176 protein-coding genes, 5 tRNA genes, 2 rRNA genes and 3 pseudogenes (2 of these 186 running past the window's edge) are annotated in these 230686 nt (G+C 45.1%); 98 read left to right on the forward strand and 88 right to left on the reverse strand.

Annotated elements, in window-relative coordinates:
• The 6 genes from DN752_RS14945 to DN752_RS14970 all read left to right on the forward strand — a co-directional run.
• Window positions 1–2184, forward strand: a 23S ribosomal RNA gene (locus tag DN752_RS14945) (it extends 704 nt beyond the left edge of the window).
• Window positions 2185–2282: 98 nt separating this feature from the next.
• Window positions 2283–2394: ribosomal RNA gene (gene rrf, locus DN752_RS14950) — 5S ribosomal RNA — on the forward strand.
• 220 nt (window positions 2395–2614) lie between these two features.
• Entirely contained in the window at window positions 2615–2935 is a 321-nt protein-coding gene (locus DN752_RS14955; protein WP_162633225.1) for a hypothetical protein, read from the forward strand.
• A 139-nt stretch (window positions 2936–3074) separates the two neighbouring features.
• Window positions 3075–3830, forward strand: a complete 756-nt coding sequence (locus tag DN752_RS14960; protein WP_112784694.1) for an SDR family NAD(P)-dependent oxidoreductase — start codon at window positions 3075–3077, stop codon at window positions 3828–3830.
• On the forward strand, window positions 3830–4606 hold the full coding sequence (locus tag DN752_RS14965; RefSeq protein ID WP_394337158.1) for a M15 family metallopeptidase: 777 nt from the start codon (window positions 3830–3832) through the stop codon (window positions 4604–4606). Before DN752_RS14960 ends, DN752_RS14965 begins: the two co-directional genes overlap by 1 nt.
• 32 nt (window positions 4607–4638) lie before the next feature.
• Window positions 4639–5415 carry a ThuA domain-containing protein gene (locus DN752_RS14970; RefSeq protein WP_112784696.1) on the forward strand — a complete coding sequence of 259 codons (777 nt, stop codon included), beginning with the start codon at window positions 4639–4641 and terminating at the stop codon, window positions 5413–5415.
• Window positions 5416–5419: 4 nt separating this feature from the next.
• Here the strand turns inward: DN752_RS14970 and DN752_RS14975 are convergent, their stop codons facing one another.
• Window positions 5420–6073: an alpha/beta hydrolase gene (locus tag DN752_RS14975; protein WP_112784697.1), complete on the reverse strand. Its 654-nt coding sequence runs from the start codon at window positions 6071–6073 to the stop codon at window positions 5420–5422.
• A 6-nt stretch (window positions 6074–6079) separates the two neighbouring features.
• Window positions 6080–6562, reverse strand: a complete 483-nt coding sequence (gene cdd, locus DN752_RS14980) for a cytidine deaminase (protein WP_112784698.1) — start codon at window positions 6560–6562, stop codon at window positions 6080–6082.
• Window positions 6563–6954: 392 nt separating this feature from the next.
• Here cdd and DN752_RS14985 point away from each other — a divergent pair, with 392 nt between their 5' ends.
• Window positions 6955–8298, forward strand: a complete 1344-nt coding sequence (locus DN752_RS14985; protein WP_112784699.1) for a saccharopine dehydrogenase C-terminal domain-containing protein — start codon at window positions 6955–6957, stop codon at window positions 8296–8298.
• Here DN752_RS14985 and DN752_RS14990 read toward each other — a convergent pair.
• The 5 genes from DN752_RS14990 to aroQ all read right to left on the reverse strand — a co-directional run bounded on the left by DN752_RS14990 (window position 8287) and on the right by aroQ (window position 11741).
• Window positions 8287–9006: a tRNA1(Val) (adenine(37)-N6)-methyltransferase gene (locus DN752_RS14990; protein WP_112784700.1), complete on the reverse strand. Its 720-nt coding sequence runs from the start codon at window positions 9004–9006 to the stop codon at window positions 8287–8289. The genes DN752_RS14985 and DN752_RS14990 overlap by 12 nt on opposite strands.
• Before the next feature lie 76 nt (window positions 9007–9082).
• Window positions 9083–9541, reverse strand: a complete 459-nt coding sequence (gene rnhA, locus DN752_RS14995) for a ribonuclease HI (RefSeq protein ID WP_112784701.1) — start codon at window positions 9539–9541, stop codon at window positions 9083–9085.
• 76 nt (window positions 9542–9617) lie between these two features.
• Window positions 9618–10196: a MarC family protein gene (locus DN752_RS15000; protein ID WP_112784702.1), complete on the reverse strand. Its 579-nt coding sequence runs from the start codon at window positions 10194–10196 to the stop codon at window positions 9618–9620.
• Window positions 10197–10253: 57 nt separating this feature from the next.
• Window positions 10254–11309 (reverse strand): aminotransferase class V-fold PLP-dependent enzyme, encoded by a 1056-nt coding sequence (locus DN752_RS15005; protein ID WP_112784703.1) that lies wholly within the window; start codon window positions 11307–11309, stop codon window positions 10254–10256.
• Window positions 11310–11321: 12 nt separating this feature from the next.
• A complete protein-coding gene (gene aroQ / locus DN752_RS15010; RefSeq protein WP_112784704.1) occupies window positions 11322–11741 on the reverse strand; it encodes a type II 3-dehydroquinate dehydratase in 420 nt (139 codons plus the stop codon).
• A gap of 118 nt (window positions 11742–11859) precedes the next feature.
• Between aroQ and xerD the strand changes: the two genes are divergently transcribed.
• Entirely contained in the window at window positions 11860–12765 is a 906-nt protein-coding gene (gene xerD / locus DN752_RS15015; protein ID WP_112786569.1) for a site-specific tyrosine recombinase XerD, read from the forward strand.
• 90 nt (window positions 12766–12855) lie between these two features.
• On the opposite strand, the gene DN752_RS15020 is transcribed toward xerD, so the two are convergent.
• The 5 genes from DN752_RS15020 to DN752_RS15040 form a co-directional block, all read right to left on the reverse strand.
• On the reverse strand, window positions 12856–13962 hold the full coding sequence (locus DN752_RS15020; RefSeq protein ID WP_112784705.1) for a DUF5007 domain-containing protein: 1107 nt from the start codon (window positions 13960–13962) through the stop codon (window positions 12856–12858).
• A 13-nt stretch (window positions 13963–13975) separates the two neighbouring features.
• Complete coding sequence (locus DN752_RS15025; RefSeq protein WP_112784706.1) at window positions 13976–14620, reverse strand: fasciclin domain-containing protein; 645 nt, start codon at window positions 14618–14620, stop codon at window positions 13976–13978.
• Between the two features lie 24 nt (window positions 14621–14644).
• A complete protein-coding gene (locus DN752_RS15030) occupies window positions 14645–16183 on the reverse strand; it encodes a RagB/SusD family nutrient uptake outer membrane protein (RefSeq protein WP_112784707.1) in 1539 nt (512 codons plus the stop codon).
• A gap of 12 nt (window positions 16184–16195) precedes the next feature.
• Window positions 16196–19390: a SusC/RagA family TonB-linked outer membrane protein gene (locus DN752_RS15035; RefSeq protein ID WP_112784708.1), complete on the reverse strand. Its 3195-nt coding sequence runs from the start codon at window positions 19388–19390 to the stop codon at window positions 16196–16198.
• A 729-nt stretch (window positions 19391–20119) separates the two neighbouring features.
• Window positions 20120–22501: a glycoside hydrolase family 95 protein gene (locus DN752_RS15040; protein ID WP_245949237.1), complete on the reverse strand. Its 2382-nt coding sequence runs from the start codon at window positions 22499–22501 to the stop codon at window positions 20120–20122.
• Between the two features lie 430 nt (window positions 22502–22931).
• On the opposite strand from DN752_RS15040, the gene DN752_RS15045 reads away from it, so the two are divergent.
• The 8 genes from DN752_RS15045 (at window position 22932) to DN752_RS15080 (ending at window position 32389) form a co-directional block, all read left to right on the forward strand.
• On the forward strand, window positions 22932–23972 hold the full coding sequence (locus DN752_RS15045; protein WP_112786571.1) for a quinone-dependent dihydroorotate dehydrogenase: 1041 nt from the start codon (window positions 22932–22934) through the stop codon (window positions 23970–23972).
• A 65-nt stretch (window positions 23973–24037) separates the two neighbouring features.
• Window positions 24038–26518 (forward strand): FtsK/SpoIIIE family DNA translocase, encoded by a 2481-nt coding sequence (locus DN752_RS15050; protein ID WP_112784709.1) that lies wholly within the window; start codon window positions 24038–24040, stop codon window positions 26516–26518.
• Window positions 26519–26548: 30 nt separating this feature from the next.
• Entirely contained in the window at window positions 26549–27202 is a 654-nt protein-coding gene (locus tag DN752_RS15055; RefSeq protein ID WP_112784710.1) for a LolA family protein, read from the forward strand.
• Window positions 27203–27461: 259 nt separating this feature from the next.
• Window positions 27462–28277 carry an orotidine-5'-phosphate decarboxylase gene (gene pyrF / locus DN752_RS15060; protein WP_112786572.1) on the forward strand — a complete coding sequence of 272 codons (816 nt, stop codon included), beginning with the start codon at window positions 27462–27464 and terminating at the stop codon, window positions 28275–28277.
• Window positions 28278–28440: 163 nt separating this feature from the next.
• Entirely contained in the window at window positions 28441–29733 is a 1293-nt protein-coding gene (locus DN752_RS15065; protein ID WP_112784711.1) for a DUF2851 family protein, read from the forward strand.
• 55 nt (window positions 29734–29788) lie between these two features.
• The gene (locus DN752_RS15070; RefSeq protein WP_112784712.1) at window positions 29789–30427 is read left to right on the forward strand and encodes an acetyltransferase; all 639 of its coding nucleotides are present in this window, start codon (window positions 29789–29791) and stop codon (window positions 30425–30427) included.
• A 122-nt stretch (window positions 30428–30549) separates the two neighbouring features.
• Window positions 30550–31515: an oxygen-dependent tRNA uridine(34) hydroxylase TrhO gene (gene trhO, locus DN752_RS15075; RefSeq protein WP_112784713.1), complete on the forward strand. Its 966-nt coding sequence runs from the start codon at window positions 30550–30552 to the stop codon at window positions 31513–31515.
• 10 nt (window positions 31516–31525) lie between these two features.
• Window positions 31526–32389, forward strand: coding sequence for a nucleoside phosphorylase (locus DN752_RS15080; RefSeq protein ID WP_112784714.1), 864 nt, complete (start codon window positions 31526–31528; stop codon window positions 32387–32389).
• A 43-nt stretch (window positions 32390–32432) separates the two neighbouring features.
• Here DN752_RS15080 and DN752_RS15085 read toward each other — a convergent pair whose 3' ends face one another.
• The 5 genes from DN752_RS15085 to ubiE all read right to left on the reverse strand — a co-directional run bounded on the left by DN752_RS15085 (window position 32433) and on the right by ubiE (window position 37939).
• Window positions 32433–33458, reverse strand: a complete 1026-nt coding sequence (locus DN752_RS15085) for a flavin-containing monooxygenase (RefSeq protein ID WP_245949239.1) — start codon at window positions 33456–33458, stop codon at window positions 32433–32435.
• A gap of 1 nt (window position 33459) precedes the next feature.
• The gene (locus tag DN752_RS15090; protein WP_112784716.1) at window positions 33460–35364 is read right to left on the reverse strand and encodes an ABC-F family ATP-binding cassette domain-containing protein; all 1905 of its coding nucleotides are present in this window, start codon (window positions 35362–35364) and stop codon (window positions 33460–33462) included.
• Between the two features lie 160 nt (window positions 35365–35524).
• Window positions 35525–35842, reverse strand: a complete 318-nt coding sequence (locus tag DN752_RS15095; protein WP_112784717.1) for a hypothetical protein — start codon at window positions 35840–35842, stop codon at window positions 35525–35527.
• A gap of 631 nt (window positions 35843–36473) precedes the next feature.
• A complete protein-coding gene (gene porT / locus DN752_RS15100) occupies window positions 36474–37268 on the reverse strand; it encodes a type IX secretion/gliding motility protein PorT/SprT (protein WP_112784718.1) in 795 nt (264 codons plus the stop codon).
• Complete coding sequence (ubiE, locus tag DN752_RS15105; protein WP_112784719.1) at window positions 37217–37939, reverse strand: bifunctional demethylmenaquinone methyltransferase/2-methoxy-6-polyprenyl-1,4-benzoquinol methylase UbiE; 723 nt, start codon at window positions 37937–37939, stop codon at window positions 37217–37219. The genes porT and ubiE overlap by 52 nt, the downstream gene beginning before the upstream one ends.
• 126 nt (window positions 37940–38065) lie before the next feature.
• On the opposite strand from ubiE, the gene yihA reads away from it, so the two are divergent.
• The 3 genes from yihA to DN752_RS15120 all read left to right on the forward strand — a co-directional run bounded on the left by yihA (window position 38066) and on the right by DN752_RS15120 (window position 39543).
• On the forward strand, window positions 38066–38671 hold the full coding sequence (gene yihA, locus DN752_RS15110) for a ribosome biogenesis GTP-binding protein YihA/YsxC (RefSeq protein ID WP_112784720.1): 606 nt from the start codon (window positions 38066–38068) through the stop codon (window positions 38669–38671).
• A 60-nt stretch (window positions 38672–38731) separates the two neighbouring features.
• Entirely contained in the window at window positions 38732–39169 is a 438-nt protein-coding gene (locus DN752_RS15115; RefSeq protein ID WP_112784721.1) for a DUF5606 family protein, read from the forward strand.
• A gap of 71 nt (window positions 39170–39240) precedes the next feature.
• Entirely contained in the window at window positions 39241–39543 is a 303-nt protein-coding gene (locus DN752_RS15120) for a hypothetical protein (RefSeq protein ID WP_112786573.1), read from the forward strand.
• 1 nt (window position 39544) lies between these two features.
• On the opposite strand, the gene fbp is transcribed toward DN752_RS15120, so the two are convergent.
• On the reverse strand, window positions 39545–40576 hold the full coding sequence (gene fbp, locus DN752_RS15125; protein ID WP_112784722.1) for a class 1 fructose-bisphosphatase: 1032 nt from the start codon (window positions 40574–40576) through the stop codon (window positions 39545–39547).
• Window positions 40577–40633: 57 nt separating this feature from the next.
• On the opposite strand from fbp, the gene DN752_RS15130 reads away from it, so the two are divergent.
• The gene (locus tag DN752_RS15130) at window positions 40634–41932 is read left to right on the forward strand and encodes an aspartate kinase (protein ID WP_112784723.1); all 1299 of its coding nucleotides are present in this window, start codon (window positions 40634–40636) and stop codon (window positions 41930–41932) included.
• Window positions 41933–41971: 39 nt separating this feature from the next.
• Here DN752_RS15130 and DN752_RS15135 read toward each other — a convergent pair whose 3' ends face one another.
• Genes DN752_RS15135 through DN752_RS15145 form a run of 3 tightly spaced genes read right to left on the reverse strand, consistent with a single transcriptional unit; the run spans window position 41972 to window position 44314 of the window.
• On the reverse strand, window positions 41972–42844 hold the full coding sequence (locus DN752_RS15135) for a fructosamine kinase family protein (RefSeq protein ID WP_112784724.1): 873 nt from the start codon (window positions 42842–42844) through the stop codon (window positions 41972–41974).
• Entirely contained in the window at window positions 42837–43322 is a 486-nt protein-coding gene (locus tag DN752_RS15140; protein WP_112784725.1) for a low molecular weight protein-tyrosine-phosphatase, read from the reverse strand. Before DN752_RS15140 ends, DN752_RS15135 begins: the two co-directional genes overlap by 8 nt.
• A gap of 2 nt (window positions 43323–43324) precedes the next feature.
• Entirely contained in the window at window positions 43325–44314 is a 990-nt protein-coding gene (locus DN752_RS15145; RefSeq protein WP_112784726.1) for a DUF6588 family protein, read from the reverse strand.
• Window positions 44315–44464: 150 nt separating this feature from the next.
• Between DN752_RS15145 and DN752_RS15150 the strand changes: the two genes are divergently transcribed.
• From DN752_RS15150 to DN752_RS15185, 8 genes are all read left to right on the forward strand, one after another.
• Window positions 44465–44878 (forward strand): Fur family transcriptional regulator, encoded by a 414-nt coding sequence (locus DN752_RS15150; protein WP_112784727.1) that lies wholly within the window; start codon window positions 44465–44467, stop codon window positions 44876–44878.
• A gap of 54 nt (window positions 44879–44932) precedes the next feature.
• On the forward strand, window positions 44933–45562 hold the full coding sequence (locus DN752_RS15155) for a peroxiredoxin (RefSeq protein WP_112784728.1): 630 nt from the start codon (window positions 44933–44935) through the stop codon (window positions 45560–45562).
• Between the two features lie 372 nt (window positions 45563–45934).
• Window positions 45935–47200: a 3-deoxy-D-manno-octulosonic acid transferase gene (locus DN752_RS15160; protein WP_112784729.1), complete on the forward strand. Its 1266-nt coding sequence runs from the start codon at window positions 45935–45937 to the stop codon at window positions 47198–47200.
• Window positions 47179–48108, forward strand: coding sequence for a ribosome small subunit-dependent GTPase A (rsgA, locus tag DN752_RS15165; RefSeq protein ID WP_112784730.1), 930 nt, complete (start codon window positions 47179–47181; stop codon window positions 48106–48108). The genes DN752_RS15160 and rsgA overlap by 22 nt, the downstream gene beginning before the upstream one ends.
• Before the next feature lie 31 nt (window positions 48109–48139).
• Window positions 48140–48442: a hypothetical protein gene (locus DN752_RS15170; RefSeq protein ID WP_112784731.1), complete on the forward strand. Its 303-nt coding sequence runs from the start codon at window positions 48140–48142 to the stop codon at window positions 48440–48442.
• 38 nt (window positions 48443–48480) lie between these two features.
• Window positions 48481–48984 (forward strand): phosphoribosyltransferase family protein, encoded by a 504-nt coding sequence (locus DN752_RS15175; RefSeq protein ID WP_112784732.1) that lies wholly within the window; start codon window positions 48481–48483, stop codon window positions 48982–48984.
• 88 nt (window positions 48985–49072) lie between these two features.
• Window positions 49073–49894, forward strand: coding sequence for a 3-methyl-2-oxobutanoate hydroxymethyltransferase (gene panB, locus DN752_RS15180; RefSeq protein ID WP_112784733.1), 822 nt, complete (start codon window positions 49073–49075; stop codon window positions 49892–49894).
• A gap of 351 nt (window positions 49895–50245) precedes the next feature.
• On the forward strand, window positions 50246–52489 hold the full coding sequence (locus DN752_RS15185; RefSeq protein WP_112784734.1) for an NADP-dependent isocitrate dehydrogenase: 2244 nt from the start codon (window positions 50246–50248) through the stop codon (window positions 52487–52489).
• Between the two features lie 138 nt (window positions 52490–52627).
• Here the strand turns inward: DN752_RS15185 and DN752_RS15190 are convergent, their stop codons facing one another.
• The 4 genes from DN752_RS15190 to DN752_RS15205 form a co-directional block, all read right to left on the reverse strand.
• Window positions 52628–53386: a 3-keto-disaccharide hydrolase gene (locus DN752_RS15190; protein ID WP_112784735.1), complete on the reverse strand. Its 759-nt coding sequence runs from the start codon at window positions 53384–53386 to the stop codon at window positions 52628–52630.
• A 54-nt stretch (window positions 53387–53440) separates the two neighbouring features.
• Window positions 53441–53866: a c-type cytochrome gene (locus DN752_RS15195; protein ID WP_112784736.1), complete on the reverse strand. Its 426-nt coding sequence runs from the start codon at window positions 53864–53866 to the stop codon at window positions 53441–53443.
• Between the two features lie 128 nt (window positions 53867–53994).
• Complete coding sequence (locus DN752_RS15200; protein WP_112784737.1) at window positions 53995–55050, reverse strand: sugar phosphate isomerase/epimerase family protein; 1056 nt, start codon at window positions 55048–55050, stop codon at window positions 53995–53997.
• Between the two features lie 183 nt (window positions 55051–55233).
• Window positions 55234–56400, reverse strand: a complete 1167-nt coding sequence (locus tag DN752_RS15205) for a Gfo/Idh/MocA family protein (RefSeq protein ID WP_211324060.1) — start codon at window positions 56398–56400, stop codon at window positions 55234–55236.
• 309 nt (window positions 56401–56709) lie between these two features.
• Between DN752_RS15205 and DN752_RS15210 the strand changes: the two genes are divergently transcribed.
• From DN752_RS15210 to DN752_RS15230, 5 genes and pseudogenes are all read left to right on the forward strand, one after another.
• Window positions 56710–57942: a nucleoside permease gene (locus tag DN752_RS15210; protein WP_112784739.1), complete on the forward strand. Its 1233-nt coding sequence runs from the start codon at window positions 56710–56712 to the stop codon at window positions 57940–57942.
• A 12-nt stretch (window positions 57943–57954) separates the two neighbouring features.
• Window positions 57955–58821, forward strand: coding sequence for a hydroxypyruvate isomerase family protein (locus DN752_RS15215; RefSeq protein WP_112784740.1), 867 nt, complete (start codon window positions 57955–57957; stop codon window positions 58819–58821).
• Window positions 58822–58860: 39 nt separating this feature from the next.
• Window positions 58861–60539, forward strand: a pseudogene (locus DN752_RS15220) (GMC oxidoreductase).
• A gap of 18 nt (window positions 60540–60557) precedes the next feature.
• Window positions 60558–61109: a gluconate 2-dehydrogenase subunit 3 family protein gene (locus tag DN752_RS15225; protein ID WP_112784741.1), complete on the forward strand. Its 552-nt coding sequence runs from the start codon at window positions 60558–60560 to the stop codon at window positions 61107–61109.
• A gap of 65 nt (window positions 61110–61174) precedes the next feature.
• The gene (locus DN752_RS15230; protein WP_112784742.1) at window positions 61175–62083 is read left to right on the forward strand and encodes a sugar phosphate isomerase/epimerase family protein; all 909 of its coding nucleotides are present in this window, start codon (window positions 61175–61177) and stop codon (window positions 62081–62083) included.
• Window positions 62084–62138: 55 nt separating this feature from the next.
• On the opposite strand, the gene DN752_RS15235 is transcribed toward DN752_RS15230, so the two are convergent.
• On the reverse strand, window positions 62139–62753 hold the full coding sequence (locus DN752_RS15235) for an SH3 domain-containing protein (RefSeq protein ID WP_317048498.1): 615 nt from the start codon (window positions 62751–62753) through the stop codon (window positions 62139–62141).
• A 319-nt stretch (window positions 62754–63072) separates the two neighbouring features.
• Between DN752_RS15235 and DN752_RS24510 the strand changes: the two genes are divergently transcribed.
• The 8 genes from DN752_RS24510 to DN752_RS15270 all read left to right on the forward strand — a co-directional run bounded on the left by DN752_RS24510 (window position 63073) and on the right by DN752_RS15270 (window position 66839).
• On the forward strand, window positions 63073–63246 hold the full coding sequence (locus DN752_RS24510) for a hypothetical protein (protein ID WP_162633226.1): 174 nt from the start codon (window positions 63073–63075) through the stop codon (window positions 63244–63246).
• Window positions 63237–63309 (forward strand) — tRNA-Lys (locus DN752_RS15240). The genes DN752_RS24510 and DN752_RS15240 overlap by 10 nt, the downstream gene beginning before the upstream one ends.
• A gap of 36 nt (window positions 63310–63345) precedes the next feature.
• Window positions 63346–63420 (forward strand) — tRNA-Pro (locus DN752_RS15245).
• Between the two features lie 27 nt (window positions 63421–63447).
• Window positions 63448–63521: transfer RNA gene (locus DN752_RS15250), tRNA-Arg, on the forward strand.
• 466 nt (window positions 63522–63987) lie between these two features.
• Window positions 63988–64060: transfer RNA gene (locus tag DN752_RS15255), tRNA-Lys, on the forward strand.
• Between the two features lie 611 nt (window positions 64061–64671).
• Window positions 64672–65652 (forward strand): M20/M25/M40 family metallo-hydrolase, encoded by a 981-nt coding sequence (locus DN752_RS15260; protein WP_112784744.1) that lies wholly within the window; start codon window positions 64672–64674, stop codon window positions 65650–65652.
• Between the two features lie 564 nt (window positions 65653–66216).
• Complete coding sequence (locus DN752_RS15265) at window positions 66217–66537, forward strand: hypothetical protein (protein ID WP_112784745.1); 321 nt, start codon at window positions 66217–66219, stop codon at window positions 66535–66537.
• Between the two features lie 11 nt (window positions 66538–66548).
• The gene (locus DN752_RS15270; RefSeq protein WP_162633227.1) at window positions 66549–66839 is read left to right on the forward strand and encodes a hypothetical protein; all 291 of its coding nucleotides are present in this window, start codon (window positions 66549–66551) and stop codon (window positions 66837–66839) included.
• Between the two features lie 42 nt (window positions 66840–66881).
• Here the strand turns inward: DN752_RS15270 and DN752_RS15275 are convergent, their stop codons facing one another.
• The 3 genes from DN752_RS15275 to DN752_RS15285 are packed head-to-tail and all read right to left on the reverse strand — an operon-like array spanning window position 66882 to window position 70883.
• A complete protein-coding gene (locus DN752_RS15275; protein ID WP_112784747.1) occupies window positions 66882–67637 on the reverse strand; it encodes an SDR family NAD(P)-dependent oxidoreductase in 756 nt (251 codons plus the stop codon).
• A gap of 10 nt (window positions 67638–67647) precedes the next feature.
• On the reverse strand, window positions 67648–69810 hold the full coding sequence (locus tag DN752_RS15280; protein WP_112784748.1) for an alpha-glucuronidase family glycosyl hydrolase: 2163 nt from the start codon (window positions 69808–69810) through the stop codon (window positions 67648–67650).
• A gap of 35 nt (window positions 69811–69845) precedes the next feature.
• The gene (locus tag DN752_RS15285) at window positions 69846–70883 is read right to left on the reverse strand and encodes a LacI family DNA-binding transcriptional regulator (protein WP_112784749.1); all 1038 of its coding nucleotides are present in this window, start codon (window positions 70881–70883) and stop codon (window positions 69846–69848) included.
• A gap of 624 nt (window positions 70884–71507) precedes the next feature.
• On the opposite strand from DN752_RS15285, the gene DN752_RS15290 reads away from it, so the two are divergent.
• The 13 genes and pseudogenes from DN752_RS15290 to DN752_RS15345 all read left to right on the forward strand — a co-directional run bounded on the left by DN752_RS15290 (window position 71508) and on the right by DN752_RS15345 (window position 94801).
• Entirely contained in the window at window positions 71508–74612 is a 3105-nt protein-coding gene (locus DN752_RS15290; protein ID WP_112784750.1) for a SusC/RagA family TonB-linked outer membrane protein, read from the forward strand.
• Between the two features lie 7 nt (window positions 74613–74619).
• A complete protein-coding gene (locus DN752_RS15295; RefSeq protein ID WP_112784751.1) occupies window positions 74620–76563 on the forward strand; it encodes a RagB/SusD family nutrient uptake outer membrane protein in 1944 nt (647 codons plus the stop codon).
• Window positions 76564–76602: 39 nt separating this feature from the next.
• Window positions 76603–79485: a glycosyl hydrolase 115 family protein gene (locus tag DN752_RS15300; RefSeq protein ID WP_112784752.1), complete on the forward strand. Its 2883-nt coding sequence runs from the start codon at window positions 76603–76605 to the stop codon at window positions 79483–79485.
• 197 nt (window positions 79486–79682) lie between these two features.
• The gene (locus tag DN752_RS25355) at window positions 79683–79826 is read left to right on the forward strand and encodes a DUF5597 domain-containing protein (RefSeq protein ID WP_170134493.1); all 144 of its coding nucleotides are present in this window, start codon (window positions 79683–79685) and stop codon (window positions 79824–79826) included.
• A gap of 12 nt (window positions 79827–79838) precedes the next feature.
• Window positions 79839–81005, forward strand: a complete 1167-nt coding sequence (uxuA, locus tag DN752_RS15305) for a mannonate dehydratase (RefSeq protein ID WP_112784753.1) — start codon at window positions 79839–79841, stop codon at window positions 81003–81005.
• 194 nt (window positions 81006–81199) lie between these two features.
• Complete coding sequence (locus DN752_RS15310; protein ID WP_112784754.1) at window positions 81200–84118, forward strand: glycosyl hydrolase 115 family protein; 2919 nt, start codon at window positions 81200–81202, stop codon at window positions 84116–84118.
• Between the two features lie 70 nt (window positions 84119–84188).
• The gene (locus tag DN752_RS15315) at window positions 84189–86141 is read left to right on the forward strand and encodes a sialate O-acetylesterase (protein ID WP_112784755.1); all 1953 of its coding nucleotides are present in this window, start codon (window positions 84189–84191) and stop codon (window positions 86139–86141) included.
• Between the two features lie 562 nt (window positions 86142–86703).
• Window positions 86704–88347, forward strand: a complete 1644-nt coding sequence (locus tag DN752_RS15320; protein ID WP_112784756.1) for a sodium/sugar symporter — start codon at window positions 86704–86706, stop codon at window positions 88345–88347.
• 324 nt (window positions 88348–88671) lie between these two features.
• Window positions 88672–88926, forward strand: coding sequence for a type II toxin-antitoxin system Phd/YefM family antitoxin (locus tag DN752_RS15325; RefSeq protein ID WP_112784757.1), 255 nt, complete (start codon window positions 88672–88674; stop codon window positions 88924–88926).
• A 2-nt stretch (window positions 88927–88928) separates the two neighbouring features.
• Window positions 88929–89204: pseudogene (locus tag DN752_RS15330) on the forward strand (Txe/YoeB family addiction module toxin).
• 105 nt (window positions 89205–89309) lie between these two features.
• Window positions 89310–94133: a RecQ family ATP-dependent DNA helicase gene (locus DN752_RS15335; protein WP_112784758.1), complete on the forward strand. Its 4824-nt coding sequence runs from the start codon at window positions 89310–89312 to the stop codon at window positions 94131–94133.
• A gap of 132 nt (window positions 94134–94265) precedes the next feature.
• Window positions 94266–94505: a hypothetical protein gene (locus DN752_RS15340; RefSeq protein WP_112784759.1), complete on the forward strand. Its 240-nt coding sequence runs from the start codon at window positions 94266–94268 to the stop codon at window positions 94503–94505.
• Entirely contained in the window at window positions 94487–94801 is a 315-nt protein-coding gene (locus tag DN752_RS15345; protein WP_112784760.1) for a type II toxin-antitoxin system RelE/ParE family toxin, read from the forward strand. The genes DN752_RS15340 and DN752_RS15345 overlap by 19 nt, the downstream gene beginning before the upstream one ends.
• Before the next feature lie 109 nt (window positions 94802–94910).
• Here the strand turns inward: DN752_RS15345 and DN752_RS15350 are convergent, their stop codons facing one another.
• On the reverse strand, window positions 94911–95750 hold the full coding sequence (locus DN752_RS15350) for a helix-turn-helix transcriptional regulator (RefSeq protein ID WP_112784761.1): 840 nt from the start codon (window positions 95748–95750) through the stop codon (window positions 94911–94913).
• A gap of 324 nt (window positions 95751–96074) precedes the next feature.
• Between DN752_RS15350 and DN752_RS15355 the strand changes: the two genes are divergently transcribed.
• Together DN752_RS15355 and xylA are read left to right on the forward strand one after the other, a co-directional pair.
• A complete protein-coding gene (locus DN752_RS15355; protein ID WP_112784762.1) occupies window positions 96075–97568 on the forward strand; it encodes a xylulokinase in 1494 nt (497 codons plus the stop codon).
• Window positions 97569–97716: 148 nt separating this feature from the next.
• Window positions 97717–99030 carry a xylose isomerase gene (xylA, locus tag DN752_RS15360; RefSeq protein WP_112784763.1) on the forward strand — a complete coding sequence of 438 codons (1314 nt, stop codon included), beginning with the start codon at window positions 97717–97719 and terminating at the stop codon, window positions 99028–99030.
• A gap of 332 nt (window positions 99031–99362) precedes the next feature.
• Here xylA and DN752_RS15365 read toward each other — a convergent pair whose 3' ends face one another.
• The 7 genes from DN752_RS15365 to DN752_RS15395 all read right to left on the reverse strand — a co-directional run bounded on the left by DN752_RS15365 (window position 99363) and on the right by DN752_RS15395 (window position 107880).
• Complete coding sequence (locus DN752_RS15365) at window positions 99363–99602, reverse strand: hypothetical protein (protein ID WP_211324061.1); 240 nt, start codon at window positions 99600–99602, stop codon at window positions 99363–99365.
• A 224-nt stretch (window positions 99603–99826) separates the two neighbouring features.
• Window positions 99827–100960 carry a glycoside hydrolase family 43 protein gene (locus tag DN752_RS15370; protein WP_112784765.1) on the reverse strand — a complete coding sequence of 378 codons (1134 nt, stop codon included), beginning with the start codon at window positions 100958–100960 and terminating at the stop codon, window positions 99827–99829.
• Between the two features lie 212 nt (window positions 100961–101172).
• Window positions 101173–102675, reverse strand: coding sequence for an L-arabinose isomerase (gene araA / locus DN752_RS15375; RefSeq protein ID WP_112784766.1), 1503 nt, complete (start codon window positions 102673–102675; stop codon window positions 101173–101175).
• A gap of 35 nt (window positions 102676–102710) precedes the next feature.
• Window positions 102711–104585 (reverse strand): sodium/sugar symporter, encoded by a 1875-nt coding sequence (locus DN752_RS15380; RefSeq protein WP_112784767.1) that lies wholly within the window; start codon window positions 104583–104585, stop codon window positions 102711–102713.
• A 114-nt stretch (window positions 104586–104699) separates the two neighbouring features.
• Complete coding sequence (locus tag DN752_RS15385) at window positions 104700–105413, reverse strand: NUDIX hydrolase (protein ID WP_112784768.1); 714 nt, start codon at window positions 105411–105413, stop codon at window positions 104700–104702.
• A 283-nt stretch (window positions 105414–105696) separates the two neighbouring features.
• Window positions 105697–106092: a VOC family protein gene (locus tag DN752_RS15390; protein ID WP_245949242.1), complete on the reverse strand. Its 396-nt coding sequence runs from the start codon at window positions 106090–106092 to the stop codon at window positions 105697–105699.
• A gap of 111 nt (window positions 106093–106203) precedes the next feature.
• Window positions 106204–107880 carry a S41 family peptidase gene (locus tag DN752_RS15395; RefSeq protein WP_394337159.1) on the reverse strand — a complete coding sequence of 559 codons (1677 nt, stop codon included), beginning with the start codon at window positions 107878–107880 and terminating at the stop codon, window positions 106204–106206.
• 165 nt (window positions 107881–108045) lie between these two features.
• On the opposite strand from DN752_RS15395, the gene DN752_RS15400 reads away from it, so the two are divergent.
• The 4 genes from DN752_RS15400 (at window position 108046) to DN752_RS15415 (ending at window position 110676) form a co-directional block, all read left to right on the forward strand.
• On the forward strand, window positions 108046–108804 hold the full coding sequence (locus tag DN752_RS15400) for a hemerythrin domain-containing protein (protein WP_112784770.1): 759 nt from the start codon (window positions 108046–108048) through the stop codon (window positions 108802–108804).
• Window positions 108805–109218 carry a Holliday junction resolvase RuvX gene (gene ruvX / locus DN752_RS15405; protein ID WP_112784771.1) on the forward strand — a complete coding sequence of 138 codons (414 nt, stop codon included), beginning with the start codon at window positions 108805–108807 and terminating at the stop codon, window positions 109216–109218.
• Window positions 109215–109769 carry a peptide deformylase gene (def, locus tag DN752_RS15410; protein ID WP_112784772.1) on the forward strand — a complete coding sequence of 185 codons (555 nt, stop codon included), beginning with the start codon at window positions 109215–109217 and terminating at the stop codon, window positions 109767–109769. Before ruvX ends, def begins: the two co-directional genes overlap by 4 nt.
• Before the next feature lie 115 nt (window positions 109770–109884).
• The gene (locus DN752_RS15415) at window positions 109885–110676 is read left to right on the forward strand and encodes an amidohydrolase (RefSeq protein WP_112784773.1); all 792 of its coding nucleotides are present in this window, start codon (window positions 109885–109887) and stop codon (window positions 110674–110676) included.
• A gap of 75 nt (window positions 110677–110751) precedes the next feature.
• On the opposite strand, the gene DN752_RS15420 is transcribed toward DN752_RS15415, so the two are convergent.
• On the reverse strand, window positions 110752–112872 hold the full coding sequence (locus DN752_RS15420) for a T9SS type A sorting domain-containing protein (protein ID WP_112784774.1): 2121 nt from the start codon (window positions 112870–112872) through the stop codon (window positions 110752–110754).
• A gap of 376 nt (window positions 112873–113248) precedes the next feature.
• Between DN752_RS15420 and DN752_RS15425 the strand changes: the two genes are divergently transcribed.
• On the forward strand, window positions 113249–114544 hold the full coding sequence (locus tag DN752_RS15425) for a UDP-N-acetylmuramoyl-tripeptide--D-alanyl-D-alanine ligase (protein WP_112784775.1): 1296 nt from the start codon (window positions 113249–113251) through the stop codon (window positions 114542–114544).
• Window positions 114545–114619: 75 nt separating this feature from the next.
• Here DN752_RS15425 and DN752_RS15430 read toward each other — a convergent pair whose 3' ends face one another.
• The 12 genes from DN752_RS15430 to nirB all read right to left on the reverse strand — a co-directional run bounded on the left by DN752_RS15430 (window position 114620) and on the right by nirB (window position 127704).
• Window positions 114620–115807: a molybdopterin molybdotransferase MoeA gene (locus DN752_RS15430; RefSeq protein WP_112784776.1), complete on the reverse strand. Its 1188-nt coding sequence runs from the start codon at window positions 115805–115807 to the stop codon at window positions 114620–114622.
• Window positions 115808–115921: 114 nt separating this feature from the next.
• The gene (locus tag DN752_RS15435) at window positions 115922–117004 is read right to left on the reverse strand and encodes a HesA/MoeB/ThiF family protein (RefSeq protein ID WP_112784777.1); all 1083 of its coding nucleotides are present in this window, start codon (window positions 117002–117004) and stop codon (window positions 115922–115924) included.
• Window positions 117004–117600: an NTP transferase domain-containing protein gene (locus DN752_RS15440; protein WP_112784778.1), complete on the reverse strand. Its 597-nt coding sequence runs from the start codon at window positions 117598–117600 to the stop codon at window positions 117004–117006. The genes DN752_RS15435 and DN752_RS15440 overlap by 1 nt, the downstream gene beginning before the upstream one ends.
• On the reverse strand, window positions 117584–118060 hold the full coding sequence (gene moaC, locus DN752_RS15445) for a cyclic pyranopterin monophosphate synthase MoaC (protein ID WP_112784779.1): 477 nt from the start codon (window positions 118058–118060) through the stop codon (window positions 117584–117586). The genes DN752_RS15440 and moaC overlap by 17 nt, the downstream gene beginning before the upstream one ends.
• On the reverse strand, window positions 118057–119034 hold the full coding sequence (gene moaA / locus DN752_RS15450) for a GTP 3',8-cyclase MoaA (protein ID WP_112784780.1): 978 nt from the start codon (window positions 119032–119034) through the stop codon (window positions 118057–118059). The genes moaC and moaA overlap by 4 nt, the downstream gene beginning before the upstream one ends.
• Window positions 119035–119044: 10 nt before the next feature.
• Window positions 119045–119461 carry a molybdenum cofactor biosynthesis protein MoaE gene (locus DN752_RS15455; protein WP_112784781.1) on the reverse strand — a complete coding sequence of 139 codons (417 nt, stop codon included), beginning with the start codon at window positions 119459–119461 and terminating at the stop codon, window positions 119045–119047.
• Between the two features lie 9 nt (window positions 119462–119470).
• Window positions 119471–119710: a MoaD/ThiS family protein gene (locus tag DN752_RS15460; protein ID WP_112784782.1), complete on the reverse strand. Its 240-nt coding sequence runs from the start codon at window positions 119708–119710 to the stop codon at window positions 119471–119473.
• 311 nt (window positions 119711–120021) lie between these two features.
• A complete protein-coding gene (locus tag DN752_RS15465) occupies window positions 120022–120702 on the reverse strand; it encodes a response regulator transcription factor (protein WP_112784783.1) in 681 nt (226 codons plus the stop codon).
• Between the two features lie 20 nt (window positions 120703–120722).
• Entirely contained in the window at window positions 120723–122537 is a 1815-nt protein-coding gene (locus DN752_RS15470; RefSeq protein ID WP_112784784.1) for a sensor histidine kinase, read from the reverse strand.
• A gap of 55 nt (window positions 122538–122592) precedes the next feature.
• Window positions 122593–124494 (reverse strand): DUF4153 domain-containing protein, encoded by a 1902-nt coding sequence (locus DN752_RS15475; RefSeq protein ID WP_112784785.1) that lies wholly within the window; start codon window positions 124492–124494, stop codon window positions 122593–122595.
• 248 nt (window positions 124495–124742) lie between these two features.
• On the reverse strand, window positions 124743–125120 hold the full coding sequence (nirD, locus tag DN752_RS15480; protein ID WP_112784786.1) for a nitrite reductase small subunit NirD: 378 nt from the start codon (window positions 125118–125120) through the stop codon (window positions 124743–124745).
• An 88-nt stretch (window positions 125121–125208) separates the two neighbouring features.
• The gene (gene nirB, locus DN752_RS15485) at window positions 125209–127704 is read right to left on the reverse strand and encodes a nitrite reductase large subunit NirB (protein WP_112784787.1); all 2496 of its coding nucleotides are present in this window, start codon (window positions 127702–127704) and stop codon (window positions 125209–125211) included.
• A gap of 152 nt (window positions 127705–127856) precedes the next feature.
• On the opposite strand from nirB, the gene cobA reads away from it, so the two are divergent.
• Window positions 127857–128624: a uroporphyrinogen-III C-methyltransferase gene (cobA, locus tag DN752_RS15490; RefSeq protein ID WP_112784788.1), complete on the forward strand. Its 768-nt coding sequence runs from the start codon at window positions 127857–127859 to the stop codon at window positions 128622–128624.
• 290 nt (window positions 128625–128914) lie between these two features.
• Here the strand turns inward: cobA and DN752_RS15495 are convergent, their stop codons facing one another.
• Window positions 128915–130054, reverse strand: a complete 1140-nt coding sequence (locus tag DN752_RS15495; protein ID WP_112784789.1) for a DUF4221 family protein — start codon at window positions 130052–130054, stop codon at window positions 128915–128917.
• A 553-nt stretch (window positions 130055–130607) separates the two neighbouring features.
• Here DN752_RS15495 and DN752_RS15500 point away from each other — a divergent pair.
• The 7 genes and pseudogenes from DN752_RS15500 (at window position 130608) to DN752_RS15525 (ending at window position 142838) form a co-directional block, all read left to right on the forward strand.
• Window positions 130608–131198, forward strand: a complete 591-nt coding sequence (locus DN752_RS15500) for a DUF4202 domain-containing protein (protein WP_112784790.1) — start codon at window positions 130608–130610, stop codon at window positions 131196–131198.
• Between the two features lie 737 nt (window positions 131199–131935).
• Window positions 131936–132508: pseudogene (locus DN752_RS25360) on the forward strand (DUF1592 domain-containing protein); the annotation flags it as partial.
• Between the two features lie 17 nt (window positions 132509–132525).
• Complete coding sequence (locus DN752_RS15505) at window positions 132526–135372, forward strand: DUF1592 domain-containing protein (RefSeq protein WP_394337160.1); 2847 nt, start codon at window positions 132526–132528, stop codon at window positions 135370–135372.
• A gap of 79 nt (window positions 135373–135451) precedes the next feature.
• Entirely contained in the window at window positions 135452–136804 is a 1353-nt protein-coding gene (locus DN752_RS15510) for a DUF1552 domain-containing protein (protein WP_112784791.1), read from the forward strand.
• A gap of 864 nt (window positions 136805–137668) precedes the next feature.
• On the forward strand, window positions 137669–138334 hold the full coding sequence (locus DN752_RS15515) for a GIN domain-containing protein (protein WP_112784792.1): 666 nt from the start codon (window positions 137669–137671) through the stop codon (window positions 138332–138334).
• Between the two features lie 248 nt (window positions 138335–138582).
• The gene (locus DN752_RS15520; RefSeq protein WP_112786575.1) at window positions 138583–139242 is read left to right on the forward strand and encodes an ROK family protein; all 660 of its coding nucleotides are present in this window, start codon (window positions 138583–138585) and stop codon (window positions 139240–139242) included.
• A 371-nt stretch (window positions 139243–139613) separates the two neighbouring features.
• On the forward strand, window positions 139614–142838 hold the full coding sequence (locus DN752_RS15525; protein WP_112784793.1) for a PKD domain-containing protein: 3225 nt from the start codon (window positions 139614–139616) through the stop codon (window positions 142836–142838).
• A 41-nt stretch (window positions 142839–142879) separates the two neighbouring features.
• Here DN752_RS15525 and DN752_RS15530 read toward each other — a convergent pair whose 3' ends face one another.
• The 4 genes from DN752_RS15530 to DN752_RS15545 all read right to left on the reverse strand — a co-directional run bounded on the left by DN752_RS15530 (window position 142880) and on the right by DN752_RS15545 (window position 149808).
• The gene (locus DN752_RS15530) at window positions 142880–143269 is read right to left on the reverse strand and encodes a DUF7009 family protein (protein ID WP_112784794.1); all 390 of its coding nucleotides are present in this window, start codon (window positions 143267–143269) and stop codon (window positions 142880–142882) included.
• Between the two features lie 9 nt (window positions 143270–143278).
• Complete coding sequence (locus DN752_RS15535; RefSeq protein WP_112784795.1) at window positions 143279–144712, reverse strand: rubredoxin; 1434 nt, start codon at window positions 144710–144712, stop codon at window positions 143279–143281.
• 200 nt (window positions 144713–144912) lie between these two features.
• Window positions 144913–148434, reverse strand: coding sequence for a nitrate reductase (locus tag DN752_RS15540; RefSeq protein ID WP_112784796.1), 3522 nt, complete (start codon window positions 148432–148434; stop codon window positions 144913–144915).
• A gap of 18 nt (window positions 148435–148452) precedes the next feature.
• Window positions 148453–149808 (reverse strand): NarK family nitrate/nitrite MFS transporter, encoded by a 1356-nt coding sequence (locus DN752_RS15545; RefSeq protein WP_112784797.1) that lies wholly within the window; start codon window positions 149806–149808, stop codon window positions 148453–148455.
• 850 nt (window positions 149809–150658) lie between these two features.
• On the opposite strand from DN752_RS15545, the gene DN752_RS15550 reads away from it, so the two are divergent.
• Window positions 150659–151339, forward strand: coding sequence for a DUF2461 domain-containing protein (locus tag DN752_RS15550; protein ID WP_112784798.1), 681 nt, complete (start codon window positions 150659–150661; stop codon window positions 151337–151339).
• Window positions 151340–151469: 130 nt separating this feature from the next.
• Here DN752_RS15550 and DN752_RS15555 read toward each other — a convergent pair whose 3' ends face one another.
• From DN752_RS15555 to DN752_RS15575, 5 genes are all read right to left on the reverse strand, one after another.
• Window positions 151470–152294, reverse strand: coding sequence for a Cof-type HAD-IIB family hydrolase (locus DN752_RS15555; RefSeq protein WP_112784799.1), 825 nt, complete (start codon window positions 152292–152294; stop codon window positions 151470–151472).
• Between the two features lie 3 nt (window positions 152295–152297).
• Window positions 152298–152567 carry a hypothetical protein gene (locus DN752_RS15560; protein WP_112784800.1) on the reverse strand — a complete coding sequence of 90 codons (270 nt, stop codon included), beginning with the start codon at window positions 152565–152567 and terminating at the stop codon, window positions 152298–152300.
• A 39-nt stretch (window positions 152568–152606) separates the two neighbouring features.
• Entirely contained in the window at window positions 152607–153038 is a 432-nt protein-coding gene (locus DN752_RS15565) for a hypothetical protein (protein ID WP_112784801.1), read from the reverse strand.
• Window positions 153039–153107: 69 nt separating this feature from the next.
• Window positions 153108–154133: a PorP/SprF family type IX secretion system membrane protein gene (locus DN752_RS15570; RefSeq protein WP_112784802.1), complete on the reverse strand. Its 1026-nt coding sequence runs from the start codon at window positions 154131–154133 to the stop codon at window positions 153108–153110.
• Window positions 154130–159070, reverse strand: a complete 4941-nt coding sequence (locus DN752_RS15575) for a PKD domain-containing protein (RefSeq protein ID WP_112784803.1) — start codon at window positions 159068–159070, stop codon at window positions 154130–154132. The genes DN752_RS15570 and DN752_RS15575 overlap by 4 nt, the downstream gene beginning before the upstream one ends.
• Before the next feature lie 437 nt (window positions 159071–159507).
• Here DN752_RS15575 and DN752_RS15580 point away from each other — a divergent pair, with 437 nt between their 5' ends.
• Both DN752_RS15580 and DN752_RS15585 read left to right on the forward strand, forming a co-directional pair.
• Window positions 159508–161655, forward strand: a complete 2148-nt coding sequence (locus DN752_RS15580; protein ID WP_112784804.1) for an FUSC family membrane protein — start codon at window positions 159508–159510, stop codon at window positions 161653–161655.
• A 124-nt stretch (window positions 161656–161779) separates the two neighbouring features.
• Window positions 161780–162886: a Gfo/Idh/MocA family protein gene (locus tag DN752_RS15585; protein WP_112784805.1), complete on the forward strand. Its 1107-nt coding sequence runs from the start codon at window positions 161780–161782 to the stop codon at window positions 162884–162886.
• Between the two features lie 141 nt (window positions 162887–163027).
• On the opposite strand, the gene DN752_RS15590 is transcribed toward DN752_RS15585, so the two are convergent.
• From DN752_RS15590 to DN752_RS15610, 5 genes are all read right to left on the reverse strand, one after another.
• Window positions 163028–164284 carry a hypothetical protein gene (locus DN752_RS15590; protein ID WP_112784806.1) on the reverse strand — a complete coding sequence of 419 codons (1257 nt, stop codon included), beginning with the start codon at window positions 164282–164284 and terminating at the stop codon, window positions 163028–163030.
• Between the two features lie 95 nt (window positions 164285–164379).
• A complete protein-coding gene (locus DN752_RS15595; protein WP_112784807.1) occupies window positions 164380–165819 on the reverse strand; it encodes a SusD/RagB family nutrient-binding outer membrane lipoprotein in 1440 nt (479 codons plus the stop codon).
• 20 nt (window positions 165820–165839) lie between these two features.
• Window positions 165840–169271, reverse strand: coding sequence for a SusC/RagA family TonB-linked outer membrane protein (locus tag DN752_RS15600; protein WP_245949245.1), 3432 nt, complete (start codon window positions 169269–169271; stop codon window positions 165840–165842).
• 143 nt (window positions 169272–169414) lie between these two features.
• Window positions 169415–170341, reverse strand: coding sequence for a FecR family protein (locus DN752_RS15605; protein ID WP_162633229.1), 927 nt, complete (start codon window positions 170339–170341; stop codon window positions 169415–169417).
• Between the two features lie 97 nt (window positions 170342–170438).
• On the reverse strand, window positions 170439–171020 hold the full coding sequence (locus DN752_RS15610) for an RNA polymerase sigma factor (protein WP_112784810.1): 582 nt from the start codon (window positions 171018–171020) through the stop codon (window positions 170439–170441).
• A gap of 226 nt (window positions 171021–171246) precedes the next feature.
• Between DN752_RS15610 and DN752_RS15615 the strand changes: the two genes are divergently transcribed.
• Together DN752_RS15615 and DN752_RS25365 are read left to right on the forward strand one after the other, a co-directional pair.
• A tRNA-Ala gene (locus DN752_RS15615) sits at window positions 171247–171320 on the forward strand.
• A gap of 46 nt (window positions 171321–171366) precedes the next feature.
• A complete protein-coding gene (locus tag DN752_RS25365; protein WP_394337174.1) occupies window positions 171367–171759 on the forward strand; it encodes a GIY-YIG nuclease family protein in 393 nt (130 codons plus the stop codon).
• Here the strand turns inward: DN752_RS25365 and recR are convergent.
• Together recR and DN752_RS15630 are read right to left on the reverse strand one after the other, a co-directional pair.
• Window positions 171744–172364 carry a recombination mediator RecR gene (gene recR / locus DN752_RS15625; protein ID WP_112784812.1) on the reverse strand — a complete coding sequence of 207 codons (621 nt, stop codon included), beginning with the start codon at window positions 172362–172364 and terminating at the stop codon, window positions 171744–171746. The genes DN752_RS25365 and recR overlap by 16 nt on opposite strands.
• A gap of 12 nt (window positions 172365–172376) precedes the next feature.
• Window positions 172377–172670: an ATP-dependent Clp protease adaptor ClpS gene (locus DN752_RS15630; RefSeq protein ID WP_112784813.1), complete on the reverse strand. Its 294-nt coding sequence runs from the start codon at window positions 172668–172670 to the stop codon at window positions 172377–172379.
• Window positions 172671–172724: 54 nt separating this feature from the next.
• Between DN752_RS15630 and DN752_RS15635 the strand changes: the two genes are divergently transcribed.
• Window positions 172725–174182, forward strand: coding sequence for a sodium:solute symporter (locus DN752_RS15635; protein ID WP_112784814.1), 1458 nt, complete (start codon window positions 172725–172727; stop codon window positions 174180–174182).
• A gap of 55 nt (window positions 174183–174237) precedes the next feature.
• Here the strand turns inward: DN752_RS15635 and DN752_RS15640 are convergent, their stop codons facing one another.
• The 3 genes from DN752_RS15640 to DN752_RS15650 all read right to left on the reverse strand — a co-directional run bounded on the left by DN752_RS15640 (window position 174238) and on the right by DN752_RS15650 (window position 176343).
• Window positions 174238–174669, reverse strand: a complete 432-nt coding sequence (locus DN752_RS15640; protein ID WP_317048499.1) for a helix-turn-helix domain-containing protein — start codon at window positions 174667–174669, stop codon at window positions 174238–174240.
• A 467-nt stretch (window positions 174670–175136) separates the two neighbouring features.
• Window positions 175137–175475 carry an MGMT family protein gene (locus DN752_RS15645; RefSeq protein ID WP_112784815.1) on the reverse strand — a complete coding sequence of 113 codons (339 nt, stop codon included), beginning with the start codon at window positions 175473–175475 and terminating at the stop codon, window positions 175137–175139.
• Entirely contained in the window at window positions 175465–176343 is an 879-nt protein-coding gene (locus tag DN752_RS15650; protein WP_112784816.1) for a mechanosensitive ion channel family protein, read from the reverse strand. The genes DN752_RS15645 and DN752_RS15650 overlap by 11 nt, the downstream gene beginning before the upstream one ends.
• Before the next feature lie 88 nt (window positions 176344–176431).
• Here DN752_RS15650 and DN752_RS15655 point away from each other — a divergent pair, with 88 nt between their 5' ends.
• On the forward strand, window positions 176432–177112 hold the full coding sequence (locus DN752_RS15655) for an SDR family NAD(P)-dependent oxidoreductase (RefSeq protein WP_112784817.1): 681 nt from the start codon (window positions 176432–176434) through the stop codon (window positions 177110–177112).
• 12 nt (window positions 177113–177124) lie between these two features.
• A complete protein-coding gene (locus DN752_RS15660) occupies window positions 177125–177820 on the forward strand; it encodes a head GIN domain-containing protein (protein WP_112784818.1) in 696 nt (231 codons plus the stop codon).
• Window positions 177821–177939: 119 nt separating this feature from the next.
• Here DN752_RS15660 and DN752_RS24520 read toward each other — a convergent pair whose 3' ends face one another.
• Window positions 177940–178137: a hypothetical protein gene (locus DN752_RS24520; protein ID WP_162633230.1), complete on the reverse strand. Its 198-nt coding sequence runs from the start codon at window positions 178135–178137 to the stop codon at window positions 177940–177942.
• A gap of 76 nt (window positions 178138–178213) precedes the next feature.
• Between DN752_RS24520 and DN752_RS15665 the strand changes: the two genes are divergently transcribed.
• Window positions 178214–178666: a hypothetical protein gene (locus DN752_RS15665; RefSeq protein ID WP_112784819.1), complete on the forward strand. Its 453-nt coding sequence runs from the start codon at window positions 178214–178216 to the stop codon at window positions 178664–178666.
• Window positions 178667–178674: 8 nt separating this feature from the next.
• On the opposite strand, the gene DN752_RS15670 is transcribed toward DN752_RS15665, so the two are convergent.
• A complete protein-coding gene (locus tag DN752_RS15670; RefSeq protein ID WP_245949247.1) occupies window positions 178675–179004 on the reverse strand; it encodes an META domain-containing protein in 330 nt (109 codons plus the stop codon).
• 400 nt (window positions 179005–179404) lie between these two features.
• Between DN752_RS15670 and DN752_RS25200 the strand changes: the two genes are divergently transcribed.
• The 4 genes from DN752_RS25200 to thrC all read left to right on the forward strand — a co-directional run bounded on the left by DN752_RS25200 (window position 179405) and on the right by thrC (window position 184297).
• The gene (locus DN752_RS25200; protein ID WP_262511680.1) at window positions 179405–179530 is read left to right on the forward strand and encodes a hypothetical protein; all 126 of its coding nucleotides are present in this window, start codon (window positions 179405–179407) and stop codon (window positions 179528–179530) included.
• A gap of 93 nt (window positions 179531–179623) precedes the next feature.
• Entirely contained in the window at window positions 179624–182071 is a 2448-nt protein-coding gene (gene thrA / locus DN752_RS15675) for a bifunctional aspartate kinase/homoserine dehydrogenase I (protein WP_112784821.1), read from the forward strand.
• The gene (locus DN752_RS15680) at window positions 182068–183003 is read left to right on the forward strand and encodes a homoserine kinase (protein ID WP_112784822.1); all 936 of its coding nucleotides are present in this window, start codon (window positions 182068–182070) and stop codon (window positions 183001–183003) included. Before thrA ends, DN752_RS15680 begins: the two co-directional genes overlap by 4 nt.
• Window position 183004: 1 nt before the next feature.
• Window positions 183005–184297, forward strand: a complete 1293-nt coding sequence (gene thrC, locus DN752_RS15685) for a threonine synthase (RefSeq protein ID WP_112784823.1) — start codon at window positions 183005–183007, stop codon at window positions 184295–184297.
• Between the two features lie 755 nt (window positions 184298–185052).
• Here thrC and DN752_RS15690 read toward each other — a convergent pair.
• The 3 genes from DN752_RS15690 to DN752_RS15700 form a co-directional block, all read right to left on the reverse strand.
• Window positions 185053–186234: a DUF4221 family protein gene (locus tag DN752_RS15690; RefSeq protein ID WP_112784824.1), complete on the reverse strand. Its 1182-nt coding sequence runs from the start codon at window positions 186232–186234 to the stop codon at window positions 185053–185055.
• A 355-nt stretch (window positions 186235–186589) separates the two neighbouring features.
• Window positions 186590–188437: a M56 family metallopeptidase gene (locus DN752_RS15695; RefSeq protein WP_112784825.1), complete on the reverse strand. Its 1848-nt coding sequence runs from the start codon at window positions 188435–188437 to the stop codon at window positions 186590–186592.
• A complete protein-coding gene (locus tag DN752_RS15700) occupies window positions 188437–188811 on the reverse strand; it encodes a BlaI/MecI/CopY family transcriptional regulator (RefSeq protein ID WP_112784826.1) in 375 nt (124 codons plus the stop codon). Before DN752_RS15700 ends, DN752_RS15695 begins: the two co-directional genes overlap by 1 nt.
• A gap of 304 nt (window positions 188812–189115) precedes the next feature.
• Here DN752_RS15700 and DN752_RS15705 point away from each other — a divergent pair, with 304 nt between their 5' ends.
• Window positions 189116–189877, forward strand: a complete 762-nt coding sequence (locus DN752_RS15705; RefSeq protein WP_112784827.1) for an NRDE family protein — start codon at window positions 189116–189118, stop codon at window positions 189875–189877.
• An 89-nt stretch (window positions 189878–189966) separates the two neighbouring features.
• Window positions 189967–190947: a YpdA family putative bacillithiol disulfide reductase gene (locus DN752_RS15710; protein WP_112784828.1), complete on the forward strand. Its 981-nt coding sequence runs from the start codon at window positions 189967–189969 to the stop codon at window positions 190945–190947.
• A 24-nt stretch (window positions 190948–190971) separates the two neighbouring features.
• Here DN752_RS15710 and DN752_RS15715 read toward each other — a convergent pair whose 3' ends face one another.
• Together DN752_RS15715 and ade are read right to left on the reverse strand one after the other, a co-directional pair.
• Window positions 190972–192297, reverse strand: coding sequence for a sensor histidine kinase (locus DN752_RS15715; RefSeq protein ID WP_245949250.1), 1326 nt, complete (start codon window positions 192295–192297; stop codon window positions 190972–190974).
• A gap of 98 nt (window positions 192298–192395) precedes the next feature.
• Window positions 192396–194033, reverse strand: coding sequence for an adenine deaminase (gene ade, locus DN752_RS15720; protein ID WP_112784829.1), 1638 nt, complete (start codon window positions 194031–194033; stop codon window positions 192396–192398).
• Between the two features lie 187 nt (window positions 194034–194220).
• Here ade and cmk point away from each other — a divergent pair, with 187 nt between their 5' ends.
• From cmk to DN752_RS15760, 8 genes are all read left to right on the forward strand, one after another.
• Window positions 194221–194904, forward strand: a complete 684-nt coding sequence (gene cmk / locus DN752_RS15725; RefSeq protein WP_112784830.1) for a (d)CMP kinase — start codon at window positions 194221–194223, stop codon at window positions 194902–194904.
• 6 nt (window positions 194905–194910) lie between these two features.
• The gene (locus tag DN752_RS15730) at window positions 194911–195807 is read left to right on the forward strand and encodes a 4-hydroxy-3-methylbut-2-enyl diphosphate reductase (RefSeq protein WP_112784831.1); all 897 of its coding nucleotides are present in this window, start codon (window positions 194911–194913) and stop codon (window positions 195805–195807) included.
• 127 nt (window positions 195808–195934) lie between these two features.
• Complete coding sequence (locus DN752_RS15735; protein ID WP_112784832.1) at window positions 195935–197299, forward strand: Na(+)-translocating NADH-quinone reductase subunit A; 1365 nt, start codon at window positions 195935–195937, stop codon at window positions 197297–197299.
• A 5-nt stretch (window positions 197300–197304) separates the two neighbouring features.
• On the forward strand, window positions 197305–198507 hold the full coding sequence (locus DN752_RS15740; protein WP_112784833.1) for an NADH:ubiquinone reductase (Na(+)-transporting) subunit B: 1203 nt from the start codon (window positions 197305–197307) through the stop codon (window positions 198505–198507).
• Window positions 198494–199243 carry an NADH:ubiquinone reductase (Na(+)-transporting) subunit C gene (nqrC, locus tag DN752_RS15745; RefSeq protein WP_112784834.1) on the forward strand — a complete coding sequence of 250 codons (750 nt, stop codon included), beginning with the start codon at window positions 198494–198496 and terminating at the stop codon, window positions 199241–199243. Before DN752_RS15740 ends, nqrC begins: the two co-directional genes overlap by 14 nt.
• Before the next feature lie 46 nt (window positions 199244–199289).
• Window positions 199290–199973 carry an NADH:ubiquinone reductase (Na(+)-transporting) subunit D gene (locus DN752_RS15750; protein ID WP_112784835.1) on the forward strand — a complete coding sequence of 228 codons (684 nt, stop codon included), beginning with the start codon at window positions 199290–199292 and terminating at the stop codon, window positions 199971–199973.
• A gap of 14 nt (window positions 199974–199987) precedes the next feature.
• Window positions 199988–200599 (forward strand): NADH:ubiquinone reductase (Na(+)-transporting) subunit E, encoded by a 612-nt coding sequence (gene nqrE / locus DN752_RS15755; RefSeq protein WP_015265830.1) that lies wholly within the window; start codon window positions 199988–199990, stop codon window positions 200597–200599.
• Between the two features lie 119 nt (window positions 200600–200718).
• Window positions 200719–201285, forward strand: a complete 567-nt coding sequence (locus DN752_RS15760; protein WP_112784836.1) for a DUF502 domain-containing protein — start codon at window positions 200719–200721, stop codon at window positions 201283–201285.
• 55 nt (window positions 201286–201340) lie between these two features.
• On the opposite strand, the gene trxA is transcribed toward DN752_RS15760, so the two are convergent.
• A complete protein-coding gene (gene trxA / locus DN752_RS15765; protein ID WP_112784837.1) occupies window positions 201341–201661 on the reverse strand; it encodes a thioredoxin in 321 nt (106 codons plus the stop codon).
• Between the two features lie 117 nt (window positions 201662–201778).
• Window positions 201779–206065 (reverse strand): DNA polymerase III subunit alpha, encoded by a 4287-nt coding sequence (dnaE, locus tag DN752_RS15770; RefSeq protein ID WP_112784838.1) that lies wholly within the window; start codon window positions 206063–206065, stop codon window positions 201779–201781.
• A 413-nt stretch (window positions 206066–206478) separates the two neighbouring features.
• On the opposite strand from dnaE, the gene DN752_RS15780 reads away from it, so the two are divergent.
• Window positions 206479–208647: a bifunctional alpha,alpha-trehalose-phosphate synthase (UDP-forming)/trehalose-phosphatase gene (locus DN752_RS15780; RefSeq protein WP_112784840.1), complete on the forward strand. Its 2169-nt coding sequence runs from the start codon at window positions 206479–206481 to the stop codon at window positions 208645–208647.
• 695 nt (window positions 208648–209342) lie between these two features.
• On the opposite strand, the gene DN752_RS15785 is transcribed toward DN752_RS15780, so the two are convergent.
• The 7 genes from DN752_RS15785 to DN752_RS15815 form a co-directional block, all read right to left on the reverse strand.
• Window positions 209343–213479: an AAA family ATPase gene (locus DN752_RS15785; protein ID WP_112784841.1), complete on the reverse strand. Its 4137-nt coding sequence runs from the start codon at window positions 213477–213479 to the stop codon at window positions 209343–209345.
• A gap of 109 nt (window positions 213480–213588) precedes the next feature.
• Window positions 213589–215025: a sodium:solute symporter gene (locus DN752_RS15790; RefSeq protein WP_112784842.1), complete on the reverse strand. Its 1437-nt coding sequence runs from the start codon at window positions 215023–215025 to the stop codon at window positions 213589–213591.
• Window positions 215026–215084: 59 nt separating this feature from the next.
• On the reverse strand, window positions 215085–216632 hold the full coding sequence (locus tag DN752_RS15795) for a glycoside hydrolase family 10 protein (RefSeq protein WP_112786578.1): 1548 nt from the start codon (window positions 216630–216632) through the stop codon (window positions 215085–215087).
• Between the two features lie 7 nt (window positions 216633–216639).
• Entirely contained in the window at window positions 216640–217464 is an 825-nt protein-coding gene (gene murQ, locus DN752_RS15800) for an N-acetylmuramic acid 6-phosphate etherase (protein WP_112784843.1), read from the reverse strand.
• Between the two features lie 4 nt (window positions 217465–217468).
• Window positions 217469–218329 carry a BadF/BadG/BcrA/BcrD ATPase family protein gene (locus DN752_RS15805; RefSeq protein WP_112784844.1) on the reverse strand — a complete coding sequence of 287 codons (861 nt, stop codon included), beginning with the start codon at window positions 218327–218329 and terminating at the stop codon, window positions 217469–217471.
• A 133-nt stretch (window positions 218330–218462) separates the two neighbouring features.
• Complete coding sequence (locus DN752_RS15810; RefSeq protein ID WP_112784845.1) at window positions 218463–219356, reverse strand: N-acetylmuramoyl-L-alanine amidase; 894 nt, start codon at window positions 219354–219356, stop codon at window positions 218463–218465.
• 666 nt (window positions 219357–220022) lie between these two features.
• Window positions 220023–220658 carry a response regulator gene (locus DN752_RS15815; RefSeq protein WP_112784846.1) on the reverse strand — a complete coding sequence of 212 codons (636 nt, stop codon included), beginning with the start codon at window positions 220656–220658 and terminating at the stop codon, window positions 220023–220025.
• Between the two features lie 272 nt (window positions 220659–220930).
• Between DN752_RS15815 and DN752_RS15820 the strand changes: the two genes are divergently transcribed.
• Window positions 220931–221614, forward strand: coding sequence for an N-acetylmuramoyl-L-alanine amidase (locus DN752_RS15820; protein WP_245949252.1), 684 nt, complete (start codon window positions 220931–220933; stop codon window positions 221612–221614).
• 366 nt (window positions 221615–221980) lie between these two features.
• On the opposite strand, the gene hflC is transcribed toward DN752_RS15820, so the two are convergent.
• A complete protein-coding gene (gene hflC, locus DN752_RS15825; RefSeq protein ID WP_112784847.1) occupies window positions 221981–222919 on the reverse strand; it encodes a protease modulator HflC in 939 nt (312 codons plus the stop codon).
• A complete protein-coding gene (hflK, locus tag DN752_RS15830) occupies window positions 222916–223893 on the reverse strand; it encodes an FtsH protease activity modulator HflK (protein WP_112784848.1) in 978 nt (325 codons plus the stop codon). Before hflK ends, hflC begins: the two co-directional genes overlap by 4 nt.
• Window positions 223894–224376: 483 nt before the next feature.
• Between hflK and DN752_RS15835 the strand changes: the two genes are divergently transcribed.
• From DN752_RS15835 to DN752_RS15850, 4 genes are all read left to right on the forward strand, one after another.
• Complete coding sequence (locus DN752_RS15835; protein ID WP_245949254.1) at window positions 224377–227628, forward strand: SusC/RagA family TonB-linked outer membrane protein; 3252 nt, start codon at window positions 224377–224379, stop codon at window positions 227626–227628.
• Between the two features lie 13 nt (window positions 227629–227641).
• The gene (locus DN752_RS15840) at window positions 227642–229354 is read left to right on the forward strand and encodes a RagB/SusD family nutrient uptake outer membrane protein (protein WP_112784850.1); all 1713 of its coding nucleotides are present in this window, start codon (window positions 227642–227644) and stop codon (window positions 229352–229354) included.
• 107 nt (window positions 229355–229461) lie between these two features.
• Window positions 229462–230262, forward strand: coding sequence for a polysaccharide deacetylase family protein (locus DN752_RS15845; RefSeq protein WP_112786580.1), 801 nt, complete (start codon window positions 229462–229464; stop codon window positions 230260–230262).
• Between the two features lie 9 nt (window positions 230263–230271).
• Window positions 230272–230686: the start of a glycoside hydrolase family 9 protein gene (locus tag DN752_RS15850; RefSeq protein ID WP_112784851.1), read on the forward strand. 1370 nt of this gene lie beyond the right edge of the window; only the first 415 of its 1785 coding nucleotides appear in the window; it begins with the start codon at window positions 230272–230274; its stop codon lies beyond the right edge, outside the window.

The raw sequence follows: 230686 nt of genomic DNA on the forward strand, positions 1-230686 counted from the left end.
TGGTGATCTACCCATGGGCAGGTTGAAGCTCCGGTAAAACGGAGTGGAGGACCGAACCGATAAGCGTTGAAAAGCTTCCGGATGACCTGTGGGTAGGGGTGAAAGGCCAATCAAACCGGGAAATAGCTCGTACTCCCCGAAATGTTTTTAGGAACAGCGTCAGGGAACGTATTACGGAGGTAGAGCTACCGATAGGACTAGGGGAGTCACATCCTACCAAATCCTGACGAACTCCGAATGCCGTGATACGGTACTGGCAGTGAGGGCTGGGGTGCTAAGGTCCCAGTCCGAGAGGGAAAGAACCCAGACCTTCCGCTAAGGTCCCCAAATATGTGCTAAGTTGAACAAAGGTGGTCCAGTTGCCGAGACAGCCAGGAGGTTAGCTTGGAAGCAGCTATTCCTTTAAAGAGTGCGTAACAGCTCACTGGTCGAGCGGCAGGGCGTCGATGATAATCGGGCATCAAGCACATTACCGAAGCGAAGGACTGTATCAATACAGTGGTAGGGGAGCATTCCAACAGCGGCAAAGGTATACCGTAAGGTGTGCTGGAGCGGTTGGAAAAGCAAATGTAGGCATAAGTAACGATAAGGCGGGCGAGAAACCCGCCCACCGATAGACCAAGGTTTCCTGATCAACGCTAATCGGATCAGGGTCAGTCGGGACCTAAGGCGAACCCGAAGGGGGCAGTCGATGGACAACGGGTTAATATTCCCGTACCGTACATACAGGTGAAGGAGGGACGGAGCGATGAAATTCCCGCCCGGTGACGGAATACCGGGTTGAAGGGTGTAGGTATTGGCCACACAGTGAAATGCGTGTGGCTAGCCGAACCTGATAGTACCGCAATCCTTCGGGAGCGCGGATAGTGGAGCTAAGGACTTCCAAGAAAATCTTCTAGCGTCAAGCGTATGTATGCCCGTACCGCAAACCGACACAGGTGGTCAAGGAGAGAATCCTGAGGTGCTCGAGTGAATCATGGCCAAGGAACTCGGCAAAATGGCCCTGTAACTTCGGGAGAAGGGGCGCCTACTCGCATCAGTGCGAGAGGCCGCAGTGAAAAGGCCCAGGCGACTGTTTATCAAAAACACATGGCTTTGCGAAGTGGCGACACTAAGTATAAGGCCTGACACCTGCCCGGTGCCGGAAGGTTAAGGGGGGCGTTATCGCGATTTATATTGTGAGAAGCGCTGAACTGAAGCCCCGGTAAACGGCGGCCGTAACTATAACGGTCCTAAGGTAGCGAAATTCCTTGTCGGGTAAGTTCCGACCTGCACGAATGGTGTAACGATCTGGGCACTGTCTCGGCCATGAGCTCGGTGAAATTGTAGTCGCGGTGAAGATGCCGCGTACCCGCAACGGGACGGAAAGACCCCATGAACCTTTACTGCAGCTTAGCATTGGCATTGGGCAAACAATGTGTAGGATAGGCCGGAGGCTGTGAATCGGCGTCGCCAGGCGTTGAGGAGCCACTGTTGAAATACGGCCCTTTGTTTGTCGGATGTCTAACCCGCTAGAGTCGGGGACATTGCTTGGTGGGTAGTTTGACTGGGGTGGTCGCCTCCAAAAGGATAACGGAGGCTTCCAAAGGTTCCCTCAGCACGCTTGGTAACCGTGCGTGGAGTGCAATAGCATAAGGGAGCTTGACTGCGAGGCCGACAAGCCGAGCAGGGTGGAAACACGGGTATAGTGATCCGGCGGTACCGTATGGAAGGGCCGTCGCTCAAAGGATAAAAGGTACTCTGGGGATAACAGGCTGATCTCCCCCAAGAGCTCATATCGACGGGGAGGTTTGGCACCTCGATGTCGGCTCGTCACATCCTGGGGCTGGAGAAGGTCCCAAGGGTTGGGCTGTTCGCCCATTAAAGTGGCACGCGAGCTGGGTTCAGAACGTCGTGAGACAGTTCGGTCCCTATCTGTTGCGGGCGTGGGAAACTTGAGAGGATCTGACCTTAGTACGAGAGGACCGGGTTGGACGGACCGCTGGTGTACCGGTTGTGGTGCCAACTGCACTGCCGGGTAGCTACGTCCGGAAGGGATAAGCGCTGAAAGCATCTAAGTGCGAAACCCACCTCGAGATGAGGTTTCCGTATAGGGTTGTCAGAGACGATGACGTTGATAGGCTGCAGGTGTAAAGTCGGAGACGGCATAGCTGAGCAGTACTAATAGCCCGAAAACTTGCCTGTATGGTTGTATTATCTTTGGTAATGTCGAAAGACCAAAAAAGAACAAGAGCGAATAATCAGATGATATTGTGTGTTCCCTTAGGGAAGCACGAAGATCTTAGGGTGGTACGGCACGGGGGATCCACCTCTTCCCATCCCGAACAGAGAAGTTAAGCCCTGTCGCGCCGATGGTACTGGGGTTACACCCGGGAGAGTAGGTCGCCGCCCGCTTTTATTGACAAGGCCCTCCGCACATGCGGAGGGCCTTTTCTTTTTTATGCCACCACACGGCTCCCCGAAGTAACAGGCCAAACGGAAAGGGGATCAAACCATGTTTCTGTGGTGGACAATTTTCGATGCGCTTTCTTGAAATTTATTCCCTAATAATTATTGGGACAAGGCGCTGTTGGTATGTATTGGGTTTTAGCGTGAATTTATAAGCAGTAGGAAGGTGATTGCTGCTAAAACAATAGGATTGTTTTTGATGTTTACCATGGGCGTTGCCCATGGCTATGGTTGTCATGCCCTTTCAGGGCTTTTGTTATACAAATTGGCTTTTCCATTTAAAGAAAATCTGATTATAGGCTTTATTACCGGTAGGTTTTATTTCTCACGGAACGCCCAGAATGAAGCAAGGCTTTTCTGGGATTTCCAAGTTTTCTGTGGGCACCTATTTAATTTTCCTGTGATTACTGGTATCATTGCGGGTAATCATAAAAGAAAAGAATCAGCGCAAACCATAATCATCTGCGTCATCAGCGTTCTATTATAACCAAATACCATCCCCCGACTTTTCTGCTTTATCCCAAATAGGGCTTAATTCCCCATTTAATAATGGGGTAATTGACTAGATTCAAACCATTCTTATAACTTTCTTTTTATTAAAAAGGTATTTGAATTAAATTAACTGCATGAATCAAATAGCTTTAATTACAGGAGCGACCTCAGGTATCGGTAAGGAGTGTGCCATTGCTTTGGCCAAGTCGGGCTATGATATTATCGCCACTGGTAGAAGAGAAGAAAGACTTAAGGAACTGAAAAGTGAGCTGTCACCACAAATCGACTATACCTATCTGGTTTTTGATGTGCGGGATAAAGCTGCCGTAGATGCTGCCATCGATAGCCTCCCCAAACGTTGGTCGGATATAGATGTATTGATCAATAATGCAGGAAATGCGCATGGGCTGGATCCGATCCACGAGGGGGATACTGCTGATTGGGATGCGATGATGGACATTAACGTCAAAGGGTTGCTGTATGTCTCTAAGAAGATCATGCCGACCATGATTGCCAAAGAGTCAGGTCATATCGTTAATATCGGTTCTATCGCCGCCAAAGAGGTCTATCCTAATGGCAACGTTTATTGCGCCTCCAAGCATGCCGTGGATGCCATCACAAAGGGAATGCGGCTGGACTTGACCAAGTATAATATACGTGTAACTGGCGTTCATCCAGGTTTGGTAGAGACTGAATTTTCCCTGGTCAGATTCAAGGGTGATGAAGAAAGGGCCAAGCATGTTTATGAGGGATTTGAGCCTCTGAAACCACAAGATATTGCCGATATCGTCCACTTTGCAGTCACTAGACCCGCACATGTGGTCATGACAGACATTACTGTTTTGGCAGGTAAGCAGGCCAATAGCAACACCGTTTATAAAGACCAATAATGATGCGGAATCACCTAATTGTCTTACTGGTATCTGTATGTCTTGGATGTAATGGGGGAAAGAATAGTCAATCCCAGCTTGCCTTTGATACGTCTGTAGAAAAATCACTTAACATAGATTCTGCGGAGCAAAGCCAAGTAGCTTCGCCCCTCCGTGATTCCATTGGCCCACTAGAAAAGGGGCTTATAGCTGCTGGGCTTGAAAATGTTAAATCCCACCTTCCTGAAATATACGTAGAGCTGAAATACAGCACAACAGAAAATTTTTTCGGAAAGGATGTGTATGGCCAATTGGTCAATTGTTACTTGCAGCCAGAAGTGATCCAAATGCTCAAAGAGGCATTAAAGAATTTGCAGGAAGTAAACCCGGATTTGACATTTCTTATATATGATGGAGTCCGTCCAAGATCTGTACAACAAATCCTATGGGACGACCTTGATAAACCTGATAGCATTAAACCCTTATACGTGGCCAATCCGCAACGAGGCAGCCTTCATAATTATGGGGTAGCGGTGGACCTGACATTGGCCAACCGCTCTACTGGTAAGCCTTTGGATATGGGGACGCACTATGATTATTTTGGTTACCCTGCTTATCCCGATCGTGAAGATGAGATGCTGGCAGCAGGTAAGATCACTGCCCTGCAAGTCAAAAACAGAAAGATCCTTAGAGCGGCCATGAAGAAAGCAGGATTTACTGAAATCGGATCCGAATGGTGGCATTTTAATGCCTTTAGCCTCCGACAAGCTAAAGAACGCTATGAAATTGTAGAATAGTCAACAATAACTTTAAACCTAAATAAATTTCTATGAATCAATTTAAATGGAAGTCGATGCTATTCGGCTCCTTTTTGCTAATCACCTCCCTGCTGTTTGCAGGTCAGTCATTTGCTCAGCGCGGTCAATTCAAAGCTCTCATCTTCAGCAAGACCCAAGGGTTTAGGCATCAATCCATACCCAATGCCGTAAAAGGCTTGAAGGATATGGCCAAGACCCGTTTGTTTAGCGTCTATGCCACAGAAGATGCTAGTGTGTTTAATGACAAAGCATTGAAGAATTATGATGTTATTATTTTGGCAAGCACGACAGGAGATATTCTATCCGATGATCAAAAAGAGGCATTTAAGCGCTTTGTGCAAAGTGGAAAAGGAGTGGTAGGTATCCATAGTGCCACAGATACAGAATATAATTGGGAGTGGTACACCAAATTGATCGGTGGACAATTTATGCACCACCCTTCGCAACAAAGCGCCAGACTAAATGTAGTGGACAGAGACCATCCTGCCACCTACCACCTAAATGAAAAGTGGCTTTGGACAGATGAGTGGTATGCTTTTAAAAACTTCAATGAAAATGTCCACATACTTATTCAGTTGGATGAGACATCTTATGATCCTGGCTCCAAGGATGGGGAATCAATGGGGATGGGAGAAGTACATCCGATGTCTTGGTACCATGAATATGATGGTGGGAGGGTGTTTTATACAGCCTTAGGCCATGTGGATTCGGCTTATGAAAATGATGATTTTATGGATCATCTTTATGGAGGAATCTGGTGGGCAGCCACAGGTTACCCTATTCAGTGATTAGTTAATAGCTCTCTGCGCGATGAACGATCTTTTGCAGTGGTACCTCATATATGTCATGACCTCCGCTGTAATGGATCGTTTCTTTTTTTATGTTCATCTGCGAAAGGATCTTTGCTTGCTCGAGCTTTCGGTCATCAGTCAGAAACTCATCGCTATCACCCTCCACAGACCAAACTTTAGTTTCTGACAATTTTGATGAAACCATACCAAAATCCATATCGTGAGCAAACCCACCTCCCCAAAGAATCAAGCTTTTTATGGGATAGGAAAGTTGTGCGGCCCACCGAGTGGCAGTAGCGCAGCCCTGCGAAAAACCCAAAATGTGAACCGACGGAAGATCGGTGAATCGTTCTAAATTCCTGGCCAGTACCTGGTTTAAAAAACGATGATTGTTGGCAATGGCATTTTTCCTTTCATGTTTGGTCATCCAGTTAGCACCTACTCGACCAGAATAGCCTTTTAAATAACCGTGGTTTTGCGCTTCTGGGGCAATAAAAAGGCGCTTTTCGTTGAATTGATTTTTGAATTTCCTAAGGAAATAAGGTGCCAATTGACCGTATCCATGTAAGAGTATCCAAAGGTTCTTTTCCTCTCCCAAGGGCAATTGGGAGGTTGCGTATGCGCCGATGGATTCATAAGATACATGTTGGTACATGGTGATTTAGCTGGTTAGATCATCAAACTTGAACGGAAGCAATTGGCTTATATTTTCTGCCTTGAGGATATTTCCTTCCGGTGTGAGCATTAGAATTTCTATGGCTTGGTCAAATTTAAGCTCATACTCATTAATGGTTTGGCGACACAGCCCACATGGGGAGACCGTAGCATAATTTGACTCTTGGCTTCGCTTGGCCACAATCATGATTTTCAAAGGTTTTACCTTCGGGAAATTGGCGTTGGCATATCCCAAAAGTGTCCTCTCTGCACAAACGCCGACAGGAAATGAGGCATTTTCTTGGTTATTTGCGGTCAGGATCTGTCCGTCTTCCAATAACAATGCCGCGCCTACATTGAAATTGGAGTACGGGGCATAGGCATTTTCCAAGGCTTTTTTTGCCTTATCCAACAGCTCCACTTCCTGTTCGGTGAGCTCACTCATTTCCAGTAAATCCAATACTACTTTCTGTTCAATTCTTTTTCCCATTAAATGGATGTTTAGTGTGAGAGCTGAAAAGCAATTTAACAGCTTTTTATGAAAGCTAAATACACAAAGACTTCCAAAGGTATTTATTTCTCGCCAAATCCGCTGTGACCACAGAATTGAATCAGGGCAAATGCATTAGGAATCGTTATGAGGTTAATATGTAAAGCAGATAAAAGTGCCAGCGGTACGGGTGGTACCTGACCTACACGGAAATTGTTTGCCATCAATATACTAAATGCGTTTGGGCTAGAGCGGAATAAGCCATAGCTGCGGATTTACACTTTTATTTAAAACGTCGTATACTTTGCCATTCAAGACTAATTTCCACTAAAATATTTTAAGGTCAAAGATTAAATGTCCATCTTCATATAACCCAAAGTGATAAAATCGAGATGAAGACTATATTGATCATCGGAGCTGGCAAATCCTCCAAGGTGCTGGTGGATTTCTTGCTGAAGGATTCCCAAGCCAAGGACCGGAAACTGATTCTTGCCGATGTGGACGTGCAAGAGGCTGAAGAGAAGCTTGGTGGTCACCCTGCCGGAACAGCTACGGGCATAGATATTCATGACAGCAAAAGGCTCGGAGCGCTTGTCAAGGAAGCAGACCTTGTGGTTTCCATGGTGCCTGCGTTTTTGCATCCTTTGGTGGCCAAGGTAAGTCTAAAGGAAGGAAAACATTTTTTCTCGGCCTCTTATGAATCCCCCGAAATGAGCGCCTTGGCTGGAGAAATCAAACAGAAAGGACTGTTTTTCTTAAATGAATGTGGCTTGGATCCGGGGATTGACCACATGTCGGCCATGAAGTTGATCGATGCCGAAAAGGAAGAGGGACATGATATCGTCCTTTTCAAGTCCTACTGTGGCGGATTGCTCTCGCCAGAAAGTGAATCGGATAATCCCTGGAAGTATAAGTTCACCTGGAATCCTAGAAATGTAGTCCTGGCAGGACAAAGCACCTCCCGATTTATCAGAAATGGCCGCTACAAATTCATCCCGTACCATATGCTGTTCAGGCGGACTGACCTGGTTACCTTTAAGGAGGTAGGTGATTTTGATGGATATGCCAATAGGGATTCCCTTGGTTATAGAAAAGTATATGGATTGGAAGGAATACCGACGATCATCCGTGGTACTTTACGGCGCGCTGGCTTCTGTAAAAGTTGGGATGTTTTGGTGCAACTGGGGATGACAGATGACTCGTTTGAAATGGACTTGCCACAGGATTTTACTTTGCGCATGTTTACCAATTCCTTTTTGCCTTATGACCCAGTCCACCGGGTAGAAGAAAAGATCATACGATTGTTGCCTTGGGTGGACTCGATGATCGTGGAAAAGTTAGCTTGGCTGGGGCTGTTTGAAGATGCTCCATTGCCTGCATTTAAAGGAAGTCCAGCTAAAATCCTACAATTGATTTTGGAGGAAAGGTGGAAGCTGTCCCCAGCGGATAAAGACATGGTCGTGATGCAACATCAGTTAGAATCCGTAGCTGTAGGAGGAGTAAGGAAAAAGATTGTTTCCAGTATGATCGTCCATGGAGAAAGCCACGAATACACCGCCATGGCCAAGACGGTTGGTCTTTCATTGGCGGCAGCTGTTGATTTGTTTTTAGAAGGAAGAATAAAGGCGACAGGTTTGTATTTGCCCACTAACAAAGAAATTTACCTTCCTATTCTGGACGTGTTGGCAAAGAATGGGATTCATTTTGAGGAGGAGCTTATCCCTTTAGAAGATTAGCAAGAAGTCTTTGAGTAAATATTGGTATTGTTCCGAATAGGTGAAATCCTCGTTTTTGATGCAAATGGTTTTGGAAATTGGCTGATCAGTGGTGGTAAAGGAATAAGCGCAGAGGTGGCGGAGGACTTTGGTGGATGGGCGGTCCCTTAGCTCATGCCAAGCATGACAATGTAGCCCAAAAAAACGTGCGATTTTGTCCAATTCTTTCATTTGTTGGGGAGGTAAGATCACCCAGAAGCTGCCCGATTCGGTATCCAGTAATTTTACCACACCTTTTATCAAATCCCCAAAAGGGAGTTCGTCATTATGCAGTGCCAAATTCCGTTGTGCATTGTGGGATTTGTTATGCTTGGGAAAATAGGGCGGATTGCTGACGATCAGAGAGAATTTTTCTGACGTATCTTTTACAAAATCCTGAAAACGCATTTGAGAGATGGCGATGCGGTCGCACCAAGGGCTTTTGAGTACGTTGTCCTGAGCTTGCTGGGCGGCAGGAGGATCTACTTCAATACCTTGGATCATGGCTTTTTCATACCGTTGTGCGAGCATTAGCGAAATCACGCCAGTACCTGCTCCAATGTCCAATATATTGGTCGGTTGGGCCTGGTCCGTCAAGGCGCCAAGTAGGACAGCGTCTGTACTTACCTTCATGGCGCAATTTTCCTGGTGAACGGTAAACTGCTTAAATCTGAAGTAGGTGTTGGGCATGTGGATAAATGATTGATCGCCATTTTACGATTCAGTCAATGTGTTGCCACGTGAAATGGCTTAGGCTGATTGTGTGCTAGTGGCTCGTTCCTTTTTCATAAGCTTCATCTATGAGAAGTTTGGAAGACTCGGCTGCATTTACAGCCAGTTTGTCACAGCGTTCGTTTTCAGGGTGGCCAGCGTGTCCTTTGACCCATTGGAACTGGGGCTTATATTTGTTGTGCAGCGGGATGTAGCGCTTCCAGAGATCGACGTTTTTTTTGTCTTTGAATGCTTTTTTCTGCCAGCTCCAAATCCAACCTTTGGTGATGGCATCTACCACATATTTGCTGTCAGAGTATACCTTGACAGGTATGCCGTCGACTTTTATTGCTTCCAGTCCTTTGATCACAGCCAAAAGCTCCATTCTGTTATTGGTGGTCATTCTGAAGCCCTCGGAAAGCTCTTTTTCATGCTGCCGATACTTCAAAATAGTTCCGTAACCCCCGTTGCCAGGGTTCCCTTTGGCTGCGCCATCTGTATAAATCAAAATCATGCTTCAAAAGTAAAAAAAATGTCAGCCATTTCTAGCTGACATTTAAAATGTAACACCATGTATTTATTCTCAACAATTAGAAATGGTCAAATATATTGGTCTTGAAAATTTTGATTGCAATTGACAGCAAGATGATTCCAAAAATCCTTCGGAGGACATCCAGTCCCGTTTTGCCAAGTTTTTTTTCTAACCAAGTAGTGCTTTTCAGGACGATATAAACCACCACCAAATTGATCAATATTCCAATTGCAATATTGATCTGGGAAAACTCCGCTTTAAGCGTTAAGATCGTGGTCATCGTCCCTGCACCAGCTATCAGCGGGAAGGCGATCGGAACGATCGATGTGCTGGAGGCATCTGCTTCTGGGTCAGGCTTGAAAATTTCTACCCCAAGGATCATTTCTGCCCCAAGAGCAAATATGATCAAGGCACCCGCAATGGCAAAGTCAGCCACTCCTATCCCAAATAGGTTAAGGATATTTTTTCCTAGCAGAAGGAATAGCACCATAAGGATGCCGGCCACAATCGTGGCTTTCTCTGACTGAATATGCCCCGCCTTACGACGCAAATTGATAATGATGGGAATCGATCCCAAGATGTCGATTACTGAAAACAAGATCAGTGAGACGGAAATAATTTCTTTGAAATCAAACATTACCTAAATTTTTGCGCGAATGTAGAAATTAAGTTTTGAATAATTTCAATTTTAGGGTTAATATTCTTTTAAGAACGTTAATAATTTATCAAACTCTGCATCGGTAATGGCAGGGAAATTGGCTATCCTGAAACTAGTGGGCTTTAAAGGGCCATAGCCACTGCCCATTTGCATCCCGTGCTGTTCTGCGGCTTTTTTGATTTCCTGGATAAATTCTTCTTTGCCAGAAATCCCCATCACGGTTTTGCTCCGGGTGTTGGCATTTTGTACTAGCATCATCAGCTTGTCGGACTGGGCAATGGTATTTTCCAGCTGACGCATACGATCACGAAGCATTTGATCCGTTTCCTGTATCTCGGGACGATCTTCCAAGCTACGCTTCAATAGGTAAATGCCCAGTACATTTGGGGTATAATGTGTTTGGTAATTGGAGGCATTTTGGAGTATAAAGCTCAGGCTGTTGTACCTGCCTGATTCTCCTTTGCGATTACACTTTTCGATGGCCTTGGGTGAAAGGATAAGTAATCCCAGCCCAGCAGGAAGCCCAAAGCACTTCTGCACAGAAGCATACCAAATGTCCGCTACCTTAAAGTCAAGCTCGATACCAGCCATTGAGGAAGTGGTATCCACGGCAATCATCTTGTTCGGAAACTTATTGGCTACTTGCCGGATCAGCTCATTGCGTACCTCGGTCGCATTGGAAGTTTCGTTTTGGGTGATGGCGATCAAGTCAAATTTCTCGTCTATCTCAAGTGAAGCAACATCCAGTTCGGTTTCTGTATCCAGTTTTAAAGATGCTGTTTCATTATTCAAGTGCTGGGCAAAGTTCAACCACTTTTTGCCGAATGATCCGGAATAGATATGAAAGCTGGCTCGTTCTACGATGGATTGGGCAATGATTTCCCAGTTTTCCGTAGCACTGGACGTGAAAAGCAGTTTGTAATCTTCAGGAACATGGAGTTTTTCCTTGATCAGCGTTTCTGTTTCCTGATACATGTTCATGAATGTGGCGCTTCGGTGGTTGGCACTCATGATGCCTTTTTCGAAAGCTTCCTGAAGGTATTGGGGTAATTGGTCATAGACCTTTGATGGTCCTGGAGCGAATGTAATCATTTTTGGTAGGAGTTAATTTTCTAGAAAATACCGAATGCCCAACTCGTAGCCTTTGAGTCCAAGGCCTGAGATCATGCCGATGCATTCTTTGGAAATGATGCTTTTGTGCCTGAATTCTTCTCTTTTGTAGATATTGGAAATATGGATCTCCATTACAGGGGTGGTCACACCGGCGATGGCATCAGAGATCGCCACTGAAGTGTGCGTATAAGCCCCGGCGTTAAGAAGGATCGCATCATATTCGAATCCTACTTCATGGATTTTATCGACAAGTTCTCCCTCGATATTGCTCTGGTAATAAGACAATGTAACCTCGGGGAATGCTGATTTCAGCTGTCCAAAGTAGTCTTCGAACGATTGGCTGCCATAAATTTCCGGCTCTCTTTTTCCCAAAAGATTGAGGTTAGGTCCATTAATGATCAGTATTTCCAAAATATTTAATGGTTTATAGTGTGCTGTCCAAAATTTTGACCAAAGTTAAGCATTGAAAGGAGGATTTGAACAAAAATACGGGGCTTTAATTTTATCTTTGGATGGAAAAATTGGGCTTATGTCGGATACCTGGGAAAATCATATCAAACAATTTGAGCATTATTTAAAAATCGAACGCTCGCTTAGCAAAAACTCCATTGCAGCTTATCGCAGGGACATGGAAAAGCTATCAGTCTATATGAAAACCAATTTTGCAGGGATAACTCCATTGACAACGAAACTGCTACACCTTAGGGCTTTTGTGAATGAGCTGGCATCTATAGGGATTTCCGAATATACCCAAGCAAGAGTGATCTCAGGTGTCAAGGCTTTTTTTAGGTTTATGGTTTATGAAGATAGATTAGAGGAGGACCCGTCCATTTTGTTGGAGTCGCCCAAGCTGGGTAGGAAGCTCCCGGATACACTTAGCTATGATGAAATTGTCCAATTGCTCGAGGGAATAAAGCTTGGAGAACCAGAAGGCCACCGAAACCGCGCCATGTTAGAAGTGCTGTACAGCAGCGGGCTGAGGGTCTCGGAACTCGTTGGCCTAAAACTGGGGATGGTTTACGCCGACATTGGTTTTCTGAGGGTAATAGGCAAGGGAAACAAAGAGAGGCTAGTGCCTGTGGGGAAAGATGCGTTGCGTTATCTAAATCTGTACCTTGAGCAGGTGCGAAATCATCAGAAAATAGCCTCTGGCCACGAAGAGTATGTTTTTCTGAACAGGAGAGGGAAGAAAATGACCCGTGTTATGGTCTTTATATTTATCAAAAAACTGGTAGAAGAAGTCGGTATCAAAAAGAAGGTAAGCCCCCACACTTTCAGGCACAGTTTTGCGACGCACCTGATCGAGGGAGGAGCCGATCTCAGGGCAGTACAGGAAATGCTCGGCCATGAAAGCATTACCACCACGGAGATCTACACCCACTTGGACCGGGAGTACCTCCGGCAAGTGCTGACGGATTTTCATCCCCGGAAGTGAAGATGCTATCCCGATAATTGGAGAAAAAAAAGCCAATCCATTATTATTGGATTGGCCTTGGTAAGTAACGGGACGATTCCCGAACTATGTTTACTCTTCGAGCTTGGTATAAGGAATTTTCATCCTCAAATCCCAGGTACCTGAGTCATTGATTTTGATCCCCCAGCGGATGTAAGCATGGTTCCTGATTTTTCCGGTTTTTGGATCCTTATAGGGCGCCCAGAACTCCTCCCATTCTGCATCAGTCTTAGGACCTTTATCTGCTTGATAAGCCTCCTTGTCCACGATAAAAGTACTTCCTTTGGATAGGTAGTACATTAAATATGTACTACTTCCACTATAGTCCCTGCCATATTGAGGAAAAGGAGGTGCCGGGAGGAAGAAAGATGTCATTTGGTCTCCTTCAACAGTTTCCACGGAGTTGTCATGGTAATTTTGAAGATATCCTGACCCACTTGGGTAAAAGGTGATTTCATCCGCATCTACTGCATTCCCATAACTGTCCTGAATGATCATATTTACTTGAACAGAATTGGCAGGTTCATCACTGACTTTCTGAATAGAGAAATAGGGATTCGTTCCATCCAAAACGCTAGGGATATTGTTATCTTCAGGCCCTGTAATAACCCCAGTATGAGCGATTGTATTGCCATTATCCGAATCCAATAACAAACGAGACCTCATTTCAGTAGGGAACTCTACAGCTTGAAAAGGCTCCAGTTTGATAATAGTAAAGTCCTGAAGAAGTTTTTCTCCTTTTACATTGGATACCGCCACATCCACTTTAAACATATCACCCTCTACAAACTTGGTGGACTGGGTAAATGCAAATTCGCCGCTCACCTCATTCAGCAAAACAGAGGGCTCTTCTGAAAGCTCCAGTTTCTGCTCGGCAAGTGCCAAGGTGGTGTCCGTGTCGCCGTTATATGCCTCTTTCCAAACCCTAATCTCGTGCTTTTCCAGTAGCGCATTGTTTGGGTTGCCATCCATGTCACTAAATCCGACGATCTCCCAACGCAGTGGAGCAGTAGAGTTTTCGGTCATTGGCCGAGCCCCCACGGTAAATGAGCCCCTTGGAACTGAAATGGTGTCCTGAGCGGAGTGAATGCTATCACTTAGGTACCCGATTTCTGGTGGGGTACAGGACACGACCCCTAAAAATGATAACGCTATGATTTGATATATTGTCTTTTTCATGGTTTAGGTCTTTTTAATTTCCTTCGTAGTCGAATAAGATATGATTACCCTGAAGGGCGTGGATAACCCCATTGGTGGATAATAGGTTTGAACTCCTGACACGGATCAGTTCATCATCTACAATCCTGTTCCACTCGTCCCATTCGTCTCCTTTTTTATAGGTATAGAAGACATACTCTGGAAAACTGCTAAGCTTGTCCTCATAGGGCTCCTCATCCCTTGGTTCCAATGAGATCCTTCTTTGCTCCCCATTGATGGCCGTTAGAATATCCCCCTCTAAAGTCATGTCATCTCTGGTGATCTTTCCCGGAAAGATGTATCCCCCCATGTACTTTTCCAATGTATCTGTAGGAATGTCATTTACGGTGTATTCCGCTTCTGGATCCACCTCTCTCATTTCGGCTAGTACCTCATCGACATACCTTTGAATAGAAAGATTGTTGGGAGCAAAGAGAGTGGTTTCACCGTTGACATCATCGATAAGCCCAGCGCGCTCGATCAGTAATGCCAACGTATCCAATTGCGGATGAGATTGTAAGAAGGTATAGGTATCAGTCCCTATTTCTTGGCTGCTCACTCCTCCATCCACTAAGTAGTCATCTTGAATGCATGACATCATGCCAAATGCCATTGCTAGAATATATATGTATCGTTTCATGATATGTCTGATTTTAAGATTCGATTATAAACGTCCTTGCCAGTACTCGGTCTGTACGATGGAAGGGTTTTTGATAATGATACTTGGAGATACTGGCCAGAAATACCCTTTTTTCGCTTTCCTGTCACTGCCCATCCACGACACCCCTTCGAAGTAGTCCATCCGTATCCGGTCAAAAGCAACATGTCCTTCAGCAACCAACTCAATGGCTCTTTCATCAAAAACGGCCTTAATGAGACTTGGGCGATCCGAAGGCCCTTCATACGCAGGAACGCCGGCCTTGCTTCGTACCAGGTCCAGGTCAGATATGGCACTGGCATAATTTCCTTGTCGAGTGTACGCCTCTGCTCTCAGCAAGTAGATGTCTGCCAATCTAAAAATCAAGATGTTTGCTTCTGAAAACACCGCATAGGTATCTTCAGAATCTGGGTCATCAGAGCTCAATGCATATTTCATCGGAAAGGTACTTGGCCCCATATCCTCAAAATCAAAGAAGAAAAGGTCCTTTCGCACGTCCGCATCCCGTTCTGGCTGTGCCATAAACTCAAATCCGTAGAGGTCAGGGTTGCCCACTGGCGCAGTCCCATTGTTCCCTCCAAGGATGGGCTGATTAATTGTGAGTCCAGGAGGTGTGCTGTTGCTATTGGTGACTCGGTACGATTCGTCAACATCTGTGCTGACATTGAGCTCAAAAAGACCGGTTTTAGATTGGCCCCTAACCATGCTTTCAAAACCTTCATTGCCTTCAGCGACATAATCGACCAAGCTCGCATTACTATTATTGATGACAGAAGTGGCTGCATCAATACTTTGCTGAATCAGCTCAGGGTCATCACTATTTCTACCAGCATACCAAAGGGATGCATGGGCTTTCAATGCCTCAGCACTAGCTTTATTGGCAAAAATCGCCCAACGCTGGTTGCTCGGGTTGGAATATTGTAATAAGCTAATGGCCTTGTCCGTGGCTTCAAGGATGTATTGCAACACTTCTTTCTCGTCTGATCGGCCTATTTCCACAATATAACCATCCTCTGTAATCAACTGATCGGAAGTTTCAATGGATTCATGGACAATCGGCACATCGCCCCATATTCTTGCCATATAGAAGTAAGACAATGCCCTTACAAAAGCCGCTTCACCCAATATCCTGTCCTTTTCCTGACTGGTAGCAAACAGCTCTTCAGGCATCCCGTTTACGTATTTTTCTATCGTAAAAGCCCAGTTGGCAGCCCTGTAAAATAACTTCCACTCTGCCGTTTCACCTCGATAAGGAAGACTATAATTCCCGCTGTTTTCGATATAGTCCATTATCCAGAATTGACTGTCCATAAGGGTCATGGCAGGGAATTCACCCCATATCAAGAAACTTGACTGTGTCAAGAGGGCGTTTTTAAGCAGGGCATAAGAACCTGCCAAAGCTTGTTCCGCTTCACTCTGTGAGCTCCAGTACACATCTGGATGAGTGATGGTAATGGGCTCCTGATCTAAAATGCCCGAACAACTGGAAAAACCAATAGTGAAGGCTGTCAGAACTGATAAATATATTTTTTGGAATTTTTTCATGGTGTTCAGTTTTTAGAATCTAGCATCTAGACCAAAGAAATAAGTTTGCGCTTGAGGGTAACCATTACCCAATACATATCCTCGGGCATCCACCATTGAGGCATCTACGACACTCTTGGATTTCTGCCATTGGTAGGGGTTCAACACTGAGATATAAACCCTTAGTCGGCTCAAACCTAAGTTTTTAATAAACGAATCTTTATTGAACATGTGGCCAACAGAAGCATTGGTGATCTTCCAGTAATCTCCACTTTCTATCCATAAAGACTGATTTCCCCTGAAAGCATAAAAGGGTGGCTCGCCTCCACCTGCAGGGAACAAAGCAGGAAAGCGTACCCCTGCAGCACCATCACCCGGCTTTTCCCAGAATGTTTGCTCGCTAAGGTCTGCAAGCCCAAATGTGGCCCAGTCTGTACCGCCTCTGTCGTATCTATCCATGTAGCTGTTCAATACCGTGTTCATAATGTCCGCGCCAAAAGAGAATTGACTGTAGGCTTGCAGGTACCAGCCTTTATAGCGGAGGTCAATATTGAAATTGCCCTGTATATCTGGAACAGGTGAGTATTCCAAGGCCATGATCTGATCACCCGCTTCGTCCAACAAGTAATCTCCATTGATATCTTTCCAAATCGGAAGCCCAGGACGGATAGCAGCCCATGCTGATTTTCCAGTGAGGGGTTCTCCCGTGTAAGGATTGACTGGCAACTGCTCCAGGTTGTCAATGATATAGTCATTGAGGAAGATGTTGTATAAGTTTAGCGGGCGCCCCACGATATAGCCATAGGATCCGATTAGGTAATCCCTGTTGCCATTTGGCAATTTGCTGACATAATTCTCGTTTTTGGCAAAACCAGCAGTAAGCTGAAGTTTCCAGTGGCTGGCTCTGGGGAAAATATCATAACGAATCTGACCTTCCCAACCGTAGTTCAGCACTCCGGCCACGTTAGCCTTGGCCGTGTTATACCCAGAATAGGATGGGAAATCAATATCAAAGAACAGCTGGTCCGTATCCTTATGATACGCATCAAAAGTTAGGTTTAGCCGCTGATCCAGCATCGCTATATCAAAGCCAATGTTCCACTGTTCTGATTCTTCCCAGGACAGCTTGTCATTGCCAATTGAACCATAGTTTGGTATAATCCCTGTTACTCCACCATAAGAGGAGACGTTCATTTGGTTGGTGTTGTATCCTGCGGATGGTGTACCACCATATCCTAGGCTATAGGCGCCAAATCGAAGGTAGTTTTGGCTAAACTGCTTTCCGTTTCTTCCCCAGCTGGCCCGAAGTTTTGCAAAATCCAACCAATGCCCGGCTAGCTCCTTGAGAAATGGCTCGTCCGAAATCACCCAGCCCGCGGATAAGGAGCCGAATTTGGCCCATCGAACATCCTTACCAAATCGAGAAGAACCATCTGTACTGAAGTTTGCACTCAATAAGTACTTGTCCTTGTATTTATAACTTAATCGGGCATAATAAGAAAGAAGGGCATTCTCACTGATGTCCGTATAGCCATCGATATTGTCTTTCTCATACCTGTTGTTGATTACCTGAATGGCATCACTGCCGAAACCTACTGCTGACATCCTCATGTCTTCATACTTGTTATAATCCACCCGATTACCCGCTATAGCAATGATCTCATGATCTCCGAAGGTTTTAAAGTAATCTAAATAGAGGTCGGACGCATGATTCTTCCTAGTGTACAGGGAATAGGCGGCAAACCCATCGCCATTTGGTCTGATGGAGGAAGGCTCATAAAAGTTTTTCTTGTTCAGGTCGTACTGAAAGGTAAGCTGGGAATTAAGCTTCAGACCTTCGATGATCTTCAATTGCGCAAAGTTGGAGAAGGTTACTTTCAGCTGTTCGTCGGTATTGAGCTTTTCGTCCAGCTCGCCCTCCAAGGACTTTCGCTTCGCCTCTGTCAAATAAAACAACGAAGAGTTCAGGCTATTGGGGCTTGTAGGGAGGCTGTTGTCCAAGTTAAAGGATCCTCCTCCTGGGTTTCCCTGGCCGGTTTTGTTTTCGGTAAAAGACGTGTTTACCAGAAATTGGTTCGTAAATTTCTTCCCTACCTTAGTATTTACATGGGCGTTAAGCGTGTATCGCGTAAAGCCTGTGGCCTTCACTACACCTTTGTCATCATTGTATCCAAATGACAAACGGTAATTGGTCTCCTCACTGCCTCCTCTCATGCTCAGGTTGTACCGCTGTGAAACGCCTTTTTGATAAAAAAGGTCTTGATAGTCTACGTTGTTATTGAATGCAGGATTAAGACTGTCCGTCAGCATAATGGGTACCTGATTTGAAAGCAAGAACTCATGATCCCACCATTTTTCAAGCATACCCATTTTTTCTCTTCTTTCTGCTGCCCCGACCAGCATGGGCACCAAATTAGGAATTGGCTGAAATCCTATACTTGTGGAGAAATCAAACTGAGGCTTATCCAAAGCTTGTCCACGCTTGGTTTTGATGATGATCACACCATTCGCCCCTCTTGATCCATAAATAGCAGATGCTGAAGCATCTTTCAATATATCAATGCTTTCAATGTCATTTGGATTCAGTGAAGCCAAATAATCCGTATTGGAAACACCATAACCTGCCAAGTCCTCTAGGGAGGTTTGGACTCCATCGACTACATAAAGCGGGCTACTAAACGCCGTAAAACGCTCCCCACCATCAAGTCCGCTGGATACCGCTGTATTCCCCCTAATGACCAAAGCACCTCTGGCACCTGCTGCTCCACTAATGTTGACGCTTTGGATACCTGTACCCTGCGTACCGATCAGCGTGGCAACATTGGTGACAGGGATGGCTTCCAGCTGTTCACTTTGTATGCTGTTTACAGCACCTGTTACATCCCTCTTGACCACAGATTGGTAACCTACCACGACAAACTCATCCAGATCTGAGGCACTCGATTTTAAAGAAACATTTATTTCCTCTTGGCCAGTCACCGGGACTTCCTGTCTATCATAGCCAATAAAGGAAAAGACCAGGGTTTGCCCCTCCTCCACGGAGATTCGGTAAGATCCGTCTACATCCGAGACCATTCCTTTGGCAGTTCCTTTTATAAGAATATTAGCGGCGGGGATAGGCTCCCCAGAATCGGCGTCAGTGACCTTACCGGTCACCGAAATTGTTTGTGCGGTCGCGAGACCGTACAAACAAAAAGTGCATAGAAAAACGAGTACATTTTTCACCATAATGTTGTGTGTTTAGTTGTTATGATTAGAAGTATTTCTTTTAAAAGAACCCTAGAGGCAAAACTGGATTCTCTGCAAAACCTTAACCCTCGTTATCAAATAAAGCTTTTGGGGAAACGGCTATCTTCCTTTTTGAAATTATAGTAGGGTGAGTGAGTTATAGAAGATTAGCGAGGTTCTTTACAGTTGGGGCAAGGTACCGGCTACTAAAACGTATTAATGGTTGTTTATTTGGTATCGAGATGACCCTGTTTTACATCATTTCATTGCTTGATTTCTAACATTTCTTTTGAATAATTTCGTTTTGTGTTTTATAACGAAAATAAATATAGTAATATCTACCAAAATTGTGCGTTTTTTGAATGAAAAAATTTCAAAACATTATTTATAAATTCTATAATTAAGTATTTGAAAACGATTGAAAAACACAAAAATCACCAAATGAAACCTAAAACATAAGTTATCATGAATAAAAGGTATATCATTGGTATATACTGGTAATAAAAGTATTTTTTAAACCTGACTGATCATCAATTATCTAAAAAAAAGGTATCGAAGCATTTAGCGACAAAAAATAAGGCCGTCCCATAAACTGGAAGCGCACATCCTACAGTGAGAGAATGAATTGCTTACAGTTGTTTTCAAATAATAACAGTAAGTATTCTCAGATTGTAAAAACGATACGATCGTTATGGGACAGCCTATTGGCTACTTGATGGACGCCACTATCTAATCAACCAGGTTAAAATCCTTGTCCAACCAAATTTTCTCATTGGCCGAAAGGGTCACGGATAATTTTTTGTCCTTGTATTGTATGACCTTGGTTTGGTTAGAGGCGCTCGTCAGGCCAAGTTTCAGCAGCTGTCCGCCCTCCCAAATGATATCCACTTCAATGTTGCCTCTGGCTACTAGGCCTTTTATGGAGCCATTTTGCCAGCTTTCCGGCAGGGTAGGTAGTATGCGGAGAAAGCCTTCATGCGACTGGAGTAACAATTCGGCTACACCGGCAGTATAGCCAAAGTTACCGTCGATTTGAAACGGAGGATGTTCATTGAAGAGGTTGTTGGCGGTGGATATTTGTAGGAGTTTGTACAAGTTGTCTTCGGCTGATTTTTTGTCCAATAGTCTCGCATTAAAGTTGATCATCCAAGCGCGGCTCCATCCTGTGCCTGCCCCACCATGTTGGAGGCGGTAGTCGATGGTTTTTTGTGCTCCGGCAAATGCTTCGGGAATAGTTTCAGTGATGTCATCCCCAGGGTGGAGGGCATAAAGGTGTGACATGTGTCGGTGGCCTTTCTCTGGTTCCTCATAGGGTTCGTTCCATTCCAATATTCTACCGTCCGGACCAATGGCCACTCCGGGATACAGCATGCCTATTTTTTCTTCGAGCTCCTCGGTAAAGTCATTTTCGATGGAGAGCACCTTTGCAGCAGCGAGAGTGTTCTGAAACACATCACTAATGATCTGGTGTCCCATAGCTGATCCGTATGAAACCGCTGCAGGATTGCCGTCAGGAGCCAAATAGGAATTTTCGGGGGATGTTTCTGGATAAGAAATGTATAGTCCTGTCTGTTCGTCCTTCTGAAGCCAATCCATATAGAAAGCCGCAAATTCTTTCAGTGCGGGATAGCCTCTATCTTTCAAAAATGTGGTGTCACCCGCAAATTGGAAATGTTCCCAGTAGTGTCTGGAAATCCATCCACCGCCATGGATCCATGCTCCCCAGTAAGCCCTGTTGGCGCGCATCCAAGGAGCTGCCCAAAGGTCAGAGGCATGGTGTACCACCGTGCCACGCTCGATGCCGTATTGATCCTTAGCAGTGACCTTACCCCGCTCTATCAACTGATCCACATAATCAAATAGCGGGAGGTGCATTTCGGAGAGGTTGGCAGGGCCTGCCGGCCAATAGTTCATCTGTAGGTTAATATTAAGGTGGTAATCTGCGTTCCAAGGGGCTTCGATATCCTTGTTCCAAATTCCCTGCAAATTCGCTGGATTGGTGCCGGGCCTGGAAGAAGAAATAAGTAAGTATCTGCCATACTGGAATAAAGCTGCCGCCAATCCAGCATCCTTGGCGCCATCTTGCACCCTTTTGAGGCGCTTATCCGTAGCTAGGCTATCGAGCTCATGGTTCCCTAGATCCAGCTTTACCCTTGAATAGAACTGGTTGAAGTCCGCTACATGGGCAGTGCGTAACTCTTGGTAGCTTTTTGATTCCAACATCTGAAGGGACTGATCATTCTTCGTCTCATAGTTTTCATGATAATATGAAGTGTTACAGACCAAATAAATAATAGCTTCTTTGACCCCTTTTAAGTTTAGGCTGCCATTTCCGGCAGTGGAGGTTCCTCCATTCGGAATCACCTTAAGCTTGGTCTGGAACTTAACGCCATAGTCCAGTGGTGTTGGCTGATCTTCTTTGACCGCTTCATATTGCGTCACTTCTCCGTCCATGACCAACTCATTATCTGATGGGGCATTTACCTGTACAGTGGGGTGGCCAGTATCTTCAGGACGATCTAAGCGAAGGCTAAAATCCATCCCTGCTTCATCCGTGGTGGTGAGCCGAATGGCCAATACGTCATCTACCGCAGAAGCAAAAACCTCTTCGGTGAAGTGTTCTCCTCCAGACTGATAGCTCACCGTGGTCAAGGCATCATCCAAGCTCAGCTTTCGTGAATAGTTCTTGATCTCCCTTTCCCCGCCAAAGTCAATGTACAGGTCTCCCATGGTCTGATGGGAACGTACGATCCCCTTGTAAGAAAACATATCGATGATGCTTTTGTCCGCTTGGTGAACCTTTCCGTCCTTCACCAGTTTCCGAAGCTCAGCCAAATCTGCCGGTGTACCTTTGCTATCTCCCCAATCGGCAGCTCCAGGCCACATGGAGTCCTCGTTAAGTTGGATCCTTTCTGTGTTTGTCTGCCCAAAGACCATGGCTCCTAGTCGTCCATTGCCCACTGGTAAGGCTTCTTCCCAAGCAGTGGCGGGCTGTTCATACCAAAGTGTGGTCGTGGAAGAGTCTTCTTGCGGGGTGGAAGTAATGGGTGAGCAGGAAAATACTGCGCTACACGCCAAGAAACCAAGGGCCAAAGTAATTCTATGCATCATGAAGGATTTTTTGTACATCTATATGTCAAATAAAAACTGAAAGCGGTTAAGCAGGTAAATATAAATAAAATAGCATTCAAGCCTCAAAGGATTTTCTCTAGTGCATTGCCAGATTTCAATATTATTTTTGCCTTCCGGCTTTAACTTACTCCATGTAGGTGTGACGGCGCAAGAGCTGGCTGACTTTGAAGCAAATTCAGTTGGCAATACCAGAGGCAGTGGCGTAGATAGGTTAATGCATATTCCGGGTTTAAGTGAAGTGACGGTTTATATTTACCTAAATGAGTGCCTTGAATAGCGGCTTGTAATTCAGGCTTTAGTAGCTTTAGGGAAAGGAGGATTCATAATTGATTTGTATATAATGATTCCTCGATCATGAAGGTTTCGTCTAATTCAATTAATTTAGCGGATAAATTAATCGACAATGTCCGTGTACAAATCCCTTTTAAAGCCATTTTTATTTAAGAAAAGTGCCGAGGAAGCGCATCATTTCACCTTTTCATTGACCAAGAACACCTTTAATTGGCCTTTGGTGAAGGGTATGATCAAAAGCCTATATGGGTATGAGCATCCCTCACTGGAGCGAGAGGTGTTTGGACTACGGTTCAAGAACCCTGTAGGGCTTGCGGCGGGATTCGATAAGGACGCGAAGTTGATTGATGAAATGGCCATGCTTGGTTTTGGCTTTATAGAAATTGGGACGTTGACACCAAAACCCCAAGAGGGAAATCCCCCGCCTCGTTTGTTCCGTCTTCCTGAGGATGAAGCATTGGTCAATCGAATGGGCTTTAACAACGGTGGGGTGGATGAAGCTGTGAAACGGTTGAAAAAAAGGAAATCCAAGCTGCTGATCGGGGGCAATATTGGCAAAAATAAAGTGACGCCAAATGAGCTGGCCGAGTCGGATTACCTGTACTGCTTGGATGCCTTACATGCTTATGTTGATTATTTTGTGGTGAATGTAAGCTCACCAAATACCCCAAATTTAAGAGACCTCCAAGAAAAAGAGCCACTGCAAAAGCTGTTGGCCAAGGTAAAGGAACGAAATGATCAGAAAGAGCATCCTAAACCGATCTTACTGAAGATAGCCCCAGACCTTACCGATGGACAGCTGGACGATATTATTGATATAGTAAAAGAAACCAAAATCGACGGTGTCATCGCGACCAATACGACCATTGATCGATCTGGCTTAAGAACGGATGCAGGAAAGGTGGAAGCACTGGGAGCAGGAGGAGTAAGTGGCAAGGTTCTTGGCAAAAGAAGCACGGAAGTGATCCGCTACTTGGCTGAGAAATCAGGAAAGGCTTTTCCTATTGTCGGTGTGGGAGGGATTTTTAGCGCTAAAGATGCCATAGAAAAGCTGGAAGCGGGGGCTTCACTGGTACAGGTTTACTCAGGGATGATTTATGAGGGGCCTGGTTTGATGAAAGCCATCAAGAAGGGCTTGAAGGAGCATTATGACAATTGATGCTTGGATAATTTAGTCGATTACAATTAATTTACCGTATTTCACCAGGGACATATTGAAGAATTATGGCTTCAAATACATATAAATCAAATACTTTCAGGAAAAAGGAAAAAGCCAAAAAGAAGAAAAGCTCCTTTAACTTTTCATTGGGAGCATTAAAAGACAAGAAAATAGGGCTGTCATTCGGGATACTGTTTATGATGATAGGACTGTTTCTGTTTTTTGCTTTTTTGGGTTACCTGTTTACTGGCCCAGCTGACCAAAGTGTGGTGACAGGTGGTGATCCTGAAATCTCCTTACGGAAAAACGCTGCCGAAGCACGAAATTGGTTGGGATATGCTGGTGCTTACGTTTCGCATTGGCTGATATTTCGGTGGTTTGGCTTGGCTGCCTTTTTATTGCCGCCATTCTTGTTTTTACTTGGCTTCAAATGGGCCTTTAAGAAATCCCTTATCCCCATGACACAGTACAGTGCGTTTGGACTGTTCTTTGTATTTTGGCTGGGGCTGTTGCTGGGCTATGTGGTACATATTCTGAAAGGCTTCAGCTACCTACAGTTTTTGAGTGGAGGATTTGGCTATGAAATGGCCGTGCTAGCGGATGAATTCCTAGGCTGGGGAACGTTTATCTTGATTTTTGGATCACTGCTGATCTTTGTGGTGTTTTTCTTTAATATCACGCATATTGACTGGCTGCAGAGTGATTTAAAAGCTGATGACCCAATTCCTGATCATGAGCCTTCAGCTCCCGTCGCAAAAGAGGCAAGGGGCAGCAAGGAGCCTATCGAGGAAGAAATGGTCCAAGAGGATGAGCTTATGGTAGAGGAAGAAGTGCAAGAGGAAGAGGATGAACAAAGCTGGACCATCAAGTCCAAGCAACCTGAGAAGAAGAAAGCACCAGCTTCTGAGCCTACATTCAATATTGAAGAGCTCGAAACTGCCGATGATATCCAAGAAGAAGAAAAAGCAGCTGACGACAAGAAGTTTACCGTAGAGACTGGTACACATGAAGAAAAGAAAGTCAGTGAAGTAGAAAACCTGGATCCTTATGACCCTACGCTTGACCTGCCAAGTTACCAATACCCGAGTATTGACCTGCTGAATGAGTATGATCAGCAGAAAGTGACGGTAACACGCCAAGAGCTGGAAGAAAACAAAAACAAGATCGTCGAAACCCTGGTCAATTTTAAGATCGGTATTCAAGAGATCAAAGCGACCATTGGTCCCACGGTGACACTCTATGAGATTGTCCCTGATCCAGGGGTGAAGATTTCCAAGATCAAAAACCTGGAAGATGACATCGCCCTGAGTTTGGCGGCACTGGGGATTAGGATCATCGCGCCCATTCCTGGAAAAGGCACCATTGGTATAGAAGTCCCCAACAAAAACAGGGAACTGGTAGCTGCTGGATCCGTGCTGGGAACGGAAAAATTCATGAAAAGCGATAAAGACCTCCCTGTAGCACTGGGCAAAACCATTAGCAACGAAGTCTTTGTCTTTGACCTTGCCAAAATGCCCCACCTGCTGATGGCCGGTGCCACGGGGCAGGGTAAGTCCGTTGGTCTGAATGTGATCTTGGCATCACTGGTGTACAAGAAGCACCCCTCGCAATTGAAATTTGTATTGGTCGATCCGAAGAAAGTGGAATTGACCCTGTTCAATAAGATAGAACGGCATTTCCTTGCCAAGCTGCCCAATGCCGAAGATGCGATCATCACCGATACCAAGAAAGTCATCTACACGCTAAATTCCCTGTGTATCGAGATGGACAACAGGTATGATCTTCTGAAAGATGCGGGCTGCCGAAACCTGAAAGAATACAATGCCAAATTTGTAGCGCGTAAACTCAATCCTGAAAAAGGACATAAATTCATGCCTTATATTGTGCTGGTCATTGATGAATTGGCGGACTTGATGATGACGGCAGGTAAGGAAATCGAAGCGCCCATTGCTCGTTTGGCGCAGCTGGCGAGGGCAATCGGGATTCACTTGGTGGTGGCCACCCAACGACCTTCCGTCAATGTGATTACCGGTATCATCAAAGCGAACTTCCCTGCAAGGCTTTCTTTCCGTGTGACTTCCAAAGTGGACAGTAGGACCATTCTGGACGCAGGAGGAGCCGAACAGCTCATTGGTATGGGGGATATGCTCTTGTCCCAAGGATCTGATGTGATCCGGATACAGTGCGCTTTCTTGGATACTCCAGAGGTAGAACGGGTCTGTGAGTGGATAGGTGAGCAGCGAGGATACAGTGACGCCTACCTTTTGCCTGAATTTGAAGGCGAGGATGGGGACAGTAATGTCGGAGAAGTGGATTTGTCTGATCGTGACCCTCTTTTTGAAGATGCCGCTAGGTTGATCGTCATGCATCAGCAAGGAAGCACATCGCTGATTCAGAGGAAGTTAAAACTTGGATACAATCGTGCTGGCAGAATTATCGACCAATTGGAAGCCGCCGGTGTGGTGGGGGCTTTTGAAGGGAGCAAAGCAAGGGAAGTATTAATTCAAGACGAAGTTAGTTTGGAACAGTTATTGAGTAGCCTCTAAGAGCGAGAGCTTATTAACTGGATTACAATTATGTTAAAGAAAATCATACTACTCAGTCTGCTTATAGGCTGTATACAGACCAATTTATGGGCACAAAAAGATCCTGACGCCAAGGCGCTTCTGGATCAAATGAGTGAGCGCTACCAGTCCCTGGATGGGCTTAAAGCCACCTTTGAATATTACTATTACAATGAGCTGGACGGAGCCAGTCAGCGAAGCACTGGTGAAGTGGCCGTCAATGGCGACCGATACAAATTGGTTTTGCCGGATCAGGAGGTTTATAATAACGGCGAGACGGTCTGGACTTTTATCAAATCCAATAATTATCAGGAAGTCACCGTCAATACCGTCAGTGAAAACACTGACGAACTCACGCCATCCAGCATCTATAACCTGTACAAAAAAGGATATGATTACGAGCTTAAAGGTGAGGAAAACCAAAATGGAAAAAACATCCAAGAAATCTTACTCACAGCTGAAAGTGCCAAAGCACAATTCCAAAAAATCATTTTGTTTGTAGATAAGGACCATAAGGATTTATTGGCTTGGGAAGTATCGGATAGTGACGGGGGCACCTTCAAGTATGAGTTTAATGAAGTGGACACTGATGTCAATCTAGGGAAATCCTTTTTCACTTTTGACCCCAAAAAACACCCCGGCGTGGAAGTCATTGACTTGCGCTAGTCCAATGCCATAAAACAAAACAGCTTTTCTGCCAGCATATTCCTGCTGGCTTTTTTTATGCTTATTTTTTAGTGATAAGTTCATCCCTGAATGTGCATTGCCTATCTACGCCACGGTACACAGGTATTACGGTCCGATCCGCCGCGGCAGACAAAATCAGCCGCTTGCTTTTCCGCTTCATCCAAAAATCGTCCAATTAGCTACGGGGAGTTTCAGATTGGTAGGTTATTTCATACTTTTGCGGAAACCTTCAGAAAAAATGGATAAGAAAACCCTCTTCGGCAATATTCAGAGAAAAGCATCATTTCTATGCGTAGGCTTGGATACGGATCTCGCAAAAATCCCCTCACATCTACTAAAGGAAGCGGATCCTATCTTTGCATTCAACAGGGAAATTATAGACAAAACTGCTGACTTTGCCGTAGCGTATAAGCCCAACATTGCTTTTTATGAAGCCCTTGGCCCAAAAGGCTGGGAAAGTCTACAGAAAACGCTGGAGTATATCCCGAAAGATATCTTTACTATCGCTGATGCCAAAAGGGGGGACATTGGCAATACGTCCAAATTATATGCTAAGGCCTTTTTTGAGCAAATGGACTTTGACTCCATTACAGTGGCTCCTTACATGGGTAAAGATAGTGTCAGTCCGTTTTTGGAGTTTAAGGACAAGTGGGTGATCCTATTGGCTTTGACCTCTAATGAAGGCAGTAAAGACTTCCAAGTGCTGGGAACAGAAGGAGGCAAACCACTTTTTCAGCAGGTGCTCGAAAAAAGTCAACAATGGGGCACAGATGATAACCTAATGTATGTGGTGGGAGCTACCCGAGGAGAAAAAATCGCAGAGGTTAGAAAATATGCTCCTGATCATTTCTTCTTGGTGCCCGGAGTGGGGGCTCAGGGAGGGAGCCTAGAGGAAGTCGCCAAATACGGCATGAACAAGAGCTGTGGCCTTTTGGTCAATTCCTCCCGTGGAATTATCTATGCTTCTGAGGACAAAGATTTTGGTGATCGGGCAAGGGTAGAGGCGGAAAAACTTCAGCAGGAAATGGCCAAGCTCTTGGAGCAGTATTGCTGAAGGCCAAAGTAGCTTATATCACCTCCTTATAGGCTATTGGCAACTACCAATAATGTCTGTAAATCACCTACTTTACTGCTCTTCAGGAGGATATTTTTTTGGTTCATCGATTTTATCCTAAATTCTCCCATTGATCAACAGGGAATTTTAGATTTTTTGCGATATGCACTTTAGAGAGGATTTTATACATGCGGTCTGGAAGTACCAATATTTTGACAAGCGGGGACTGACCACGGTCGCAGATGCTGCTTTGGAAATCAAGAAGATTGGATTTCAGAACTTTCATCAAGGGCCTGACTTTTCGGAAGCACATGTGGCCATCGATGGGATAGATTTTTTTGGTAACATTGAAGTACATATAAGGTCCTCTGACTGGGATGCACATGGCCATGAAGATGACGAAAACTACGATTCGGTCATTCTGCACGTGGTGTGGGAACATGATATGGAAGTGAGCCGGAATGATAGCACTTACATTCCGACGCTGGAGCTGAAGGGGAAGGTGTATTTGGATGTGCTGAGAAATTACCAGCGCCTTATCAGTACTCGCCGACAACTGCTTTGCAGTGATTTTCTAGCGGATGTAAAGCCCATCATAAAATTCTCGATGCTGGAACGGGCTTTGGTGGAACGGTTACAGGAGAAATCCAAACTTATTCATGAAGAAGTCCGATTGACCTCAGGGGATTGGGAGGAAGTGGCTTATAGGTGGTTGTTCCATTGTTTTGGCTTTAAGGTGAATAGTGAACCGATGCTTAAGCTTGCCAAGGCGATGCCTTATCGCTTGGTAAAAAAACATGCTGATCAGCCCTTGGTACAGGAGGCACTTTTGATGGGGCAGGCTGGATTTTGCTATCAGGATAAACCTGACGATTACACGCTGTTCATGAAAAGGGAATACGAATTTTATCGGAAGAAATATCAATTAGGGGAGTCGATTTACCCCTCCGAATGGAAGTTTATGCGGGTGAGACCGGGTAATTACCCTTCTGTGAGGATCAGTCAATTGGTTGCTGTACTTTCGAAAAGCCCCAGTCTGTTTTCGTTATTGATCCATAAAGTCAGGACCGTTTCTGACCTTGCGCAGTTGTTTCGTGTAAAACCCAATGCCTATTGGGAGCATCACTATCAGCTGAGCAAAAAAAGTGGCAAATCTCAAAACAGGTTATTGAGCAACCGAACCTTACAGCTGCTGGGGATCAATTTCATTGCACCGCTTTGGTATGCTTATGGTAAATACACTGATGAGGAAGTGTGGAGGGAGCGGTGCTTTGACTTTTTACAAGAAATCCCCGCAGAAGAAAACCGGATTATCACCTCCTTCCAGACGGAAGGCTGGATACCAGAGAGTGCTTATGATACCCAAGGAATGATCGGTGTTCACCACGCTTATTGCAGTCTTAAAAAATGCTTGGGTTGCAAAATCGGGCAAAACGTCTTGAGACCAGCGAAATGATGTTTTGGTTACAACAGGAATTTGCCGTAATTTTGCGGACTAAACGATTGAAACCATGGAGAAACCAGTAATTATATTAGGCGCAAAAGGTATCGCCCAACCTGCCTTGGAGATATTCAACAGCAATGAGGTGACCGTGTATGGCTTTTTGGATGAAGATGAGAGCCTTCACGGCACGGAGATCAATGTGGTGCCAGTGTTGGGAAATCCAGAAGATGACGGTTACCTGAAGCTTATCGGTAAAAAATCAGAGGCCTTCGTGGCGGTGGATGACAATGAGTATAGACAGTTTCTGGTCAAATTACTCAACGATAGAAGGAAAACCCAGCCTATCAATGCCATCCATAAAACTGCCTATATCTCCACCGACGCAGTCATTGGCCATGGCAATTTTATCAATGCCAAGGTAAATATCGGTACAGGTGCGGAAGTAGGAAGTCATGGCATATTTCATTCTGGTGCCATCATCGACCATGGAGCAAAACTAGATGATTTTGTCCAAGTAGGAGCAGGTGCTGTGATCAACTCAGGCGCAACCATCGAGAAGGGAGCATTTATAGGTTCTGGTGTGACGGTAGTTTCCGGAGTGAAAATTGGGAAAAATGCACGTGTAGGAGCAGGGTCAGTGGTGATTGCTGACGTAGAAGAAGAGTCCACCGTTTTCGGAAATCCTGCCGTAGCCATGAATAATTAAGAATAGATGATGATTTCATCTATGGACTGTCAATGGCTTCCATGGACAAATAACCAAATAATTTAGTAACTTAATAACATAAACTTATCCCAAAACACCCTGTCGGAAACAGGGCTTTAGTTATGGAAAATTCAGATTACAGCATTTTACTTTATTACTGCTATGCAGAGATCGAGGATCCAGAAGCATACAGGGAAGAACATCACTTGTTCTGTGTAGAGAACAATATCCGTGGACGGATCATCATCTCATCTGAAGGCCTGAACGGTACAGTGTCCGGCTTGAAGGATGATTGTGACAAGTACATGGAATATGTAACATCAGATCCACGGTTTGCAAAAACGGAATTTAAAGTCGATCAGTTTGACAAACATGCATTTGCAAAAATACATGTGAGAGTAAAGCCAGAAATAGTACATTCCAGCCTTCGCCACCTCGATCCAAACCTACGAACAGGTAAACACCTAGATCCTGCTGAGTTTAGGGAATTAAAAGACCAAGACGATGTGGTCATCCTAGATGTAAGATCAAATTACGAGCATGAACTTGGCCACTTTAAGAATGCTTTAAGACTCGACATTGACAATTTCAGGGATTTTCCCGAAAAAGTTAAAGCGCTGGAGCACCTCAAAAACAAAAAGGTGCTTACCTATTGCACAGGGGGAATCAAATGCGAAAAGGCATCGGCTTATCTACTGGAGCAGGGATTTGAAGATGTATATCAACTTCATGGAGGGATCATTAAATATGGCATGGAAGCAGATGGAGCTGATTTTGAAGGGAAATGCTACGTCTTTGACAATAGAGTGGCCGTAGATGTCAACAAAGTCAATCCCAAAGTGATTTCCAAGTGCCACTGTTGCGGAACACCATCTGATCGCATGGTCAACTGCGCCAATCCTGAATGCAATATCCACGTACCGATCTGTGAAGAATGTGCGTGGAAGTATGAAGGAGCCTGCTCTGACGAATGCAAAGAGCACCCCGAAAAGCGTTCGTATGACGGTACTGGCTATTATCAAAAAAACACAAACGGCTACAATCCATACAAAGGACTGCATAGAAAGCCAGAAAAGGAAAAAATATAACTTACCATCGATGACAAAGGTAATTCCAGCATCTGAACTTATTATTAATCCTGATGGAAGCATCTATCATTTAAACTTGAAGCCAGAATATCTGGCTTCAACTGTTATTACGGTAGGTGATCCAGAGCGAGTACCGAAAATCTCCCAATATTTTGATGAAGTGGAGGTGAAAATAACCAAACGGGAGTTTGTGACGCATACAGGTACTTATAAGGGAAAGCGGCTCTCTGTGATGAGTACAGGGATGGGCACGGATAATATTGAGATTTTTATGACAGAACTGGATGCCTTGGTGAATATCGATCTACAAACGCGAAAGGTCAAGCCCGACCATACCGCTCTTAAGATTGTGCGTGTTGGTACATCAGGAAGCATGCGGAAAGAGATTCCTGCAGGAGCCTTGGTTGCTTCTAATTTTGCTGTGGGTTTGGACACCTTGATGCAGTATTATGCAGCAGACTACAGCCAAAAAGAACTGGCCGTAGGACTTGCCGTTCAGCAGTCACTTGGATTAGGGTTTCTTCCCTACTGTTTTGAAGGTTCCAAGGCGCTGATTGAAAGGCTATGTACACAGGAAATAGTGTTGGGAAACACCGCTACTTGCCCGGGATTTTTTGGCCCACAAGGGAGAGAAGTCCGGCTCAAGCCTGCTATTCCAGATATCATCGAGAGACTTGCAGCTATTGATTTGGACGGGTTTCAATTGACCAATTTTGAGATGGAAACAGCCGGGTATTATGCCATGGGGAAAATGCTTGGCCATGAAGTGCTCAGCCTCAATGCCATCGTCGCCAATCGCATTACGCAGGAGTTTGTAGATGATCCAAGCGCAGTAGTGGATCGCCTGATCCATCATACCTTGGAGAATATTTAGCGTTGGTGCTTTTGATCCGAAAAGCCTTATAAAAGAACTGTCGTCAATCAGAACTCCTGGCATGCCTTACGATAAATTCGGCATCCCGTTGGCTTCCATAGATCAGGTGCGAGCTCCGACTGCGCTGAAAGGGGATACCTAAAAAGTATAGGCCGGGAATCTTGGAAATACCCTGCTGCTCCCTTAACGTATCCATATCACTTTCAAAACCCTCGATATTTACAAAACTGTAATCAGGCCGGAATCCGGTAGCAAAAAGCACAAATTCAAATTGCTCGGTTTTTTGGTTTGAGAAAGTAACCTGATTACTTCCCGCTCCGATCACCTCTGGCTGCCTTTTAGCTTTTTTAATTTTCTGCTTCAGATCATCAAAAAGGTACACTGGCTCCGGCTTCTTGATTTTCGTTGCCTTGGGAGGCTTTTCTAACTGGTTAAATTTATCACCCCACCAAAGAATGTTTTTACCAAAAACAATCAAAGATCGCAATTTTGGTTTTCGTAGTGTAGACCAGTGAATGTCAAAATAATTGGTGAGATCAGCAATTATCTGAACGGCAGAATTGCCTCCACCTACGACCAGTACTTTCTTACCCTTTATGGAAATAGGTGTACGGTATTGGCTGCTGTGGATATAAGGGATACTTAGCTTATCAGCCCACTCAGGGATAAAGGAGTTTTGGCACAGACCATTGGCGATGATGACTTTTTTTGCCCTGATTTGTTCAAAGGTCGTCTTAACAAGAAACGCCTCTCCTTGCCTGACGATTTCCGTTACCCTGTTATTGGTATGAATAGGAAGGTCAAAATGGCTAGCGTAACGAGAAAAGTAATCGGCGAGTTGATTTTTTGTAGGCCGCACATTTGGTGGCAAAGCCATCTTTAAATCCGGCAACTGACAGTAAGCAGCAGGAGTGAACAGCTTTAGGGATTCGTAACGATTTCGCCAAGAATCCCCCACTTCGAGGTGCTGGTCCAAAATAATGAAGTCCTTTTTGGCTTTTTGTAAATACCTTCCTGCTGCCAAGCCACATTGACCGGCTCCAATGATTACATACTCCGTTTCTTTCATGTTAATCCATAATATCATCCAGCTCGCTCAGTTCAAGCCACCTGAATTCAAGTTCTTCCAGTTGCTCATCAATGCCTTGGATGGCAGTGGACCACTCTAGCAAAACTTCGTGGTCTTCAGTGCCTTGATCGATTTTGTTTATGAAGGATTTTTTCTCATCCTCCAGGCGATTGATCTTTTGCTGTATTTCTTTGAATTCCTGTTTTTGTTTAAAAGAGGCTTTACTACTTCTTTTTTGGGGGGCAGGGGTTTTCTTCGTTATTGTTTCTTGTTCTTTGGTGGCTAGTTTTGCGGCAGCTTCTTTGCCTTCTTCCTCCTTTTCCCATTCCCTGAGGTCAGTATAGTTGCCTGGAAAATCCTTGATGGTACCTTCGCCTCTGAAGACAAAGATGTGCTCCACTAAGCGATCCATAAAGTACCGGTCATGGGATACAATAATCATGCAACCTGGGAAGTTTTCCAAAAATTCTTCCAAAGTATTCAATGTTACAATATCCAGGTCATTGGTAGGTTCGTCGAGAATCAAGAAGTTTGGGGTCTTGATAAGTACCATCAAAAGCTGCAACCTTCTTTTTTCTCCACCCGAAAGTTTGGAGATCGGAGTGTGTTGTTGCTTGGGAGGAAAGCCGAATTGATTAAGGAATTGGGATGCGGTGATGGTACTTCCATTGGACAGCGTGACCACTTCTGCCACTTCTTTGACCAAGTCGATGAGCCGTTTGGTCTCGTCAAATGAGCTTTCTTCTTGCCGATAATAGCCAAAAGCGGTAGTTTGGCCAATGCTGATCTCGCCTTGATCTGGAGAAAGTGCTCCTGTCAATAGGTTAAGGAAGGTGGTTTTTCCGGCGCCATTTGGGCCTACGATACCGATTTTATCTCCTTTTTTGAAGGTGTACGAAAAGTCGGTGACTATTTTCTTGTCCCCGTAGCTTTTGAATAGCTTGTCGATCTCTACGATCTTGCTGCCCAGCCTTTTGGCAGAAACTTGTAAGGCTACTTCCCGTTCTTCTTTTCGTTGGAACGCTTTTTCCTTGGTGGATTCAAAAGCGTCTACCCTGTATTTTGCCTTGGTGCCCCTCGCTTTAGGCTGCCTGCGAATCCATTCCAGTTCTTTTTTATAAAGGCTTTTGGCTTTTTCCTGTTCGGTGGCTTCGATTTCTCTTCTTTCTGCTTTCTTGTTGAGGAAATAGCTGTAATTTCCTGTGTACCGGAAGATTTTACCTGCATCTAGTTCCAAGATTTCATTGGTGACTTTTTCGAGGAAATACCTGTCGTGTGTGACCATAAACAAGGAAAGGTTGGCTTTGGAAAGGTAGTCTTCCAGCCATTCGATGGTCTCTAGGTCCAGGTGGTTGGTGGGCTCGTCCAGTAGGAGCAAATCAGGCTTTTCCAAAATGGCTTTAGCCAAAGCTACCCGCTTCCGCTGGCCTCCGGAGAGGTTGCCCACCGGCAAGCTGGTGTCGTGGAGGCCGAGTTTTCCCAGCACCTCATTGATCTGATATTCAAAGTCCCAGGCCTGCAAGCGATCCATCTTTTCCATGATACTGGTAAGCTCCTGGGTGTTGTCTTTTCCGGACTGAGCAGTCAGCATCGCCTTTTGGTACTGCTCGATCGTTTGCAGTGTTTCGTTTGAGGATGCTGAAAAAATGGTTTGATAAATGGATAAGTTGTCCTCAAAGACGGGGTTTTGATGAACGTAGGTTGTTTTGACTGCTTGGTTGATGGCGACTTCGCCTTCGTCGGGGATTTCCAACTCCATGATGATTTTCATCAAGGTGGATTTTCCGGCACCATTAATGCCTACCAAGGCTACTTTTTGTCCCTGATCTATTCCAAAAGATATCTGGTGGAAGAGCGGTTTGTCTCCAAAGGTTTTGGAGAGATTTTCTACAGAAAGGTAATTCATGTCCAAAAATAAGGAAAAAATGCCCGTTTGAACCAAATGCCTTTTGAGAAATTATATCTGCAATTGGTTATTGGCAGTAAGCATTGGTATAGATTTAAAGCTTACCCATGGTTTTGAGGATATTATAGCGTAATCCGATGGCCGATTAAATAAGGGAGACTTAATTGTTTCGGATAAGGGTCTTTATGACATCGGTGAGTTCTTTGATGCCGGCCAAGAAATGTTCTTTGGATTTTTCGAGCATTGGGCTGATGGATTCTTTTCTGGATCGGTAATTTTCTTCAAACTCCTTTTTCCGTTTCGCAAATTCCCTTTCTATGGACGCTTTGTCCTTTTTAAGGTCTTTTACCTTTTTTTCAACTTCTACCTTGGCTTCACCGCTCATTTCGGCGCCCTTTTCGACGAGTTCCTCTATTTTGTGTCCGATTTCCTGAAGGAGTTTCTCTACCTCTGCAAAAGATGTGTTATTTGTGGCCATGTTTTTATCCGTTTGGTGAAAAATAATTGATTATCAATATACAAAGCCCAATTGACTTTTAGTAGGTTAAACCCGATTTTGAAGCAATTTCAGGTCGCAATTGATAGGATAAGGCATATTCCGGGCAATGTCGTTTAGTTAGTGTGTATCTGGAAATATTGGTTTAATTTCTTAACGCCCAATACCTGCAAGGCGGATCCATTTTATACATGTTTAAAAAGACGATGGATTAAAACCATAATTCTCTCAATGGACGATCCGTATTGGAAAATCTTCTTAACTAAACGATATTGATATTCCGGGTTAAACTCATCTAAATCATTCTCCCCACTTGGGCAGACAGCTGCGATGTTTTATTCGTCCTTTAAACCAACTGATGTCCTTGCTCTTTTCAGCATTTTCTGCGAAAGGCTGCTGCTATTTTATTGTACAAACTTGGAGAAAGTGCCAGCGGCACGATGGATTTAGTAACCTGCGGATTCATCCGCTGGATGTTAAGGCCTCCTCCACCTCCAGAAGGAGTGCCAGCGGCACGGATGATAGCTGCCCTACACGAAATTAATGTTAAATGCGTTTGCCCTGCTCATGGTCATAGATTTGTCTCTGCTCGTTTTGGGCCTTCTTATTTCTCTTACTGGAAATTGAGGTAGAGGGTGATGGATTTTCGACGTAGTTCACTGATGGCACCGGCGAAGGTTTGATCGGAGGTTTCAGATTTATAAATATTGTTCAAGCCATGTGAAAATCGGATTTCTGGAGAAAATTTGAAAAACTTAAAGTAGAAATCAAAGCCCACTCCAAGTTCCAGTGCCACGTCCTTGCTTTTGAGGACTAATTGGTCTGCATCTGCCTCGTCTTGGCTCTTGGTACGGAACATGGGATTGGCCCCTGCGACAAAAAACATGCGTGAATTGTCAAATCGCATAGATTTATACTTGAAGAGCAAAGGCATCTCGACCATGGTCATTTCGGTAATCACGGTTTCTGTGTAAGGTTCACCATCTCCGGGTATTATGATATCTCCCGCAAGACCTGCTTCCTCAGCAAAGTAAGAGACATCTGTACGGAACTCATAAAAGCCCACTTTAGGAGTGGCCATGAAAGTCAGCTGGTCATGAAGTCGCATTTTTAACAGGAACCCCAACGAAAAGCCTGGGGAAAATACTGGTTGGATGCTTCGGATATTGGCATAGGCTGGATTTTCGGGATCCATAAAGGCATCACTGTATTTTAGGCGGAGACTGGTGGTATGGGCGGCCAAGAAGAACCCATAGCTCAGAAACTGGTCATCCTGTCCCGATGGGTTGATCGGGTTATACCTGTCTTGGGCAAGCCCAGACAGCATACAGAGACACAGAAGAGAAAAAGTGAGGGTTATTTTTCTCCAATGTAGATTGAACTTATGCCAAATGTTAACGGTTTGCATTTTGTGTTGTTGAAGCCGACCTTTTTCAAAACTGTCAGGAAACTCTCTCCATCCGGAAATGCCTGTACTGATTCTGGTAAATAAGTATAGGCTGACTGGTCTTTGGAAACAAGCTTTCCTATCTGAGGTAAAATATACTTGAAATAAAAGTTGTATCCTTGTTTAAACGGAAACTTTTTGGGTTTAGAAAACTCGACTATGACGGTTTTGCCACCTGGCTTCAGTACCCGGTACATGTCTGCCAATCCTTTTTCGAGGTTCTCGAAGTTCCTCACCCCAAAAGAAACGATGACGGCATCAAATTTATTTTCTTCAAAAAGCAACTTTTCTGAATCTCCCATCTGCATTTCGATCAGGTGATCCAGTTTTTTATTTTTTATTTTCTTTTTGCCTTCAGCCAGCATTCCTTCAGAAATGTCCACTCCGATGACTTTGTCTGGGTTGAGCGCTAACGCTTCGATGGCAAAATCGCCAGTGCCTGTGGCAATATCCAAGATCAGCTTGGGCTGGTCTTTTTGGAGTATTTTAATGGCTTTTTTGCGCCATGTGATGTCTATGCCCATGCTCAGCAAGTGATTCAGTAAGTCGTAGCGCTTGCTGATGTTGTTAAACATATTGGCCACTTGGGCTTTTTTACCTTCTTGCTGATCTTTGTAAGGGACTACTGACATGGGAATAAAATACTGTTTGAGAGCGCAATATTACTAAGTAAACACGAGCAATGGAAAAATGTTAACCATTAATTGGTTGTCACGTTTTGGAAGGAAAGACTTACCTTTGTGCAAAATAACGATGAGATGATTAAAAAGGCGACGTTTTTAACCAGTAATTCTGATTTCAGAAAATGTCCGGAACCCACCATGCCGGAGTTTGCTTTTATAGGCCGGTCCAATGTGGGGAAAAGTTCACTGATCAATATGCTGGCCAATAACAAAAATTTGGCAAAGACTTCAGGGAAGCCGGGCAAAACGCAGTTGATAAACCATTTTGATGCCGAGGGGAAGTGGTGGATTGTGGATTTGCCAGGATATGGATTTGCACAAGTAAGTAAAAGTATAAAGTCGGATTGGGAAAAGATGATCAAGGGTTATCTGACCAACCGTCCCAATCTGATCGCCACCTTTGTGCTGATCGATAGTAGACTGGAGCCCCAACAGCGTGATCTGGATTTTATTCTTTGGTGTGCTCAAAACGAAGTGCCCATAGTTTTGGCGTTTACCAAAGCGGATAAACTGTCCGTGAGCAAGGTAAAGGGAAATGTGAGCAAGTTTCTGATGGCCTCAAATGCCATTTTTGAGGAGGCTCCATTGTATTTTGTGACGTCCTCTACCAATGCCGTTGGGAGAGAGGAAATGGTTGAATTCATGGCTGAGCAGGCAGAAGAATTTAACGCAGAGAAATGATTTGACTTGGGCTTTTGAGCCGAAAGTCTATATTTGCAAGCTGATTTTAAAAGATGAACTATGGAATTTAAAGAAATAGCTACCGTGGCAGGCAAGCCCGGATTGTATAAAGTGCTTAAACCAAGTAGGAGTGGGGTGATTTTGGAATCCATGGATGCCAAAAAGGCAAAGCTGGTAGTCGGAGCAAACCATCGCGTTTCTATCCTAAGTGAGATTTCGATTTATACCATGACCGAGGAAGGGGCCAGCCCGCTCCAAGAGGTGATGATCACCATTGAGAAGGAGTTTGAAGGGGACACTGGCTTGGCAAAGGATGCCGATAATGACGAGTATATGGCATTTATGAAGCATATCCTCCCCGAGTTTGATGAGCAACGCGTATATCCTTCCGATATCAAAAAATTGATTTCTTGGTATAAGATAATCCGCGAGCATGCACCAGAAGTGCTGGAAGAGCAAGCTGCAACTGATGAGAGTGCAGAAGAAAAAGAAGATTAACCGTTTATTGTCAAAACTAAAACAGCTACTTTTCGGAAAGACTTATGGTGTACCGAAAAGTAGCTTTTTTTATGACTGATCCAGTATATATATCAGAAAGTGTACAGCTTTTACAGAAGGACTTTGACCTTGCCGTTCCCCAAGGAGAGCTTACCCGTGAGCGACTGGTCGAGTTGCTTACGCCAATCGTAGGGCAGCTCCTTAATCGTGACTTGGAGCGACTACTTCAAATCTGCTATCGGATAGATCTGGGAGAGGAACGCCTGAAGAAATTGCTTCATGAAGCTAATCCGGAAACTTTGGCCATTGAACTCAGTGAAGCGTTGGTGGATAGACAACTTCAGAAAGTCCAAATTCGCAGAAAGTACCAGTGAGCTATGGTGTTACTTCAGCTTCTTTCAGGTAGTTCTCCGCTTCTTCGACCATCACTTTGGAACCGATGTAAAGTGGTGTCCTTTGGTGCAATGATGAAGGGATGATGTCCAATATCCTGTTTTTTCCATCTGAGGCTACTGCACCTGCTTGCTCGGCTATAAATGCAAGGGAATTGGCTTCATAGAGTAAGCGCAGTTTACCTTTGGGAGCTTTTTCAGTACTTGGATAGATATATATCCCTCCCTTTAATAAATTACGATGAAAGTCCGCCACCAAACTGCCAATGTACCTGGCGCTAAAGTTGCGGTCTTTGCAGTTTTCAATATAATTGTTTACTCCATCGCTTACCTGTGATTTCAGTCCTTCATTGATGCTGAAAGTTTTCCCGTTTTCAGGAGCCGTGATGTTGGGGTGGCTGAGAAAGAACTCTCCGAGAGACTGTTCGTACGTGAATCCATTGACGCCTTTGCCAGTAGTGTACACCAACATGGTAGATGAGCCGTATAGCACGTATCCAGCGGCTACTTGCTTGGAGCCTGGCTGCATGACGTCTTCCGGCTGAATAGGGCTCCCTACTGGTGTCACACGCCTGTAAATGGAGAAGATGGTTCCGATGGAGATATTGACGTCGATATTGGAGGAGCCATCAAGTGGATCCATGGCCACGACATATTTACCGCTGGAGTTTTGCAAGTCGATCACTTCGTCATCTTCTTCCGAAACGATAGCACAGACCTCACCGCCCTTGGTCAAGGCTCGGCAGAAGCGGATGTTGGCGACTACATCCAGTTTTTGTTGTTCCTCTCCCTGGATGTTGGTGCTTCCAAAAGCTCCGCTAATATTGGAAAGCCCTGCGCGGTTGATTTCCCGATTGACGATCTTGGATGCCAACGCAATATCCCTGAGGATCTGTGATAGCTCTCCGGATGCAAACGGAAAATCGTCCTGCTTACTCTTGATAAATCGGTCAAGGGTGACGCCTACTGAATAGCCTAAAACAGAGTTATTAGGCTGGTATGGTTTTGTTTTCATATCTTTGAAAAAGTATATTTTAAATATAACCCATTGTAAATTACCACATAAATTTTTATGACAAAAGCAATTGTTTACAAATTTGGTGGAGCTTCAATAAAAGATGCCCAAGCGATCAAAAACCTCTCATACATTTTATTCAATCGTTTGCGGAGCCCAATGGTCATAGTCGTTTCGGCAATTGGAAAAACAACGAATGCATTGGAAGAGATCTTAAGCTTGAAGATGGAGCAAAAAGATTATTATTCGAATTATACAATTTTAAGGAAAAACCATTTAGCAATATGTGAGGAGTTGTTTGAACAAGAAGACTTGGTGTTTGGGATGGTCAATAATATTTTTTTGCGGTTGGCTACTGCCTTGGAAGCCCCACTGACCAAGGAGAATTATGATGAATATTATGATCGTGTCATCGGTTATGGAGAGCTATTGTCCAGCAAAATCATCCAAGCATATCTTTGTCACCGGAAGCAGTTTTGCATATGGCAAGATGCTAGGGAGTTTATCAAGACCGATGGCACCTTTAGGCTGGCAAAGGTAGATTGGGAAAGTACTTTGGCGATGTGCAGGCAGCAGTTGATCCCCGTTCTCAAACAACTTCCGGTAGTGACACAGGGGTTTGTGGGGAGTACAAGGGACGGGAAGCCCACTACTTTGGGCAGAGAGGGGTCCGATTTTTCGGCGGCTATCTTTGCCAAAAGCTTGGGAGCAGCATCGGTTACTATCTGGAAGGACGTCCCGGGGGTGCTGAATGCCGACCCGAAACGTTTTAAGGATACGATTAAATTAGACCGAGTGGATTATAAAGAGGCAGCTGAGATGACTTTTTACGGGGCTTCCGTCATTCATCCACGCACGATCAAGCCCTTGGCCAATAATCATATTCCACTTTATGTAAAGTCTTTTCTTCATCCCGAAGATGAGGGGACGGTGATTGGGGATTTTGAAGAGCACAGGATCTCCATTCCTAGTATTGTGGTCAAGGACGAACAGATTTTGGTGACCTTTGAAGTGACTGATTTTACTTTTATCAATGAGTCCCACATGCATCAGGTTTATGCAGCACTGGACAGGTTAAAGCTTCGTGCCAACCTTATCCAAGCTTCTGCGATAACCATTTCGATCTGTATGGACCGGGAGCTTTTTAAGCTCGAACAGCTTTTGGGGGAAATGAAAGGGGTGTTTAAAGTGAGGTATAATGAAGGGGTACAGTTGATCACCGTAAAGAACTATGATGAGGAAACCAAGGCAATGTTTATAGGGAACAGCGAGGTGTTATTAGAGCAAACTACTAGGAGCACTTTTCAGTTGGTTTGTAGACTTTTCGACGGGGAAGTGGAGGGAAAGTTGCGCTAGGGAAATAAAGGGCTAAGCTTTGGGGAAGCTTACTCTGGGTCAAACGAATTTTTTGATAACCTTTTTTATTCCCGGGAGGTAGCTTAAGCCAAATAAGTTCAGGTGTACGAGGAGCGGGTAAAGGTTGTGGATGTCCACTCTGGTCTTGAAATCAGGCTCCAAGGGGAAAATTTCATTATAGGCTTCGTAAAATTCACTTCTGAAACCACCAAATAGCTTTGAAAAGGCAAGGTCCATTTCCCTGTGTCCATAATATACTGCCGGGTCGATCAGGCAGGGGTCACCTTTGGGGTTGACGATGACATTTCCTGACCATAGGTCCCCATGAAGCAGGGCTGGTTTTTCGTTAGGGATAAGCCCATCTAGTTTGTCGTAGATCATTTGGAATTTTTTGTAAAAATCCTTGCTTATCAGTCCATCGTAGTAGGCTTTTCCTATCATTGGTTCCAGTCTTTCACTGGCAAAAAAATCCGCCCAATTTTCGTTCATCGCATTTCTTTGTGGTAGTATGGCGATATAGTTGTCTTCACTAAGGCCATATTTGGGAGAAGTGGCCATGTGCAGTTCAGCTAGGCCATGACCAAGATTGTTCCAATAGTCCGAATTGGGATATCCTCCATGGATCCATTCGATGAGAAGGTAGTTTTGGGAGGCTATACGGCCAGCGCCGATGGTCTTTGGGATTTGTAGCGGTGCATGCTTGTGGAGCAGGGTGAGCCCTTTGAGCTCCTGCTGAAACATGTCTGGGGAATTCAAGTGATTGGATTTTAAAAAAAGCGCACCTTTATCAGTGTCCAAAAGTACGCTTTGGTTCATTGTCCCTGCTGAAATCAGCCGGACAGATTTTAATTGTGTAGGTTCATGTATGGCATCGATTAAAGCTTCTTCATAAAATGAATGAGACTTATGCATACACTTGGTGTTCTTTTTTGAGTTGGATGATAAATGACTTGATGGCTGCGTCAAGAATTTGATAAACGTTTTCGAAGCCGTCTTCTCCGCCATAGTAGGGGTCTGGCACCTCGTCGGATGATGCTTGGGGCTGAAACTCCCTCATCAGGTGGATACGGTCATGGCTCATGTTGTAGGTTTCCATTAGCCGGATGATGTTCTTTTTGTTTGACCTGTCCATGGCAATAATGTAATCAAAATCCCTGATATCTGCATGGTTAAGTTGCCTTCCACGGTGGGAGATGGTTATGCCATGCTTTTTGGCACTGGCTGTGCTGCGCTCATCGGGTAGCTCGCCGATATGGTAATCTGATGTCCCACAGCTGTCGCTTTGAAACTTATGGGCCAGATCAAGCTTATCGATTTGGTGGTTAAAAATGGCCTCTGCCAAAGGCGATCTGCAAATATTGCCTAAGCAAACAAATAGAACTTTAATCATGTTTATTTTATTGAAACTCCTAATCCAACATTCACGGTATTAAATTCCTGAAAGGTATAATCTCCATTAAGGAAGATGGGACCAAACTTAAGTCTGGCACCCAGCGTCCCCATGGCGCCTTTTGCTTCATAATCGAGTTGTACCGGATCTACAAACTGTTCCGATGTGCCATTGATCTGATAGGTGCCGCGCATACTGTAATCAGATGATCCCGAATTATATCCGATTGATCCATAGACCGTTAGGATGGAAATCTTCTTGCTGACCAAACCTTGGACAGTCCATGTGTCCACGTTCATAGAGGCTACTTGGCCTTGGACTTCATTAATATAATACCGGGCATCCAATGAATTATAGGCAACTAATAGCGAGAAATCAACTGGGATGATATTGATTCCTTCAAAATATTGCTTGATATCATGTTTGATGCCAAGCCCCCATTGGGAAATTTCTGTGTCTTCAATAGTAGTCTTTGGAATAAACCTTCCGATAATTTCAAAGCCCGCAGGTAGTCCCACAGCACCTTGGATCAGCGGGGCAGGAACGTATTTGACAGGGATATCGATTCCCGGAGGAATGTCTGCTTCCGCTATCAATAGGTCTCCCTCGTAAATCTGAAGCGTTCCATTAGCGTTTGGATTGCCATATAGTGTAGGAAGCTGTACCGGTCCACTGGCGTCTTTTACCCGGATTTTTTCAAACTCAGCAGGGTTAAAGGAGAAGGTCTCGTATTGGCCAGGAACAGCGGCGCCACTCACGGCAAATTTAAGGTCAAATCCAAGTGTCCCATGGGTTTTGGCAGTTTGTGCCCATCCGGATCCCATGCTGTACATGAAGCCTTTTGCCGCAGGCTCTACATAGTATCCCATATAGGTGTTTAGGTCATTTAAACCAGCTTGTAGGATTTCTTCTACATCCACATTGCCTTGTCCGAATGCTTGTGAACCATTGAAAATCAGTCCTGCAAAACAAAAACATAATAATTTTTTCATCAAGTCAGTTGGTTTAATAGGTTAAAGGTAATGAAATTTAGAGTAAACTCTCCAAGGTAGAAACAACGGAAAGAAATAATTTTTGCATTATTCGATAACTTTCTTACTTTTGCGGAACTATTACTAAATAATAATCATTCTCAACAAAGAATGGATACCGAGGCAATAAAAGAGAAAATAGCGCAAGGAGGACTGAAGTTTACCCATCAGCGGATGGTGATCTATGAGGCTGTGTCGAGGACTCATAATCACCCCACAGCTGAATGGGTGTATGAGCAAGTTCATACCCATAATCCTTCCATTTCTCTAGGGACGGTGTACAAGACATTGGACACCTTCGTGAATGCTAAAATCATCCAGAAATTTATCGATAACAATGGAGTGATGCGCTTTGATGCGATATTGGAAGCACACAGCCATTTGTATGATAAGGAAACCAATGAAATCAGGGATTACCGTAACGAAGAACTGGAGGAATTGATCAAGGAATTCTTTGACAAAAACAAAATCCGGGACTTTGAAGTGGAGGATATCTCAGTGGTCATCAAGGGCCACAACAAATAAGAGTCGAAATTATATTTTCTAAACATAACTAATCAATTTAAAAACGTAAAGAGTATGTCATTAGTAGGAAAAAAAGCCCCATTATTTAGCGCACCAGCAGTGATCAATGGTGAAGAAATCGTCGAAAACTTCTCTTTGGAGCAGTATGTCGGTAAGCAAGAAGTGATCTTCTATTTCTACCCAAAAGATTTTACTTTCGTATGCCCTACTGAAATCTTGGCTTTCCAAGAGAAATTGGCCGAATTCGAGAAAAGAGGCGTAGCCGTAGTAGGTGCTTCTTGCGATACAGAGGAGACCCACCTTGCATGGTTGGCCACTCCTAAGGATAACGGTGGTATCGAAGGAGTTACCTATCCTTTGGTAGCTGATCCAGCTAAAACCATCGCCCATAACTTCGGTGTTTTGGCCGGTGAGTGGAACTATAACGAAGAAGGTGAATTGGTCTATGAAGGTGCTCCAGTAGCATTCAGAGGTTCTTTCCTTATCGATAAAGAAGGTGTGGTAAGACACGAAACCATCAATGACCTTCCGCTTGGAAGAAACATCGATGAGATGATCAGATTGGTAGATGCCCTTCACCACGTAGAAAAATACGGTGAGGTTTGCCCTGCCAACTGGGAAGAAGGTAAGGAAGCGATGAAAGCGACCAAAGAAGGTGTATCTGAATACCTTGCCAAAAACTAATTATTGCTGCTGAAATAGCAAATAGGAAAAAGCTCTGGAGTAATCTAGGGCTTTTTTTATTTTTTACCACAAAGACACTACGGAATCAGGAGTACCTTATCTTACTTTTTTCTATGCCTTAGCGGTCGGATTAGGCTTCCAAAGCAATATGCAAGATGTATTATTGAGTTAAAAACTCAAATTACGTGGTTCCGCAGCACAGCTGTCGGAACAACAGTTTCACAAACACCTTAGTGTCTTGGTGCCTTCGTGGCTTCCTGTTGATGTGTGTATCTGTAAATTTCCCTACTGAAAGACGCTGCCGAGAACAGGTATGATCAGAAAACTTCCGTCCATATAAGGACGTTTACCTGCTTCTTGCTATTTTTGGGTATGAAGGTGATATATGATTTTTCGGTTTGGGCTTTTTCGGGAATGTTAAGATTGGCCAGTGGCGGCGATTCGAAATTGGCCAGGCTGGTGAAGGGAAGAAAGCCTGTTTTCGATGAGGTCGCTGCTTTTAAGGCCAAGTTCCCTGGGAAAGTAGCTTGGTTTCATGTGGCTTCTTTGGGCGAATACGAGCAGGCGAAGCCAGTAATAGCCAAATTGAAGAAAGAGCGGCCATCGCTTGCGGTGTTGGTGACATTTTTCAGCCCCAGTGGTTATGAAAATGTCGTCAAGAAGCCCCAGCCAAACGTCGATGGCGTTACCTATTTGCCTTTTGACACACAGGGAAATGCCCGGCAGTTTTTGGAATTGGTCAAGCCTTCGGTGGTGTTTTTTGTGAAATATGACCTGTGGGCCAATTTTATCTTTGAAGCCAAGAAGAGGGATGTACCCTTATTTCTGTTTTCAGCATCATTGCGTAGGGAGCAAGTTTATTTTCAGTTTTATGGAGGTTTTTTCAGAAAAGTACTCAAGTGCTTTGATCACATATATACCCAAAATGTCCAGACGCAGCAATTGTTACAGGAAATAGGTATTTCCCAGACTACGGTGACAGGAGATACCCGCTATGACAATGTCCAGGCCATCAGCCAATCCCCAAAAGTATTTCCAGAAATCGAAGCACTTTTTGGTGACAAAAAGGTGATGGTGGTGGGAAGTGCTTGGCAAGAAGACATGGATGTGCTCTTGCCTTTTGTAAATAGCCATGCTGATTACCATTTCATTATTGCCCCACATGATATTGATGAGGGGCAAATAGCCGGCTGGCAAAAACAAATCAAGCACCAATCAATCAACTATTCTGAATTGACCGAAAACTCATCAGTAGAGGTCAAGGTGCTCTTTATAGATAATATTGGCATGTTGTCTTCGCTTTACCAGTACGCTAGGGTCGCTTATGTAGGCGGGGCATTTGGCAAAGGATTGCATAATATATTGGAACCCTTGGCTTTTTATATCCCGGTGCTTTTTGGTAAACTTAAGAAGGTCAATAAATTTCCAGAGGCGGGGATTAGCCAGCAATATGGCTGTGGCTTTGAGGTGGAAAATGCCGAAGCATTTGAAAAAATAGTCTTAGCTTTGGAAGAAAAAGAAGCCTACGCAAAGGCGGTGGATGCTGCGGAGAGACTCGTCACGGATAACCTTGGCAGTGCGGATAAAATCATCAAAGGAGTATTAAATAACGTTCAATGGAACAAGAAGGAAGGGTAATAAAGTCCACTGGCAGTTGGTATGAAGTGGAGACGGATGCTGGCTTGGTAAAAGCCCGCCTGAGGGGCAAGTTTAAGCAAGAGGACCTGAAGCTTACCAATCCCATCGCGGTGGGCGACTTTGTGTTGCTGGCCAAAGAGGAAAACCAAGAGAGTGCGGTGATTTCAAGCATCCTTCCCCGGGAAAACTATATCATACGAAAGTCCACTAGGAAGAATAACTTTTCGCATATTCTGGCTTCCAATATTGATCAGGCTTTTTTGGTGGTGACGCTGAAGCAGCCGCGGACTTCATTGGGTTTTATCGATCGGTTTATTGTGAGTACGGAGAGTTTCAGGATTCCTACTACGATTGTGGTAAACAAGATGGACCTTGTAAAAAAAGAAAAGGACAAAGAGTTTCTTCAGGACATCCATGAGATTTATGAGCCGTTGGGCTACCCTGTACTGGAGATATCGACCCTCAGTGACCAAGGGCTCCAAGAGAAGTTTTTGCCCAGACTGGAAGGTAAGACGACCTTGCTCAGTGGGCATTCTGGCGTGGGAAAGTCCTCCTTGCTGAACAAGGTCGTCCCCGAAGCGTCACAGTCCACCAAGGAGATTTCTACCTTCACCTCAAAAGGGGTCCATACCACTACCTTTGCAGAGATGTTCCCATTGGCAGGTGGAGGGTACTTGATCGATACTCCTGGGATCAAGGAGTTTGGGATCTTGGATATTGACGACCAAGAGCTTTCACATTATTTTGTGGAGATGAGAAAGTACCTAGGGCAATGCAAGTACAACAATTGCCAGCACATCAATGAACCCGGATGCAAGGTCTTGGAAGTGTTGGAAGAAGGGTATATCCATCCATATCGGTATGATAGTTACGTGAAGATTTTGAATGAAGAAGATACGTTTCGGTAGGCGGAAGATGGAACCCGATTAACTACTCGGAGTGAAAATATTAGGCTTTGGAATAGAAACGGAAACAAGATATCCAATAGATCATTCCCTGTACTTTGGGGGATTTGGGAATCTATATTCTCCAGATATAGCCATATTCAGCGATTATAATCCCCAGATGATGGCTTGTCGCTGGTCAAATCTCCAACCTATCGATGCTTTGCTTCTCATAGGGATGACTTTGGCGCGACACAATCTTCTGAATTTTCAGCCTTCTGCCATAGACATGCCCATGGCACAATCTCCCAATCTTAAACTTTTCAATCCCTTAATCTTTGAATCCATTTTCAATTGAAGTAATTTTCGAAGGCAAAAACGATTGTTAAGATCATCATGAGTGAGATAAAGACATTAGTACTTAATCATAAGCAAATCCATCAAAAGATCGTCCGCATCGCCTACGAAATTTATGAAAGGAATGCGGGAGAGCAGGAGCTGGTTTTTGCTGGAGTGACGGGGATGGGCAGTGTCCTAGCGGGTATTTTAGCGGAGAAGGTCAGGGAGATCTCCCGTCTGGAAATTCAGCAAGTGGAAGTTTCCCTGGACAAGTTTACCAAGGAGCAGCCAGCAGTACTCGTCCATCCTGAAGTGGACCTGACAGATAAGTGCCTGCTGATCGTGGATGATGTGCTGAATTCTGGGCGCACACTTACCTATGTGATGGAGCCTTTTGTGAAATATGCCGTGAAGAAGATCGAAATAGCCGTTTTAGTGAACAGAAGCCATAAGAAATTCCCTGTTTCTGCAGATTATACAGGCTACGAACTGGCCACGACTTTAAGTGAGAATATTGAGGTGCACTTGGATGACCATGATTCCACAGTTTACCTACAATAGCAATAGTCAGCATGACGATAGCATAAGGCAATAAGCCCAACAAGACTAAAATACCCAAGACCAAATACTATACTAATACCCAACGACCATGTCCGTACATCAATCCTCCAATATCAAGAGAATCACGACCCACGTCTTGCAGGAAATGAAGACCCGCGGTGAAAAAATATCCATGCTGACCGCTTATGATTTTTCAATGGCGGGGATTTTGGATGGAGCAGGGCTGGACATCATCTTGGTGGGAGATTCAGCTTCCAATGTAATGGCTGGTCACGAAACTACCTTGCCGATTACGCTGGATCAGATGATCTACCATGCCTCATCTGTAGTGCGCGCAGTAAAACGCGCATTGGTGGTGGTGGACATTCCCTTTGGTTCTTATCAAGGGAACTCCTCAGAGGCCCTTCGCTCTGCGATCAGGATCATGAAGGAATCTGGAGCGCATGCGGTGAAAGTAGAAGGTGGGGCCGAGATCAAGGAGTCTGTCGTGCGTATATTGAGTGCGGGCGTACCGGTGATGGGGCATTTGGGGCTTACGCCACAGTCCATTTATAAGTTCGGCACCTATACGGTAAGGGCAAAAGAAGAAGATGAAGCCGCTAAATTGATCGCTGACGCCAAGGTGCTGGAAGAGTGTGGTTGCTTTGCGATCACACTGGAGAAGATCCCTGCGAAGCTCGCCAAAAAAGTGGCCGAAACCGTGTCCATTCCGGTGATCGGTATTGGAGCGGGACCTTATGTGGATGGCCAAGTGCTGGTCGTACACGATTTGTTGGGGATTACGCAGGAGTTCAAGCCACGGTTTTTGCGACAATATGCTGATTTGAGAGGGGTGATGACCGAAGCAGTGGAAGGCTACATAAAGGATGTCAAATCCAGTGACTTCCCCAATGATAAGGAGAGTTATTAAAAATACACGTTACTAAATACAACGTAGATGGTTCAAGTCGAAAGATCTTGACCATTTTATTTTAGTTTAAAATATCATTTATAGCTTGTCATGGAAGGATTTATAGGGAATGATATAGGATTGCTTTATAAATCGAAATGAAGTTTTGTTTTGCCTGTTTGAGCAGCAGGTGTTTTGAATACCAGAGCCCCCCATAATCACTTGCAAACCTTTGAATACGCGATATTTTGCGTAATTTAGCGGCAAAATCAAGTGCTTAGGCATTTTAGAGAGAATTTATTGTTTAGCTAAATACAGCAAGGTTGACGAGCAATTGCCCGCGCCTGGTTGTGTCAAAATTTTAAAATAAAAATGACCACTACAAAAACACCGAAGATCCTTTATACGCTGACCGACGAGGCACCAGCTTTGGCAACCTATTCTTTGTTGCCGATCATCAAATCATTTACTGATTCAGCTGGTGTGGTAGTAGAGACCAGGGACATCTCCCTGTCCGGAAGGATCATCGCCAATTTTCCAGAGTACCTAAAAGAGGATCAGCGCATCAGCGATGCCTTGGCAGAGTTGGGTGAAATCGCCAAAACACCAGAGGCGAATATTGTGAAGCTGCCCAACATCAGTGCGTCTATTCCGCAGCTGAAAGCAGCGATCAAGGAATTGCAGGGGAAAGGATATGCGCTGCCAAACTATCCCGATGAGCCCAAAGACCAAGAAGAAAAAGGTGTAAAAGCCAAGTATGATAAAATAAAAGGCAGTGCGGTAAACCCCGTCTTGAGAGAAGGGAATTCAGATCGCAGGGCTCCGCAGGCCGTGAAGCAGTTTGCACGGAACAATCCCCACAGCATGGGAGAGTGGAGTGCCGATTCGAAATCCCACGTGGCCAGCATGTCAGAAGGGGACTTCTATGGCAGTGAGCAATCCTTGACCATGCCGGAAGCAGGTACCGTAAAAATCCAACTTGAAGCAAATGATGGTTCTGTAACCGTGCTTAAGGAAGGATTGGCGCTACAAGAAGGAGAGGTAATCGACTCTTCTGCCATGAGTGTCAAAAAACTACAAGCATTCTTGGCGGAGCAAAAAGAAGATGCCAAAGCCAAGGGTATTTTGTTTTCACTGCACATGAAAGCGACCATGATGAAGGTGTCTGACCCGATCATCTTTGGTCATGCTGTGAAAGTGTTTTTTGCTCCAGTTTTTGAAAAACACGCAGCCACGATCAAGGAGCTTGGCGTAGACGTAAACAACGGTTTTGGTGATTTGGTAGTAGCATTGGAGAAGCTTCCTGCTGATAAACGCCAGGCAATCGAAGCAGATATAGAAGCCTGTTTGGCAGATAGCCCAGACTTGGCAATGGTCAATTCCCACAAAGGTATCACGAACCTTCATGTGCCAAGTGATGTGATCATCGATGCATCCATGCCGGCCATGATCCGTACTTCGGGCCAGATGTGGAACAAGAATGACGCACTTCAAGATACTAAAGCCATTATTCCAGACCGTTCTTATGCGGGTGTCTATCAAGAGACGATAGATTTCTGTAAGAAACACGGCGCATTTGACCCTACTACCATGGGAAGCGTGCCGAATGTGGGCTTGATGGCGCAGAAAGCCGAGGAGTATGGCTCTCATGACAAAACCTTCGAAGCTGCAGCCGATGGAGCAATCAAAGTGCTGAATGCCGCAGGGGAGACCTTGATGGAGCATAAGGTAGAGAAAGGCGACGTCTTCAGGATGTGCCAGACCAAAGATGCTCCCATCCAAGATTGGGTGAAATTGGCCGTAAACCGTGCACGCTCCAGTAATACTCCGGCCATCTTCTGGCTGGATGAAAACAGGGCGCATGATGCACAGCTGATCCAGAAAGTAAATAATTATTTGCCCCAGCATGATACAGCGGGATTGGATATCCGCATTCTTTCACCTGTAGAGGCTACCCGATTTACCCTAGATCGGATCAAAGAAGGGAAAGACACCATCTCTGTAACGGGTAATGTCCTCAGGGATTATTTGACCGACCTTTTCCCGATCTTGGAATTGGGTACTTCTGCAAAAATGCTTTCTATTGTACCATTGATGAATGGTGGAGGTTTGTTCGAAACAGGTGCTGGAGGATCCGCGCCTAAGCACGTACAGCAGTTTGTGGAAGAAGGTCACTTGCGATGGGATTCTTTGGGCGAATTCTTGGCACTTGCCGTGTCATTGGAGCACCTTGGTGAGACCTTTGATAACAAAAGGGCCATTGTACTGGGCAAGACCTTGGACACAGCGACTGGCAAATTCTTGGAAAATGGAAAATCGCCCTCCCGTAAAGTCAACGAGCTTGACAACCGTGGAAGTCATTTCTACTTGGCCATGTACTGGGCAGAAGCACTTGCCAATCAGGATGAAGATGCCGCGCTGAAAGAGCTCTTCACCAAAGTGGCCAAAGCCATGGAAGAAAAAGAAGATCAGGTCATCGCCGAATTGAACGGTGCACAGGGAAGTGCTGTGGATATTGGTGGTTACTTCAAGCCGGAGGAAGATAAAACGTCCAAGGCCATGCGACCAAGCGAGACCTTGAATGAAATTTTGAAAATGGTCGTGGCGAGTGTTTGATGCTTGGCATGATTTCTCTAGCTTGGTCTATGCATTTTGAATCACAATAGATCAACTAGCACATATTCTAGGATTATCAAAAAAAAGGGCTGACAAAATATTTTGTCAGCCCTTTTTCTGAATCAAATGGCTTAATGTTTATAGCTCTTTGATCATGATGTTCTTAAACCAGATGTTGTTCCCATGGTCTTGGAGGGATATTTTGCCTTTTTGGTACTGGCCAAATCCTTCCATGTTTTTGAATTTACTGTTGGCGATAAGCTCCTTCCAGTTGTCGTCCCAAAGTGTGGTCTCTACCGTTGTGACTCCATTAAGTTTGAAGGTAAGCTTGCCTTGATTGACGATGATTTCGGAAGTGTTCCATTCACCAACGGGGTTTTCAGCTTCTTCTTTGGCTTTGATCAGGTCATAAAGGTCCCCGGTGCGATGTTTTTCGATTTTGCCATCTGGGTGACCATCATTGTCCAGCAACTGATATTCAGGGCCTGTGTTATAAGGGTGCTTGTATTCATCCAATTCCTGCACCAAGAACATAATTCCGCTGTTGCCGTTTTTGGAAATCTTCCAGTCCAATTTTAGGTGGAAGTTATCATAAACTTTTTCCGTAACGATATCTCCGCCGCCGTTTACTTGCCAGTTTTCTTTATTGGAAGCATCCAGAAAGAGGACACCATCTTCTACCTTCCAGGCAGGACCTACCGTCTCCTTGTTGTAATTGGTCCATCCGTCCAGGTTTTGGCCGTTGAAGAGTTTGGTCCACTCGTCATCTGTAGAAGTGGTGGTTTTTACAGAAACTTCCTCATTGACCGTTTCATTTTCGGTATTTCCCTTTTCTGAAGGACTGCAGGCTGTCGCCATGAGGCCAAGTATGGATAGGGATAAAATAGTTGTTTTCATAGTAATGAAATGATGAAAAGAGGACTTTTAAATAGCCCTCTTTAAGATTTAGGGTTATTTCTTAAGCATTAAGACGTATTTGACCATTTTTTTGGCATCGTCTTCAGATAGCCCAGGGTGAGCGGGCATGGGTACTTGCCCCCAAACTCCGTTGTTGCCTTCGACTACTCTTTTGGCGAGTGTTTCGATGTTTTCATCCGTGCTTTCATATTTTTCGGCCACATCCTTATATGCAGGGCCTACGATTTTACGTTCTACCATATGGCAGCTAGGGCAATCGGATTCTTTGACGAGGGCCAGGCCATCCACATAATCTGGATTGTCCTTGTACATTTCGTCAAAACTCATTTCCTTTTTTGGGGCTTCGGTTTCGGTAGTGCTTACTGCCTCTTCCGTTTTGGTGTCTGACCCTCCGCCACAGGCGTAGGCCATTCCTGCAAGTGCCATGACACCTGCGCTAGCTAATTTACTTAAGTTCATTGGTTTTATAGGTTTGTTTTTATTTGATTATACGCTTTCTTGCCAGTAGGTTTTATTTCTCACAGAATACACAGAACACCCAGAATGAAATAAGGTTTTTAGGAGGTTTCCGTGGTTTCCATGAGCACCTATTTAATTCCTAGTATCTTTTTATTGAGCGCATCATCAGTGCCTGCTGAGGCAAAATCGTCAAAGGACTTTTCTGTTACCCTGATGATTTTTTCACTGATGAACTTGGCACCTTCGGTGGCGCCTGCCTCAGGATGTTTGATGGCGCATTCCCATTCCAAAACTGCCCAGCCATCAAAACCATATTGGGACAATTTGCTGAAAATGGCGTTGAAGTCCACCTGTCCGTCTCCAAGTGAGCGGAATCTCCCAGCCCTGTTTATCCAGCTTTGGTAACCACCGTAGACACCTTGTTTTCCTGTAGGGTTAAACTCAGCGTCTTTGACATGGAACATTTTGATCCTGTCATGGTAGAAGTCTATAAACTGCACATAATCCAAGCACTGCAATACAAAGTGACTTGGATCGTAAAGGATGTTTGCCCTGGGGTGATGGTTTACTTTTTCGAGAAACATCTCAAAGGTGACGCCATCATGCAGGTCTTCTCCCGGATGCAATTCATAGCATAAATCTACACCATTTTTGTCAAATTCATCGAGTATTGGGAGCCACCTTTTTGCCAATTCGTCAAAACCTGCATCCACCAGCCCCGCAGGTCGTTGCGGCCAAGGGTAAACGGTGTGCCACATCAGTGCACCGCTGAAGGTGCCGTGTTTGGTCAGGCCTAGGTTTTTGGACGCTTTTGCGGCATACATGAGTTGTTGCGTGGCCCAGGCTGATTTGCCTTCGAGGTTTCCTTTGAGCTCATCAGGAGCAAAAGCATCAAACAATTCATTATAGGCAGGATTGACCGCTACTAGCTGGCCTTGTAAGTGGGTGCTTAGTTCGGATATTTCCAAACCGGCATCGTTTACGGTTTTTTTGATTTCATCCGCGTAGTTTTGGCTTTCGGCTGCTTTTTTCAAATCCATTAGCCTCCCGTCCCAAGAAGGTATCTGGACGGCCTTGTAGCCTATGCTCGCTGCCCATTCACAGATGCTTTTTAGGCTGTTGAATGGGGCTTGATCATCTACAAATTGCGCCAAAAATAATGCAGGGCCTTGGATGGTCTTCATACGTTGGTTTTTTTAAAGTTTATTAAATTAATCGTTTTAGCAATAAGGTTTCAAACGCAAAATACGTTCTTTCATCCTATTCTTTAAATTTTTTAAAGGCTTTTTATTGCCTATTCTCGACATGAGAGTCGGTGAAGGAGTCAAAAAGCGTTTAACTTCCCCAATTGGTAGGCTATATATCACCTAAATTTCAAATTTTGTCCACTTTTGCTCGGACTTGCCACTTTTTACGACTTGCTCGATAAAAGCCATGCCTCGCACACCATCTTCTGTCCCTGGAAAATCCAGCCATTCCTTTTCTGGTGTTTGTCCAGTAAGCTTGGCCAAGAGGGTTTTGGCAAAATTATTATAATGGTTGGCAAAGGCTTCCAAGTATCCCTCTGGGTGTCCAGCAGGGGTTCTGGCGTTGGCCAAGGCATAACTGGAAAGGTACGGGATATTTGCTCCTGCACGGTAGATTTGGTCAGGTTGCTCTGGGTGACGGACGATCAGGGAATTGGCATCATCTTGCTGCCATTCCAGTCCGGCTTTGTCGCCATACACTCTGATTTTAAGGTTGTTTTCCGCTCCAGTAGCCACTTGGCTGGCCATTAATACTCCAGAAGCACCATTGTCAAATTTTAGTAGGACGGTGCCATCATCATCTAGGGAGCGACCGTCGATGGTGGTGTTCAGGTCGGCGCAGAGCTTGTCAAGCTTAAGCCCACTGACATATTCTGCCAAGTTCATCGCATGGGTGCCAATGTCTCCCATGCAGCCGGCTACTCCACTTTTCTTAGGGTCTGTTCTCCATGCAGCTTGCTTGTTTTCGTCGTCAGCAAAACTTTTCCACAGCCATCCCTGTGGATATTCCACATATACTTTTCTGATATTGCCCAAGGTCCCATTGGCAACGAGCTGCTTGGCTTCTTTCACCATGGGATAGCCGGTATAGGTATGGGTGAGGCAAAAGAGCATGCCCGTTTCTTGTATGACTTTTTCGAGCTCTTTGGCTTCGTCTAAGGTCAGGGTCATAGGCTTGTCCAAAACGACATGGAAGCCATTTTTCAACGCTTTGATAGCGGGGTCAAAATGTACGTGGTTTGGGGTCACGATGCTTACAAAGTCGATGCGCTCTCCCTCGGGAAGTTGCTTCTCCTTTTCATACATTTCATCGTAGGATTGGTAGACACGGTTGCTGTGCAGATAAAGTTCTTTGCCTGCTTGTTCGGATTTTTCCGGTTGGCTACTGAATGCTCCTGCGACCAATTCTATTTGTCCGTCCATATTGGCGGCGATACGGTGGACGGCTCCTATGAATGAGCCAGGGCCTCCACCGATCATGCCCATTCGGAGTTTACGATGATTCATAATATTTACTGCTTTTAGATTTTATCTGTTATATAAATTTATTTTTGATGCGTAGGTAATCCCATCCTTATTACTATCGTTCGTTTTCCAATGACCAAAGATTTTTTTAGTGATCAACAGCGATATAGTGATGCGAATGGTATTGATTCGTGACATAGAACTACTATACTTACATCTTTGTCTCAACGAAACTAAAATTAAGTGAAAAACACTAAAATTTAAATTATTATTTAAGTAGTTTGGTTTTTTCTTTTTAAGTTGAAAATTGAAAATCACACAAAAAACCTATTAAAAACCTATTAAAGACTTATGAATTTCAATACAAAATTTAAACTGTCCTTTATGATGTTCCTCGAATTTTTCATTTGGGGAGGATGGTTTGTCACTTTGGGATTGTTCCTTGAAAAAAACTTGAGTACCACAGGAGCACAAAGCGCAGCGGCGTTTTCGACGCAATCTTTCGGAGCTATAATCGCTCCATTTATTATCGGGCTTATTGCTGATAAGTATTTTAATGCAGAAAGGATTTTGGGAGTACTCCACCTGATCGGTGCGGTACTAATGTTCCAGATGTACAATGCAGAGGATTTTACGGCCTTTTATCCCTATGTATTTGCCTATATGGTGGCTTATATGCCCACCTTGGCTTTGGTGAATTCAGTGTCCTTCAATCAGATGACCAATCCAGAAAAAGAGTTTGGAGTGATCCGAGTGTGGGGAACCATTGGCTGGATTATAGCAGGTTTGACGATTAGTTTGGTCTTTGCATGGGACTCATCGGAAAATGCAGCAGCAGGCATGTTGAGAAATACATTTTTGATGACTTGTATTGCTTCCCTAGTGTTGGGGATTTACAGTTTTATGTTGCCTAAGACCCCTCCAAAAATTGCCAAAGGCGAGAAAAAAACCATCACAGAAATTCTCGGATTGGATGCTTTCGCTTTGTTGAAAGATAAAAACTATTTGATTTTCTTTCTTGCCTCGATCATGATCTGTATCCCTTTGGCTTTCTATTATCAAAATGCCAGTTTGTTTTTGGGAGAGATAGAAATGACCAACCTTACCAGTAAAATGGCCTTAGGACAGGTAAGTGAAGTGTTGTTCATGTTGTTGCTACCGGTATTCTTTGGAAAATTTGGTATTAAGAAAACGCTACTTGTGGGTATGATAGCTTGGGTAGTGCGATATGCCTTATTCGCCTATGGTAATGTGAACGAGTTGTCATTTATGCTGTTGATAGGAATTGCCTTACATGGTATTTGTTATGACTTCTTCTTTGTTTCAGGCCAGATCTACACCGATTCTAAAGCAGGGGAGAAATTCAAAAGTGCGGCTCAAGGAATGATTACCTTGGCTACTTACGGAGTGGGGATGTTGATTGGTTTCTGGGTAGCCGGAGTAATCACGGACACTTACGTTACTCCTGATGGAGTGCATGATTGGCAGACCATCTGGTTGATTCCATCAGGAATTGCAGTGTTAGTTGCCTTAACGTTTGCCTTGGCATTTAAAGAGAAGAAGCCAACACCAGTGACTGCCTAAAGAAATTTTATCATGTCAGAAAGAAGATCCGCATTAAAGAAAATGGTATTGGGCACTGCTGCTTTAAGCGGCATGCCTTACCTGAATTTAAAAGCAAATAATAAACAAAACATGTTGAAAGGAAATATTAACCATTCCGTGTGCCGGTGGACCTATGGTCATTTGTCACTGGATGAATTATGTGTACTGATCAAAGATATTGGATTTAGCGCCATTGATTTGTTGGGGCCAAATGACTGGCCTACAGCCCAGAAGCATGGCGTGTACAGCTCCATGTGCAATGGTGCTGAAATCAGCCTTGAAGAAGGCTTTAACCATACGGAATACCATGATACGTTGATCAAGAATTATTCCGAAATGATTCCCCTAGTGGCCAAGAATGGCTATAAGAACCTGATCTGTTTCAGTGGTAACAGAAATGGCATGGATGAGGAAACCGGTCTTCAAAACAGCGTGAAAGGATTGCAGAAATTGCTGCCTTTGGCAGAAAAGCACGGCGTCACCCTGACCATGGAATTGCTAAACAGCAAGGTCAATCACCCAGATTATATGTGTGACAAGAGTGTTTGGGGCGTAGAATTGTGCAAACGACTGGACAATGAGAACTTCAATCTCCTTTATGATATTTATCATATGCAAATCGATGAAGGTGATGTGATACGTACGATTGGTGAGAATCACCAATATTATGGACATTACCACACTGCAGGTAATCCAGGCAGAAACGAAATCGATGACACGCAGGAGCTAAATTATCCGGCAATCATTAAAGCCATTGCGAAAACAGGCTTTAAAGGTTATATTGCTCAGGAGTTTATCCCAAAGGCTGACGACAAGGCCGCGTCACTTAGAGAGGCTATCGCCTTATGTGACATATAAATAAACCCGGATAACCTAACAAAAACCTATAGATGAATTATGGCAAATCAAGAGTATGATGCAATTGTCGTCGGCTCAGGAATTAGCGGCGGTTGGGCTGCTAAGGAGTTGACAGAAAAAGGGCTCAAGGTTTTGCTGCTCGAAAGGGGGCAAAATGTGGAGCACGTTAAAGATTATAAGAATGCGACGTTGCCTCCTTGGGAAATTCCCCATAGAGGAAGGCGGACAACAGAAATGGCAGAAAATCACCCTAACCTTAAGAGAGATTACGTGCTGAATGAATTGGTGCTGGACTGGTGGGCGCATGAAGATACTTCTCCCTATGTGGAGGAGAAGCCTTTTACTTGGTTCAGGGGCTATCAAGTGGGGGGAGATCCTTGCTTTGGGGGAGACAAAGTTACCGTTGGTCAGATATGGACTTTGAAGCCAACCTGAAGGAGGGTATTGCCGTGGATTGGCCGATCAGGTATAAGGACATTGCACCTTGGTATGATTATGTAGAGAAATTTGCCGGAATTGCAGGCAATAGAGATGGTCTTGATGTGTTGCCAGATGGGGAGTTTATGCCGCCATTTGCAATGAACTGCGTCGAAAAGGACGTGAAGGAGCGTATAGCGAAAAAATTTGATGGAAAGCGTCACCTCATCAACTCCCGTGTAGCCAATATTACTGAGCCGCTTCCAGGTAGGCCAGGTTGTCAATCGAGAAATAAATGTTGGTTAGGATGTCCTTTTGGGGGGTATTTCAGTACCCAGGCGTCTACTTTGCCTGCCGCTATGGCCACAGGAAACCTTACATTGAGACCATATTCCATCGTTCATCGGTTACTGTATGATAAGGATACCAAAAAAGCAACTGGTGTAGAAGTGGTAGATGCAGAAACTATGGAGACGATCGAATATAAATCTAAGATCGTGTTCCTTTGTGCTTCGGCGCTTAATTCTGCCCATGTGCTGATGCGTTCCGCTACAGATATTTGGCCAGAGGGATTGGGCAGTAGCTCTGGTGAGCTAGGCCATAATGTCATGGATCATCATTTTAGATTGGGAGCAAGAGGGACTGTAGAAGGCTATGATGATAAATATTATTTTGGCAGAAGGCCTGGAGGTGTTTACATTCCACGATATCGAAATGTAGGTAATGATAAGCGAGACTATGTGCGTGGTTTTGGTTACCAAGGCGGTGCCAGTAGAAGTGGGTGGGGCAGAAATGTCGCCGAAATGAATATCGGAGGCCCGCTTAAAGAAGCCCTTACGGAGCCAGGTCCTTGGAGTATGGGAATGATGGCTTTTGGTGAGATTCTTCCCTACCACGAAAATACCATCAAAATCAGTAAAGATGTAAAGGACAAGTGGGGCATGTATGCATTGGTAATGAATGCTGAAATCAAGGATAATGAGGAGAAAATGCGTAAGGATATGATGAACGATGCAGCTGAAATGCTCGAAGCTGCTGGTGTCAAAGATATCCATACGTATGATTCCGGATATACCTTCGGACAAGGAATCCATGAAATGGGAACTGCCCGGATGGGGAGAGATCCTAAATCTTCCGTCCTGAATGAAAATAACCAAGTATGGGATGCCAAGAATGTGTTTGTGACTGATGGGGCAGCGATGACTTCTGCCGCAGCGGTAAATCCATCACTGACCTATATGGCATTGACGGCTCGAGCGGCGGAGTTTGCAGTGAAGGAACTTAAAAAAGGAAATCTTTAACCCAAAACGACACAAATTATGGCAATGAACAGAAGAGATGCGTTGAAGAGCTTTGTGCTTATGATGGGCGGTACCATGGTCGGTGCCAATGCACTACTTACCGGATGTACACCTGATAAGCAAATAGAAGGGCTGGATTTTACCCCAGAAGAAATCGCCTTTCTGGATGAGATCGGTGATACTATCATCCCAACTACTGACACTCCAGGTGCCAAAGCTGTGGGGATAGGTTCCTTTATGGTGATGATGGTAAAGGATACTTACTGGGAAGATGACCAAAAGCAATTTATTGACGGTTTGAATAGCCTAAGGAAGGGCTTTGAAGAAGAAGTAGGGAAAGACTTTATGGATGCCTCACAAGAAGAGCGAACTGCCTATCTCAACAAACTAAATGCTGCGGCAAAAAATGATGATGGACCGAAGTATTTCAATATGCTAAAAGACCTTACTGTACTGGGTTATTTTACTTCCGAAATAGGCGCCACCAAAGCGCTGAATTACGTGGAAGTTCCGGGCAAGTGGGAGCCATGCATCGACTACAAAAAAGGGGATAAAGCGTACGCTATTTAAGTCCCATAAACAGGACAGCGCCCCCGCGCTGTCCTGTTTTTACAATCATTAATCAAAACCCTATTATGAACAAAAGAAGGAAGTTTTTAAAGCTGGGAGCAGCTTTTACTGCTGGTTCGTTTTTGCCATTGCAGTTTTGTGCTTCTCCCAAAAGTGGAAGTGAGACAGCCGTTGTAGAGGAGGCGGTAAAAGAATCCGTTAAGGAAAAGTTGGAGAGTTTTGGTATCCAACTGTACTCTGTAAAAGGAGATATGGCAGAGAATGCCCAAGAGGCCATAAAGAAAATAGCAGGTTATGGCTATAATCAGATCGAAGGCTTTGACGGCGGCAAAGGGATCTTCTGGGGGATGAAGAATACGGAGTTTAAGTCCTTTACGGAGGATTTGGGATTGGATTTTGTAGCTTCTCATGCCAATGTGTTTGAAAACACGGAAAAGCTGGCTGCTGAAGCCGGCGAGATTGGTATGCAATACCTCATTGCTCCTTATGTAGGGGCGCAAAAGTCCATGGAAGAATGGAAAAAAATGGCCGACAAGTTTAACAAAGTCGGGGAGATTTGTAAGTCAAATGGCGTGCGTTTTGCCTACCATAACCATGGCTATACCTTTGAAGAGTTGGAAGGACAAATGCCTCAGGATTTTTTGCTGGAAAACACTGATCCTGAATTGGTGGATTTTGAGCTTGATATCTATTGGGCCGTTACGGCAGGAGCGGATCCACAGGCGTATTTTGAGAAATACAAGAACCGTTTTAGGCTCTGCCATGTGAAAGACCGAGAAAAAGGAGCACCTTCCGGGGAACATAATGCATCCACTGTGCTAGGATATGGATCCATTGAATATGGCGAAATACTTAGGACAGCCAAAGATAACGGTATGAATTATTTTATCGTTGAGCAAGAGAAATTCTCTGGTGTCACACCGATGGAGGCTGCAGAAAAAAATGCTTCTTATTTAAAGGGACTGGAAATTTAATCACTCAAGTCAATTGAAGAATACAGAAAGGCAGCTCAGGTGGGCTGCCTTTTTTTTAGAGCTTAGATATGGCTTCCTTTTTTACGTAGGCATCCTGTCCATTCCAGTCGATTCGGTACCAGATGTCTTCTGATGACTTGATAATTACCCTGTGTCCAGGGTTGACCTTGTCGATGAATTTGCCCGCTGCAGTAGGTCCTCCCATGATGATGGTCGGACTTTCTTTGATGATGCCTGTTTGGGGCGCATTCAAAAGGTTATTGCTTAAAAACACCAGTGCTACCAAGATCATACTAGGAATAAGGTATTTAGGCTTGTTCGCTTTTTTCTTTACCAAAACTAATATCAGAGAAATAATCAATAGTAAAGCTAACGTTCCAGTGATGGGTTGTTGGTGGTCGGTGAGCAACTTGAAGAATTGTGCTTTGTCAGAAAAAGTATATCCTTTTAATTCGGGTTGGTCTGTAAGCGACTTGATCTTACTGATGACTTTAGGGGAAGGATTGTGATCATAGTATTTTGAGAGATACAGTGAGGCGTCTTCGTAATTCCCCATGCCTTCCGTAATGTAAGCCATCTTTAGGAGCATGGCAGGAGAGTAAGCATCTTCATTTTGGAGGATGTCTGTATAGAGATTGTAGGCCTCTTGATAGCTTTTAGCATTGAACAAAGAATCTGCTAAAATCAGCTTTTCGTTATTTGCCTGGCAATTAATGCTTTGCAGGATAACGATTAAAAAGATTGAAAATTTTATAATAAAGTTTCGTTTGATGTTTGGCATTTTTAAAATAGTCTCTTAAATTTGCAGTCCAATTACGACAAAGATATAACAAAAAGCAAGTCGAAATTGACAAAAATAAGCGAAAATCAAAAGAGGTTTTTGGAATTTGAAAAGTAGAAATCCTTCTTTCGATTGCCATCAGCATGATGGTGTGTTTTACTGACAAAGAAAGAAAAGATTATCATTCTGTATCCCGATAACGATCGGGATGGTAGAGAAAAACACTACCGAAGGAGATGAAATAATGATTCCGTATCCCGATAGCGATCGGGATGGTAGAGTAACCACTACCGAAGGAGATAGAATAATGATTCCGTATCCCGATAGCGATCGGGATGGTAGAGTAACCACTACCGAAGGAGATGAAATAATGATTCCGTAGCTCAGCTGGTAGAGCAATACACTTTTAATGTATGGGTCCTGGGTTCGAGCCCCAGCGGGATCACTTTAAGTTGTTCCAAACGAGGGACAGGGGGAAATTCGGGGTGTAGCGTAGCCCGGTCATCGCGCCTGCTTTGGGAGCAGGAGGTCGCAGGTTCGAATCCTGCCACCCCGACTATCATACTTTGAAATAAAAGTATCAGGTCCTGTAGCTCAACTGGATAGAGCAACTGCCTTCTAAGCAGTAGGTTAAAGGTTCGAGTCCTTTCAGGATCACAATAAGCGGAAAGCAATTTCCGCTTATTTATTGAATTGATATGCTGTTCTTGGAAGAAGGGTTAGTGATTGAAAAAAAGTAAAAACCTTGTATCCCGATAACGATCGGGATGGTGGCGTAAACACTACCATAGGATATAAAATAATGATTCCGTATCCTGATAACGATCAGGATGGTAGCGTAAAACACTACCGAAGGAGATGAAATAATGATTCCGTATCCCGATAACGATCGGGATGGTAGAGAAAAACACTACCAAAGGATATAAAATAATGATTCCGTATCCCGATAACGATCGGGATGGTAGCGTAAAACACTACCGAAGGAGATGAAATAATGATTCCGTATCCCGATAGCGATCGGGATGGTAGCGTAAAACACTACCGAAGGAGATGAAATAATGATTCTGTATCCCGATAGCGATCGGGATGGTAGAGTAAACGCTACCGAAGGAGATGAAATAATGATTCCGTAGCTCAGCTGGTAGAGCAATACACTTTTAATGTATGGGTCCTGGGTTCGAGCCCCAGCGGGATCACTTAAAGCCTGACTTACGAGTCAGGTTTTTTGCTTTTAGGGCTGTATGGTTAGTCCTAGGGCTGCTAGTCGCTCAATTTTCTGTAGAATTCTTAGACAATACCAAATGTCATTTTGCTGAATGTGCATTGTAGGAATTGTTGTCTGAGTGGATTTGTTTAAGTTTTATTTAACTACGCAGTGTTCTGTTTTACTAATATCCATATCTGCAATGAATCCAGTAATCGCATAAATACTGAATAAGTTCTCACAGAAACGACGGAAATTTCAAAGGAGCCCTATTTCATTCTGGGTGTCCTGTGCGTTCCGTGAGAAATATAACCTACTGGCAAGAAAGGTTTCAATCAAATTTATCAAAGCCAAATAGGTGAAATAGTGATATTTTTAGTATTTTGTAGTGGTAAATATGTTTAAAATCAATATAGAATTGTATTTGAGTAAAATTTTCTTAAATTAGTTTGGAATTATCGAGGATATATAATTAATCTTGTAAAAATTTTAGCAGGATCTAAGTAGATAAAATTACGAGCCATCTAATTAAATTAAACTTTCATTCATTTGGTCTCGTTTTTACTTTTAATCTAACGGAATGCACCAAAACCTATAATTAACGTGAGGAGACTATTGATCAACGCTGTATTGTGGGCAGTTTTTAGCAGTTGTATTGGCTGTACGGTTGCTGCTCAAGTAAATGATGCAATGATAACCGAGGATGAATTAGAAGCGCATGTGGCTTTTTTAACTTCCTCCAAAACAAAAGGAAGGTATCCAGGCACTGCTGGTAACAGAAGAGTCGTGAAATATATTCGGGCTGAGTACGAAAACTATGGTTTGAAGTCTTTTGATGGAGATTTTCTTCAGAAGTTCCAAGCTAAGCTGAGAACATCAGGCGATGAAGCTTCAGGAAAAGAGGTGAAAACTTGGAATGTGGTGGGGTATGTAGAAGGAAACAATAATTATCTCAAGGGGGAGTACGTGGTAATCGGGGCGCATTATGACCATTTGGGGCATGGTGGGCCATCATCCAAAAAGCCCGGAAGTAAAGAAGTTCACCCTGGTGCAGATGATAATGCAAGTGGTGTAGCGGCTTTGATGGAGATAGCTGAGAAAGTAGCGCGTAACCGTTATATGCTGGATAGGAGTGTGATCTTTGTGGCTTTCGGAGCCGAAGAGCAAGGCCTTTTGGGATCCAAGTATTTTGTGGATCATTTACCGGTCGATAAGGATAAGGTAAAATTAATGATTAACATGGATATGGTCGGGAGGCTCAATGCTGAAAAACAAATTTATATGGGTGGAGCAGGTACTTTTCCAAGAGGAGTAGAGTTGATGAGGGATTTGGGAGTTGAGATGGGGCTAAATCCTGTTGTCCATGCGGGAGAAGTAGGAGGGTCCGATCATGTGTCCTTTTACAGGGCTGGTATTTCTGCGGTCGGTTTGCATACGGGAGGGCATGATGAGTATCATCGACCTGAAGACACGTTGGATCTGCTGAATATTAGCGGAGAGCGAACAATTGCGGAATATATATATAAGGTGCTTTTAAGGGTCGTCAATAAGAATTATGAGTTGACATTTATCAATCAAGATTAGGCCCTTTCAATATCATTTTAAAAAGCCCAAGGTCCGGTTGGTGACCTTGGGTTTTATTTTTTTAAGGACTGATCTTTTAATCCGAGTTTAGGGTCAAGCCGTATTTCTGGGGGACGATAAATTTCTTTATTTATCAGAACACTGATACGCCACCAAGGCACAAAGCAACTATAAATCCCTTTCAGTACAGGTTTCAGCTTGCACTTGGTATCTTTGGGACGATGTGGCCTTTTTTATTTATTCGTGGTTTTACCATTAACAAACTGGCAGTCCCCAACTTTTACGCTTGGCCCCGAATTTAACACGGTTTAACCCGGATTATGCATTAGGAATCGTAGTGAGAGCTGAAATTGCAAGAAAATCAGTTAGTTTGGAGGTATTAGCGTAGCACCGCTACGGTTATGCCGAAAACTAAAGTGAAACGGCTGATTTTGAAGCAGTTTCAGGTCGCAACAGATAGGCTAATGCATATTCCGGATTTAAGCATAGTTGTGCGCCGTGGCGTAGGTAGGCTAATGCATATTCCAGGTTCAATGCCGTTTAGTTAGTGTGTATCTGGAAAATATGGGCTCTATATTTTTTCCTTGGGTAGTTATTTTTCTAGCTAAATTCCTAGGTGGTTTTCACCCCTTTACCTTTGTTACTTTTTTGCTTCAGGTCAAAAAAGTAACCAAAAAACCCCGCCGCTGTGCATCTATTGGCCTAAAATTAAAACCTTCCCTCATGCAGGCAAACTCCTCCTTTTTAGCTGCCAACATTCTTTTTGGCCAGCATTTCGTCAAACAAGCCTGCCTTTTTGCCTGCCCACTTTTTAATTTCTTAACGCCCAATACCTGCAAGGCGGATCCGATTAATAAGTCCCAAAAAGGTGTTGTTTCCATATGACGGCCCTTGGTATGCCTGTTTTCCAGCCGATGGTGGAGGCCGTTAAGAAAGGGAGTTGGCTCGCGTCGTGGAACAGCGAGACCCACTCACTTTTAGGTCGTAGCCATCGGGTGGAAATTAAAATGGGTGACGGATCTCGGTCGCAGGGTAAATCCATGTTCCATTTTAAAGGGCATACCACCGGCCTAGATTTTTTTCTTTCTTTTTTCATCAATGGAAAAAAGGAAAAGGATAAAATCCACCAAGATGATCAGGTTTCCCCAGTCAAAGTCAATCAAAAAAAAGGACTTTTAGGTATATGAAAAGAAGGGAATCCCCTTAACTAAACGGCATTAATTCCAGGTTCAAAAGCCAATGGAGTTGCCGCCGTCCACTGGTAGTACTGTTCCGGTGACATAGCCAGCGCTTTCTGAGGTGAGGTAATAAACGGCATCAGCAATATGTTCGGGGTTGCCGAGCGTTCCCATGGGAGTCCTGGAGAGTACTTTCTGTTTTCTTTCTGGGTCTCCGTCGAGGGCCTTGGCGGACATTTCTGTAGCGATAAACCCAGGTGCCACACAATTCACCCTGATGCCCAACGGTGAGAGCTCTACCGCCATAGCTTTGGTCATGCCTTCTATGGCGGATTTGGATGCGGTATAGGCAATGACTTTTGGGATGCCGTATTGGGATGCCATCGAGCTGATATTGACGATTGCCCCGCTTTTTTGGTCTGCCATGATCTTGGCTACCTCCCTACTTAATGAAAATACTGCCGATACATTTGTGGTGATGATCTGTTGAAACTCCTCGTCGGTAACTTCAATGAATGGCTTTTTCATATTGATGCCGGCATTGTTGACCAGAATGTCAATTTTCCCATGCTCAGCAATGATGGAATTGATCAATGCTGGGATATTGTTCAGGTCATTTAAGTCAAAAACGTAGTAATGACAATTGGAGCCAAGTTCCTTTTGGGCTTCTATCAGTTTGGTTTTATTTCTACCGATGATGACGGTTGTGATGTCGTTGCCGCAGAGTTTTTTACTAGTGGCCAGTCCTAGCCCTGATGCGCCGCCAGTGACGATGGCAACTGGTCTGTTTGTTTTGGTAAGGTTCATTTGATTGTTCTTATATGCCCGGAACGAATACGGGCGTGTAATTTTGATAATGGTCTAATGAATACTCAGGTTGTGGTACTCCTTCAGGTAGGTCTTTTTTGGAAAACTGCTGGAAATAGAGTAGGCAGGCATCTCTCCACCATTTCGCTTCGTTGTGCTGTATTTGGAGAAAAGCAAGTACTTGGTCATATCGCTGGTCGTCCACATGGTTTTGGATGGATTTCCAGTCGTCGAGCATATCTTGGGTCTGGTCGACCCCTTTTTGGTAATGAAGGGCGATCTCATTCCATAGTGTATTGCCTGATTTCATCGTATAATCCCATGGAAGGTGGTGAAACCATAAAAGGTATTTTTCGGGGCAAGTGCTCAGGTCACTGTACTGCTGCTGGATTTCAGGGGCGTATTGTGACAGGGCATTGCTGCCAGATGCTGTACGGTCAAAGCCAATGCCGTCAGGCCCGGCCTGGTGGTAATAGGTAGAAGTCCAGTCATCTCGGTGTTTGTCAGTGACCCAAGGGCCGGGGCCGTAATGGTGGCTCCATCCCATGATGTGGTGGAGCCCAAGTGGGGTCATGTAATTGACCACGGCTTCGTGGGATTGAAGCATAATGCGTTTCACTTTGGTGGCCAATTCTTCATCATTGCCAAAGGTCATCCTTGACCATTCTTGTGCAATGTCGGCGGCGCTTTCAGCTGGGTTCCACGCTAATTTCCCAAAGGCGTACCAGTTGGCCTGCCCAAACTGGTGCCCCGTCCAGTTACGGTCTGTGCCGATATTGGATACACCGGCCATTCCGGTGAGCGCGTGGTCGTCAAGGCTGCCGTCAACTACCTTTGCTACGGTGGATCCTGGTCCTTCCGCATACGTGTCGGTGTCCAGGACCTCTTCGAATAGCGAGCCAAGGAATACCAAATGCGTGCCTTGTCCGAGGTATTCTTGGGTGATCTGGAATTCCATCATCAGAGGCGTCTTGGGCATGGCGCCAAAGAGTGGGTGAAAGGGTTCGCGAGGCTGGAAATCGATGGCACCATTTTTTACCTGTACCAGGACGTTGTCCTCGAATTTGCCGTCAAGGGGTTTGAATTCATTGTAAGCTTGCTTGGCGCGGTCGTCTGGGGTTTCGTTGCTGTACACAAAGGCCCTCCACATCACTATTCCTTGGTGGGCTTGAAGTGCTTTGGCCAGCATGTTGGCTCCCTCGGCCTGGGTTCGGTTGTAGTTTTGCGGGCCGGGTTGTCCTTCTGAATCTGCTTTGACGAGGAACCCGCCAAAATCAGGAATGTATTGGTAGATTTCATTGACCTTTTCGTCCCACCATTGCTGGACGTCGGGATTAACGGGATCAGCTGTGTCCAATCCTCCGATTTCTATGGGTGCGCTAAACCGAGCGGTGAGGTACACCTTGATGCCATATGGTCGGAAAGTGTCTGCCAGGGCAGCGACTTTTTTAAGGAAATATGGCGTGAGTACCTGGGCATTGGCGTTTACGTTGGTCAGGACCGTGCCGTTGATGCCGATGGATGCATTGGCGCGGGCATAGTCAATGTACTGTGGCTTGATGTAATCGGGAAGCCTATGCCAGTCCCAAATCGAGGAGCCAGCATATCCACGCTCCACGGTTCTGTCGGGATTGTCCCAGTGGTTAAGCACCCTGATCTTCGTTTTCGGTATGGAAGTGATGTCCAGTGAGCTGATGTCTTGATGTGTTTGTAGGAGCTTTAGAAAGTCAAATGTTCCGTAGAGCAAGGCCTGATCGGTATTTCCGGCGATCCATAGGGTGTTTTTACCATTGTGCTGTATGCGTCGGATGATAAATCCTTCGGTGCCAAGGTTGTTCCATGTTTCATCGTCCACTGTTGCGCTGAGTTCTGGGAGCTGTTTGCGTGTGCCGATAATGAGGGTGGTTGCTGGGTTTGGAGCGTTGGAGAATTCCGGGGTGGTGTCTAGCATTTTTCCAAGCGCACGTTGGAGCTCTTCTTGGATGATGTTGGAGGTGGCACTTCGTCCGGGAAGGGTGATGTGTTGTGCCTGTTCTCGGTAACTGGACAGGTATGGGGAGTTTTGCACAGGGCGATACTGCAGCCATAGGTTGTAGCCGTCATTAGCGAGACAAGTGTGGTGAGCAATGCACAGCAGTGCCAAAACAAAAAGTAGGGAAAGCGACCTTTTCATATTTTCTGGGTTTTATTGTTTTCGGGTTTTATTGATCAAGCTTCGCTTTTCTTTTTTAGCGAAGAATCCCTAATGATCAATTCAGATCTTAGGGTTATCGTATTCGTGTTTTGCAAAACACCTTCAGTGCTGTCACTGAGGTGATTGATCAGGTTTTTCATGGCCACTTCGCCCATTTCATATCCGGGGTAGTGGGTGGTGGTGAGGTTGGGTTCTATGAGTCTGGAAATAACGTCGTTATTGAATCCTACCACGGCAATGTCTCCGGGGATAGCGATGCCCGCTTGTTTGAGTGATCGAATGCAGCTGGCAGCGCAGGCGTCGTTGGACACAAAGAGTCCGTCGGGCATCGGTTTCATGGCCATTATTTTCTTGGCAATGTCTTCTCCTGCTTCCTCGTTCAGGTCGGAATGGATGACATTATCTTGTGAAAAGGCGATGTCATGATCCATTAGGGCGTACTTGTATCCTTTGAGTCTTTCTGCATAGACGTTGATGTTGAGATTGCCCAAGACATGTACGATGTGCTTGCAGCCTTGCTGGATAAGGTGTTTGGTGGCGTTATAGCCCGCTTGTCTGTTGTCTATGATTACGCCCGTACAGCCAGTTTGTGATGCTACCCTGTCAAAGAACAGGACAGGTATTCCTTTGTCCATAAAGGCCTGAAAGTGTTCGGTTTTTTCCGTGTTGCCTGCCAAGGAAACCAGTAAGCCATCCACGCGGCTGTTGAACATGGACCTGGCGTTAGCTTTTTCCTTTTCGTAGGATTCGAGGGATTGGCTGATGATCAGATTGAAGCCGGCTTCATTGGCTACCTTCTCCATGCCTGCCAGTACGGACGACTGGAAGGAGCTATTGAGCCGTGGGACGATGATGCCAATGTTATTGGTGCTTTTCCTCCTCAGGTTGGAAGCGAAGACATTGGAGCGATAGCCCATTTGGTCTGCGGCCTCGAAGATGCGTTGTTTGGTTTTGGTATTGACGGCCGGGTGATCGTTCAGCGCCCTGCTGACCGTGGTGGGGGATACCCCAAGGTCTTTGGCGATGTCGTATATGGTGATTTCCTTGTTCATGATGGTTAAAGTACTTTGCTAAATTGAGTAGGTAATAGCTTGGGATCGGTTGCCGGTATGGGCTGTATGAAATGGCCAAAGTAATCATTGTTTTTCATTCCGATCGGTTTCATATTGGAATTTTCTGGTTAAATATGGCGTGATTTTTAAGGTCTGAAATATCCTTAAATGTCAAATCTAACACTTTTTATTATGGCGAATATACAGGATCTCGGCAATATATGAAACCGATTTCATATTTTAAGTAGTTATAAAATGTCTTTTTTATGATTGGAAATACTGGGGAGAGGTGGTTGTAACGTGTTTGTATTGTTGTTTTTAGGCTAAGTAGCGCATAGGAAGAATGTTTTTAATGATGCTGCAAATTAGTTAGGAGTTCTTAGCATCGTTAATATCATCGTTGTTGGTTAATTAATCGATTTAGTTGGTTTTATATCCGTTTTATGAATGGTGTTTTATGAATTTCTTCTAAATTTAGGTATGAAAAAATTTCTGCAATCGGTTGTAATTTATGTTTTTTTTTGTGAGGTTTATCCTGCCAATGCTTCCAGAATACCGCTTGTGTGGGTGGCTGATAGGCTTGGTGATTTTGTACAGTTAGTTTAACCCAAAAAACCAAACAATATGGATTCTACCTTTACCAAGAGTGTCCGGTCAAAGAGTGACCGACGATCTTGCAGGGACCTCGTGAAATGGTTGTTGATGCTGGTATTTATGCTAGTGGCCCATCTTTCAACGGCTCAAAATGTAACAGTATCAGGAGTGGTGCTGGATGAAAACGGAATGGGACTGCCGGGTGCAGCAGTGCAGGAGAAAGGAACAGCCAATGGCGTAGTGACTAATTTGGATGGAGATTATAGTATATCTGTTCAGGAGGGAGCGACATTGGTTTTTTCATTTTTGGGCTATACACCTCAGGAGATAAAAGTAGGCAACCAGACATCCATTGATGTGGATATGCAGCCAGACATGAGTTCCTTGGAGGAGGTCGTCGTAGTCGGCTATGGTACTTTACGCCAAGAAGCTGTTACGGGATCCGTAGCATCGATAGGGGGTGATGAGATGAGAGAAGTGGCCTCAGCAAATGTCACCCAGGCCTTGCAGGGGCGTCTTCCTGGAGTTGATATTTCACAGACTTCTACCCAGCCCGGTGCTACTATGCAGATCCGTATTCGGGGTGACCGGTCACTATCTGCGAGCAATGACCCACTGATTGTGCTTAACGGGATTCCTTTTGCGGGATCTATAGGTGATATCAGCCCCGAAGATATTGAAAGCATAGATGTGCTGAAGGACGCCTCGGCCACGGCGATATATGGTTCCCGTGGTGCCAATGGCGTGATTTTGATCACCACCAAAAAAGGTGCCAAGGGGCAAGAGGCCAAAGTGAGCTATAATGGTTTTTATGGCCCTAAGACTGTTTTTGCCAACTACCCAATGATGAATGGTCCGGAATTTATTGCCATGCGGGAGGCTGCAGGCTTATATACCAATGGCGCTGACGAATCCAATGATGTCAATACCGATTGGCAAGACCTGTTTTATCGGACCGGCGTGATGACCAGTCATGACATCAATGTGACTGGTGGTGGAGAGAAAAGTACCTATAGCTTTGGAGTGGGGTACTACCATGACGAAGGAGTGGTGCCGACCCAAGGGTACGATCGATTCTCCTTAAGGGCATCTGTGGACCAAGAGATCGGTCAGCATTTCAGGATTGGTTTTAATTCCAACAGTAACTATAACGAACGACAAGGGTCCCAAGTGGGATTATACAATACCCTGAGCATGTCACCGATTGCGTCACCTTATGAGGATGATGGCACGCCCAGAAGAACCATCAACATGCCTTTGGATGAGACTTGGGTGACGACTAGGGAGGTGATTAATAATGTACAGGATCAATGGCTGAATGAGACCAGGTCTTATGCCACTTATAATGCCTTGTACGGAGAACTTAAAATCCCAGGAGTGGAAGGATTGAAGTACAGGGTAAACTTGGGGCTGGACTATCGCCAGAGCAACCAAGGGGAATACACCGGTAAAGGGATCAACAGCGCAAACCCTGAGACACCATCTACAGCAGCTGTTGGCAATTCCCATACGTATCACTGGATTGTCGAAAACCTTTTGACCTATGACAAGACGATTGCAGATAAGCACATCATCAATGTGACGGCTCTATATTCCTCCGAGCAGAATAAATTCAATCGTTCAAGGATGTGGGCAAGGGATATACCTGCAGATCAGTTTCAGTTCTATAACCTTGGCTACGCCAATGGGGAGATACAGATCAATCCTGATGATCAACAATACGAGGTTTGGGGGTTGAAATCTGTTATGGGAAGGGTCATGTACTCTTACGATGACCGGTATATGATTTCGGCCACCCTAAGGTCAGATGGCTCCTCTAGGCTGGCTCCAGGGCATAAGTGGCATACTTATCCAGCCGTTTCTGCAGGGTGGAATATAGGAGATGAGGCTTTTATGGACAATGTTTCTTTTGTCAATATGCTGAAGCTAAGAGCTGGCTATGGGCAGACTTCCAATCAGGCCATTGCTCCTTATGCGACGCTGGGGGGATTGGGAACCCGTCCTTACAATTTTGGGGATGATACCTATGCTACAGGCTACTATGTAAACGCCCTTCCCAACCCAAACCTGGGCTGGGAGTATTCTGAAACATTAAACTTCGGCCTTGACTTCCGTTTGTTTGACCACCGACTGTCCGGTGCCGTCGAATATTATGTGACCAACACAAAAGACATTCTTTTGGGGGTCAATCTGCCAGGGACCTCGGGCGTGAGCAGTTATACGGCGAATATTGGAGAAACCCAGAACAAGGGGATTGAAATATCATTAAATGGTACCATTATCCAAAACAATGATTGGACCTGGGAGGCCGGGGTTAACCTATATGCTAACCGTAATAAGCTCGTGTCACTGGCTTCCGAACAACAAAGAGATGAAGGAAACTGGTGGTTTGTAGGCCATCCGATCAATGTAATATACGACTACGAATACCAAGGACTATGGCAAGAAGGCGACCCTTATCTGGACGTGCTGGAGCCAGGGGGCAATGTCGGGATGATTAAGGTGAAATATACCGGTGAATACGAAGAAGACGGTACACCTTCGCGGGCAATAGGTCCCGATGATCGCCAGATACTGGATCTTCAACCCAATTTTATGGGAGGCTTTAATACCCGTGTGGCGTACAAGAATTTTGACCTTAGCATTGTGGGGGCTTTTAAAAGCGGTGGCATATTGATCAGTACACTCCATTCTTCAACGGGCTACCTTAATATGCTCAGCGGACGAAGGAATAATGTTAAAGTGGACTATTGGACACCTGAAAATACAGGAGCAAGATACCCCGCTCCAGGGGGATTGGCCAGTGGAGATAATCCAAAATATGGGAATACATTGGGGTACTTCGACGCTTCTTTCCTGAAAATCCGAACCATGACGCTTGGGTATAATTTTGACCAAGGCAGTAACTGGATGAACAAGGCGGGTATCAGCAGGTTGAGAGTTTATGGTGCCGTGCAGAACCCATTTGTCTTGTTCTCACCTTTCCATAAGGAGTCAGGAATGGACCCTGAAACCAATTCCTACGGTGACGAAAATGCCGCAATAACCGACAATTACCCCAATCGGTTGTTGACCATTGGTACTAACTCACCGGCAACGCGCAATTTTATAGTAGGTATTAACTTGACATTCTAAAATAACCATGAAAACAATACATAAATATATAAAAACATGGATGAGAGTGGCCTCGATAACGGTCCTGCTTTCCTCCTGTACAGATCTGCTGGACGAACAGCCTCGCAGTAGTTTCGAACCAGGTTTCTTTGAGACAGAAGAAGGTGTATTGGGAGGGTTGACCTCGATGTACGCCCACTTACGCTATATATATGGACAAGCTTATTACTATAACACCTGCCAGACCGGGACGGACGAAGTGACCTATGCCCAGAGTGCTGACCAAAACTTTCTGGTCATGGACCTTAGTGGACAAGGTGTTATCGATGCCTCCAGCAGCCGCACAGATGCATTATGGGGGGCAGCTTTTTCCAATATCAACACGGCCAATGGCGTGATCCAATTTGCCGAAGAGGCAGGTATTTCGGACGAACTTATTGCGGAAGCTCGTTTTTTTAGGGCCTTTGATTATTTCTTGTTGGTACAGACTTTTGGTGGAGTGCCGCTGGATTTGGGCGCAGGGGAATTGGTCTTTAATACCAATCCTATCAGGACTTCCGTAAGGAATACCGTACCTGAAGTATATACGAAAAGTATCTTTCCGGACCTGCTTACGGCCGTAAATGACCTTCCAGCGTCAAGTCGTCTGACAGGGACAGCTACCAAAACACTGGCGCGTCTTTACTTGGCAAAAGCTTACCTCACCTATGGATGGTGGTTGGAGAATCCCAATAATATACCGACTTATCCAGAAGCTCAGCGAGTGGACCCGGATGGACATGATGCACAATGGTATTTCCAGCAGGCCTATGATATGGCATTGGAAGGCATAGAGGATCCGGGGCCTTTTGGGCTGCAGGAGACCTTTTATGATGTCAACTTGGCTCAAAATGACCGCAATAATGAAATACTGCTGTATGCTGATCATACCGAAACTAGTGAGTTTTACAATGGAGGAAGCTTGACTTATGGAGGCGGTAGTGCTCCCGATAACTTTGCCGGATGGATGATGACTTGGAATTACACCGTTATTAGGAGTAGCTCCTCTAATTCGCAGTGGGCAAATGATATCGAGTCGGTTAGAAGGGCTGCTATCCAAGCCACGGGGCGTCCTTGGACACGGATGTGTCCTACTGTCGGTGCCATTACCAACACCTTTGCGGACAAGTCCAATGACTCCCGCTATGACGGTACTTTCACTTCGGTGTACAGGGCCAATATTGACCGGGAGCCTGTCATCAGTGGCCCTGTGTACAATGCCAATTTGATGGAGGTGCAGCCGGGCGATGCGATATTGACTTTTCTTGATGAAGAGCCTGCTACTCCAGTGCAGTATCCTACTCCCACAAGCCAAGGAGGCAATATCGGTGCAGGAGTATTGCCGGGAAGGGCTGACTTTGTCATTCCTCCAAGTGGAGTCAGTAGGATTGTCTATCCGGGCCTTTGGAAGCTGGGGCCGTACCGTACGGATAATGGAAATGGCCTTGGACAGCCCAACGCAGGAAGTACCCGTCCGTTTAACATAGCGAAGTTTTCTGAGCTGTACTTTGTGGCGGCTGAGGCAGCGGTAAAAGGAGCCACTGGTTCTCAGACCGCCCGAGAGCTGATCAATGTCATTAGAGCCAGGGCCGGAAAATGGCGATGGGACAATAATGACAACGAAGAAAAAGTCGAAGACCATAGTGCCGAGATGGTGGCGGCGACTCCTTCCCAGATTGATGTCAATTATGTGTTGCACGAACGATCCCGTGAATACTTCGGTGAAGGTTATCGCTGGTTTGATCTGGTGAGGACCCAGAAGTGGGATGAGCTGGCGGGAACATACCGCATAGGGGGAGCCAATTATGGCGACCATACTCCGCAGACGGTGACCCGAACCATAGAACCATATCACTACTTACGCCCAATTCCCCAAGGCCAAATGGACGCAATGGAAGGGGATAACAGCAGCTATCAAAACCCAGGGTATTGAGTGTTAAGTACAAGCAGGAAAAACTGAAAGTCAAATAACATGAATCTAGTAATAAGATTATTTTTCTTCCTGATACTACCGCAATTTGCATTGGGGCAGATCAATTTGGATTATGAAAACAATCTGAATGAAAATGTTTTTGAGGTAGTAAATGGAAATAAAATTTCGACTATTTACTATGACAGGACCGATGCTAAACTAGTGGAAAGAACAGCAAGTTTATTTGCAGAAGATGTCGAAAGAATTACTGACATAAAGCCAAATGTTACGGATTCACTCAATAATTTAAAAGGAAATGTTGTAATTATTGGGACCATTGGTCAAAGCGAAATGATTGACAGTTTAGCGAAAAAACACGCTGAGTTTTCGGTGATTAAAGGTGATTGGGAGCGATTTGTAATTAAGACAATTTCTCAACCATTTGATGGTGTAGATGAGGCGTTGGTTATAGCAGGAAGTGATAAACGTGGAACTGCTTTTGGTGTTTTTACACTTTCAGAACAGATTGGGGTTTCACCTTGGTATTGGTGGGCAGACGTTCCTCCAAAGAAAAGTGATGCCTTAAATATTGAAAATTTGTCTTTCGTTTCAGATTCTCCTTCCGTGAAGTATAGGGGGATATTTTTAAATGACGAGTCTCCTGCATTACGGTACTGGGCAACGGAGAAATTTGGTGGGTTGAACCACCGGTTTTATGAAAAAGTATATGAGTTGTTGTTAAGAAACAAAGCAAATTACCTATGGCCGGCAATGTGGTTACCAACTGCGTTTTCTGATGATGATCCATTGAATCCCCAATTGGCAGATGAATACGGGATTGTAATCTCTACAAGCCATCATGAACCCATGATGCGTGCCCATGATGAGTGGAGAAGGTATAAAGGAGGTGCTTGGAATTATGAGACAAACAAGGAGCAATTACAAGCATTTTGGAAAGGAGGAATTGAACGCATGGGAGATTATGAAAGTGTGGTTACCGTTGGTATGCGAGGTGATGGTGATGAAGCTATGAGTGAAGATGCTGCCGTTGATTTGATGCAAACAATTATTGCCGACCAAAGAAAAATCATTTCTGAAGTAACTAAAAGACCCGCAGAAGAGGTCCCGCAGGTTTGGGCTATTTATAAGGAGGTTCAAGAGTATTATGACAAGGGAATGAGAGTAGATGATGATATCATGATACTCTTATGCGATGATAATTGGGGAAATGTGAGGATGCTTCCTAAAAAAGAGGATGCGGACTATAAAGGGGGATTCGGTATGTATTATCATTTTGATTATGTGGGTGCTCCCGTTTCCTATCGTTGGCAAAACGTGACTCAAATAGAAAGAACATGGGAACAAATGAAACTGTCCTATGATTGGGGAGTGGAAGATTTGTGGTTGGTGAATGTCGGGGATATCAAACCTATGGAATTTCCTATCAGCTTTTTTCTTGATATGGCTTGGGATGTGGAAGCATTCAGCCCCAATAGCCTTCCAGAGTATTATGTCAATTGGGCAAGGCAGCAATTTGGCAATCAAGATGCTGAGGAAATTGCCAATATTATTGCTCTTTATACAAAGTATAATGCAAGGCGAGTACCTGAAATGTTGACACCTGAAACCTATAGTTTAAAAAACTACCGGGAAGCAGATAGGGTATTATCAGAGTTTAAACACCTTTTACAATTAAGTGATAGGATTTATAATAACCTTTCTGAAAATTATAAATCTGCCTATTATCAATTAGTTCATTCTCCATTGGCAATGTGTAGTAATTTAAATGAAATGTATATAACTGCCGCAAAAAACAAGCTATATGCAGAACAAGGAAGGGCTTCTGCTAATGTCTATGCGGATAAGGTTAAAAAGTTGTTTTACAGGGATAAAGAGCTTACTCGTCAGTATCATGAAGATTTAGAGAATGGAAAGTGGAATCATATGATGTCCCAGACTCATATTGGTTATACTAGTTGGAATCATCCTCCAGCTAATAAAATGCCCCCTGTATCCTATGTCCAAACGCATAAAAGTGGAACATTGGGGTATATGTTAGAAAATGGCTCTGAACCTGATTGGGGAGGATTTAGTGTTGAGGGAGATGGGCTGTATAGTGAATCATTTTCCCAATTTGATCCTATAAACGACCAGCATTATTATATTGATGTCTTTAACAGAGGTGATGCAATATTGGATTTTACGATTACAGCCAAAAATGATTGGATAATTTTATCGTCAAAGGGCGGTTCCGTACAGTACGACCAACGTATTGATGTAAGTATTGATTGGGACAAAGCACCAAAAGAAAATAGTATTGGAGAGATTGAAATTTCGGGTGCTGGCCATAACTATTTAATAGAAGTTCCTATAAGAAACATTTCACCCAAAGTAGCTGGTTTTATTGAAAATAATGGGGTGGTGTCTATTGAAGCTGCTAATTATACAAAAAAGCAGGACGCCAAAGATGCTCATTGGGAGGTCATTCCTAACTTAGGCAGAACGCATTCATCAATCGTCGGGTTGCCAATGAACCATGAAAGTCAAGAATTGGATGAAAACACTTCTTACGTAGAATATGAGTTCACCTTATTAGGAGACAAAGATTTAAAAATCGAAACCTATCTTTCTCCCACCCAGGATTTTCTTAAAAATGGAGGACTTAAATTTGCTGTTGCTGTTGATAATGAAAAGCCTACGATTATTAACATTAACAAAGATGAAGTAAAACCTGACTGGGAATATGCAGAATGGTGGACAAAATCTGTTGGTAACCACATCAAAAAGAGAGTGTCTACGCATGAAAACATTAAAGCAGGAATTCACACATTAAAAGTCTGGCTTATTGACCCTGGTGTAGTAATCCAAAAATTTGTGATTGATGCAGGTGGGTTAAAGCCAAGTTATCTAGGACCTCCAGAAAGCCTAAATAAAGAAATATGAGAATGCCAATGCCTAATGCTGGCAAAAGTAATTGCGTTTTGCAAACTTTTCTGTGAACTGACAGTGAACTGCTTTTAACCCGGATTATGCATTAGGAATCGTAGTGGCTTGTCCAGGCTGATGTCGGGAAGAGCTGTGAACGCAATAGGTAGGCTAATGCACGTTCCGAGTTTACGTTTTCTGTTTATTTTGAGAGGCTGAAACAGGCCTTGAAGGATAAGAGTGGAAACTGGCAGGCAGGTCGCAAAATGAACGGGGACCAAAGTCACCAAGGCAGGCATTTGAGAATTGAAACGGGAAATTATGGCATTCAGAAACTGAAATTGTATCAATATAAATAAACTAAAGCAACAATGGGATTGATCCAAACATGGCGGTGGTACGGGCCCAATGACCCGGTGAGTTTACAGGATATCAAGCAAGCGGGAGCCACGGGGGTGGTGTCGGCTTTGCACCAGATTCCGCATGGGGATGAATGGCCCATTCAGCTTATCCAAGAGCGTAAAGCCATCATCGAAAAGGAGGGGTTGCAATGGTCCGTAGTAGAAAGTGTCCCAGTACATGAGGCCATAAAAACCAAGAATGAGCATGCTGAATTTTACCTGGAAAACTACCGGAAAACCCTTCGGAACTTGGCCAAGTGTGGTATAAAAACCGTCTGCTATAACTTTATGCCTGTTTTGGACTGGACACGGACAGACTTGGCGTGGCCACTCGGAAATGGCGCAAAGGCCCTGTACTTGGATTGGACAGATCTTGCGGTGTTTGATTTGAAAATTTTGCAAAGAGAAGGTGGAGAGGCGTTTTATAAGCCGGAAATCCTGTCGCAAGTAGAAGCTAGATTTGCTAAGATGCCCAAAGAAAAAAAGGAAGCTTTAACGGAAGTTATCCTGATGGGAGTACCCACAGAAGGCGGGGTGACCTTGAAGGCCCTTCACGAAAGCATCGAGATATATAGCAGCATAGGCAAGCATGGATTACAAAAAAATCTGACCTATTTTTTGGAAAGCATAGCAGACGTTTGTGAGGAGGAGGGCATCCTGATGACCATACACCCGGATGATCCGCCATTTCCGATTTTGGGATTGCCTCGTATTGCTTCTAGCGGAGAGGATTTGGAGCACATCATTCGGGCAGTGGATAGGCCTTTTAATGGGATCTGTTTCTGTACGGGATCACTGGGAGCCGGTGAGCATAATGACTTACCTGCTATCCTGGATGCCGTAGGCGATCGTGTTTACTTTGCCCATTTGAGAAATGTGAAAAAAGATGCCTTGGGCAATTTCCATGAATCGGATCACTTGGACGGTGATGTAGATATGTGTGCCGTTATGGAGCGACTGGTCCAGCTAAATGCGCAGCGAAAGAGCCCAATTCCTTTTCGTCCTGACCATGGCCATCAGATGCTGGACGATTTGCAGAAAGTGACCAATCCGGGTTATTCGGCGATCGGCCGCCTGAAAGGACTGGCAGAACTTCGTGGTCTCGAAAGAGGGATCGAAGCGGGCTTGTTAGACTAAGAGGGAGCCAATACAAATAGTTGCATGTGGAGTGGAAGATGGACGTAGGATGAAAGAGCCAAATCAAGATGCTTTGTAGGCTTCGTTCCAGTGCTCTTGGCTCACCGATTCAATAAATTGAGCGATGCCCTCTTTCTTCTATGTTTATTTAACCCGGAATTAGTAGTGAGAATCCGTTAAAAAAACAACCATTAATGAACATTAGTATACACACCTTCCTTTTTGCACTATTAGCTAATCTTTTTTTTGTCCAAAGTGAGGTTTTTGCCAGGCAGTCAAATGACGTAGTCTCCAGACATGCTGGAGCAGGACGTTTTCCGTTGGCGGCAGATGTTGCCACTGCCTTGGTGGTGGACGACGAAGTCGAAAAGAGCGTTTTGATAGCCACAGAAAATTTTCAAAAAGATGTCCATGCCGTTACAGGCCAGTCGCCAGACCTTCTGGAAAAAGAGGACTTGGCCGGGCATTCGCATGTGGTGGTGATTGGAGTAGTGGGAAAAAGCCAGATAATCAATGCGCTGGAGAAGTCAGGTAAATTGGATGTTAGCATGATCAAGGGGCAATGGGAAGTGTTTCACCGACAGGTGGTCCAGCAGCCTTTTCCAGGTATTGATGAAGCGTTGGTTATTGCGGGAAGTGATCCGCGAGGTGCTGTTTTTGGGGTCTATGAGCTTTCTGAGCAGATTGGTGTCAGTCCGTGGAATTGGTGGGCAGATGTGCCTGTCAAGCCTCTTGAGGAATTGTATATCAGCACAGAACCTTTTACCAGTGCAGAGCCATCTGTCAAATATAGAGGGGTTTTTCTCAATGACGAGGACTGGGGCCTCCAGCCTTGGGCTGCGAAGACCTTTGAGCCGGAGATAGGTGATATTGGCCCTAAAACCTACGCCAAGATTTTTGAGCTTTTGCTACGGCTGAAAGCCAATTTTATTTGGCCGGCCATGCACCCAAGTACCAAAGCATTTTTCCATTATCCAGGCAATGCCGAGATGGCAAAGAATTATGGTGTTGTCATCGGTACATCCCATGCAGAGCCTATGCTCCGCAATAATGTTGATGAGTGGGATCATGATGTACTTGGGGACTTTAACTATACTACCAACCGGGACCAAGTTTACAACTATTGGGACCAAAGGGTGGAGGAAAGCCAAGGCATTGATGCTGTGTACACCGTCGGTATGAGAGGGGTGCATGACAGCGGGATGGAAGGTGCCGGCAGCACAGAAGAGGCTGCGCAGCTATTGGAAAAGGTCATCCAAGACCAGCGGGGCATGCTCGAAAAGCACATTGCCTCCGATGCAGCGGTGGTTCCGCAGGCCTTTACTGCGTATAAGGAAGTGCTGGGGATTTATGACGCAGGGTTGGATTTGCCGGATGACATTACCTTGGTCTGGCCAGATGATAATTACGGTTATATCCGGCGACTCAGTGATGCCGATGAACGCCAGCGAGCAGGTGGATCGGGTGTTTATTACCACGCATCTTATTGGGGAAGGCCACACGATTACCTATGGCTAAGCTCCACCCATCCTGCTCTGATCAGGGAGGAGATGATGAAAGCTTATCGGCTTGATGCGCGGGATATTTGGGTGCTCAATGTGGGGGATATCAAACCATTGGAATATAATATCCAACTGTTTATGGATATGGCCTATGCTGTGCGGCCTTTCGAACAACCCGCCTACGTCAAAGACCATTTGACGGCTTGGTATAAAGGGATTTTTGGCGAGCAGGGAAAGACCATTGCAGAAGTGAAATGGAAGTATTACCAATTGGCCTTTGAGCGCAGGCCTGAATTTATGGGCTGGAGCCAGACCGAACCTACTACGCCAGTATTCGAAAGTGCCTATAGTCCCTTTGTGGCTGGTGATGAAGTAGAAAAAAGAATCGGTGCTTATCAGGCGATGGAGGAGGAGCTGCAAGAAATCAAATCCACTATGGACGAAGAGCATTTTCCCGCTTTTTACCAGTTGGCTTTTTATCCAGTGAGGGGAGCTTCCCTGATGAATCAGAAATTCCTCTATCGACAGAAAGCACTGAGCTACCAAAAGGAAGGAAGGTTATCGGCGGCTGATTACGCAGCTTTGAGCCATGCCGCTTATGATGAAATAGTGGAGGAAACGGCCTTTTATAACCAGCAACTCCTAGATGGTAAATGGAATCATATGATGGATCATGCCCCCAGAAGGTTGCCAGTATATCAGGATCCGGAAATTGCCCTTGCAAAACGGAAGCCCACCAAACATTCTGTAGGGATAAGCCTGGAGCGGGGAGCAATGGCCCGAGATAAACTTCCAGTCTTTAATAATGCCACCAAGCGGAAATATTTCTTTGACCTGTTCTTGAAAAACGAATCAGAAGCCTCTTGGGAGGTGGTTTCCAAACCGGATTATATCCTCTTGAATCAATCTTCAGGTGTGTTGGCTCCCACTGGCCAAAAAGAGACTAGGATTTGGGTGGAGGTAGATTGGTCAAAAGTTGCCCCGTCAGGATCGAAGGTGAATGGAGAAATTCACCTTGAGGTGGATGGCCAGGCTGAATCCGTTCTGGTAGAGTTGAATAATATGAAAGAGGCTAAGGGTGTTAAATTTGTCAACGATAACGGGCAAGTGATTATATATGCCGAAAACTACAGCCATAAAAACACCCATGATCAACTAAGCTGGCAGCTCATCGAGGGATTGGGCCATAGCGGGGCAGTGATGGGGACTTCACCCCTGAAGCAAGCTAGCGCAAAAGGGGACTTTGAAGCCCAAGCTTCTTTGATTTATGAGTTTTACATGGATGAGCGGACGGATAAAGTGTCCATTGATTTTCAATGCTTGCCTTCCCATCCATTGACCAAGGAAAATGGTCTTAGGTTAGGCTATTCGGTAAATGGTGGTGCAGTTCAGGTGCTGGACTTTGAGACGCATGGAAGGAGCGAAGAGTGGAAGCAAAACGTGCTCCGCAACGCCGCCATCAAAACAGCCGAAGGAATTTCCCTTAAGAAAGGACTCAATACCCTGAAGGTGTTTTGGGTAGATCCCGGGCTGCTGCTGGACGTGATCAGCGTAAAAACCGGGTCTTCCCTGAAAGAAGGATATGGGCTTTTACCTGAAACGAAGAAATAGCATTTCCACATTGGTAGAGGTATCCAGCCTTCCGGATTTCTAATGACAATCGACAATAACCCAGTAAATCATGATAGTAACCTACAACCGATCGTTTCTATTTATTGCCTTGATGGTGATGCTGACAGGTGCTTTACAGGCCAAAGTAAGACTTCCTCATTTGATCAGTGATGGGATGGTGCTTCAGCGTGACCAGCCTATCCGGATGTGGGGGTGGGCTGATGCTGGCGAAAAAGTTACTGTTCATTTTGATGGAAATACACAGGAAACCAAAGCCAATAAAGAGGGAGAATGGGAGGTGTTTTTCCCTTCCATGAAGGCAGGAGGCCCGTACACCGTGGAGGTCAATGGGGAGAATTTGATTGTTTTAAAGGAAGTGTATGTTGGAGATGTGTGGGCATGTTCTGGCCAATCCAATATGGAGTTGACGATGGCACGTGTGCAGCCGATGTTTCCCGAGGAATTTGACCAAGAAGCCCGGCCCGCCATTAGGTATTTTGATGTGCCGGATGCCTATGATTTTTCCCATGTGCAAACGGACACCCGTGGAGGGGAATGGATCCAAGTAGACAAGGAACACATCAGCCAATTTTCGGCGGTAGCTTATTTTTTTGCAAAACGGCTGAATGAAAAATACGATGTGCCCATTGGGCTGATCAATGCCAGCGTGGGAGGATCACCCATTCAGTCTTGGATCAGCAAGGAGGAGCTGAAACGGTTTCCGGAGGACTTTGCAGAAGCAGAAAAATTCAGGAATCCCGACTTGATCAAGCAAATCGAAAAGCAAGACCGAGAACGTATTAGCACTTGGCAAAGAACGGTATGGCAGAAGGATAAAGGCTATGCCCAATCAGCAGCGCCTTGGCATTCGCTGAATGTCCAAAAAGAAGGTTGGGAAAAAATGGAGCGTTTGACGCTATTGCCCTTGACGGATGATCGGGCCGTTAATGGCGTTTATTGGTTCCGAAAGGAAATTGAACTCTACGATCCCGATGTCAGTAAGTTGCCAGCAAAACTGCTGATGGGAACGATGATCGACAGTGATTCGACGTATGTCAATGGCCAATTGGTCGGCACGACAGGCTATCGCTATCCCCCAAGACGCTACAAAGTGCCCTTGGGAGTGTTGCGACAGGGGAAAAACGTGTTGACGATGAGGCTGATCAATGAACGTGGCCAAGGAGGCTTTGTGGAGGAGAAACCCTATCAACTGGAAGTGGGTGATGAGGTCATCGATTTGAAGCGTGATTGGCATTATCAGCTTGGTGCTGCCATGCCAGCGTTGCCGGGGCAGACTTTTGTGCGATGGAAGCCGCTGGGCTTGTATCAGGCGATGATGGCCCCCGTGCAGGAGTTTCCTGTCAAGGGTGTGATCTGGTACCAAGGGGAGTCCAATACCGGTAATCCCTCGATCTACGCTGAGCAGATGAAAGCATTGATTATTGGCTTGCGCAATGCTTGGGAGCGTGAAGACCTGCCTTTCCTTTATGTGCAGTTGCCTAATTTTATGGAGGCTTCCGAATCTCCTCAGGAAAGCAATTGGGCCGTTCTTCGGGAAAAACAACGAATGGTGGCGATGGAAGTGCCCCACACGGGGATGGCTGTGGCCATCGATGCCGGCGAAGCCAACGATATCCATCCGTTGGACAAGAAGACTATTGGCGATCGACTGGCTCTTCAGGCCTTTGCCGTGGCCTATGGAGAAGAAGGAGGCCCTTTTTCTGGCCCTTCCCTGAAAAGTGCCCAGATCAAAGAAGGGGTGATTGAGCTTGCTTTTGAGACAGAAGGCAGTGGATTGGCCGTCGCTGATGGGCGTATCCCGCAAGGGTTTGCGCTGGCAGGAGAGGGCGGAGGTTTCCATTGGGCGGAAGCCCGGATAGAAGGAGAAAAAGTGATCCTGTCCAGTCCAATGGTGAAGCGTCCCAAGACCGTCCGATATGCGTGGGCTGATAATCCAGCAAAGGCCAATTTGGTCAATGCAGAGGGATTGCCGGCCTCACCGTTTGAAATTTCGGTAGAATAGCAACAGGAAGAAGTGTCAAGTAGTGAAAAGTGAGACGTGAGATTCTCCCTCGCAGCGGCGGGGAGGTTCGGTGGGGGCTGGGGTGAAGTAGCCATAAGCAAGACAAGTGGGGCATGTGTAGAAAGACAAAATTCCCCAATAAAAAAGGAAAGGGAAAGGAAAATGTGGTTTTGTGGATATTGAAGGAATTTTTATAGTGAATAGTAAGCGAGCGGTTGACGGAAATGGAGTAGATTAGCAATGTGGGGAAACTTGTCTTTGAAATATTGTACTGGCACCAAAGGCTTTTGGGGAGAACATTGGAGATTAATGTGGTGAAGGAGAAAAGTACTTTGAGACAATTTTGTGAAGGTTAGAATTGATAATTCGAAACACCTTGTTTTTGAGGAGGCCGGAGATAGTCTTAGCAAGAAAGCACAGGTGAAATTCCTCGAAAAACTCGGTCGATTTGACTGGATTTTAGGATTCTCCTGAAAGTGGGATGACAATACTTTGCAAAAAAAACAATAACTTAAGCGCTCATTTGAAACAAATAAAAAACCGTTAAACCTAATTAGAAAAAATGACCTTTAACACGTTAGACCTTGTTGTCTTTGTGGCTTACTGTCTTTTGATTATTACGATGGGTATCGTTGTATCTCGAGAGAAGAAAGGCCACGTAAAGGATTCCAAAGATTACTTCCTGGCAAGCAAGGCTTTGCCATGGTGGGCTGTAGGTGCATCCTTGATTGCATCGAACATTTCCGCCGAACAGTTTATCGGGATGTCTGGTTCGGGCTTTGCTCTGGGACTGGCCATTTCTACCTACGAATGGATGGCAGCAGCCACCTTATTAGTAGTGGCGATTTTCTTCTTGCCGATTTACTTGAAGGAAGGGATCTACACCATGCCCCAATTTCTCAACAGGAGATATGATGGGCGAGTAAGAACCGTTATGGCCATTTTCTGGCTGTTGATCTATGTATTTGTAAACCTGACCTCTGTTCTGTATCTAGGGGCATTGAGCTTGGAGACCATTATGGGAGTGCCGCTGACCTACGGGATCATGGGACTTGCCCTGTTTGCGATGGTGTATTCCATTTATGGCGGCCTGAAGGCAGTGGCTTGGACCGATGTGGTGCAAGTGGTATTCCTTGTGGCCGGAGGATTGGCGACCACTTATTTGGCCCTTAGCCTAGTAGGTGAAGGCGATGTGTGGGAAGGGATTGGTATCTTGAGAAAAGCCGCTCCTTCGCATTTTAGTATGATTATCGAAAGGGGCGAAATGATGATCCCTGATGGAACTGGTGGTAGCAGGGATGCTTATCTTGACTTGCCCGGCCTGAGTGTTCTGATCGGCGGTATGTGGATCGTTAATCTCAACTACTGGGGATGTAACCAGTATATTACGCAACGTGCCTTGGCGGCAAAAAGCCTTGGTGAAGCCCAAACAGGGATGATATTTGCTGGTTTCTTGAAGCTATTGATGCCACTGATCGTGGTGATTCCTGGTATCGCGGCGTATGTGATCGTGCAGAAGGGTGCTGATGCTAGCTTTATTGAGTCCATGACAGATCCTGTGACGGGCTTGGCCAAGTCTGATAGGGCGTATCCTACCTTGCTTCACTTGCTGCCTCCGGGCTTAAAGGGCTTGGCTTTTGCGGCCTTGACAGCGGCGATCGTTTCCTCATTGGCCTCCATGGCCAACAGTACCTCGACGATTTTTACCATTGATATTTATAAAGAGTTTTTCAATAAAAATGTATCAGAGGGAAAACAAGTTACCATTGGTAGGATTACGGCTGTAGTTGCCTTTATTATCGCAGCCATCGTGGCTCCACAGCTACGGCAGCTGGATCAGGCATTTCAGTATATTCAGGAATATACCGGGTTTGTGTCACCAGGGGTGTTTGCGATATTTATCTTCGGCTTCTTCTGGAAGAAAACCACTTCCAATGCAGCCTTGACTGCGGCCGTACTAACTATTCCGCTATCGGCGGCATTGAAATTTATCACGCCAAACTTACCGTTTATCGATCGGATGGGTGTGGTGTTCTTGGTATTGGCGGCACTGATCATCGGTATCAGCTTGTACGAAGGCAAAGGCAAAAATAGCCAAAAAGCTATCGAAATAGATGCAGAGCTGTTCTCCACCAGCACCAAGTTTAAAGTAGGGGCTGTACTGATCTGCGGTATCATCGTAGCACTTTATAGCGTATTCTGGTAAATCCGTACTAGAGAACTGATAAAAACGGCGTGAAGCGATCCCTCTTGTACTAGTTACACGGAGAGGCAAAGGCATTCACGCCGTTTTTTTATTTTTAACCTCAGTTCGATTAAAAAATCGTTTCCGTACAGTGGTCGGAACATGCACTGCGAGGCTTAGAGGGAGATTTGAGGGGTGGAAGCCGTGGCAGCTCGCCGCGGCGAGTTGCCACACCCTTTTCCAACCCACATCCTCCTTAAAAAGGTTCGCTATGACGCTTTTAATACTAAAATTAAGTCGAGCTCAGGTTAGTACATATATTTGTACAATATAAAATACAATAAAATGCTAATAACTACAGTTTCAGAGTTCAGAAGGAGTATCAAGACCTATTTGGATAATGTGGCAAAGAACCTTGAAACACTAATCATTAACCGTGGCAAAGATTCAGGAATTGTTGTGATGTCATTGGAGGAGTATAATTCATTAATGGCGACAAATCATGAGCTTTCCTCCCGCAAAAACGAAAAGAGGTTGGATTCAGCCATAGAAAAACTGAAAAGAGGAGATACTTTTACGAAAGGGCTTATTGAAGAATAACCATGAAGTACGTGTTTGTAGATGAATCATGGGAAGACTATCTGTACTGGCAAAAATACGATAAGTAGAAGCGGAAAAGAATCAATGAACTTCTAAAGGTTATAGCTAGAACTCCCTTTGACGATATTGGAAAGCCGGAGCCACTGAAACATAAATATGCTGGATTTTGGTCTAGGCGGATTGATAATGAACACCGGTTGATATACCAATACAAAGAGGGGGAAATATTGATTGCGAAATGTAGGTTTCATTATGACTGGAGGTTTGGGCTTCTCTGAGGAAACTAGGAACAGTGAATAGTGTGAATACCCTTTTTGCTTCCATAAAATTCTATCTAGAATAAAGAAACAAATTGAATATTTATTTTTTGATTATCTTCCCAAATGAACTCCATCGCATTCATTGATACCGAGATAGAGCCAAAGGGCGGAAAGATCCTTGACATAGGCAGTGTCAAGGGGGATGGAAGTTGGTTTCATCAGGCTTCAGTGGCTGCGTTTATCTCGTTTCTGAATGGCACGGAGTTTATCTGTGGGCATAACATTCTACACCATGATATGAAATATATCGGAAGGGCTCTCTACGAGGCAAGAGAGGAACCACCTAACATCATTGACACGCTGTTCCTTTCGCCCCTTTTATTTCCGACCAAACCCTATCATGCATTAGTCAAAGACGATAAGCTCCAATCCGAAGAGATGAACAATCCTTTGAATGATGCGATCAAAGCTAGGGATTTGTTTTATGATGAAGTGGCTGCCTTCAAGCAGATGGATGAAACGCTTAAGCAGATTTTTTATTTGCTGTTGCATGATAAACGGGAGTTTCAGGCTTTTTTCCGTTTCGTAGCTTACACAACTACACGCACAGATACGGAAGAATTGATCCAACAAAGATTTGTGAATGAAATATGTGAACATGCTGATTTGGCTAAAATAGTTTCAGTACATCCGATAGCACTTGCCTACAGTCTGTCGCTTATTGACTCTTTTATCCGCAACCGGACAATACATTCCATAACCCCGCCTTGGGTGTTGAAAAACTATCCTGAAGTCGAACGGATCATGTTCCGCCTTAGAAACAGGCCCTGTGTAAGTGGATGTGTGTATTGCTATCACGCACTTGACCCACATAAGGGCTTGAAAAGGTTCTTTGGTTTTGATGCATTCAGGAATTATGGGGGAGAACCTCTACAGGAAAAAGCAGTTAAGGCAGCCGTGGATAATAAATCCATTCTTGCTGTTTTTCCTACAGGAGGTGGGAAATCAGTCACTTTTCAGGTGCCCGCCTTGATGAGTGGGGAGAGCTCCAATGGACTGACAGTGGTGATCTCTCCGCTGCAATCGCTCATGAAAGACCAAGTGGACAACATTGAAAAAATCGGTATTACTGAAGCAGTCACCATAAACGGTTTACTTGACCCTATTGAAAGGGCCAAGTCATTTGAGAGGGTAGAAGACGGTTCGGTATCCATCCTATATCTTTCACCGGAATCATTGCGTTCCCGGACCATTGAGCGGCTGGTTTTAGGCAGGAAAATCGTTCGGTTTGTTATTGACGAAGCTCACTGTTTTTCTTCTTGGGGACAGGACTTCAGAGTGGATTATTTATATATTGGTGATTTCATCAAGTCCATTCAAGAAAAGAAAAACCTGGAAGACGGGATTCCGGTTTCTTGTTTTACCGCAACAGCCAAGCAAAAGGTGATCGAAGATATCCGGGATTATTTCAGGGAAAAATTGTCCCTTGAACTTGAACTGTTCACTTCAAAAGTATCAAGAACAAATCTTCACTATAAAGTTTTTGAAAAAGGCAACGAGGAAGAAAAGTACCAGACAGTAAGAGACTTGATTGAGGAGAAAAATTGCCCTACCATCATTTATGTCTCAAGGACACGGAAGGCATATTTGCTCGCAGAGCGATTGACCGGAGACGGTTTTGACGCCAGGCCCTATCACGGAAAAATGGATGTACAGGAAAAGACAGCCAATCAAAATGCATTCATCGCAGGAGAAATTCCCATCATGGTGGCTACATCGGCATTTGGTATGGGAGTGGACAAGAAGGATGTGGGAATGGTCATTCACTATGAGATTTCCGATTCACTTGAAAACTACATCCAGGAAGCAGGCAGGGCTGGCAGAGATTCAACTATTGTGGCGGATTGTTTTGTATTGTTTAACGATGAGGACCTTAGCAAGCACTTTGTCCTTTTGAACCAAACGAAGCTCTCCATCAAAGAAATCCAACAGGTTTGGAAAGCGATTAAGGGGATTACAAAGTTTCGCTCAAAAGTTTCCAATTCGGCCTTGGAAATTGCCCGAAAAGCTGGCTGGGATGATAATGTAGTTGAAATAGAAACAAGGGTAACGACCGCTATTGCAGCACTGGAAGATGCCGGCTATCTGAAGCGTGGACAAAACATGCCGAAGATTTTTGCCAACAGCATTCTTTCAAAAAATGCGCAGGAGGCCATAGACAAGATCAATGCTTCGGAGAAATTTGGGGAAAACCAGAAGGAAAAGGGTGTCCGGATCATCAAGAAGCTTTTTTCTAGCAAGAGTAGAAAACAATTAAATGAAGATGCTGGCGAATCAAGAATCGACTATATCAGCGATCATCTGGGGATTGTAAAAAAAGAAGTGATAGACATTATCCATCTTCTTCGTGAGGAAAAAATATTGGCGGATGCAAAGGATTTAACAGCCTTTATCAAGAAGGGAGAAAACAAAAATCGTTCTCTTCACACAGTAGAGACTTTTGTTAAAATTGAAAACTTCCTACTTCCTCTGATCAATGAGCAGGAAAAAACCTTCCATATCAAAGAGCTTAACGAGGAGGCCGAGGGAAATGGCTGTGAAAATGTAACACCTAGCAAGATCAAAACGATAATCAACTTTTGGGCGATCAAAAACTGGATCAAGCGACAGCGTGTGGCTTATTCGAAGAACCATCTTGCGGTACTGGCACTTTACCCCATAGAAAGTTTGAAAGAAAAACTGGAAAAGCGCCATGATTTGGCCCGTTTTCTGATTGAGTACCTCTTTGAGAAAAGTAAGCTGAACATCCCGCTGGATGATACTGGAAAAGATGAGGTGCTGGTGGAGTTTTCTATACATGAACTGAAAGAGGTGTTTGAAAATTCGATAGTGAGTTTTGGGAAGAAAGTTTCCATCGAAGATGTGGAGGAAACACTGTTTTACCTGTCGAGAATTGAAGCGATCAAAATTGAGGGTGGTTTTTTGGTGGTATATAACCGACTGACCATCGAAAGGATGGAGCAGGATAACTATAAAAGGTACACCAAAGAAGATTATCAGAAGTTAAGCCAATTTTACGAAAACAAGGTACAGCAGATCCATATCGTCGGTGAATATGCCAAAAAAATGATCGATGATTATAAGGAGGCACTACAGTTTGTTGAGGATTATTTTCAATTGAACTACAGCTCATTTCTCAGAAAATACTTCCCGGGAAGCAAGGTGGATAACCTAAAGCTCAAAATGACCCCTGGTAAATTCAAACAGTTATTCGGAGAACTATCGCCAACGCAACTGAAAATCATCAAAGACAATGAAACTAAATATATAGTGGTGGCGGCGGGGCCTGGGAGTGGTAAAACAAGGGTGTTGGTCCATAAACTAGCTTCATTGCTTTTGATGGAAGATGTAAAGCATGAACAATTACTTATGGTTACTTTTTCAAGAGCTGCTGCTACAGAGTTCAAAAAACGTTTGTTACAACTGATCGGTAATGCGGCGAATTTTATTGAGATAAAAACGTTTCATTCCTACTGTTTTGATTTATTGGGCAAGGTCGGCAGCTTGGAAAAGTCCGGTGCGATTTTAAAAAAGACGGTTGGGAAAATCAAGAATGGGGAAGTAGAGCCAAGCCGGATGACCAAAACGGTTTTGGTGATCGACGAGGCACAGGACATGGACGAAGATGAATTTAACCTGATAAACACCCTGATGGAACAGAATGAGGAAATGAGAGTGATTGCAGTTGGAGATGATGACCAGAATATTTTCGAGTTCAGGGGAGCAAGTGCAAAGTACCTTGAGCAATTTATTCAGGTAAACAAAGCAAGCAAATATGAATTGGTGGAGAATTACAGAAGCAAAAGCAATCTTGTCGATTTTACCAATCAGTTTGTGAAACAGATTCGTCACCGGCTGAAAAATACCCCAATTATAGCACATCAAGTCGGCAATGGGAAAATCAAATTGGTCCGGTATCAAAACAGCCACCTCATTACCCCGTTTGTACAGGACATCCTCTCTACAGATCTTGCCGGGACGACTTGTGTTCTGACAAAAACCAACGAAGAGGCTTTGCAAATCACTGGGCTACTGTTGAAAAATAAAATGCAGACGAAGTTGATTCAATCCAATGACAGCTTCAGTTTGTATAACCTTTTTGAAGTCAGGTTCTTTTTAAGCAAGTTAAATTTGGGGGATGATATTTTTATTATCAGAGATGATGTTTGGGAAGATGCCAAACGACAAGCGTTAAACAGGTTTCGCAGCAGTACAAAATGGGAAATCCTATATAACATCATCAGGGATTTTGAAGCGACCAACCCGAAGAGAAAATACAAATCCGACCTGGAGGTCTTTATCCGTGATTCCAAGTTGGAAGATTTCTTCAACGAAAACGGAGAGACCATTTTCGTTTCTACTATTCACAAAGCAAAAGGAAAAGAATTTGACAATGTGTTTTTGCTGCTTGAAAACTTCAATTCTACCACGGACGAGGCCAAACGGCAACTGTATGTGGCCATGACGAGAGCAAAGGAAAACTTAACGATTCACTTAAATTCCGGCTTTCTTGATGGGCTGTCAGCAGGAGGCCTAGAAAGAATGGAGGATAGGGGGATTTATCCGCCCCCAAGGGACACCGTGATTCACCTAGCCCATCGAGATGTTTGGCTTGACTATTTTATAAAGAGGCAATATTTAGTTGCTCAACTAACAAGCGGCGATGTTTTGGTGGTGAGGGGCGATGAGTGTTTGAATGCAAACGGACAGTCTGTTCTGAAATTCTCACGGGATTTTGTCAAACAAATTGAAGCGATGAGGACAAGAAAGTTTGAACTGAAAAGTGCTAAAGTGAACTTTATTGTTTACTGGCAAAAAGAGGAGGCCGAACAAGAAGTTAAGGTTGTTTTACCAGCGCTTTATTTTGAGAGACAGGCCGATGAATAATGAGGAGCAAGAAAGCACATCCCTCAGTATTAAATAGTTCGAAAAACACAACCGGAGCTAAAGCAAAACACTGGATGTCATTATGCAAACTCAAAAAGTTTTAGGATATTTAGATGATCAAACGTGTAAAATATGACAACAGTAGATCAAATTAGAAATGGATTGATAGGTAAAATTTTAGCCATTGAGGATAGGGATTTGCTGAAAGCACTTGATAAAGTGGTTTCTGCCAGTTCGGTTCAGTCGAAGATTGAGTTGACAGTTGAGCAAGAAGCCATGTTGGAAATGAGTGAGCGCGACATTGAAAACAATGAATTAATCTCCCAAGAAGCAATGGATAAAAGAAACATGGAATGGCTGGCCGAAAGGTAGTATGGACTAAAACAGCCGATATCCAGTTTGTTGGAGTCCTTAATTATTGGGTGAATAAAAATAAATCTCCTAACTACTCTAGAAAACTTGTTGGTTCAGTGGCTAAGAGAACACGACAGATCGCTAAATCGCCATTGATCTATCGATCAACTAATTTTATGAATACAAGGGTTGCTCCATTTGGGAACTATAGTATTTTTTATAAAGTAACTGAAGCGGAGATCATCATAACCGCTTTTTGGGATAATCGTCAAGATCCTGAAAAACTACTGAAGGTTTTAAAGAAGCAGCAATAGTTTCTTTATTGGTTACTGATAGATAAGTAGCGGATACCTACCAAACCCTTGCCGCTTAAAAGTACAATGAACCTTTCCCTTTCCCTTGTTTTTGTCTCCTTCCTCTCTTCTAAGGCCTGTATATCGCTGCTCTGTAGGCGGTTGGGGTGACACCCTTTACTTCTTTGAACTGGCGGTTGAAGTTGGTGATGTTGCGGAAGCCACATTCGTGAAAAATCTGGGAGATAAAGGTGTTCTGGTCCTTAAGCAATTTGCAGGCGTGGGCGATGCGGATTTCCTTTAGAAAGCCACTGAAAGATTTTTTGGTGTTCAGCTTAAAGAAGCGGCGGAAGTTGGATTCGCTCATCTTGGCGATGGCGGCCACTTCTTCTACCCGGATATTTTCTTGGAAGTGCTCAAAAGTGTATTCCAGCACTTCATCGATGATGCCCTTGGAGTCAAAGGAGTCGATCGGTTCATTGGTCAGCAGGGTGTTACGGGTGGTGGTGCTGATCTGATGAAGGACATCTAGCAAGATGCCGATATGCACAAAACCTTCCACTTCCACCAATTGCTTGATGTGCTCGATGATTACGGGCTGCGGGGAATAATCCACGGCCATTCCTTGTTTTAGCCGGATTAGCTGGCGTAGTGCTGCCATTTCTGGCATTTTCAAGAAAGTTTGGCCAAAAATCGCTTGATCAAACTGGATAACTACCACGGTACAGAAGATGTCTTCGTGGGCTTTACGAAACCAATGCGGTACGTTGGAGCCGATATAAAACAGGTCTCCAGGAGAAAATTCCCCCACAAAATCCCCAATAATGGCTGTGCCATGCCCCGCTTGGATGTAGAGAATCTCATTTTCGATGTGTCGGTGCCAGGGAGTTTCAAATAGTGGAGTGCTCATGGTTATGGACACAAAAGACTTGAATTCCTGTCGTGGAAGCTTTTGGACAATCGGTTTCATATTGCTACAGAAAGGCTAATCAATATTCTGGGTTTAAAGCTACAAGGTAATACTCTTTGATTATAATTTTGATCAAAGAGTATTATTATTTAATCGAATAATGTAAGTGTGGGTGGCCTTTTTAATCGAAATTTGTTGTAATCAGTATTTGTGGGACAGGGTTTAGGGTCTTTGGTTGGGTCAGTAAAGAATGACCGAGAGTTCAGCTGGAGGCTGAGCGGATTTGAAGTCGGCTCTTCGGCAGCGCTCAGGAGCCTACAGCTCGTATGAAATAACCCCGTAACCTAATAGCAAATAACTCAATAACCAATAACAAAGTAACCAATGCGACGATTATTAATCGGATATGATATCGGGAGTTCTTCGGTAAAGGCAACCTTGCTGGATGCCGATACCGGAAAAGTAGTGGCCAGTGATGGTCAGCCAAAGATCGAAATGCCCATTGATTCTCCCCAAAAGGACTGGGCAGAACAAGATCCATTGATGTGGTGGAAATATGTCACTGAAACCACTCAGCATATCATCCGCCAAGGAGACGTCAAGTCTGGCGAATTGCAGGCGATCGGAATCAGTTACCAAATGCATGGATTAGTGATGGTGGATAAGGATCAGCAGGTCATCCGCCCATCGATCATTTGGTGTGATAGCCGTGCAGTGGAAACGGGGAATGATGCTTTTGAGGCCTTGGGGAGCGAATTTTGTCTTTCCCGTCTCCTTAATTCTCCCGGAAATTTCACCGCCTCCAAGCTCAAATGGGTCAAAGACCATGAGCCCGACAATTACGAGAAAATCCATAAAGTAATGCTTCCCGGCGATTTTATTGCCATGAAATTGACAGGGGAGATTTTTACCTCTGAGTCTGGCCTTTCCGAGGGAGTCTTCTGGGATTTTAAAGAGAATAAGTTGAGCCAGGATCTATTGGGTCATTATGGCATAGACCAAGAGTTATTGGCTACGGCGGTGCCTTCTTTTGCCGAAGGGGGCAAGGTAAATGCTGCCGCCGCCAAAGCATTGGGTATAGATGAAGGCGTTCCTGTGACCTACAGGGCAGGGGATCAGCCGAATAATGCCTTTTCCCTGAACGTGCTGGAAGCGGGCGAATTGGCCACTACAGCCGGAACTTCGGGAACAGTCTATGGTGTGAGCAAAGCTCCTGTCTATGATTCCCAGTCAAGGGTGAATACTTTCTTGCATGTCAATCACCTGGCCGAAAATCCCCATTACGGCGTATTGCTGTGTGTCAATGGTACGGGGATCCTTAACAGCTGGCTCAAGAAGATGCTGGGAGGGGAATCCATTGACTATGAATCCATGAACACCTTGGCGGCGGAAGTACCTGTGGGTGCGGAAGGGCTGAGCTTTATCCCTTTTGGCAATGGAGCCGAGCGCATCATGGAAAACAGAAGCGTAGGTGCCCATCTTAGTGGCCTAAACTTGCTCAAGCATGATAAGCGCCATGTCCTCCGTGCTGGCCAGGAGGGTATTGTGAGTGCCTTGACCTTTGGGTTTAACATCATGAAAAACATGGGGCTGACACTGGACACGGTAAAAGCAGGCCGGGCCAATATGTTCCTCAGTCCACTGTTTAGGGAGGCCTTTGTAAATATGAACGAGGTGAATTTGAAGTTTTACGATACCGATGGTTCCCAAGGGGCTGCAAGAGGTGCCGGAGTAGGAGCAGGCATCTATGCCAGTCCAAAAGAAGCCTTCAGCGGCTTGGAGAAAGTTGCCTCATTTGCTCCCGATCCCAAATTGGTACAGGCATACAAGGAAGTCTACCAGCAATGGGAGGAAAACTTGGGTAAAATAATCCGGTAGTTTCCTGCATCCACTGAGCATAGTCGAAGGGACGGCCAGGCACGATCACAACTAATTCATGAAAATAAACAGGGACAACAGTGGACAACCCACTGAGTCCCCAATAACCAAATACTAACTAACTGAATAACCAATAACCAAATATACCATGTCAAATACCTATTTTCCAGGAATAGAAAAAATCAAATTCGAAGGCAGGGATTCCAAAAATCCTTTTGCCTTTAAGTTTTATGATGAGAACAAAACAGTGGCCGGAAAGACCATGAAGGAGCATTTTAAGTTTGCCATTGCTTACTGGCACTCTTTTAATGCCACTGGGGATGATCCTTTTGGCCCTGGGACGAAGACCTTTGCATGGGGCCAATCAGAAGATGCCCTTCAGCGGGCTAAGGACAAGATGGATGCGGCCTTTGAGTTTATCACTAAAATAGGTGCTCCTTACTATTGTTTCCATGATGTGGACCTGATCGATGAGGGGGCGACTATCGAAGAATACGAAAGCCGGATGAAGGCCATCACGGAGTATGCCAAGCAAAAGCAGGAAGAAACAGGTGTCAAGCTACTTTGGGGGACGGCCAATGTATTCAGTAACCCACGTTATATGAATGGTGCTTCCACCAATCCTGATTTTGATGTGGTGTCGTGGGCGGCTACACAGGTAAAAAACTCCATCGACGCGACCATTGCGCTTGGTGGTGAGAACTACGTGTTCTGGGGCGGTCGTGAGGGCTACATGTCCCTGCTCAATACCGACATGAAGCGAGAGACGGAGCATCTGGCCAAGTTCTTGACCATGGCCCGTGACTATGGCCGTAAGCAAGGTTTTAAAGGAAACTTCCTGATCGAGCCAAAACCAATGGAGCCTACCAAGCATCAATATGATTATGATTCGGCGACTGTTGTCGGGTTTCTTAGGCATTACGGATTGGACAAGGACTTCAAGCTGAACATTGAGGTAAACCATGCGACTTTGGCAGGGCACACCTTTCAGCATGAGCTGCAGGTAGCGGCTGATGCGGGTCTCTTGGGCAGTATCGATGCCAATCGCGGCGACTACCAAAACGGATGGGATACCGACCAATTTGCGTTGAATTTGCAGGAATTGACTGAGTCGCTATTGGTCATTCTCGAAGCAGGAGGCCTTCAAGGTGGCGGGGTTAATTTTGACGCCAAATTGAGAAGAAACTCCACGGACCTAGATGACCTTTTCCATGCACATATCGGTAGTATGGATGCCTTTGCCAGGGCCTTGCTGATCGCCAATGATATTTTGGAACAATCCGAATACAAGGCCTTGCGAAAAAAACGCTATGCTTCCTTTGATGGTGGCAAGGGCAAGGAGTTTGAAGAAGGGAAGTTGTCGCTAGAAGACTTGAGGGCACATGCCATCGCTACTGGTGAGCCGGCAAGTACCAGCGGTAAGCAGGAAATGTACGAGAATATTATCAATCAGTATATTTGATATAGGTTAAGAAGTACGAGGTACGAAGTACTAAGTACAAAGACACCTGACCAAGGAGCCTGAGGTGCTAAGTTGAATAGTTCTGCGTCGGAGACGGCGGGGCGATTGTGCCGCAGTATCCGAAGCGGCACGGTGGACATTGACCCCGTTTATCGGCCGGTCTTTGACTCTGTTATGCTCCGTCCTTGACAGGGTTCCTTACTTACACTTATGGGTGTTCAGGTAAAAGCAAAATCCCCGGCTTACCATAAGCCGGGGATTTTTTATTTTAAGGAGGAAATTAGCTACAGGGATAGCTTTTCCAAGGGCATGTCTTCGGTACGGTAAAGATCTCAGTCATCAAAAAAATCATGCGAAGAGGCCGCTACATTCATCACCTCAACTTTGGGAAGACCTTCCAGTGCACTGTCATCTCGTTGTTTTTGGAAAGAAAGGAATGATGGAACCTGAAGTAATTCTTTTTGTATATGCTCATTCTGATAGTGTGAGAGGTGAACAAAGGTTTTCCCATCTTCACACAAATAAGATACATATTTGAAATTTTTGGTGTCCATTTTTTTAAAATCGGACATAAACGACTTGATGTTATCCATGTTCTGTTGAACAAAACCGGGTTTAACAGTGTAGGTTACTTTTACGACGATCATTTTTTAATTTTTTACGGTTGAAAGATTCATTTCAACCATATGACCCATGCATAGTAGAAACGTGACAGGATATAAGAAATATTTTTGACTTTGCGTAGTTTTTACCTTTTTCCGGCAGTCTCCAGACTTCGACCATGTCTTATAATTTTTTAATTTTTCAATTCTTCCATCGGTGTGATGGTTTGGATAGAGCCATCGGCATTGTGGGTAAGTGGCGCCATTTTAATGTTTCTAAGGTAGTTTTTGCCCGAAATCTGGGTGTCATGATAAAAGATGTACCATTGGTTGTCCACTTTTACGATGGAGTGGTGGTTGGTCCAGCCTTGGACAGGCTCTAAGATAATGCCTTGATAGGTGAAAGGGCCATAAGGATTGTCTCCGGTGGCATAGGAAATCGTATGGGTGTCTCCCGTGGAGTAGGAGAAATAATAGGTGTCACCAAGTTTATGTACCCAAGCAGCTTCAAAGAATCTTCTGTCATGATCTCCCGCTTTGATCGGATCACCTTGTTGGTCTACGATCAGAATGTCTCTGGGCTTTTCGCCGAATTCCAACATGTCCCCGCTGAGCTTGGCCACTTGGGGAGCTATGGCCGGTTCATTATCAGCGGGTTCGTCAGCAAATGGACTGTGGCCTGTGGATAGGTATTTTCCCGTGCGCCATTTTTGCAATTGTCCACCCCAAATGCCGCCCCAATAAATATAGTGCTGTCCATCACTGTCTTCAAAAACAGCAGGATCCATACTAAAACTCCCTTTGATGGGGTCAGCTTGGGGCTTGAAAGGCCCCGCGGGATGGTCGGCTACTGCTACGCCGAGTCTAAAAATACCTTCATTGTCCTTGGCAGGGAAATAGAGGTAATACTTATCGCCTTTTTGGGCAGCATCGGGTGCCCACATTTGCTGTGCGGCCCATGGGACATCTGAAACATGGAGTACTTCACCGTGATCTTTTACCGTACCATTGGGGCTGTCCATCGAATAAACGTGATAGTCCTTCATGTCATATTGTGCTCCCGTGTCATCTTCTTGCGCTTCGGAAGGGATGTCATGGGAAGGATAGATATAGATTTTGCCATCAAAAACATGGGCAGAAGGGTCAGCTGTAAAATGATCCGTGATCAGTGGCTCGGAAAGGTAGCGGATGGTGTCGGTATCACTGGTTTTGATCGATTCGGCAGAAGTGGTGCTTTCTTCAGCTTTTTTGGGATTGCATTGTAAGAATACGCAAAATATGCCCCCTAGGGTGACAGCAGTGACCAATCGGTTTAGGTGTAAGTTCATATCGGTTACGTTAGGTTTTATTCGGTTCTATCAAAAATACTAAATAAATTGAAAATATGAAACTTTCATGAAATCGGTTTCATTTAGAGATTGGGATAATTGCCAAGAGCCGTGAACGATACAGGCTAGCCCATAACCTAGTATTCAGTTGACCAAAAAAAAGCGGCTCCACTGGGAGCCGCCTTTTGTTTTAACGTTACGCTTATCTATTGTTATTTGTCGTTAAAGTGGTAGTAGGCATCACTCCACCTCAACTCATTTTGGATTCCTCTTAAGGTAGTGTCTTTATCGATATTGACACTTTCGATGCCGGCCATTACAGCGAAGTCATTCAAATGCTCCGAGGTAAGGTTTTGGCTGAAGCAAGTGTGGTGCGCTCCCCCTGCCAGGATCCATGCAGCACATCCGGTTTTCATATCTGGCATGGGTTTCCACATGACCCTTGCTACAGGAAGGTTGGGGAGATCTTTGAGTGGTTTTACGGCATCTACTTCATTGACGATAAGTCTGAAGCGGTTGCCCATGTCCACGATCGAGGCATTGAGGCCATTGCCACCAGCGCCATTGAATACCAGCCTTACTGGATCTTCTTTGCCACCAATGCCTAAGGGATGCACTTCACAAGAGATTTTTTCAGTGGTAAGTGTTGGATCCACTTCCAGCATGTGCGATCCGAGAACCAAGCTGTTGTTAGGGTCAAAGTGGTACGTATAATCTTCCATAAAGGCATTGCCGCCTTCCAGTCCACTGCCCATTACTTTCATGGCGCGTACCAAGGCTGCTGTTTTCCAATCTCCTTCACCGGCATAGGCATATCCATCCGCCATCAGTCGCTGGGTGGCGATACCGGGAAGCTGCTTCATGCCATAAAGGTCTTCGAAGGTATTGGAAAAGCCCTTGAACCCTCCTTCTTCAAGGAAAGCACGCATGCCTAATTCTATTTTGGCGGCGTCTATCAAGGATTGACGACGGCCTCCGTTGGCCTTGAGTTCATCGGCTAGGGTATAAGTGGCTTCGTACTCTTCGATCAGGGCTTTTAAGTCGCTTTCCGAAACCGCCTCGATTTTAGCAACTAAGTCTCCTACTGCGTAGGTATTGACCGAAAACCCAAACTTTAGTTCTGCCTCAACCTTGTCGCCATCTGTAACGGCCACAAAGCGCATGTTGTCACCAAATCGGGCAAATTTGGCTCCTTGCCAATCATGCCATCCACTGGCTGCTCTTGCCCAAACATCGATTTGGGAATGGACGTCTTCGTCTTTCCAGTGGCCTACGACTACTTTGCGCTTTACTTTCATGCGGGCAGTCATAAAACCAAATTCTCGATCTCCGTGCGCACTTTGGTTCAGGTTCATGAAATCCATATCGATGGAGTTCCAAGGGATGTCCTGATTGTACTGGGTGTGTAGGTGGAGCATGGGCTTTTGAAGGATCTTCAGGCCATTGATCCACATTTTTGCAGGTGAAAAGGTGTGCATCCATGTGATCACCCCGATACAGTTGGGCGCATTATTGGCTTCCTGTATGGCGGCGTAGATTTCTTCAGTGGTCGTAACGATCGGCTTGAAGACAGTCGTTACGGAGATTTTTTTGGACTTATTCAGTTCCTCAGCGATGATTTGGGCATGTTCGGCCACTTGCTGCAAGGCTTCTGGCCCATACAAGTGTTGGCTGCCGGTGATGAACCAAACCTCGTTTTCTTTCAAATTTTTCATATCTCTTGATTACTTATTTATTTTACATTTTTGGATTACATCCAGAAGAAATAGTAGAGCAGGCCTACGATAAGGATAATCCCCGCTGCACCAATATTAAATGGCGTGGTGGTCTTGAAAAGTGCCGGATCGGTATTGAATGATTTCGGATCGGCAGTTTCCATTTTTACATTGGTATAGAGAATGGTGCCCAGCATCAGGAAGAGAGCTGCTATCATAAAGATGGACTCTATCCCGAGGTGTTCATAGCTATCGAACAGGGCAAAACCAAGCACTGCACATACGATCCCAAGGACAATAAAGAAATAGCTGGAAGCGATTGTTTTAGCAGCTTGTTTATTCGATTTATAGTCCGGGTTGGCAAATTTCTTTTTCTCGGAAAAACTAATGAGTGACGCGATGAAGCAAAGTAGGATGAATACATATCCCATTCTTAATAAAAACGGCATTTCTGGGTAGAATATTTTGAAAACAATGCCCGCTGGAATGGTGGCGATGGCTGTCCATAATGCAGCGCTTGCCGTTGCTTGTCGCCAGATCAGCCCCATGCCAAACACGACCACTACACCCGGGTAAATGTATCCGGTGTACTCTTGAATGTATTGGAATACCTGATCGAGAGAGGCCAATTGTGGTGCAATGACCATGGCGATAGCCAAGGCTACTACGGCGATTATTCTACCGGTTTTTACCAGTTGATGGTTGTTGGCGTTTGGGTTGAAGTATACCTTGTATATGTCCATCGTAAAGATGGTAGAGGTACTGTTGATCATAGAAGCCAAAGAAGAAACAATCGCCGCCGCCAGGGCTGCAAAGGCCAGTCCCCTGATACCGTTCGGTATAAAGTTTCTCAAAAGCCAAGGATACGCTTCATCTGATTTTTGGATAGTGCCGATCTGCTCGACAGGCATATTTAAGACTTGCGAAAGTTGCTCTGGACTATAGTCATTGATCAATACATAAGCGGCAATACCGGGAATCACCACGATGATCGGCATAAGGAGCTTAAGGTAGCCTGCAAATAAGAGTCCTTTTTTGGCTTCTTCGATGCTTTTGGCAGCAAGGCCTTTTTGGATAATGTACTGGTTAAAACCCCAATACCCCAAGTTGGTCAGCCACATGCCACCTAAAATTACGGCCAGTCCAGGAAGGTCTTGGAAAGCATCCCTAGTGCCTCCGACCCCATCGGGCACCATGACCCGTCCTTGTGGCATAATCATGACAAAGTGGTCTTTGGCATCGTTGTAAAGGTTGCTCATCCCGGCGATAATCCCATCACCCATTCCCACAGCATCCAGCGCTAGAAAAGTGGTGATCAAGCCACCGGCTACGAGGATGATGACTTGTACCACGTCGGTCCATGCCACCGCTTCCAGTCCACCATAAATGGAGTAGATGCCTGAAAAGGCCAACAGGCCAATAATTCCGTACTGAAGGGGAATGCCCATGATCTTATCCAAGGCCAATGCACCGAGGTAACTTACGGAAGTAAGGTTTACAAAAACGTACACTAGCAGCCAGAACACCGCAAAGGCAGTACTTACTCCCTTGTTAAAGCGTTCACTGAGGAACTGCGGCATGGTGTATACATTGTGTTTCAGAAAAATAGGGAGGAAATACTTCGCTACGATAATAAGCGCTATTGCAGCGATCCACTCATAGGCTGATATTCCCAGTCCGATAGCAAAACCAGAACCTGAGGTGCCTATGAAGTGTTCAGCGGAGATATTGGCGGCGAGCAGCGAGGCACCTACTGCCCACCAAGTGAGGGATTTGTCGGCTAAGAAATATTCTTGAGCCGTTTTCTCCATCCCTTTTTTAGACCTGGATACCCAAAGGCCTACCGAGACAATCGCCAATGCGTAAATAACGAAAATGACATAGTCCAATGTCGAAAATCCTGAAGTCATAATTTGATATTGAGGGTTTATGTTGACTTGACTGCTAAGGCAGTACTTGTGTATATTTATTTAAGTGTCGTATTTACACCTAAAAAATAAGAAAAAAAAATAATGAGTAAAAAATTACTCATTTGCGGTAGGAATTTCATTCCGGGGAATGAAATTCAAGACTGTTTGAAACTGGTCTTTATACTTGCTTTCATCAATACTGTAGTAAAAGGCACCTTTCTTGGAACTGGTCTTGTCCTTGTCTTTTTCTTTGATCAGCATATTGGTAGAAAGCACCTTTCTGGTGAAATTCCGCTTATCGATTTTGGTTTCATATAGACTTTCATACATTGCCTGAAGATGAGGAAGCGTGAATTTTTTTGGCAAAAGCTCAAAAAGAATGGGGTGTAATGCCGCCTTGTACCTCAGACGGCTCTTTGCCATCTCTACCATATCCTCATGATCAAAAATCAAGTGCGGAAGCTCATTCATCGAAAACCAATGGGCTTGGAATTTATCGCTGATCTGTTGTTCATATTTTTGGATGTCGATAAGGGCTACGTAGGCTACGGCAATGGTGCGCTCTACAGGGTCTCTATCAGGCTTGCTAAAGGTGTGCATTTGCTCCATGTATAGGTCCTCCAGTCCAGTAAGCTTTTTTAGAATCCTATTGGCAGCTTGGTCAAGTGATTCGTCAGACTGAAGAAATCCTCCCATTAGGCTCCACTTTTCCTTCTCAGGGGCAAAACCACGCTGGATCAGCAAAAGTTTGTAATCTGAACCATCAAAACCAAAAATGATGCAGTCGATGGCAGTTAGGATTCTCGTCTGATTGGAATATTTGTTCATGTTTTGCAATTAGTGACAGGTCTATTCAGGAGTAAAAAGCGTAAAAGTGTGCTTCTACAATAGTTTTATTGACGTTCGTAAAACTAACTATAAATTTTATCAATAGCCAAACTGGAGCTTGTTTGCCGGGAAAACAGCTATTAAGAACATCCGTAAAAGGATGGACACCGAGCATAACCAAGGCTCGGTATCCATCCTTTTGCTCAGGCAAGTATTCATTGCTTCACTAAATAGCACCAATGGCTATAAGCTGTTTTTCTGTTATTGAAAAGAGGTGTTACTATTAATTATGCTCATCGTTGACTTCTACCCAGTAGCCGTTGGGATCTTGGATGTAGATTTGTCGAATGCCATCTGGTCGTATATTCACCTTACCTTTTTCACCTGGCCAGTCTTCGAAAGAAATATTGTTCTTTTTCAGCTTTTCTATAAATCCATCCAAATCTTCCATGCTGAAGCAGAGGTGGTTGATTTTGTTGATGGTAGGGACTTCCCAAGGTTGCTGCTCGATCAAGTGGAGTTGGCTATCACCGATGTTGTACCACACATGCAGCCCGTCCTTAAATGGTTCTTCGATTTCCTGTAGTTCCAAGAAGTCTCCATAAAATTCAGCGCTTGCCTTCAGGTCTTGGACATAAACAGCGATATGATTCAGTTTGGTTTGACTATAGGTACTCATGCTAATACAGAATAGTAAAAGGGTTAGAATGGTAACTTGTTTTTTCATGTTATTTTGGGAATAGAATGAGGAGAGAAACAGTAAAAGCGGGGCTCAGCCCCGCTTAGTTAATTATTGAGCAGCTGCTTTTTCCGTAAAAGCGAGTTGCTCAGCTTCTTCAAATAGTTTGATGCCTTGCTGGTAGATTTCATTGACGTCGTTGATGACTTTGTAGAAGGCATTGTCATCGAAGACATTTCGGCCCATGTGAGCCTTTAGGAGGATCTGGAGGTAAGACTTGGATTTTTCGTAATCTTTTTCGTCAAACTCCACCTTGTTTTTTTCTCCGATGGCTATCAATTTTTTCAGTGCCTTGTCAGAAAACTTGAAGTCATTGTAATAAGTTTCAAAGTTCATGTTTTCGAATTTGGCCTTATTGTCTTCCAAATAGTCCATGATGAACTCCCTATGTGAATCTGAGCTGAACAGCCTGCCCACGTAGCTGCTGCTCATGGTCGTGTCCATAGGCACGAAGTAATCCGGCATAATGCCGCCACCGCCGTACACGGTTCTTCCTTTTACGGTTTGGTATTTAAGGGAATCATTAAAATGGATGCTGTCGGCGCTGAAAAACTCCCCATGTTCATACCTGTTGATCCAGTCCATATTGTATTCGGTAGGGTCATCCCCATAAGGTTTTTGGATAGATCGACCAGAAGGGGTATAATACCGGGCAATGGTCAATCGCAGCTCTGCACCGTCTGAAAGATCGATCGGCATTTGTACCAGTCCTTTTCCAAATGACCTTCTTCCCACGATGAGTGCGCGGTCATTGTCCTGAAGGGCACCTGCGACGATTTCCGAAGCGGAAGCACTGCCTTCGTTGATAAGCACCACGACAGAGCCGTCTTCAAATTCTCCTGGGCGCATGGCGAAGGCCTTTTGATTGTAGCGGCTGACTTTGCCCTTTTGGGAAACGATCATGGCGTTGTCCGAAAGAATTTCATCCGCGATGTTAATCGCTGCACCCATATAACCACCTGGATTGCCTTGGAGGTCAAGTACGAGTTTGCTCATTCCCTCTGCTTTCAGGGTTTCGACAGCTTCCTTGAATTCATCATAGGTAGTGGCGGCAAAACGGGTGATCTTAATATAGCCCGTGTCGTCGTTGATCATGTAGCTGGCGTTGATGCTGTGTTGAGGGATTTTATCCCTGGTAATGGCATAATCGATAAGCTTTTTATGGTTTTTCCGCTTGATGCCTACATTGACCACAGAGCCTTTTGGGCCTCTAAGTAGGTCAAAAACATCCCGGTTGGTCACCCCGGTGCCTGCCACGGTCTCATCATCTACCGTGATGATCTGGTCACCGGACTGGATGCCCAGTTTCTCGGAAGGACCTCCCGTGAGGGGAGCCACGACGTAGATGGTGTCCCTGAGAATGCCAAACTCTACGCCAATACCGTCAAACTCCCCATCCAACTGGCTCTGTGCCAGTTGGGCATCTTCTGCGGGGATATAGCTAGAGTGGGGATCGAGTTCTTCCAGCATTTTTTCGATGCCATGCTCTACCAGTTTGGTGGTGTTGACCGTATCGACATAATCCCTGTCGATATAGGTAATGATTTCTTGTAACTTATAAAGTGCTGCTTTCAGGTCGTTTTGGTCCGTCTTTGGTTCAGCAAAAGTGGCCCCGATCCAAATCCCTGCTGAAATGGCCAAGGCCAGGATAATGGGCAACCTGATTTGCGATTTGGTGTTTTTGGTTGGTTTCACATTCGGCTGTGAAGTGTTTTTTTCTTCGCTCACGATATCCTCTTTTATGATGATTAGATAAGGTTCAGTTTAAGACTGATTTCCAAATATACAATTTAACATGATTTTCCACTATTCCGTTTTAATAAAGGCAAGAAAATCAATTTAGGTAACTTCAATTCCTTATTTTAGCCGAAAAAATTTTACTTTTGTCAATACATGCCAGGTGAATCTCACATACAGAAACGATCGATAGAAGAATTAGTTCAGGAAAACTACGTCTTTGCTGGTGTTTTACACTATTTTGGTATTAGTTTTTACAAGTACGAACAGCAGTCACTGGAGGAGGTTTGTCGTAAATTTAGGGTAAATCCACAGCAGCTAATCAATGAATTAGAGGTATGGGCATGGAGAAAAGAGCCCAGCCAGGATGAGCTTTACCTACGGCCAATCGAAGTACTGGTGGAATACCTCAAGAACAAGCACCATTTTTTTCTACGGCACCAGTTGCCCTTTTTGTCCAATATCATTTCAGGTGTGAAGCTCCCCAACGAATATGCGGGTTTGTTGGCCGATTTGAGGCTGATGTTTCCGTTGTTTGTGGATGATTTTATCCACCATATCCATGAGGAAGAAAGTACGGTCTTTAATAGAATAAAGACGCTGCAAGGAATAGAGGGCAACGGATACCGGTTGGAGGAAGCATTAAAGATCCTCAACAAGCCTTCCATCGCCGGAATGGCACATGACCATGAAGCGCATGATGATGAGATGGAAGGGATCCGCAAGCTCACCAATGGCTATCAGCTTGAAGAAGGGGCACCCACAGCGATCAAAGTATTGTACCATGAAATGCAGGGTTTCGAGAAGGAATTAATCATCCATGCCAGAATCGAGAATGACCTGCTGTTTCCCAAGGCGGTGGAGTTGGAGAAAGAAGTGAAGCGTAAGATTATCAGTACCATAAGAATGAACTAGATGGGGAGGATTTTAGCGATTGATTTGGGAACAAAAAGGACGGGTTTGGCCGTTACAGACATACTGAAGATTACTGCCAATCCTTTGGAGACCGTTCGCACGGTGGATTTGGACAACTACCTGAAAGATTATGTGCAGAAGGAGGAAGTGGAGGCCATCGTGGTCGGATTCCCAAAATCCATGGATGGCAGTGATACCAATATGACCCAGCCCGCCATCCGGCTCAAAGACCGACTGTCCAAAACATATCCTGATTTAAAAATAGTGTTGGTAGATGAGCGGTTTACCTCCAAGATGGCCATGCAGAGCATGATCACCATGGGCAGTAAAAAGAAAGATAGAAGAGAAAAGGCTGGCAACCTGGATAAAATCAGTGCGGCCATCATACTACAAACTTATTTAGACCAACTATGATATATCCGATTATAGCATACGGAAATCCCATACTAAAGAAAGAAGCAGAAGAGATCAACGAAGGAGAGGCTATCAATGAACTTATTTCGGATATGTTTGATACCATGGACAATGCCAGCGGCGTAGGGCTGGCAGCACCACAAATCAACAAAGGTATCCGGCTTTTTGTAATTGACAGTTCACTGATGCTCGATGAGGATAGTGAGGAGCAAGGCTTCCGTAAGGTATTCATCAATCCCATTATTCTGGATGAGTATGGTGATGATTATGGCTTTGAGGAAGGCTGCTTGAGCATTCCTGATGTGAGAGCTGAGATTATCCGCCCGGAGACGCTGACCATTGAGTATTTTGATGAAAACTGGAACCTAAAGGAGGAGGAGTTTTCAGGAATGACCGCACGGGTTATCCAACACGAGTACGACCACTTGGAAGGAATCCTTTTTGTGGATTACATCAAAGGCCTCAAAAAAAGGTTGGTAAAAAGCAAGCTGATCGATGTCAGCAAAGGGAAAATACCAACAGATTACAGCATGATCTACCCAACAAGGTAGCCTGCTTCCGGCTTCAATTCCAATGAGCTTGGTATGGTCAAAAATAGCATTAACTATTTTGTAAAACTGAACAAAAAGTAGGTGAAAGGCCTGCTTTTTTTGTAATATAAAGGCAATGGAAAACCTAAAAATAGCACTTGTTCAGACGGATTTGTATTGGCAAGATCGTGGCGCTAATTTGGCCATGTTGGAGGAGAAAATCTGGTCACTGCAAGGAAAGGTGGATCTTATCGTGCTCCCAGAGATGTTTCCCACGGGATTTTCGATGGAAGTAGAAAAGCTTGGGGAGCCGATGAATTTTACCACCACCAAGTGGCTGCAGCAGATGGCATCCCAAACCAAGGCGGTGGTAACGGGCAGTGTGATCATCAAGGATGGGAAGGATTTTTATAACCGTCTACTCTGGGTGCGGCCTGATGGCGAAGTGTCTTATTATGACAAGCGGCACCTCTTTAGGATGGCAGACGAGGAGCACCATTTTAGTATGGGCACTAAACGTGAACTATTTTCCCTCAAAGGCTGGAGGATCCTTCCCCAAGTATGCTATGACCTTAGGTTTCCTGTATGGTCCAGAAACATTTCCAATAGCAATGGCCAGATGGAATATGACTTGGCTTTTTATATTGCCTCCTGGCCAGCGGCGAGGGATAGTGCTTGGGATGTTTTGCTCAAGGCACGTGCCGTAGAAAACCTTTGCTATACTTTAGGAGTGAACAGGGTGGGGGAAGATGGCAATGGTATCGCCTATTCTGGACACTCTGGCGCATATGATTTTAAAGGCGGTACTATGGCCTTCTCCAGTGAAAAGGAAGAAGTGCTTTTAGTGACATTGGATGCAGAAGCACTGGTTCGCTATAGAGAAAAATTCCCCGCTTGGATGGACGCCGACCGGTTTGAGATTAAATAGGGGATTGATTTTTACCTGTTGTTTCGATAGCTGTCCTGCGGAACTACGAGCATTGAGTTTTTAACTTACTGTCACCTACTCCACGATCAGTTTTTTTGTGGTTCCCTTGCCAGTGTCAGCGGTGAATTGCACAAAGTATATTCCGCTAGCCAAGGTCCTTACGTCCATTTCAGCGGGGGTATTTGCTTCTATGTTAAATTCTTCCACTAGCACTTGCCCCAATGAGTTGACCATTCGGGCCTTGCCGGATTCGTTGCTGAGTAAAAAAGCAGGGCCACTGCTGGGGTTTGGGTAAAGGTTGACCTGAAGCTGCCCATCCACTGGGGGATCGATGCCGTTAGAAATATCTTCCAGCAGTTGCACGCCCCCGCCATTATTGCCCAGTACCAAATGGGTCTTGCCGCCAAATGCCGCTGGTACCGTGGCGATCCAGGTGTTGCGGCCCAGTCTAGTGGTCGTCATGTCGCCGTTTGGCAAGGTAAGGAGTTCACTTTGTGGGCTATTGGAATGAATAAAATCCGGGAGGTAGCCGAGGATGCCGCGTTGGTCAACCGTGTAGAGGTCAAGTCTGCCATTGGAAGGGGCGGATTTGACGGCTAAGTTTCGCCGGGATGGGTTGTCCGAGAAGCCCAAATAGTCCTCGTTTAACAATTCAAAAGTGGGAATCTCATCAAAACTCACCTTGTATCGCAGCAATTCGCCGGTTTGGCGTGCCAGCAACATAAAGTTTTCGCCATTGTATTGGTAATAATCAAAATGGTCATTGGCCCGAAGGGTAATATTAGGGATGTCAACTGGCGTGAGGTCATCTGCTGCACCGCTTTGGGAATAAAACAAATCCCTCGTCAATACGAAATCTTCAATTTTCACTCCTGAAATGAACAGGTGCTGCTGTTGTGCTGCGGAAGTGACTTCCAAGTATTGTAGGTCGGTGAGACCTAGCGAGGAGAGGTTCAGGTGATCGGTATCTGTAAGTTCCATGGTTTCACCATTCCAAGCATAGCTGAACGCTTGGCCGATTGCGGTTCCATTTTGGATGGTGTTGGCTGTTACGATCAGCTGACCGGAGGCGTTGTTGCCTTTAAAAAACGGTCTGGTATTTTCTCCCAGATCTACCATGTCTTCCTGTAGAAATGCAGAAGTCTTCAGCGCGGGGTTGGTTCCTTCCAATTGATAAATGCTTTGGGAAAAGTCAATTCCAGCAGTCAGGCTGGTTTGGGAGCTGTTGGATGAAATCAGGAGATTGTCGTTTAGGTATTGCCCCACATGGAAGATCGGAAAAGTGGGCATCTTTCCGAATCCTGGGATCGAGGTCTCGGCGCTGGTAAATAGGGGAGCGGTGTTACTTCCTTGGTTGGGTAGGTAATAGAGCGTGTTGCATTCATCCTGTCCCATGACCAAGTCCAGGACGCCGTCATTGTTAAAATCCCTAAGGAGAACGGAATGGCCTCCTGAGTGTTTTGTGGAGTTGTTTTCTTGGTTTTGGGGGAGCTTTCTGGAGATCAAGTCTCCGTCACAGGTTCGGCCAAAAGAGAAATCACCACAGCCACAAAATTCAAAGTTGCCCCAGCGTACTTTTTGGGGGGCAAAGCCGTCGACTCCGGGTGAGCCATTTCTTTCTACGCTGGTGTTTTGGTAATACTCCAAGTAATCCCCCACTGCAAAGTTAAAGATCACCACATCCAAATCCCCATCTCCGTCCAAGTCTTGAATGGCCGGTACATCGAGATTGTTCGCTTGGAAGTTGGAGCCATTTTCCAATTTCAAGAAATTCTCGGCGACTTCCCAGCTGGGAAAGGACTGGCCCTGTGGCGTGACATTTCGATAAGCTTTGATCCCAAAGGCGGTGGAGGTGAACAGGTCTTTTTTACCATCTCCATCAAAATCTGCCAGTACCAAAAAGCCACTCACATCTTCTGGGAAAAAGTGGTGCATGTACGGCAGGTGAGTGAAAGTGCCTTCGTTTTGTTCAAAGATTTTGAGGTTACGGGAATTGATGTCCCAGATGACCAGTTCTTCGGTGCCGTTGCCATTCACGTCCATGGTTTGGATCTGTGCTGCATTGATGCCACCGGCAAAGGCCATGGGCAAAGTTTTTCCGTTTTGGTTCACTTCTTTTTCTGTAAAACGGTAGGCTTTTTGTCCCTGGCTGGAAAAAGTAATCAATAAAAGAACAAAAGATAAAAGGTGTTTCATCAATAAATGAAGGTTATACAACTATAGCAAAGATGGAGAAACTTTAGTTTTACGTCTAAAATTAAACGAACAATCTTGCATAAAGATGTAACGGAATCGTTTATTTTGGGTAAAAATTGATTAGTGGGTCTTTTGGGCAGTCAATGGCGACTTGTCTGCAGATTTCACATAAAATAACATGTATACCCGTAATGATGCCAGTAATCGTTTAGCTTAAGAATACTATCTCACGGATGACACAGAACTACGTGGTAGATAGTCAGGTGAATGCGGGATTTTGATACTTTATCTGTGATAATCCGAGAAATTCGTGAGCAACTTTATTACTGGCTAAAAAGAGGATAATCAGGTAAAATAATATAGCATATCACTACAAATGTCTAGCATAGCATCTCTATACACCGTTTACAAGAAATCAACAGGCGTAAGTACGGATACCCGTAAAATAGGAGAAGGCAATCTTTTTTTTGCCTTGAAAGGCCCAAACTTCAACGCCAATTCCTTTGCCGCCAAGGCACTTGAAATGGGTGCCTCTGCAGTCGTGATCGATGAGAAGGAATTTGCAGTGGAAGGTGATGAGCGCTACGTGTTGGTGGAGGATGTACTGGCTGCGTTGCAGGCATTAGCCAATTATCACCGTAAACAGCTGGATATTCCTTTTCTGGCCATCACGGGTAGTAATGGAAAAACCACCACCAAGGAACTGGTCAATGCGGTGCTGAGTAAGAAGTATAAAACCTATGCCACGGAGGGTAATCTCAATAACCACATCGGCGTACCGCTGACCTTGCTGGCCATGGATGAGCAGACTGAATTGGCCATCGTGGAGATGGGTGCCAATAAAATCGGGGATATTGCCGAGCTTTGCGAAATAGCCGAGCCTACCCACGGGCTGATCACCAATATTGGAAGGGCGCATTTGGAAGGCTTTGGTGGATTTGAAGGGGTGCTACGGGCAAAGACCGAGCTGTACCAGTTTTTGATCAGTCATCAGGGAAAGATTTTCGTCAATAGCCAAAATCAAGTCTTGGCCAATATGATGAAGCGGATGGATGATCCTGTGACCTATCCTGCCAAAGGTGATTTTTACCACTGTGAACTGGTGGAGGCCAACCCATTTGTGACGTTCAAGACGGCGGATGGAAAGGTGTACGACACGAAGATGCTTGGTGGGTATAATTTTGAAAACATAGCCACCGCCCTGACGGTAGGGAAGTTTTTTGGGGTGGAAGAAGAAGTAGCTATAGCCGCTGTCTGCCAATACACGCCGGGAAATATGCGTTCTCAGCTGATCGAAAGGCGCAGCAACCTCATCGTACTGGACGCCTATAATGCCAACCCCAGTAGTATGGAGCAGGCCATCAGGACGTTTGGGAAGATGACCGGAAAGCCTCATAAAATGGTCATTTTGGGAGACATGTACGAGCTTGGCGATAACACCGTCGAAGAGCACAAGAAATTGGGCGAATGGGTGAGTGAATATGATATAGACAAAGTGTGCTTTACAGGAGAGCTTACTCAAAATGCCCTGTTGAAGGCGCCAAGAGCATTGTATTTTCCTGACCCCTTCAGCCTTCGCAATTGGCTAGCGGACTCCAAGTTAGAAGATCACCTCATCCTTATTAAGGGGAGCAGGGGTATGAAATTGGAAGGCTTGGTGGAGTTTATCTGAGGGGCAATGCCTGTACCACGGCTACGGGATGCATTCATACCAGCATAACTATGGGGGTTTCCCCCATTCCTTTTTTTATCTAATACACAGAAATTCCAGCTGCTCACCTTCCAGGAAGTCACCGTCCCGTTGGGGGAGTAGCAAAAAGCCATCCGTTTTGGAGAGGCTAAAAAGGTCTCCGGAGCCATTATGACTGAAGGGGTAGGCACGGCCCGTTTTGGCGTCGATACTGACGGACACGAATCGTGATAGATTGGGGTTGCCAGGGATTTTCTCGCCCAAGGTTTTTACCTCCGGTTGAAGGGGCGTTCCCAAGGAGGCGTGTAGCCACTGCTGGAAATAAAACAGGTGATTTACATAAGTAGAAACGGGATTGCCGGGATAGGCAAATACTTTTGTCCCTTTTTCTGGGTGGTGCCCAAACCAAAAAGGTTTGCCAGGCCGCTGGGCTACACGGTGAAAAAGTTTGTGTACTCCCAAATCACTTAGGACATCTGGAATATGGTCAAATTTTCCTTTGGAGACTCCTCCGCTCAATAGCAATACATCGTAGGCATCCATTAAATCGGAAAGTGTCTTTACCAAGGCATCTTTGTCGTCATTGATATGGTACATCTTGCTAAGAATGCCCTCTTTTACAATTGCAGACCAAAGGGTATAAACGTTAGATTTACGGATTTGATGGGGGAGAGGTGTTTGGTCCACTTCTACCAATTCGTCTCCTGTCGAGATGATGGCCACCGAAGGGAGTTTAGCAACTGACACATCTGCTTTTCCCACAGTGGCCAGTATGCCGATGTCAGCAGCGGTGATCAGTTTTCCTTTCGGAATAATTTTTTGCCCTTTTTTAGAATCACTACCGCGATAGTGAACGAAGCGTTTGGCAGCTTTTTCTAATTGAATATGGGCATTTCCGTCCGTGGTTTCGATTTCTTCGTAAGGAATGATCGTGTCGGCGCCAATAGGCAGAATTGCTCCCGTCATGACTTCCAGACAGTGATCAGCGTCCAATAATTCCATTTGGGGTGTGCCAGCGGCTTGGATGCCCTGGATGATATAGGAAGGTTTTATAGGATTGTCCAAATCCCCCAGCCGGATGGCGACACCATCCATCATGACGCGATCAAAAGGCGGAGCATCAAGATCTGTGAAGATATCTTCAGCCAAAAATCGACCAGTGGCACCTGATAGTTTTACTTTTTCTGTGCCGTAAGATTGCCGTTGGCTGAGGACTGACTGCAGTGCTTCGTTGATGGTGATCATGGACTGAATATGTTTTTTTGATGAATCGGGATGCGAAATTCCCTTTGTTTTGGAATACAGGTGTATAGCTACATGATATGATAAGCACTACTTTTTGACAGTGGTGGAGGGGGCTTATTCCCAGCCTTCGGCTTCCAATGCATTCATGCCTCCTTCTAAGTTGTAAATTACTTGTTCAGGATGGAGCGATTGAAGTAATTGGGCGGCACGAAGGCTTCTCATGCCGGATTGACAGATCAAAATAACGGAAGCTTTTTCGTTGATTTCTTGGTGTCTTTCCGTGAGCTGAGCCAATGGGATGTTCTGTGCGTTTTCCAAATGGCCACTTTCAAATTCCCCTTCATTTCTGACATCGATGACTTGCTGCTGTCGGTCTACTTCCTGTTTGGCCCAGAACTCCTCGCTGGTCAACGTGGTGACAGTCATATCAGTGCTGCACATGGGCTGACCGTAGCTGTTTTTAAGTGCCAAGATGGATTGGTTTTCGGGAACCACGGATAGCCCAACTTTAAGATGGGTTTGGGCCAAGGTATCGATGATCAGCAATTTACCACTTAGCGGTTCTCCTATTCCTGCCAAAACCTTGACAGCTTCCAGTGCCTGATAAGTACCGATAAGGGCAGGTAAGATGCCCAAAACACCGTTTTCGTCACAATTTAGAATGGCCGAAGTATTTCCTTCTTCTGGAAATAAACAACGGTAAGTGGGGCCATTTTGGTAATTCATGACACTCACTTGTCCTTCAAAATCATGCAGGGCACCATAAATAAAGGGCTTGTCGAGGATCACACAGGCGTCATTGACCAAATAGCGCGTGCCAAAATTGTCGGATGCATCGACTATAAGGTCGTAGTCAGCCAGTTCGTGCAGCGCGTTTTCAGGGGTCAAAAATTCGCGGATATTGATGAAGCGTGTGGATGGATTCTGTCGCTGCAAATGCTGAATAAGCACATCGGTTTTGTGTTTGCCCACGTCTTCAGGGGTGAAGAGCGTTTGCCGTGCCAGGTTACTTTCAGCTACGGTGTCCTGATCCATGATGGCTATCGTTCCTACGCCGACTCCATTGAGGTATTGGGCCACGGGAGTACCCAGTCCACCTGCGCCGATGATCAGGACACTGGCTGCAGCGAGTTTTTCTTGGGATTCCTTTCCAAAACTTTTTAGCCGTATTTGCTTCTGATAGCGTATTTCGTCCATTAGTTTTCTCCTATTCGTGATTTGGCCATTTCGTAATCTTCCGGGAAGTTGGCATTGAACAGTTCCAGGTCGTTTTCAGGATAGATCAGGTGTACATCTGCATTCATGAGAAATTTTCTTGGGCAGCTTTTTCCTGATTCATTCATGAATTTCTTGGCATCGACCAATCCTTTTGGTTCCCAGATGCCGATCAGTGGCTCTGGAAGCTTGGATTCATGAGTGGCATAGACCGTTGCATGTTTTTGGGGCTGGCGCTGTTTTACCAAAGCCCTGAGACTTTCTTCATGGATATGGGGAAGGTCCACGGCGACCACTAGCCAGGATTTGTCCGGATGCTGGTGGTGAGCGGATAGAATCCCGTTAAGCGGACCCTTAAATTGGTCTTCATCGATGATATGGTTTAGCCCAGAATTGATGATGTTCTCTTGGTCAGCTCTACAGCTGATAAAGGTTTTGGGGCACAGTTCTCTTAGGGTATGGTATAAGTAGGATCGGTGGTTGGTGCGATAATATTGCAGTTCACCTTTGTCTTGCCCCATTCGGCTACTTTTGCCTCCTGCCAAAACAAGTCCGTACAAGTTATCTGTTGAATGCATTTTTTCCTCCTTCTTTGGCCATTAGTTTTGTTTCTGAGATATTGATATCGTGGGTAAGCGCCTTGCACATGTCATAAATGGTAAGCGCCGCCACGCTGGCAGCCGTCAGGGCTTCCATTTCCACGCCGGTTTTTCCTTCGCATTTTACCGTGGCCGTGATTTCCAGCTGCTGATTACCGGGGGTAATGTCCAGTTGGATTTTGCTCAGGGCCAATGGATGGCAAAGCGGGATCAAGTCCGAAGTTTTCTTGGCGGCCATGGTGCCGGCGATGATGGCAGTTTGTATGATGCTGCCCTTTTTGCCCAAGAAGTTATCCTTGGAGAGGTGGTCAAATACTGCCTCTGGAAATGTAACGATGGATTGGGCTGTGGCAGTTCGTTTGGTGACGGATTTTTCAGAAACATCCACCATTTTGGCATTTCCGTCACTGTCCACATGGGATAGTTTTGAGTCTTTCATCCTCCGATCAGTGTCATTGATTTTTTGGTTTCGGATTGGTTTTCGGCTTCATGGCCATCTTTATGCCGGGCTTGAAGTGCGGTGTAAATGCTGAATTTCAGGCCGCTTACTTGATTGCTTTCACGAATAAGTGTTCTGAGATCGATGGACTCAGAGGCATAGAGACAAGTTTGCATTTCACCCTTTGCGGTGACCCTGATGCGGTTACAGGTTCCACAAAAAGTCCTGGTGTAGGAAGGGATGACCCCGAATTGGCCTTTGCTTCCCTCAAGGCGGTAGTTAAGCGAGGTAGAGCTAGGTGGGGCTGGGAGTTTTTCGAATGGGCCAAAATGTGATTTGATATGCTCTAAAATGGCGATATAGTCCCACTTAAGAGTAGATGTGCCATCAGAATGACCATTGAAAGGCATCTCTTCAAGAAACCGAACAGTGATGGGGTGATCTTGTACATAGTGGATAAATGGTATAATGTCCTCGGTGTTTTGACCGTCCATGACCACGCAATTGAGTTTGACGTCAAATCCTTCCTCCATCATGCGTTGGATATTGGTCATGACGATGTCGTATTGGTCTCTTCTGGTGATGGCATTGAAGCGTGCTTTGTCAAGACTGTCAAAGCTGATATTGATCTTGGTGATGCCCAGCTTTTTGAGATGAGGTATATGTGGGCCGATGAGGGTGGCATTAGTGGTGATGGAGATTTCTTCCAGTCCTTCCAGTTTGGCGAGTTTGTCCAAGAAGTCCATTAGTCCTTTGCGGACAAAAGGCTCTCCGCCTGTGATCCGGATTTTGTCCACGCCCATTTCCACAAATGACTGGGAGAGCAGCATGAGTTCGTCCCAAGTTAGCAGTTCTTTTTTATGGGCAAATTGTACACCTTCTTCTGGCATGCAGTACTGACAGCGCAAGTTACAATTGTCTGTGACTGCAAGCCTCAGGTAGTTGATCGTTCTTCCATGATTGTCAATAAGCATGTGGGATGATTTAGGGATGTGCATTGATCCAGGTGCTGTGGTCCTGGTAGGTTTCTTTTTTCCAGATAGGAACGACCTCTTTCAGTCGGTCTATTAGATAGCTGGAAGCAGCAAAAGCCGCATCGCGATGGGCAGATGAGGTGCCGATAAACACCACTGGGTCAGTGATTTTTTTTTCGCCAATGGCATGGATCATGACCACTTTATGAAGGGGCCACTTTTGGCCAGCTTCTTCGGCGAGCTCTTCCATTTTCAATAAGGCCATTTTTTCGTAAGCTTCGAAAAAAAGATGGCTCACTTCTTTTTGGTTGTTCAGGTCACGTACGGTGCCGATGAACGTGCAGATGCCGCCACTTTCTGGATGTATCAAGCGCTGATATCCTTTATTGATGTCGATGTCTTCCTCTATCGTGATATGACGTTCCATAGTTGACTTTTATCCTCCGCTTACTGGTGGTATCAACGCAATTTCATCGTGTTTGTTTACCATTGTTTCCTCACTGGCATAAAACAGGTTGACGGATACTGCCAATGAAGGAAGGTGGACCAACTCAGGGTATTTTTGGAAAAGCAGGGCTTTAAGGTCTTTCACTTTTACAAATGTTTCTTCTACTGGAAAATCAATCATGGCTGATCCTGTGATGTCTTTTGCTGCGCCAAATGTGTGAATTTTCATACCTAGTATTTTATGCGTCTTGTGAGTGGCTGGTAGATGTTCATGTTACCAGTCCACTCGTCTTTAATGATACCTGAAAGGTACAAAAGAAATTTTGAAATACGTAAATATACGTAGTTTTAATTTCCGGCCCGACCGATCAATTGCAGCTTCCTCAAGGTAGGAATAAAATGGTATTGATTACAAGGGGTTAGGTACAAAGATCAAGGTTTCTGTAAATATCAACTATATATAATCGTCTGTAACTCCCGTTCATCTTGACAAGGTTCGCTGGACTGCTTGTCTTTGGTCATTTTGTCACTGACCTGTAGTTAGCTATTTCCTATGTGCTGTTTTAACCCCGGTTCGTCTTCCAGTTTTTTGAGAAGTTCTACCACATTGTTTACCTTCAGCTTTTTCATGATGTTGAAGCGGTGGGTTTCTATGGTACGGATGCTTTTGCCGAGTTGTTCGGCGATTTCCTTATTGCTGGTACCATCAGAGATCATTTTTAATATCTGTTTTTCTCGTTTGGTGATGTCGTAGTCATTGGCAGGAGTGATGCTTTTGGTGGTTTTTTTGTCTTTTACATTCAAGTAGCTTTTTACCAATACTTGACTGATATCTCCACTAAAGTACTGTCCTCCTTGGTGGATGGTACGGATTGCCTTCATGAATTCGTCCTTACTTGTGTCCTTTAGGAGGTAACCGGAAGCACCGCACTCGATGGATTGGAGAATATAGTCTTCATCGTCGTGCATGGAAAGGATGAGGGACTTGGTTGGCTGTTTGCTGCTCGTTAGTTTTCTGGCGGCGTCCAGTCCGTTCATGACGGGCATGCGAATATCGATGATCAGGAGATCAGGTTCTACTTCCTTTACTTTTTCCAGGGCTTCTTCGCCATTGGAAGCTTCGCCAATCACTTCTACTTCACCTTCATTTTCCAAGAGATTTTTGATACCACTTCTTACCACCATATGGTCATCAGCCAATACTACTTTAATCTTTTCCATTCTGCGTATGTTTTACTCAATTAGTCTAGGGGGATATTGATACTGATCGTGGTCCCTTTTCCTTTTTGGGAAGAGATCGTACACTGTCCATTGATAAAGTTAGCTCTTTCACGGATGTTGAACAAGCCGTGTCCAGAAGCGGATAAATGTCCTTTTTCTTCCAGCTTGTCTACATCAAAGCCCTTGCCATCATCGGAAATGTCCACGTTCAGAAACTGGGAATTGTGCGAAAGTGTGATTTTTACTTCATTTGCTTCTGCATATTTAATGGCATTGTTCACTGCTTCCTGACAGATGCGGTATAGGTTGTTTTCTACCTTGCCTTCCAGCCTGCTTAGGAAACCGGTTTGGTTTTCGAAACTTACCTGCAAGTCCGAAAGCTTGGTGATTTCCTTACAGAATTTATTCAGAACAGCCACAATACCATAGTCGGACAGGGCGCTGGGAGTCAGGTTAAAAGAGATCCGGCGAACTTCCTTGATGACGTTCTTGAGAAGGTCTTTGGATGTTTTTAGCTTTTCCCGCTCATAATCTGATTTTACAGAGTGGATGCCTTCCAAGTTGAATTTCATGGCCGATAATAACTGGCCGATGCCGTCATGCATGTCCCGGGATATGCGTTTACGTTCTTCTTCTTGTCCTTCCAGGATAAGGGCTGAGCGAAACTGTTGTTCTTTGACTTTTTTCTCTATCCGCTCCCTGTTGATTTCTTGTGATATGGCCTCGGCTTCTTTCTTTTCGGTTTCATCAGTGGCCACGACCATGAGTGTTTCCACATCACCACTGTCTCCCATGGTGGGGATGATGTTGATTTTTATCCAGACAAAGTCCCCCATGTCATTGACCACTTTGATGTCTCCGGTCCAGGTTTTTCCGGAAAGGGTCATTTTTTGGATGTTGTCAAGGTATTCGGCATTATAGCCTTGCTCTTTGAGCCACTTGAAAATGTTCTTGGGAGTACTGTCAAACTCCATGATTCTTGAAAAATTGTCCGAAAAGTAAAAAAACTCTCCTGAAGGCATGCTCTTGGCGAAAACAGTGTAATCTTCCACGGCCACATCTACCTCCAACAGGTCTTGGTAGGCTTGCTCCAAAGAGTTGTAAAGCGAGCTGATCTCCAAGGTCATCTTACGGGATTTTTGCTCAGACAGCAATAATTTTTTGAAGGTCTTTCTGATGGTTCTCGCAGAGGGGATAAAAATAAAGAAAATCTCAAAAGAGATAACGCCCAATGAAAGTATAAGTAGGAAAATCTCTATGCTTTGAAGGTTGGTTACCTTGGCTTTTGCTTCGTTGTCATACTGAAATACGACCTTGTCCATTCCGGTCAAAAAAGCCTGTTCGTGGTTGATGACTTGACTAATATCATTGCGTAGGCTGTCCGTAGGAAGAGCGAGGTTTTGTTCGAGTTTTTTTATAATGTCTTGGGAAGCGGCGACCATGACTGAATAGTCTTCAGCAATATCAGCAAATAGTCCTTGGATGGTTTTGCTGTTCTTGCCGTTTATGCCAAGGGATTCATTGCCGTATTGAAGGCCTACGTGAGCTTCTTTCCATTCCTCCAAGGAGGACTTGAGGCCTTTAAGATAATCGGCTCTTTTGGTGCTGTTGAGGCTGTCTCCCAGCAAGAGCACATATTTGCTGATCTCTTGGCTGAGCATCCGCTGTCGCCCAGAGAGATTGACCACACCGGAGTCATTTTTTTGTTCACTGATAAACTTCTGTACTAAAATCTGACTGAGGATAATACTCGTAGCAATGGCACAGAGTGCTATCAAGTAATACCTGACCAATTTTCCATATTTTGGTCTGTCTGAAAGGTGGTGGTTTTTCATACTCCGGATATTCTACGCCAAAGTACGTAAATACACTTAAAAATGTAAGTAAACTTTACTTTCTTTGAATCAAGGAGTCTCTGAGCAATAGGTTTCCGTCCAGGTAACTAAGGGTGAGAGAGGAGTCGTTTTCGGTAGTAAAGCTAAGGTGGTTTATGGTTATTTTTATTTTAAGCCCATCTGTATCAGTTGAGTAGGTTAGGTCTGATGCTGGTAGCAAGGGAGGAGGGGAGCTAGCGTCCTTTTGGGTTTTGATCAGTTCTCGCACCAAGGGGCTAAGATCTACATTGGCTGAATGATTGGGGCTTGAAATCGCCAAGCCATTTTTCTGGGCATTGAGTTGGACACTATAATTGGATAAGCCTGCGATAAAAGTGGTGGTGTCTTGGTCTGTGATCTGGATAGGATTGAGGTAATCGTAGCCTCGGATGGTAATGCTGGGGTTGGTACGTTGGTCTGCTTGGAGTGTTATCAATTGCTGTGACAAGGAGGAAGGGGTTTCGGGAAGCCCGAGCGTCTCTAGGTACAGCGTGGAGGGAGCCGTTTTGTTCCATTTGGATTTGTCTTTATTGATGGCCTGCAGGATTTGCTCCAGATCTTGCGAAAACCAAGTTTTCATGGCTTCCAGTCCATGGTGGTTTTCCAGGTACCTTGTGATAGAGTAGATTTCTTTAATTTGCTTATTGTCAATTTGTTTAGGTGTGTTGGTTTTTTTTTCAGGTCTTAAATCCGGCAGCTTGGAAGTATCCCAGTTGACTTCTTGAGTAGCGCGGTCTTCTTCCAGTAGGTGGCTGTCCCGGAGCAATGCTTTTAGCCTTCTGGTTTGGCTTCTTTCACTTACTGAAAATATGCCCCAAGGCCCAAATGATGAAAAAAGAAGTATGCTCGCCAAAGACAACGGAATGAACTTAATACTTTTAAATCCCAGTTTGAAATAAAAGCAGGTCAGTGCTAGCCAAACTCCTAATAGGACGATAAGGTAGCGGTTGATGGTGATTCCGTACTCGCTTATACGAATACCAATGGCGGTAAATAATACGACCACTAAGGGAAATAGGAGGAAGTAATATAACCTGGAGAAGTGACCTATCCATCGATCTTTTTCGTCATCCCTAAATGGGTACAGTAGCAGTACCGTTAGGATCCCCCAAGTGGCTACACCAATAATAAGGTAGGAAACAATGCCCTTTGGCCAGTCCCAAGCCATGATTATTTTGAAGCTGTACCCGTATAATATGAGTAAGTAAAGTAGCAATAGGCTCAAGAGGATGTATTGGCTAAAGATCTTTAGCCCTTTGGGGTAGTTGACTTCTTTGTCGATCAGGTTTAAATTGGATGGAATGCCGGCCAAAAAGAACCATGTATTGAAAATCCCAATAATCAATACAAAGAGCTGTAAATATAATGCCTGATCAAATTTCACCTCAAAGAGCAGGTGAAGCGCCGTCATCGCCAATAATATCCCTAAATAGAGCACCGCAGAATAGAACAGGGCCGTTAAAAGACGCAAGAACAAGATCTTATTATAGTTCCAAAAAGCAAGGGTGTGAATGTTTTTTAAGTAGGGAGCAAATGAAGCCAGCAAATGGATGATGACGCTAAAAATGGCAAAACGGTAATAGGGCATAGCAATACTTTCAGTACTACTCCCGTCCGGCAAGGAAAAGTAAACCCAGCCCAAGAAAATAATCCCTAAAACTTGGTTGACGATATTAAAAGGAGAAGGGATCTTTTTCTTCTCATTGAAGATACTGATACAGAAAAACAAGGAAACCCCCAATGCTGCAGTGAGCATCATGTTTATGACAGGGAATGCATTGCTAAGCCTGCTTTCGTTTTCGATAAGGTAATTTCCCGTAGAAGCAGCTACAATTGCAGAAAGTAACGCTAATGGGAAGCGCATAGCTGCTTTCAATGCAAAGGTATTCAAATAGCTTAACGAGGGGAGATTAATCATGTTGTGGTGAATAAATCAGCTTCGCAAGATAGATGAAAATACGTTAAAAACGATTAAAATGTTAAATATGTGTTGAAATATGTACTTAGTCACCAATAAAAAAGCAGGGTTCATCAACCAAACCCTGCTTTAGTAAAACGAAAATAGGTCTACTACTAATTGTTGTCTTCGATGTTGAGATGACAGAACGATTTATACCATGACCTTTCACTCAATTTTTCAACACCTAAACCTTTTAATCTCCCGTCTTATTCTTCAAATCCTACGTAAACATAGTTTTCCTCGACTTTTACTGGATAAACGGCAATGTCACAGGTGTCTCCATTGATGTTTTTGCCTGTTTTGAGGGAGAAGTTCTTTTTGTGGAATGGACAAGCCACTTTAGGTTCACCTTCAGTGGATCCGATCATGCCACGGCTAAGGATCATTTGCATTTTGTGGGGACAAAGGTTCTGGCAGGCATACCATTCATTTCTTCTGGTGAAGTTAAAGATGGCGATCTGGAGATCTTTGTATTTTACACAAGCTCCACCATTATCTGGAAATGCACTCACTGGAGCCGCCTTGAACCAAGTGGTGACCTTAGTGGTGTCGGTAGTTTTATATTTTTCCAATTCAGTTAACATAACTTCTTGTATTTATGGTTGATTGGTAGCATTGACAATTTTGAAGGATGGCTGCCAATAGTATAATGTCTTTTGTCTTGTCTCCTGCTTACCCCCAAGATGCAGGGATTTTTTGGCCTCTCATTTCTTTCCATTTAAGGCTAGCGTCCTCTTCGTCGGCATTGACAAAGTGTTTGAATTTGGCCCGGAGTTCAGGGCTGTTGACCACTTCTTTCCATTCACACGCATAGGTGTCGATCATAAAGGCCATTTCTTTTTCCAGTTCGTCTCCGATGCCCAGCGAGTCGTTCACGACCACATCCCGGACATAGTCCATTCCGCCTTCGAGCTTGTTGAGCCAAGTGGCTGTTCGGGTTAGCGGCTCTGCGGTGCGGATATAAAACATCAGGAAACGGTCGATGTACCTCAGGCACGTTTCTCGATCCACGTCATTGATGAGGAGCTGGGCGTGTTGTGGTTTGGAGCCTCCGTTTCCACAGATATAGAGGTTCCAGCCTTTTTCGGTGGCGATGATACCGAAGTCCTTGCTTTGGGCCTCGGCACATTCCCGGATACATCCAGATACGGCGCCTTTCAGTTTATGGGGAGAACGAAGGCCACGATACCGCTCCTCTACCTCAATGGCAAAAGAGACCGAATCCTGCACCCCGTACCGGCACCAAGTGCTTCCTACGCAGCTTTTGACTGTCCGGAGGGATTTACCGTAAGCGTGGCCACTTTCGAAGCCTGCGTTGATCAGTTCTTCCCAGATATCGGGGAGTTGGTCGACTCTGGCACCAAACAAATCGATGCGTTGGCCACCAGTTATTTTGGTGTAGAGATGGTACCTTTTGGCTACATCTCCGAGTACGATGAGTTTTTCAGGGGTGATTTCACCTCCGGGGATTCTAGGGACTACCGAGTAGGTGCCGCCTTTCTGGATATTGGCCAGGTAGCGGTCGTTGGTGTCCTGGATGGTGTCCTGCTTGGTGATCAGCTCATTCCATGTGCTGGCAAGGATAGAGGCGACTGCAGGTTTGCACACCTCACAGCCGTCTCCTTGTCCAAACTGATCTAAGAGTTCATTGTAGGTTTTGATGCCTTTCACCTTTACGATGTCCAGCAGTTCTTGGCGGCTGTAGTCAAAATGCTCACAAATGACATTTTTGACTGCTTTGCCCATGGATTTTAGCTGGTGTTTCAGCAGGTCATTGACCATTGGCATACATCCGCCGCAGCCTGTTCCTGCTTTGGTGCAGGACTTGATTTCGTCTACTTTGGTGACACCGTCGTTTTCGATCAAGCTGCAGATCGCTCCTTTAGTGACATTCTCACAGGAACAAACTTGCGCTTCTTCGGGGAGGCTTTCCACGCCAGCACCGGCTGCTTCTTTGCCGCCCCTGGCACCGAGGATCAGGTCTTCAGGCTCGGGAGGAAGCGGCATTTTATTTTGGGTCATTTGCAGCAGGATGTTATAAGCCGAAGCATCGCCGACAAGGATGCCGCCAAGCAGGCGTTTCCCGTCCATGGATACATTGATGCGCTTATAGATTCCGCTGTTTTTGTTTTCGTATACAATAGGTTTGGAAGGTTCGAGTTCACCGAATGGATCCCCAAAACTTCCTACATCTACTCCTATCAGTTTTAGTTTGGTGGACATGTCAAAGCCCATAAAAGGCTTCACTTCTGTATTGGTCAGTTGATTGACCACTTGAGTGGCCATTTCATAGCCTGGTGCTACCAGCCCATACACCATGTTTTGGTAAGAAGCCGCTTCGCCAATGGCGAATATGTCCGTGTCGTCCGTTTGCAAAAACTCATTGACCACGATTCCTCCCCGTGGGGCAGTGGTCAGTCCCGAGTCCTTGGCCAGTTCATCTCTTGGCTTGATACCGGCGGAGATGATCAGCATTTCGGTAGTAAGGTTGGTATTGTCAGCGAAGCTCATTCCGGTAATTTTGCCATTACCGGTGATTTTCTTGGTGTTTTTGCTCAGGTGAATCTTGATGCCCAGTTCTTCCAGTTTGGACTGTAAGGTGGCAGAGCCTGCACTGTCCAGCTGACGGGGCATTAGTCTCGGCGCAAATTCAATCACGTGTGCTTCCAGTTCCATGTCAATTACCGCCTTGGCTGCCTCCAAACCTAATAGGCCTCCGCCGATGACAGCAGCGGATTTTACCTTTTTGGAATAGTCGATGATGGCATCGAGGTCTTCCAAGGTTCTATAGACAAAGACACCTTTCTTATCCACACCGTCGATAGGAGGGACAAATGCCCCAGATCCAGTGGCTAAAATCAACTTATCATAGTCGTAGTCGTGGCCGGTGTGAGTAATGACCTTTTTGGCATCCCGGTCGATCTTCACAATCATCTCGTTGGTGTGTAAGTCGACGTTGTTTTCATCATACCAAGATCGAGGTGCCATCATCAGGTCATCTGCTGTAGATCCCGAAAAATAAGCACTTAGGTGTACCCTGTCATATGCCGGCCATGGTTCCTCCCCAAAGACCGTGATCTCAAAATCTCCTCCGGTAGCCTGTGCACGAAGTTTTTCACAAAACTTGTAGCCTACCATTCCATTACCGATTACTACTATCTTTGTCATATGATTGTTGGTTTTAGGTTTGGCTTCTTCTAAGTAGTTTGACTGATTTACTGACTAATTACAGCGGCTAAGTTATAAATTAATTTTTATAATACGTAAAAATACGTAAATAATTACTTAAATTTGTTTCAGTAACTAAGTATAAACACGCTATGACTACTATAAATAAGAAGCTTTCGATCGTAGGTGCCGGTCCAGGAGATCCCGAATTGATTACCTTAAAGGGCGTTAAGGCGCTCGAGTCGGCCGATGTAGTATTATATGACGCATTGGCCAATGAGGCCTTATTGGCACATGTTCCGGAAACAACGATCAAGGTGTTTGTGGGTAAGCGTGCAGGAATGCATTACCGCCAGCAGCGGGAAATCAACCGCATGATCGTCAATTACGCAGAAACTTGTGGGCATGTAGTTCGGCTAAAAGGCGGTGATCCCTACGTATTCGGGCGTGGACACGAGGAGTTGGAGTATGCCGCAGAGCATGGAATACCCACTGACTACGTACCCGGCATAAGTAGTGCGATGGCAGTACCCGGTTTGGGAGGAATACCGCTGACCAAGCGAGGTGTCAACGAGAGCTTTTGGGTGGTGACGGGCACGCTGAAGGACCATTCTACGGCCAAGGATTTGCGCTTTGCTGCGCAATCTTCTGCTACAGCCATTATTCTGATGGGCATGAAGAAGTTGCCTGAAATCGTGGCACTGTTTGAGCAATATCGTGGTGCCGGAGAGGCCGTGGCGATCATTCAGGATGGCAGTAAGGAAACAGAGCGATCCATCGTGGGGGACCTTGGAAGCGTATTGGCCTTGCAGCAAAAAGAACAACTTACCGCTCCTGCTATTATTGTCATCGGCGAGGTGGTGAAGGAAAAAGGCAAGGAGTTAGGGCGTTTTTTGGCGGAGAAAACATTGGCAGAATAGCAATGTTTAGAGAAAAGAGCCAAGAGCAAAGAATAAAGAGGTATTGAACTTGAGATATGAGAAGTGAGACTTGAGGCAAAGGGGAAAACGAAAGCGGTTGTACCTAGTGCTGTGCCCCGGTACGATGAGCATTGAGGTTCTACCTCAATTTTCCGATATGACAGAGCTTAACCCTCATTATAAATTCATCTGGGTTGTCGGGTTGTGCTGGGTCTCTGCCCCAGCACGAAAAAGGCTTGAGTCTCTGACTCAATTGGGTCGTTTTGAATCGCTTCTTGTATGAGTTTCTGCTATAGGAAGTTGAGTCTTACAAAAACCATTTCGTCATCTTTGTTGTCCAATATCCAAAGTGTTCCATCTTTGGCAAAATAATGGGAAATAGTACGGTTGATTTCAGGAATCAGTGCTTCACTGATCATGTTGAATTCATCATCAAAGATGCTGAGGTAAGCATCGATACTTTTGATTTCGGGAAAACTACTTTCCCGTTCTGATGTTGTTTTAAATTCAGTTTGGAAAGAAAAACGGTAGTAGCGGTCGTTTTCTTGATCATAGACCAACGGGCCAAACCGGATTTGTTCGTTCATTTTTTCGAAGACTTCGAATAGCTCTTCTGTAGTAGCGAACTTGTGGGGAAGATCGGTGCTGACTTCGTTTGGCGTTAGGTGGCTCTCGTAATCCACTTCGAGAATTTGATTGGCAGCACTGTCAAACCGGTAAATTTCATTGGTGAATTGATGGGAAAGGACTGGGGTGTTGTTTAGGATAGAAAAATAAATGATCGGGGGCATGTATGTATAATCCTCAGAGGACAGCGCGTAACTTTTGATTTTTTTCTGAGGGTCAATATCAAACCTACTGACCATCTTGGTGTTTAGGTCAAAGAGAGCTAGTTCGGCTTTATGATTGACATTTAACCCCTCCTCCGTGACCAAAGAGAGTAACTTGGTTTTGTCTATAAGTAAATTTTGCCTACAAACCTCAACATCTTGGAGGACCTCTCCATTCCAATCATGTGCGGTAAGGTTGATGGTTTGCAGCACTTTTCCATTTAGGTCAAAAATTTTTTGTTTGAAAAAACCATTTGATATCAGCAGTTGGCCGTCCTTCATAAACTGAAAGCTGCTCATACTGTTTCCTGTCCCCTCTGGGCCTTCTTTTTGAAAGGGTGTTTTACTGACCAACTCCAGCTTGTTAAGATTGACTTTCTCCAAGTGATTGTCAAAATGGTTGAAATTGTATAGAAACTGCTGGTCGGCGGTAATGCCTGAATTATTTAAGTTGCGATCGACATCCAAAATCTCTCCTTTGGCATCGATGCTTACGGTGTCCATGGAGTAAGTGATGGCATCGGAGTGGATCGCGTCATTTTCCTTTTGCTGGCAGGCACCTATAAGGAAGGACAATAGCCAAAAGTATGTTTTTTTCATGCTAAAAAGATGGAAGTTTTGATTGTAAGTTTAAAATAAGTTGTTTCTATTGAAGGGAAAAGCCATTTAGGGAAATTTAACGAATAAATTAGTTTTTCAACATTGATCCTTAGCTATTCCTGATGCCTGCCAGAGCTTGTCGAAGGATGTTATCAAGGATTCCCGCAGTGGGTGAGTTGCCATAGCTATTCCGATGAAAGGCCACTAAGAGCCTTTTAACCTGAGTTCGATTATAAAACCGTTTCCGTACAGTGGTCGGAACATGCACTGCGAGGCTTAGAGGTAGGCCTGAGCGGGTGGAAGCCGTGGCAGCTCGCCGCGGCGAGTTGCCACACCCTTTTCCAACCCACATCCTCCTAAAAAGAGTTCGCAACGCTTTTAATGCTAAAAATAAGTCGAGCTCAGGTTTTTAAATAAGTCAAAGCCATTTGTAAACAGGGCAGTGCAAATGGCGCGATTGCCCCTTGGCTTGGTGATTTTTCAATCACCAGCTCTTCCAACTCTCCCAAAATCCTCCTAAATTGGCTCATAAGACCAAAAAAAATCAAAAGAAATGGCTGAAGACCGATTTGAAAAGACCATTGCGTCGTTTGATGCGATCAATGCGGAGGATCCTCATATGGAAATGGTGGATGGAAGGGAAGTGCCCAAAGAGCTGGTGTATGGACACAGGATGACAGGGATGTTGTTGGATTTTGACCCGCAGGCATCAGAAACGTTGCGTTTGGCCGCTAGGTGCCAGCACATCAAGCGATGGGAGATTCCCAGGGAAGATTACCCCATGGATAGAAAAGGCTACCTGATGTGGCGGACGAAGCTGAAAAAATTTCATGGTGAACTGGCGGGACAACTCATGAAGGAGCATGGTTATGCTGATGAGGATATTCAAAAAGTGGATGACCTTCTTAATAAACGAAGGCTAAAAACAGATCCTGAGACGCAGGCCTTAGAGGATGTAGTGTGTTTGGTCTTTTTGAAATATTATTTTGATGACTTTATCGCCAAGCATCGTGATGAGGAAGAAAAGCTTGTGGACATCGTCCAGAAAACCTGGAAAAAAATGTCCGAAAAAGGCCACAAAGCAGCGCTTGCCATGGAGCATTCAGGTGAGGCTTTAGGCATTGTGCAGAAGGCACTGGCGTAAGTTGGGCCTGGGCATGAAGAAGTAGTCTCACCAGTAAATTTATTGCGTAATAGGAATAATGTAGCAGGAGTGAGACTGTTTCTTCGTTCCGTTGGGACCTATATCATTTGCCAAAGAGGCTGTCGGGCAAGTGTTTTCCATTTATGGACTTTTAATTGTACCTAACAATACGCTTACTGACCGTTCATGGGTAGTGCTTTATTGCTTGATTGCCTTGAGTTTATAAGGAGATAAGGCCTTGGGGTGGAGCTAATGTGATGGGGTTTGTTTTCGTTTCCAACGCATAATTTTCGGTTTTTTGATGAACGGTTGGAGGGTTTTGAGGTGATTATTGACAGGTTTTGGGTGGTGGTATGATATTATGTTTGCCCATTTATATAATATGTTGATCGTTTAAATCAAAATAGTTGATTGATTTGGTGTTTTTTGATATAATTAGGATAAATGATTGTGATACGTGGGTTTGTTGTTTGTTTGTTATGTAAAAACGAAAGTTTTTCAACAATCCGGAATAGATTCACGTTACTTTTTAGAGAAGACAATACTTAAAATAACCGAATGTAGTGAAAGAGACGATCAATAAATTAATGAAGGGGCAATTGTCCCCCATAGGCGCAGTAATACTATCGGTGCTGGTGTTGGGCATTGCGGTGATTCCAATAGGTGATTTTCACTGGAGCTTGGCATTTCTTGGAAAGATGCATCCACTGTTGGTGCATTTGCCGATAGGGATATTTATGGCCTTGATTGCCTTGGAGATTGCCAATCTGTTTATTCCAGAACGAACACTTAGACCCGCATGTGGCGCGCTCTTGTGGCTGACAGTAATTACTGCTATTCCCACACTAGTAGTTGGCGCCCTGTTGGCGGGTACCGGTGGATATGGCAGCAATGTACTGGTGGTGCACAAGTGGCTGGGTGTCGCTACGGCATTGCTTAGCATATGGCTTTTGGCTCTTCGTGGGTACCTTCAAGACCATGACAAGTCACCGGTTCCCTATTATAGTATCTTGGCCATGACCACCATTATTTTGGGGGCTACAGGCCATTACGGAGGTTCGCTGACACATGGCTCAGGCTTCTTGACCGAAGACCTGCCCGATGAAGTACGCGCTTTTTTAGGGGATGATCCTTATGGAATGGAAGGGCTGGCAACGATGGAAAACGATGAAATCGACAAGACGCTTAGCCAGTTTGAATATACGAAAGACATTAACCCGATCACGGCAAGTTACTGTGAGAGCTGTCATGGAGAAGATGAACAAAAAGGAGGACTCCGACTGGATGATATAGATCCCGACATGGTCAAAGGCCATGATGCAGAGACTTGGCGCGCTATGCTCGACATGGTGAATTCTGGAGAGATGCCCCGAAGGAGGAGAAGCAGCTTTCAGATGAGGAACGAAGGGTGTTGGTGGATTGGATCACGGCATCTATCCAGCGGGCGGTAGCGCTTCGGAAGGCCGATCAAGAGCCAGTTATCCGGAGATTGACCAAGGACCAATATTCCAATACACTGACCGACCTGTTAAAAGTAGATGTGCAGTTTGGGAATGTGCTTCCTGATGATGCGAAATCAGAAATGGGTTTTACCAACAATGGACAGGTGCTTGGAGTTTCACCTCTTCACGTGGATTATTATAAAAAAATAGCCAGAAGTGCCATGGACAAGGCCATTGCACCAGAGAAAAAACCGACGGCTACACGGTATAAGATTACCTTTGGCAAAGGAATCGGTAAAGGAAAAACAGCGGCCATGATCGGTGGCTATCAGAGTGCACCGATTAACTCTGAAGACTTTATCGTAGAGATTTTGGACGAAAATGGCCGCCCTATAATGCCAAAGGATAGCGTAGAAAAGGCACAATTGGACGAGGTCAAGAGGAATATTGGAGTAGGAATGCGAGGATCCAACGCTGATCGCTACCAAGTAGTGGATGAGGGGATCATGCTTTATTCTGCTGTGCCACATAAAGAAGTCACCCCCAAATCCTGGCAGGGACCCTCACCTAACTTGAAACTTCTGTTCAGGAGGAATTTTCCCGAAGAAGGTGATTTTGTCTTCAGGGTAAAGGCTTCTAGGGGATACCAGTGGAGTGGTCAAAAAGAAGGGTTGATAGGCCTACGAAATGACCAGCCAGCGGATAAACTTAACGAAACCATCCTACTAGATCCTAAAAAAGGCAGGGATCTTCAGAATATGTCCATTCAAGGACAGTGGATGAAGCCTAATGAGCTTACAGAGAATTCCTCCGCTACGTTTGCATTCGAAGCACCACGTGACGGGTATTACCAAATAGATTTTGAACACCCTTATGTGGGGGCTGAAGGAATGCCGTCTGCGGAACTACAGATAGACAAGCACAAGCTGCAGGAGCGATTCCATTTTGATGAGAAGTTTAAGGAGCATTCTTCCATGACCACCCCGCTGACCTTGGCTTATCTAAAAGCGGGCAAACATCGACTAAAGATAGGAGGGAAGTTTTTTACTGGATTTAGTAAGGTTATCGTGACTCCTTTTCCTGAAGACCACCCCGTGGCTCAGCAACTTGGTGCCGAGGCCGAAAAAAGCCGTGCCAAATATGACAAGGACCTTCCTGTGATCAGGACCTTTGCCGGAGAAAGGACGGATGATGGTATGGATTACCAGACCTTTGATACATACAGGAATGTAAGTAATGAAACAGGGAAATGGCAGGATTTTACCTTTAAGGGACGCTTGGAGAACCTGCCAATTCCGGTGATTGATACCGTAGAAACTGAGATTTTGGCCAATATAATGATCTTGGGATTGTGGAATGATTACCTAGTAAAAGACAATGAAGACTCTGGCCCACCCTTGCTTATCAAGGAGCTGGAGTTTGAAGCACCTTATTATCCACAGTGGCCTCCGGCAAGTCATGAAGCGATTTTCTTTGATTCGCCCAAGAAAGATGACAAAGCAGCTTATACCGAAGAAATCCTCGAAAGCTTCCTGACAAGGGCTTACCGTCGACCAGTGGAAGATGAGGAGTTAAGGCCATACTTGGAGTTTTGGGAAAGCATAAGAGGTGACTATCCACGGTATGAAGACGGGGTCAAAGAAGTGTTGGTGGCGGCACTGTGTTCTCCTAATTTCCTATATCTCGCCGAGCCGGAAAAAGAAACAGAGGAGGAAGATAGAGAGTACTTCCTTGCTTCGAGGCTTTCCTATTTTCTCTGGAATGCCGCACCTGATGAAGAGTTGATGGAGCTGGCGGAGGAAGAGGACTTGCACAAGGACCGGTACCTGAAGAAGCAGGTAAACAGAATGATAGATGATGACCGCATCTGGAACATGGTAAGGCGGTTCTCGAACGAATGGCTGCGAGTGGATCGCCACGAAGCCATGAGTACCAATGTGAGTGCCTATCCTGATTTTACACGTTTTGTGAAAAAGGATATGACGGAAGAGACTTATCACTTTATGCACTATGTGCTTCAGCAGGACCTGAGCATCATGAACCTGATAGAGTCGGATTTTGCGATGCTCAACCAAAATCTAGCGGAGTTTTATGGCGTGGAAGGAGTGAAAGGAAATCAGTTTAGACCCGTTTCTGTTACCCCGGACATGCACCGTGGGGGCTTGTTGTCCCAAGGAGCATTTCTAAACGGGCACTCAGATGGCAGTCAAGCCCATGCAATAAAAAGGGCCGTTTGGGTCAGGGGCAAAATACTGGGTGATGAGCCACCGCCACCGCCACCAAATGTCCCGGCACTAGATCCAGAGACGCCTGGATTCGAAGAACTGACATTAAAAGAACAGTTGTTTGTCCATAGGGATAAGGCAGCATGTATGGATTGTCATAAAAAAATCGATCCGTATGGTATCGCCTTCGAAAACTATAACGCCGTGGGGCGCTTTGAGACGGTAGCTTCCAACGGAAATGAAATTGATGCCAAGTCGGAATTGCCTAACGGAGAGGTAGTTGATGGAATTGGCGAAATTAAATCGTATATTCTAAACATGAAGCAGGATACATTTACCCGCTCTTTGGTAAAACATATGTTTTCTTACGGTTTGGGCAGAGATGTAACCTTCGTGGATGAAAGAGAGATAGAAAAGATTGTAAGTAAAGTTCGGGACGATAATTATAGTTTCCGATCAGTGGTGGAAAACATCGTGATGAGTGACTCGTTTAAGGGCGAGTTTTGATTTACGGTGGATTGCGGACCACTGCTTACCTAACACATAACCTAATAGCCTAAATTTAATAACCAATAACCAAAAAATCATGGGAAAGAAATCATGGGAACTCGATAGAAGGACTTTTTTGAAAGGTCTGGGTGTAGCTTGTATGTTGCCTTATATGGAGGCAATGGGAGGCCCAATGCGTAAACTGGGCTCCTTGAGCGAAGCACCTAAGCGACTTTGCTTTGTGTACTTTCCCAATGGGGTAGGGCTTCCGCCAGCATCTAACCCCAATCATGAACTATGGAATTGGTTTCCAATGGGAACGGGAGCAGATTATAAGTTCACCAATACCCTTTCACCTTTGGAGCGACATCGAAAGGAGATCACTGTCATGGGAGGGCTAAGCCATCCCAAAAGCCGACATTTATTGGGCCACTTGGCGGGGGACACTTGGTTGACCGGAGGAGATCTACGTGGCAGTCAATATAACAACAGTATTTCTGTGGACCAAGTAGCCGTGCAGCATCTTGCCAAGCATACGCGGTATCCGTATTTGGCACTTTCATCAGATGGGGGGATTGGGTATAAATCGAGGGTTTCTACCCTTTCGTTTGATCCAAATGGCCGACCGATCCCGTCCGAGCATCGGCATAGGGAGATTTTTGAGCGGTATTTTGCACCGGGAGGTGGAGAGACTTCACAGTTAAGGAAGAAGAGCCTACAGCAGGAGCAAAAGATCGTAGATTTGGTCTTGGAAGATAGCAAGCGACTTGAGAAGAGATTAGGTAAAAATGACCAGATGAAGCTGGATGAATACATGACCTCGCTCAATTCGGTGGAGGAGCAGATCAAGCGAAACGAAAAATGGCTGAACGTCCCGATGAAGGAATTTAGTGCCGATCATATCAACCTGAATCCCAATGCTTCTGTAGATCCGGATAGCTATATCAAATCGTCTTTTGACCTGATGGTATTGGGGATGCAGACGGACATTACCCGGGTCATGACCTATATGATGGCACGTGAAGACGGGATGGGCTTTGGTGAAAATTACCCAAAACTAGCACTAGGGTTAAACAAAGGGCATCATGCGATCAGTCACGACAAGTCCAAGAACCACTGGCAGGAGTGGGGAAGCTATGACCAGTGGCTGGCCAAGCAATATGCTTACTTCCTCGACAAAATGAAAACTACCGAGGATGAATACGGCCCGCTTTTGGACAATACCTTAGTGCTTTATGGAAGTGCTTGTAGTAGTACCCATGATGCCATTAATTATCCATTGGTGCTGGCGGGCGGTAAGAATATGGGCGTCAAGCACGGGACTTATACTGATTTTAAAGAAGAATACCCCATGTCCAATTTGTTTGTCAGCATGCTAAATACGATGGGGATCCCCGTGGAGCGTTTTTCAGATAGCACGGGCAAGCTTAATTCCGATATTTTCGGGTAAAGTTTAGGAGAGGCAATACTGAATATTATAGGGTAGTAGTAAGGAGGGCATCCCATCGAATGCAGCCATTATTGTGGCTACTTCAGATGGGATTTCTCATTAGATTTTCAGTAACTTACAGATGTTAGCCTGACGGCTATGGGCTAGGCCGCCAGGCAGGCTCACTATCTGCGGCGGCGGAAGCCTCAATCTCCAAACAGCCAGATTTTATTGCAGTTTCAAACTTTCCCGATAGCCGGGTTGGGCGATAACGATTCCTATCGTATAAACCGGACAATGTCGTTTATTTAGTGTGTACCTGGAAATATTGGTAGTATTATTTTTCTTGCTAAATTCCAAGATAGTTTTCATCTCTATACCTTTGTCACTTTTTTGCTTCAGGTCAAAAAAGTAACCAAAAAACCCCGCCGCTGTGCATCTAATGGCCTAAAATTAAAACCTTCCTCATGCAGGCAAACTTTTTCTATCTAAAAGCTAGGTAGGCCTATCTAGCAGTGAGATAGACAAGCCTGTCTTCTTGCCTACCCGCGTTTTAATTTCTTAACTAAACGACATGCATATTCCGGGTTAAAATATCTTATGTATATCTGCAATGACACCAGTAATCACAGAAATAGTAAATAGGTGCTCACAGAAACCGCTGAAATTTCAGAAAAGCCTTATTTCATTCTGAGTATTCTGTGCGTTCTGTGAGAAATAAAATCTACTGGCAAGAAAGCGTATAATCAAAAAAGATTTTTTTTCAATTCGGTATCAGGGTGAATTTCCTCTTAGGTGTCTTTTTTTTACTAAAGCCAATTATCCCATGCATAAAAGTGCATCAGAATAATGGCTATTGATCAATAGATAACTTAAAAAAAAACGATGAAACTTAACACAATTTATTCAGCACTCATCGCGGCAGTGTTGTTTTGCTCCTGTACAGATAATAACCTGTGCATTAAAGGAGATGGGGAGGTAAAAGAGTACGACCTCGAAGTAGGTGAATTTGATGAAGTATCCCTTAGCGGTCCGATAGATTTAACGATCGTCCAGGGAGAAGTGCAGTCATTAAAGGTTCTTGCAGAAAGCCAATTGATGGAGGCATTGGAATATGATGTGCGAGGAGGAGAGCTTATGATAGGCTTCAGGGATAAGGTCAAATGCCTAAAAAGTACAAAAGGTGTCCGCGTAATAGCCACCGTTCCGGATATTCATAAAATCAGCATCGATGGAGACAGTGAAATCAATAATGTTGGCAATCTAGCGCTGACAGACTTGACCATTGAGTGTCACGGAGACGCTGAAGTGGTGCTTTTTGGTACGGTGGACCGTCAGTTTTTTGTGGTAGATGGAAAGATCGAGGTGGAGAATTTTGGACTCGTATCGGCAGAGACTACCATTGAAGTAAACGGTAAAGGGGAGTTTGAAGTCAACTGCACTGAAGTCATGTATATCGATGTCAATGGCAAAGCAGATGTGGACTACAAGGGCCACCCCAGGGTGTATCAAGATGTCAATGGCTTGCTGGACCTTGATGATGCCAATTAACCATGAATACGAAGTCCTTTACCAGCATTCACTAGCTACGTCATTCTGACGAAAGGAGCAATCGCTTACATAAAATGGAGCCCCCTTCTCATGTCGGAGTGATAATGGAAGAGAAAGTGTGATTTATAGAATACCTATATTATAAAAGCGATTTCGCTTTCAGTGAATAGAGGGGATGATTTTGAGAAAAATCATTCAAAAAAGTGCATGACTGCGATTTTTTCATGGGACTTATTATCTTTGGTTTTATGAAAGTACTTGTTATTGATATAGGAGGCTCAAACATCAAGATATTGGCTACCGGAGCGGATGATCGGATCAAGATCCCCTCCGGTAGTGATTTTTCTCCAGAAGAAATGATCCCATTGGTGAAAAAGCATGCCTCGGACTGGGAATATGATCATGTGTCGATTGGTTTTCCGGGGATAGTTAAGAACAGCGATATACTTACAGAACCAGTCAACTTGGGGCATGGCTGGGAAACTTATGACTTTGAAGCCGCTTTTGGTTGTCCCATCAAGATTATTAATGATGCGGCTATGCAAGCCTTGGGAAGCTATGAAGGCAAGAAAATGCTTTTTATGGGATTAGGGACAGGCTTGGGGACTGCAATGATCGTCAACAACGTCGTCATTCCTATGGAGGCGGCTCATCTGCCTTACCGTAAGGCTACCTTTGAAGCCTACTTGGGTAAAGCCTACTTTTTCAAACATGGCGCAAAAAAATGGGAGAAACATGTACATAACGCAGTAGATTACTTCTTCCGAGCCTTCCAGCCTGATGAAATTGTACTTGGCGGCGGTAACTCCAAAGAACTGCAGATGGTGCCAGATGGCTGCCGTTTAGGATCAAATAAACATGCCTTTAAGGGTGGTTTTAGACTCTGGGAAGAGGATTTTAGGGTGTAGCCATTTACCTGTCTTTTTAGTAAACATGATGAATAATCAGGGTTGGAGAAAAATCTTGGCATTCCCTGTAACTACCCAAGTGTTTTTTTTCGGTTTTTGGCATGGTGTAGAAGTGTTTTGATACCATCAAGTTTAACTATTTTACCAACCATGCTTTGTCAAGTTGCAAGTCCAACTTGGTGGTAAAAATGACTTGCTTACTTGTAAGGTAGTAAGTGGTTTTTTTAACCTGTTTTTAGAATAAAATACTGTAAAATAGTATTAATGTAGTGATCCTTTATTGGGTTTGATCAAAAAACGGAAGTAGTGTATTGGTAAGTGGGGAAATGTCTTATTATTGAATTGGTGTCAATTTTTAAGATGATTTCACCATGAAGAAACTACTACCTTTTGATTGTTATTACTACAGCTTTATTTTTCAGTTAATAGCTAGAGTATCCCTTGCCCAAGGTTTGCGGGGGCTCTCATCCGTATTTTTGATTTTCAAGTCAAAGAATCAATTTGAAACATTTTCAAATAAAGACAAAAGGCCAGACCGACCAGAAGGTAATCGCCCAACATCGCAGCTTATCAGTGCGCTAGTCTTGTTTGGACTTTTTTTTACATTGGCCTATTCAGCCAGCGGGCAAAACTCTACTCTAGGAAAAGAGTTTTGGGTAGGATTTATGGAGAATGATTTTACTGAGGCAGCCGTTCTTGTTATTACTGCTGATGAGGAAGCGTCAGGAGCGATAGCGTATTTAGGACAAACCGCTCATTTTGATCTCCAAAAAGGAGAACAATATGTGCTGAAAATAAAACCTTATGAGGCGAATGTAATACATTACACGTCAGAAGAAATAGAAAATAAAGGGGTTTACATTACCTCGAGCGGTAGAGTAGCGGTTCATGCATTCAATGAACAACGATATTCGGCAGATGGAACAGTGGTTTTGCCAGTAAAGACGTTAGGAAAGGAATACTTTGTCACATCTTATTACGAGGAAGGATATGGCCCAGGTACTTTGCTGCTAGTAGCCGTGGAAGATGATACCAAGGTAGAGATCACCACCCCGGTAAATACCTTTAATGGAAAGCAAGCAAATACGCCTTTTTCCATTACGCTAGATCGTGGGCAAAGTTATCAGATCAAGGGATTTGGAGACCTGACAGGTGCCTACGTGAAAGTCTTGGGAGATGAGGTGGGAGCCTGTGGAAAGATTGCGGTCTTTGGAGGGAATTTGTGTACGACCATTGGTGACTGTCCGGCCTGTGACCATCTTTTTCAGCAGACTTACCCCATTAGCACTTGGGGTACCAGTTATATCCATGTAGGGCTGAAGGGGAGAACATCGGGTGAATTGGTTAGGGTGTTGGCATCCGAGGACGGAACAAAAGTCATCGTGGCGGGAGAAAATAAAGGAGAAATAGGACGAGGAGAATCTATGACGTTCGATTTGGAGCCGGATCAATCATGCAAAATAGAGACTTCTAAACCCTCATCTGTCACAGTTTTTTCCAAGGGGGCGTTTTGCAATAGCATGGAGGATGAGGAGTTGTACCATAACGGGGATCCATTTATGATCACCTACAGCCCGAGTGACCAATTTTTGAAGGATTTGGTGTTCAATTCCATGAAGTTGCCTGTCATTGAAAATCATTATGTTAATATTGTCGTAAAGTCAGGGACTCAGGGGCAGACGAAGTTGGATGGAAATTCGATTAGTGGTGAGTTTTCTCCACTATCGGGAGATGGTGATTTTCAGATAGCAAGGGTGCGCGTAGCAGAGGGAGCCCATCATCTGGAAAATCCAGAAGGGTTTGCAGCGTATGCGTATGGATTTGGGCGGACGGAATCCTACGGTTATGCAGCAGGTGCCGCATTGGACAATTTGAACTTGGATTTCTCCTCTAGTTATGAATTTGATGTTATTGGCGAAAAAGTGCCTTGCCTGAACCAAGAAGGAGCTTGGCAGGCCGATATTTCGGATCCTTTGTATAATTACATCGTATGGGATTTTGGTGATGGTACTGAATTGCAATATGGTCATGAGGTCACCCATACCTTTTCAGAACCTGGAAAGTACATCGTCAGTGTGACGGCATCCAAAAGCCCTAATTCTTGCAATGACATTGAAGAGGCTTCCTTGGAAGTAGTCGTTTTGGAATCAAAAGCTACGCTTGATGGAGAGGCAAATGTCTGTCCAGATGTAAAGGAAATCATGTATCGGTTAACTGACAAGGAGCACATTGCCCAGGGGGAATTTGAGGCCATTGGAGGAGAAATCGTAGAGAACTATGGTGATTCGGTTTTGGTAAAGTGGGGCCAAGAAGATCCCAATGCAAAGCTTGTTTTTATGCCGTTTTCTGATAATGGCTGCCCCGGAGAGCAGATAGAACTGGAAATAATAGTAGATCAGGGTTTGAGGGCTTTTCAGCCGATTGGTCCAGAAGTGGTGTGTTTTGACCTCAATTTCTCCCAAGTTTACTCAGCTGATCCCATAATACCGGGAAGGACATACGAATGGGAGGTTATGGAAGGGATAATATCCTCTGGACAGGGGACAGGTCAAGTGGAGGTATTATGGGATAAATCAGGAATAGAAGGTGCGATAGGTTACAAGGTTTTCAGTGATTCAAATAAGGTCTGCTCGGGAAATTCACCTATTGTAAAGGTGAAAGTAACCGATGAACTGGCCAGCTCTCATGTGACGAATGTGACTTGTTTTGGAGAATCATCAGGAAAAATCGAATTGGAAATTTTGGGAGGTACGCCTCCTTATCGCTATGAGTGGCAGCATGACCTTTCACTAAATAGAGCGGTAGCGGACAACCTTCCAGTAGGTACCTATTCGGTAACGATCACAGATAATTTAGGTTGTAGCCAGTTGGTCAAAGGGGTTGAAGTCGAAGAGCCTACCTTGCTTGAGATCGATGAACTGGAGGCATCACCTACAACTTGTCTAGGACGAGAAGATGGTATGGTTCGGATATCCATAAAAGGAGGGGTCTCGCCCTATCGGCTTAGCCATAATGGCCTTCGGGATTTTGAAGAAGAAATCGCCCTTTATGATTTGGCCAAAGGTTCTTATAGCATTGAGGTTTTTGACCAGAACGGCTGTGTGGTCACAGTGGATTTTGAGATTACTTCACCGCCATTCATCGAAGCGGATGTGAGACTGGTCAAGCCTGCCTGCCCAGGGGAGCAAAATGGAGCATTAGTGGTGGATACGGAAGGAATTATTGGCGCCCAAAATTTTCATTGGTTGAATAATGGACAGACGACTGCTTTGGCTATGGATCTGGAGAAGGGAGTGTATGAAGTAGAGTTTAGGGATGTCTACAATTGCATTTATGTGGGCAAGGGAGAGGTGGAGGAAAATGCTCCTGAGCTCCGGATGCCTACGGGATTTGATCCAAGGCAAGTGCCAGGAGTTTACGCGGGGGTGTCCAATTGTGAAGTTGACTTTGATTTATGGATTTATAACCGATGGGGGGAGTTGGTGTATTTTGGGGATACAGGTTGGGATGGTACGGTGAATGGGGAAAGAGCACCTGTGGGCTCTTATGCCTATACATTGAGGTACTATATGCCCTTGAGGGGACAGATCATGTAATCGATAAAAAGGGTGCTTTTATGCTCGTCCGCTAAGCTTTGTCACTTTTGATAATCCTCCGGTGATTTTGGGTTGGGGAAATTATCGCTTTCGTCTTCATCGGGACGTTTGTGTAGGCATTGAAAATCCTTTTCGATAAGAAGGATGTTTTCATGCGTCTTCCCTTGATGTTGGACATGTCTGATGCTGATCTCGTCTGTGGAGGCCCAGTCAAGAGCCAGTTCCTCAGGGAGTATGACTTTTAAGTGACCATCTTCAAAAAATGCTTCAACATCATCTGTCGAAGCGTCCAGTATCAGACTGTATTGCATGCCCATTTCAGAACTGCCCAGATAGAGGTGCTCGGTAACTGAATTGCCAGATGCGACTTCCTGTACTTCAGATTGGCTAAGCCGTAATCGAATGGAATTGTTATTGATGCGCAGTTTCATAAACCAGTTTTAGTTATGGATAAGTTTGAACGCCGACTTTGGGCTTTCGCAGACCGAACAACAATAGCTGCTTGGGAGTTTCAAGAAAGAAGTACCGGCTGGCACTTCTGCTTCTTCGTCACCATATTTTTCGTCATAAATGGTCAGGCAATTGGAGCACTGGTACTTTCTGTGTGGACGTTGGGATTTTTCTTTTTCCACTTCCCCGCTTTCTTCTTGGCTTTTTTGTGCTTCCAGCTGATCATAATATTTATAGCTGAGCTCGATCAGTAGCGGCGGAATGGTATCCAAGGGTACCTTTTTGGCATAATAGAAATATTCCGAGAGATTGGGGTTAAAATCCTTGGAGTACTGGATGTTAAAGGTGTCTGGTTCGGATTCCTTTTCTTTTTTGGCTTTTTCGATCGCCACGGAAGTGAATAAGGCCATGTGCTTGGTCTTGACCGAAAAGCTCAGCCCGTAAGTGCTGATGTCCTGCTTGTCCAGTGCCCTGACCAGGTAATTTTTAATGTCCAAAGCTTCTTCATCAAGAACAGGAAGATGCCAGTTGAGCTCTAGGGAACTGTGCCGGATATTGATACCAAACTTGCCCAATAATTTTTCCCAGCTCAATCGGTCTTTTTCAGCAATCCCCCTGACAATGATCGATTTCCAGGGTGTAAGTGAGATTTTTCCTATGTTGGTATCAATGCACAGCTGACAAAGTGCCTTGAGGAAGTTGATGGTGAACTTGTTGTTTCGCCAGTAGAGCCCCAGCCAGTATTTTCCACCTACGATACGGTTCATTCCTTCATAGTAAGGGGAAGTGGCTTCCGGGTAGTCTAGTTCTTGCTCAACAGGGCTGGTGTTGGGGGCGGTGATGCTTTTGGCTTTTTCATAGATTTCCGGATATTTCAATCCACTTTTTACAGGGTTGATTTCTTCGATGACCTTGGCCATTCGTGCGAGATCGTATCCGTAGATAAGGTCGGGCGCACACCACGGCTTGGCATCGATTTCCGAAAACCTAAGGTACAAGTACCAATAATTGTCAAAAGAAGAAGCAACAAAGTTGATATTACCAGTAAATAACGGCACTAAACTCTGTACGGGATCAGTGATATTGATCTTTAACTTGGGCAGGTAGTCAAAGGTGTCCAAGATGTAGTGGTAAGTATGGGAAGCCAGCCAGTGGGTGGTAGGCATCACATCCAAGGCTGTATAAGACGTCACGATGTTATGGAATTCTTCTCCATCGGTATCGTAAGCCGTATTAATGGCATTGAAGGTTTCTTCCAATGTCTTCAGGTTTTTGTCCTTTACGGGAAAAAGAAGGTCCTGCCTGGAGCCCAAGTGGATATAGTTGGTGCCAAGTTCATTGGCCGTGTTGATGGTCTTCAGGAAATCACCAGGTGAGATAATGCCACCTTTTACAAATACCCTTACTAAGTCCGCTTTTTGCATTTTCTGATTACTTTATGCTATTGTAAAGTTAAGGTTTTAAAAGGAAAGATCGTCCCTATGGCGTCTAGCATTTACCTGATATAGGGAGATAGAGCACATTGGGAGATTGGTTTTAAGTATGGGCAGAAGTGGACATGATGAACAATAGTGGTTGTTTTTCAAAGGTTCCACATAGTCCGTTCATCATGCCAATTGCCTGCTTATGCCTTGACCAGTGTCGGTAGTGCTGATTCCAGGATACTCTTTACTTCTGGTTTGCAACTTCCACAGCCCAGGCCTGCGCCAGTCTGCTGACAAAGCTGCCTGAATTCATGGCAGCCACCTTGAATGGCTTTGGAGATATTGCCCGTGCCCACATTGCCACAGGAGCAGACCATTTCTCCGATCATTTCCTCTTTATTGGAGTTGCCCCTGAGTAGTTCTTGTCGTTTTTTGGATAATTCCGTCCTTTCTTCGATGAGGCTCTTGAATTCCGCAAACTCGGATTTGTCTCCCATCAGAATGGCGCCCACCAATCGGTCCTGGTGGACGATGCATTTTTTATAATACGTCTGAGCGGTATCGATCAAGAGGATTTCTTCATACCCTTCGCCATTGGCAGGGACTTCAGGGATCCCTATGGAGCAAAGGTCCAGGTCGGCAAATTTCAGGATGTTCATCGGAATGGATCCTTTGTACAGGCTGAGGAGATCACCCGTGATGAAGCGTGCCGCAATATCGGCCTGCATTTCCGCCGCAGCAGTGATACCGTTCAGCTTGCCCTTGTGTTCGGCGATTTCGCCCATGGCAAAGATGGAAGGATCGCTGGTCTGCAGGTAGTCGTTGACCTTAATGCCCCGGCCACAGCTTAGCCCGACAGATTTGGCCAGCTCCATATTTGGCCTGGTACCGATAGCCAGTACCACAGCGTTGCAATGGATCTCCTGGCCACTTTTAAGGCGGACATTGACTTCCTTACTGCCTTCATGACTGTCCAAGTGTGCGATTTGGTTGTTCATATAGAGCTTGACGCCCATTTCTTCTATTCGCTCACGCAATAATGAACTGGCCATGGGGTCCAGCTGTCGCTCCATCAATCGGGATCCAAGCTGGACAATGGTCACACCGACATTGATTTCCCGAAGGGCTGCCGCCAATTCCAGCCCGAGTAGGCCTCCTCCGGCGATCAGTACATCACCTTCATAATTGAGGTATTCCTTGAGCTTGTCCGCATCATGACGGCTTCTCATGGTGAAGGTGCCCGGCAAATGCATCGGCATATCCGGTGGGATAAATGCCCTGCTGCCCGTCGCCAAGATCAACGTGTCGTAATGATGGACTCGTCCTTTTTCGTCTGTGACGGTTTTATTGGACCGGTCAATGGACTCAATGCCGTTTTCCACGTATAGTTGGATGTTCAGCTTTTCCATTTCCGATAGGGACTTGAACTTTAGCAAGTCTTCCCAAGCCTTGTGCCGGTTGACATAGTCGGGAAGCAGTACACGGTTATAGAAGGGGTACTTTTCCTTAGAAAATACGTGGATGTCATCTCCTTCATTAAATTCCCGGTACGTGTTGATAAAACGGTATGCCGCTGCTCCAGCGCCAACGATGACGATTTTTTGTCTTGGTTTGACATACTTGGCCACCTGAACAGTAGAAAACTTAAAGTCCGGCTGCTTCGATACCGGGTCAATGCCGTTTCCGGTCAGGTTGTTGGTGCGTGAAAAGTCATTTTGCAGGATTTTGCCCCAGTGCATCGGAAGGAATACGACACCTTTTTTGATCTTGTCCGTCACCTGTGCATGGACGCGTACTTCACCACGCTTACCGGAGATCAGCACCGTTTCGCCATCTTTGATGTTTCTGGAGACGGCATCTTCGGGGTGTATTTCGAGAAATGGACTGGGGATATGCTTGTTCAGCTTGGCCACTTTGCCAGTACGGGTCATGGTGTGCCATTGGTCGCGGATCCGGCCTGTGGTGAGGACCAATGGGTAATCGTCAGATGGGAGTTCTGTTTTGTTTTTTGGGCCGTTTGCAAGGATTTGAGCCCGGCCATTTGGAGTATAGAATTTTTTATCGGTAAAGAGTCGGACAGTTCCACCTTTTGTTTTATCAGTAAAAGGCCACTGGACGGTTCCGTTGGCTTTTAGGTAATCATAGTCCAAGCCAGAAATATCGATGTTGGTGCCTTTGGTCAGCTGGCAGTATTCTGCATAGACCTCCGCCATATTGGCAAAATCAAAGCCGCTATAATTCATTTTTTTGGCAAAGCGCAACAGGATTTCTGCGTCCGGCAATGCTTCTCCAGGAGCATCGGTAAACTTGTTGAGGTAACTGATGCGACGCTCAGAATTGGTCATGGTACCCTCTTTTTCGCCCCAGCCTGCAGCTGGAAGGACCAGGTCCGCATGTGGGATGGCCTCTGCTTTGGCAGAAATGTCCTGAACCACCACAAATTTTGCTTTTTTCATGGCTGCTTCTACACGGCGGGCGTCTGGCATGCTGACCAAAGGGTTGGTACAGATGATCCAGAGTGCCTTGATAGAGCCGTCTTCCAGTCCTTCAAAGATCTGGGTGGCTGTTTTTCCTGGTTGGTCGGGAAGGTGGTCCACTCCCCAGAAGTCAGCGACTTCCTGTCGGTGATCAGGATTGAGCAGGTTGCGGTGCGAGGCCAATAAGGTGGCCATTCCGCCTACTTCGCGGCCGCCCATAGCGTTGGGTTGGCCGGTAAGGCTAAAGGGACCCGAACCAGGCTTGCCTATGTGTCCTGTAATGAGGTTCAGGTCGATAAGTGCGAGGTTTTTATTGACTCCTTCTGCGCTTTGGTTGAGTCCCATGGCCCAGAGTGACAGGAATCCCTTGGCATCGCCTATGTAGGATGCTGCTAGCTTGATGTCCTCTACAGGGACTCCACAGGTAGCTGCGGCTGCTGCCAAGGAAGTTTCCATTACCAGTTCTTTATAGGCTTCGAAGCCGTCTGAATGGTTTTGGATAAAATCCATGTCAATGTCCCCGTTTTCGATCAAGCAACGGCCAATGGCCAAGTACAGGGTTTCGTCAGTGCCTGGATTTAGCTGCAGGTGAAGGTCTGCCAGTGAGCAGCTCTGCGTCACCCGTGGATCCACGACGATGATTTTAGTGTCGGGATTTTCTTCTTTGTGCTGTTCTACCCTTCTCCAGAGAATGGGGTGGCACCAAGCGGGGTTGGCGCCAGCCACCAAGAAGCAATCTGCTAATTCGATGTCTTCATAGGCAATGGGCACACTGTCCTCCCCCAATGTTTTGATATATCCCATCACTGCCGAGCTCATGCAAAGCCGGGAGTTGGTGTCGATATTATTGGTCTTTAGGTAGCCTTTGGTGAGCTTATTGACCAAGTAGTATTCTTCCGTAAGACACTGGCCGGAGACGTAGAAAGCTACAGAATCCGGTCCGTGTTTGTTGATAAGTGACTTGAAAACGGCAGCCGCACGATCAAGGCCCGTATCCCAGTCCACTCTTTCAAGTGGATGGGATTTGCCCCAGCGCATTTGTGGATACTGCAGTCGGTCAGATTTGTCTTCGACCACGTAATGCAGGTTCATGCCCTTAGAGCATAGCATGCCGCGGTTTACGGGGTGGTTGGGATCGCCTTCTACGGTGGTCCTTCCTTTATTGTCCTTGTTGACAATGATCCCGCAACCTACTCCGCAGTAAGAACAAGTACTTTTATAGCTTTCAGGTTTGGCCGTTGACATGGGGTAGAATGTTTAGCTTTAGCTTTTTACATATTCGGGCTGAAGATTTTTTTCAGATAAAGAAGCGTCCATCTCGGTTTTAGCTGCTTTTTCATCTTCAGAAGAAAATCTTACCAATAAGGATACTGCACTGATGGCCGTTACGGAGATCCCCAGGATGGTCAGGGCTTCTCCATACGAAATGCCCTCCATCTTAAACAGGAATCCGGCAAAAACAGCCCCGGCATTTCCGCCAGCACCTACGATACCAGAAATGGTTCCGATGGCTTTTTTATTGACAAATGGCACAACCGAGAAGGTGGCGCCTTCTGCCATCTGGACAAATAGGCTGAAAAGAATCATGGTGCCTATAGCAAGGGGCAATACCGTCATCTGCGCAAAGAGCGTCAGTGCAAGTCCTTCCACCAAAAGTACGGCTCCAAGGAATGCTACACGGCCTTTAAGTCCCCACTTGATGCCGGCTTTGTCGCCGAACATACCGCCCACAGAGCGGGCAAATAAGTTCATTACACCAAAAAGACCAGCTATCAAACCTGCCGTTTTGAGGTCCAGTTTGAAGAAATCGTGGTAATATATGGCCGCCACGTTGTTAATGGTCAGCTCAATGCCGAAGCAGGCACCATAGATCAGGAACAAGGCCCAAACACGGTGATCAGAAATGGCTGCTTTGAATGCACCTTGTCCGTCTGCTTTTTTCTTTTTCTTATAATCGAGGTCTGCTTTGCTCAAATCACTGATATTCCCTTCTGGGAAGTCAGTAGTCCATTTGTAATAAGCAATACCTGTGAAGATCATTGCAATCCCTGGTACCACCATCGCGTATCTCCAAGCTTGGGCGTCCAGGTATCCGAGCGATATAAAAAGACCAAAGATCAATGGCATGACCATCTGGGTCACACCACCGCCCATATTTCCCCAACCTGCGGATGTAGCATTGGCAGTGCCCACGCAATTGGGTGCAAACATCACGGATGTGTGGTACTGGGTGATGACAAAGGATGATCCTATCACCCCAATGGCCAATCTGAAAAGTAAAAAGGATTCATAACTGTTACTGAGTCCGATAAGCATCACTGGAATAGAGCCTAAGATCAAAAGGTAGGTGTAGGTGATTCTTGGCCCAATGCGGTCAACTAGCCAGCCGATCATAAGCCTGGCGATGACAGTGATCGATACCGAAGCGATGATGATGTTACCGATCTGTGACTTGGTCAGGTCCAGCTCATCACGTACTATGGTCATCAGTGGGGCTACACCGAACCAACCGAAAAAGCATAAAAAGAAGGCAAACCAAGAAAGGTGAAAGGCCCTCATTTGCGGAGTTTTAAAATCCAGCAATCTAATGGAAGTGGCTTTTTTTGCTGCTTGTTTCATGATATTATTGGTTAATCGTTGGACATCTGGTTTGAATAGCTTTTTGAAGTAAGTTTAAATGGAAACGGGAACCGGGCCGTTTGCTCGGAGTCCCGTTCCAAAGCAGAGAACTATTTATCTTTGAAAGACCGTAGATGGTCTAAAGGTGGTAGTAAACCAACCTTTGTTCTACTTAATAGCACTTCGGATGAAGTGTATGGTCGTCTTTATGGAAATCAGCATTTTTACGTAGTTATGGTTTGCTGAAAACTAAGTGGTTATTTGGGGCTAAAGTCCATGACTAATTCGCGCTATGTAAGAACTAAAGCACATAGAAAGGTATTAATGCGTATTCCTTTTACTCACTGAAATACCTTATCTATGTGTTTAGCTGCTAGTGGATTAATGTTTTAATGAACTACTAACAAGTGCTAAGGTAGGTAATAATTTTTAAAATACGTATAAGTACGTAAAAATATTTACGTAAAAAATTAATATTTACGTAATTTGACTGATTATTAGTTGTTTTTCAAACCGTGAAATATGTATATCCGCAATGATACCAGTAATCACAGGGGTATGAAATAGGTCCTCACAGAAACCACGGAAATCTCAGAATAGCGTTGTTTCATTCTGGGTTTTCTGTGCGTTCAGCGAGAAATAAAAACTACTGGCAAGAAAGCGTATAATCAAACCGTGAAATTACGTGTTTTGGTAGCAAGGAAATAGTACGGGACTAATCAGTAGTAGCGCAGGTGACCGATTCAATGGAGGGGGATTTGGAGGAGTTTTTTTATGCAAACGACATGATGGGCCAGGGAATAAACCTTAAATTGTGGGAGTGTTTTCCAACAATAGATAGATCAAAACAATGAACAAGGATACCTTGAGTTTTCTGTCGGCCTTAGCCGAAAATAACAGCAAAGAATGGATGGATGCCAATCGGGAATGGTATCAGGGTACCCGGAAAGGTTTTCTGGAAACGGTAGAAGCCTTATTGGAAGAGCTGAAAAAGGTGGAGCCAGGATTGGCAGGCCTTCGGCCAAAAGACTGTGTGTTCCGACAAAACCGTGATATCCGCTTCAGTGCCAACAAGGCTCCTTATAAAAACAATATGGGCGGCTATTTTTCTCCAGGTGGGAAAAAATCCGTTGGTCCAGGGTATTATCTGCATATACAGCCTGGCGAATCCTTTTTGGCTGGTGGTATCTGGATGCCTGCGGCGGAGGAACTGAAAAAAATAAGACAGGAGATTGACTATGCGGGAGAAGAGTTAAAAAACATCATTGGGCAGCCTGCATTCAAGTCTTCGTTTGGGGAGATCCATGGAGAACGGCTGAAAACCTCTCCACGGGATTATAGTACAGATCATCCACATATCGACCTGCTACGACTGAAGAGTTTTGTGGTAACCCATTCATTGACTGACGAGGAGGTGCTTTCCGATGGTTTGGTGGAGACTTGTCTTGGTTATTATTCCAAAATGGAGGATTTTCATGCATTCCTAGCCCGTGCAGTCGATGATGCCGAGAGTGGGGAAGGGATTATTTGAGATGTTAGATGTGAGTATTGAGTCTTGAGACATGAGTATTGAGGCTTTTGAGACATCCATCTTCTGTATTGAGATCCTTCCTCTTCCTCGTTATGGCCTAAGGGCCATTGAGGTTTTTCCTAATTGTCAATTACAGCAGGTGTTTTTCGATCATCATGGCGACGCCATCTTCCTTGTTGCTGGCGGTGATTTCATCGGCGACAGCTTTGACCTCTTCGCGGGCATTGCCCACAGCCACTCCATGGCCTGCCGCCTTGAGCATTTCGATGTCGTTATAGTTGTCTCCAAAGGCAATGACTTCCGAAAGTGAGATGCCGTATTTTTTTGCAAGTAACTGTTCCAGTGCGCTGGCTTTGGAAATGGCTTTCGGGGCGATTTCGATATAAGTGTCCTTGGAGCGATAGAGGTGGAGGTCCTCGTTTTTGCCTGCTTCCAATGTGCTGAAGAGGGCGTCAATTTCATCAGCGGGTCCCATGCACATGACCTTGTGCGCTCCTGCTTGGCGAGATTGCCAGTCGGGAAGGACTTCTTGCCAAGCTCTAATCACTGGTTTTACCTTGGTGCTGGTGATCTCCCGCTGTGTCCAAAAGTCATCTTGGGGTGCATACCACTCATCCTCATGGTAAACACTGATATGGATGTCGGTACCATCAGAAATTTCTTGGATGTGATGACAGATGTCCAAGGGGATCTTTACCGTGTCCAACAGCTCATATTCCTCCTCGTGGCCATTAAAGTGAATGACATATCCGCCGTTATAGCAGATCATTGGATTGTGGAGGCGCTTCATGGTTGCCTGAAGGTGCCGCATGGCACTTGGCATTCTGGAAGAGGCCAGAATTACGGGAAAATCCGCAGGAAGCTGTGCGATGGCATCAAGGGTTCTGGCCGAAATTTCCCTGTTCTTATCCAATAGCGTACCGTCAATGTCGGTACAGAGGGCTTTAAATTGCATGGTTTACTTTATTGACTCAAAATTGTCGTAAGATAAGAAACTGAACCCGATTACCCCTATGAATAGAAAAGTTAATGCTACCGTAATGGCATATAGAATCAGGGCAGCTTTGGCGTAATTTGCTTTGGTCGTAGGGGTGGTTTTGTCCACAGCCCATACGATCAGCATGATAAATCCAACGACCGGAAGCCCGGAAATCAGTAAGGTGATGATCCAGTCTCCTACAGACATAGGGAGGTTTTTGTCAGCTTGGTGAGGAAGATTATAGTCCATGTGAAGTATTGTTTATGGGTTGGGGAGTTAATTGAAATGCTAATTGGAGCTCGTAGTTTCCTTGGTCAAACTGGCCACCTCAAAAAGGTATTGGCTTTGATAAATGGCTTTGAAGGGGTCCGATTCATCTGTTTTGATGATGAACACTTCGATGTTTTGGTAATCCTCACTGTCTGAGGCCTCGATAAATACCTTGGCACATTTTCGGGCAATGTTCGCTTCGTTTTTGTATAATTCAGGAAGGGTGCCATCATAAAGCCTCAGTTCTATTTTGCTGCTGTCATTGTTGTAGTCTTTGTGAAAACTGGACTCCACTCTTCCAAATCCCCCGACAGCCCTGACTTCTTCAGAGCCTTTGAAGAAGTCACTACTGGCAATCCATTCGATCAGTTTTTCAGGGTTGCAGCTACAGCTGCTGAGAAAAAAGCAGCCGCAGAATACCAGCCAGTAGGATAATTTCAATGGTCTCATAGATAAAAGTTCTTCTCAAATTTAACCTAAAATAGGGGAAGTCAAAATTTAATTTCCTATTATAAAACCTTACATCATGTAGTAGAAGCAATCATTGATGCGGGATTTTCGGTTTCTGTCTTTAGGATTTCCCCAAAGGAAAAGGTACCGGAAGGAAACCTCATGGGCACCTTTGGTCTGGCTGCCGATCGGGGATAGCTGATAGTCATAGCTGTAGCCAATCACAAAGCCAGACTCCAGTTTTACCCCAAGCAGGGCAATGATGGAGTCATGATTAGGGCTGTTTTGGGTGCCGGGAATACCTCTGTAGCCAATCCCCCCGATGACTTTTCCGTATAGCAGCTGGGTGCCCAGGTCCAGTTGCTTAAAGGGGCCTTGTTGTTTATAGCTGGCCAATAGTGTGATTTGATTGTCAAAATGGGATCCCCATTGATAGTTGGACCCGAGAGGAAAGCTATAACCGCCATGTGCTCCAATTTTTAGTGGAAGGGTGTGTTGGTTTTCCTCAGGAAAAAAGCTCAGGCGTGGTTGGTTGACATGGTGGGCAGCCAGTCCAAAAAAGAAGAAGTCGTTGTTTACCAGTGTCCCAAACGAAATGTCCAAGTAACTGTAAGGCTCGAAGTTGGGGAGCTGATCCAAAGTGCTCGGGGCTACTGTCTGTGAGAAGAGGTTGATCTGGTCGCCAAAGATAAGGTTGTCCAGCACCGCGCTTCTTTGGACGATCGCAGCCTGGCCCCCAAACCTGAAGTTCCACGTTTCGGCCAATTGCAGGTTGTAGGCATAGAAAATAGAGATGTCACTGGTGTTGATCTTCATGTTGGATTCCCGAAAGCTATTGACGGCGATACCGACCCCACTGTTGAGGTCAAAGCTGTAATGGTCCATGTAGGCTGAATAGGCCGTAAAATCATTGGAAAGCCCCGGCCATTGTTTCCGGTAGTTGGCGCCTATACGTGTCAGTTCGGTGGATCCTGCCATTGCCGGGTTGAGATAGAGTGGAGCGGCATAGAACTGCGAATACTGAAAATCCTGCGCATTGGAACTTCCGAAGGCCAATGTCAACATAAGCAATACTATGGTGAGCTTTTTCATCATTTTAAGAGCATAAATACATCAGTCATCGAGTCCTTACGGCCATCCAGCGTCGTAAAGTTCAGTTTGTACACATAGTTGCCTGCGTCAGCAGGTGTGCCATTGACGGTGCCATCCCATCCAGGGGTATTCAGGTCCTCTGTCCGGTAAATGACCTCTCCCCACTTGTTCAATACCATAAACTCCAGTTCAGCGATCAACCGAAATTTCGGGAAGAAATGGTCGTTCAGTCCGTCCCCATTGGGCGAGAAGACGTTGGGCATCATGACAAAATGGTCCGTTACCTCTACGTTTAGCGTGGTTTCCGAAGTACAGCCAAAGGAATCGGTGACCAGCAAGGTAGCTTGGTAGTTTCCCGCACTTTTATAAATGTGTATGGGGTTTTCTTCTGTACTGGAGCTGCCGTCGCCAAAGTCCCAAAAGTAACCTGTAATATCGCCAGAAGACAGGCTTTGGAAGGTGACTTCAAAATGGGCCAAATGAGCATTGTGCGTAGCAAATCCCTCGGAGTTAACTTCTGCATCTACTAAGGTAGGCGGGTTTTCGACAGCAAAAGACTCAGTCACCAAGCAGCCACTTCCGTCTGTGATTTCTGCGGTGAAGAGTCCTGATTCCGTAGTGGTCATTTTTAGCCCTTCTTCAGTGACATCCCCGCCGGACCAATTGATGGCGTATGGAGGAGTGCCACCCGTGATGGATAGCGTAATTTCTTCGGTTACTTCTTTTGTCTCACAGGATATTATTGTATTCCTGATATTATTGACCGTGATCGGGGATGGCCGTTTGATTTCCATTTGGCGAACGACACTGCAGCCTGCGTTATCGGTGACGTTGACTTCATATTGTCCGGCGGTAAGCCCGCTAAGGTCGGTAGTGGTGGCGCCATTGCTCCAGTTAATGGTATAGGGAGGGGTGCCGCCAGAAATGCCAATGGAGATATTTCCGCTTTGGGGGTCGGTACAGTCAAGGGCGTCGGTAATTTGGCTTTCGATGACCAAAGGGGCAGGTTCCAGGATATTGAATTCCCTTCTGATGCTGCATCCGTCTGACTGCTCCAACGTAACCCCGTAAGTACCGGCAGATAAGTTGAAGATGTTTTCCAGCTCAGTGCCGTGATCCCAACGGATGGTGTATTGTAGGTCGTTTTGTTCGAGGTTTAGGCGGATGCTTCCATCATTTGCGCCAGCACAGGAAATCTGGTTGACCTCTGGGGTCAGCTGAAAAATAGGAGCATCCTCAATGGTGATGTTTTCAGTTTTGATACAGCCAGCTTGGTCTTCCACGGTGACTGTATACGTGTCCGGGCCGAGGTCTGTGAAGGCCGACAGGGAGGAGCCAAAATTCCATGAAACGGTATATGGAGCTACGCCTCCTTGGATATCCAATGTTAACGAACCGTCATTAGCGCCATAGCAGGAAATATCCTCTTTTTGATAGCCAATAGTCAGGGGGCTGTCCGGCTCGGTAATGGACACCGGCCCAAAGTCGGTCGGGCAATTCTCTCCGTTATACACCGTGACGGTGTACATTCCTGCGGGCAAGTTGCTGATGCTCGCCTCAGTAGCTGGATAGGACTGCCCGTCTTTTTGCCATTCATAAGTGTATGGGATATTGGGGTTGCCTCCTGTGGTTTCTATTGAAATGGTCCCAGTGGCCTCTCCAGCACAATAAACAGGAGTGGACCCTGCTAAATTCACCTCTACCTGGTTGGGCTCTTCCAGCGTGTAGGATGCTGTGCTCGAGCAGCCGGATCCATCCTGAACGGTGAGTAGGTAAGTGCCTGCTCCCAAACCTTCTATAAGGGGAGTGGTGGAGGTGAAGCCATTAGGACCAGTCCATGCATAGCTATACTGACCATTGCCTCCAGAAGGGACGGCTTCTATCTGTCCGTCGTTTGCTCCAAAACAACTAATGGGATAGCCACTAAAATCCGCAATGTCTGCTTGAATGACAATATCAGGATAGACCGTTATCGAATGCGTGAGCAGATTGCCTGCACAGTCGCCCTGGGACTGGGCAGAGCTGCTGACAGAAAAGACCACCTCAATTGGGGCATTGGTGGGGTTGGTCAATTCCATGGGGGGGATGGTGGCGGAATTGCCAGAGGGCACGACTCCTTCTGCGCCATTTGCGACGGCTGTCCAGCTGAAGGTGGCATCGGGAATATTACTGGAAATCGTCACCTCTTGGCTCGTGCCGCCACTACAGATTTCTTGACTAACGGAAGAAAGGGTTAAGTTGGATGAAGGGATAACTGTCACATCAAGCAAAAATGGCTCTCCCTGACAGCCTTCTCTGATTGGGGTGATTTCATAAGTAGCCGTAGCGGGAGCATTTTCAGTGTTTATCAAGGTTTGGCTGATGGATGGGGAAGCGGTGGGGGAGTCGCTGGTGCCTTCTAGTGATCCCGAATTGATTATTGCCCAACTGTAGCTAGCGCCTGGGATATGGTCGTTCGGCAGGTAGTTGAAGGTTTCTCCATTACAGATTTCCAATGCAGCCTCTTGGTGGGCCAGCTCTGGCTGAACCGTAATGGTGTAAGTGGCCGGTTGGACAGCGCAGGCTCCCTGAGTAGAGGAGGTGATATTAGCGGTTATGCTGACCTCAACAGGTGCGTTGGTCTGGTTAATGAGCGTTTGGGCTGGGATGACGGTGGAGCCACTGACAGTGCCTCCCGTCACTGGGCCAAAATCCGCTGTCCATTCCAGTGTAGTGCCTGCATCGGAACTGAGTGTTACGGCAGTGGTGGTTTCACCGGAGCAGATCACTTGGTCGGGCTGGGAAAAAGTGATGATAGGGGCCGGGTCTACTGTTACGGCCACCTCATCAGTGGTCGTACATCCTGTCTCGGTATCCGTGACCAGCAATGTGAATACCGTGCTTGTCGTAGGACTGGCAGTGGCCACAGGCGAATTGGCATCGGTGATGGGGCTGTTATTGGCGCTGGACCATTGGAAGCTGAGGTTTTCGGTGTCGGTTACCTGAGCCGCAAGAGAGAAGGTCTCACCGAGGCATATGATGCCATCTTCGCCCGCACTTACCACTGGAGGTAGGTCGTAGGAAAAGGAGACCGTTTTCGATGTTACACCACACCCAGAAGAAACTGAAAGCGTGATGGATTTTTCCCCTGGTGTTCCAAAATCAATTTCCCCAGGATCGGCATCGGTGGAGGAGGACGGCGTACCTCCAACAAATGTCCATTGATAGGTGACATCACTGTTGTCGCAAACTTCCACTGTTGCTTGGGGTGTGAAGACTGTAGGCTCACAAACACTTGGGATAGGAGCGAGCTCGACCAAGGGTGGAGCGTAGACTTCTACTTCTTCACTAGCGGAAAAAGTGCCGCAATTGGTGGTCATGCTCAGGTTGATAATGTAGCGGCCTGGGCCATTAAAGTTAAACGTGGGACTGGAAGCATTCTGGTCAAATCCTTCTGCAAATTCCCAGTCGGAGCCAGTGCCACAAAACTCACCTTGGTACTGCACTGACCAGTTGTAGACCGCATCTTCTCCACAACTGGTATCTACAAAGGAGGTATTGGAGGTGGTGACCGACAAGGGACCGCAGCCACTTGTGGTACTTAGCTCAAATGCAGGTTGTGGAATTTCGTTTACACAGATTGTTTTGACCTCTTCGTTGATGCCGCAGCGGTTTCCGGTGATCAACCGGATGGTGTAGGTGCCGGCTTCCGAAAAGACCGGGTTGATGATTTCGGAGCCATTGGTCCAGGAGTTAGGCGCATTTGGGTTGATACGGGTTCCCAGAGTGCCTTCGGGAAGCTCCCAGCCAGTTGCTGGGCTGATTTCCCAGACAAAAATCCCTAAATCTTCACATTGCCCGTTGGTGGTTACTTCCCCGCCAAATTCAGTGAGGTTTTGGATGGGGATGGGGACATCTACACAGACGGGCTCTTCCGGTGCATCAAATTCCGGATCGGGAATTTCTGAAACATATATTGGTGAAACTACCGCGGCTGATGCCGAGCAGGGGTTAGAAGCAGTGATGCTGACCGAGTAGGAGTTGGGAAAGCTGCCGCTGTTTACCCCACAGGAGGATTCTTCAAAGGTGTGGGTAACCGATGCTGGAGGAGGGTGGCTGAATGTTTCCGGTGGAGAGCCATCGGAATAGTCCACGGTGTACATTGTCCCCGTAGGGTTGTTTTCTGTTCCGGTGATGGGAAAAGTGAGGGTTTGTCCCCCACAGACATTGGTGTTGCCGGGATTGCCCAGTCCCACTGCGGGGTTGGATCCTACAAATATTCCATACTCTTCAGTAGCGGTACATCCCGATGGGCCTGTGACCGAATAGATAAGCCGGTAAACGCCCATGCTGTAAGCATGCGAGAGCTCTGTCCAGTCTTCCCCCGTGAATTTTTCTGAACCATCTCCCCAGTCCAGCTCATAGGAAACATTGGTTTCCCGCGTGGTAGATTGGTTGTAAAAGGTGAATTGGGAATCGTCATTTTCACAAATAATGACATACTGCAGGTCGTCGAAGTCTACATCGTCTTGTTCGGTGCCTACTGCCAAGGAAGGTGCTTGGTTTAGCGTGATTTCCTGCGTGGCGGTGTTCTGGCTGCCGTCTGATTCTGTGACGGTCAGGGATACCGTGAAGGTTTCCATGGCGGTGCCCGGGGTTCCTATAAATTGGTGTACGGGGTTTTGTTCATTGGAAATATTTTGCTCTCCAGCGTTGGGGTCGCCAAAGTTCCATTCATAGGCGACGATATCTCCAGTGGATAAGTCTGTTAAGGCAATGTCGTTCCTGCTACATTGAACATTGGTATCGAATTCAAAAGCCGCCACAGGAATGGCCATGTCATTTTCAATGGAGTGGTGGTGCCAGTTACCCACTAACGCATAGGTTGTTACTGTTGCCAGAATGAATCCGCCAGCAAGAAAAATGAGGTAAAGGAAAAGGTAGCGTTTTGAGTTTTTCATGAAAAATTAAAACAACCCCGGGAATTGTGTGGATAAAGGTTTACTAAATTTTATGTGTCTCTGCAATGACACCAGTAATCACAGCAATAGTAAATAGGTACTCACAGAAACCACTGGAATCTCAGAAAAGCCTTATGTCATTCTGGATGTTCTGGGTGTTCCGTGAGAAATAAAATCTACTGGCAAGAAAGCGTATAATCAGACTAAATTTAATATTTCAAAAGGAAACTTCAGCTTTTAATGCTTTTTTATTTGTTTAAAATACATAAAAATATGTATAAATTATCGTTTCTATGTGTCAATTTTACTTGGACTTTTATGAATGGCCTATGGAAGAGTAAGATATGAGTAGTCGTCAATTACAGGCAGAGAATAATTAGCAGGCAAGGATGTTAATTTGACCTTCCTTTTATAAATTAGCTTCTTAACCACTGGAAATGTCATTTTTCAAACCTGCAGCATTAAAGAGTTTTATTTTAGGTCAATATTTCACTGATGGCGTGAAAATGACGCTGGGTGTATTGTTGCCGGCTGTAGTATTTTCATTAATGGGGGATTTTAGGACAGGGATCAGCATATCGCTTGGAGCATTTCTGGTAAGTATTTCTGATAGTACTGGTCCTTTGGAACATCGAAGGACGGGGATGTTGGCGAGCTGCGGCTTTGTTTTTTTGAGCGCTTTGGTGACGGGTGTGCTGAATAAATACCCCATGTTGATGGGGGTTGAAATTGCCGTGTTTTGTTTTGTGTTTGCGATGTTTACCGTGTATGGCACCCGAGCTGCTTCTGTCGGGGCGGCGGCTCTTTTGGGAATGGCCATTTCGATGGACCCACAAAAGACAGCAGCCGCTTTTTGGCTGTATGCCTTGATGGTTTTGGCAGGAGGGGTTTGGTACACGTTGCTGAGTTTGTCGATTATGCAGATCAGACCTTATCGGGTGGCTCAACAGGCCTTGGGCGAAAGTGTGCTGAAGGTGGCGGCATTTTTACGTCAGAAGGCGGCTTTTTATGCTACCGATACCGATGTCGAGGCCAACTACCGAAAACTGGCCGCCGTGCAAGTGGAGGTCAACGAGCATCAGGACAGTGTGCGGGAGTTGCTTTACAAAACTCGCAAGCGAGTGGGCGAATCCATAAGTTCGGGGCAGTTGCTGCTGGTGATTTTTGTGGATATGGTGGATATTTTTGAGCAAATGATGGCTTCTCACTATGATTATAAAAGACTCAGGGAGCTGTATGGCCAATACCGGGTATTGCATGATTTTAAGAGGGGAATACAGCTGGTGGCGGAAGAGCTTTCTCGGCTGGGCTATGCCTTGATCAATAATGAAAAGCCAAAGCATCCACATTATCCGATTGATTTTTTGGAAAACCTAAGGACAGAAATAGAAGAGCTCGAAAAGTCAGGGGTGAAGTGCCTGATGCTTCGGAAGATTTATGCCAACCTGGCTTCCATTACCGCACGGGTAGATGATATTTATAATTACTTCTATGAAGACCAATTGACCTTTATTTCCCAGACGCGTGAACAGAGCCTTTCCAAATTTGTAGGGCACCAAAGTTTCTCCCTAAAGTTGATCATCGATAATTTATCCCTTGAGTCAAATGTCTTTCGGCATGCACTCCGGCTGGCAGTGACATGTTTGTTGGGGTATTTGATTTCCCTTCAGCTTTCTTTAGGTAGCCACAGCTATTGGGTGGTGCTGACTATATTGGTGATATTGAGACCGGGGTTTAGCTTGACCAAACGGAGGAATACGCAGCGCATTTTGGGGACGCTTATAGGAGGGCTCACTGGAGTGCTTATTTTGTACCTAGTGCCGGACTTCACTGTAAGATTCGTTTTTTTGGTGCTGTTTATGGTGTTGGCGTATAGTTTTCTCCGGATCAGGTATTTTTTGGCGGTGGTGTTTATGACACCGTTTATATTTATCGTGTATTCGTTTTTGTACCCTGACTCTAATTTTCTGATCGTCAGGGAGCGGATCATTGATACAGTACTGGGTTCAGGTCTTGCTTACTTGGCAAGTAATTTCTTTCTTCCTAGTTGGGAATATACTGGATTTAAGCAAATGTCTGCAAAGGTGCTGAAAGCGAATCTGGAGTATTTTGCCATGATCATCAGTAGGCTTGATACGGCTACTTTCGATGAAGTGGCTTATCGGTTGGCGAGAAGAAAGATGTACCTTCAGTCGGCAAATTTGTCTGCCGCTTTTCAGCGGATGCTTGATGAGCCCAAAAGCAAACAGAAAAACAAGCAGGACTTGCACCAATTTGTGGTGCTTAACCATATACTGTCTTCTTACTTTTCCACGCTTTCTTCCAGTTTGATGCGTTCTGATATGGTGCTTTCTTCACCCGACCAAGTGGTTAAGATCAAACGGATTCGCAATTACCTACTGAGAAGTTTAGAGCATTTGAACGAAAGAGGTGAGGAGTTGGATTTTTCGGTGCTGGATAACGAGGAAACCTTTCTTAAAGCCACTGATTCCGCAGAAATTTCCCTGCTTACGGAACAGCTTCAGCTGATCCAGAAGACGTGTTCGGATTTGGAGAAGCTCAGCAGAAAAATGACAGCCAGCTAATGGCCGGGAGTGGAAGCAGCGTGTGTTCCTACCGGTTTTTTCACTGAAAATGTTGGTTTATCGTCGCAAGGTAATTTCAGGCTTTTAGGGATTTCAGCTATATTGGGAGAAATAACCTAAACGAATGATAAAAACCCTTTTGCTTCAGATTGTATGCTGTTTTATGTTCCTGTTTTCTTCCGTGTTATATGCGCAAGAAACGGTGAAATTTGCCATGGTGGGGCTGTCCCATGGCCACAGCCCTTGGTTTTTTGAGTGGGGCAAGGAAGAAGGGATGGAGTTGGTGAGCATTTATGAGCCAGATAAGTCCATCGCCAGATCGTTTCAAGAGCGGTATGGTTTAGAGGAAGCACTATTGTACACCGACCTGCAAAGAATGCTTCAGGAAACGCAGCCCGACGGTATATTGGTGTTTGGAGCCATCGTGGACCATCTCGAGGCGGTGAAAGTGGCCGCACCGATGGGAATCCATGTTATGGTGGAAAAGCCACTGGCTACTACATTGGCAGATGCCCAAAAAATGGCGCAGTTGGCCAAGGAAAATTCCATCCACTTATTGACAGATTATGAGACCTCTTGGTACCCGGCCACCGAGAAGGTCTTCCGCTTTTTTGATGAGCAGCAAGCAGCGTTTGGGGAGATCCGAAAGATGGTATTTCACCATGGCCATGAAGGCCCCAAGGAAATCGGCGTGGGGCCAGAGTTTTTGGAATGGCTGACCGATCCGGTGAAAAATGGAGGAGGAGCCTTGGTGGACTTTGGTTGCTACGGAGCCAATATCATGACTTATCTGATGCATGGTGAGCGGCCCCTTGCCGTAACGGCGGTTACCAAAACGTACAAGCCGGAGATTTATCCCGAAGTGGATGACGAAGCCACCATCATCGTGGATTACAAAAGCAGCCAAGGCATCATCCAAGCTTCATGGAACTGGCCTTTCAATAGGAAGGACATGGAGGTGTATGGCGAAAGGGGTTACGTAATTACCAAGGATGATGAACAGCTTCGCTACAGGGTCAAAGGTAAGGAAGAAAGGCAAATGAAGGCAGCAGCTGCGCAATTGGATGTCGAAACCAACCCTTTCGAATATTTTCGGGAGGTGATTGTGGGCGACCGGGTGCCTGATGCTTTTAGTCCCTATACTTTGGAGAACAATTTGCGGGTAATGGAGATTTTGGATGCGGCAAGAAAGTCTGCTGAGCAGGGAGAGCGAGTGGTTTTGCAGGAATGAAGTGTTTCTTCCAGCATCCCTCATATTTAGAAAACCTTGGAAGAAACACTTCTAAACCCGAGTTGGGTCATAAAAGCAATTCGTCATAGCGAGGATGTGTGGCACCAAGCAGTCTCGCTATGACGAGCTCAGGTACTCAACTCAATCATAATCTGAATACCTTACGGCAAAGACGCAGCGGTTATCTTGGCCATATTTGGAGGTTTCGTATTCTGTAATGTTCCACAAGTATCCAGAGCTTTGTTCGTAATACAGGTCCTCCGCACCATGTGGCCAGCGGTATCGAGAACCGTTTGATGCACCGTCATGGTAGCGGACGAGTCTTGCGGTAGAGCCTTGATAGGAGCTTTTGCCCGTTGCGGTCATGATCGTAGTGGTGCCATTTCTGTATACTCCCTGCATATTGTAGACGGGACCATTGTTTCCGGTGGCGTTATCTTTTGGTATGACTACTTCTACCGGAGAACTGGAAGGAATCTCTCCTTGGCCATTAAGCAAAAATCCGTGAACTGTCGGAGTAGAGGAACTGGATGAGGAAATGTATTGTCCCGTCCAAAGCCTTGGGTTGGATGCGCTGTCTTCTCCCAAGGCAACACAGGAAAAGGGCTCGGCGTTAGGAATGTCGTAATAGCCGGATTGAGGTAAAATATACCTGTAGTTAAAGGCCCTCAGCGTTCCGTCAGTTTCTTCTCCCAAACGTGACTTGGACGTGTCCCCTGATACTTCTACGATTTTGTTCAGGTCAAAAACCCTTATGCCGAGTTGGGTGGAGGCAACGTAAAGTTTTTCGTCATAATAAGCTACTCCACCAGCATGTACCCGCACTGGCCCAAATTCGCCAAGTTGAGTGTATTGGCTGGATGGGTTATAAAAGGGATTGTTGACATCCTGCACCAACAGGATATGTCGGTATTTGATATCGTTCATATCAGTGATGTCCACCAAGGAAACCCGGGCTCCTTTATGTTGGTTTTCGACACCTGGAATCTGCGACGGCCCCACCGCGTACCAAGATACCAGCAGAAACCTTCTTCCGCTCCATTGGAAACCAGTGATGCCCTGAGGTCGCCAATCTTCGGTTTGCTGATCTCCTGAATTCCATTTGAAGCCGGTCACCTGTCTGTCAGAAGGGATATTGAACCCATATACCGAATTGTAACCGCTGGTGGTGGCGGTACGGTTTAGGTTCAGTGTGGCAGGTGTCTCAAATCCGTGTGAAGCCAAGCTGGACACAAAACTGCTTTCGTCGGTATAGCTGCTGTTAATGGTCGTTGTGGTCGAGCTGATGGAATGAAGTGGCTCTGTGGAAGGGGATTCAGTGACATCGATAAACTCATCCTCGGTGCAGGAAGTGGCAAGGAGGAGGCTACATGCTAGCATAAAATGGTTGATTTTCATGGTTATTATTGTTTAGGTTAGGTAAATCAAACGTTAGTTAAAAAAAAGGGTGATTGCCTGATTTGTTTTGGCAACCACCCTTTGTGATTTTGGAGTTAATTTTCGTTGTCCCACCAGACTTTTACATTGATTTCGTCTCCACCCATCCGGTTGACGGCCTCTTGGTAATTTTGGAAATTACTGTTGGCTTCGTCAATTGGGTAATAAAACCGGGAGGGCATTTCGCCGTCATTTAGCATGGAGGCCGATGTAGGGAGTTCAGGAAGTCCTGTTCGCCGTTGCTCGAACCAAGCTTGGTAATCCGTAAAGAACAGGTCGTAGTATTTTTGGAGTAAAATACGGTCCAGACTTCCGTCAAATGTAACAAACGGGTTGTCAAAGTACCCCTCAGGAACTTCCTGGCTCCACATCTCGATGGCCGCTCTTACGCCATTTTCATAGTGTTCTTGGGCATCAGTGGTGTAGCCTCTTTGGGCCATTTCGGCCTTTATGAATTCTACTTCCGCATAACTCATGATAGGTATGATCAGCGGTGCTTCGGCCAAGCTTCTTTGTACCCCAGAGGCGGTAGCGATGCTGTCAGGCAAAGGGTTTTCGACAAAGTCCGTAGGCTGGCCGATATAGCCATAATCTTCCCCTTCCAGCCCTTTGGCAGTGCCTGCAAAAACGCCGATTCTGGGATCTTGAAAGTTGTTCAGGTTATCGATGAAGAATTCCGTGTAATACCGGAATACGCCAAAGTCTTGAGGCCTGTCCCAAGGGGAAAGGGTCGGTGCCACACCATCCAAATACAGGACGGCACCGTCTTCACTTGATGCAAAGACAGGGTACGTATCGGGATTATTGATCATTTCGGTGATTTTGTCAAAAGCTCCCGTTTCAGATCGGTTGGAGACGCGGAGGAGTAGCCTCAGGTGGAGGGAGTTGGTGAATTTTTTCCACTTCTGCACGTCATTTCCGTACAGGATGTCGCTTACATACGGCATGCCCTGTTCTTCATCATAGATACTGTTAGCTCGCTCTAGGTCCGCCAGCAGCTGGGAATAGATGTCTGCTTGGGGAGAAAACTCCGGATACCATACATCTTCTTCCGCTTGTAGGGCATTGGCCATAGGCACATCACCAAAACAGTCTGTCAGGACAGAATAGGCGTAAGCTTTCAAGGTCAGGGCAATGGCTTCATAATTGGGGAGTCCATCCCGGATAGCAGCTTCTTCCATTTCAGCAATATTGCTGAGGTTGGTATAGTAATTATTCCAAGTGGAAGCGCCGATGTTCTGGTCAAAGTCATAGAAGAAAGGCGAATTGTTAAAATCATCCGTTTGCAGGAACATCTGCATTAGCGGAGCGGTGACACTGCGCATTTGTCTCGCATTCTGACTGGCCAAGCTGTAGAGGACAGGGTTCAGTGTGCTTCCTGCCGTGATTTTACTTAGGTTGTTGGGGTCGGTATTGGTCTCTTCAAAGTCTTTGGAGCAGGAACTGGCCCACACACAAAATGAAGAGACAAATAAAGCATATATGTATTTTTTCATGACTGTTGTTTTAGCGTTGATTAAAATCCGATGACGACATTCACTCCATATTCGTTAGGGACGGGCATCTGTCCTACTTCCACGCCCGGGTGCATGTTGGTGCCTCCTGCAAAACCGGCCACTTCAGGATCGTAGATCGGGAAGTCTGAAAGGACAGCGAGGTTTCTGCCGTATACCGAAAGCCGCATTTCGTTCAATGGCGTTTTGGACAAGAATTTTTCTGAGAAATCATAGGAGAGGGTCACTTCCCTCAGCTTTATAAATGATGCGTCGAAGGAATTGGCTTCTGTATTGGCCAGTGGATACATCAGGTTGTAGTAATTGGCAATGGAGATCGGAGTGGTGTTTTCGGAATAAGTACCATCACCATTGTCCACGACACCTTTGCCGACGAGTTCTCCTTCTTCCCTGCCCACGAGCGTGTGGTCCAGTTTGCCCTGTTGGGTCAGCTTATGGTGGGTGTGGGAGTAAATGGTGCCGCCGTATTTGGCGTCAATCACTGCGTTGATGCGGAAGTTTTTGTACTGGAAGGAATTGATGAATCCCGCCACCCATTTGGGTTGGGTGTCCCCGATGTAGATGATGTCATCGGTCATTTCTGGTGAGCCGTTTTCATCAAAGATGATTTCACCTTCCGGACTTCTTTTGTAACCACGGCCATAAAGGGCGGCAGGAGATCCTCCTTCTACGGCGACTAGTTTTGCTCCAGAAGAACTCAGCATTTCGAAGCGGCCACCTTCTGCATTTTCATGCAGTGACATGACGGTACCTTTGTTTTTGGCCCAGGTCAGGGTCGTGTTCCATTTGAAGTTTTTGTTCTCTACAGGTGTGCCGTTAAGCATGACTTCGATCCCGCGGTTACGTACTTCCCCGGCATTGATCGTGACGCTACGGTATCCTGAGGAATAAGGAAGTGGTGCATTGAAGATTTGGTTTTTACTGTTGTTTTGGTAGACCGCCACATCCAGTTTTAGTCTGCTTTGGAACATCCTGAAGTCGATTCCCAGTTCTTTACTCGTCGTGATCTCTGGTTTGAAATCCGTATTGTAAAGAGAAGTAGGTGCCAAGGCTGAGCCAGGGAAGTCAGAGCGTCGGTAATATTTATCCGTGCTGTAGCGGTTGCCATATTTGCCAGCTCCCCCCACTTGGGCTAAGGAAGCCCTTACTTTTGCGAAAGTAATACTACTTGGCATACTGAAAATCTCACTTAGGATAATCCCTGAACTTGCCGATGGGAAGAAATAGGATTGGTTGTGCTTGGGAAGGATGCTGTTCCAGTCGTTACGTCCGGTAAGGTCCAGGAATACTTTGTCCTGCCAGCCCAAGGTCACCATGCCGTAAAGACTGTTGACTTTGTTGTATCCGTCAAATTTGCTGGTAAATAATTGAGAACCATTCACCAAGTTATATTCCCCCGGAATCTCGAGGCCTTCGGCCCAAGAGTCTTGGCGTAGGTAGCGATAGTCCATCCTGTTTCCACCGAAGTTGGCAGTGACTTCCCAATCATCAAATGTGTCGGAATAGCTCAGTAAAAAATCGGTGTTTACCTCTTGCTTGAACACATTGGTTTTGCGGTAATATCCACGGGCATAGCGGTTGATATCATAGGGTCTTTCTTGGTCCATGTTTTTGTCATACATGTTCAGGGCGCCACGGAGCATTAAATTGACCTTGGGGTGCAATTCGATGTCCATCTTAAAATTCCCCGTAATGGCATATTGGTCGAGGCTATTTTGGATCTCGTACACCATGGCATATGGGTTGTCGATGTAGCTACTGTAGGGTCTGATCATATCCACCTGCTCTTGGCCTTCTTTCCAGATAGGCTCGTACCAGGCGAGGTCCACATTGGGGTTTTGGAAAATCATAAAATAGGCAATGGAGTGGTTGTTGTACCCTTGGCCGGGGAGGTTGTCGCTGGTGCGGTTTCTATAGTCCACCACCGAGCTGAGCTTGATGCGGTCGGATACTTGGTAGTTTCCGTTTACCGAAAGGGACAATTGCTCAAAACCGGTGTTGGGCATGATCCAGTCATTTTTGGAATGGGTTACCGAGCCTCGCATGGAGCCTTTTTCGTCTCCCCCTTGGATGGATACATTTGTGGTCTGTGTGACACCCGTTTGCCAGAAGTCCTTGCGGTTGTTTTCATAAGGTCTCCACAGCTGTCTTTCGGGAGACTGGCCTTCCATAGTGGGATCGTATTGATAATAATATTGGCCGTCAAATTTAGGACCAAAGGCACTACTGCTTCCTGCGGTGCTATTGCCGTCTTCAGAGGCTCCATAGCTATAGTAGAGGCGGTCATTATAAGGGACGGGATTGCCGTTTTCATCAGTAGCAGGTTTTAGGTATCCGCCTTTGCCACTGCCTTGTCCATATTCATATTGCCAATCTGGCCATCGCTGGATGTTGTCAAATTTGGTGTTGCTGCTGACCGTGACACCTAGTCCCTTTTGGCCTTTGCCGGATTTGGTGGTGATGATGACGGCGCCATTGGCCGCTTGGTAGCCGTAGAGCGCCGAAGCCGCTGGGCCTTTTAGTACCGAAACACTCTCAATGTCATCAGGGTTAAGGTCAGAGATGGCGTTGCCATAATCTACCGGGGTGTCATTGCTGGCACTTCCCCCCATGTAGCCGTTGGAAGGCCCAGATCCGGGATGTTCGTTTTGGATAGGTACGCCGTCAATGACGATCAGCGCACCGTTATTGCCAGGGTCTAAGGAACTGTTTCCTCTCAGGATGATCTGTTGGGAGCCTACAGGACCACCCAGTCCATTGATCTGAAGTCCGGGGACTTTGCCGCGGAGGGCTTCTGACCAGTTGTTGGGGCGGGCATCGGTCAGCTGTCTGGAGTCAATGGTTTGCTGGGCATAACCGAGTTTCTTTTCTTCCCTTTTCATGCCCAAGGCCGTTACGACCACCTCATCCAGGGCATTGACGTCTTCCTCAAGGATAATGGTCAGGTCACCTGCTTTCTGTACAGGAACCTGCTGGGTTTTATATCCCAAATATGAAACGATCAATGTCACTGGGAAGGATTCTATTTGCATGGTGAATTCCCCATTAGCATCGGTTACCCCGCCTTTGGAAGTCCCTTTGATTAGAAGGGTGACGCCAGGAAGTGCCTCTCCTGATGTGTCAGTGACCTTTCCCGCCAGTGCTTGGCGAGGGGCTTCGATGGGTAAGACAGTGATGGTTTTGTTAGTGGCTTCGAATGAAAGCCCTGCTTCTTGCCCAATTTCATCAAGGACCTCCGGCAGCGTCTCATTGGTAAACTGGAACGAGAACAATTCAGCATCTTGGCTTACTTTTTCATCAAACACGAAATAGAAGGCTGTTTTTCGCTCTATTTCGGTCAGTACCTGAGTGATCTTTGCGTCCTCCAGGGACAGTGATAATCGGACCTTAGAGAGCTTGCTCCCTTCTGCGTAGGAATTTGTTTGAACTGCCATGAGGAATAAACAGAGTAAAAAAAGCCCTGTTTTTCGGCTCAGTGCAGCTAAAAATCGTAATGGTGTTTTCATTTTAACTGAAATTAACTTGGTTGAGTTTATTTAAGTGATATCCTTGTTAGCTAGCATTAAGGTGTATCGGTTTATTTTTCGCTTATAGTAATGGTATTGGTGTTTTGATATTCAAATGAGAATCCCTTGAGCAGGGAGATGCTTTTCAAAATATTCGCTGGCGTTTCATCCTTGAATTTTCCGGTGATGCGCTCTTCCTTCAATGCGTCCGATTTAAATATGATGTCCAATCCAAAGCGATTTTCGAGGAGCTTGGCTGCTTCACCCAGATTGGTATTGTTAAACACAATCAGTTTTGTCCAAGCGATAGGTTGTTGGCCTTCAAATGTGGAAATTGACGATAAATGGGAAGAACTGGTGACCTGTTGGTTTTTGGTCAGGAGCACTTTTGCATTTGGATTACCTTTTGGATTTACCTGAACCTTTCCGCTGATCACACTCACTGTGGTGGCTTCGGTCTTATTGGCGTCCACGTCAAAGGAGGTGCCCAGCACTTTTACGACTGTGCTTTTGGTGTGGACTGTAAAAGGCCGCTCTATATCGCGTTGGATGTCGAAAAAAGCTCGTCCTGTCAACGAAACATCCCGTTTATCCCCAAATTGGTTGGGGTAAGTCAGGCTACTGTTTTCGCTAAGGGTGACGGTGCTGCCGTCATCAAGAGGGATTTCGATTTGCTCACCCATCGCAGTGGAGACAGTGGTGCTTCTGTTGTCGGTAAGGTGCTTGATGGTGATTCCCATGACGAAGATTAGTGTGATGGCAGCGGCGGCTTTTGCAATGGGCCAAATAGGTCTGGTCTTTTTCACCGTAGGTAGTTTACCTAGAATGGCTTGGAAAAGCTGCTTTCCTTTTTCATCTGATACCAAGTCTTCAACCTCATCCGCAGAGGTGTGCGGCTGCATGTTATCGTAGAATTTTTCTATTAATTTTACTTCGCTTTCTGTAGCGGTACCTTGCTGGTGCTTTTCTGCCAGCTTCAAGAATTCTTCTCTTTTCAAAATGTGCTCTTTTACGGATAGTGTGGGAAATAGGGAGCACACGTAGTCAAAAAAGTGAACTTAAAGTTTTCTTAATTCATGAGGCTTAAAGGTTACATTACCATAATCTTAGGATAATGAAAAGTGTGAAATAGCTGGTCTCACGGAGGTTTGCACGCAATAGTTTGAGGGCATTACTGATGTGGCTTTCTACTGTTCGTTTGGAAATGTTCAGCTCCTGGGCGATTTCACCGTTGGATTTGTTTTTTAGTCGGCTGAGGACAAATACCTCATGGCATTTTCCTGATAGCTTATGGATTTGGGAAGTGAGTGCCTTTTCGAGTTCGAGGTATTCCAGTTCCGATCTTCCACTTTCGGCATTGCAGAGCGATTTTAGTTCTTCCTCGTGCACAAAATCAAACTTTAGTTTCTTGATGTGCCCAGAGAGCTTGTATTTGATGGCCTTAAAAAGGTAGCTCTCCAAGTGAAGGATGGTCGTCTCTTTATTGTTTTGCCAGAGGCTGATAAAAATTTCCTGCACACAGTCTTCACAGACTCCTTCATCCTTATACACACTATAGGCATAGGCGTACAGCCGCTTCCAGTACCGGTCAAAGAGGACTTGGAAGGCAGCATCGTTACCTTGCTTCATCTGCATCAAGAGTTCGGAATCAGAAATGCTGTTAATGGGTTGGTTCATGTTTTTGCCTGCAAAAAGGCAAAGTAAGGGAATGTTAAAAATTAAAGTTTAGATATGGTTTTAAGTTTAGGTTATCCTAATGTGAACCTTGCTTATCTGTTGGTATAAGCAATCGCCAGCAAATTGCCTGCGTTGCTGTGGCTAATAGGAGCGAAAAAAATACCGTCAAAAATCAGGAAAGTCTTGTTTCGATAAAAACGCTATCCTATATTTGTGCCCTCATTAAGGGGGATTAGCTCAGTTGGCTAGAGCGCTACACTGGCAGTGTAGAGGTCATCGGTTCGAATCCGATATTCTCCACTAAAAGCTTGCAGGGATGCAAGCTTTTTTTTGTTGTGTGCCGTGCATGTATTTTGTTTATGTTTTGTATTCTCGAAAAACTGCCAAATCCTATATAGGAAGTTGTAGAGAAGTAGGTGAGCGCTTAAGGCATCATAATAGTGGATTGACACCATCCACAAAAGGAGGGACTCCGGAGTGGGAGGTCAACTATGTGGAAAAAGTCGATATTCTCCATACAACTGGAATGGAGCGAAAATTTTGCTCTATTTTTATTTTTTCGCTTTGTAGGTTTTTGTTTATCAGGGTAGATAATAATGGATCAAGCAACGTTTCTAAACGGAGGGGTTCATCTTATGAGAATTGGGAATCCCCGTCTCAAGCGTTCAGGATTTTATTTTTTGGTATGTTCAGCAAAGGGGGAGAGCCCACAGGTAGTTCCTGTCAATCCACAGAATAGTTTATCCGGGTGAGGATGCTTCTGCCGAGAGTGACTTCGTCGGTAAATTCCAGTTCTCCGCCGATGGGGATGCCGCGGGCAATGGTGCTGACTTTGATGCCTTTTTCTTTCAGTTTTCGAGTGATGTAAAAAGCAGTTGTGTCCCCTTCCATGGTAGATGGGAGTGCAAGAATGATTTCAGTGACCGGATCACCAGAATGCGGCTGGTCGATGCGTTCGATTAGGGACGCTATCTTAAGTTCTTCTGGGCCGATTCCCTGAATGGGAGAGATTACGCCGCCTAAGACGTGATAGAGTCCATTGTATTGGGAGGTGTTTTCGATGGCCAATACGTCCGGAATATCTTCGACGACACAGATAAGTCCTTTGTCCCTGCGTGATCCGAGGCAGATGCTGCATATTTCCTGATCGGAGATATTGTGGCAAATACTGCAATAGGACGTTTCCTTCCGGAGCTTGATGATGGCTTCGGTGAGATTGTCCGTGTGGGTTTCAGGTTGTTTCAGTAGATGCAATGCTAGCCTAAGGGCCGTTTTTTTTCCTATGCCCGGTAGTCGGCTGATTTCATTGACGGCGTCTTCGATAAGTTTGGAGGGAAAATTCACCGTGACTGGGGATTAAACGATGGCAGCTTGAATGCCAGCATCCAAGATGGATTGGCACATGGGCTTCAATAGCTTCATGCTGCCTTTTTTTACAGCACATTTGCCTTTGTAGTGGATGATCATGGTGCATTGCTCGGCTTGCTCTTGGGAATGTTTACAAACTTTGATCAGTACTTTGGTGACATGTTCAAAGGTGTTGATGTCATCGTTATATACCACCAAGTCATGCTCTTCGGTATCCACCAAGTCTTCCAGCAGGATTTCTACTTCTTCTTCTACAGTATGTTCCAATGGTTGCATGCTCATTTTGCAAAGTTAATAATTATAGACAAATTAGCAGCCTTTATGATATAGTATACTATGGATTCAAATTTAATACTCCTTGTCATAACATCCTATTTTCTGTTGTTGTTCATGATTTCTTATTTTACTTCCAGAAAAGTTTCGCAGGAGACATTTTTTACGGGGGATAGGTCGTCGCCGTGGTTTTTGGTAGCCTTTGGGATGATCGGGGCATCGCTGTCTGGGGTGACGTTTATTTCTGTTCCTGGAGAAGTGGGGAATACCAATTTTTATTACTTCCAAGTGGTATTAGGTTATACGGTAGGTTATTTGACGATTGCCAAGGTATTGCTGCCTCTGTATTACCGAATGAATTTAGTGTCGATATATGCCTATTTGGAGGATCGTTTTGGATTTTGGTCGTATAAGACGGGAGCTTTTTTCTTTATTCTTTCCAGGACGTTGGGTTCTTCCATTCGGGTGTTTTTGGTGGCGGGAGTGTTGCAGTTGATTCTGTTTGACGATTGGGGCGTGCCATTTTGGGTGTCGGTGCTTATCACGGTTTCTCTGATTTGGCTGTATACCCATCGCGGAGGGATCAAGACAGTGGTATGGACCGATACGCTGCAGACGTTGTTCATGCTGTCTGCAGTAGGGACGAGTATTTATCTGGTGAGCCAGGATTTGGGTGTCAGTGGTGCCGGAGATCTTCTTGGCCGTGTGTTTGATGATTCACGTTCCGCAATTTTTAATTGGGACTGGAAGGCGGGGACCAATTTCTTCAAGCAGTTTGCCAGTGGTGCGTTTATAACAATAGTGATGACAGGGCTGGATCAGGACATGATGCAGAAAAACCTGACCTGTAGGAATATTGGAGATGCGCAGAAAAACATGTATTGGTTTACCATCATTTTGGTGTTTGTGAACCTGTGTTTTTTGGTCCTAGGGGTCTTGCTGTACCAATATTGCGAAGTAAACAATATCACTCTTCCTCTGAGAACGGATGATCTATATCCCATGCTGGCCACCGAGCATTTCAGTGTGTTTGCCGGGACGGTATTTGTGTTGGGGATTATTGCTGCGGCTTATTCCAGTGCAGATTCCACGTTGACGGCCTTGACGACCTCCTTTTGTTATGACTTCTTGGATATAGAGCGGAATTACCCGATAGAAAAACAGCAAGCAATACGCAAGAAGGTCCATTTGCTATTTACTGGAGTAATGTTTTTGGTGATTCTTCTGTTCAGGTGGATCAATGACCAAAGTGTGATCAATACTGTTTTCGTAATTGCCGGTTATACCTACGGGCCTTTATTAGGCTTGTACAGTTTTGGCTTGTTTACCAAGCGGGTGGTGAGGGATAGAATAGTGCCGTGGATTGCCGCTATGGCTCCACTTCTAGCTTATGTTGTGAGTTTGAATTCTAAAAAATGGCTGTTTGGCTATGAATTTGGTTTTGAGATTCTGATCCTAAATGGAGTACTGATGTTTGTGGGGCTTTTGATGTTTAGTGATAAAATAAAGGCTGCATCATGATTGAAAAAAAACACCGTTTGGTTACTTTTTATAAATCTGATGCAGCACTTCTGACTTAAATCTCTCCATGCTCAATCAAGATATTCAATCTTTTGAGCCGTGAAAGCTGTTGTTCCAATGTTTCTATGGAACCATCTAACGCCACTGATACAGAAAAAGCTTTTCCGTTTTGTGAAGTGCCGTTATAATGTTTGGGTTTTATTCGAGGGGTCCCGTTGACTAATTCCTGGATGGGGACATCATAAAGCTCGGAGAGCTTGATGGCATCATCCATTTTGAGGTTTGACCTTCCCTGCTCATACCTAGAGTAGGCGGTGTAGTCTTTTTTACCTAGGTAGTCTGCGATGTACTCTTGAGTGAATCCTCTGAGTACACGGTATTTTCTTAGGTTTTCTGCGATATGTTGTTTCAATTCTTTTTCCATATTAATGGTGGGTTTGAAATCCACGTTTTGCGTGCTAAAAGTTGAGGGTTGTTCTTTTTTCATTTTGCCACATAGTTTTCGTTGTTTGTTTATTGGTGAGCCCGTTTGGCTTCATTGAATAGTTAGGACCATTCCTTGTTTTATGATAGAAAATCTATTCTCACTTGATGAGAGCTTTTTCAGGTTTTTTGAGCAAGCACCTGAAAAGACTTTCTGGTATATTAAGTTTAGTGTGATATAAATGTAAATAAATCAATGCCTTAAGGGCAAAAAAAGCCCTACGCACATGTACGCAACAGGTTTAAAATATTTAAAAATGGTCTAAAACACCTTTTTTAACGTAAAATATACATGTGATAATAGGTGTTTTTTTACCTGAAAGAGGAAGCAGGTGTTGGTAAATGCTCATAGTGAGCATTAGCTATGGGGACTTTTAGCAATTAAAAGTAATATGTACGCTCAGTGTCTTAGTGGTGATCCGCAATGAAGGTGCAGAAGAACGGGTGATGAAGGAAGCTCGGTAGGCTTGTTCATAAAGCCAGTTCCATATTAGGGTCCCAAAAGACCTTTTGGAAATCTACTACTTGGTCATTTTTGATCAATATACCCTCTGACTCTAGGGAGGCTTGCATTTTGTCAGGTGGTGAAAAGTGAAACTTTCCGGTAAGAAGACCTTTGCTATTGACCACTCGGTGGGCGGGGACATCATGCATAGTGTGGGCGGCATTCATGGCATATCCGACCGTTCTGGCGCCACTTTTTGCTCCAAGGTAGTTGGCAATTGCCCCGTAGGAGGTTACCCGGCCTTTCGGGATGAGGCGCACCACTTGGTATACCAAGCCAAAGAAGTTTTCTTTATCAGTTTTCACGGGCTATTTCGATGATGGTTTGGTTGATTGATCTTCTTATTTCTTTTTCGGTCGCTTTATTGGCCACCGCCATGAGCAACTGGCATTTTAGCTGCACGGTTTGGTGCTTGATGTCCGTGGTCTTCAGCGTGAAGGTGTTCTTAACAACGGCTTTGTCAAAGGAAAATGCTACCTCCTTCAGCCGCTCCTCGAGTGCTGTGATTTCCAATGTCGGTTTCAGGCTCATTTCAAATTCAAACGTCAGTTTTTTGTGGTGTTGCCTGGAGTAGTTGATCACTTGGGAAGTGAGGATAGTGGCATTGGGGATCATGACGGTGTCTGCTTCTTCGTTTACCAAGATCATATTGAGTAGTGTGACATCTTGGATTTTCCCTAGTTGGTCACCGATCTTCACCGTGTCTCCCAGTGTAAGCTGATCCGAAAACATGATGATCAGTCCATTGATCATATTGGTGATATAATCTTTGGAAAGCAAGGCGATGGCAGCAGCTACGATGGTGATGCTGGTAAAGAATTCTTTAGGTTCGATACCCAACAGAAACATCAGGGAAATCACCAAGACGACGACATTGAGGATACCCGCAATATGGTTTATCCCCAGCACAAAATTGCTTTTGAATGGATCTTGACCTTTTTTTCGAAGGTAAAATCGAACGGTGATCAGCCTGCCCAGTGAGATGATGATATGGCTGCTGAGCAAAAAGATGGCTGCTTTAAGGATATTGCCTACAAAAGAAATGTACGGTAGTAATTTCTTCGACAGCTCGTCGGCAAACCAAAGCAGGAGGATGAACGTGATCACTTTGAAGAGAAAAAGGATTCTTTTGCGATTTTCGCGCTCCTTGATCTCGGATTTGTCGGTAGTCATGTGGTTTTCAGAAATAAAGTCTTAATTTTAGCGATGCTGTATTTTTATCAATACTAGTCAAAATTACTAACATAACCATATAACTATTATGAATAGGAATATCATTATAACAGGAGCAGCAGGGAATTTGGGGAGTGCTGTAGTGGATAAGTTTAAGCGAGAAGGATTTAGGGTAATTGCTACTGTGGCACCAGGAAAGGGCGAAGAGATGGAGGAAGCCAATGATATCTATGAGCTGGATGTGACAGATGAGGAGAAAGTGGCGGAGTTTGCAAAAGAATATACCGTTCAGTACGGCTCGGAGTTGGAAGCCGTAGCGATGCTGGTAGGAGGCTTCTCAATGGGAGATTTCTCCAAGACGTCCAAGGCAGATGTGGAAAAAATGTTGCAGCTCAATTTTTTTAGTGCCTATAACCTCGCAAAGGCTTTTTTGCCAGTGCTGAAGAAGTCAGGGAAAGGAACGTTTCTTTTTGTAGGAGCAAAACCGGCACTAAACCCTGGTGAAGGAAAAGCTACTGTGGCATACACTTTGAGTAAGAGTTTGGTGGTCAATTTGTCCGAGTTGGTGGCCGCAGAAACAGAAGGTACCGAAATCAGGTCGCATGTATTTGTACCAAGCATTATCGACACACCTCCAAATAGGGAGGCCATGCCGGACCAAGATTTCTCCAAGTGGGTTCGCCCGGACGAAATCGCAGAGGCAATGCATTATGCGGCGACAAATCCATCTTTGAGGCAGACGACATTTAAAATGTATGGGGGTGTATAACCTAAATAAATAATGAAGAATACCTTGAAATGTGTACTGGCAGCATGTCTGCTGCTGGTTGTAAGTACGGTCTCCGCCCAGACCAATGAAGAAGTAAGAAGTCTTTCCATTTTCAATGGAGTGGAAGTCTCCAACTCCATCGAGGCTGAGCTTGTGCGTGGCGATAAGTATCAGGTGGAGATATTGGCTTCAGGAACGGAAGTTTCCAATGTAGTGACCGAAGTGGAAGACCGACAATTGGAAGTGAAAATGGGCAAAGGAAATTTTGGGTCCACCAGCGTAAAAGTGACCATTACCTATGCAGGAGACCTTGATAAGGTGCAGTCCAGTACCAGTGCCAGGGTCTTTGTGAAAGAAGTTTTGGATAGTAAGTCGGTGGCGCTGAGAGCAGAAACCAGCAGCTATCTGGAGACCAAGGTAAACGTCTCTGAGCTAAGCTTGGAAGGAACCACCAATGCCAAGATCTTTGTAGAGGGCACCGCAGAGAACCTGAACTTGGAAGCTTATACCAAGGCAGACATCAGCGGTGAAAAACTTCAGGTAAAAAATGCCGAGGTAAAGACCAATACCGCTGCAAAATCCATAATCAGTGTAAGTGAATCGATCAAGGGTTCTGCAGGCACAGCTGGTAAAGTACTGTATATCGGAGATCCAGGGCTAGTAGATGTGAAAACCAATACCGGTGGCGATATAGCAAGAAGAGAATAGTGGAATAACCACATGAAAACACGGAAGATCACTTTGAAGACCCTGCTCGTTTTGGCGGGGTTTTCTTTTGAGGTTTCATGATCGAAATAGAAATAGCAGGAGCATATTTGGCAGCTTTGCTAACCTTTTCTCCTTCTATTAAGGGCCACTGCGGTAATGATGGCAATTTCGAGCACTACAAAAGCTACGGCGAAGATGATTTGGGCTTGATCACTTTGAATACTGCCCTTGAAGAGAATGAAAAGTAAGAAAACCGCAATAGCGGCGATAAAACCGTTTTTGATGCTCATGCCCCAAAGAAACAAAAAAATGACCATGAAGTGAAGGGTTTTGCCAAATAGCCTGAGAAATCAATTTTGTACTCACAACTTGGTCGATACCAAATAGCAAAAAATGTCACTTACCAAAGAAGAAGTATATAAAGAACTACATGCATTGCTGCTAGGCAAGCAAAAAGAGATCGTAGAAAGCATTGCGCTACTCAAGCAGTCCGCAGCTGAGGATACTAAAAGCAGTGCTGGTGACAAGTATGAAACCGGCAGGGAAATGGTCCGTCAGGAGATTGATAAGGCAGAACTTATGTATGGCGAGTATCGTGTCCAGATGGATCAGTTGAAAAGTATCGACCCTAGGGAAAAGCACGCAAAAGTAAAATCAGGGAGCTTGGTGTTCACTGATCGTACAGTGATGCTTATTGCGATAGGGTTTGGAAAAATCGAGGTAAATGGACAAGTGGTGTTTGTGATTTCTCCCCAAGCACCACTTGCCCGGTTGATGATGGATAAAACTCCTGGGGAGTCATTGACCTTTAATGGCCTTACCCAGCAATTGGTCCAAGTTGTTTGATGTCCAGCTTATTTGCTTTGAGGAACCAAGGTCATCAATTCAGATGCTCCGTCCAGTAAAGTGAGTTTGTCTTTGCCCACTTTGAAGTTGGAGACATTTTTAAGTGCGTCTATAAACTGGTTTTCACCATTTCCAGGACAGGCTTTTTTGGTCATGGCTCCTGGGTTTAAATTAATGTCGGTGCCGTTGAGTTCGTAGCCACCGCTAAATGAGTTGCAACCTGTGGAACCGCTGAGTTTACCATCATCGGTAAATCCCAAAGAGGGCAGTCCGCCGCTGAACATGTCCAAGCCTCCTCCCATCAAAGAAGAAAGAACCCAATTGTTTCCTGTTAGCATTTGTAGTGGGTTAAGGTTAGAAACGGAGCTGCAAGAACTAAACCCTAAGAATAGGAAAAGCAGCAGGGTGGATAATTTTAACTGTTTCATAGAAAAATAATTAAAAGAGTTGACGATTTATTATTCTGTCGAAAAGTTAAAAAAATAAGAGGACTTTCTTTCGGTTATTTGGTATTAATTTCTAGAATAATTGTAAAATTTAAATAAACGGTGTCTTCGAAACTGGTTTTTGTACCCAAGAAAGTACTGTTGGAGAGTGGGAAGATTGGGTGAAGCTCTGTGGTGACGGTAGTGTTGTTTTGTTAAAGTTTTAATAAATGAAACTTTATATTGAGGATTTGTTAACGAAAAATTTGGCATAATAGAAATTTGTGATTAAGATTGTCCCATCAATAAGCAAATGATGTTTAGCCCAGTCAAAAACCATATCGCCATCGAACGCTCTCTAACTACTGAGCCAGTGGACTGCGCCACTTTTTTTACCATCATTACTACCACTACTTTTACCACGACCATTACGGGGTAATCCCGTGTGTATCTATTATATTGCCGCTAATTCTGGTTCACTTTCAGTGAACATTAAAATCCGTTAACAAGCCATATAAAAATATTCATTTTCATGAAAATCATAAAATTCGGAGGATCATCCATCGCAAATTATGAAAACATCCAAAAGGTATTTTCCATAATTGAGGAGAAATCGGGAAAGGAAGAGTTTGCGCTGGTGTTTTCTGCCTTTGGTGGAGTCACTGAACAATTGCTCCAGTGTGCCAATATCGCACAGCAAAGTGAGGAAAGCTACCATACTATTCTTCAGGAGCTGGAGAAAAAACACTTGGAAATCGCTAGACAACTGGTGCCTGTGCAGCAGCAGTCCACAGCCCTGACCTTTGTCAAAGTACGGTTCAATGAGCTGGGAGACCTGTTCCATGGAATATACCTGATCAAAGAATGTTCTAACCGAACGCTGGATTATGTGCTCAGCTTTGGAGAGCGATTGTCCAATTTTATCTTGGCCAACGGTCTTCAGGCCAAAGGGATCACGGCCAACTACCTAGATGCCCGCGACCTTGTCAAGACCGATGACCGGTTTGGGCATGCCAAGGTGAATTTTAAAACCTCCAATAAACTGATCCAGGATTATTTTGAAAAACACGATGGGATCAAGGTAATCACCGGTTTTATTGGGTCCACGGACAAGGGCGAAACCACCACTGTCGGCAGAAGTGGATCGGACTATACAGCCTCTATTTTTGCGGCAGCGCTGGGAGCGGAGCAGGTAGAGATATGGACAGATGTTTCTGGTGTGATGACAGCAGACCCTCGGCTAGTGTATACTGCTTTTACGATTCCTCAGCTTAGCTATAACGAAGCCATGGAGCTTTCCCATTTTGGGGCAAAAGTGGTCTTTCCGGCCACCATGCAGCCAGCCATGAAGGAGGATATTCCGATATACATTAAGAATACTTTCAAGCCTGAGGAAGAAGGCACGCGAATCAGCAAGGAGTCAGGGGAAGGAAAAATCATCAAGGGGATTTCTTCAATGGACAATATCTCGATACTGAACGTCCAAGGGCCGGGTTTGGTAGAGGTCGTTGGAGTCAGCCAACGTTTCTTTGGTACCTTGGCCAGCAATGGCATCAATATCATCTTGATCAGCCAAGCTTCTTCGGAGCACAGTATTTGTGTGGCGATCGCTTCCAAGGATGCCAGTCGAGCCAAATCCGTGATCGAAGAGGAGTTCAGGTACGAAATCCAAAGCGGTGAGATGTCTGAGATCGAGGTAGTTCCTGAAATGGCAGTCATCGCCGTCGTAGGCGAAAACATGCAGCATAACCCAGGGGCCAGTGGACGGATGTTCCAAGCTTTGGGTAGGAATAACGTCAATGTGGTGGCAATTGCCCAAGGGAGTTCTGAGCTGAATATCTCGGCAGTAATCACCCAAGCAGACTTGCAAAAAGCACTGAATGCACTGCACGAGGCGTTTTTCTTGTCTGATTATAAAGTGCTTCACGTATTCTTGGTAGGAGTGGGCCTCATCGGCAAAGCCCTGACCAAGATGATCAACAACCAGCTTAAAAACCTCCAAGAGGATAATATGCTGGACATCCAGGTTCACGGAATGGCCAATTCCCGCTATATGAAGTTTCACGAGGATGGTTTTGACCTTGCCACGGTAGGGGCACCGGACGAAAATGACGAGCCGATGGACATGGATAAGTTTATTGGCACCATGACGGAGATGAACTTCTCCAATTCCGTATTTGTGGATTGCACGGCCAGTCAGGATGTGGCGGATATTTACGAGCAAATCCTCGATTCCAAAGTAGGCATCGTGACACCCAATAAGAAAGCCAATTCGGGTCCATTGGATACCTATAAGCAACTCAAGAAATTGGCTGGCCAACGTGGCGTAAGGTTTTTCTATGAGACCAACGTGGCCGCTGGTTTGCCAGTAATCAACACCCTGCAGGACTTGATGCTGAGCGGAGACCATGTGCACCGCATCGAGGCAGTCCTCAGCGGGTCGATGAACTATATTTTCAGCGAACTGGAAAATGGCATGCCATTCAGTGAAGTAGTGGCCCAGGCCAAAGAAAAAGGCTATACCGAGCCAGATCCCAGAGATGACCTGAGCGGTATGGATGTGGCGCGCAAAATCCTGATCCTTGGCCGTGAAGCCGGTCAGGACTTGCACTTCGATGATGTGGAGATCCAGAGTATGGTGCCGAAGGATTGCGAAGATGCGGCTTCCGTTCCGGAGTTTTTCGAAAAGTTGCAAAAGCATGACGGTCATTTCCAGCAGCTCTTGGACGAAGCAAAAGCAAAAGGAGAGAAGCTCCGTTTTATGGCGACCTTAGAGAATGGAAAAGCGAAGGTAGGGTTAAATTCCCTGGATAGCGAGCATCCATTCTATACCCTTAAGGGCAGTGATAATATGATCTTGTTTACCACCGAGCGTTATAACGACTTCCCTATGATCGTAAGAGGTCCTGGGGCAGGTGCAGACGTGACGGCGGCTGGGGTGTTTGCCGATATTATCAGGCTAGGAAATTATTCAAGATGAAAAAAGTAACTGCTTTTGCCCCCGCCACTGTGGCGAATGTCTCTTGTGGGTTTGATATTTTGGGCTTTGCTGTAGAGGAAATGGGGGACAAGGTCACCGTTTCCTTGGCAGATGAGCCTGGAGTGCGTGTCGTTAGGATAGAAGGTGATGCCGGAAGGTTGCCGTTTGATGTAGACAAAAATACTTGCGGGGTGGCCTTAAAGGCTTTTTTGGCGGCCATAGATTATAAAGGCGGACTGGAAGTGGAGCTGTACAAAGGCCTGCCGCTTGGTAGCGGCATGGGATCCAGCGCCGCCAGTTCTGTCGCCGCATTGGAGGCTGCCAATCAATTACTTGGTAATCCACTGGAAAAAAAGGCTTTGCTGCCCTTTGCCATGAAGGCAGAAGGCGTAGCCTGCGGTGCCGAGCATGCCGACAATGTGGCTCCTTCGCTGCTGGGGGGATTTGTGCTGATCAGGAGTTATCATCCCTTGGATGTGACCAAGCTCCATGTCCCAAAAGGTCTTTATTGCACTTTGGTGCATCCACATTTGGAGTTGAATACGGCAGATTCCAGGAGTGTCCTGCGACAGCAGGTGCCGCTTAAGGACGCTATTATCCAATCGGGGAATATCGCTGGATTGGTTGCTGGACTTTATCAAGAAGATATGGGCTTGATCAGCAGGTCACTACAAGATGTGATCGCTGAGCCTTCCAGGTCTGTTTTGATCCCTTGTTTTGATGAGATCAAAGCGGCCATAAAGGAAATAGGAGCCTTGGGTGCAGGGATTTCAGGTTCCGGCCCTACGACATTTATCCTTGCCCCTAGCAGGGAAATTGCCGAAAAGGCCAGTGAGATTTGCCAAGAAGTTTTTGATAAGATAGGACTGGAAGTAGACCTGTATGTTTCAGCTGTAAACACCAAGGGAACCTACGTCATCAATAAAGCATAATATGAAATTCTACAGTACAAATAATAAAAGCCATAAGGTTTCCCTGAAAGAAGCCGTCATCAAAGGCCTGGCGCCTGATCAAGGGTTATATATGCCAGAGCGGATTCCACGGTTGTCAGCTGATTTTATCGATCAGTTGCCGGAGCTTACCTTTCAGGAGATCGGGTATGAGGTGATAGGAGCCTTGTATGGTGAAGACCTTAGCAGTGAAGATATCAAGGAGCTGGTCGACCACACTTTGGCATTTGATGCTCCTTTGGTAGAGGTAGAAGATGGCGTGTATACATTGGAGCTGTTTCATGGGCCTACCTTGGCATTTAAGGATTTTGGGGCGCGTTTTTGTTCCAAATTGATGAGCCTTTTGGTAAGTGATGAGAAGGTGAGGGTTTTGGTAGCGACTTCAGGTGACACCGGAAGTGCCGTGGCCAATGGCTTTTACAAAGTGCCGAATGTAGAGGTGATTATTTTGTACCCTTCGGGCAAAGTAAGTACACTTCAGGAGAAACAGTTTACCACCTTGGGAGAGAATATCACTGCCCTTGAAGTAGATGGGGTGTTTGATGATTGCCAGCAAATGGTCAAACAGGCCTTTCTGGACAAGGACCTGAATGAAAAAATGCTGCTGACATCAGCCAATTCCATTAATATAGCCCGATGGATCCCTCAGTGCCTTTATTATTTCTATGCATATAGCAGATTGCCAAAGGGGGATCGTAAGGTGGTTTTTTCGGTGCCAAGTGGGAATTTTGGAAACATCGCAGCAGGAATGCTTGCTGAGCGAATGGGCTTGCCGATCGATAATTTCGTGGCAGCCACCAATGTCAATAAAATCGTTCCGGACTTTCTTAAAGGTGTTCCATTCCGGCCAAGACCATCCTTACAGACCATCAGTAACAGCATGGATGTGGGCAACCCGAGTAACTTTTACCGCTTGCTGGATCTCTATGGTGAGGAGTCTACGCTTAAAGAACGAGTGAAGGGCTACTTTTTTGATGATGCCACTACCAGAGAGGCCATGGCTGAGGTAAAGGCCGCAACGGGTTATGTAATGGACCCGCATGGTGCTGTGGCTTATTTGGGCCTGAAGGCATTTATGGAAGAGCAGCCTGATATTACCGGCGTGTTTTTGGAGACAGCCCACCCGGGTAAGTTTGGGGACGTCGTGGAAGCTGTCCATCAAGAGAAAGTAGAATTGCCAGATCGGTTGGCAGCTTTCCTAAACGGCAAGAAAAAGACCGAGCTAATGGGCAATGATTACGGGGAATTTAAAGCGTACTTGCTGTCAAAAAAATGAGGTGACTACTCCTGTCACATGATTAATCCTCCTTACTCTTTTGCTACTTTGGGGGTTAAACCCGGAATATGCATTAGCCAATCTATTGCGACCTGAAATTGCTTTAAAATCAGCCGCTTTGCTTTAGTTTTCGGTGTAACCGTAGCGGTGCTACGCTAATGCCTCCAAACTAACTGATTTTCTTGCAATTTCAGCTCTCACTACGATTCCTAACGCATAATCCGGGTTAAACACTAGGGTAAACGCATAAAAAAATGTTCCTGTTTGCATTTATATCTGCCGTTCCTATGGAACTTACCCTTTTGTGCGTAACCATTTTTGGTGCAGGTTGTCACCTGCACCTTCTGTATTGCCCTCCGCCAAAGGCGGATTGGACAGGATGCTCAGTTGCTAATCCATAAAATTCTATAAATCTCAGTTCGATTATAAAACCGCCATACATGAGCAGGCAGATTCGCTATGACGTTTTTAATACTAAAAATAAGTCGAGCTCAGGTTTTCAATATACTAAATGCATTTGCCTTGTGTAAAATACCAAGTAGCGAAAGCATGTTTTATCGTTCCAAGAATCACTTTAGTGCGTTTACTGCCCTGCCTCTTGATAAGGTGTGATAAGGGCCGACCTGTTTTTAAAGCGGATAGTTATTGGTTGGGAGTGAATGAAGTCCATTCTTTTATTGATTCCAGTAGAGTCGAACAGAATGTGCCCTTTGGGGGTTATTGGCCCAAGCCTTTCCAGTAGAATAGCTTTGTTTTCATTCCAAGGAAAACGTTTTGTAGTAAAGAATATCTTCGTTAGTCAAATCAACGTAGGCAATGTTCAGCCCTTTTTCATTGACAAAACAACGGTCCAAATAAGTTCCTGCCGCGGTCTGTTCCAATCTCATTTCGGCTATTTTCTCAAACGAACTGTCAAATGCCATTACGACCATATTTCTTGGTTTGTATAATGGATCACGCAAATACATGTCGATACCGTTTGGGTCGGGCTCTAGAGCAACCCTATAATATACATTTCTAAATGAGTCATACAGAACAGAACCAAATACGTATTGTTTATTGTAGAATTCAAAATAGGCTGTTTCATTATTTCTGTATGATGCTGGTAGTGGTTTTATGTCACTGAATTTTTCTGGCGTGGCTAAAAATTTCTTCATCTTATTGAGTTGATTATCAGTTATATATAAATGTTTGTCACTGGCATAGCTTAGGATAAATTGTTCCCTCTTCGTGTCAAAGTCAGCAAATAGACCATCGTGCATGGTCCCCCAACCTTTGCCTTTCATCCTATCTGGATAGCCAATTAATCTGGATACCTTGCCGGAGGGCAAGTCCACAGAAACAATCATACAATCAGCATCAAAGTATTCGGGGAAGTCTGAGTTTTTATCTGGTGATCCGGTTAAGTAGATTGTGTTTCCTGTTTTTTGAAAAATTCGGTTGTGATTAAAAACGGGGAGGAAGCTGTTGTCGGACTGTGCGATGCCGGAGATGGGGTCTAGTTTTATTTCAGGATCCAGAAACTGGTAAGTTGCTGATTTATTGAATTTCGAATCCACCAAATAGGTCTGGTACAGGTACCTTTTGTTGAGAAAAATGCTGTCTTCATTGTAGATGTGGAAATCATATATCCCACGATAGGAGTCGGGGCCTTCCTGCGAATAGCTCAGGGTTTCCAATAGGCTTCCATCTTCAAGGCCATATATCTTGATCTCTCCTTTTTTTCGGACATGGAAGGCCATTGCCTGATGGCCTTTCCAGCTCGGTAGGTATTGGGTGTATTCCTCCACCGGTGAGGTGTATTCGTCCAAGTGGATGGCGTATTCGTTTGTTCTTTTGAATCCATTTGGGACAGTAGTGTTGCTGGGGTCATTACAGGAGGATAATGATATGGATAGATAAAAAATACAGTTTAAAAATAGCGTAGTTCTATACATGATTTCAATGGGGTAAACCCGATTTTTGATTATACGCTTTCTTGCCAGTAGTTTTTATTTCTCGCGGAATGCACAGAAAACCCAGAATGAAACAACGCTTTTCTGAGATTTCCGTGGTTTCTGTGAGGACCTATTTCATATCTCTGTGAATACTGGTATCATTGCGGATATACATAACCCGATTTATGCAATAGCCATAAACCAGATTGAATATAATAAAAGGTAGGATAATACCATCTACTTCGGAAAGTTTTATTTCATAAAAAATTTCATCCTATCGTGTCCTATGTTTCTATGTTGTCCAATAAGTTAGCTGTTTTCGGTTACTTGTTTTTCGATCTTTAGGAAGCGGGTGTTAAGGTTGGGGATTCTCCTCACTTTCCTGCTGTCGCTCCTGCCAAGCCTCCATTTTAGCTTCGAATTCCTTGATTTTGGGCTCGTTTGCTTTTTCCCATGCTGCTATTTCTTTCTCGTATTCTTTCATTTTGGGCTCATAGGCAGTTTCCCATTCACTTTGCTTGGCTTCCATTTCTTTGCCCCAGGCTTCCATTTTGGCTTCCCACTCTTCCATTTTGGATTCATGTTGTACTTCCCATTCCTCCATCTTTTCTTCGTAGATTTCGGTTTTGGCTTCCATTTTATCCTGAACCTCTTCTAGCATGTCCTGTAGCGCTTCGCGTTTCTGCTGGGCTTCTTCCGAATCTTCGCCTTCAAGCTGGCTAAGTTTGATGGTCAGGTTGCTCAGTTCCATGGCTTCTTCTGTGATGTTTAGCTGGAAGACCGGCATGGGAGGCACGAAGTTCATCCCTTCTAATGGCGGTACTAAAGGGACAGGAGGGACTTCAAAATCCATTTTGGGCATTGGGCTTAGCTCCAGCACAGGCATCGGATCATCTACAGGGGCTGGTGTGGCTTTATGAGCTTTCACTTTGGCCTTTGGCACCGGAGTGGTGTCTATGCTATAAGCATAATGATAGGTTGTGACATTGCTTTTAGTAGTATTCCTAACGGTATTAGGACTGTCCACCGCCTCATTGCACGGCTCTACTATTACTTGGCAAGGCAGGGACACTTTTTTGTCGATGGATTTATACTCAATTTTAGTGAGCAAATAATTGTCCGAAAATATAGTTCCTTTTGTAGGGATGGCTCCCAGTACCAGGGAAGCACTTACCATCAGTGAGATGAGCATGGTCAATGTAATTAAGGGTGAGATTTTTTCTTTGTGTTGTTCTTTTCCTAAGATTCGCTTGATCCTGTTGACAAAGGAATGTTTGTTTCCAGTGGCTGCAAGAGCCATTTCAGGCATGGAGCTTTGCGCATGTTCGGCCACTTCAGCCAGGCCATGAGCCAATTCTGCTGGGGAGTATCCCAGAGAAAGGACCAGGTCATCGCAAGCATGCTCACGTTCTGTGTCGATTATTTCGTTGATCCACCAAAAGCATGGATGGAAAAAGAAAAATACTTCCATGATACGTTGGAGAATATTGACGAGATAATCGTATCGTTTGATATGGGCAAGCTCGTGGACGATGATGGCTTCCAGCTGACGTGGAGGAGTGCAGAGCAGCAGGCTCGCCGGGATAAGGATGACAGGTTTCAGTAATCCATAGGTGACGGGAACGTGGATCAGGTCACTTTTGAGCACTTTTACTCCCCTGTAGAATCCCATGGCTGCAATCATGCCATTTACCTTTTTGATCAGTGGATCAGGGACAGATTGTTGGTGTCTTTTGTGTAGGTTTCTCAAGTCAAATAGCCCACCGGAGAGTTTGACCAAGTAAAATAAGGCACCTAGCAGCCATAGATTTACCAATGTGGGAAGGTACTTTTCCAATCCCAATAGCCAAGTCTTATCCAGTAATTGTTGGTCGGATGTCGATGAAATGGCTCTGAGGTTATCTTGTGAAGTAGCCACCTGGTGATGATCGGTTTTGGCGATTGCTGTAATTGCCGATGTAGTCGGTGAAGCTGATGTAGGAGCTTCCAGCACATTGGTAAAAGTCACGCCACTGGCCACCGCAATGAGCACTATTGCTCCTAATCCAGCCCAATAGCGAAGTGCCGGTTTTTTGACGGGGATAGCTTTTAGAACAGCCCAAAGTATCAGGCTGACAAGGACGATCTGCCAAATGGAGTGGACCAGCGTCCAGCCAATGGCCTGAAGGTAGGATTCATGGATAAAGTCGTTGAGAAGGTCCATTATTGTTGGTTTTCTAGTTCATTGAGCAATTTTCTGATTTCATCGATTTCTTCCTTGGAAGGATTGCTTTGACCAAGGGCCTTCATGACGAGCTTCTTGGTCGAGCCACCAAAAGTAGCTGCCATAAAACTACTGAGTAGGGAATTTTGGGTTTCACTTTGTGTGATTGCAGGGGTGTAAATATGGCTTCTGCCTTGCTCTGTCCGCTTAAGGAGATGCTTTGCATACATTATCTGCATGATCTTAAGTGTGGTGGTGTACCCGGTTTCTTTCGTTTTAGAAAGCTCTTCATGGATTTCCCGCACACTTGCTTGCTGGCGCTCCCAAAGGATGGAAAGAATTTCAAGTTCGGAGTCTGTAGGTTTGTATTTCATTATTGAATTACGATTATCTTCGTAGTAAAGATATACGACTCTTTTCGTAATTCAAATTTATCTACGACCAATTTCGTAATTAATTGTTAAGAATAGTTAAATTCCCCTGCTGTTGAGTGGGTTGTGAACTTTGGTGAGGCTGTTTGGGTTAGTGGTTTGGTTGTCTTAGCAAGGGAACCGTTGATAGTAATAATAACCTGTGGTGTTTAGTTAGCACTTAGATATCCAACTCAATTTACATAGTGGAAAGTTGTTTGTTCTCCCTAAGGCCGGAAATATCCGGTCTTTTTTTTATCTTCAAACCATGTGCCTAATAACATTTAATTGGCGGAACCACCACCGCTACAAACTAATTTTGGTGGCAAACCGGGACGAATTTTTTGGTAGGCCTACCGCTCCATTACATCAGTGGGAGAATGGTGTCTATGCCGGTAAAGACCTCAAGGGTGGAGGTACTTGGATGGGCTTACATCCTTCTGGTAAGTTTGCTGCCCTGACCAATTACCGAGACCTTGATAATCTTAAAGAACAACCTATAAGCAGGGGGAAATTGGTAAAGGATTTTTTGGAAAGTGATATGGCTCCAAAAGAATACCTGGAAAGAGTAAAAGTTAAGAAAGACGATTATGATGGCTTCAATTTGCTAGTGGGAGATGGCGAGCAGCTATGGTACTATTCCAACTATGCGCCATCGGTGGAGATGGTGTTGCCCGGATTGCATGGATTAAGTAATGCGCTTTTGGATGTGCCATGGAAGAAAGTGGTGGATGGTAAAAGGCGCTTGGCAAAGCAAATCCAGTTAGGGGGGCTTTCGATGAAAGATTTGGCAGCAGTCCAGTATTCACAAGTAGAGGATAAGCCGGAGAATTTACCTAAAACCGGTGTGACTATCGAAGTGGAACAGGCACTTTCAGCCGCCTTCATTCGGGATATCCAAGGGTATGGTACGGTGAACGTGTCGGTGCTATTGTGGGGTGTTGATGGTGAGGTAAGATTTCTGGAACAGCAGGTGAACAAGAACGGAATCATTTCTAGCGAGGAAAAGTTGTCGTTTTTTATGACGTAAATTGAGTAAAATACGGGTGGATATTATTTTTGCCTTAAATTTCAACCTGCAAAACGAACCATCCACAGTGAAAACTGTTGTATATAATTATGAAAAAGATAGATGTTTTGATAGTAGGGGCGGGTCCTATTGGGTTGGCCTGCGGTATTGAAGCCGAAAAAAACGGATTGGATTATGTCATCCTTGAAAAGGGAACATTGGTCAATTCTATTTTTAATTATCCTGTGAACATGACCTTCTTTTCCACTTCCGAAAAGCTGGAGATGGGAGGGGTTCCTTTTATGTCTGTAAATAAGCAGCCTACCCGTCATGAGGCGTTGGAGTATTATAGGCGTATAGCAAAGCATTTTGAGCTGAACATCCACCTCTATGAAGCGGTGAGAAGTGTCGAAAAGCAAGAGAGTGGGGAGTTTTTGGTCCATGCTGAGAAAGGAAGCTATCTGGCCGATAAGGTGATTCTGTCCACGGGATTTTATGATATTCCGAACAAGCTGAATGTGCCAGGTGAGGAACTTCCAAAAGTCACGCATTATTACAAAGAGCCATGGCCGTACATTGGCCAAAAGGTCATTGTCGTGGGTGGTGGTAACTCTGGCGTGGATGTGGCCTTGGAGACTTGGAGAAAAGGAGCAGAAGTGACCTTGGTATTGAAAGAACCATCTGTAGACCAAAATGTGAAATACTGGGTGTTGCCAGATATAGAAAATCGAATCAAGGAGGGATCCATTAAAGCGTACTTCAACAGCGCTATCAAAGAAATCCGGAAAGACAACGTCCTTATAGCCACAGCTGAGGGAGAAGTGGTCTTGGAAAACGATTTTGTGCTGGCCATGACGGGCTATAGGCCCAACTTTGAATTATTGGACCAGCTGGGGGTACAATTGACGTTGGATGAAAAGCGTCGGCCATGTTTTGATGGCAACCAAGAGTCAAATGTCTCCGGGCTATACCTTGCTGGGGTGGTGTGTGGAGGCCTCAATACAAGAGAGTTTTTTATAGAAAATACGATAGTTCATGCTGAGGCCATCTTTACGGATATCATGAACAAGCGAGAGCAACTGGTGAAGTAGCTTTACGGGTTTTGAGCAGATTGGTCAGCCTTCTTTGAAGGGGTTTGGGTGAGCAGGCAGTGTCAAGGTGAAACTGCTCCCTTTTCCTATTTCGCTCTCTGCCTTTAGGGTGCCGCCAATTTTTTTGGCATTTTCATTACTGATATACAGCCCCACACCGGTGCCTTTTTCCTGAGAGGTACCTTCTGTCGAATCGAATTTCATATTGAACAACCGCTGTAATCGTTCTTGGGCGATTCCTTTGCCTGTGTCTTTGATGGTGATATAGGTTTCTTTACTGGAGTTATGGAAAGAAAAAATTATTTTCCCGCCTTCGGGAGTGAATTTAATGGCATTTTGGAGCAAATTCCTCATGATCAATAATAGCCTGTCAATGTCAGTGGTGATGGTTTGGCTGCCGTTAAAGCTGACTTCAATGTCGATTCTTTTTTGACGGGCCATGCTGGTATAGATCGTTAGCATGGAATCACAGTGCTCCTTGAAGTTCACCCTTTTGAATTTGGCGGTGTTGTTTTTTAGCTCAACAGTAGCCCAGTCAAGGATTTCTTCAGACATCCTTTGGGCATTCGAAGCGATGATATAAAGTTCCTTCATAACCGCTTCGGTCTCTTCTTTGGTCAACTCCCCCTCATTGACCAGTTCCAGTATTTTTGTGATAGACAGCAAGGGATTTTTGAGGTCGTGGGAGATAAGGGCTATGATTTTGTTCTTTTGGTCATTATTTCCCGACAGTTCCTTGTTTGCTTTTTGTAGCGCTATGCTGTTTTTATCGTTTTTAAGTTTTTGTTTTTGATAGTTCCATTTAAGGGCAATGATGATAATCATGATGCCCAAGAGGCAAGCAAGGTAGGTGATAGTGTGATCCACCAGCTTCATTTCAGTACCCGTATAGTTTTCGGGGATCAAGGCGGGGTGATAAAGGTCGATATAGTAGAGACCAATAAAAAACAGAAAATTATACAGTGTCCATAGCCAAAAGGCCCTAATGGGCAAAATAGCTAAAATGAGGACATGTACCATTAAGAAAATATAAAAGGAAGGCCCTTCTATGCCATCATTCAAGAAAAAATTGATGCCGATAATGGGGTAGCCCATAAAACCTAACGTCCTAATTCCCCATTTAAAGTTCTTTTTGGATTTTCCAATCACATAAAACACGAGGACAACAGCTGATGTGGCCAACAGGATAAATGCCAGGCGGAATTGGCCATAAAGCAGGTTGAGGACCACCATGGCTTTGAGATAGACCACGATGATGAGTGCCGCAGAAGTGAATATCTTTGTTTCCAATTCCTGCGTCGGCTCGACAGTGGTGAATCTGTCCCAAGCATTTTTAATTTTATCGATCAATTGAACTGCTTTATGTTGGTGAAAATGTGTGTTGTGTACAGATAATTGTCATACAGTAATATACATTGTTTTATTGAAATGACTAAACGATCATCTGGTTAATTTTTGGGGATAAAAGGAGAGGTGAATTGGAAGTTGGTGCCGTCAAACAGACCTTTATCGCTTAGTTTTAAAGAAGGAATGACCAGTAGAGCCATAAAACTCAGGGTCATGTACGGGGATTCCAGTGTGGAGCCCATGTCTTTGGCCAGTCGGTCTATTTTGGTATAGGCCTTGGCTACTTCAAACCCGTCCTGATTTGACATGATGCCACCAATAGGCAGAGGGAGAACGTAGTCTTCTTGCGGTGATACGGCCGATATACCGCCTCTTTTGTCTATGATCAAGTTGACCGCTTTTGCGATGGAGTCATTATCGGTACCTACTGCGAGGATGTTATGTGAGTCATGGCCGACAGAGGAAGCTATCGCTCCCGTTTTTAAACCAAAGTTCTTGATGAATGCGATGGCTGGAGGAGCATCTTTATAGCGGTTGATCACAGCAAATTTTAAGATGTCTTCTTGGGTACTTGCTTCGGCAAATCCTTCCTTTATAAACGTGGTGCCTTGGAGCTCATTGGTGATCAATTGTCCGTCTCGGGCCTCTATCACTCGTAGGGTAGTTGGTTGGGCTTTTAGTAGGAAGTCGTCAGGGGTTTTTGCCGAGGTGTTGAAATTGTTGATTAGGCGGCTTTGGACGGAAGGAAGAAGGGGGACTCCGTCCTTAGCTACTTTTTGGCCTCTAATATAGGTCTCTAGGATTTTAAAGTCCTTTAGGTCTTTACAAACTATAAAATCCGCTGGGTCGCCTACTCGTAGTTGGCCCACATTCATTTGATAATGGGCAATGGGGTTGATGCAGGCAGCTTTTAGCACGTCGAATAAATTTTTTCCTTTTGCGATAGCTCTTGCTGCCAGTTGGTTGATGTGGCCTAGGACCAAGTTGTCGGGATGTTTGTCATCAGAGCAAAACATCAATTGGTCGGCATGGTCATCCATCAAGTCTATCAAAGCTTCAAAATTTTTGGCAGCACTGCCTTCGCGGATGATGATTTTCATGCCAAGCTGTAGCTTAGAGAGTGCTTCTTCTTCGGTGAAGCATTCGTGGTCTGTACTGATGCCTGCCGAAATGTACTTTTCGGCTGGGTTGTCTTTAAGTCCCGGAGCATGTCCATCCACTGGTTTGTGGTGTTTTTGTGCAATGGCAATTTTTTCCATGACGGCGGGGTCACGATTGATCACTCCTGGCCAGTTCATCATTTCGGCAAGGTACGTGATTTCCTTCCTGCCAAGGAGTTCGTCGATGTCTGCCGCGGTAATTTCACCTCCGGCAGTTTCGAAAGGGGTGGCGGGAACACAAGAGGGCGCACCGAAATAAAAGTGGAAGTTGGTTTTCTTTCCATTTTCTATCATGAAATCCACGCCTTCCTTTCCGCAGACATTGGCGATTTCGTGTGGATCAGAAACGGTGGCGACCGTGCCATGGACTATCGCCAATCGAGCAAATTCAGAAGGTATCAGCATGGAAGATTCCACATGCACATGAGCATCGATAAAGCCCGGCATCAGGTAGTGATCGGGAGCGTTGTCGACGGGGATGACGGAGGTGATTTTCCCGTCTTCTACGGTGATTTTTGCAGGAGATATTTTTTGTTCCGGAATATTAACTAGCTGGCCTTTAATAGAAAAAGTGTTCATTGCATTCTTAGGGTTGGTGATGGATAAGATTAAAGATATAAAATTTGGCCCGAATTATTTGAGCTCAGCAGTAAATGGCCAAAGTTTAATGGAACAAAGGTGTATTAGTGGTTGATTATCCCTTATTATCCACCCAAAAACTTTATATTTGCACCATAAAAAGAGTTTAGTACAGTGAATTTTTGAAATGAAGAAAATTGTAATTGCCATTGATGGCTTTTCAGGCTGTGGCAAAAGTAGTACAGCCAAGCAGGTGGCCAAGGAACTAGGCTACACATATATTGATTCTGGAGCCATGTACCGGGCAGCTACTTTGCATTTCATCAATAAGTTCACTGAGCTGACCAACCCAAAAGATATCCAGAGGACACTGGATAGCTTGGATATCGCTTTTCATCATAATGAGGCAAGCGATCACCAAGATACCTACCTGAACGGGCTGAATGTGGAGAAGAAGATCCGCAGCATGGAAGTGTCTGAAAAAGTCAGTGAGATAAGTAAGATCAAAGAAGTCCGGCAAGAACTGGTAGCCCAACAGCAGCGTATAGGCAAACACAAGGGAGTGGTTATGGACGGCAGGGATATAGGCACGGTGGTGTTTCCCGAAGCGGAATTAAAAGTGTTTATGACCGCGGATACCAAAATCAGGGCAGAGAGAAGGCAGAAGGAATTATTGGAAAGAGGGGAGTTGGTGGAGCTGGATAAAATCATCCATAACCTCCAGGAAAGAGACAGGATAGATTCCAGTCGTTCGGAAAGCCCTCTCAAAAAAGCCGATGATGCTGTAGAAATAGACACAAGTTTATTGGGTTTTGAAGAGCAGATTTACCAAATAACAGATTTGGCCAAAAAGAAGATAGAAGAAAACTAACAAAACATGCAGGTAACGATAGACAAGAATTCAGGCTACTGCTTTGGGGTGGAGTTTGCCATCAAAATGGCAGAGGATGAGATGGAAAGTGGCGACCGACTGTATTGCTTAGGAGATATCGTCCATAATGACATGGAGGTGAACAGGTTGAGCAACCAGGGGTTGGTGGTGATCGACCGTGAAAACCTCAAGGAGCTGAAGGACTGCAAAGTGCTTATTCGCGCCCATGGCGAACCACCAGAGACCTACAAACTGGCCATTGAAAACAATATTGAATTGATTGACGCATCTTGCCCCGTGGTCCTGAAGCTTCAGCACCGGGTAAAGACGGCTTTTGATAAAATAGAAAAAAAGGAGGGTCAGATCGTTATTTATGGCAAAAAAGGGCACGCAGAAGTGATCGGCCTCACCGGCCAGACCATGGAAAAGGCCATAGTGGTGATGGAGGACGAGGACCTGGAAAAGATCGATTTTAGTAGGCCTGTGACGCTTTTTAGCCAGACGACCAAGAGTACCAAAGGATTCTATGCCCTGAAGGCAAAAATCGAGGAGAGGATGGCTGAGGCAAACCAGTCGCTTGAAGAGGTTGATTTTACGGCAAATGACTCCATTTGTCGCCAAGTATCCAACCGAGAACCTCAACTGACCCGTTTTGCCAATGAAAATGATGTGATCATTTTTGTGGCAGGTAAAAAAAGCTCAAACGGACGGGCTTTGTACCAAGTATGTAAGGGAGAAAACCCACGAAGTTATTTCGTGGAAAATGAAAGTGAGATTGCTCCGTCGTGGTTTGGAAGCGAGGATAAGGTAGGTATCTGTGGAGCGACATCTACGCCCATGTGGCTTATGGAACAAGTGATGGCTTACATCAACTCCCTTGACCAGCCTGTGGCACAAGCATAAAAGTAGGAGGAAAATCAAAAAAGAGCGTGTCCTAAAAGGAAATAATAGTGCAATTAGCTTCTAATAACTAATGTATTTTATTAGATTTGAGGCGTTTTTCAAAGGACCATATAGTTTCAAATAAAATATGTCAAAACTAGTTAAGCTTAAGAAGGGATTTGATATTAAGCTGGTGGGAAAGGCAGAAAAGAAAATCGAAGCATTCCAGCCGGCTCAGACCTTCGCGATTAAGCCTACAGACTTTGTAGGTATGCAGCGTCCAAAAGTTATTGTCAAGGAAGGAGATACTGTGAAAGCAGGTACTCCGATTCTTTTTGACAAAAAACTCGAATCCGTTCTATATGCAGCTCCCTTTTCAGGAGAGGTGGTAGAGATAAAAAGGGGGGAGAAAAGAAAACTATTAGAGATCAAGATCATGGCTGATAAGGAAATCAGTTATGAGGAGTTTGACAAGTTTTCTGAAACCGATCTTAAATCTCTCACCAAAGAACAAGCTACTGCGGCACTTCTCAAAGGCGGTGTTTGGCCGCAAATTATCCAACGTCCATACGGCATCGTGGCCAATCCAGAGGATGATCCCAAAGCGATCTTCATCTCCGGCTTCGACTCCCATCCATTGGCGCCAGATTATGGTGTTTTGCTGAAAGGGCAGGAAAAATACTTCCAAGCAGGCCTGAATATTCTCAAGAAACTGACTTCCGGTAAGGTCCACCTAAACTTGGATCAGGACTCAGAAGTATCTCCAGTATATGCAGGAGCCCAAGGCGTGGAGGTGAATAAGTTTTCAGGCCCACACCCAGCAGGTAATGTAGGTGTTCAGATCCATCATATCTCACCTATCAACAAAGGAGAGTTAGCTTGGACGGTGAATCCGTATGGCGTGGTACAAATGGGTAAATTGTTCATTGATGGTGTTTATGATGCTTCTAAGGTGGTGGCCATTACAGGGTCTGAAGCCAAAAAAGCCGTCTATACCAAGACCTACCAAGGAGCTTGTGTGGATAAGTGGGTAGTGGACAATACCAAATCCGATCACGTAAGGGTAGTTTCTGGAAATGTGCTGACTGGTGAAAAAATCAATCATGATGGGTATTTGGGGTATTATGACCACCAGATCACCTTGCTCCCCGAAGGAGACTACTTTGAGTTTATGGGCTGGGCCAAGCCTACCAGTACTAAACTGAGCTTCCATCGTGCATTGGGGCTATTGTCTTTCCTTTCTCCCAACAAAGAATTTGCGTTGGATACCAATGCCAGAGGAGAAGCACGGGCATTTGTTCAGACTGGTGTATTTGAGCAGGTCACACCAATGGATATTTTTCCAGTTTATCTCATAAAAGCCATTATGGCGGAAGATTTTGATGAAATGGAGGAACTGGGGATTTATGAAATAATCGAGGAAGATTTGGCACTTTGTGAGTTTGTCGACGTGTCCAAACACCCTGTTCAAGACATTGTCAGAAAAGGAATAGAACTAATTCAATATAGTTAATCAATATGAAGTTTCTACGTGATCTGTTAGATAAACAGAAGCCGCTCTTTCAAAAGGGAGGTAAATTTGAGAATTTATATTACTTGTATGAGGCAGGAGAGACGTTTATGTTTTCTCCAAACCATACAACGGGTATAAAGGGTACTCAGGTAAAAGATGCCATTGATCTGAAGCGTATGATGATCACCGTGGTAGTAGCGCTTTTGCCTTGTCTGCTGTTTGGTATTTATAATGTGGGCGAGCAGCACTACCTTGCGGTAGGAGAAGCAGTTGGCTTTGGCGAAAAATTCCTTCTGGGCTTGAAATTGGTGCTGCCAATTGTTATAGTAGCTTATGCCGCAGGGGGAATTGCGGAGGCCGTCTTTGCCGTGATCCGGAAACACCCCATCAATGAGGGTTTTTTGGTTACGGGGATGTTGATCCCGCTAGTGGTACCCGCAAGTATGCCGCTTTGGCAAGTAGCATTGGCAACGATCTTTGCCGTAGTGATTGCCAAGGAAGTATTTGGTGGTACCGGGATGAATATTCTGAACGTGGCCATGACGGCAAGGGCCTTCTTGTACTTTGCTTACCCTGCACAGATATCAGGTGATCAAGTATGGACTTACCTAGGTGAGAAGACAGCTGTAGATGGATTTTCAGGAGCAACTGCACTATCTATTGCCTATAGCGCAGGTCAAAGTGGCGAATCCGTTACGAGTGCACTAGCTTCTCATAATTCGGCCATTGGTGATCAGCTGTACAGCTTTGCCAATATGTTCTTCGGTTTTATCCCAGGATCTATCGGTGAGACATCTGCCTTGATGTGCCTGATCGGCGCGTTGATCCTGATTGCCACAGGCGTAGGAAGCTGGAAAATCATTGTAAGTGGTTTTGCAGGTACTTATATCATGGGATTGATCATGAATATCTTTGCTGCCAATGAATTTATGGCCATGCCGGCGCACTATCACTTGGTAATGGGCGGAGTAGCTTTTGGCATCGTATTTATGGCGACTGATCCAGTTTCTGCCGCACAGACAGAAAGAGGAAAGTGGCTTTATGGTCTGCTTATTGGTTTCTTGACCGTAATCATTCGGGTGACCAACCCCGCATATCCAGAGGGCATTATGTTGGCAGTTCTATTAATGAACGTCTTTGCTCCACTTATCGATTATTATGTTGTGAAAGCAAACAAGAAAAGGAGGTTACAACGTGCAACAGTCTAATACATATATCATTACATTCTCGGTAATTCTTACCGTAGTGCTCGGTTTTTTACTTTCTGGTACTTCCCAGCTGTTGGGGCCTATCCAGAAGGAAGCCGTTGCGCTGGATAATAAGAAGCAGATCTTAGGTGCTGTAATGGATGCTGAAAAAATTGCGGCCATGAAGCCTAAAGAGGTCAATGAATACTATGAAAATACCATTTCTTCAAAAGTGGTAAACATCAAAGGAGAAGAGGTGACCGAACAGGAAGGAGCCGAGGTGACTGCGGAAACTGTTGACGTGGCCAAAAACTACAAAAAACCTGCAGAAGAGCGACTTTTTCCTGTGTATATTTATCATGAAGAAGGCAGTGAAGATAAAGTAGTCGCTTATATCCTACCGCTTTATGGAGCAGGGCTATGGGATGCTATCTGGGGATACTTGGCATTACAGACTGACTTGAACACTATCGAAGGGGTGACATTTAGCCACGCTGGTGAAACTCCAGGACTTGGTGCTAGAATAACTTCAGGAGATGTACAACAACGGTATCACGGAAAAGAAATTTTCGGTGAAGGAGGAGAGTTACAAGCAGTAAGCATGCAAAAAGGTGAAGGTAAGGACTATTCATCAGAGCCACATAAGGTGGATGGCATGTCCGGAGCTACCATTACCGGTGATGGAGTAAACAAAATGCTAAAGAACTATTTGGGATATTACCAATCATACCTAGATAAGGTAAAAGGTAATTCCTAAGTGTTTGGCTTTAAAAATATTGTAGAACGTCTCAACATAATATGATATGAGTACAGAAACAGCAGAAAAGACAGAAATCAAAAAGCCCGCCGAGGCGCTTCTGTCTAAGCGACGAAAAAAATTGATATCTGATCCGTTGGTAGATGATAATCCGATTACCATACAGGTATTGGGGATTTGTTCTGCACTGGCGGTGACCACACAGATGAAGCCTACTTTGGTAATGGCACTTTCTGTAATTTTCGTGATTGTGATGTCAAACTTGACCATCTCTATCATGAGGAATACCATCCCTACCCGTGTTAGGATCATCGTGCAATTGGCTGTAGTGGCCACTTTGGTAACCTTGGTGAATGAGATCCTGAAAGCATTTGCCTACGATATGTACAAGGAGTTGTCCGTATTTGTAGGGTTGATCATTACCAACTGTATTGTAATGGGGCGCCTTGAAGCATTTGCCCTGGGCAATAAACCTTATGACTCCGTGTTGGATGGATTTGGGAGTGCCTTGGGGTATTCTTGGATTATACTTACGGTAGCTTTCTTTAGGGAATTATGGGGGTCAGGTTCAGTATTCGGTATCCCTATTTTTGATACCGTTTCTTCTTGGTTCGGAGAGGATTTCTCTTTAGCTACCAATGGTTTGATGGTGAGCCCAGTAGGGGCCTTTATCATCCTTGGGTTGATTATCTGGGTACAGCGTACCAAGACAGGATATGTAGAACATTAAAATATCGCTAAGAAATGGAATTATTTAGCTTAGGAATCCGGTCAATATTTATTGACAATATGGTGTTTGCTTACTTTTTGGGAATGTGCTCATTCTTGGCCGTTTCGAAAAAGGTAAGTACAGCCTTAGGTCTTGGTGCAGCCGTCATCTTTGTATTGACGATTACAGTGCCCTTGAACTGGCTTTTGAATGAATTTGTACTGAAAGAAGGAGCTTTGTCCTTCCTTGGTGAATCCTTCGCCACTATAGACCTTACCTTTTTGAGGTTTATTATGTTCATCGCCATTATTGCTGCGATGGTACAGTTGGTGGAAATGGTCGTAGAGAAGTTTGCTCCGGCATTGTACGGTGCTTTAGGGATTTTCCTTCCACTTATCGCCGTGAACTGTGCGATTCTTGGTGGCTCTCTTTTCATGGCACAGAGAGATTATACCTTGGCTGAAGCTGGGGTATATGGTTTCGGATCTGGTACAGGGTTTTTCCTGGCTATTGTAGCACTGGCAGCAATACGTGAAAAATTGAAATACTCTAATGTACCAAATGGCCTTAAGGGCTTAGGTATTACGATGTTGATTACTGGACTGATGGGAATTGCCTTTATGTCATTTATGGGCATTGACCTGTAACCGAGCAGTTATCAAGTAAATATATTCAAAGCCCTTCCTCTTGGAAGGGCTTTTTTATTGGTATATTTGATTCAGGCATTATTTTTATGCGATAATGTTATCATCAAAACATTCCAGTTATGTCATTTACCTCTAAGCGTGTAGTGAATTATTTTTTCAAGGGATTGCTTTTTGTAGCGCCTTTGGCATTGACGGTATATATTATTTACTATATCGTTCAGTTTTTGGACAACCTGTTGCCTGTGCCAGTTCCAGGATTGGGGATCTTGATCGTTTTTGGTTTGATTACCTTTATTGGTTATTTGGCCAATATATTTATAACCAAGCCTATTTTTGAACTTGTGGAGAGATGGCTTTTCAGGATTCCTTTGGTGAATATCCTCTATACGAGTATCAAGGACTTGATGTCCGCTTTTGTTGGGGACAAAAAGAAATTCAATACGCCTGTTATAGTAAAGTTATCAGAGCATGTTAGTCGCTTGGGGTTCATAACCCAAGAAGACCTGTCCATGATTGGCGAGGAAGATTTGGTGGCCGTTTACCTTCCCCATTCCTATAATTTTAGTGGCAATTGTTTTTTGGCTCCGAGAAGCAATGTGCGGGTATTGCATGGAGCCAATAGTACGGAGGTGATGAAGTTTATTGTCTCCGGGGGTGTTTCCGAATTGAGCGACCCTAAAAAATAATCAAAAAAAGCTCCTGTTGTGGAGCTTTTTTTGATTCAGTTATATACGTGTTCTGTTAGATTTGTGCTTCTAGTTTTTGGGCAAGCACTGCTTTTGGTACGGCGCCTACTTGTTTGTCCACTATCTCGCCATTCTTGAAGAATAGAAGGGTAGGGATACTTCTAATGCCAAATTTGGAGGCTACAGCAGGGTTTGCATCTACATCCACTTTGCCAATTACGGCTTTTCCGTCATACTCACCAGCGATTTCTTCTACTACAGGCCCGATCATTTTACAAGGACCACACCATTCAGCCCAGAAGTCCACCAAGATAGGTTGGTCTGATTTGATGATTTCTTCAAAGTTCGCGTCGGTAATTTCAATTGCTTTTGCCATTTTATTGTGTGTTTTAAGTTTCAAATTTCCTCAAATATAATATTCTAAAGTATTTTAGGATTTATTTAGTTCCTTAATGAGGAAATTATTTTAGATTCCTGTGCTAAAGCCCTTGTGTTAGAGGATTTTGTACGCTAGCTCAGGGATGTTCTCCAATTCATTGATCATATCTTGTGATGGATCGATCAAAAATTTAGTAGATCTAAGGTCCACGGCAATCTTCTCTTTGACATCTGTTACATTGATAAAGAGCTTGGCTTCACCTTTGTACTTGGAAGTAATGGCTTCCAGCCTCTCCATCAGGTCGATTGTAAGGTCATCCAGGTTGATGTTTACCCTTAGTCCTTTGACCATTTTTCCACGGACTTCATTGAGCAGCATCATATTTCCAACTTTAAATTCCAGTTCGTCGGGATTCCAGCGTTTGCCCTGCACACTTCCTGTGAAGTATAAGAACCATCCAGTCATGAAATACTCTTTGTATTTGATGTAGTCTTCACCAAATAGAAAGAACGTATGGCCACCGTTATAGTCCTCTAGGGTCAATGTGCCAAAAGGGTTGCCGTTTTTGGTGGTACGATGGGCAAAGGACGTGACTACTCCGGCAGCTTTAATTTCACCTTTGGCTTTCAGTGCATCCGTATTGGAGAATTCGGACAAGGGCGTGTTGGTGAACGAGTCAAATTCTACCTTAAATTGATCCAATGGGTGGCCAGAAATATAAAGCCCAACGACTTCTTTTTCAATATTTAATTGTTGCAGTTGGCTAAATGGCTCTATCGGAGTGATGCTAGGCATCATAACTTCCATTCCAGCACCACCTCCAAAGAGGGAAACCTGGGAGCTTTCGGCTTCCTGGGCCTTCTTTTGGGCGTATTTGACTGCTTTTTCGATCAGGGTAGCGTCATTTTCGGCAGCCTCCAAGTATTGCCGCCTATGGTGGTCAGGGAAACAGTCAAAGCCTCCGGCCATGGCCAGTGATTCCAACGTTTTTTTATTGACAGAGCGCAAGTTTATACGTTGGGTAAAATCAAATATGTCCTTATAAGGGCCATTTTCTGCCCGCTCTTCAATGACCGAGTGAACGGCTGCACCACCCGCTCCTTTGATTGCCGCCAAGCCAAATCGAATTTGGCCTTCCTTATTTACCGTAAAGCCATCTTTGGACTCATTCACATCTGGTCCCAGTACTTCTATCCCCATGCGTTTACACTCTTCCATGAAGAAGGTGACTTGGGTGATGTCATTCATGTTATTGCTCAGTACGGACGCCATGTATTCGGCGGGGTAGTGGGCTTTTAGGTAGGCTGTTTGATAGGCTACCCAAGCATAGCAGGTGGAGTGGGACTTGTTAAAGGCATAGGAGGCAAAGGCTTCCCAGTCTTTCCAGATCTTTTCCAGCTTGGTTTTGTCATGGCCTTTTTCAGCGGCTTGGTTGACAAATTTAGGCTTCATTTTGTCCAGTACATCGCGGAGCTTTTTACCCATGGCCTTACGCAGCACATCGGCCTCACCCTTGGTAAATCCTGCCAGCTTTTGGGAGAGCAACATCACCTGTTCCTGGTACACCGTAATCCCGTAGGTTTCTTGGAGATATTCCTCCATATCATCGAGATCGTAGGCGATGGGTTCCAGGCCGTGCTTTCTTTTGATAAAGCTTGGGATGTATTCCAATGGTCCTGGGCGATAGAGTGCGTTCATGGCTATCAAGTCAGCAAACACCGTTGGCTTTAGCTCACGCATGTATTTCTGCATGCCGGGGGATTCATACTGGAATATCCCTACCGTTTCGCCACGCTGGAAAAGCTCATACGTTTCCGTGTCATCTATGGGGAAGTTTTCTGGATCCAGTTCCACACCGTGACGCTCCTTGACGATGCGAATGGCATCTTTGATCAGGGTGAGGGTTTTGAGCCCTAAGAAGTCCATTTTCAACAGGCCGGCATTCTCCACCACGGAGTTGTCAAACTGCGTGCAGTACATGTCCGAATCTTTCGCCAGCGCTACTGGGACGAAATTGGTAATATCATCTGGCGTGATGATGACCCCACAAGCGTGGATCCCTGTGTTTCTTACAGAGCCTTCCAGGATTTTGGCTTGGTTGATGGTTTTGGACAGGTCGTCATTGCCCTTGGAGATATTGATCAGCTCGTAGGCTTTGTCGATGTTCTCCGAATTGTTCTTAAGCTTGTCGGCCAGTTTAGCGCGGTCATTGGCCAGTCCAAAGAGTGCTTTTAGCTTGATGTCTGGCACTAGCTTGGCAAGGCGATCCGCATCCGACAAGGGCAGGTCCAAAGCTCTCGCGGTATCACGGATGGCCGATTTGGCTGCCATGGTACCATAAGTGATGATCTGGGCCACCTGATTGGCACCATATTTCTCGATCACATAATCGATGACTTTTTGACGGCCATGGTCATCAAAGTCAATATCAATATCGGGGAGGGAAACCCTGTCTGGATTAAGGAATCTCTCAAAAAGGAGATCGTAGGCGATTGGATCCACATTGGTAATACCGATACAGTAGGCTACCGCAGAGCCGGCGGCAGATCCCCTGCCTGGCCCCACAGATACGCCCATTTCACGTGCTGCTGTGGTAAAATCCTGTACGATCAGGAAGTACCCAGGGTAACCAGTGTTTGCAATAATAGAAAGTTCAAAATCCAGCCGTTCCCTGATTTCTTCCGTGATCTCTGGATAGCGCCTCTTGGCTCCTTCATAAGTGAGGTGGCGCAAGAAGGCATTTTCCCCACGCTTGCCACCGTCTTCATCATCTTGTGGGTCTTGGAACCGCTCTGGAATGTTGAACTTGGGAAGTAAAACATCCCTTTCCAGCTTGTAGGCCTCTACCTTTTCGATGATTTCATTGGTGCACTCGATGGCTTCGGGGAGATCGGCGAAGAGCTTTTTCATCTCTTCGGGTGTCTTGATATAGAACTCCTCGTTAGGGAAACCGTAGCGGAATTCCCGGCCTTTTTTGCCTATGTACCTTTTCGGCTTATCGACTTTCTCCCCATCTTTTACGCAGAGAAGGATGTCGTGGGCCTTGGCGTCATTTTTGGTGTTGTAATAGGTACTATTGGCTGCGAAATACTTGACATCGTATTTTTGGGCAAAGCGCAATAGGACTTCGTTTACTTTTTCTTCTTCGGGGATTCCGTGACGGTTCAGTTCGACGTAAAAGTCCTCTCCAAACTGCTCTTTCCACCATACAAAAGCTTCTTCGGCTTGTGTTTCGCCGACGTTCAGGATAAGGAACGGGATTTCTCCCCAAAGTCCACCGGTAGTAGCGATGATGTCTCCTTTGTATTGGACCAATAGTTCCTTGTCAATCCTAGGCAAATAATAAAAGCCTTGCGTGTAGGCAAATGAAGCCAATTTGGCTAAGTTGTGATAGCCCGCTTTGTTTTTGGCAAGCAAGACCGTCTGGAAGCCTCCGTCTTTTTGGGACTTGTTTTGATGATCCCGGCAGATGTTAAATTCACAGCCCACTACTGGCTTGATGTCGTTTGACATGGCTTCTTTTACAAAATGGAAAGCAGCCATCATATTGCCGTGATCCGTCATCGCAATGGCGGGCATATTGAATTCCTTGGCCCTGGCGACCATTGCAGGGATTTCTGAGGTGGCCTGCAGGATGGAGTATTGGGTGTGGACATGGAGGTGGCTGAAAGGGATGTCCACTAGGTTGGTGATGTCTGCTTTTCTCGCTTGCTTGATGACATCTTGGGCAGCTTCCTTCTGTTGGTCCTTAGCAGCGGCAAAGTTGGCAGCGTCGAGTTTTGGTGGTTCGTAGATGACATCTTCCACCGTAAGGCCATCTACGGGAGGCTGTACCTCGGCAGTGATCAGTCCAAAGAAGCACTTGGCTGTTGCGTCCACGTCATAAGCGGCATCGTGGGCATCCTCAAATCCCACTCCGAAGAGTTTTTGATGGAGCTCTGTCAGTGTTGGCCATTTGTATTTACCACCTTTGCCTCCGGGGATGGCGCAGAAATCAGTGGAAATGTCCTTGGTGTCCAGTTCCTGCTTTTCGAGTAGTTGCATGGGCAGGTCCACTCTCAAAAACTCCGCACCGCAGACATTGATGTCAAAACCGATATTGTGGCCGACCAGATAGGTGGCTTTTTCTACATCCTTGTGGAAGATTTCCAATACCTTCTTTAGGTCATGGCCTTCTTTCAATGCGCGGTCCGTGGAGATGCCATGGACTTTTTCGGCATTATAAGGAATGGTAAAACCTTCAGGCTTGACAATATAGTTTTGGTTGGAAATCAGTTTGCCCCGCTCATCATGGAGCTGCCAAGCCAGCTGTACGAGCCGTGGCCAGTTGTCCAGATCGGTGATGGGGGCATTGTAGTTCCTGGGTAAACCAGTGGTTTCGGTATCAAAAATAATGTACATAAGGACTCCTTGGATTTTTAGGATTTGGGGAATCTAAATTAAGCTTAAACTTTTGAATCTGCCAGTGGGAAGACGGTAATTGTCCCAGTATTTTGAGTGGTTGAAAAATTTGAAAAGTACAAATTGAAAGATTGTCCTTCAGCTTTTGGCTACTTTGTACTTATGGTTCCACTTCGCCTCAGGGTATTCTTACTTATTGATTATCCGGCCAAAGAACAATACCACAACAAACAGATATTACTCAAAACAGGCTGCAACGTCGGGTTTTTCAGGGATGTTTGATAGGAGATGGGCTTTTTTCTTTCCTGAATTTTCATTATATTGAAGTGTAAAATTTTAGACGGATACTTTGTCAAAATCACACCAAAATAAAGTTTGTCTTCTCTTCTTTTTAATAAAACCACAAGATAATTATGGGAAAAACAATTATTGTTTCTAACAGGCTACCTGTTAGTTTACGGCATAAAAACGGGAAATTTGAATTTAAACCTAGCGCAGGAGGGCTGGCCACCGGTCTAGGGTCTATTTATCAAGAAGGAGAGAATATTTGGATCGGGTGGCCTGGCAATGACGTAGAGGATCCCGAGCAACGAGCGGAAATCATCATTGAGCTACATGAGCTGAAGATGGCGCCCGTTTTTTTGACCAGACAAGATATTGAACAGTTTTATGAAGGTTTTAGTAACGAGACACTTTGGCCTGCATTTCATTATTTTACCCAAAACATCAATTACGATGAGGAGCACTGGGAGGCCTATGTACGGGTAAACAGGATGTTTTGTGATGCAATCATGAAGAAAGCAGACCCGGACGATACCATCTGGGTACATGATTACCAGCTGCTGCTTTTGCCCCAGATGCTGCGCGAGAAGCTGCCCAATGCCACCATTGCTTTTTTCCAACACATTCCTTTTCCTTCTTACGAGGTCGTGAGGATGTTGCCGTGGAGACATGAGATTTTGTCTGGCATGTGTGGCGCAGACCTGATCGGATTTCATACGTATGATGACATGAGGCACTTTCTAAGTGCAGTGGGCCGGATCATGGGCTTGTCCAATGAGAGTGGCTATATCCAAGCCGAAAATCGACTCATCAATGTGGATAGCTTCCCAATGGGAATCGATTATGACAAATTTGCCAAATCCGCCAAATCGCAAAAGACCCAAAATATCGCCAATAAATATTTGGAATTGCTCGGCGATCAGAAGCTACTGCTTTCGATAGATCGCTTGGACTATTCCAAGGGGATCCCAAAACGGATCGAGGCCTTTGACAGGTTTCTGGAAGAGAATCCCGAGTATCACGGCAAGGTGTCCATGATCATGGTGGTGGTGCCATCACGTGACAAGGTGAAGTCTTATCAGCGCCTGAAGGAGGAAATAGATACATTGGTAGGGCGAATTAACAGTGATTATTCTACCCTGAACTGGGTGCCGATTCATTATTTCTATAGGAGTTTTCCATTTGAGGAGCTGATAGCCTTCTACTCAATGTCTGACATTGCCTTGGTGACCCCATTACGGGATGGGATGAACTTGGTGTGCAAGGAGTTTGTGGCCAGCAAAGTGGATAAAAAAGGCGTATTGATCCTTTCTGAAATGGCCGGAGCCAGCAAGGAACTTCAGGATGCCATTTTGGTCAATCCCAACGACAACAAAGGGGTGGCGGATGCAATCAAGCAGGCCATCACCATGCCCGAAAAAGAACAGCGGGCCAGAATCCTATCCATGCAGGAGACCATCCAGCGCTATGATGTGTTCCAGTGGGTGACCGTCTTTATGGATCGCCTACAGTATGTAAAACAAAAGCAACTCGACCTGCAGTCAAAAGAAGTGGACGCCGATGTCATCAGTGAACTGCACGAGCATTTCAAAAAGGCCAAGAAGCCAATTTTGTTCTTGGATTATGATGGTACATTGGTCGGGTTTAAGGGCAAGCCTGAAGAAGCAAGTCCTGATGAAGAATTGAAAAGCCTGGTGAGTAGACTGTCCAAAAAATCCCAAGTGGTGGTCATCAGCGGCAGGGATAAGGAAACCCTTGGCAAATGGTTTAAAGGACAAAAAGTGGATATTATTGCCGAGCATGGTGTGTGGCTGAAGATCAATGGTGGAAAAGATTGGGAACTGTATGCCGACATAGATGATCATTGGAAGCCGGATATCAGGTCTGTGATGGAATATTATGTCCAGCGTACTCCGGGAGCACATATTGAAGAAAAGCACCATTCCTTGGTTTGGCATTATCGCAAAGTGGAAAGCGGACTCGGTGACCTGAGAATGAGGGAGCTGTTCAGCCACTTGAAATACATGGCCAGAGGACATAACCTGCAAGTGCTGGAAGGAAACAAGGTGTTGGAAATCAAGCGTCCTGACATCAATAAAGGACGGGCAGCCACTGCTTTCATGAAAGGAAATAGTTATGATTTTATCTTGGCGATTGGAGACGACTGGACCGATGAGGATACCTTCCAAGCAATGCCTGAAGGTGCATTCAGCATCCGTGTTGGCTACAGCTATACCAAGGCCAATTACAATATCAAGAGCCCAAAAGAGGTGAGGTATTTATTGAATAAGCTGACTTGATATTTCAAGTATAAAGTCATCGGATAGTCAGCATAATTAATTGTAAGTTGATCTGGGAAAAGGCTTATTTTCTCGGGTCAACTTGTTTTTTTATACGTTTGTGCGTTCTGATAGGACGCAGATGATTAAGGTTTGCGCTGAATTTATTATCGGACTCAGATTGCCGGGTGCTCAGATGTGATGTACCTACGGCACATTGCAGATGGCTGGTGGATGCGGCTGTTACCAAGCTTTCATACCTACGGCATGATGCTCTTAAGCTTACGGTAAAAGTTTGGTGATACTTCGAGCCAAGCTTTTCATGAAACCGCCGAATAAGCGGTTATGAGTTACTGTCGTACGACTGATTTTGAAGCAGTTTCAGGTCGCAACAGATAGGCTAATGCATATTCCGGGTTTAAACGAAAAGAGGATGTTTTTCGATTCCCTAACACTATCCCCGTCCTCTGCAGAGCTGATCAGAAAGTCCCCTTTAGGGGGTTGGGGGTATTTTGACGAATTTCCTTCGATAGCAACACCTTTGCTTGGGCGACAATAGTTTTGAGTTAAAAACTCTATGCTAGTTGTTCCGACAGCTGTGCTGTAGGAACAACGGGGTTACAGAATCCCCCTATTGTGCCCTCCTATGTGCCTAATGTGGTTGTCTAATAAGGTAACTACTTTACGTTACTTTCCTTACGTCCTGGATTTTGGGTTTATTCTCCCGTCGTTTTCTTTTCTGAAGGTATCCCTAGCGGAATGTCGATTACCACCAAGCAGCCTTTTCCCGGTCGGCTTTCGATGTCGAATGTTCCATTGAGCATCTGCACTTTAGCTTCTATCCCCAGTAGTCCGAAGCCACTGGTGACTTTTTGTTGGTCCATGCCAAGTCCGTTATCTTCTATCGTGATATTGAGTGAGTCCCCGTGATGGATAAGCTGTAAATGTAGACGGGAGGCTTGGGCATGTTTTAGGGTGTTTTGGACGAGTTCTTGGCAGATGCGGTAGATGGTGAGTTCTATTTGCTCAGCTAATCGCTCCTCCATTCCCAGTATTTGTAGTTCTCCCTGAATTTGACCACTCACATTGATTTGCTCCACTAAGGTTTGTAATGCGGAAGGAAGCCCAAAGCGCCGTAGCGATACCGGGGACATATTGTGTGCGATTCTCCTTACTTCTTCAATGGCTTCATCCATTTTCCGGAGGGTGTCTTGGTGGCCTTTGATGTGGGGAGACTGGAGATTCTGTAAGCCTTGAAGTTGGATTTTTATAGTGGACAGCAGTGACCCTAGGCTGTCATGCAGGTCACCTGCGATGCGCTTTCTTTCGTCTTCCTGTGTTTGGATGAGGTCCTTGAGGTGATTGTTTTTTTGTTGTTCGATGAAAGATACCAGTTGCTTTTTCTCTTCTATTTCTTTTCTGATCTCTTGGTTGAGCAGGAGCGTTTTTTCGTGCGTTCGGGCATTTTCTATGATCATTCCGCCTTGGTTGGCGATGATACGAATCCAGCTAGCCAAGTCTTCCGAAAAGTGATCTTCTGTCTGACTGTTTTCTAGGTAGATCACCATGGAGAGGTAGCCGTTGATGTTTATGGGCTGGATAAGGAATGACTGCACACCGCTATTTTTTAACGCAGCGATTTCCGAGAAACTACTTTCTTTTGATAGGTCATTTACGATGAGCGGAGACTGAGTACGGTGGCACATGAGCATTAATCCTGACGGAAGAGGAGCTGCTTTACCGCTTTTGGGAAGTAGGTGCAGGGATTTTTGATCGATAATGTCGCCATTGTTTTCAATCCACTCTATGCCTGTTCTGTCTGTTCCGGAGATCCTCATCAAAAGCACCATCAGCTTCTTGGAAAGAGGGTCTAGCTCTAGGTCCCCGCTCAGCTCCCTCAGTACCGTTTCGATATTGGGCTGGAGGTTTTTGGAGTGATTATTCAGCAGTATTTGGTATTGCTGGTTCAATTGCTGTTCCTTAGCCACCCCTTCCCATTCCTTATAAGCTTTGATGGATGCTTTGAGATGCTTGAGGGCAGCAGTTTTTTCTGATTTGCTCAGCAGGTATTTGGCGAACAGTTCATTTGCCAGCGCTAGGTCATAATGGTTTTCCCTGGCTTCATGGATAGCATTTTGATATTGTTTCGAAACAGCATCCATTTGATCGCCATGTATTCTAGCCCACTCCGCATTAAGCAGCCAATAAGTAGAGGCGTAGTTTTCTGGTGCATGGAGGTGCCAAAGGGCACAATCCGTTCGGATTTCTTCGAGTGCTTCAAGGTGGTCTGGGGCTTCATCAAGCGGAAGGTTATGCCAATTTTGGGTGATTGAGAGGAACAATAGTACTAAATTGGCAGGAACCAAAGGGGAGCCTTCCTGAAGTTTGCGATTGGCATTGGCTTCTTTGGCGCACCGGGCAGCTTGCTCATAATGCCCAAAAAGGAAGTAATATCTCGCCCACACATGATTACGGTAAAAACGTTCTTCTTGAATGGTGAGCTTGGCCGCCAACCAACTGGGCTGTTGTCGAGGAATGGAGAAGAACGTACGTTCACCTGTCAAATACCGAATGAGACTTTTTTGGTAATGGGTGATGTAGTAGGTCAGCTCCATGCCGGGATAGGATTCCTCAAAGGTGAAATCAAGCAAGGAGCGTATTGGGCTTCCTGAAAGAAAATGCAGGTTGAAAAGGTGGGTTTTGAGAATGTACAGACCAATGAGATCTCCCGCTTTTCGTCCCGCGTCCATTCCTTCATTTAGCAGGGGGACACTATGCTCAAAGGCTTTTTTCCATGGCTGGATATAAAATGCAAACACCCCAAAAACCCTACACCGGTACTGCATGTCCTCTAAGCTTTGGTTGATGTGAAGTCCTTTCACTCCGAGCTGATAGCCCTGGTCAATATTATTGGCGATGATGTTCATTCTGCCATAACTCACATAACCAATGGCTTTTACCCCTTCGTCTTTGCTATTTTGAGCCCTGCTGATGATTTGTAAGGCTGCCCAGATCATCAAAGTGTCAGCAGTGTGGTGGAGGGCCATCCCACCAACATACAGCAGTTTTAGGATAAAGTGTTGATTTGTAGGGTCTTCATGAGAATTGTTGCTGGGCTCCTTTGTGATAGCTATTTCTTGACTCAGGTGGATGTTGGCGGCTTGGATATTGGCCTCTTCGGTGGGGAGGGTAAGTCCAAGCTCGGAAAGTGCTTCTTGAAGGATAGAGACTACTTTTCGGTATCTCCCAAGGTGGTTATTGATGGTGATTTTAAGGATGTAACTTTCGGCTCTTTTTCTTGGGTCAAGTAGCCTTTCCAGCAAATGGTCAAGGTGGATTTCTGCCAAGTCATATTCACCAAGGTAATACTCCACTTTTGCCCTTTCCATATTGGTTTCCCAATAAAGGTCTTTGATAGTTTCCCAAGAAAGGAGCTTAAAAAGGTCGGAACTGGTTTTCAGAAAATGCCTGGCTTGGTCGAAGCCATTGTCCTGTTTTTGCAGCTTTCCTACCTGCAGATTGAGCTTTGCGCAGAGTAGGATATCGTCTTTTTCTTTGACTAGGTCAAGTGACTGGTTGAGGTGCTGGGCGGCCAAGACTTTTTCGGTATTACTGAGCTGGGAAAATTCCTTCTGGAGGATGTCTTTGCCAATAAGATAGTGGAGATGGACTTTTTCTGTGAGCGGAATGCCTTCATAGATCACTTCGCCAATGTAGGTTTCGGAAAACCTGAAATCACCGTCTTGCATGGTGAGCAAGCCTGTCTCCAAGGCTTCTTGAAGGCTTTTTAGAAGGAGGTGTTCATTGTTTTTAAATAGAGAAAGCAGCACTTGCTTGTTATAGCTACCGATACACGATAGCCACGTGAGCAAGTTTCTTGTAGGGCTACTGAGTGCCTTTAACCTGCCCCAAAGGACGTCACGGCTACTTTGTCCGTTAAATCGTTCTTGAATTTTTGCAATGTCTCCTGACCATATGCCATGGCTTAGTCCAATCAATTTTTCTGCCTTGAGACTTTCTGCTAGTACCTGCATGTGACTTGGGTTTCCTTCACATAGTTCGTGGAACAATTGGTGAAGAGAAGCAGTGACAGGGGCCCCCATGATTTCTTCAAGAAAAGCATTGGTTTGTTCCGTCCGTAGTCCGTACAATGGGATGATCTCAAGGTTTTTGGTCTCAAAATTCAACCATTCCATCAGCTGGTTTACCCTCAAAATAGCCGTCTTGGAATCCCTGCTGGCACCGATCAGACGGAGCTGTTTGGGGGATAGACGAAGCAAAAGAAAATGCAGTAGGTTTACACTGGAGCCATCCATCCATTGCATATTGTCAATAAAAATCAACAGCGGTTTGCCCAAAAAGTCACTTAAAAAACCAAACAGGACACTGAAAAGTGAGTAAAGTTGGTTTTCTACTTTTGGCGTTGGGGAGTTGGGGGGCGTAGTGTCTTTGCCGATCAGTAAGGTCAGCTCAGGAATATAATCAAAAAGGAGCGGGAAGTGCTCACCAAGTTTCTTTTTGAGCTGACTGGAGAAGGCTTCGGACTGCTCGGGAGCCATTTCCTTGTATACTTTTCGCAAAAACTCTCCTATCCCGATTTTGATCCCGGCATAGGGGATGTAGCGCTGTTGTTGGAGGTGGCTGATGGGGATCAGCAAGTAGTCTTTTTTGTATAAGTTCAAATATTGCTCCACCAAATGGGTCTTTCCTACCCCTGAGGGCCCCGTAATGATAAGTCCACATGGGGAGGATGGCCCAGATTGTAACGGCTGCTTAATGAATCCATCCAGTTTTTTGGCGAGCTCCGGGTGGTGGGTGATGAGTGAAATGGAGGAGGCAGCTGGATAGGGCATGGTGTGAAAGGGGGATTATTTTGACATCATCGGCTAATGTGAATGACTTTTGGTTTTACTGTCGTTTGTATCAATCAAGTGATCTTTTTGAACAGTCAATTTAGGTCTTTTACTTTTTCATTGCCAGTAATAGTCCCAAATAAGTAAGTGCACCATTGACCAAGAGGATTTCAAAACCAAATTGATAGCCGCCAAACCACTCCACCGAATGGCTGTCCAAAATATAACAGATCACTGGGGAGGAGAGGCAGATGAAGGGCACCCATTTGTCTTTTACCTTTAATTTATTGGAGAGGCCAAAGGCAAATAGTCCCAGCAATGGCCCGTAAGTAAATCCTGCTGCTTTGAATACAGCACTCACCACGCTACTGTTATTGAGCAGGTCAAACACCACAATAACCACGAAGATCAGCACCGTAAATCCGATATGGACTTTTAGGCGGGTGACTTTTTGGTTGAGGTGTTTCTTGGTGGGCAATTGTAGGAGGTCTACACAGAAGGACGTGGTCAGTGCCGTCAAGGCTGAATCAGCACTGGAAAAGGCTGCGGCGATAATTCCAAGCAGAAAGGTAATGCCGGCCAACGTACCAAAATGATCCAAAGCAAGGAAAGGGTAAAGCTCATCCGTGCTCTCTGGAAGGGCAATGTTGTTTTGGGCGGCAAAGTAGTACAGCAAGACTCCTAGGGATAGGAAAAAGAGGTTGGAAATAAAGAAGCTGATCGAAAACCACAGGATATTCTTTTTGGCTTCTTTTTGGTCTTTGCAGGTAAGGTTTTTTTGCATGACATTTTGATCCAGTCCGTTCATGGTGATGGTGATAAAAACACCGGCAAAAAACATCTTAAAGAAGTTCTTATTGGACAGTGGATCCCATTCAAATACCGTCGAGAGGGGGCTTTCCTCGATGACATTCGTGAGCTCACTTATATTGAGGTCTAGCTGCTGGCTGATGATCACGATGCTGATGATGACGGCCAGCAACAGAAAAGTCGTCTGTAGGGTGTCCGTCCATACGATGGTCTTGATGCCGCCTTTGTAGGTGTAGATCCATATCAACGTGGCAGTGGTCAGTACGGTCACAAAGAAGGGGATGTTATAGGCATCAAAAAAAGCCAACTGTAGGACTGTAGCGGCCAGAAATAGCCGAAAAGATGCTCCGATCGTTTGGGAAACCAAGAAGATCACCGATCCTGAGAGGTAAGCCTTTGGGCCAAATCTATCCCGGAGGTACTCATATATTGAGATGAGATTGAGCCGGTAGAAGAGCGGGATCAATATCATGGCGATCACTGCATACCCGACCATATTCCCCATGACAAATTGCAGGTAATTCCAGGAAGAATTACCTACTTCGCCAGGGACAGAGATAAAGGTCACCCCAGAAAGTGATGCCCCCACCATGCCAAATGCCACCAGATACCAAGGTGATTGCCTGTTGGCAGTATAAAACGTCAGGTCATCTGTTTTTCTCGAGGTCAGGTAACTGATCAAGAGAAGCAGCAAGAAGTAAGATGAGATGACGATGAATACGAGTGATTGGCTCATGGGAATGCATTATTTGTTTTGACACTTTACTCTTTGTTCTTTATGCTAATCATGATTTTTTACTCTCCCTTAACCTGCTTTCTTTTACCCTTGGTGTCAACGGTGATGATTGGGGATAGCACGCTTTCATTATGAAGCCTGTCCACGGCGGTGATGCCATAATGATAAGTACTCCGTTTCTGAATAGTCGTGTCTTTCCAGTTTTGCAGGGCGTATGGAGACTTGGGTACTTTGGCGATGATTTGCGCCGGATTATTGAGGTCCAAGGCTCCTTCCTTTTCGCATCGGTAAATTACAAAATAACTGGCATCTTCCTTTAAGCTTTCCTGCCAATTCAGGATGATCCCCGTTTCAGGGCTGCCTGTCGCCGTGATGTGATCAGGAGCAGAAGGGGCGGATTGGCTGATCCAGGGCATGATGGGAGGGAGGGAAGGATGGGGATAAACTTTCTCCAATTGGGAATTGACGTTTTCCTTGTTTTGGACAATGGTCTTGGCACTGAAGAACATGCTTCCTTTTACGATAGGGAAATTTCTGTTGTACTGGATTTGATTGACCACTTCTTGGTGGTCTTCCCAGCCTTTCTGTCCCACACGATAGATCCCTTGGCCGATATAAACGTGGCGATCATAGCTGTTTTCTGCCCACCAGGCTACCAAGGTTTTGTATTCGGCCAGTTCAAATCCTATATGCCAGTAGATTTGTGGTGTCACATAATCGATCCAGCCTTCTTTTAGCCATTTGAGGACGTCCGCGTAGAGGTCGTCATAGTTGGTCTGTCCAGCTTTGGTGGCGGATCCTCTGGGATCTACATCGTCGTTACGCCATACCCCAAATGGGCTGATACCGAATTTTACGAAGGGTTTTTCTGCTTTGATCCTCTTGGAAAGTTCTTCGACAAAGTAGTCCACATTATGTCTTCTCCATTCTCCAATGTCCGTAAATCGTTTGCCATATTGAGCAAAAGACCCGCTGTCGGGGAAATTTTCTCCCGCTATTTTGTAAGGATAGAAATAATCGTCAAAGTGAACCGCATCAAGGTCATAGTGCTTGACCACTTCAATGATGGACTGCAGGACAAACTCCTGTGCTTCTGGAATACCGGGATCGTAATACCACTTCCCACCGTACTGCACAAACCAGTCTGGGTGTTTTACCAAAGGGTGCTCGGCCGAAGGGACAAAATCAGGACTGTTGGAAGCCCTGTAGGGATTAAACCAAGCATGGAATTCCAAGTTCCTTTTTTTTGCCTCATCGATCATAAAGGCCAATGGGTTGTAATAGGGTTTGGGCGGAGTTGCTTGTTTGCCCGTGAGATAAGCGGACCAAGGTTCATAACTGGACGGGTAGAAAGTGTCGGCAGTAGGGCGGATTTGCATGACGATGGCATTCATTCCAGCGGCAGCCAGCGTGTCCAAAAGTTGGACGTATTCTTCTTTCTGCTCAGCTGCGCTAAGTCCCGGTTGGCTTGGCCAGTCGATGTTGTTGACCGTAGCGATCCACGCGGCTCGTAGTTCCCGCTTGGGAGATTCTTGGGCCATTGCCGACCCAAAGATCAGGAGACTTATAAAAAAGAATACCGCAGTTCGTGTCTTGGTAAACGTCATGATAGTTTTAGGTTTTTTGATATGCTTCAATGGCTTTTTTTACAGAGCCGTGTGCTGTCAATAGGTTCAGTGCTGTTTCTTCGTCCAGCTCTGGGATTTCTTCCTGAATCATGCTTATGCCTCTTTTTACCAGTTTTTGGTTGCTGAGTTGCATATTGACCATTTTGTTGCCTTTCACCTTGCCGAGCAAAATCATCAGGCTGGTGCTGATCATGTTCAGGACAAGCTTTTGGGCAGTTCCGGACTTCATTCGAGTACTCCCCGTGACAAACTCAGGCCCCACTTCCACTTCTATGGGATAGTCAGCTTTGGTAGAGATCAGGGCATTGGTATTGCAGGAGATGCTTCCTGTCAGCATTCCGTGCGCTTTGGCGGTATGTAAACCTCCCAGTACATATGGGGTTTTGCCAGAGGCCGCAATGCCAATGAGGATATCCTTTTCGGTGATTTGCTGGGCCTTTAGATCCATCCAAGCTTGGTCGAGATTGTCTTCTGCACCTTCTACCGCATGGCGAATGGCCTTGTCTCCACCGGCAATCAGCCCACAGACCAGTTCCGGTGAAGCCCCATAAGTAGGTGGTATTTCGGAGGCATCCAAGATTCCCAGCCTTCCGGAAGTGCCAGCACCGATATAGAAAAGCCTTCCTCCTTTGGCCATTTTACCAGCGGCTGCTGTGACTAGTTTTTCGATTTGCGGAATAGCCGCTTGGACTGCGGTGGCTACTTTTTGATCTTCTTGATTAATGTTTGCCAAAAGTTCATTGGCGTTCATCTTTTCTAAATCCTCATAAAGTGAGGAAGTTTCCGTAATGAGAGAATTGAGCTCAGACATGATGTTATTTGATAGCGGGCACTGTTTGGCAATGGTATTTTACCAGCCCATTCATAGGGTGTTGAACGATTTTATTGATTGCTAATCCGTATTCGGCGGCGGTGCTGTGAAGGAAATCACTGAAGTGGTAAGCAATGGAGCCAGTGAAGGTGATGGCTTTGGACAGGGGTTTTTCATCGTAGGCCAAGACGTAATATTCAAAGAATTTTCTGAAGTTGTCCTTAAGGATCTTTTCACAGGCCTTATGGTGAGCGTATTTCAACAAGAAGGGCGTAAAAGAGGCCAAAAATCGGTTGGCTTGTGGTTTATTGTAAATTTTATCCAGCATTTGCCGCAGGTCCATAGGATAGGTGGCATGAAAGTCCTCCCTTATTTCAGCGTCTATTTTCTCCTGAAGGATGAGTGAAATCAGGTCTTTGCAGAGGACTGTCCCGCTGCCCCAGTCTGCCAAAATGTATCCCAGTGAAGGGACATTGTCGATGATGCCGTGTCCATCATAGACGCAAGAGTTGGCTCCTGTTCCGAGGATGCAGGTAATGCCCTGCTGACCCTGTAGCAGGCTTCTGGCTGCCCCGAGAATGTCTCCATAAACTTCCGTGGGGTACTTGATGGGCAATACTGACTCGATGGCATTTTTCACTTGATCGACTTTCTCAGGAAGGCCACAACCTGCACCATAGAAAATCACCTTTTCCACTCCATTGGTGATGGGGGCTACTTCTTTTTTGATGATCTGTGCGATCTCAGTTTCGGTCAAAAAATAAGGGTTAAGGCCCTTGCATTGCACTGCATCGATGGTATTTCCCTCTTCATCCACCAATCTCCAATCGGTCTTGGTGGATCCACTATCTGCGATTAACAGCATATTGATCAGTTTAATTTGACAAAATGGGTGACTTTCCCTTGTATCAACGTGTCACTTTTGATACAAAGATGTTGGTATTTGCTCCTTGAGGCATCCCTGAAAATAGGGATTTGACATAATCACTGGATTGTCCTTACAGGTATTTTTTGTAAAGGTTGTGCAGGATCCTGATGTCGTTCTTGCTTAGCCCTTGGTCGATATCGGCTTGGATAAAGTGCAGCTTGAAGGACTGGATGGCAGCATCCGGGTCGCTGATGTCATAGCCAACGATCCGCAGCGCTTCCAAAGGATCAAATGAATCAGGAACAGATTCGAGCATGACAGTTTCTGTTTTATAAGCCATTCCCTCTGAAGGAACGTCGATTTCCATTAAGAGAAAATCATCATACCAAAGCCCAAAGCCTTGCTCTGCCAGCCTTTTCCACGGAAAGTGGACACTGGGATCTACCTTTCTTCCGGGAGCTAGATCAGCGTGACCAATAAAGTTGGCCGCAGGGATATTGTAATCTTCCTTGATCTTTTTGAGCAGCTTGATGAGGCTTTCGATTTGGGCATCTGTAAAGGGTTCACTGCCGTTATTGTCCAGCTCGATTCCTAGTGATGAGGAGTTGAGGTCGGTGTCGTGCCCCCATTTTCCACGTCCTGCATGCCACGATCGAAGGTAATCATTGAGCATCTGGACGGTGGTGCCGTCTCTGCTGATGACATAATGCGAACTGACCTGTGTCCTCGGAATGGTGAACGTATAGATGGTCTGTTCGAGTGAATCCTGTGCGGTATGGTGAATGACGACAAAGTTGGGTTTTCTAATGCTAAAGTTGGAGGTGCCTACCCAGAGGTCGTTGAGGTGTGTGGTATCGGAGGCGTCCTGCTTTACTGCTGGTGTAGCGGTGATTTTTTCGACCTGTGCCTCTACCTGCTTTTTGTGGGCCTTGTTGATATCCGCATAGGGTTTAGGGCTGCACGAAAAGATCAGCATTCCAAGTATGGGAAGCAGAAAAAGCGTATGGTGTTTGCTATAATTCATAATAGGGGTTTCCTAAGTGAGTATTGAACCTGGAATATGCATTAGCCTATCTATTACGGCCTGAAACTACTTCAAAATCAGTTGCTGCGCTGCTGTTTTCAATATCACCATCCGCCGCGGCGGATGCCTCAATCTCCAAACAGCCTGATTTTATTGCAGTTTCAAACCTTCCCGATAGCTATCGGGACAGGCGATAACGATTCCTACTGCATAAACCGGGTTGAAGATACAAATATCGTATAAAAAAGCAGGCTTTGGCTCACCGAAAACAGGGATTTGGTGGATAGTAGTAGCATAAGTAAGTATTGAGATGTGAGATATGAGACATGAGATTTTACATTTTCTGCCATTTTAGGTGGGGGGCTGGGTTGTGCTGGGTCTTTGCTCCAGCACTGTCAAGCTTTGAGTTTCTGATGCTATTAAGGTGTTCCTGATTGCTGTCCTGAGCGTATAGATGGGTGAAATCAGGTACTCGTAAGTGGAGGGTTTGCAATCCCCGTGGTGAGTGAGCTGCTATAGCTATTTACCTGAGCTTATTTCCAAGAAAAGTCACCAAGAGCCTTTTGATAAGTTGCAGGCATATGTAAAAACGAAAACGACTAGTATTGAAGCAATTTCACATCGCAATACCTGTGTGCCGCAGATAGGCCTATGCATATTCAGGGATCAACCGATCAATCTTCTTTTGTAAGCGTTATTGACCAGTTCGGCGGTATTTTTGGCTTGTAGTTTATAGAGAAGGTTTTTGCGGTGGGTTTCTACGGTGTTTTTGCTGATAAAGAGCTTATCTCCTATTTCTTGGGTGGTGAGGCCATTAGCAATGCAGCCAAGGACTTCCATTTCCCTATCGGAGAGCTTTTCATTGAATGGAGTTTTGCCAGGGTGCTTCATAAAACTCGTAAGCAGGGTCTTGCTGACCTCTTCCCCTAGGTAGGTTCCTCCGGAATGCAAGGTGTGTATAGCTTCTACCAAGTCATTTTTACCCGTGTTTTTTAGGATGTACCCTTGGGCACCGGTTTTCAGCATGTCAGAGATGAAATGTCGGTCATTATGCATGCTCAGCCCCAGTACTTTCAGTGCTTTATGACATTTTAGAAGTTGCTTGGTGGCTTCCACACCGTCCATTACGGGCATATTGATATCCATGATGACAATGTCCACGGGTTGATCCACACAATAATCCAATGCCTCTTTGCCGTTCAATGCTTCACCGACCACCTTGATGCCCGGGATGTCACAGAGCATGGCCTTCAGCCCATCGATAAACATGCGGTGGTCGTCCGCTATCAGTACATTGATCATGACAAATTAAATTAGGGTAGATGTTTTTCAATAGTTATGGCAAATAAGTAACATTAATTTACGATTATTTAAAATAGAATTTACATTAGTGGCAGGTGTGTAAAATCCCAAAAAGAGTAAATTATACCTAAAAAGTGACTTCGTACGTGTTTTGAAGCCTTTATCAGTTATTGCCCTAAATTGATGGAAAAATGAAAAATCACTGTTTTCAGGGATAGGCTAGTCGTATAAATTTGACTAGTTTTTGCGAAAAATTAATATATTGATTCAATATGGATTGTAGAAGGATTGTAAATAATAAGGGTACCAGTTGGGGCGTGATGATGCTTGCGGTCAGTGTGTTGAGCTGTAGTGCGCCCACGTACAGGGTATTTGATAAGCGGGTCAAGTTTGATGAAGAAAGGAAGCAGTTGACCTTGGAATACCTTGCCTCCCACTATGGCCTAGTGCAGGAGGAGCCGACGATTGTTCCGAAGATGGTGGTGCTGCATTGGACGGCCATTGCGGACTTGGAGCGATCTTATGATGCCATGAATCCAGTCCGGCTTCCTGGAAGTCGGGAAGGAATTGCTGCCGCCAGCGCACTGAATGTATCGGCGCATTACCTGATCGATCGGGACGGAACGATCTTCCGGCAGCTTCCTGACACGGTGATGGCGAGACATGTCATTGGTCTAAACCATTGTGCCATAGGTGTAGAGAATGTAGGCAGTGCAGAAGAACCTCTCACTAAAGCCCAGCTAAAAGCCAATGCGGCCTTGGTCCGGCATCTGAAGAGAAAGTATCCCATTGATTATGTGATTGGCCACTATGAGTATACGGCTTTTGAGGGGCATGACCTGTGGTTGGAAAAAGACGATGGGTACAGAACCCAGAAGACGGATCCTGGTGAGAAGTTTATTAAAAAGGTCAGGAACCGTTTAGAAGAGTTGGATTTGAAGGAAATACCGAAATGAGTCGGATGCTGGAAAAAATGGGGCTATCAATATTTCTGGGAGGTATAATTATGGGGTTCATATGATGCGCCTTGAAAAACTTTCTACATTGCCTGCCAAGTTACAGCGTGACTTTCACTCCACCACCTTTGTTACTTTTTTGCTTTACAGGCTCTTAATCCATTAAGAGCCATAATGATCGTTATGCTATTTTGGCTCCTCTTGGTTTATCCAAATTATGAAAAAAATCAGCGCAAATCTTAATCATCTGCGACATCAGCGTTCTATCAGAACCAACCACAATTCCCCAACTTTCCTGCTTGAACCGAAAAAAGGGGTGCCAATTCTCTACGAAAAGAAGAACTGGCACCCGAAATAGTTAACAGCTTAATTTAACCTGTTCAAAAACCTGAAAAACTCAGAGTCTGTGGACAGGATGATGCTGGTGTTTTCATCAAGTGATTTCTCGAAGCTTTCCATGGTCCGTAGAAACTTGTACAGGTCTACTGCTTGTCGGTTTTGGTTATAGGCAGAAGCATAGATGGCAGTGGCCTCGGCATCTGCCCGGCCTTTTATCTCTTCCGCTTCACGAAATGCCTCCGATTGGATCTTGGCCAAGTCCCTTTCTTTGTCCCCCTGGATTTTTCGGGCTTCACCTTGACCTTCGGAACGGAACTGATCTGCGATACGGTTTCTTTCACTGATCATTCTGTCGTATACCCTGTCTCGTACTTCGTTGACATAATTCATACGCTTGAATTTGAAGTCAAGGATGCGGACTCCCAAGTCCGTAGTCCGTTCGTTGGCTTTGGTGAGGACGATTTCTTCGATCTTTTCCCTGCCCACGGTGATCTCCTCCAGAATTTCCAGTTCTTCCATAAAGTCTTCCGTTACCTCGGGATCACGGTTGGTGGAGCGCACCACATCCAGCAAGTCATGGCTGGCAATGGCATTTCTGGTTTCTCCGTCGAGGATATCGTCTAGCCTGGATTGGGCAGAGCGCTCATCCCTCAGTCGGATAAAGAACTGCAAGGGGTCTGTGATTTCCCAACGGGCATAGGTGTCCACAAAGATGAATTTTTTGTCCTTGGTGGGAACTTGGTTACGGTCGCCGTCCCATTCCAGGTACCTTTTGTCAAAGAACTGCACTTTTTGCAAAAAAGGTACTTTGAAGTTGATCCCCGGCGTAGTGCGGGGTTCGCCAATGGGTTTCCCAAATTGTGTCACGATGGACTGCTGGGTTTCATCTTGAATAAAGATGCTGCTATTGACGGTGATCAGTAGGATGATCCCTACGACGATATAGATGATAATGCGCTTATTCATTTCTCAGTACCTCCTTTTTTGTCCAAGTTTAATAGTGGCAATACATTATTGCCTTTTTCGTCCACAATGACCTTGTTGCCCAATTTAGGTAGGACTTTTTCCATGGTTTCCAAATAGATCCGTTGTTTGGTCACTTCAGGAGCCTTGATGTAGGCGTTATAAAGGGAGTTGAATCGTTCGGCTTCACCTTCTGCGCGGTTTACCCTGTTGAGGGCATAGGCTTCTGCGAGTTCGATGGTCTCCAGTGCCTCGCCACGGGCCCTTGGGATGATTCGGTTGTAGTCCGCTTCGGCTTGATTGATAAGGGTTTCTCTTTCCTGCTGGGCTTCATTGACGGCGTTAAAGGACGGTTTTACAGGGTCTGGTGGATTGACATCTTGAAGGACTACTTGGTCGATACGAATGCCGTTTTCATATTCGTCACACAGTTCCTGTAATAGCTGTTCTACACTGCTAGCGATTTCTTGCCTTCCTACGGTCAGCACTTCGTTGACCGTGCGGTCCCCAACGATTTTGCGCATGGCAGCCTCGGACATATCCCGAAGGGTTTTGTCTGCATTTCTGACTTTGAAAAGGTACTTGTAAGAATCGCTGATCCGGTACTGGACCACCCATTCCACATCGGTGAGGTTCAGGTCCCCGGTGAGCATGGTGGATTCGCCGACATATCCTTCTTTAATATAGTCGGATCGTTGGCTGGGTGAACTGGTGCGAAAACCAAACTCTTGCTTCAATTGTCGCTGTACTGGGATTTTGTGCATTTTTTCGATGCCAAAAGGCAGGGTGAAGTTCAAACCGGGTGGCACCGTACGGTTATATTTCCCCATTTGGATCACCACTCCTTCTTCCTCAGGCCCTACCGTATGGATGGCACTGAATGCCGCAACAATGATCAAGAGCCCCAAGATGATTTTTCTCAGGTTCTTTTTGATCATGTCGGGATCAATATTAATGTTAAAATTTCTGTTACTCATGAGAAGTATGTGTTTTTTGAGTTTGATTATACGCTTTCTTGCCAGTAGATTTTATTTCTCACCGAACGCACAGAACCCCCAGAATGAAATAAGGCTTTTCTGAGATTTCAGTGGTTTCTGTGAGCACCTATTTACTATTGCTGTGATTACTGGTGTCATTGCGGATATACCTGTTTTTAAGCTAACGAATGATCAATCTTCAAAAAATTATTGAGACCACCACGAGGAAAGGTCTGAAATGTCCATGTTTTTTCGAAATGGCCTTTATATAGCCCGATAGTTTGTTTTCGTATTGTGGTGATTTTGGAATATCCCTGTTTTCAGGGATGGAATAGGCTGATTTTTTAGGAAAATTTGACCAAAGAAAATAAGACAGGAATAATTATGGGCAATTGACAGTGAACCCAAAATCAGTAAAATACCCGTTTTTATTCCGCTCTTATCAAAAATCAATTCACTTAACTATTATCTAAAATGTCAAACATGAAAAAACTTTTACGCTGTTGCTTATGGGCGGTATGTTTTCTCCTGTTCCATTTTCAGGTGTTTGGGCAGACCGTGACCGTTTCGGGTACGGTGTCAAGTGCTGAGGATGGAGGGACTTTGCCCGGAGCAAGTATCTTGGTGAAGGGGACCACAAGGGGTGTGACCACCGATGTGGATGGAAACTACCAAATCCAAGCTGAAAAAGGCGAAATTCTGGTCTTTAGTTTTATCGGAATGATCGCCCAAGAACGTGAGATAGGTGGCCAAAACACCATCAATGTGGCCTTGGAGGGAGAAGCCAAATCGCTCGATGAGGTAGTGGTGGTCGGCTACGGTACACAAAAACGGAGTGACCTAACTGGTGCGGTGTCCACGGTGGATACCGAGGTATTGGAGTCGCGTCCTATTACCGATGTGGGCAGGGGACTGCAGGGTACCACGCCTGGGTTGACGATTACCACGCCGAGTGGACAGATCGGCCAAAATCCGTCGATAAGACTACGCGGCATGACGGGGACCTTGAGCAATTCCGGTGGTGCCCAGCCTTTGATCTTAGTGGATAATGTGGAGGTGCCAAATCTCCAAATGATCAATCCCGAGGATATAGAATCGATTTCTGTCCTTAAGGATGCGGCATCGGCTTCTATTTATGGGTCAAGAGGTGCTTGGGGGGTGATCCTGATCACTACCAAAACCGGCAAAAAAGGGGAAGCACCCAAAGTGAATTATTCCAATAACTTCTCTTGGGCTACACCAACAAAAACACCTGTTATCGCATCAGCTGCAGAAGGAGCTGAAATGGCTTTCAGTGCACTTCAAAGGACCAATCCATCTACCAATGTTTTTGGAGTGGTGGGGATGTACTTCGATGAAGAAGGTATCCAGAAAATGCGCGAATGGGAGCAGCAGTATGGAGGACAGGATCTTGGAAATGAAATGGTAATGGGAAGGGATTTTGAAATCCGTGACGGCCGTCTTTTCTTCTATCGCCCTTGGGATGCAGGAGAAATGTTTATGCGAGATTGGACTCCACAGCAAAAACATGATGTGTCTGTAGCTGGGGGCAGTGAAAAGACCACGTATCGTTTAGGTGTTGGATATCTTGGGCAAAACGGCGTGCTGAAAGTAAACCCTGATGAGTTTAACCGCTATTCACTTGACCTGAGTGTTAATACTTCGGTGACCGATTGGATGGATGTAAGAGGGAAAGTGCTCTACAGCAGAACCAAGTTTACCCGACCGTTCTATTATAGTTCAGAGACCTATGACCCTTGGTATTATCTGTTCAGATGGCCAAAAACCTATCCTTATGGTACATACGAAGGCTATCCATTCAGAAGTGCGGTAACTGAAGTGAGCCAGGCCAAGATGAATGAAGAAACGACATCGCTAAGCCGGATCAATCTCGGTACCACGATCAGGCCTGTCGAAGGACTGAGTATCGATGCCAATTATACGTTTGACTCCAATAATTTCCATGACCATCGGACAGGTGGGGTGGTTTCGGCCTATAATTTCTGGGCTACTGGAGCAGACCTTCAATATGCTCCTTATTCAAGTGCGTCCTATAACAGAGTGGAATACCGTTCTTCTTGGAGCAATAGGAATGTGGGAAAACTCTTTGCCACCTATGAGAAAAGTGCCGGAGATCATGAAATGAAGTTCATGGCAGGCGGAGATATAGAAGCTTACGAATACTGGTACCAAAGCAGTCAAAGAAGGGACCTGATGGACCTAGATCGTGGGGAGCTGGACTTGGCTTCCGGTGATCAGTTTGTGGATGGATCACGGAACCAGTGGTCCACCATGGGGGTATTCGGAAGGATCAACTATAACTACATGCAGAAATACTTCCTGGAAGTCAATGGCCGCTATGATGGGTCTTCTAGGTTGTCTCCTACAGATCGATGGGCGTTTTTCCCTTCCATGTCAGCAGGGTATGTAATTACGGAGGAGCCGTTTATGGAGTCTGTGACCAATGTGATGTCTTTTATGAAGCTACGGGCTTCTTGGGGCGCAATCGGCAACCAGAATGCCTACTTGAGTGATATCTATAGGATCATGAACTCCTATTCGTCCGGATGGTTGGTCGGAAGTGACAATCAACTGACCTTTGGTACTCCTGGAGCCTTGCCTTCTTCGCTGACTTGGGAGACCGTGACCACCTTGGATTTTGGATTTGATTCCCGGTTTTTTCAGGATAAGCTAGGGGTGACATTTGACTGGTATCGAAGAACTACCAGTGATATGCACAGTGCCGGTGCTGTACTGCCTGCGTCCTACGGCACCAGTGCTACCAAGCAAAACCTAGGTGAGCTAGAGACCACTGGTTGGGAATTGGCAGTGGATTATTCCCATTCCTTTTCCAATGGCTTTAACCTTAATGCCACGGCCATGCTTTCGGATTTCAAAGAGCGAATCACTGAATTTGCGGACAATACCAGTATTTATTCCAATCGCAAAGGACGAGTTCTTGGCGAAATTTGGGGATATGAAACGGACAGGTTGTTTACCAACGACGACTTTGTACAGGATGCAAATGGAGAGTTGATTACCGAAAACGGTAAATATGTCCCGAAAGAAGGAATTCCTTCACAATCCCTGTATGAAAGCGGGTGGTTCTTTTATGGCCCAGGGGATGTGAAATACAAAGACCTTAACGGGGATGGAGAAATCACCTATGGATCCAATACGGTAGAAGATCACGGAGACCTCAAGGTGATCGGTAACTCTACACCTCGTTACCAATATGGATTTAGATTGGGAGGAGATTATAAAGGAATCGATTTTAGCTTCTTTATCCAAGGTGTAGGCAAGAGGGATTACTGGGCGAATGGGCCGCTTTTCGTCCCCGGTTACCGTCCAGGAGAGGCATGGTTTGCGCACCAGCAAGACTACTGGACGCCAGAAAATCCAGACGCTTTCTACCCACGCCCTACGGATGCAGGCCAATCCAGCAATTCACGTAACTTCTTGAGGCAGACACGCTACTTGCTGGACATGTCCTATATGAGAATGAAAAACATCACTATAGGCTATTCCCTACCGCAGTCAGTTATAGGAAAATTAAACATTGATAAGGTGAGGGTTTATTTCAGTGGAGAAAACCTGTTTGAGTTTGATAACCTCGACCTTCCTATTGACCCGGAAGTGGATTATACCAGTTCGGGATTAAATGACTCCAACACCTTTGGCAGGGTTTATCCTTACAGCAGGAACCTTTCTTTCGGTTTGCAGGTGACACTTTAAAACGCATCAAATCATGAAAATCAGAATATTAACATTATTAGCAGCAATTGTGACATTGGTGAGTTGTGAGGATTTTCTCGAAAAACCACCATTGGATGAGCTAACAGACGAGACGTATTGGTCCAGTGAAAATAACGTAAGAAGTTTTTCGTGGGGATTTTATACGGCTTACTTTAGTGGTTACGGTTCTGGATATGCTTGGGGAGATTTTTTCTCCGGACAAAGCCTAAATGATGACTTTGGCCCTACCAGTCCGTCTCAGTTTAGACAAAATATCCCTACAGGGGCAACAAGTTCCTACTGGACTTTTGCTTGGGTAAGAAAGGCCAATATTTTCTTGGAAAGGATTCAAACTGTACCCATGGATGAAGAAGCCATCAATCATTGGTCAGGAGTAGCACGTTTTTTTAGGGCTATGGAGTATCATGATCTCGTGAAGCAGTTTGGAGATGTCCCTTGGTATGACCATGAACTGGACGAAACCAATGAAGAAGACCTCTACCGGCCAAGAGATCCGCGCGAGTTTGTGATGGACAGGGTGTTGGAGGATCTCCAGTTTGCGGCGGATAATGTCCGTCAAGTAGATGGCGATCCTGGCCTTTCTGTAAATCGCGATGTTGTGTTGGCATTTATGTCCAGAATTATGCTATTCGAAGGGACATGGCAAAAATATCATGAGGGAAACACGGAGAAGGCACAGTCTTATCTGGAAGCAGCCAAATGGGCTGCCAATGAAATAATCAGTGCGGGGAATTATTCACTGGACGATTACAGGGAAGTTTTTACCTCTCTCAACCTTTCCGGAAATCCTGAAGTGATCCTTTATAGACACTATGAGCCTGGGTTGGTGACGCATGCGCTCAACAGCTATAACAACAAGGAACCACAGACAGGTGTCTCCAAAGATGCCGTAGAAAGCTACTTGGCCAGTGATGGTCTGCCAATTAATATATCGCCTCTATATCAGGGAGACAAGGGGATAGGTAATGTGATGGCCAATCGCGATGGAAGGGTTTATGGTACCTTGGTGACGGATGAGTTGAGGCTCAATGGAATCTTGTCAAATTACAGTACCACGGGCTATGCCACCCTTAAATTCCTCAATGAAGAAATCAAGGACGACCCAGAAGGCAGCTCTAACCTGAACTATACCGATTCTCCTGTAATGCGCTATGGTGAAGTGCTGATGAACTACGCTGAGGCAGTTGTAGAATTGGCCACTGTGGGTGGGCCTGCTATGACTCAGGCTGATTTGGATATGTCCATCAATGTGCTCCGGGACCGTCCTGGAGTAGGAATGCCTCATTTGACATTGGTGGGCAATGAGCCAGGTGTGAACGGGGTAGCTTATGATGACCCCGAGCGGGATCCTGATGTACCTTCCCTGATCTGGGAGATCAGAAGGGAACGCAGGATTGAACTGATGATGGAAGGCTTTCGATTGGATGACCTGAAGCGTTGGGAAAAGCTGGAATATAGCGATACCGAAGCCAATGAGGATATCAATCGTGGTGCTTGGATCGACAAGGCAGATTACCCTGACCTACAAAGCAGTGTGACGCTAACTGACGGTGAGACAGGCTATATCATTCCCGCCACAGCAGCGGCATCCCAAAGGAGGTTTGAAGACCCCAAAGTGTATTTGGATCCTGTTCCCTTGGATCAAATCACCCTTTATGATGAACACGGGGTGACGCTTGAGCAGAATCCAGGCTGGGAGCAGTAGGGGAGTATGCGGTGTTAAGTACGAAGTATTATGTACCAAGTACGAAGTATTTAGTGTGTCCCTCTTCTCCATTTGGAAAAGAGGGACATTTTAAGCGTTTTATGGGTATGGAAACTTCTGTGCTGTTTACAACTGCTGCAAGGGCCATTGTGCTGACCTTGTGTTGGCTGCTTTCTTTAGAAGTGGCGGGGCAGCAAGGTAATGGGCAGGTCATTTCACATGGAGCGGTCATCAGAGGGGATACTACCAAAAGGCAATTGGCACTGGTGTTTACAGGGCATCAATTTGCAGATGGCGGAACGGCCATTTTGAATGCACTGGAAGAGGAGCAGGTCAAGGCTTCCTTTTTCTTTACAGGTGATTTCTATCGAAATAATGCTTTTGGACCGCTGATAGAAGACATTAAGCAGCGGGGGCATTACCTGGGAGCGCATTCGGACAAACATTTGCTCTATTGTGATTGGGAGCAGCGAGACCGCCTTTTGGTCAGCAAGCAGGATTTTGCGGAGGACCTGAAAAACAACTACCGTGAGATGGCGCAGTTTGGTATTGAAAAGGAGGATGCCAGATTCTATTTACCTCCTTATGAATGGTATAACGATTCGATCAGTAAGTGGACAGCAGAAATGGGACTCCAGGTGGTGGATTTCACGCCCGGTACTCGCTCCAATGCAGATTATACATCGCCAGAGATGGAGAATTATGTGAGCAGTGAAGCAATACTAAGAAGTATTATGGAGCAGGAAACCTCCAAGGGAATGAATGGCTTTATGCTCCTGATGCATATTGGCGTAAGCCCAAAAAGAACCGATAAGTTTTATGATAAATTATGCCTATTGATTAGTACATTACGACAAAGAGGATACCGCCTTGTGACCGTGGATGAATTGCTTTGTTTGCAGAATTAACCCTTTACGATGTTAACGATTTTAATTTCACTAGTAAGCTTTCTTGGTTTTTCAGCTCCTCAGTCATCGAGTGCTGACACCGTTTATTTCCGTGTCAACCAGTTGGGCTATCTGCCTGAAGATGCCAAAAGTGCCGTGGTGTTTAGCCGAGAAACCATCAGCGAGCGTGTTCAGCTCATTGGTGTGGAGACAGGAGAGGTGCAGCTTGAAATCAAACCGCAAAAAACCAAAAATGAAGGTTGGGGAGCGTTTGATTATGCTACTGTAGATTTTTCATCCGTGGAGAAAGAGGGCGACTATTATTTACAAACAAAACGCTCAAAATTCAGGTCCCCGTCTTTCCAAATTAATCAAAATGCCTATGCCCATCAGCAAGAGACCCTGTTGGGATTTATGCGGCAGCAGCGGTGCGGCTATAATCCCA

The sequence above is a fragment of the Echinicola strongylocentroti genome (genome assembly GCF_003260975.1).
GTDB lineage: Bacteria > Bacteroidota > Bacteroidia > Cytophagales > Cyclobacteriaceae > Echinicola > Echinicola strongylocentroti.

Excerpts from the sequence above, each read along its gene's own strand:
- DN752_RS14960 (WP_112784694.1), top strand. The coding sequence starts at position 3,075 with ATGAATCAAATAGCTTTAATTACAGGAGCGACCTCAGGTATCGGTAAG.
- DN752_RS14965 (WP_394337158.1), top strand. The coding sequence starts at position 3,830 with ATGATGCGGAATCACCTAATTGTCTTACTGGTATCTGTATGTCTTGGA.
- DN752_RS14970 (WP_112784696.1), top strand. The coding sequence starts at position 4,639 with ATGAATCAATTTAAATGGAAGTCGATGCTATTCGGCTCCTTTTTGCTA.
- DN752_RS14975 (WP_112784697.1), bottom strand. The coding sequence starts at position 6,073 with ATGTACCAACATGTATCTTATGAATCCATCGGCGCATACGCAACCTCC.
- cdd (WP_112784698.1), bottom strand. The coding sequence starts at position 6,562 with ATGGGAAAAAGAATTGAACAGAAAGTAGTATTGGATTTACTGGAAATG.
- DN752_RS14985 (WP_112784699.1), top strand. The coding sequence starts at position 6,955 with ATGAAGACTATATTGATCATCGGAGCTGGCAAATCCTCCAAGGTGCTG.
- DN752_RS14990 (WP_112784700.1), bottom strand. The coding sequence starts at position 9,006 with ATGCCCAACACCTACTTCAGATTTAAGCAGTTTACCGTTCACCAGGAA.
- rnhA (WP_112784701.1), bottom strand. The coding sequence starts at position 9,541 with ATGATTTTGATTTATACAGATGGCGCAGCCAAAGGGAACCCTGGCAAC.
- DN752_RS15000 (WP_112784702.1), bottom strand. The coding sequence starts at position 10,196 with ATGTTTGATTTCAAAGAAATTATTTCCGTCTCACTGATCTTGTTTTCA.
- DN752_RS15005 (WP_112784703.1), bottom strand. The coding sequence starts at position 11,309 with ATGATTACATTCGCTCCAGGACCATCAAAGGTCTATGACCAATTACCC.
- xerD (WP_112786569.1), top strand. The coding sequence starts at position 11,860 with ATGTCGGATACCTGGGAAAATCATATCAAACAATTTGAGCATTATTTA.
- DN752_RS15020 (WP_112784705.1), bottom strand. The coding sequence starts at position 13,962 with ATGAAAAAGACAATATATCAAATCATAGCGTTATCATTTTTAGGGGTC.
- DN752_RS15025 (WP_112784706.1), bottom strand. The coding sequence starts at position 14,620 with ATGAAACGATACATATATATTCTAGCAATGGCATTTGGCATGATGTCA.
- DN752_RS15030 (WP_112784707.1), bottom strand. The coding sequence starts at position 16,183 with ATGAAAAAATTCCAAAAAATATATTTATCAGTTCTGACAGCCTTCACT.
- DN752_RS15035 (WP_112784708.1), bottom strand. The coding sequence starts at position 19,390 with ATGGTGAAAAATGTACTCGTTTTTCTATGCACTTTTTGTTTGTACGGT.
- DN752_RS15040 (WP_245949237.1), bottom strand. The coding sequence starts at position 22,501 with ATGATGCATAGAATTACTTTGGCCCTTGGTTTCTTGGCGTGTAGCGCA.
- DN752_RS15050 (WP_112784709.1), top strand. The coding sequence starts at position 24,038 with ATGGCTTCAAATACATATAAATCAAATACTTTCAGGAAAAAGGAAAAA.
- DN752_RS15055 (WP_112784710.1), top strand. The coding sequence starts at position 26,549 with ATGTTAAAGAAAATCATACTACTCAGTCTGCTTATAGGCTGTATACAG.
- pyrF (WP_112786572.1), top strand. The coding sequence starts at position 27,462 with ATGGATAAGAAAACCCTCTTCGGCAATATTCAGAGAAAAGCATCATTT.
- DN752_RS15065 (WP_112784711.1), top strand. The coding sequence starts at position 28,441 with ATGCACTTTAGAGAGGATTTTATACATGCGGTCTGGAAGTACCAATAT.
- DN752_RS15070 (WP_112784712.1), top strand. The coding sequence starts at position 29,789 with ATGGAGAAACCAGTAATTATATTAGGCGCAAAAGGTATCGCCCAACCT.
- trhO (WP_112784713.1), top strand. The coding sequence starts at position 30,550 with ATGGAAAATTCAGATTACAGCATTTTACTTTATTACTGCTATGCAGAG.
- DN752_RS15080 (WP_112784714.1), top strand. The coding sequence starts at position 31,526 with ATGACAAAGGTAATTCCAGCATCTGAACTTATTATTAATCCTGATGGA.
- DN752_RS15085 (WP_245949239.1), bottom strand. The coding sequence starts at position 33,458 with ATGAAAGAAACGGAGTATGTAATCATTGGAGCCGGTCAATGTGGCTTG.
- DN752_RS15090 (WP_112784716.1), bottom strand. The coding sequence starts at position 35,364 with ATGAATTACCTTTCTGTAGAAAATCTCTCCAAAACCTTTGGAGACAAA.
- DN752_RS15095 (WP_112784717.1), bottom strand. The coding sequence starts at position 35,842 with ATGGCCACAAATAACACATCTTTTGCAGAGGTAGAGAAACTCCTTCAG.
- porT (WP_112784718.1), bottom strand. The coding sequence starts at position 37,268 with ATGCAAACCGTTAACATTTGGCATAAGTTCAATCTACATTGGAGAAAA.
- ubiE (WP_112784719.1), bottom strand. The coding sequence starts at position 37,939 with ATGTCAGTAGTCCCTTACAAAGATCAGCAAGAAGGTAAAAAAGCCCAA.
- yihA (WP_112784720.1), top strand. The coding sequence starts at position 38,066 with ATGATTAAAAAGGCGACGTTTTTAACCAGTAATTCTGATTTCAGAAAA.
- DN752_RS15115 (WP_112784721.1), top strand. The coding sequence starts at position 38,732 with ATGGAATTTAAAGAAATAGCTACCGTGGCAGGCAAGCCCGGATTGTAT.
- DN752_RS15120 (WP_112786573.1), top strand. The coding sequence starts at position 39,241 with ATGACTGATCCAGTATATATATCAGAAAGTGTACAGCTTTTACAGAAG.
- fbp (WP_112784722.1), bottom strand. The coding sequence starts at position 40,576 with ATGAAAACAAAACCATACCAGCCTAATAACTCTGTTTTAGGCTATTCA.
- DN752_RS15130 (WP_112784723.1), top strand. The coding sequence starts at position 40,634 with ATGACAAAAGCAATTGTTTACAAATTTGGTGGAGCTTCAATAAAAGAT.
- DN752_RS15135 (WP_112784724.1), bottom strand. The coding sequence starts at position 42,844 with ATGCATAAGTCTCATTCATTTTATGAAGAAGCTTTAATCGATGCCATA.
- DN752_RS15140 (WP_112784725.1), bottom strand. The coding sequence starts at position 43,322 with ATGATTAAAGTTCTATTTGTTTGCTTAGGCAATATTTGCAGATCGCCT.
- DN752_RS15145 (WP_112784726.1), bottom strand. The coding sequence starts at position 44,314 with ATGAAAAAATTATTATGTTTTTGTTTTGCAGGACTGATTTTCAATGGT.
- DN752_RS15150 (WP_112784727.1), top strand. The coding sequence starts at position 44,465 with ATGGATACCGAGGCAATAAAAGAGAAAATAGCGCAAGGAGGACTGAAG.
- DN752_RS15155 (WP_112784728.1), top strand. The coding sequence starts at position 44,933 with ATGTCATTAGTAGGAAAAAAAGCCCCATTATTTAGCGCACCAGCAGTG.
- DN752_RS15160 (WP_112784729.1), top strand. The coding sequence starts at position 45,935 with ATGAAGGTGATATATGATTTTTCGGTTTGGGCTTTTTCGGGAATGTTA.
- rsgA (WP_112784730.1), top strand. The coding sequence starts at position 47,179 with ATGGAACAAGAAGGAAGGGTAATAAAGTCCACTGGCAGTTGGTATGAA.
- DN752_RS15175 (WP_112784732.1), top strand. The coding sequence starts at position 48,481 with ATGAGTGAGATAAAGACATTAGTACTTAATCATAAGCAAATCCATCAA.
- panB (WP_112784733.1), top strand. The coding sequence starts at position 49,073 with ATGTCCGTACATCAATCCTCCAATATCAAGAGAATCACGACCCACGTC.
- DN752_RS15185 (WP_112784734.1), top strand. The coding sequence starts at position 50,246 with ATGACCACTACAAAAACACCGAAGATCCTTTATACGCTGACCGACGAG.
- DN752_RS15190 (WP_112784735.1), bottom strand. The coding sequence starts at position 53,386 with ATGAAAACAACTATTTTATCCCTATCCATACTTGGCCTCATGGCGACA.
- DN752_RS15195 (WP_112784736.1), bottom strand. The coding sequence starts at position 53,866 with ATGAACTTAAGTAAATTAGCTAGCGCAGGTGTCATGGCACTTGCAGGA.
- DN752_RS15200 (WP_112784737.1), bottom strand. The coding sequence starts at position 55,050 with ATGAAGACCATCCAAGGCCCTGCATTATTTTTGGCGCAATTTGTAGAT.
- DN752_RS15205 (WP_211324060.1), bottom strand. The coding sequence starts at position 56,400 with ATGAATCATCGTAAACTCCGAATGGGCATGATCGGTGGAGGCCCTGGC.
- DN752_RS15210 (WP_112784739.1), top strand. The coding sequence starts at position 56,710 with ATGAATTTCAATACAAAATTTAAACTGTCCTTTATGATGTTCCTCGAA.
- DN752_RS15215 (WP_112784740.1), top strand. The coding sequence starts at position 57,955 with ATGTCAGAAAGAAGATCCGCATTAAAGAAAATGGTATTGGGCACTGCT.
- DN752_RS15225 (WP_112784741.1), top strand. The coding sequence starts at position 60,558 with ATGGCAATGAACAGAAGAGATGCGTTGAAGAGCTTTGTGCTTATGATG.
- DN752_RS15230 (WP_112784742.1), top strand. The coding sequence starts at position 61,175 with ATGAACAAAAGAAGGAAGTTTTTAAAGCTGGGAGCAGCTTTTACTGCT.
- DN752_RS24510 (WP_162633226.1), top strand. The coding sequence starts at position 63,073 with ATGGTAGAGAAAAACACTACCGAAGGAGATGAAATAATGATTCCGTAT.
- DN752_RS15265 (WP_112784745.1), top strand. The coding sequence starts at position 66,217 with ATGGGCTCTATATTTTTTCCTTGGGTAGTTATTTTTCTAGCTAAATTC.
- DN752_RS15270 (WP_162633227.1), top strand. The coding sequence starts at position 66,549 with ATGCCTGTTTTCCAGCCGATGGTGGAGGCCGTTAAGAAAGGGAGTTGG.
- DN752_RS15275 (WP_112784747.1), bottom strand. The coding sequence starts at position 67,637 with ATGAACCTTACCAAAACAAACAGACCAGTTGCCATCGTCACTGGCGGC.
- DN752_RS15280 (WP_112784748.1), bottom strand. The coding sequence starts at position 69,810 with ATGAAAAGGTCGCTTTCCCTACTTTTTGTTTTGGCACTGCTGTGCATT.
- DN752_RS15285 (WP_112784749.1), bottom strand. The coding sequence starts at position 70,883 with ATGAACAAGGAAATCACCATATACGACATCGCCAAAGACCTTGGGGTA.
- DN752_RS15290 (WP_112784750.1), top strand. The coding sequence starts at position 71,508 with ATGGATTCTACCTTTACCAAGAGTGTCCGGTCAAAGAGTGACCGACGA.
- DN752_RS15295 (WP_112784751.1), top strand. The coding sequence starts at position 74,620 with ATGAAAACAATACATAAATATATAAAAACATGGATGAGAGTGGCCTCG.
- DN752_RS15300 (WP_112784752.1), top strand. The coding sequence starts at position 76,603 with ATGAATCTAGTAATAAGATTATTTTTCTTCCTGATACTACCGCAATTT.
- uxuA (WP_112784753.1), top strand. The coding sequence starts at position 79,839 with ATGGGATTGATCCAAACATGGCGGTGGTACGGGCCCAATGACCCGGTG.
- DN752_RS15310 (WP_112784754.1), top strand. The coding sequence starts at position 81,200 with ATGAACATTAGTATACACACCTTCCTTTTTGCACTATTAGCTAATCTT.
- DN752_RS15315 (WP_112784755.1), top strand. The coding sequence starts at position 84,189 with ATGATAGTAACCTACAACCGATCGTTTCTATTTATTGCCTTGATGGTG.
- DN752_RS15320 (WP_112784756.1), top strand. The coding sequence starts at position 86,704 with ATGACCTTTAACACGTTAGACCTTGTTGTCTTTGTGGCTTACTGTCTT.
- DN752_RS15325 (WP_112784757.1), top strand. The coding sequence starts at position 88,672 with ATGCTAATAACTACAGTTTCAGAGTTCAGAAGGAGTATCAAGACCTAT.
- DN752_RS15335 (WP_112784758.1), top strand. The coding sequence starts at position 89,310 with ATGAACTCCATCGCATTCATTGATACCGAGATAGAGCCAAAGGGCGGA.
- DN752_RS15340 (WP_112784759.1), top strand. The coding sequence starts at position 94,266 with ATGACAACAGTAGATCAAATTAGAAATGGATTGATAGGTAAAATTTTA.
- DN752_RS15345 (WP_112784760.1), top strand. The coding sequence starts at position 94,487 with ATGGCTGGCCGAAAGGTAGTATGGACTAAAACAGCCGATATCCAGTTT.
- DN752_RS15350 (WP_112784761.1), bottom strand. The coding sequence starts at position 95,750 with ATGAAACCGATTGTCCAAAAGCTTCCACGACAGGAATTCAAGTCTTTT.
- DN752_RS15355 (WP_112784762.1), top strand. The coding sequence starts at position 96,075 with ATGCGACGATTATTAATCGGATATGATATCGGGAGTTCTTCGGTAAAG.
- xylA (WP_112784763.1), top strand. The coding sequence starts at position 97,717 with ATGTCAAATACCTATTTTCCAGGAATAGAAAAAATCAAATTCGAAGGC.
- DN752_RS15365 (WP_211324061.1), bottom strand. The coding sequence starts at position 99,602 with ATGTCCGATTTTAAAAAAATGGACACCAAAAATTTCAAATATGTATCT.
- DN752_RS15370 (WP_112784765.1), bottom strand. The coding sequence starts at position 100,960 with ATGAACTTACACCTAAACCGATTGGTCACTGCTGTCACCCTAGGGGGC.
- araA (WP_112784766.1), bottom strand. The coding sequence starts at position 102,675 with ATGAAAAATTTGAAAGAAAACGAGGTTTGGTTCATCACCGGCAGCCAA.
- DN752_RS15380 (WP_112784767.1), bottom strand. The coding sequence starts at position 104,585 with ATGACTTCAGGATTTTCGACATTGGACTATGTCATTTTCGTTATTTAC.
- DN752_RS15385 (WP_112784768.1), bottom strand. The coding sequence starts at position 105,413 with ATGAACAAATATTCCAATCAGACGAGAATCCTAACTGCCATCGACTGC.
- DN752_RS15390 (WP_245949242.1), bottom strand. The coding sequence starts at position 106,092 with ATGAGTACCTATAGTCAAACCAAACTGAATCATATCGCTGTTTATGTC.
- DN752_RS15400 (WP_112784770.1), top strand. The coding sequence starts at position 108,046 with ATGCCAGGTGAATCTCACATACAGAAACGATCGATAGAAGAATTAGTT.
- ruvX (WP_112784771.1), top strand. The coding sequence starts at position 108,805 with ATGGGGAGGATTTTAGCGATTGATTTGGGAACAAAAAGGACGGGTTTG.
- def (WP_112784772.1), top strand. The coding sequence starts at position 109,215 with ATGATATATCCGATTATAGCATACGGAAATCCCATACTAAAGAAAGAA.
- DN752_RS15415 (WP_112784773.1), top strand. The coding sequence starts at position 109,885 with ATGGAAAACCTAAAAATAGCACTTGTTCAGACGGATTTGTATTGGCAA.
- DN752_RS15420 (WP_112784774.1), bottom strand. The coding sequence starts at position 112,872 with ATGAAACACCTTTTATCTTTTGTTCTTTTATTGATTACTTTTTCCAGC.
- DN752_RS15425 (WP_112784775.1), top strand. The coding sequence starts at position 113,249 with ATGTCTAGCATAGCATCTCTATACACCGTTTACAAGAAATCAACAGGC.
- DN752_RS15430 (WP_112784776.1), bottom strand. The coding sequence starts at position 115,807 with ATGATCACCATCAACGAAGCACTGCAGTCAGTCCTCAGCCAACGGCAA.
- DN752_RS15435 (WP_112784777.1), bottom strand. The coding sequence starts at position 117,004 with ATGGACGAAATACGCTATCAGAAGCAAATACGGCTAAAAAGTTTTGGA.
- DN752_RS15440 (WP_112784778.1), bottom strand. The coding sequence starts at position 117,600 with ATGCATTCAACAGATAACTTGTACGGACTTGTTTTGGCAGGAGGCAAA.
- moaC (WP_112784779.1), bottom strand. The coding sequence starts at position 118,060 with ATGAAAGACTCAAAACTATCCCATGTGGACAGTGACGGAAATGCCAAA.
- moaA (WP_112784780.1), bottom strand. The coding sequence starts at position 119,034 with ATGCTTATTGACAATCATGGAAGAACGATCAACTACCTGAGGCTTGCA.
- DN752_RS15455 (WP_112784781.1), bottom strand. The coding sequence starts at position 119,461 with ATGGAACGTCATATCACGATAGAGGAAGACATCGACATCAATAAAGGA.
- DN752_RS15460 (WP_112784782.1), bottom strand. The coding sequence starts at position 119,710 with ATGAAAATTCACACATTTGGCGCAGCAAAAGACATCACAGGATCAGCC.
- DN752_RS15465 (WP_112784783.1), bottom strand. The coding sequence starts at position 120,702 with ATGGAAAAGATTAAAGTAGTATTGGCTGATGACCATATGGTGGTAAGA.
- DN752_RS15470 (WP_112784784.1), bottom strand. The coding sequence starts at position 122,537 with ATGAAAAACCACCACCTTTCAGACAGACCAAAATATGGAAAATTGGTC.
- DN752_RS15475 (WP_112784785.1), bottom strand. The coding sequence starts at position 124,494 with ATGATTAATCTCCCCTCGTTAAGCTATTTGAATACCTTTGCATTGAAA.
- nirD (WP_112784786.1), bottom strand. The coding sequence starts at position 125,120 with ATGTTAACTGAATTGGAAAAATATAAAACTACCGACACCACTAAGGTC.
- nirB (WP_112784787.1), bottom strand. The coding sequence starts at position 127,704 with ATGACAAAGATAGTAGTAATCGGTAATGGAATGGTAGGCTACAAGTTT.
- cobA (WP_112784788.1), top strand. The coding sequence starts at position 127,857 with ATGACTACTATAAATAAGAAGCTTTCGATCGTAGGTGCCGGTCCAGGA.
- DN752_RS15495 (WP_112784789.1), bottom strand. The coding sequence starts at position 130,054 with ATGAAAAAAACATACTTTTGGCTATTGTCCTTCCTTATAGGTGCCTGC.
- DN752_RS15500 (WP_112784790.1), top strand. The coding sequence starts at position 130,608 with ATGGCTGAAGACCGATTTGAAAAGACCATTGCGTCGTTTGATGCGATC.
- DN752_RS15510 (WP_112784791.1), top strand. The coding sequence starts at position 135,452 with ATGGGAAAGAAATCATGGGAACTCGATAGAAGGACTTTTTTGAAAGGT.
- DN752_RS15515 (WP_112784792.1), top strand. The coding sequence starts at position 137,669 with ATGAAACTTAACACAATTTATTCAGCACTCATCGCGGCAGTGTTGTTT.
- DN752_RS15520 (WP_112786575.1), top strand. The coding sequence starts at position 138,583 with ATGAAAGTACTTGTTATTGATATAGGAGGCTCAAACATCAAGATATTG.
- DN752_RS15525 (WP_112784793.1), top strand. The coding sequence starts at position 139,614 with ATGAAGAAACTACTACCTTTTGATTGTTATTACTACAGCTTTATTTTT.
- DN752_RS15530 (WP_112784794.1), bottom strand. The coding sequence starts at position 143,269 with ATGAAACTGCGCATCAATAACAATTCCATTCGATTACGGCTTAGCCAA.
- DN752_RS15535 (WP_112784795.1), bottom strand. The coding sequence starts at position 144,712 with ATGCAAAAAGCGGACTTAGTAAGGGTATTTGTAAAAGGTGGCATTATC.
- DN752_RS15540 (WP_112784796.1), bottom strand. The coding sequence starts at position 148,434 with ATGTCAACGGCCAAACCTGAAAGCTATAAAAGTACTTGTTCTTACTGC.
- DN752_RS15545 (WP_112784797.1), bottom strand. The coding sequence starts at position 149,808 with ATGAAACAAGCAGCAAAAAAAGCCACTTCCATTAGATTGCTGGATTTT.
- DN752_RS15550 (WP_112784798.1), top strand. The coding sequence starts at position 150,659 with ATGAACAAGGATACCTTGAGTTTTCTGTCGGCCTTAGCCGAAAATAAC.
- DN752_RS15555 (WP_112784799.1), bottom strand. The coding sequence starts at position 152,294 with ATGCAATTTAAAGCCCTCTGTACCGACATTGACGGTACGCTATTGGAT.
- DN752_RS15560 (WP_112784800.1), bottom strand. The coding sequence starts at position 152,567 with ATGGACTATAATCTTCCTCACCAAGCTGACAAAAACCTCCCTATGTCT.
- DN752_RS15565 (WP_112784801.1), bottom strand. The coding sequence starts at position 153,038 with ATGAGACCATTGAAATTATCCTACTGGCTGGTATTCTGCGGCTGCTTT.
- DN752_RS15570 (WP_112784802.1), bottom strand. The coding sequence starts at position 154,133 with ATGATGAAAAAGCTCACCATAGTATTGCTTATGTTGACATTGGCCTTC.
- DN752_RS15575 (WP_112784803.1), bottom strand. The coding sequence starts at position 159,070 with ATGAAAAACTCAAAACGCTACCTTTTCCTTTACCTCATTTTTCTTGCT.
- DN752_RS15580 (WP_112784804.1), top strand. The coding sequence starts at position 159,508 with ATGTCATTTTTCAAACCTGCAGCATTAAAGAGTTTTATTTTAGGTCAA.
- DN752_RS15585 (WP_112784805.1), top strand. The coding sequence starts at position 161,780 with ATGATAAAAACCCTTTTGCTTCAGATTGTATGCTGTTTTATGTTCCTG.
- DN752_RS15590 (WP_112784806.1), bottom strand. The coding sequence starts at position 164,284 with ATGAAAATCAACCATTTTATGCTAGCATGTAGCCTCCTCCTTGCCACT.
- DN752_RS15595 (WP_112784807.1), bottom strand. The coding sequence starts at position 165,819 with ATGAAAAAATACATATATGCTTTATTTGTCTCTTCATTTTGTGTGTGG.
- DN752_RS15600 (WP_245949245.1), bottom strand. The coding sequence starts at position 169,271 with ATGGCAGTTCAAACAAATTCCTACGCAGAAGGGAGCAAGCTCTCTAAG.
- DN752_RS15610 (WP_112784810.1), bottom strand. The coding sequence starts at position 171,020 with ATGAACCAACCCATTAACAGCATTTCTGATTCCGAACTCTTGATGCAG.
- DN752_RS25365 (WP_394337174.1), top strand. The coding sequence starts at position 171,367 with ATGTATTTTGTTTATGTTTTGTATTCTCGAAAAACTGCCAAATCCTAT.
- DN752_RS15630 (WP_112784813.1), bottom strand. The coding sequence starts at position 172,670 with ATGAGCATGCAACCATTGGAACATACTGTAGAAGAAGAAGTAGAAATC.
- DN752_RS15635 (WP_112784814.1), top strand. The coding sequence starts at position 172,725 with ATGGATTCAAATTTAATACTCCTTGTCATAACATCCTATTTTCTGTTG.
- DN752_RS15640 (WP_317048499.1), bottom strand. The coding sequence starts at position 174,669 with ATGAAAAAAGAACAACCCTCAACTTTTAGCACGCAAAACGTGGATTTC.
- DN752_RS15650 (WP_112784816.1), bottom strand. The coding sequence starts at position 176,343 with ATGACTACCGACAAATCCGAGATCAAGGAGCGCGAAAATCGCAAAAGA.
- DN752_RS15655 (WP_112784817.1), top strand. The coding sequence starts at position 176,432 with ATGAATAGGAATATCATTATAACAGGAGCAGCAGGGAATTTGGGGAGT.
- DN752_RS15660 (WP_112784818.1), top strand. The coding sequence starts at position 177,125 with ATGAAGAATACCTTGAAATGTGTACTGGCAGCATGTCTGCTGCTGGTT.
- DN752_RS24520 (WP_162633230.1), bottom strand. The coding sequence starts at position 178,137 with ATGGTCATTTTTTTGTTTCTTTGGGGCATGAGCATCAAAAACGGTTTT.
- DN752_RS15665 (WP_112784819.1), top strand. The coding sequence starts at position 178,214 with ATGTCACTTACCAAAGAAGAAGTATATAAAGAACTACATGCATTGCTG.
- DN752_RS15670 (WP_245949247.1), bottom strand. The coding sequence starts at position 179,004 with ATGCTAACAGGAAACAATTGGGTTCTTTCTTCTTTGATGGGAGGAGGC.
- DN752_RS25200 (WP_262511680.1), top strand. The coding sequence starts at position 179,405 with ATGATGTTTAGCCCAGTCAAAAACCATATCGCCATCGAACGCTCTCTA.
- thrA (WP_112784821.1), top strand. The coding sequence starts at position 179,624 with ATGAAAATCATAAAATTCGGAGGATCATCCATCGCAAATTATGAAAAC.
- DN752_RS15680 (WP_112784822.1), top strand. The coding sequence starts at position 182,068 with ATGAAAAAAGTAACTGCTTTTGCCCCCGCCACTGTGGCGAATGTCTCT.
- thrC (WP_112784823.1), top strand. The coding sequence starts at position 183,005 with ATGAAATTCTACAGTACAAATAATAAAAGCCATAAGGTTTCCCTGAAA.
- DN752_RS15690 (WP_112784824.1), bottom strand. The coding sequence starts at position 186,234 with ATGTATAGAACTACGCTATTTTTAAACTGTATTTTTTATCTATCCATA.
- DN752_RS15695 (WP_112784825.1), bottom strand. The coding sequence starts at position 188,437 with ATGGACCTTCTCAACGACTTTATCCATGAATCCTACCTTCAGGCCATT.
- DN752_RS15700 (WP_112784826.1), bottom strand. The coding sequence starts at position 188,811 with ATGAAATACAAACCTACAGACTCCGAACTTGAAATTCTTTCCATCCTT.
- DN752_RS15705 (WP_112784827.1), top strand. The coding sequence starts at position 189,116 with ATGTGCCTAATAACATTTAATTGGCGGAACCACCACCGCTACAAACTA.
- DN752_RS15710 (WP_112784828.1), top strand. The coding sequence starts at position 189,967 with ATGAAAAAGATAGATGTTTTGATAGTAGGGGCGGGTCCTATTGGGTTG.
- ade (WP_112784829.1), bottom strand. The coding sequence starts at position 194,033 with ATGAACACTTTTTCTATTAAAGGCCAGCTAGTTAATATTCCGGAACAA.
- cmk (WP_112784830.1), top strand. The coding sequence starts at position 194,221 with ATGAAGAAAATTGTAATTGCCATTGATGGCTTTTCAGGCTGTGGCAAA.
- DN752_RS15730 (WP_112784831.1), top strand. The coding sequence starts at position 194,911 with ATGCAGGTAACGATAGACAAGAATTCAGGCTACTGCTTTGGGGTGGAG.
- DN752_RS15735 (WP_112784832.1), top strand. The coding sequence starts at position 195,935 with ATGTCAAAACTAGTTAAGCTTAAGAAGGGATTTGATATTAAGCTGGTG.
- DN752_RS15740 (WP_112784833.1), top strand. The coding sequence starts at position 197,305 with ATGAAGTTTCTACGTGATCTGTTAGATAAACAGAAGCCGCTCTTTCAA.
- DN752_RS15750 (WP_112784835.1), top strand. The coding sequence starts at position 199,290 with ATGAGTACAGAAACAGCAGAAAAGACAGAAATCAAAAAGCCCGCCGAG.
- nqrE (WP_015265830.1), top strand. The coding sequence starts at position 199,988 with ATGGAATTATTTAGCTTAGGAATCCGGTCAATATTTATTGACAATATG.
- DN752_RS15760 (WP_112784836.1), top strand. The coding sequence starts at position 200,719 with ATGTCATTTACCTCTAAGCGTGTAGTGAATTATTTTTTCAAGGGATTG.
- trxA (WP_112784837.1), bottom strand. The coding sequence starts at position 201,661 with ATGGCAAAAGCAATTGAAATTACCGACGCGAACTTTGAAGAAATCATC.
- dnaE (WP_112784838.1), bottom strand. The coding sequence starts at position 206,065 with ATGTACATTATTTTTGATACCGAAACCACTGGTTTACCCAGGAACTAC.
- DN752_RS15780 (WP_112784840.1), top strand. The coding sequence starts at position 206,479 with ATGGGAAAAACAATTATTGTTTCTAACAGGCTACCTGTTAGTTTACGG.
- DN752_RS15785 (WP_112784841.1), bottom strand. The coding sequence starts at position 213,479 with ATGCCCTATCCAGCTGCCTCCTCCATTTCACTCATCACCCACCACCCG.
- DN752_RS15790 (WP_112784842.1), bottom strand. The coding sequence starts at position 215,025 with ATGAGCCAATCACTCGTATTCATCGTCATCTCATCTTACTTCTTGCTG.
- DN752_RS15795 (WP_112786578.1), bottom strand. The coding sequence starts at position 216,632 with ATGACGTTTACCAAGACACGAACTGCGGTATTCTTTTTTATAAGTCTC.
- murQ (WP_112784843.1), bottom strand. The coding sequence starts at position 217,464 with ATGTCTGAGCTCAATTCTCTCATTACGGAAACTTCCTCACTTTATGAG.
- DN752_RS15805 (WP_112784844.1), bottom strand. The coding sequence starts at position 218,329 with ATGCTGTTAATCGCAGATAGTGGATCCACCAAGACCGATTGGAGATTG.
- DN752_RS15810 (WP_112784845.1), bottom strand. The coding sequence starts at position 219,356 with ATGAATTATAGCAAACACCATACGCTTTTTCTGCTTCCCATACTTGGA.
- DN752_RS15815 (WP_112784846.1), bottom strand. The coding sequence starts at position 220,658 with ATGATCAATGTACTGATAGCGGACGACCACCGCATGTTTATCGATGGG.
- DN752_RS15820 (WP_245949252.1), top strand. The coding sequence starts at position 220,931 with ATGGATTGTAGAAGGATTGTAAATAATAAGGGTACCAGTTGGGGCGTG.
- hflC (WP_112784847.1), bottom strand. The coding sequence starts at position 222,919 with ATGAATAAGCGCATTATCATCTATATCGTCGTAGGGATCATCCTACTG.
- hflK (WP_112784848.1), bottom strand. The coding sequence starts at position 223,893 with ATGAGTAACAGAAATTTTAACATTAATATTGATCCCGACATGATCAAA.
- DN752_RS15835 (WP_245949254.1), top strand. The coding sequence starts at position 224,377 with ATGAAAAAACTTTTACGCTGTTGCTTATGGGCGGTATGTTTTCTCCTG.
- DN752_RS15840 (WP_112784850.1), top strand. The coding sequence starts at position 227,642 with ATGAAAATCAGAATATTAACATTATTAGCAGCAATTGTGACATTGGTG.
- DN752_RS15845 (WP_112786580.1), top strand. The coding sequence starts at position 229,462 with ATGGAAACTTCTGTGCTGTTTACAACTGCTGCAAGGGCCATTGTGCTG.